General features: G+C 70.2%; 160 protein-coding genes, 2 tRNA genes, 3 pseudogenes and 1 riboswitch. Of the genes and pseudogenes, 47 read left to right on the top strand and 118 right to left on the bottom strand.

Features of this window, described 5'->3' with window-relative positions; all coding sequences use genetic code 11:
* Positions 1–1,024: 1,024 nt before the first annotated feature.
* Positions 1,025–1,474 (top strand): PTS glucose transporter subunit IIA, encoded by a 450-nt coding sequence (locus ACFWBQ_RS02655; RefSeq protein WP_385483162.1) that lies wholly within the window; start codon positions 1,025–1,027, stop codon positions 1,472–1,474.
* A gap of 74 nt (positions 1,475–1,548) precedes the next feature.
* Positions 1,549–3,219, top strand: a complete 1,671-nt coding sequence (ptsP, locus tag ACFWBQ_RS02660; RefSeq protein ID WP_385483163.1) for a phosphoenolpyruvate--protein phosphotransferase — start codon at positions 1,549–1,551, stop codon at positions 3,217–3,219.
* Positions 3,220–3,291: 72 nt separating this feature from the next.
* Here ptsP and ACFWBQ_RS02665 read toward each other — a convergent pair whose 3' ends face one another.
* Together ACFWBQ_RS02665 and ACFWBQ_RS02670 are read right to left on the bottom strand one after the other, a co-directional pair.
* Positions 3,292–4,206 carry a hypothetical protein gene (locus ACFWBQ_RS02665; protein ID WP_385483165.1) on the bottom strand — a complete coding sequence of 305 codons (915 nt, stop codon included), beginning with the start codon at positions 4,204–4,206 and terminating at the stop codon, positions 3,292–3,294.
* A 77-nt stretch (positions 4,207–4,283) separates the two neighbouring features.
* On the bottom strand, positions 4,284–6,260 hold the full coding sequence (locus ACFWBQ_RS02670) for an acetoacetate--CoA ligase (RefSeq protein ID WP_385483166.1): 1,977 nt from the start codon (positions 6,258–6,260) through the stop codon (positions 4,284–4,286).
* Between the two features lie 222 nt (positions 6,261–6,482).
* Here ACFWBQ_RS02670 and ACFWBQ_RS02675 point away from each other — a divergent pair, with 222 nt between their 5' ends.
* Positions 6,483–8,864, top strand: coding sequence for a glycoside hydrolase family 31 protein (locus ACFWBQ_RS02675; RefSeq protein ID WP_385483168.1), 2,382 nt, complete (start codon positions 6,483–6,485; stop codon positions 8,862–8,864).
* Here ACFWBQ_RS02675 and ACFWBQ_RS02680 read toward each other — a convergent pair.
* The gene (locus tag ACFWBQ_RS02680; RefSeq protein WP_385483170.1) at positions 8,852–9,367 is read right to left on the bottom strand and encodes an NUDIX domain-containing protein; all 516 of its coding nucleotides are present in this window, start codon (positions 9,365–9,367) and stop codon (positions 8,852–8,854) included. The genes ACFWBQ_RS02675 and ACFWBQ_RS02680 overlap by 13 nt on opposite strands.
* 60 nt (positions 9,368–9,427) lie before the next feature.
* Here ACFWBQ_RS02680 and ACFWBQ_RS02685 point away from each other — a divergent pair, with 60 nt between their 5' ends.
* A complete protein-coding gene (locus tag ACFWBQ_RS02685) occupies positions 9,428–10,234 on the top strand; it encodes a M15 family metallopeptidase (RefSeq protein WP_385483172.1) in 807 nt (268 codons plus the stop codon).
* Positions 10,235–10,355: 121 nt separating this feature from the next.
* Positions 10,356–10,703 carry an Mpo1-like protein gene (locus ACFWBQ_RS02690; RefSeq protein WP_385483174.1) on the top strand — a complete coding sequence of 116 codons (348 nt, stop codon included), beginning with the start codon at positions 10,356–10,358 and terminating at the stop codon, positions 10,701–10,703.
* Positions 10,704–10,844: 141 nt separating this feature from the next.
* On the opposite strand, the gene ACFWBQ_RS02695 is transcribed toward ACFWBQ_RS02690, so the two are convergent.
* The 4 genes from ACFWBQ_RS02695 to ACFWBQ_RS02710 are packed head-to-tail and all read right to left on the bottom strand — an operon-like array spanning position 10,845 to position 15,131.
* The gene (locus ACFWBQ_RS02695) at positions 10,845–11,450 is read right to left on the bottom strand and encodes an ATP/GTP-binding protein (RefSeq protein ID WP_385483176.1); all 606 of its coding nucleotides are present in this window, start codon (positions 11,448–11,450) and stop codon (positions 10,845–10,847) included.
* A complete protein-coding gene (locus ACFWBQ_RS02700; RefSeq protein ID WP_385483177.1) occupies positions 11,431–11,868 on the bottom strand; it encodes a DUF742 domain-containing protein in 438 nt (145 codons plus the stop codon). The genes ACFWBQ_RS02695 and ACFWBQ_RS02700 overlap by 20 nt, the downstream gene beginning before the upstream one ends.
* A gap of 9 nt (positions 11,869–11,877) precedes the next feature.
* On the bottom strand, positions 11,878–12,321 hold the full coding sequence (locus ACFWBQ_RS02705) for a roadblock/LC7 domain-containing protein (RefSeq protein WP_385483179.1): 444 nt from the start codon (positions 12,319–12,321) through the stop codon (positions 11,878–11,880).
* The gene (locus ACFWBQ_RS02710) at positions 12,318–15,131 is read right to left on the bottom strand and encodes a nitrate- and nitrite sensing domain-containing protein (RefSeq protein ID WP_385483181.1); all 2,814 of its coding nucleotides are present in this window, start codon (positions 15,129–15,131) and stop codon (positions 12,318–12,320) included. The genes ACFWBQ_RS02705 and ACFWBQ_RS02710 overlap by 4 nt, the downstream gene beginning before the upstream one ends.
* Positions 15,132–15,606: 475 nt before the next feature.
* Between ACFWBQ_RS02710 and ACFWBQ_RS02715 the strand changes: the two genes are divergently transcribed.
* On the top strand, positions 15,607–16,065 hold the full coding sequence (locus tag ACFWBQ_RS02715) for a hypothetical protein (RefSeq protein WP_385483183.1): 459 nt from the start codon (positions 15,607–15,609) through the stop codon (positions 16,063–16,065).
* Positions 16,066–16,127: 62 nt separating this feature from the next.
* On the opposite strand, the gene ACFWBQ_RS02720 is transcribed toward ACFWBQ_RS02715, so the two are convergent.
* The 9 genes from ACFWBQ_RS02720 to ACFWBQ_RS02760 all read right to left on the bottom strand — a co-directional run bounded on the left by ACFWBQ_RS02720 (position 16,128) and on the right by ACFWBQ_RS02760 (position 32,677).
* Entirely contained in the window at positions 16,128–20,843 is a 4,716-nt protein-coding gene (locus ACFWBQ_RS02720; RefSeq protein ID WP_385483185.1) for a hypothetical protein, read from the bottom strand.
* 99 nt (positions 20,844–20,942) lie between these two features.
* On the bottom strand, positions 20,943–21,854 hold the full coding sequence (locus ACFWBQ_RS02725) for a hypothetical protein (protein WP_385483187.1): 912 nt from the start codon (positions 21,852–21,854) through the stop codon (positions 20,943–20,945).
* Positions 21,855–22,044: 190 nt separating this feature from the next.
* The gene (locus ACFWBQ_RS02730; RefSeq protein ID WP_385483189.1) at positions 22,045–23,571 is read right to left on the bottom strand and encodes a hypothetical protein; all 1,527 of its coding nucleotides are present in this window, start codon (positions 23,569–23,571) and stop codon (positions 22,045–22,047) included.
* Between the two features lie 18 nt (positions 23,572–23,589).
* Positions 23,590–27,237, bottom strand: coding sequence for a hydantoinase B/oxoprolinase family protein (locus ACFWBQ_RS02735; protein WP_385483190.1), 3,648 nt, complete (start codon positions 27,235–27,237; stop codon positions 23,590–23,592).
* A complete protein-coding gene (locus tag ACFWBQ_RS02740) occupies positions 27,234–28,178 on the bottom strand; it encodes an SGNH/GDSL hydrolase family protein (protein ID WP_385483192.1) in 945 nt (314 codons plus the stop codon). Before ACFWBQ_RS02740 ends, ACFWBQ_RS02735 begins: the two co-directional genes overlap by 4 nt.
* Positions 28,175–29,350, bottom strand: a complete 1,176-nt coding sequence (locus ACFWBQ_RS02745) for a glycosyltransferase (RefSeq protein WP_385483193.1) — start codon at positions 29,348–29,350, stop codon at positions 28,175–28,177. Before ACFWBQ_RS02745 ends, ACFWBQ_RS02740 begins: the two co-directional genes overlap by 4 nt.
* Positions 29,347–30,492 carry a glycosyltransferase family 4 protein gene (locus ACFWBQ_RS02750; protein ID WP_385483195.1) on the bottom strand — a complete coding sequence of 382 codons (1,146 nt, stop codon included), beginning with the start codon at positions 30,490–30,492 and terminating at the stop codon, positions 29,347–29,349. The genes ACFWBQ_RS02745 and ACFWBQ_RS02750 overlap by 4 nt, the downstream gene beginning before the upstream one ends.
* Positions 30,493–30,627: 135 nt before the next feature.
* Complete coding sequence (locus tag ACFWBQ_RS02755) at positions 30,628–32,046, bottom strand: HEAT repeat domain-containing protein (RefSeq protein WP_385483197.1); 1,419 nt, start codon at positions 32,044–32,046, stop codon at positions 30,628–30,630.
* A gap of 238 nt (positions 32,047–32,284) precedes the next feature.
* A complete protein-coding gene (locus ACFWBQ_RS02760) occupies positions 32,285–32,677 on the bottom strand; it encodes an ankyrin repeat domain-containing protein (protein WP_385483198.1) in 393 nt (130 codons plus the stop codon).
* Positions 32,678–32,991: 314 nt separating this feature from the next.
* Between ACFWBQ_RS02760 and ACFWBQ_RS02765 the strand changes: the two genes are divergently transcribed.
* Positions 32,992–33,186 carry a hypothetical protein gene (locus ACFWBQ_RS02765; RefSeq protein ID WP_385483200.1) on the top strand — a complete coding sequence of 65 codons (195 nt, stop codon included), beginning with the start codon at positions 32,992–32,994 and terminating at the stop codon, positions 33,184–33,186.
* 36 nt (positions 33,187–33,222) lie between these two features.
* Positions 33,223–34,827: a hypothetical protein gene (locus ACFWBQ_RS02770; RefSeq protein WP_385483202.1), complete on the top strand. Its 1,605-nt coding sequence runs from the start codon at positions 33,223–33,225 to the stop codon at positions 34,825–34,827.
* A 60-nt stretch (positions 34,828–34,887) separates the two neighbouring features.
* Here the strand turns inward: ACFWBQ_RS02770 and ACFWBQ_RS02775 are convergent, their stop codons facing one another.
* Complete coding sequence (locus ACFWBQ_RS02775) at positions 34,888–36,387, bottom strand: PLP-dependent aminotransferase family protein (protein ID WP_385483204.1); 1,500 nt, start codon at positions 36,385–36,387, stop codon at positions 34,888–34,890.
* 101 nt (positions 36,388–36,488) lie between these two features.
* On the opposite strand from ACFWBQ_RS02775, the gene ACFWBQ_RS02780 reads away from it, so the two are divergent.
* From ACFWBQ_RS02780 to ACFWBQ_RS02795, 4 genes are all read left to right on the top strand, one after another.
* Positions 36,489–37,157 carry a YitT family protein gene (locus ACFWBQ_RS02780; protein WP_385483206.1) on the top strand — a complete coding sequence of 223 codons (669 nt, stop codon included), beginning with the start codon at positions 36,489–36,491 and terminating at the stop codon, positions 37,155–37,157.
* Positions 37,154–37,927, top strand: a complete 774-nt coding sequence (locus ACFWBQ_RS02785; protein WP_385483208.1) for a glycerophosphodiester phosphodiesterase — start codon at positions 37,154–37,156, stop codon at positions 37,925–37,927. Before ACFWBQ_RS02780 ends, ACFWBQ_RS02785 begins: the two co-directional genes overlap by 4 nt.
* 46 nt (positions 37,928–37,973) lie before the next feature.
* Entirely contained in the window at positions 37,974–39,338 is a 1,365-nt protein-coding gene (locus ACFWBQ_RS02790) for an MFS transporter (protein WP_385483210.1), read from the top strand.
* A 264-nt stretch (positions 39,339–39,602) separates the two neighbouring features.
* Positions 39,603–39,977 (top strand): RNA polymerase-binding protein RbpA, encoded by a 375-nt coding sequence (locus tag ACFWBQ_RS02795; protein ID WP_329213065.1) that lies wholly within the window; start codon positions 39,603–39,605, stop codon positions 39,975–39,977.
* 176 nt (positions 39,978–40,153) lie between these two features.
* Here ACFWBQ_RS02795 and fxsA read toward each other — a convergent pair whose 3' ends face one another.
* The 4 genes from fxsA to ACFWBQ_RS02815 form a co-directional block, all read right to left on the bottom strand.
* Complete coding sequence (fxsA, locus tag ACFWBQ_RS02800) at positions 40,154–40,753, bottom strand: FxsA family membrane protein (RefSeq protein ID WP_385483212.1); 600 nt, start codon at positions 40,751–40,753, stop codon at positions 40,154–40,156.
* A gap of 78 nt (positions 40,754–40,831) precedes the next feature.
* Entirely contained in the window at positions 40,832–41,599 is a 768-nt protein-coding gene (locus tag ACFWBQ_RS02805; protein WP_385483214.1) for a polyprenol monophosphomannose synthase, read from the bottom strand.
* A gap of 526 nt (positions 41,600–42,125) precedes the next feature.
* A complete protein-coding gene (locus ACFWBQ_RS02810) occupies positions 42,126–43,766 on the bottom strand; it encodes an amidohydrolase (protein WP_385483216.1) in 1,641 nt (546 codons plus the stop codon).
* 134 nt (positions 43,767–43,900) lie between these two features.
* Positions 43,901–44,341, bottom strand: a complete 441-nt coding sequence (locus tag ACFWBQ_RS02815) for an Lrp/AsnC family transcriptional regulator (RefSeq protein ID WP_096632408.1) — start codon at positions 44,339–44,341, stop codon at positions 43,901–43,903.
* A 203-nt stretch (positions 44,342–44,544) separates the two neighbouring features.
* Here ACFWBQ_RS02815 and ACFWBQ_RS02820 point away from each other — a divergent pair, with 203 nt between their 5' ends.
* The gene (locus ACFWBQ_RS02820; protein ID WP_385483218.1) at positions 44,545–44,943 is read left to right on the top strand and encodes a hypothetical protein; all 399 of its coding nucleotides are present in this window, start codon (positions 44,545–44,547) and stop codon (positions 44,941–44,943) included.
* A gap of 461 nt (positions 44,944–45,404) precedes the next feature.
* Here ACFWBQ_RS02820 and ACFWBQ_RS02825 read toward each other — a convergent pair whose 3' ends face one another.
* On the bottom strand, positions 45,405–46,577 hold the full coding sequence (locus ACFWBQ_RS02825) for an acyl-CoA dehydrogenase family protein (protein WP_385483220.1): 1,173 nt from the start codon (positions 46,575–46,577) through the stop codon (positions 45,405–45,407).
* Positions 46,578–46,924: 347 nt separating this feature from the next.
* Between ACFWBQ_RS02825 and ACFWBQ_RS02830 the strand changes: the two genes are divergently transcribed.
* Positions 46,925–48,190: a glycoside hydrolase family 18 protein gene (locus ACFWBQ_RS02830; protein WP_385483222.1), complete on the top strand. Its 1,266-nt coding sequence runs from the start codon at positions 46,925–46,927 to the stop codon at positions 48,188–48,190.
* 90 nt (positions 48,191–48,280) lie between these two features.
* Here the strand turns inward: ACFWBQ_RS02830 and ACFWBQ_RS02835 are convergent, their stop codons facing one another.
* From ACFWBQ_RS02835 to ACFWBQ_RS02870, 8 genes are all read right to left on the bottom strand, one after another.
* Positions 48,281–48,430 (bottom strand): SCO1431 family membrane protein, encoded by a 150-nt coding sequence (locus ACFWBQ_RS02835; protein WP_385483224.1) that lies wholly within the window; start codon positions 48,428–48,430, stop codon positions 48,281–48,283.
* Positions 48,431–48,752: 322 nt separating this feature from the next.
* Positions 48,753–50,003, bottom strand: a complete 1,251-nt coding sequence (locus ACFWBQ_RS02840) for an ATP-grasp domain-containing protein (RefSeq protein ID WP_385483226.1) — start codon at positions 50,001–50,003, stop codon at positions 48,753–48,755.
* The gene (locus ACFWBQ_RS02845; RefSeq protein WP_385483228.1) at positions 50,000–50,167 is read right to left on the bottom strand and encodes a hypothetical protein; all 168 of its coding nucleotides are present in this window, start codon (positions 50,165–50,167) and stop codon (positions 50,000–50,002) included. The genes ACFWBQ_RS02840 and ACFWBQ_RS02845 overlap by 4 nt, the downstream gene beginning before the upstream one ends.
* Positions 50,168–50,247: 80 nt before the next feature.
* Positions 50,248–52,104, bottom strand: a complete 1,857-nt coding sequence (locus ACFWBQ_RS02850; RefSeq protein ID WP_385483230.1) for a carbamoyltransferase — start codon at positions 52,102–52,104, stop codon at positions 50,248–50,250.
* Positions 52,105–52,178: 74 nt separating this feature from the next.
* Positions 52,179–54,380, bottom strand: coding sequence for an iron-containing redox enzyme family protein (locus ACFWBQ_RS02855; RefSeq protein ID WP_385483232.1), 2,202 nt, complete (start codon positions 54,378–54,380; stop codon positions 52,179–52,181).
* Between the two features lie 144 nt (positions 54,381–54,524).
* Positions 54,525–55,559 carry an SGNH/GDSL hydrolase family protein gene (locus ACFWBQ_RS02860; RefSeq protein ID WP_385483234.1) on the bottom strand — a complete coding sequence of 345 codons (1,035 nt, stop codon included), beginning with the start codon at positions 55,557–55,559 and terminating at the stop codon, positions 54,525–54,527.
* 101 nt (positions 55,560–55,660) lie between these two features.
* Positions 55,661–56,887, bottom strand: a complete 1,227-nt coding sequence (locus ACFWBQ_RS02865; RefSeq protein ID WP_385483236.1) for an MFS transporter — start codon at positions 56,885–56,887, stop codon at positions 55,661–55,663.
* Between the two features lie 684 nt (positions 56,888–57,571).
* Positions 57,572–58,291: a 4'-phosphopantetheinyl transferase family protein gene (locus ACFWBQ_RS02870; protein WP_385483238.1), complete on the bottom strand. Its 720-nt coding sequence runs from the start codon at positions 58,289–58,291 to the stop codon at positions 57,572–57,574.
* Positions 58,292–58,576: 285 nt separating this feature from the next.
* Between ACFWBQ_RS02870 and ACFWBQ_RS02875 the strand changes: the two genes are divergently transcribed.
* The 11 genes and pseudogenes from ACFWBQ_RS02875 to ACFWBQ_RS02925 all read left to right on the top strand — a co-directional run.
* Positions 58,577–59,956, top strand: coding sequence for a hypothetical protein (locus tag ACFWBQ_RS02875; protein ID WP_385483240.1), 1,380 nt, complete (start codon positions 58,577–58,579; stop codon positions 59,954–59,956).
* The gene (locus ACFWBQ_RS02880) at positions 59,953–61,305 is read left to right on the top strand and encodes an MFS transporter (protein WP_385483242.1); all 1,353 of its coding nucleotides are present in this window, start codon (positions 59,953–59,955) and stop codon (positions 61,303–61,305) included. The genes ACFWBQ_RS02875 and ACFWBQ_RS02880 overlap by 4 nt, the downstream gene beginning before the upstream one ends.
* An 87-nt stretch (positions 61,306–61,392) precedes the next feature.
* Positions 61,393–64,884 carry an amino acid adenylation domain-containing protein gene (locus ACFWBQ_RS02885; RefSeq protein ID WP_385483244.1) on the top strand — a complete coding sequence of 1,164 codons (3,492 nt, stop codon included), beginning with the start codon at positions 61,393–61,395 and terminating at the stop codon, positions 64,882–64,884.
* A gap of 83 nt (positions 64,885–64,967) precedes the next feature.
* A complete protein-coding gene (locus ACFWBQ_RS02890; RefSeq protein ID WP_385483246.1) occupies positions 64,968–69,191 on the top strand; it encodes an amino acid adenylation domain-containing protein in 4,224 nt (1,407 codons plus the stop codon).
* The gene (locus ACFWBQ_RS02895; protein ID WP_385483248.1) at positions 69,188–69,595 is read left to right on the top strand and encodes a cupin domain-containing protein; all 408 of its coding nucleotides are present in this window, start codon (positions 69,188–69,190) and stop codon (positions 69,593–69,595) included. The genes ACFWBQ_RS02890 and ACFWBQ_RS02895 overlap by 4 nt, the downstream gene beginning before the upstream one ends.
* A gap of 19 nt (positions 69,596–69,614) precedes the next feature.
* A complete protein-coding gene (locus tag ACFWBQ_RS02900) occupies positions 69,615–70,976 on the top strand; it encodes a lysine N(6)-hydroxylase/L-ornithine N(5)-oxygenase family protein (RefSeq protein ID WP_385483250.1) in 1,362 nt (453 codons plus the stop codon).
* Positions 70,973–71,359, top strand: a complete 387-nt coding sequence (locus ACFWBQ_RS02905; protein ID WP_385483252.1) for a cupin domain-containing protein — start codon at positions 70,973–70,975, stop codon at positions 71,357–71,359. Before ACFWBQ_RS02900 ends, ACFWBQ_RS02905 begins: the two co-directional genes overlap by 4 nt.
* Positions 71,356–72,876, top strand: a complete 1,521-nt coding sequence (locus ACFWBQ_RS02910; protein ID WP_385483254.1) for a class I tRNA ligase family protein — start codon at positions 71,356–71,358, stop codon at positions 72,874–72,876. The genes ACFWBQ_RS02905 and ACFWBQ_RS02910 overlap by 4 nt, the downstream gene beginning before the upstream one ends.
* 76 nt (positions 72,877–72,952) lie before the next feature.
* Entirely contained in the window at positions 72,953–74,227 is a 1,275-nt protein-coding gene (locus tag ACFWBQ_RS02915) for an acetyl-CoA carboxylase biotin carboxylase subunit family protein (protein ID WP_385483256.1), read from the top strand.
* 2 nt (positions 74,228–74,229) lie between these two features.
* Positions 74,230–75,537, top strand: coding sequence for a diaminopimelate decarboxylase (gene lysA / locus ACFWBQ_RS02920; protein ID WP_385483258.1), 1,308 nt, complete (start codon positions 74,230–74,232; stop codon positions 75,535–75,537).
* A gap of 150 nt (positions 75,538–75,687) precedes the next feature.
* Positions 75,688–75,858 (top strand): annotated as a pseudogene (locus tag ACFWBQ_RS02925) (transposase); the annotation flags it as partial.
* 26 nt (positions 75,859–75,884) lie between these two features.
* On the opposite strand, the gene ACFWBQ_RS02930 reads toward ACFWBQ_RS02925, so the two are convergent.
* The 3 genes and pseudogenes from ACFWBQ_RS02930 to ACFWBQ_RS02940 all read right to left on the bottom strand — a co-directional run bounded on the left by ACFWBQ_RS02930 (position 75,885) and on the right by ACFWBQ_RS02940 (position 79,678).
* A complete protein-coding gene (locus ACFWBQ_RS02930; RefSeq protein ID WP_385483259.1) occupies positions 75,885–76,772 on the bottom strand; it encodes an alpha/beta fold hydrolase in 888 nt (295 codons plus the stop codon).
* 127 nt (positions 76,773–76,899) lie between these two features.
* Positions 76,900–77,744 (bottom strand): annotated as a pseudogene (locus ACFWBQ_RS02935) (amidohydrolase family protein).
* Positions 77,745–78,322: 578 nt separating this feature from the next.
* A complete protein-coding gene (locus ACFWBQ_RS02940; protein ID WP_385483261.1) occupies positions 78,323–79,678 on the bottom strand; it encodes a peptidase C39 family protein in 1,356 nt (451 codons plus the stop codon).
* A gap of 180 nt (positions 79,679–79,858) precedes the next feature.
* Between ACFWBQ_RS02940 and ACFWBQ_RS02945 the strand changes: the two genes are divergently transcribed.
* Entirely contained in the window at positions 79,859–80,473 is a 615-nt protein-coding gene (locus tag ACFWBQ_RS02945; RefSeq protein ID WP_385483263.1) for a uridine kinase, read from the top strand.
* Between the two features lie 374 nt (positions 80,474–80,847).
* Positions 80,848–82,752, top strand: coding sequence for an AAA family ATPase (locus ACFWBQ_RS02950; RefSeq protein ID WP_385483265.1), 1,905 nt, complete (start codon positions 80,848–80,850; stop codon positions 82,750–82,752).
* Positions 82,753–82,886: 134 nt separating this feature from the next.
* Here the strand turns inward: ACFWBQ_RS02950 and ACFWBQ_RS02955 are convergent, their stop codons facing one another.
* From ACFWBQ_RS02955 to ACFWBQ_RS03005, 11 genes are all read right to left on the bottom strand, one after another.
* Positions 82,887–83,981, bottom strand: a complete 1,095-nt coding sequence (locus ACFWBQ_RS02955) for a hemolysin family protein (RefSeq protein ID WP_385483267.1) — start codon at positions 83,979–83,981, stop codon at positions 82,887–82,889.
* Positions 83,978–85,345 carry a hemolysin family protein gene (locus ACFWBQ_RS02960; protein ID WP_385483269.1) on the bottom strand — a complete coding sequence of 456 codons (1,368 nt, stop codon included), beginning with the start codon at positions 85,343–85,345 and terminating at the stop codon, positions 83,978–83,980. The genes ACFWBQ_RS02955 and ACFWBQ_RS02960 overlap by 4 nt, the downstream gene beginning before the upstream one ends.
* 183 nt (positions 85,346–85,528) lie before the next feature.
* Positions 85,529–86,005 (bottom strand): PH domain-containing protein, encoded by a 477-nt coding sequence (locus ACFWBQ_RS02965; protein WP_385483271.1) that lies wholly within the window; start codon positions 86,003–86,005, stop codon positions 85,529–85,531.
* A 37-nt stretch (positions 86,006–86,042) separates the two neighbouring features.
* Positions 86,043–86,891, bottom strand: coding sequence for an ATP phosphoribosyltransferase (hisG, locus tag ACFWBQ_RS02970; RefSeq protein ID WP_385483273.1), 849 nt, complete (start codon positions 86,889–86,891; stop codon positions 86,043–86,045).
* A 53-nt stretch (positions 86,892–86,944) separates the two neighbouring features.
* A complete protein-coding gene (locus ACFWBQ_RS02975) occupies positions 86,945–87,217 on the bottom strand; it encodes a phosphoribosyl-ATP diphosphatase (RefSeq protein WP_056787177.1) in 273 nt (90 codons plus the stop codon).
* A 35-nt stretch (positions 87,218–87,252) separates the two neighbouring features.
* Positions 87,253–87,738, bottom strand: a complete 486-nt coding sequence (ribH, locus tag ACFWBQ_RS02980) for a 6,7-dimethyl-8-ribityllumazine synthase (protein ID WP_307128077.1) — start codon at positions 87,736–87,738, stop codon at positions 87,253–87,255.
* A 24-nt stretch (positions 87,739–87,762) separates the two neighbouring features.
* On the bottom strand, positions 87,763–89,052 hold the full coding sequence (locus ACFWBQ_RS02985) for a bifunctional 3,4-dihydroxy-2-butanone-4-phosphate synthase/GTP cyclohydrolase II (RefSeq protein WP_385483276.1): 1,290 nt from the start codon (positions 89,050–89,052) through the stop codon (positions 87,763–87,765).
* On the bottom strand, positions 89,049–89,693 hold the full coding sequence (locus tag ACFWBQ_RS02990; RefSeq protein ID WP_385483277.1) for a nicotinamide riboside transporter PnuC: 645 nt from the start codon (positions 89,691–89,693) through the stop codon (positions 89,049–89,051). Before ACFWBQ_RS02990 ends, ACFWBQ_RS02985 begins: the two co-directional genes overlap by 4 nt.
* Complete coding sequence (locus tag ACFWBQ_RS02995; RefSeq protein WP_385483279.1) at positions 89,690–90,310, bottom strand: riboflavin synthase; 621 nt, start codon at positions 90,308–90,310, stop codon at positions 89,690–89,692. Before ACFWBQ_RS02995 ends, ACFWBQ_RS02990 begins: the two co-directional genes overlap by 4 nt.
* Positions 90,311–91,411: a bifunctional diaminohydroxyphosphoribosylaminopyrimidine deaminase/5-amino-6-(5-phosphoribosylamino)uracil reductase RibD gene (gene ribD / locus ACFWBQ_RS03000; protein ID WP_385483281.1), complete on the bottom strand. Its 1,101-nt coding sequence runs from the start codon at positions 91,409–91,411 to the stop codon at positions 90,311–90,313.
* Positions 91,412–91,570: 159 nt separating this feature from the next.
* Positions 91,571–91,701, bottom strand: a riboswitch (FMN riboswitch).
* Between the two features lie 77 nt (positions 91,702–91,778).
* The gene (locus ACFWBQ_RS03005) at positions 91,779–92,984 is read right to left on the bottom strand and encodes an ROK family transcriptional regulator (protein ID WP_385483283.1); all 1,206 of its coding nucleotides are present in this window, start codon (positions 92,982–92,984) and stop codon (positions 91,779–91,781) included.
* A 140-nt stretch (positions 92,985–93,124) separates the two neighbouring features.
* On the opposite strand from ACFWBQ_RS03005, the gene ACFWBQ_RS03010 reads away from it, so the two are divergent.
* On the top strand, positions 93,125–94,366 hold the full coding sequence (locus ACFWBQ_RS03010) for an MFS transporter (RefSeq protein ID WP_385483285.1): 1,242 nt from the start codon (positions 93,125–93,127) through the stop codon (positions 94,364–94,366).
* A gap of 52 nt (positions 94,367–94,418) precedes the next feature.
* Here the strand turns inward: ACFWBQ_RS03010 and ACFWBQ_RS03015 are convergent, their stop codons facing one another.
* A complete protein-coding gene (locus ACFWBQ_RS03015; protein WP_385483287.1) occupies positions 94,419–95,714 on the bottom strand; it encodes an alginate lyase family protein in 1,296 nt (431 codons plus the stop codon).
* A gap of 238 nt (positions 95,715–95,952) precedes the next feature.
* Here ACFWBQ_RS03015 and ACFWBQ_RS03020 point away from each other — a divergent pair, with 238 nt between their 5' ends.
* Together ACFWBQ_RS03020 and ACFWBQ_RS03025 are read left to right on the top strand one after the other, a co-directional pair.
* Positions 95,953–96,123, top strand: coding sequence for a hypothetical protein (locus ACFWBQ_RS03020; protein WP_385484026.1), 171 nt, complete (start codon positions 95,953–95,955; stop codon positions 96,121–96,123).
* A gap of 176 nt (positions 96,124–96,299) precedes the next feature.
* Positions 96,300–97,682 (top strand): uracil-xanthine permease family protein, encoded by a 1,383-nt coding sequence (locus ACFWBQ_RS03025; protein WP_385483289.1) that lies wholly within the window; start codon positions 96,300–96,302, stop codon positions 97,680–97,682.
* 261 nt (positions 97,683–97,943) lie between these two features.
* On the opposite strand, the gene ACFWBQ_RS03030 is transcribed toward ACFWBQ_RS03025, so the two are convergent.
* Positions 97,944–98,693: a maleylpyruvate isomerase family mycothiol-dependent enzyme gene (locus tag ACFWBQ_RS03030; protein ID WP_385483291.1), complete on the bottom strand. Its 750-nt coding sequence runs from the start codon at positions 98,691–98,693 to the stop codon at positions 97,944–97,946.
* A gap of 73 nt (positions 98,694–98,766) precedes the next feature.
* On the opposite strand from ACFWBQ_RS03030, the gene ACFWBQ_RS03035 reads away from it, so the two are divergent.
* Positions 98,767–100,131: a cytochrome P450 gene (locus ACFWBQ_RS03035; protein WP_385483293.1), complete on the top strand. Its 1,365-nt coding sequence runs from the start codon at positions 98,767–98,769 to the stop codon at positions 100,129–100,131.
* Positions 100,132–100,380: 249 nt separating this feature from the next.
* Here the strand turns inward: ACFWBQ_RS03035 and ACFWBQ_RS03040 are convergent, their stop codons facing one another.
* The 3 genes from ACFWBQ_RS03040 to ACFWBQ_RS03050 form a co-directional block, all read right to left on the bottom strand.
* On the bottom strand, positions 100,381–100,581 hold the full coding sequence (locus tag ACFWBQ_RS03040) for a DUF6924 domain-containing protein (protein ID WP_385483295.1): 201 nt from the start codon (positions 100,579–100,581) through the stop codon (positions 100,381–100,383).
* The gene (locus ACFWBQ_RS03045) at positions 100,560–100,862 is read right to left on the bottom strand and encodes a DUF6924 domain-containing protein (protein ID WP_385483296.1); all 303 of its coding nucleotides are present in this window, start codon (positions 100,860–100,862) and stop codon (positions 100,560–100,562) included. The genes ACFWBQ_RS03040 and ACFWBQ_RS03045 overlap by 22 nt, the downstream gene beginning before the upstream one ends.
* A gap of 70 nt (positions 100,863–100,932) precedes the next feature.
* Positions 100,933–102,120, bottom strand: coding sequence for a glycoside hydrolase family 6 protein (locus ACFWBQ_RS03050; protein ID WP_385483298.1), 1,188 nt, complete (start codon positions 102,118–102,120; stop codon positions 100,933–100,935).
* Between the two features lie 98 nt (positions 102,121–102,218).
* Here ACFWBQ_RS03050 and ACFWBQ_RS03055 point away from each other — a divergent pair, with 98 nt between their 5' ends.
* Entirely contained in the window at positions 102,219–102,944 is a 726-nt protein-coding gene (locus tag ACFWBQ_RS03055) for a DUF5995 family protein (protein ID WP_385483300.1), read from the top strand.
* An 86-nt stretch (positions 102,945–103,030) separates the two neighbouring features.
* A complete protein-coding gene (locus ACFWBQ_RS03060; RefSeq protein ID WP_385483302.1) occupies positions 103,031–104,044 on the top strand; it encodes a hydroxyacid dehydrogenase in 1,014 nt (337 codons plus the stop codon).
* Positions 104,045–104,065: 21 nt separating this feature from the next.
* Here the strand turns inward: ACFWBQ_RS03060 and ACFWBQ_RS03065 are convergent, their stop codons facing one another.
* From ACFWBQ_RS03065 to ACFWBQ_RS03085, 5 genes are all read right to left on the bottom strand, one after another.
* A complete protein-coding gene (locus ACFWBQ_RS03065; RefSeq protein WP_385483304.1) occupies positions 104,066–105,757 on the bottom strand; it encodes a flavin monoamine oxidase family protein in 1,692 nt (563 codons plus the stop codon).
* A gap of 53 nt (positions 105,758–105,810) precedes the next feature.
* The gene (locus ACFWBQ_RS03070; protein WP_385483306.1) at positions 105,811–106,608 is read right to left on the bottom strand and encodes a carbon-nitrogen hydrolase family protein; all 798 of its coding nucleotides are present in this window, start codon (positions 106,606–106,608) and stop codon (positions 105,811–105,813) included.
* A 212-nt stretch (positions 106,609–106,820) separates the two neighbouring features.
* A complete protein-coding gene (locus ACFWBQ_RS03075; RefSeq protein WP_385483308.1) occupies positions 106,821–107,276 on the bottom strand; it encodes an Lrp/AsnC family transcriptional regulator in 456 nt (151 codons plus the stop codon).
* 110 nt (positions 107,277–107,386) lie between these two features.
* On the bottom strand, positions 107,387–108,844 hold the full coding sequence (locus tag ACFWBQ_RS03080) for an aldehyde dehydrogenase family protein (protein ID WP_385483309.1): 1,458 nt from the start codon (positions 108,842–108,844) through the stop codon (positions 107,387–107,389).
* 197 nt (positions 108,845–109,041) lie between these two features.
* Positions 109,042–110,508: a GuaB1 family IMP dehydrogenase-related protein gene (locus ACFWBQ_RS03085; protein ID WP_385483311.1), complete on the bottom strand. Its 1,467-nt coding sequence runs from the start codon at positions 110,506–110,508 to the stop codon at positions 109,042–109,044.
* A 295-nt stretch (positions 110,509–110,803) separates the two neighbouring features.
* Between ACFWBQ_RS03085 and ACFWBQ_RS03090 the strand changes: the two genes are divergently transcribed.
* Positions 110,804–111,865 carry a terpene cyclase gene (locus tag ACFWBQ_RS03090; protein ID WP_385483312.1) on the top strand — a complete coding sequence of 354 codons (1,062 nt, stop codon included), beginning with the start codon at positions 110,804–110,806 and terminating at the stop codon, positions 111,863–111,865.
* A 56-nt stretch (positions 111,866–111,921) separates the two neighbouring features.
* On the opposite strand, the gene ACFWBQ_RS03095 is transcribed toward ACFWBQ_RS03090, so the two are convergent.
* The 4 genes from ACFWBQ_RS03095 to fmt form a co-directional block, all read right to left on the bottom strand.
* Positions 111,922–112,911 carry a sugar-binding transcriptional regulator gene (locus ACFWBQ_RS03095; protein WP_385483979.1) on the bottom strand — a complete coding sequence of 330 codons (990 nt, stop codon included), beginning with the start codon at positions 112,909–112,911 and terminating at the stop codon, positions 111,922–111,924.
* A gap of 138 nt (positions 112,912–113,049) precedes the next feature.
* Positions 113,050–113,733, bottom strand: coding sequence for a ribulose-phosphate 3-epimerase (rpe, locus tag ACFWBQ_RS03100; protein ID WP_385483314.1), 684 nt, complete (start codon positions 113,731–113,733; stop codon positions 113,050–113,052).
* Between the two features lie 115 nt (positions 113,734–113,848).
* Positions 113,849–115,282, bottom strand: a complete 1,434-nt coding sequence (locus ACFWBQ_RS03105; RefSeq protein ID WP_385483316.1) for an RsmB/NOP family class I SAM-dependent RNA methyltransferase — start codon at positions 115,280–115,282, stop codon at positions 113,849–113,851.
* An 87-nt stretch (positions 115,283–115,369) separates the two neighbouring features.
* Entirely contained in the window at positions 115,370–116,302 is a 933-nt protein-coding gene (fmt, locus tag ACFWBQ_RS03110) for a methionyl-tRNA formyltransferase (RefSeq protein ID WP_385483318.1), read from the bottom strand.
* Positions 116,303–116,588: 286 nt separating this feature from the next.
* On the opposite strand from fmt, the gene ACFWBQ_RS03115 reads away from it, so the two are divergent.
* Complete coding sequence (locus ACFWBQ_RS03115) at positions 116,589–117,128, top strand: hypothetical protein (protein ID WP_385483320.1); 540 nt, start codon at positions 116,589–116,591, stop codon at positions 117,126–117,128.
* A 76-nt stretch (positions 117,129–117,204) separates the two neighbouring features.
* Here ACFWBQ_RS03115 and ACFWBQ_RS03120 read toward each other — a convergent pair whose 3' ends face one another.
* The 14 genes from ACFWBQ_RS03120 to pyrR form a co-directional block, all read right to left on the bottom strand.
* The gene (locus ACFWBQ_RS03120; RefSeq protein WP_385483322.1) at positions 117,205–119,349 is read right to left on the bottom strand and encodes a primosomal protein N'; all 2,145 of its coding nucleotides are present in this window, start codon (positions 119,347–119,349) and stop codon (positions 117,205–117,207) included.
* Between the two features lie 116 nt (positions 119,350–119,465).
* Positions 119,466–120,674: a methionine adenosyltransferase gene (metK, locus tag ACFWBQ_RS03125; protein WP_385483324.1), complete on the bottom strand. Its 1,209-nt coding sequence runs from the start codon at positions 120,672–120,674 to the stop codon at positions 119,466–119,468.
* Between the two features lie 240 nt (positions 120,675–120,914).
* Positions 120,915–122,117, bottom strand: a complete 1,203-nt coding sequence (gene coaBC, locus ACFWBQ_RS03130) for a bifunctional phosphopantothenoylcysteine decarboxylase/phosphopantothenate--cysteine ligase CoaBC (protein WP_385483326.1) — start codon at positions 122,115–122,117, stop codon at positions 120,915–120,917.
* A 170-nt stretch (positions 122,118–122,287) separates the two neighbouring features.
* A complete protein-coding gene (rpoZ, locus tag ACFWBQ_RS03135; protein ID WP_003970369.1) occupies positions 122,288–122,560 on the bottom strand; it encodes a DNA-directed RNA polymerase subunit omega in 273 nt (90 codons plus the stop codon).
* A 91-nt stretch (positions 122,561–122,651) separates the two neighbouring features.
* Positions 122,652–123,269 carry a guanylate kinase gene (gene gmk / locus ACFWBQ_RS03140; RefSeq protein ID WP_385483328.1) on the bottom strand — a complete coding sequence of 206 codons (618 nt, stop codon included), beginning with the start codon at positions 123,267–123,269 and terminating at the stop codon, positions 122,652–122,654.
* A 38-nt stretch (positions 123,270–123,307) separates the two neighbouring features.
* A complete protein-coding gene (locus ACFWBQ_RS03145) occupies positions 123,308–123,631 on the bottom strand; it encodes an integration host factor (protein ID WP_328909038.1) in 324 nt (107 codons plus the stop codon).
* A gap of 244 nt (positions 123,632–123,875) precedes the next feature.
* Positions 123,876–124,715, bottom strand: coding sequence for an orotidine-5'-phosphate decarboxylase (gene pyrF / locus ACFWBQ_RS03150; RefSeq protein WP_385483331.1), 840 nt, complete (start codon positions 124,713–124,715; stop codon positions 123,876–123,878).
* Entirely contained in the window at positions 124,712–125,821 is a 1,110-nt protein-coding gene (locus ACFWBQ_RS03155) for a quinone-dependent dihydroorotate dehydrogenase (RefSeq protein ID WP_385483333.1), read from the bottom strand. The genes pyrF and ACFWBQ_RS03155 overlap by 4 nt, the downstream gene beginning before the upstream one ends.
* A gap of 55 nt (positions 125,822–125,876) precedes the next feature.
* On the bottom strand, positions 125,877–129,185 hold the full coding sequence (gene carB, locus ACFWBQ_RS03160) for a carbamoyl-phosphate synthase large subunit (RefSeq protein ID WP_385483335.1): 3,309 nt from the start codon (positions 129,183–129,185) through the stop codon (positions 125,877–125,879).
* Positions 129,178–130,320: a glutamine-hydrolyzing carbamoyl-phosphate synthase small subunit gene (gene carA, locus ACFWBQ_RS03165; protein WP_385483337.1), complete on the bottom strand. Its 1,143-nt coding sequence runs from the start codon at positions 130,318–130,320 to the stop codon at positions 129,178–129,180. Before carA ends, carB begins: the two co-directional genes overlap by 8 nt.
* On the bottom strand, positions 130,317–130,895 hold the full coding sequence (locus ACFWBQ_RS03170) for a hypothetical protein (RefSeq protein ID WP_385483339.1): 579 nt from the start codon (positions 130,893–130,895) through the stop codon (positions 130,317–130,319). Before ACFWBQ_RS03170 ends, carA begins: the two co-directional genes overlap by 4 nt.
* Positions 130,892–132,178, bottom strand: a complete 1,287-nt coding sequence (locus ACFWBQ_RS03175) for a dihydroorotase (protein ID WP_385483341.1) — start codon at positions 132,176–132,178, stop codon at positions 130,892–130,894. Before ACFWBQ_RS03175 ends, ACFWBQ_RS03170 begins: the two co-directional genes overlap by 4 nt.
* A gap of 2 nt (positions 132,179–132,180) precedes the next feature.
* A complete protein-coding gene (locus ACFWBQ_RS03180; RefSeq protein WP_385483343.1) occupies positions 132,181–133,158 on the bottom strand; it encodes an aspartate carbamoyltransferase catalytic subunit in 978 nt (325 codons plus the stop codon).
* 90 nt (positions 133,159–133,248) lie between these two features.
* Entirely contained in the window at positions 133,249–133,833 is a 585-nt protein-coding gene (gene pyrR / locus ACFWBQ_RS03185) for a bifunctional pyr operon transcriptional regulator/uracil phosphoribosyltransferase PyrR (RefSeq protein ID WP_385483345.1), read from the bottom strand.
* A 220-nt stretch (positions 133,834–134,053) separates the two neighbouring features.
* Here pyrR and bldD point away from each other — a divergent pair, with 220 nt between their 5' ends.
* Entirely contained in the window at positions 134,054–134,554 is a 501-nt protein-coding gene (gene bldD, locus ACFWBQ_RS03190) for a transcriptional regulator BldD (RefSeq protein WP_014157378.1), read from the top strand.
* Between the two features lie 245 nt (positions 134,555–134,799).
* Here the strand turns inward: bldD and nusB are convergent, their stop codons facing one another.
* The 13 genes from nusB to ACFWBQ_RS03255 all read right to left on the bottom strand — a co-directional run bounded on the left by nusB (position 134,800) and on the right by ACFWBQ_RS03255 (position 148,175).
* Positions 134,800–135,231 carry a transcription antitermination factor NusB gene (gene nusB / locus ACFWBQ_RS03195; protein WP_351172566.1) on the bottom strand — a complete coding sequence of 144 codons (432 nt, stop codon included), beginning with the start codon at positions 135,229–135,231 and terminating at the stop codon, positions 134,800–134,802.
* Positions 135,232–135,233: 2 nt separating this feature from the next.
* Complete coding sequence (gene efp / locus ACFWBQ_RS03200) at positions 135,234–135,800, bottom strand: elongation factor P (protein WP_385483348.1); 567 nt, start codon at positions 135,798–135,800, stop codon at positions 135,234–135,236.
* A gap of 102 nt (positions 135,801–135,902) precedes the next feature.
* Positions 135,903–137,009 (bottom strand): M24 family metallopeptidase, encoded by a 1,107-nt coding sequence (locus tag ACFWBQ_RS03205; RefSeq protein ID WP_385483350.1) that lies wholly within the window; start codon positions 137,007–137,009, stop codon positions 135,903–135,905.
* A gap of 71 nt (positions 137,010–137,080) precedes the next feature.
* Positions 137,081–137,899 carry a Pro-rich N-terminal domain-containing protein gene (locus ACFWBQ_RS03210; protein WP_385483352.1) on the bottom strand — a complete coding sequence of 273 codons (819 nt, stop codon included), beginning with the start codon at positions 137,897–137,899 and terminating at the stop codon, positions 137,081–137,083.
* Between the two features lie 115 nt (positions 137,900–138,014).
* Positions 138,015–138,458: a type II 3-dehydroquinate dehydratase gene (gene aroQ / locus ACFWBQ_RS03215; RefSeq protein WP_385483354.1), complete on the bottom strand. Its 444-nt coding sequence runs from the start codon at positions 138,456–138,458 to the stop codon at positions 138,015–138,017.
* Positions 138,455–140,101, bottom strand: a complete 1,647-nt coding sequence (gene aroB, locus ACFWBQ_RS03220) for a 3-dehydroquinate synthase (RefSeq protein WP_385483356.1) — start codon at positions 140,099–140,101, stop codon at positions 138,455–138,457. The genes aroQ and aroB overlap by 4 nt, the downstream gene beginning before the upstream one ends.
* Complete coding sequence (gene aroC / locus ACFWBQ_RS03225; protein WP_385483358.1) at positions 140,098–141,282, bottom strand: chorismate synthase; 1,185 nt, start codon at positions 141,280–141,282, stop codon at positions 140,098–140,100. The genes aroB and aroC overlap by 4 nt, the downstream gene beginning before the upstream one ends.
* Positions 141,283–141,562: 280 nt before the next feature.
* Positions 141,563–142,405, bottom strand: a complete 843-nt coding sequence (locus ACFWBQ_RS03230; protein WP_385483360.1) for a shikimate dehydrogenase — start codon at positions 142,403–142,405, stop codon at positions 141,563–141,565.
* The gene (mltG, locus tag ACFWBQ_RS03235; protein ID WP_385483981.1) at positions 142,392–144,122 is read right to left on the bottom strand and encodes an endolytic transglycosylase MltG; all 1,731 of its coding nucleotides are present in this window, start codon (positions 144,120–144,122) and stop codon (positions 142,392–142,394) included. Before mltG ends, ACFWBQ_RS03230 begins: the two co-directional genes overlap by 14 nt.
* Positions 144,123–144,222: 100 nt before the next feature.
* Positions 144,223–144,696, bottom strand: coding sequence for a Holliday junction resolvase RuvX (ruvX, locus tag ACFWBQ_RS03240; protein ID WP_385483983.1), 474 nt, complete (start codon positions 144,694–144,696; stop codon positions 144,223–144,225).
* 8 nt (positions 144,697–144,704) lie between these two features.
* Positions 144,705–147,374 carry an alanine--tRNA ligase gene (gene alaS / locus ACFWBQ_RS03245; protein WP_385483362.1) on the bottom strand — a complete coding sequence of 890 codons (2,670 nt, stop codon included), beginning with the start codon at positions 147,372–147,374 and terminating at the stop codon, positions 144,705–144,707.
* The gene (locus ACFWBQ_RS03250) at positions 147,374–147,718 is read right to left on the bottom strand and encodes a DUF6167 family protein (protein ID WP_385483364.1); all 345 of its coding nucleotides are present in this window, start codon (positions 147,716–147,718) and stop codon (positions 147,374–147,376) included. Before ACFWBQ_RS03250 ends, alaS begins: the two co-directional genes overlap by 1 nt.
* A 7-nt stretch (positions 147,719–147,725) precedes the next feature.
* Complete coding sequence (locus ACFWBQ_RS03255; RefSeq protein ID WP_385483985.1) at positions 147,726–148,175, bottom strand: DUF948 domain-containing protein; 450 nt, start codon at positions 148,173–148,175, stop codon at positions 147,726–147,728.
* A gap of 229 nt (positions 148,176–148,404) precedes the next feature.
* Between ACFWBQ_RS03255 and ACFWBQ_RS03260 the strand changes: the two genes are divergently transcribed.
* On the top strand, positions 148,405–150,603 hold the full coding sequence (locus ACFWBQ_RS03260; RefSeq protein WP_385483365.1) for an ATP-binding protein: 2,199 nt from the start codon (positions 148,405–148,407) through the stop codon (positions 150,601–150,603).
* Positions 150,604–150,620: 17 nt separating this feature from the next.
* On the opposite strand, the gene rpsD is transcribed toward ACFWBQ_RS03260, so the two are convergent.
* Entirely contained in the window at positions 150,621–151,235 is a 615-nt protein-coding gene (gene rpsD, locus ACFWBQ_RS03265; RefSeq protein ID WP_018960518.1) for a 30S ribosomal protein S4, read from the bottom strand.
* 188 nt (positions 151,236–151,423) lie between these two features.
* Between rpsD and ACFWBQ_RS03270 the strand changes: the two genes are divergently transcribed.
* Positions 151,424–152,125, top strand: coding sequence for a DUF2470 domain-containing protein (locus tag ACFWBQ_RS03270; RefSeq protein WP_385483367.1), 702 nt, complete (start codon positions 151,424–151,426; stop codon positions 152,123–152,125).
* Positions 152,126–152,182: 57 nt separating this feature from the next.
* On the opposite strand, the gene ACFWBQ_RS03275 is transcribed toward ACFWBQ_RS03270, so the two are convergent.
* Together ACFWBQ_RS03275 and ACFWBQ_RS03280 are read right to left on the bottom strand one after the other, a co-directional pair.
* The gene (locus ACFWBQ_RS03275; protein WP_385483369.1) at positions 152,183–153,556 is read right to left on the bottom strand and encodes a replication-associated recombination protein A; all 1,374 of its coding nucleotides are present in this window, start codon (positions 153,554–153,556) and stop codon (positions 152,183–152,185) included.
* A 51-nt stretch (positions 153,557–153,607) separates the two neighbouring features.
* A complete protein-coding gene (locus ACFWBQ_RS03280; protein ID WP_385483371.1) occupies positions 153,608–154,243 on the bottom strand; it encodes a vitamin K epoxide reductase family protein in 636 nt (211 codons plus the stop codon).
* Positions 154,244–154,378: 135 nt separating this feature from the next.
* On the opposite strand from ACFWBQ_RS03280, the pseudogene ACFWBQ_RS03285 reads away from it, so the two are divergent.
* Positions 154,379–154,798 (top strand): annotated as a pseudogene (locus ACFWBQ_RS03285) (ATP-binding cassette domain-containing protein); the annotation flags it as partial.
* A gap of 50 nt (positions 154,799–154,848) precedes the next feature.
* Here the strand turns inward: ACFWBQ_RS03285 and hisS are convergent.
* The gene (gene hisS / locus ACFWBQ_RS03290; protein WP_385483373.1) at positions 154,849–156,111 is read right to left on the bottom strand and encodes a histidine--tRNA ligase; all 1,263 of its coding nucleotides are present in this window, start codon (positions 156,109–156,111) and stop codon (positions 154,849–154,851) included.
* A gap of 14 nt (positions 156,112–156,125) precedes the next feature.
* Entirely contained in the window at positions 156,126–156,812 is a 687-nt protein-coding gene (locus tag ACFWBQ_RS03295; RefSeq protein ID WP_329212919.1) for an MBL fold metallo-hydrolase, read from the bottom strand.
* Positions 156,813–156,961: 149 nt separating this feature from the next.
* Between ACFWBQ_RS03295 and ACFWBQ_RS03300 the strand changes: the two genes are divergently transcribed.
* Together ACFWBQ_RS03300 and ACFWBQ_RS03305 are read left to right on the top strand one after the other, a co-directional pair.
* On the top strand, positions 156,962–157,750 hold the full coding sequence (locus ACFWBQ_RS03300) for a peptidylprolyl isomerase (RefSeq protein ID WP_385483375.1): 789 nt from the start codon (positions 156,962–156,964) through the stop codon (positions 157,748–157,750).
* 189 nt (positions 157,751–157,939) lie between these two features.
* The gene (locus ACFWBQ_RS03305; RefSeq protein ID WP_385483377.1) at positions 157,940–159,169 is read left to right on the top strand and encodes a DUF349 domain-containing protein; all 1,230 of its coding nucleotides are present in this window, start codon (positions 157,940–157,942) and stop codon (positions 159,167–159,169) included.
* Positions 159,170–159,242: 73 nt separating this feature from the next.
* Here ACFWBQ_RS03305 and ACFWBQ_RS03310 read toward each other — a convergent pair whose 3' ends face one another.
* From ACFWBQ_RS03310 to pgsA, 15 genes are all read right to left on the bottom strand, one after another.
* Positions 159,243–161,684 (bottom strand): RelA/SpoT family protein, encoded by a 2,442-nt coding sequence (locus ACFWBQ_RS03310; protein ID WP_385483986.1) that lies wholly within the window; start codon positions 161,682–161,684, stop codon positions 159,243–159,245.
* 453 nt (positions 161,685–162,137) lie between these two features.
* Positions 162,138–162,689 (bottom strand): adenine phosphoribosyltransferase, encoded by a 552-nt coding sequence (locus tag ACFWBQ_RS03315; RefSeq protein WP_385483379.1) that lies wholly within the window; start codon positions 162,687–162,689, stop codon positions 162,138–162,140.
* Positions 162,686–163,801, bottom strand: a complete 1,116-nt coding sequence (gene secF / locus ACFWBQ_RS03320) for a protein translocase subunit SecF (RefSeq protein WP_385483381.1) — start codon at positions 163,799–163,801, stop codon at positions 162,686–162,688. Before secF ends, ACFWBQ_RS03315 begins: the two co-directional genes overlap by 4 nt.
* Before the next feature lies 1 nt (position 163,802).
* Positions 163,803–165,560 carry a protein translocase subunit SecD gene (secD, locus tag ACFWBQ_RS03325; RefSeq protein WP_385483383.1) on the bottom strand — a complete coding sequence of 586 codons (1,758 nt, stop codon included), beginning with the start codon at positions 165,558–165,560 and terminating at the stop codon, positions 163,803–163,805.
* 147 nt (positions 165,561–165,707) lie between these two features.
* A complete protein-coding gene (gene yajC, locus ACFWBQ_RS03330; protein ID WP_385483385.1) occupies positions 165,708–166,196 on the bottom strand; it encodes a preprotein translocase subunit YajC in 489 nt (162 codons plus the stop codon).
* Positions 166,197–166,361: 165 nt separating this feature from the next.
* Entirely contained in the window at positions 166,362–167,435 is a 1,074-nt protein-coding gene (ruvB, locus tag ACFWBQ_RS03335) for a Holliday junction branch migration DNA helicase RuvB (RefSeq protein ID WP_385483387.1), read from the bottom strand.
* A 79-nt stretch (positions 167,436–167,514) separates the two neighbouring features.
* On the bottom strand, positions 167,515–168,141 hold the full coding sequence (gene ruvA, locus ACFWBQ_RS03340) for a Holliday junction branch migration protein RuvA (protein WP_385483389.1): 627 nt from the start codon (positions 168,139–168,141) through the stop codon (positions 167,515–167,517).
* Entirely contained in the window at positions 168,138–168,671 is a 534-nt protein-coding gene (ruvC, locus tag ACFWBQ_RS03345) for a crossover junction endodeoxyribonuclease RuvC (protein WP_329212909.1), read from the bottom strand. Before ruvC ends, ruvA begins: the two co-directional genes overlap by 4 nt.
* A 130-nt stretch (positions 168,672–168,801) precedes the next feature.
* A complete protein-coding gene (locus ACFWBQ_RS03350) occupies positions 168,802–169,554 on the bottom strand; it encodes a YebC/PmpR family DNA-binding transcriptional regulator (RefSeq protein WP_385483391.1) in 753 nt (250 codons plus the stop codon).
* Positions 169,555–169,615: 61 nt separating this feature from the next.
* Positions 169,616–170,209, bottom strand: coding sequence for a pyridoxal 5'-phosphate synthase glutaminase subunit PdxT (gene pdxT / locus ACFWBQ_RS03355; protein ID WP_385483393.1), 594 nt, complete (start codon positions 170,207–170,209; stop codon positions 169,616–169,618).
* A gap of 7 nt (positions 170,210–170,216) precedes the next feature.
* Positions 170,217–171,137, bottom strand: coding sequence for a pyridoxal 5'-phosphate synthase lyase subunit PdxS (pdxS, locus tag ACFWBQ_RS03360; RefSeq protein ID WP_385483395.1), 921 nt, complete (start codon positions 171,135–171,137; stop codon positions 170,217–170,219).
* 116 nt (positions 171,138–171,253) lie between these two features.
* The gene (locus ACFWBQ_RS03365) at positions 171,254–171,799 is read right to left on the bottom strand and encodes a hypothetical protein (protein ID WP_385483397.1); all 546 of its coding nucleotides are present in this window, start codon (positions 171,797–171,799) and stop codon (positions 171,254–171,256) included.
* Between the two features lie 73 nt (positions 171,800–171,872).
* Positions 171,873–173,033 carry a glycosyltransferase family 4 protein gene (locus ACFWBQ_RS03370; RefSeq protein WP_385483399.1) on the bottom strand — a complete coding sequence of 387 codons (1,161 nt, stop codon included), beginning with the start codon at positions 173,031–173,033 and terminating at the stop codon, positions 171,873–171,875.
* A complete protein-coding gene (locus tag ACFWBQ_RS03375) occupies positions 173,030–173,953 on the bottom strand; it encodes a phosphatidylinositol mannoside acyltransferase (RefSeq protein WP_385483401.1) in 924 nt (307 codons plus the stop codon). The genes ACFWBQ_RS03370 and ACFWBQ_RS03375 overlap by 4 nt, the downstream gene beginning before the upstream one ends.
* Positions 173,950–174,633 carry a phosphatidylinositol phosphate synthase gene (gene pgsA, locus ACFWBQ_RS03380; protein WP_385483403.1) on the bottom strand — a complete coding sequence of 228 codons (684 nt, stop codon included), beginning with the start codon at positions 174,631–174,633 and terminating at the stop codon, positions 173,950–173,952. Before pgsA ends, ACFWBQ_RS03375 begins: the two co-directional genes overlap by 4 nt.
* Positions 174,634–174,906: 273 nt before the next feature.
* Here pgsA and ACFWBQ_RS03385 point away from each other — a divergent pair, with 273 nt between their 5' ends.
* Positions 174,907–177,132, top strand: a complete 2,226-nt coding sequence (locus tag ACFWBQ_RS03385; RefSeq protein WP_385483405.1) for an elongation factor G-like protein EF-G2 — start codon at positions 174,907–174,909, stop codon at positions 177,130–177,132.
* Between the two features lie 158 nt (positions 177,133–177,290).
* Positions 177,291–178,961 carry a hypothetical protein gene (locus tag ACFWBQ_RS03390; protein ID WP_385483407.1) on the top strand — a complete coding sequence of 557 codons (1,671 nt, stop codon included), beginning with the start codon at positions 177,291–177,293 and terminating at the stop codon, positions 178,959–178,961.
* 59 nt (positions 178,962–179,020) lie between these two features.
* Here ACFWBQ_RS03390 and ACFWBQ_RS03395 read toward each other — a convergent pair whose 3' ends face one another.
* Positions 179,021–179,593, bottom strand: coding sequence for an HIT family protein (locus ACFWBQ_RS03395; RefSeq protein WP_385483409.1), 573 nt, complete (start codon positions 179,591–179,593; stop codon positions 179,021–179,023).
* A 66-nt stretch (positions 179,594–179,659) separates the two neighbouring features.
* On the opposite strand from ACFWBQ_RS03395, the gene ACFWBQ_RS03400 reads away from it, so the two are divergent.
* Entirely contained in the window at positions 179,660–180,337 is a 678-nt protein-coding gene (locus ACFWBQ_RS03400) for a potassium channel family protein (protein WP_385483411.1), read from the top strand.
* Positions 180,338–180,364: 27 nt separating this feature from the next.
* On the opposite strand, the gene thrS is transcribed toward ACFWBQ_RS03400, so the two are convergent.
* From thrS to ACFWBQ_RS03415, 3 genes are all read right to left on the bottom strand, one after another.
* On the bottom strand, positions 180,365–182,341 hold the full coding sequence (gene thrS / locus ACFWBQ_RS03405; RefSeq protein ID WP_385483413.1) for a threonine--tRNA ligase: 1,977 nt from the start codon (positions 182,339–182,341) through the stop codon (positions 180,365–180,367).
* 101 nt (positions 182,342–182,442) lie between these two features.
* On the bottom strand, positions 182,443–183,678 hold the full coding sequence (locus ACFWBQ_RS03410) for a hypothetical protein (RefSeq protein WP_385483415.1): 1,236 nt from the start codon (positions 183,676–183,678) through the stop codon (positions 182,443–182,445).
* Entirely contained in the window at positions 183,678–184,277 is a 600-nt protein-coding gene (locus ACFWBQ_RS03415; protein WP_385483417.1) for a DUF4365 domain-containing protein, read from the bottom strand. Before ACFWBQ_RS03415 ends, ACFWBQ_RS03410 begins: the two co-directional genes overlap by 1 nt.
* Positions 184,278–184,473: 196 nt before the next feature.
* Between ACFWBQ_RS03415 and ACFWBQ_RS03420 the strand changes: the two genes are divergently transcribed.
* A complete protein-coding gene (locus ACFWBQ_RS03420) occupies positions 184,474–185,199 on the top strand; it encodes a 3'-5' exonuclease (protein WP_385483418.1) in 726 nt (241 codons plus the stop codon).
* A 62-nt stretch (positions 185,200–185,261) separates the two neighbouring features.
* Here the strand turns inward: ACFWBQ_RS03420 and ACFWBQ_RS03425 are convergent.
* Both ACFWBQ_RS03425 and ACFWBQ_RS03430 read right to left on the bottom strand, forming a co-directional pair.
* A tRNA-Val gene (locus ACFWBQ_RS03425) sits at positions 185,262–185,333 on the bottom strand.
* Positions 185,334–185,372: 39 nt separating this feature from the next.
* Positions 185,373–185,819, bottom strand: coding sequence for an SRPBCC family protein (locus ACFWBQ_RS03430; protein ID WP_385483420.1), 447 nt, complete (start codon positions 185,817–185,819; stop codon positions 185,373–185,375).
* 92 nt (positions 185,820–185,911) lie between these two features.
* Here ACFWBQ_RS03430 and ACFWBQ_RS03435 point away from each other — a divergent pair, with 92 nt between their 5' ends.
* Entirely contained in the window at positions 185,912–188,365 is a 2,454-nt protein-coding gene (locus ACFWBQ_RS03435) for an SCO7613 C-terminal domain-containing membrane protein (protein ID WP_385483422.1), read from the top strand.
* Here the strand turns inward: ACFWBQ_RS03435 and ACFWBQ_RS03440 are convergent.
* The 7 genes from ACFWBQ_RS03440 to ACFWBQ_RS03470 form a co-directional block, all read right to left on the bottom strand.
* Positions 188,362–191,106, bottom strand: a complete 2,745-nt coding sequence (locus tag ACFWBQ_RS03440) for a Tat pathway signal sequence domain protein (RefSeq protein WP_385483424.1) — start codon at positions 191,104–191,106, stop codon at positions 188,362–188,364. The genes ACFWBQ_RS03435 and ACFWBQ_RS03440 overlap by 4 nt on opposite strands.
* 55 nt (positions 191,107–191,161) lie before the next feature.
* Complete coding sequence (locus ACFWBQ_RS03445; protein WP_385483426.1) at positions 191,162–191,752, bottom strand: hypothetical protein; 591 nt, start codon at positions 191,750–191,752, stop codon at positions 191,162–191,164.
* 8 nt (positions 191,753–191,760) lie between these two features.
* Complete coding sequence (locus ACFWBQ_RS03450) at positions 191,761–192,621, bottom strand: carbohydrate ABC transporter permease (RefSeq protein ID WP_385483428.1); 861 nt, start codon at positions 192,619–192,621, stop codon at positions 191,761–191,763.
* On the bottom strand, positions 192,618–193,610 hold the full coding sequence (locus ACFWBQ_RS03455) for a carbohydrate ABC transporter permease (protein ID WP_385483430.1): 993 nt from the start codon (positions 193,608–193,610) through the stop codon (positions 192,618–192,620). The genes ACFWBQ_RS03450 and ACFWBQ_RS03455 overlap by 4 nt, the downstream gene beginning before the upstream one ends.
* An 11-nt stretch (positions 193,611–193,621) precedes the next feature.
* Positions 193,622–194,911: an ABC transporter substrate-binding protein gene (locus ACFWBQ_RS03460; RefSeq protein WP_385483432.1), complete on the bottom strand. Its 1,290-nt coding sequence runs from the start codon at positions 194,909–194,911 to the stop codon at positions 193,622–193,624.
* A gap of 187 nt (positions 194,912–195,098) precedes the next feature.
* Positions 195,099–195,170, bottom strand: a tRNA-Val gene (locus ACFWBQ_RS03465).
* A 54-nt stretch (positions 195,171–195,224) separates the two neighbouring features.
* Positions 195,225–195,680 (bottom strand): TIGR02611 family protein, encoded by a 456-nt coding sequence (locus tag ACFWBQ_RS03470; protein ID WP_385483434.1) that lies wholly within the window; start codon positions 195,678–195,680, stop codon positions 195,225–195,227.
* Between the two features lie 190 nt (positions 195,681–195,870).
* On the opposite strand from ACFWBQ_RS03470, the gene ACFWBQ_RS03475 reads away from it, so the two are divergent.
* Positions 195,871–196,284, top strand: a complete 414-nt coding sequence (locus ACFWBQ_RS03475; RefSeq protein ID WP_003959770.1) for an SsgA family sporulation/cell division regulator — start codon at positions 195,871–195,873, stop codon at positions 196,282–196,284.
* Positions 196,285–196,457: the final 173 nt, after the last annotated feature.

Below are 196,457 nucleotides of genomic sequence, written 5' to 3' on the forward strand. Positions count from 1 at the left end.
CGCTTCCTTCGGTCCCGTTTCACCGGGGCCCTCCGGGCGCTTCCCTTCGTTCTTGCGTTTCCGACTCTATCAGACTCTTTCGTGTCCGATTCCCGGTCGAAGCGGGCCCCCTGCGAAGCAGGAGAATTGTTACTGCGCTTTCCAGTTCTTCGCTTTCGCGTTTCCCTTTCCGGCGAGTCCGACTCTATCAGGCCTTTTCCATTTCCTTGACCAGCTCCTGCAGGCATGCAGAATTCGAATCAAGGTAGGAGTTCGGTTGATTGAGAGTCGCTGCCGACCCCCGACTCAAGTCGTGGTGGGGCCAGGCAGGAGTACGACAGTACAGGCCGCCGTGAGGCGAGGCAAATCGATTCCCGTGTACCCCAGGGGCCTGCCCGGGCGATCATGACGAGCACGCGGTCGGCTCCCGCTACGACCAGCGCGGCTACATCTCCCTCGGCAGAGTCGCGCCGCAGCCGCCTTCATCTGGCTGCGGTCGTGAGCAGCCTCAGCGGTCCGGAAACCGGGACATCCCGATCAGGACGCTTCCGGTGAGGAAGAGCCCGGCGCCCACTGCCATGAGCGAAAAGAACGCGCCCCCTGTCGGGGAGAAAGCGAACACACCGAAGAAACAGCAGAGGCCGCTTCCCGTCAGCACCTGGCCGAGCCCGTGAGGCACAGGACGCAGGACCGAGGCTCGCTCCCATGGATGGATCCATCCGGTCAGAAGCTCAGCCACACCACTTGTCGCCACTGCCAGGGCAAGGACGACGAACGCCCCCGGTGCCACATAGAGCATGACGCCTCCCGGCGGCCATCGTGGCGCATCAGCACGCCGGGACAGGAGTCCTTAAAACTGCGGAAGTCCAGCCGTCATGTGCTGCAGAGCCCGGCCATTCCATGATCGGCAGCCCCGAGCCCAGGTCTCCCAACCGGTAGCTCTCGGGCGGAACCGTGACTTCATATGACTTACGCTGCTGATCAGCACGCCGCCTCCATCAGCCCTGGCGGCGACAGACGAAGCTCCACCCCTGGGAGGCTCCCCATGACCACAGTGACGTCCCCTATTGCCGGCCGCGCCATCGGGCTCACCGCGGTTCCCGACCCGGTCTTCTCCGGCGCCATGGTTGGTCCCGGTACCGCCATCGACCCCGTGCGCGAGCCCGCCGAGGCTGTCTCTCCGATCGACGGCATCGTTGTCTCCCTGCACCCGCACGCTTTCGTCGTCGTGGATGACGAAGGACACGGGGTGCTGACCCACCTCGGGATCGACACCGTACAGCTCAATGGCGAGGGCTTCGAGCTCCTCGTGAACAAGGGGGACACCGTGGCCCGTGGTCAGGGCATCGTGCGGTGGGACCCTGCCGCTGTCGAGGTAGCCGGCAAGTCGGCGATCTGTCCGATCGTCGCGCTCGAAGCCACCGCCGATTCCCTTTCCGAGGTGCTCGAGGACGGCGACGTGAAGGTCGGAGACACGCTGTTCGGCTGGCAGTGACACCTTTGGTGCAGTAACAGCCAGTGGGAATCCACCGCGGCGGCACAGCCGCCGCACAAGCGGAGACGGGTGAAATGGAGACAACGCTGCGAGGCGTCGGCGTGAGTCACGGTGTGGCGATCGGCGAAGTTCGGCACATGGGTACGGCGGTGCTCGAACCGCCCGCCAAACAGATTCCCGAGGAGGAGGCCGAGCGCGAGCAGGGGCGCGCCCGCCAGGCCGTGGAAGCTGTTGCGGCCGACCTGATTGCGCGCGGCAATCTGGCCGGCGGCGAGGCTCAGCACGTGCTCGAGGCCCAGGCCATGATGGCGCAGGACCCCGAGCTCATCGCCGATGTGGATCGCCGCATCGCAGTGGGCAGCACCGCGGAGCGTGGGATCTACGACGCATTCGCTGCGTACCGGGCTCTGCTGGCCAATGCCGGGGAGTATCTGGCCGGCCGCGTCGCGGACCTCGACGACGTGCGGAACCGGATCGTGGCGCGGTTGCTCGGTGTTCCCATGCCGGGTGTCCCGGACAGCGACGAGCCGTACGTACTGATCGCGCGCGACCTCGCTCCGGCCGACACGGCCCTGCTCGACCCGACCCTGGTGCTCGGGTTCGTCACCGAGGAGGGCGGTCCGACCAGCCACAGTGCCATTCTCGCGCGGGCACTCGGAGTGCCGGCCGTCGTTGCACTTCCGGGTGCCGGGGAGATCGCCGAGGGCACCGTCGTCGCGGTGGACGGCAGTACCGGTGAGATCTTCGTCGAGCCGAGCGACGAGAAGCGCGCGGAGATGGAGAGCGCCGCGGCGGCCCGCAAGGCTGCGTTGTCCGCTTCGACCGGTCCCGGTGCCACGTCCGACGGGCACAAGGTCCCGCTGCTCGCCAATGTCGGCGGTCCCGCTGATGTACCGGCGGCGGTGGCGGCCGGTGCCGAAGGGGTCGGGCTGTTCCGTACCGAGTTCCTGTTCCTGGACGACAGCAAGCAGGCGCCCACCGAGGCCAAGCAGATCGCCGCTTATCGCGCCGTGCTGGAGGCGTTCCCCGAGGGGCGCGTGGTCGTGCGGGTGCTCGACGCCGGTGCGGACAAGCCACTGGACTTCCTGACCCCGGCGGACGAGCCGAATCCGGCGCTCGGAGTCCGTGGGCTGCGCAGTCTGCTGGACCACCCGGATGTGCTGCGGACACAGCTGACCGCCCTGTCCAAAGCGGTCGAGGGGCTGCCCGTCTACCTCGAGGTCATGGCCCCGATGGTGGCCGACCGCGCCGACGCGAAGGCGTTCGCCGACGCGTGTCGTGAGGCAGGACTGCAGGCGAAGTTCGGCGCGATGGTGGAGATTCCCTCCGCCGCGCTGCGGGCTCGCTCGATCCTGCAGGAGGTGGAGTTCCTGTCGCTGGGCACCAACGACCTGGCGCAGTACACCTTCGCGGCCGACCGGCAGGTGGGCGCCGTCTCCCGGCTGCAGGACCCGTGGCAGCCGGCTCTGCTGGATCTCGTCGCCCTGTCGGCCGACGCTGCTCGGGCGGAGGGCAAGAGCTGTGGTGTCTGTGGAGAAGCTGCCGCCGACCCGCTGCTCGCCTGTGTGCTGACCGGTCTGGGTGTCACCTCGCTGTCGATGGGCGCCGCGTCCATTCCCTATGTGCGCGCCACTCTGGCGAAGTACACGCTCGCGCAGTGCGAGCGTGCCGCTTCCGCCGCTCGTGCGACGGATTCCGCCGATGAGGCACGGGTCGCGGCGCAGGCGGTGCTGTCGGGCGAGTGACACCGCCGGACGCGCGCGATCGGTGGTGAAGGGGTTCCCGCCTGTGGGGCGGGAACCCCTTCTGGTTTTCCGTCAGTGATGCCCCTCCGGTTCGTCGGCGCCGAGGTCGAAGCCTGCGCAGTACTCCACGTTCGACTCCGGTGAGACCGGTTCGCCCGTGTCCGCGTCGGTGCAGTAGGCGCTGAAGACCTCGCCCGCGGTGAGCGGGACGAGTCCGCCACCGATCAGGCGCCAGCCGTGCACCCGGTCCGGAGTGCCCGCGTTGCTGGTCCGCAGCACGACGCCTCCCTGTGTCTCGAGTGCGATGCCCACGGCGAGGACGGTGGCGAACTCCGCCCCTTGGGATGATTCGAGGTGCGCCGGACCGTCGGGGTGCCTCGTGGTGTGGAGCACGGCGAGGAGCTGTTCGTTTTCCGTGGGTGTGCTGCAGACCGCGTGGTGGGTGCCCGGTCCTGCTGTCTCCAGCAGGCGCATCAGGAGGTGGGAGGCCCGGTCGAAGGCAGCCCTGCCGATGTCCTGCCCGCAGTCCGCGCAGTCTCCGAGGTCTGCCAGGAGCATCGTGGCGTACTCCCAGGTCACCCGGCGTACGGCGCGCGAGACCAGGAGCGGGATCAGTGCGTCGACGGGCTGGCCCGTGTAGGCCACCGTGGCGCCGGCTGCTGCGATTTCGGCAGTGAAACGGCTGCGGCTCGTGCGGTCGTCCGGATCGAGGCCCTCATCGGTACAGAACTCCGCGTAGTCCTCCGGGTCGAAGAGGGCGACCGTGGTGTGCATTCCCTGCGCTGCAAGCGTTTTGAGCAGGCCTTCGACCTGCTCCAGGTAGACGGAGTGGTCGTCGAAGGTGAAGCTCCGGTAGTGACGCATGGCCGCGAAGTCCTCGGCGTCGACCAGGAGGCCGACGGTATTGGGTGATTCGCGGCGCAGCGCGCGTCGCATGGATGTGCCGGAGCGGTGGTGAGTGCGTTTCGTCTGCTTGATGTGCGCCATGAGTCCCCCTGTGCACTGTCGATGAATGCTCACTCAGCGTAACCAGGGGGACTGACAACGGGCCCGCAGTGACCGGGTCAGCGGCGTTCGCGGGCGAGGTTCTCGTAGAAGTGGAGGAGTTCGAGGTTGTCGATGGAACCCGGATTGACCGCTTTGGACAGGGCCGTGCCCTGCAGGAGGCGCTTGACCGGAACCTCGATGCGTTTGCCGGTGAGGGTGTGCGGGATGCCGGGGACTTCGATGACCTCGTCCGGTACGTGACGTGGGGAGAGGTTCTCGCGGATCGTCTGTTTGATGCTGTTGCGGAGGTCGTCGTCGAGCGCGGCACCTTCGGCGAGATGGACGAAGAGCGGCATCCAGTAGCCCCCGTCCGGCTCCTCGATGCCGATGACAAGGGACTCCCGGATCTCGGGGAGCCGCTCGACCGCCTCGTAGATGTCCGCCGACCCCATCCGTACCCCCTGCCTGTTGAGGGTGGAGTCGGAGCGTCCGTGGATGATGACCGAGCCGTGGTCGGTGAGGGTGATCCAGTCCCCGTGACGCCAGACGCCGGGGTACATGTCGAAGTAACTGTCGTGGTAACGACTGCCGTCGGGGTCGTTCCAGAAGTGGATCGGCATGGAGGGCATGGGGCTGGTGACGACGAGCTCGCCGACCTCGCCGGTCAGTGGTTTGCCCGCGGGGTCCCAGGCCTGGAGGTCCGTGCCGAGGCAGGGGGCCTGCAGTTCACCGATGTGGACCGGCAGGGTGGGGACCGCGCCCGCGAAGCAGCTGCAGACGTCCGTGCCACCGCTGACGGAGGCGATCCACAGGTCCTCGGCCACCTCGTCGTGGAGCCAGCGGAAACCATCGGGCGGAAGCGGGGAACCGGTGGTTGCGACGCATTGGACCCGGCTGAGGTCGTGGTCGCGGCCCGGATGGATACCGGCCTTCCGGCAGGCCATGACGTAGGCCGCGGAGGTACCGAAGAGGGTGGCGCCGGTCTGTTCGGCGACCCGCCACTGGGCGCTGACGTCCGGGTATCCGGGGCTTCCGTCGTACAGCACGACCGTGGTGCCGGTGAGCAGGCCGGAGACGAGGAAGTTCCACATCATCCAGCCGGTGGAGGTGTACCAGAAGAAGCGGTCGTCCGGGCCGAGGTCGCAGTGCAGCCCGATCTGCTTGAGGTGTTCGACGAGGATGCCGCCCTGGGACTGGACGATCGCCTTGGGAAGTCCGGTGGTGCCGGAGGAGTAGAGCACCCAGAGCGGGTGCTCGAAGGGGACCTGTTCGAAGACCGGTTCGGTGTCGGCGGCGGTGAGTGCGGACCATTCGAGGGCGCCGTCGGGCGCGTCCGTGCCGAGGAGAGGGATGTGGACGACAGCACGCAGGGTGGGGAGGTCGCGTCGGAGCTCCGCCACGGTCTCGCTCCGGTCGTGCTCCTTGCCGCCGTAGCGGTAGCCGTCGACGGTGAACAGGACGACGGGTTCGACCTGCTGAAAGCGGTCGAGGACACTGCGGGCACCGAAGTCGGGGGCGCAGGAGGTCCAGACTCCGCCGACCGCGGCGGTGGCGAGGAAGGCGACGACCGCCTGCGGGATGTTGGGGAGGTACCCGCTGACGCGGTCGCCCGGCGTGACGCCGAGGGCGCGGAGTTCGGCCGCGAGAGAGCCGACCTGGCGCCGGAGCGACGACCAGCTGATGGGGATCTGGGTATGGGTCTCGTCGACGTGGAGCAGTGCGGGGGCGTCGGCACGCAGGGGGTCCTCGGCGGTTCGCAGTGCGTGCTCGGCGTAGTTGAGGGCCGATCCGGGGAACCACTGGGCGCCGGGCATGGTGCGGTCGCCGATGACCGTCTCGTACGGGGTGGAGAAGCGAACGTCGAACCATTCGGCGACGGCCTGCCAGAAGGTGTCGAGCTCGTCGACCGACCAGCGGTGCAGCGCCGCGTAGCCACCGTCGGCCGGCGCTCCGTACCGCTCGGCCGCCCAGCGCTGGAAGCGGGTGACGGCCGCGGCCTCGACACGTTCGGGGGCGGGCTGCCAGAGGGGGGCTTCGCCGGCTGCTGAGGTCATGGGGTGGCTCCCTGGCCTTTCTCGGGTACGCGGGGTGTGCGTGCGTCGCGCGCACGGGCTGGGGTGTGCGCGTGAGCGGCATTCACGGACGATGCCATGTGATCGTCCTTCGCACCAGGGTCCCCCGGCCATGGTTGCGTGTCCGGCTGTGTGGTCCGGCTACAGGTGAACGGAAGTTGAACGCGGCCCGTTCCTCGCCGGGCGGATGGCAGGGTGGCCTGCATGGATGGTCGTGACCTGGTGCGCTCGGTGAGGCTGGTCGGTTCTGTGCAGGGAATGCGGGCGGTGCGCTCCGCCTGGCGGCGACGGCGGACGGATGCGCGCGCGTTGCCGCCGCGGGGGGCCGAGCGGGCTCGGGTACCCGGTCTTCTGGTGGGGGCGGAGCCCGGACCGGGCGGGGGCGTCGTGAGATTCGCCCGTTCGGAGTTGCGCATCCGTGTGGCCGTCGGTGGGGCGGTGTTCTGGTCCTGGGACGGTGCGGAGTCGCTGCCCTCCTACGCGCTGCCTGGAGCCGCGCCGGACGCGGATCCGCGGGCGGGGCTGGAGCCGGACAAGAACGGCGGCTGGCAGGTGGTGTCGGAGCGGCTGACAGTGGCGGTGTCGCGGCACGGGGCGGTGGAACTTCGTACGCCGGGCGGTGTGGTGCTGCGCCGGGAGTTGCCGCCGCGGTGGTGGGAACCGGTGGGCGGGGGCGCGGCGCGCTGGGTGCAGCGCTCCGAGGTGCCGGCCGATGCACGCTTCTTCGGCCTTGGCGGGCGGGCCGGCGGTCCACGGCTGCGCGGGGGGACGTACCGGCTGTGGAACACCGATCCGGGCGGTCGCTTCGGTCCCGGGGACGATCCGTTGTATCTGACGATGCCGGTGCAGTTGGTGGTGTCGGACGCGGGGACGCATCTGGCGTTCCATGACAACACCTGGTCGGGCCGGGTGACGCTCCGGGAGGGTGCGGAGGGTGCGGGGTCCGGGCACGACCGGCCGGGTACCTGTGAGGTGCGGATGGAGGGCGGTCCGCTGCGCTGCTGGGTGGTCGCGGGTACGCCGTCCAGGGTGCTGCAGGGCTGGACGGCTCTGACCGGTGCGCCGGCGCTGCCGCCCTCGTGGGCGTTGGGTCCGCAGCATGCCAGGTGGGGGTTCGGCAGCGAGCACGAAGTGCGGAGGATCGTGGCGGGGTACCGGGAGCGGGGGCTCCCGCTGTCGGCCGTGCATCTGGACATCGACCACTTCGACGCGCATCAGGTATTCACGGTCGACCGCGAGCGGTTCCCCGATCTGCCCGGACTGGCGAAGGAGCTGCGCGCGGACGGGGTGCGCCTGGTGACGATCGTCGACCCGGCGGTGAAGGCATCGCCCGGTAACGGGGTGTTCGACAGTGGCCGGGAGGTCGGCACGGCGGGTGCGTTCGTCCGGGATCCGCAGGGGAGCCCCGTGCTCGGTGAGGTGTGGCCGGGTGAGTGCGTCTATCCGGACTTCACCGATCCGCAGGTGAGGCAGTGGTGGGGGACGCTGTACGAGGAGCGGCTGGCCCAGGGGTTCTCCGGGGTGTGGCACGACATGAACGAGCCGGTGGCGTTCACGGCCTTCGGGGACCCGTCGCTGCCGCGTTCGGCCCGGCACGCGTTGGAGGGCCGCGGCGGGGACCATCGTGAGGCCCACAATGTGTACGGTCTCGCGATGGCGCAGGCCGGGTACGAGGGGCTGCGCCGGCTGCGGCCCGATGAGCGGCCGTTCCTGTTCTCCCGTTCCGGGTGGGCGGGCATGCAGCGGTACGGGGGCACCTGGTCCGGTGACGTGTCCACGGGGTGGCCGGGGCTGCGGGCCTCGCTGGCCCTGGTGCTGGGTCTCGGGCTCTGCGGGGTGCCCTATTCGGGTCCGGACGTGGGCGGATTCGACGGGTCGCCGTCGCCCGAGCTGTATCTGCGCTGGTTCCAGCTGGGCGCGTACCTGCCGCTGTTCCGTACCCATGCGGCCATCGATGCGGGACGGCGGGAGCCGTGGGAGTTCGGGCCCGAGGTGCTCAGCCACGCGCGGACCGTGCTGGAGGAGCGGGAGCGGCTGCTTCCGTACTTCGTGACCTTGGCGGAGCTGGCCCGGCTGACCGGTGCGCCGTATGTGCGGCCGTTGTGGTGGGGGGCCTCCGGGGACCGGGCGCTGCGGGAGTGCGAGGACGCGTTCCTGCTGGGCGATGCGCTGCTCGTTGCGCCGGTGCTGGAGTGCGGGTCGGACCGTCGTGCGGTTCGGCTGCCGCGGGGCCGTTGGTACGACACGGCGACCGAGGAGGCGTACGAGGGGCCGGGGCAGATTCTGCTGGATGCGCCGCTGTCACGGATTCCGGTGCTGGCGCGGGCCGGGGCGGTGCTGCCGGTACGGGGTGCGGACGGGAATCCGGAGCTGGAGGTGTGGGCTCCGGCGGCGGGGCGCACGGGTGGCGGGCTGGTGGCCCGCGATGTGGGCGACGGGTGGACGCGGGCCGAGGTGGAGCGGTTCACGTCACGGCTGGCGGGCGGGCGCGTCGTGGTCGAGCGGGACGGTGAGGAGGACCTGGTGACGTATCCGGTGCGGGTGCGGGGGCTGCGGGCCTCCGGGGGCCCGGCTCAGGCGCTGTAGTTGCCGGCGAACCAGGAGCGTACGGCCTGGGTGTGCAGCGGGAAGGCGAGCTCTTCAGGGGCGCGCAGCACCGTGAATCCCGAGGTCTCGTCCGTCGGTGCTGAGAGAGGCAGGTCCGCGGCGGGACGGGACGGGAGCAGGCCGAAAAGAAGGAGATGGCCGTCCGGGGAGCTCAGGGCGTCGGCGAGCCGGACGTCCATCCCGTCGGCCTTGATTCCGGTTTCCTCGCGCAGTTCCCGTACGACCGCGTGGCGCCAGTCCTCGGTGTGGTCGATGTACCCGCCGGGCAGTGCGACGCCGCCCAGTTGCGGCGGGATGGTGCGGGTGATGACGACGAGTCCGGTGCCGTGCGGGCCGGTGACCGGCAGGAGGGCGACGGCGACGGGCAGCGGGTTGCGGTAGGCGGTGGCGCCGCAGGTGGGGCAGGTACGTGGCCAGGCGGTGGGCGCCGACAGGTCTGCGGAGTACGGGCCTCCGCAGGTGCTGCAGTGGGAGTCCTTCACGGGCGGACTGTATCCGATCGCTCTTCTCCTTCGGCCCTCGAACTGATAGACGATGTGCCCATGACAGGAATTGCTCACGCCCTCCGCGCTTCGGCCGCCGTTGCCGCCGCCCTGCTCGCCGTGACCGCTGCCGCTCCGGTGGCCCGGTCCGAGCCCGAACCCAAGGCTCCCCCGGAGTTCGTCGATCTGCGCTCGGTCGATCCCACGATCATCACGGAGATGCGCTACAGCACCGCGCACACCTTCTTGGGTGAGCAGGTGGACGGGTACCGGCAGCCGGTCTGCATCCTGACCCGGCCCGCGGCACGCGCGCTGCGCACGGCTCAGCGGAGCCTCCTGCGCCAGGGCTACTCGCTCAAGGTGTACGACTGCTACCGGCCGCAGCGGGCGGTGAACCACTTCGTGCGCTGGGCAAAGGATCTCGACGACCAGACCATGAAGGGCGAGTTCTACCCGCTCGTCGACAAGACGCGCCTGTTCGAGGACGGTTACATCGCGGAGAAGTCCGGTCACAGCCGGGGCAGCACGGTCGACCTGACGCTGGTCAAGCTGCCCGCCCTGCCGACCAGGCCGTACGTGCCGGGCGAGCAGCTGGCACCGTGCTACGCACCGGAGGCAGAGCGCTTCCCCGATAATTCGGTGGATATGGGGACGGGTTATGACTGTTTCGACACGTTGTCGCACACGGACGACCCACGGGTGCAGGGGGTGCAGCGCACGAACCGGCAGTTCCTCAGGACGACGCTCACCGGACTCGGTTTCGTGAACCTGGCCGAGGAGTGGTGGCACTACACCTACAAGCCGGAACTCTTCCCGGCCACGTACTTCGACTTCCCGGTGAGCAGGCGGTCCGTCGCGGGGCACTGAGAGCAGTGCCGCGACGAGAACGGGCGACCGGGACCACCCCCGTGGGCTCCGGCCGCCCGTTCTCCCTATCGGACGCGGAACTGCCGTATCCGGTTGCCGCGTCAGCCATTACGGTGCCTTTATGTCACAGCAGACGTTCAACTCGTACGAAGATTTCTGGCCTTACTACGTCGCGATGCACTCCAGGGCGGCGACCAGGTGGGTCCATCTGACGGGGACCCTGACCGGTCTCGCGATCACCGCCTACGGGCTGGCGCGCGGCCGGAAGCGCTACGCCGCGGCGTTGCCCCTGATCGGGTACGGCACCGCCTGGCCGGCGCACTTCTTCATCGAGAAGAACAATCCCGCCACGTTCGGGCACCCCGCATGGTCACTGCGCGGCGATGTGCAGATGATCCGCATGATGCTCGCCGGACGGGACGGAGAGCTGGCCGAGACCGCCGCCAAGTGGCTCGCCGAGAACCCCTGAACGCAGGGTGCGCACAGGGGTTGACGGTCCGTCACGACGGCGGAAGACTCCTCCCACGGCCGCTGGCGGTCTGCACCGTACGCGCGGCCCGTACCCCGGTCGGCGGGGGTACGGGCCGCGTTCCTTGCTGTCACCTGGCCGTCAGGTCGTGGCAGGTTCCCGGAGCCGGTCGGCCCGCGCCATCGCGTGCTCGACGACGCCCACCAGCACATCCCGTACGGACGCCCGGTCGCGCGCGTCGCACAGAAGAACCGGCACCTCCGGGTCGAGGTCGAGTGCCGCCCGCACCGCTTCGGTGGGGAACTGCTCGGCTCCCTCGAAGAGGTTGACTGCGACGGTGAACGGGATCCCGCGGCGCTCGAAGTAGTCGACCGCCGCGAAACAGTCCTCCAGCCGTCGGGTGTCCGCGAGGACCACCGCCCCCAGCGCTCCCTGGGCCAGTTCGTCCCACAGGAACCAGAACCGGTCCTGTCCGGGCGTCCCGAACAGATAGAGGACCAGGTCCTCGCGCAGTGTGATCCGCCCGAAGTCCATGGCCACCGTGGTGGTGCTCTTGCCCTCGACACCGGCAAGGTCGTCGACGGGACGGCCCGCCTCGCTCAGCCTCTCCTCCGTACGCAGCGGTCTGATCTCGCTGACCGCCCCGACCAGGGTCGTCTTGCCCACGCCGAAGCCGCCCGCCACCAGGATTTTCAGGGTAACGGGCTCAACGGGCCGCTTTCTGCGGCTAGAGCGCCCGAAGGCCATTGATCACCTCGCGAAGAATGTTCACGTCCGGCAGCTCGGCCGGCGGAACGGGACGGGTGACATGCACCAGTTCGTCTTCGACGAGGTCACCGACCAGGACCCGGACCACCCCGACGGGGAGGTCCAGTCCCGAGGCGAGCTCGGCGATCGACTGGGGCATGTCGCTGCACAGATCAACGATCTCCACGTGTTCCGGGGAGAGCGTCTGGTCGCGGCCCGGATCGTCGGCCGCGGGTTCGGGGACAACGATCGCGATCAGGTCGAGACGGTGACGGGACGCGCTGCTGGTACGCCCCCGGGTCATCGCGTACGGACGGACGACGGGACCTGCTTCGGCGTCGTACCAGCGCGAGGAACCCGCATCGGTGGGAGCGGGTGATGATCCGGAGGCGGCGCCCCGGACGGAGTCAGCGCTCATGCCGTCCGCTCACCCTCCGGCGGAGAGACCGGTCGTCCGGGGGGCGTTGGCCAGGTGGACCCCCACGCGCTTGACCATGAGGGTCATCTCGTACGCCACCTGCCCGACGTCCGAGTCCGAGTCGGCAAGGACGGCGAGACAGCTTCCGTCGCCGGCCGCCGTGACGAAGAGGAAGGCCTCATCGAGTTCGACGACGGTCTGCCGGACCCGGCCCGCGTCGAAATGGCGTCCCACACCCTTGGCGAGGCTGTGGAATCCGGAGGCCACGGCTGCCAGGTGTTCGCTGTCCTCGCGGGTCAGATCCTTGGACGTGCCGGTGGCCAGGCCGTCGCTGGAGAGCACCAGCGCCTTACTGATGCTCGCGACGCGCTCGACCAATTCGTCGAGGAGCCAGTTGAGTTCGCCGGAGCCCTGGCGTGAGGCGTTGTGTGCTGCTGCGTTCGGTGCGGTCATCGACCGTCCCCTCCCGGAGTGGTTCCTGGTGCTGCCTCGCCGGGGCCGGTCACGTCCTCGGCGTTCTGCCGACGGCCGCGCTGCCAGCCGCGTTGAAGCGAAGCCATGCGATTGCGTACTTCATCCGCGTCACGTTCGAGGTCGTCGTCGGTGTCTGCGGGGACGTGGCCGGGAGTCCGGCCCGCGGAGTCCTCCCGGAGCTGAGGGGCGAGGCTGGCCTGCCGGACCCTGCGCGGCAGGCCGCCCACGGGGCCCGGTGCGGACGGCCGGGCGGTGGAGCTGCGCTGTGCCGGGAAGGGCACCCGCTTCCCGGCCTCGGGGGAAGCGGAGAGGGTGCCCGCGTCGGGAGCGGCCGGGAAGGCCGCGGAGTCCGGCGCGGCGGGGAAGGTATCCGGGGTCGTGGAGCGGGTCCGGTCCGTCTCGCCGACCCGGCGGCCGTGGTCGGTGACCAGGGTCGGCGGCTTGCGGCGCGGCAGCGGCACGGGACCTGCGGGGCGCATCGGGCGGACATCCCCCGCGCGCCCGTCGGACGGGTCGAACGCCTGCTGATGCTGTTCGCGGTCGGTGTCCCTGCGCAGATCGCGGGCGCGGAAGATGCCGCCACGCTCGCTCTCCGTGTCCTCGAGGTCGGAGACGCCGTCAAGGACGGGCCCGAGCGCCGGGTCGAGTGCCTGGTCGTCGGTGAATCCCATTGCCCCTACCGGGCTTTCGAGCTCGACGGGGCCGTCGAGCACGGACGGGTCGCTGAGACCGGTGGGTACCGGGGAGAGTCCGGAGGGCCTGGCCGTGGTGGTCACGTCCGCCAGTCCGTCCCGGCGGGCCTTGTCGCTGCCGGGCACGGTACTGCCCGGCCGGCCGCTGCCGATCGCCTTCTCGGCCCGGCGGTCGAGGCGGAAGCCCGTGCCATGGGTGTCGGGTGCGTCGGTGAGCAGTTGGGCCGGGATGAAGACGATCGCGGTCGTCCCCCCGTACGGCGATGTCTGCAGCGATACCCGGACGTTCTGCCGCTGGGCGAGCCGGCTGACCACGAAGAGGCCGAGCCGGTCGGTGTCGGAGAGCTCGAAGTCGGGGGTCTCGGCGAGCCGCAGGTTGGCGTCCAGGAGGACCTCGGGCGCCATGCCGAGGCCGCGGTCGTGGATCTCGAGAGTGAAGCCGTTGGCCACGCGTTCGCCGTGCACCTGGACCGCGGTGTGCGGGGGCGAGAACACGGTGGCGTTCTCCAGGAGTTCGGCGATCAGGTGGGTGAGGTCGGCCACGGCGGGGCCGCCCACGCCGATACGGGCAAGGCGCCGGACCTCGATCCGTTCGTAGTCCTCCACCTCCGCGACCGCTGCCCGCACCACGTCCATCAGCTGGATCGGCTTGCGCCACTGCCGGGACGGAGCCGCTCCGGAGAGGATCACGAGCCCTTCCGCGTGGCGCCGCATGCGGGTGGTCAGGTGGTCGAGGCGGAAGAGATCGGAGAGTTCGTCGCTGTTCTCGGTGCGGCGCTCCATGGTGTCCAGGAGGGTCAGCTGGCGGTGCAGGAGCACCTGGTTGCGCCGTGCGAGATTGACGAAGACCTCGGAGACGCCGCGTCGCATGTCCGCCTGTTTGACCGCGGCCTCGACGGCGGCCCGCTGGAGCGTGTTGAGTGCCTGGCCGACCTGGCCGATCTCGTCCCGCTCGTACTGGAGGTGCGGAGCCTCCGTCTCGACGTCGACCTGCTCGCCGGCGGCCAGTCGCCGCATCACGCTGGGCAGCCGTACGCCGGACACCTCGTGGGCGTCCTTGCGCAGCCTGGAGAGGTCGCGGACGAGCTCGCGTCCGACGCGTACCGAGACGAAGACGGACACGAGCAGGGCGACGAATCCGAGGACACCGGCGACGCCTGCCTGGATCAGGACCCGGTAGGCGGCCGGTTCGGCGCGGTCCTGGAAGCGGTTGGCCATCTCGGTGCTGTCGTTGGCCAGGTGCTCGAGGACCGGCGGGGCCACCTCCTGCCAGCGCGCCGTATCGATGGCGCCCGGCTTCTTGAACGGTCCGGCGGCGATGAGCCGTTGCTCGGCCGTGCGCAGCGGTTCGGTGTCAGGGCTTCCCCAGTACTGCTCCATGCGCCGGCTCTCGGACCCGGGCAGCAGCTCGAGGTTGACCTCGTACAGCAGCTTGCGGCTGGCGGCGAGGTCGGAGATGACGCGCAGCTCGGGGGCGCCCAGTCGGCCCGCGATGAGGCCCGAAGCGACCAGCGCGTCCTCGCGGGAAAGCATCTCGCGCGCCCGGGAGATACCGACCAGGGCCCGGACCTGCTTGTCCATGGACACGTTCTCCATGGTGTGGAGACCGTTGAGGAAGCGGTAGCAGGGGTCGACGAGACCGTTGTAGAAGTCGAGCGCCCGGGTCCGGTCGATCGTGCGCTTCTCGACGGACGTACGCAGCGCGTCCAGGCCGTCGACCTCGCTGAGGATCGAGTCGAGCTGCGACTCCGCGTCCGGACTCAGCGCGTCGCGGACGCCTTCCTGTTGAGCGCTCCTCCTCACGTCGGCCACGACCCGGTCGGTCACGGCACGTTGACGGCGCAGGATCGGCAGGGCGTCGGAGGCCCGGGGATCGGCGAGGAAGACCAGCGTCTGACGGCGTTCGCCCTGGACGGCGCGGACGGTGTCCTCCAGGGGGTGGCCGACCTTCTCCACGATGGCGCTCGCACCCATCAGTTCACCGGCTTCGCGGCCGGTGACGTAGGTGGCGAAGACCCAGAGACCCGTGAGAGAGACGAGCGGCACCATGAGCAACGCCACGATCTTCCTGCGGATGGACTTTCCGCGAAAGCGCATGGCCTCCCCCAGCTCGACCCCGCTCTGCGGGGGTGGTTGTGTCGGTGTTGTTCCGGTGTTCCGGCGGTGGCCCGCCGGGGGTACGTCGGTGTTCCGTCAACAAACGGCGCGAGCCTACTACTGACACGCAGACAACTCGAAGGCGTGTCCGGACGATTTTCGGCCGTCCTCCCCCTCGTTGATCACGAGTTGTCCGGGTATTCCCTGAGATGAAATTCGCGAAAGCGACAGAGAAAGTCTACCGGCGGGTCGCACAGTCACTTCGGGCAGTTGGCTGGAACTCTTCGTTCCGTCAGCTTACGGGGCTGATTGAGGACGTTCGGCGGGAATCTTCCCGGCCAGGCGTTCGTCCAGTTGTACGGGGCAGAGAACATTACGGGGCAGGCGCGGCAGAGCGACAGGGTCCGCCCGCGTAGCGCGGGTGCAAGCCGGGCAGCCACCCTGAAGTCGGACAGCGGTGGGGAGATGAAGGTCCTTGGACACGGAAGAGCGTCGGATCGCGGCGTCGGCTGAGGCTGCAGCGGAGATCGGCCCGGCGAGGGTTCCGCGGCAGCAGCTGTGGGTGGAGGAACCCGCGCTGCGGCGGCGGATGCCTGATCCGGTGCGGACGGCTGCTGTGCGTGCCGTCCTCATAATGTCGCTGACGATCATCCAGGCCATGGTGGCTTTCCTGTGCACCCTTACCGGATCGTGGCTCGCCTTCCCGATGGTGCTCAGTGGCGTGGGCAGCACGGTCGTCGCGACGTGGTCGGTGCTGGATGTCTGGGTGACCCGGCAGGTGTGGAATCAGCGCAACGGCGTGGTGTCGGTGCCGAGCAGCACGGCGCGTCGTATGCGGCGTGAGCGGCGCCGGGCCCGGCGGACGGCCAGGGCGCAGACCCGCAGGGCCACCCGGATACGACGCCGGGGCGCAGGCGGGCTCTCCCGGGCCTGACGGCCTGCGCTCCGGCGCGGTGGCCGAGCGACCCGGTGACGCCCGGCCGGGCGGACGCGGAGCTAGCGAACGGTCGACTCCGTCCGCATCTCCGGAACCGTTGCCCCGGCCGGGGCGTTCGGAGTCGGCTCGGTACGTTTGAACATGCGGGTCGCCGTGATCTCGCCGTGGACGGATTCCCCCTCCGGGTCCTGCTGCGGCAGACCTGGCCTCAGGTGCTCCTCCACGCTGATGTACTTCAGTCCCGCGCGCAGGTCCGCGTCGTTGCGGAGCCGGATGACCAGCGGGAATTCTGCGAGCGCCGTGGTGTCGAACAACCCGGTCGTGTAGAGGAGCTGAACCCCCAGTGCGTCGGAGACGGCACGCTGGAGTTCGAGCAGATAGGTGGCGTTGGCCCGGCCGATGGGATTGTCGAGGAAGAGTGTCCCCGCGTGGCGGTGGCGGTCGCGGCCCCGGTCGTTGCTGCGCAGGGCTGCCATCGTGCAGTACAGGGCGATCGCTGCGGTCAGCAGCTGACCACCTGAGAAGACATCGCCCATCTGCCCGACCGGGACCCGCTCGGCGCGCAGCACCGCGTCCGGCTTGAGGATCTCCACGGCGATGCCCTTGGGCTGGAGCGCCGCCTGGACACCCCGCAGCAGCAGGGACATGCCGTCCCGGCGTAGGTCGGAGTTCTTCTTGAGCGCTGCGTGCGTGGCTTCGTCGATGACCTCTCCGAGCCGCTCGCTGAGAGTGGCCTGGTCGGGTTCCTCGAAGCGGATCCGGAGGAACTCCTGGCCCGACCACTCTCCGAGACCCTCGGGAAGCTGGGAGAGCCGCTGGGCGGAGCGAAGGGTCGTGAGGGCGGAATCCACGAGACCACGCAGCCGGTCGACGATGGAGTCGCGATTGCGCTCCAGCTGGGCGAGCTCGTCGGTGAGCACCCGCAGCCGGGGGGCGAAGGCGGCAGCCCACTTCTCCGCGTGGTCGGGCAGGGCGGCGGCCGGGAGTTCACGGATCTGCTGCCGGGCGGGTGTGCGGACCTGTTCGTAGCGGGTGGAGTTGGCATGCCGAACGAGCACGTCGCTCGCTTCCCGTACGGAGCTCTCGGCCGCCGACAGGTCGGTGACGCAGCCGCGCAGTGAGCGCCGGGCCTCGGCCGCGGACTGCCTGGCCTCCTCGAGGGTGCCGGGGTACGGGTCGGGTGCGTCCGTCTCGTCGTCCGTGCCGTGGTCCCTGAGCAGGTCGCGCAGGAGCGCCGCCGTCTCGTCGAAGCCGCTCGCCGAGTCCTCCGCGCTGCGGTGGGTGCGCAGCAGTTCGGCGTGGGCGGCGCGGGCGGTGTCCAGGGCCGCAGTGGCGGAGGCCAGTTCGGCCGTTGCCGTGCGGAACAGGGTCTGGGCCTGTTCGGCGTCGGCCGGGGAGAGGGCGGCGGAGAGCTCGGTGTGGCGGGCTTCGTCGTCGGCCGGGGCAAGCCGTTCCGCCTCGCCCCGTAGCCTGCCGAGCTGCTCGCTGGCCGTGGACGCCCTGGTCTCCAGGAGCTGAACGAGGGACTCGGCGCGGGCTGCCGCGGCCTGCCGCGAGGGCCCGTCGGCTCCGTCGGTGCCTTCGAGGAGCTGGGCGGCACGGGTACGGACCTTGTTGGAGAGGCGGTCGAGCTCGGCCACGGCGGCACTCTCGTCGCTCTCGGCGCGGGCCTGCTCGGCGCGCAGGTCGGCGCCGACACCCACCTTCTCGTACAGCTGGGATGCGGCCCGGTACGCCTCTCGCAGGGCGGGGAGGGAGGTACGGACGGTGCCGGCGGCCTGGTCGGGGAGCGTTTCGGGGGCGCCCGCGATCTCGGCGCGTTCGGCACGCAGGGCCCGGGCGGTGCGTCGCGCGTCGTCCGCGGCGCGCTGAGCGGCTCTGCGGTCCTCGTCCGCGGCGCGCGCCCGCTCCAGACAGACCGTGGCCCGCGCTTCGGATTCGGCTGCCTCGTCGGTCAGTTCACGGAGCCGTGCCTGCCAGGCTGTCCGTTCGCGCAGGCGGTGGGCCAGTCCGGCGAGGGCGTCGGCAGCACGGCGGGCGCGCTGTGCTGCCTCCTGCCGCTCGTCGCGGACACGCGCGGTGTCGGCGGCCGCTTCGTCGGCCTCGGCGCGGACGGTGCGGGCCTCGGCGAGTGCGGCCTCGGCCGTTTCGGCCGCGGTGCGCGCGGTGCGGGCCGCTTCGCCGAGCTCGCCGAGCATGCCGGGCGGGCAGTCGGAGCGCCACGAGCCGATACGGGCGGCGAGGGTGCGGTCGGCGGTGAGCCGTGCCGCCAGGGTCCTGATGTCCTCGTCGCGGGCTGCGGCCCGGTTCCTGAGTGCCTGCCGCTCCTCGTCCGCCGCGTGCTCGTCGTGCATGGCCGGGTTCGGCGGGACGAGGAAGACCTCGTCCGCGCCACCGGTGCCCGCGTCGGGCACCGGGACGGGCGCGAGAAGTGCCGCGGTGGTGCCGACCGCTACGGCCGAGCGGGGCAGCAGGGCGGCGGTGCCGAGCACCTCCCGGGCGCGGGCGTGGGCGTCCGGATCGGTGATGACGACGCCGTCGACGAGCTCGGGGCGTGCAGCGAGCACGGCTGCGTGGTCGGCGGGGTCGACGGCCTGGGCGAGGTAGCGCCAGCCCGGCAGGGCCGGGATGCCGTGCTCACCGAGGTATTCGACCGTGGCGAGGACGTCGGGGCCGGGCGGCAGCAGTCCTCCGTCGCCGAGCGCGCCGAGGATGCGCGAATCGTCGGCGGCGGCGGTGCGCAGGTCGAAGAGCCTGCGCTCGGCGGAGGAGATGCCGTGGTCGAGAAGCTCGCGCAGCTCGTCGGCACTGCTGTCGAGCTCTTCGGCGGTGAGGGACTGCGCGTCCCGGGAGGCCACGCGGGCGCCCTCGCCCGCCCTGTCGGGTTCGGCGGCGGCCCTGCGGGGGCGGGGCACGCCGGTGCCGGGCGTCGTCGGCAGTCCAAGCAGGTCGGCGAGGCGGTGGTCGGCCGCGATCGACTCGGCGGCCCTGCGCTCGGCCTCGTACGACTGTTCGGCGGCCCGTGCGCCGTCTGCCGCCCGGGCCGCGGCGAGCTCGGCACGGCTCTCGGCCGCCGCCGCCTCCCTGGCGTGGTCGGCCGTGGCCCGGGCCGCCTCCCTGGCGGTGTCCCAGGCGGCGACGGCGGACTGTTCGGCATCGCTGGCGGCCAGCGCCGCGCGGGCCGGGTCGGCGTCGGGCGCGCTGTTGTCGAGCCAGCCCGCCTGTACGGCTTCGGCGGTCTCCTGTTCGACCTCGGCAAGGCGCTGGCGCAGATGTCCGGCCTCGCTGCGGGCACGCTGGGCCTCGGTTGCCGCCGTGGTGGCATCACGGTGAGCTGTCTCGCCGGTGGCCTGGAGGGTGGCTGAGCGCTCCTCCTCCTCGTTGGCCACACTCTCGCCCGCCTCGGCCGCCGTGTGCAGGGCGCGCACCAAGTCCGCGGCGGCCGTGGCGCGTGCGGCGAGAGCCGGGGCGGCGTCGCGCTCCGCCTCCCGGATGGCCACGGCGACACGGGCGGAGCGGTCGGCGGCGGCGCGGTGGCGCAGGACTGCCTCGGCGGCCTGCCAGGCGGCGTGCAGCGTACGTGCGTCGCCCAGCTCGCGGCGCTGGGCCGCCGCGCCCTTCTCCGCTGCGGCCAGAGCCAGTGAGGCGTGCCGGTAGGCCAGCTCCGCCGCGATCAGGTCCCGGTGGCTGCGGGCGGCCTCCGCCGCGGTGACGGTGTGGGCCGCGGCCGTGACCTGCTGGGCGAGCTCCGCGGAGCGGCCCCGTTCCTCGGCGGCGCGGGCGGACAGCCTGCGGGCGAGGGTGCGGGTGCGGCGCTCGGCGCCGGCGTGGATGTCGCGGCTGCGGGCCCTGATCTCGGTGGCCTCGACGATCCGGCCCAGCAGATCGACGGATCCGGCGGTGAAGTCACGCTCGGCGGTGAGCTCGGCGCGGCGGCCCAGCTTGTTGCCGAAGCCGCTGACGAGGTCGGCTAGGCCGTCGGTGTCGCGGGTGTCGGTCACGGCCCGCAGCAGCAGGTCGGTGAAGTCGGAGTCCTTCTTGACGGCGAACAGTCCGGCTGCCTCGCCCTCGTCCGCGTTCATCTCGCGCTGGTAGCGGAAGAGTTCGGGGTCGAGTCCGAGATCACCGAGGTGTTCGTTCCAGCGGTCGTGGATCTCTTCCCAGTGCACATCGAGGTGCTGGTAGAACTTGCCCGCGTCCGTGAGGGCGTCGCGGAAGCCCTTCATGGTGCGGCGCCTGCCCCGGGCGCCCGAGACGCCTTCGGCGGGGCGGCCCACGGAGGTGGCCTCGGCGACGGGCAGGCTGTCGAGACTGAGTCCGGGCCCGGGGCGGAAGGAGTACCAGGCCTCGGCGAACTTGCGCGGGTCGTTGGACACCTGACGTCCGCGCCACTCGCTGACCTTGCCGACGACCACGCATTCGCCGGTGAGCGTGTGCTGCCACTCCAGGGCGACATGCCCGCAGTCGTCGGCGAGCAGGAACTTGCGCAGCACACCCGAGCTGGCGCCGCCCAGGGTGTTGCGGTGCCCCGGCAGCATGACCGAGAAGATCAGCTTGAGCAGGACGGACTTTCCGCCGCCGTTCTCCAGGAAGAGCACGCCTGCGGGTGCCGGGCGGCGTGGCGGGCCCACCGGCTCGTCCTCGAAGAACTCCGCCTGGGCCGGCGCAGGGCTGGGCACGGGCTGACCGACGCCGCGCAGGTCAAGCACGGTGTCGGCGTAGCGCGCACCGGCAGGCCCGATGGAGTAGAGGCGGACCCGGGACAACTCGTACATGGCGGCGGACTCTCGTCGTTCAGGCAGCGGGAGGGGCAACGGAGGCGGATGGGCCCGACAGGCGTCGGGCGCGGCGGGTGACGCGTGGGTGGGGCGGGATCACGAGTGGAAGGGCAGACCCGCGTCGGCGGCCAGCTCCAGACTGTCGGCGTCGGGCGGGGGCAGGAGGGTCGCCGAACCGTCCGTGACCGGGACGACTCCGAGCTCCAGCAACTCGGTCATGGCTGCGTTGCCCGCCATGTCGCGTACCTGGAGCTGATACCGGGCGGTGGTGCGGTACGTGCCGCCCGCGTCGTCCCCGGTGCGCTGGAGGAAGCCCGACTCGGTGAGGAAGGCTACGGCCTTGCCGATGATGCCGGTGGTGGATCCTGCGAGCCGCCGTGCGTCCTTCGTCGCCCCTGTGGCACTGCGGCGGGCGTAGACCCGCCAGCCGGATTCCAGCCCCGGGGCGTCGGAGGCCGGATCGGTGTTGTCGCCCTGTTCCTCGGCCAGCTCCTCCAGACGGTGGCAGGCCTGGCGGACGAAGGCGTCGACCCCGTTGACCGTGATGCGGCCGATGTAGGCGTCGTCCGCGAGGTCCTCGGGCCGGGGAAATGCCATGGTGGCGACGGCGAGGTGGGCGAGGCCGTGCAGGAAGCGGTCGGCGGCATCGGACGACGCGCGCCGGGCGTAGTCCCCCATGCGCACGGCGAATACCGAGTCCTCGTCGGCGGTCACTGCCATGCCTGCGCGGGTGGAGACCTCCAGGACGACAAGTCCGAGCCCGGTGGCGACGGCATCGGCGAGCCGGGCGAAGGCCGGCTCTTCCCGGTATCGGCGCAGCAGCTCGGCGTACTCGGCGTCACGGGCGGGCATCAGCTTGGGCTGCAGTCCGAAGGAGACGAGCCGCGCAGCGTCGGCCGCGTCTGCCGGGGTGACGGCGGCGGGAGCGGCGGGCGGTGCGGTGTCGGCCGTGTGCGTGGTGGACGGGTCGCCCCACCCATCGGTGTACTCGGCGTGCTGCTCGCTCACTGCTGTGGCTCCTCGGTGCGGGTGCTGCGCTCACGTTGCCGCAGGGTGGTGCGGGTCCTGGTCTGCCGGCCCGGTTCGGGGGCCTTCGCTGCGGAAGCCCTCGTTCCGGGGGCTCTCGTTCCGGGGACTCTCATTCCCGGAGCCCTCGTTCCGGGGACTCTCATTCCCGAAGCGCTCGTTCCGGGGACCCTCACGAGGCCTCCTTCCGGTCGGCGGCCATGCCGGCAGCGTCGAGCAGGGCCATGCCCACTATCAGGTCGGCGCCGCCGAATTCCGGGTCGTCGAGCTGGGTGCCGTCGTCGACGGCGAACAGCAGTCGCCGTTCGCCCTGGCGGTAGGCGGTGCCGACCGGGGGGCTCGCCGCGTGGACCGACAGCAGGGCGACCAGGTAGGGCAGATCCGGATCACGGAGCCGGGCCTCGGCGAGGAGCCCCGAGAGCCGGCGGGGGGCGTCGTGCTCGAGATCGAGCAGCTCCATGGCGCTCGCGAGCTGCTCCTCGCTGAACCGGCTGTCGTCGGGGGTGGCGATGAGGTCGGGCTCGGGCATCTCCGCGCCCAGGTGCTCACGCTCCACCGGCGGCGTGAACAGCATGTCGACGAGGTCGCCGATGCGAACCGAGGTGGGGGTGCGCAGTCCGGTCCCATGCGTGAAGAACGCGTCGGTGGCCCTGGTGGCCTGTTCGACGGGGAGCGGCAGCAAGGGGACGACGAGCTGTCCGTACAGATCGAGGCCCACCCGGGCCGTGGGGGCGGCGAACGCCTGCCGGTCCTGCTCGGCGCGGAAGAGCGGCCCGGCCTCCAGGAGCCTGGACTGCAGCTGGGTGTGGCGGCGGATGCAGTCCTTCACGATGTCGACGAGCTCGGCGGCGCGCCGCTTGTGTTCGGGGTCCTCCGCCTCGTCCCTGGCTTTGCGGATGTTGGTGAGAATCGCGTTCTCGTGGCGGTAGCGGTCGGCGACGTGGTCCAGCGCTTCGGTGATCATGTCCGGAACGGCGTTGAGCCAGTCGACGGCGCGCACGTTGCGCCGGGTCGCCTCCAGCGTCCTGCGGAGGGTCTGCGCGTACTGCACGGTGCGGTAGCGGGCCTGCTCCGCGGCGAGCTGTGCGTCGGCCAGGCGGCCCCGGCTGATGAGGACCTCCAGCTTCACCTCGGCGGCGATCTGGGCGCTGGTGACGTCCGTGTCCAGGGCACCGACCAGGACGTTGACCGCTTCGTCGGTGGCACGGAGGTAGAGGCTGCCGCCGTGGCCGGGTACCTCTTCGATGAGCTTGAAGTCGTAGTCCCTGCGGACGTACACCCCGTCGGGGCCGAAGGTGCCGTACACCGCGCGGAAGCCACGGTCCACGCTGCCGACGTTGATCAGGTTCTCCAGCACCCAGCGCGCGACCCGCTCGTGCTCGGCGACGGGGCGGCGCGGCGCCTGGGCTCCGACCCGCGGGAGGAGTCTGGCCACTATCTGGTCGTGGTCGGCGCCCGTGTCGAAGTCCATGTTCAGGGTGACCAGGTCGATCGCGGCGAGGGCGACCTCGGCCATCGCGTAGACCGTGTACTCGCCGGCGAGATTCGTCTTGCGCACATCGAGGTCGTGCAGCGGGGCGGTGCAGGCGAGCGCGCGCAGCCGACGCGAGAGCCCCTCATCGGCAGCGGGGCCCGCGGCAGGCCGCGGTCCCGTGCTGAGCTGGGACGCAGCAGTGTCCGTGCAGGCAGGCGAAGTCACGCTGAACAGATTAGGTCCTCACACCGACAACGGTCGAAACGGCGCAGAAGCGACCGGTTGCCCGGGCCCGTAGCCGCCGCCGCCCGGGGTACGCAGGACCAGCACGTCCCCGGTGTCGAGCTCGGCGGTGTCACAGCCGTCCAGCGGTGTGACGGTCGTGCCGTCGGCCCTCTCGATGTGCTGGCTGCCCAGCGCGCCCGGACCACCGCCGGCCATGCCGTACGGCGCCACGCGGCGGTGTCCGGACAGCAGGGCCACGGTCACGGGCTCGAGGAAGCGGATTCTGCGTTCCACCCCCGCGCCCCCGTGCCACCGGCCCTTGCCGCCGTTGTCCTCCCGTACGCCGAAACTCTCCAGGAGCACCGGGTAGCGCCACTCGAGGATCTCGGGGTCGGTGAGCCGGGAGTTCGTCATGTGGGTCTGCACGGCGTCGGTGCCGTCGAAGCCGTCACCGGCGCCCGATCCACTGGCGACCGTCTCGTAGTACTGGACACGGTCGTTGCCGAAGGTCAGGTTGTTCATCGTGCCCGATCCCTCGGCCTGGACGCCCAGTGCCGCGTAGAGGGCGCCGGTCACGGCCTGGGAGGTCTCCACATTGCCCGCGACGGTCGCCGCCGGGTGGACCGGCGCCAGCATGGACCCCTCCGGGACGCGTACCTCCAGGGGTACGAGGCAGCCGCTGTTCAGGGGGATGTCGTCATCGATCAGTGTCCTGAAGACGTACAGGACGGCGGCCATGACCACCGACTTCGGGGCGTTGAAGTTGCCGGACTGCTGCGGGGAGGTACCGGTGAAGTCGAGGACGGCGGTGCGTGCCTCGCGGTCCACCGTCACCGCCACCTCGATGACGGCCCCGTTGTCGGTCTCGTAGCGGCAGGAGCCGTCGTGCAGCCCGGCGACGATCCGGCGCACGGACTCCTCCGCGTTGTCCTGGACGTGGCCCATGTACGCCCCGACGACGTCGTGCCCGAACTGGCGGATCATGCAGCGCAGTTCCGCGATGCCCTTCTCGTTGGCCGCGATCTGGGCGCGCAGATCGGCGAGATTGGTGTCCGGGTCCCGTGAGGGGTACGCGGCGGTCGTGAGCAGCTCCCGGGTCTCCGCCTCCCGGAACCTTCCGTCGCGCACGAGCAGCCAGTTGTCGAACAGAACGCCCTCTTCGTGGATCGTACGGCTGAAGGCCGGCATGGACCCGGGGGTGATGCCGCCGATCTCGGCATGGTGTCCGCGCGACGCCACCAGGAAGCGCAGCCGGGTCTCCGGGCCGCCCTCCTCGTCGAACACGGGTGTCACGACGGTGACATCGGGCAGATGCGTGCCTCCGTGGTACGGATCGTTGATGGCGTACACATCGCCGGGGCGCAAGGAGGTCCGGTTGCGCCGCAGCACCTCCTTGATGGACTCCCCCATGGAGCCCAGGTGCACCGGGATGTGCGGTGCATTGGCCACGAGGCTGCCGTCCGCGTCGAACAGCGCGCACGAGAAGTCCAGACGCTCCTTGATGTTGACGGAGTGCGCGGTGCTCTCCAGCCGTATGCCCATCTGTTCGGCGATCGACATGAAGAGGTTGTTGAAGACCTCCAGCATGACCGGGTCCACCCGGGTGCCGACGGCGGTCCGCTCGGGGCGGGGGCGCACGCGGCTCAGTACGAGGTGCCCGGCCGCGCCTGCCGTGGCCTGCCAGCCCGGGTCGACGACGGTGGTGGAATCGTCCTCGGTGAGGATCGCCGGACCGGTCACGGTGTCCGACAGGCACAGTTCGCCCCGGCGGTACAGCGCAGTGTCCTGCCATCGGCCGGCGGTGAACATCCTTACGCTCAGAAGCGGTTGCAGCGCGTGCTCCCGCGCGGCCGTGGAGACCCGGTGGGGGACGTGCGGTCCGGCTGCGGCAGTCGCCTCCACCGAGACCGCCTCGACCACCAGGGGCTTGTCCATGGTGAATCCGTAGCGGGCCCGGTGGGCGGCCGTGAACTCCTCGGTCATGGCGGGCACCGCGCCGAGGGCGACGGGCATGCTCGTGTCCGTACCGGAGTAGCGCAGGAGGACCCGTGCCCGGGTGCCGATGGCTGAGTCGGGGATGGATTCCGCGCGGAGCTCGGCACGGGTGCGCGATGCCAGCTCGTCGCAGAGGTCGTCCACCCCGGCCCTGGTCTTTTCGTGCAGTTCGGCCTCGACCGACCGTTCGCGCATCGCTGTGGCATCGGCCAGACCGATGCCGTAGGCGGAGAGCACACCGGCGAGCGGCGGCACGAGGACGGTGTCGATGCCCAGGGCGTCGGCGACGGCACAGGCGTGCTGGCCGCCCGCGCCGCCGAACGTCGTCAGTGCGTAGCGGGTGATGTCGTGGCCTCGCTGGACGGAGATCTTCTTGACGGCGTTCGCCATGTTCAGAACGGCGATCTCAAGGAAACCCGAGGCGGTCTCCGCCGCGGTCCGGGGCTGCCCCGTGACGGATGCGGCCCTTTCGGCGAGCGCGCCGAAGCGCTCACGCACGATCTCCTCGTCGAGCGGCTGGTCGCCGGCCGGTCCGAAGACGGCCGGGAAGTACGCGGCCTGGACCCGGCCGAGCATCACATTGGCGTCGGTGACGGTGAGCGGCCCGCCCCTGCGGTAGCAGGCGGGGCCGGGGTCGGCGCCCGCAGAATCGGGGCCGACCCGGTAGCGCCGGCCGTCGAAATGCAGCACCGATCCACCGCCTGCGGCAACGGTGTTGATGCTCATCATGGGTGCGCGCATCCGCACTCCTGCCACCTGGGTGCCGAACTCCCGCTCGAACTCGCCCGCGTAGTGGGAGACATCGGTGGATGTCCCTCCCATGTCGAATCCGATGACCCGGTCGTATCCCGCCTGTTCGGATGTACGCACCATGCCGACGACGCCCCCGGCGGGGCCGGAGAGCACCGCGTCCTTGCCCCGGAAGTGCGCCGCCTCACGCAGTCCGCCGTTGGACTGCATGAACATGAGCCGGATTCCGCTCAGTTCGCCGGCCACCTCGTCGACGTACCGGCGCAGGATCGGCGACAGGTAGGCATCGACGACCGTGGTGTCGCCGCGTGGCACCAGCTTGATCAGTGGGCTGACCTCGTGCGAACAGCTGACCTGGGTGAAGCCCGCTTCCCGGGCCGCCTCCGCGACGGCAATTTCATGGTCCGGGTGGCGATAGCCGTGCATGAGTACGACCGCGGCGCTGACGATCCCGTCGTCCCGGACCGCTGCCAGCTGCTCGGCCACCGCGGTGCGGTCGAGGGGTTTCACGGTCCGGCCGCCGGCGTCGATCCGCTCGGGGACCTCGATCACCCGGTCGTACACGGCCTCGGGAAGCAGGATGTGCCGGTCGAAGAGGCGCGGCCGGTTCTGGTACGCGATCCGCAGGGCGTCCCGGAAGCCTTCCGTGATGACCAGGACGGTCGGCTCGCCCCGCCGCTCCAGGAGCGCGTTCGTGGCGACGGTGGTGCCCATCTTGACGCCCGCGACCCGGTCGGCGGGGACCGGGTCGCGGGGGCCGAGGCCGAGCAGTTGCCGGATTCCGGCAACGGCGGCGTCGCGGTAGCGGTCCGGATCGTGCGAGAGGAGTTTGCGGGAGACGAGCCGCCCGTCGGGGTCGCGTCCCACCACGTCGGTGAAGGTGCCTCCACGGTCGATCCAGAACTCCCAGCGTCCGGTCATCCCTCCATTCTGGCGCGGGGGACGACCCCCCGCAGGGACGGCGCGTGCGTGACATCGGCGAGTGCCTCCAGCAGTGTCTGCTCGGCCCGGTTGTCCAGCTGTCCGCTCGTGCCGCGTACCCGGTGGCGGATCTCGGCCACCGCGAGCCCCAGCAGCTGGGGCAGCAGATCCGTGCTTCTGCGGGCCAGCCATCCGGTGCCCTCCGTGATCAGCCAGAGTGCCGCAGCGGCACGTGTGGGAGGCGGCTGCTGCGGTTCGGGGCCGGGCGGGGCGCCCAGGGCGAGGCCCCGGTCGGCGAGCAGCCGGTGGAATCCGGCTGCCAGTTTCCGGTGTCCCCGCTCGGCCGGATGGAGCCGGTCCACGCTCCACAGGGAGCGGTCCTCGACCCAGGTCCGGTCCGCGGCGTGGAGATGTACGGCGTCGTAGCGGGCGGACAGTGCGTGCACCACGGCATTCACCGCGCGCTGCCGCCGCGCCAGGGGGTCACGCAAGGGGGCAGGGAGCCCCAGGGCCGTGCCGGGATCGGGCAGACACGCTGTCAGGATCACGGCTCCGCCCGAGGCCAGAGTTGCGCAGATCTCGTCCAGCCGCCCGGCGAGCAGCCGGATGTCGAAGGAGCGGCGCAGAGTGTCGTTGACGCCGACGACGACCGAGGCGACATCGGGCCGGAACGCTGCCGCCGCCGCTGCCTGGTGATCGCGGACATCGCCGGACAGTGAGCCGGCGACGGCGAAGTTACGGAACTCCACGTCCCGCTCCCCGTCGCCGAGGCTCTCGGCGAGCAGGGCCGCCCAGCCCCGCCAGCCGCCCGGAACCGGGTCCCCGATTCCTTCGGTCAGCGAGTCCCCCAGTGCGGCGAACCGCAGGGTCGAGCGGGCCGCGCCGCCGGCTTCGGGCGCTGCACGCCCGGCCGTCGCGTGGAGGCCGGCCGGCCCGCTCATGGCCTCGCCCCCAGCACTCCGCGCCGTTCGGGGACGTCGTGGGCGGCCAGGAACGCGGCCACCGAGCGGTCCCAGCCGAAGAGTTCGGCCCGCGCCCGCGCCGCCGCCCTGCGCTCCCGCTCGGGGCGGGCCAGGAGTTCCCGTACCGCGGCGGCGAACGCCTCACCCGTGTCCGCGGCGGCAAGGCCGCCGTCGCCGACCACCTCCGGCAGGGCCGAGCTGCCGCTCGCGACGACCGGGGTACCGCAGGCGAGTGCCTCCAGAGCCGACAGGCCGAACGTCTCGGCGGGGCCCGGCGCCAGACAGAGGTCTGCCGTCGCCTGAAGATCCGCCAGGTGCGCGCGCTCGCGTACGTGGCCCAGGAACTCGACCGGCAGCCGCTCCGCCCGGGCCCTGCCCTCCAGCCCCGCCCGCAGCGGCCCGTCACCTGCCACGACCAGGGCGGCGGGCACCCCTTGGCACCGCAGCGCCGCCAGTGCGTCCAGTGCGCGGCCCGGCCGCTTCTCCACAGAGAGCCGTGAGCAGAGCAGCAGGAGCACGGCGTCGCCGACGACGTGACGGGCGCGCAGCGTCCCGCTGCGGCGGTCCGGACGGCACCGGCGCAGGTCCACTCCGAGCGGGGCCCGCACCACGTTGCGCACACCGATCCGTACGAACTCGCGCTCCGCCCATTCCGTGGTGCACACGATCCGGGCGTAGGCGTGGGCGCTGCGCGCGTTGAGACGGTCGGCAGTCCGTCCCGCCGCTGCCGGGGGAACGCCCCAGGTGCGCAGGACTCCGTCGGCCGTCTCGTGGGACACCATGACCGCGGGCACCCGGGCACGGCGGGCCCACTCCCCCGTCCATCGCAGCGTGGTCCGGTCGGACACTTCCAGCCGGTCGGGACGCAGACCCTCCAGGAGGCCTTGCAGTCTCCTGCGGTTCGTCAGCACCCGGTAGCCACCGGTGCCCGGCAGGACCGGCCCGGGCAGGGTGATCACGCGGCCCTGCGGGGTGCGCAGGTCGCTCGCAAAGGCTCCGGGGACGATCAGCACGGGCTCGTGCCCGGCCGCGCGGTAGCCGCGGCCGAGCTCGTCCAGTGCGGTGCGCAGACCGCCCGAGGCCGGGGTGACGAAGTTCGCCAGGCGCACGATTCTGAGCCCGCCCGGGGCTCCCTCGGCCCGGCCGTTCACGCGGCCACCGCCGTCCGGCCGCGAAGGACCTCGTCGTAGTGGCCGAGCAGCTGGTCGCCGACCACTTCCCAGGTGCGGCCCTCGACCGTGGCCCGTGCGGTCCTGCCGTAGGCCTCGGCGCGCGCAGGGTCCGCAGCGAGCGCGCCGACCGCTGCCCGTACGGCCCCTGGGTCGTGCGGTGGGACGAGCACCCCGGTGCGCCCGTGGTCGACGAGGTCGAGCGGACCGCCCGCCGCCGGGGCGATCACGGGGACGCCGGAGGCCATGGCCTCCTGCACGGTCTGGCAGAAGGTCTCGTACGGACCTGTGTGCACGAACACGTCCAGGGAGGCGAAGATCCGCGCGAGTTCCTCCCCCGTCCGCCGCCCCAGGAAGACGGCTCCTGGCAGCGCCGTGCGCAGTGATGCCTCGCTCGGTCCGTCGCCGACGACCACGACCCGGACGCCGGGCAGTGTGCAGGCCCCGGCAAGGAGTTCGACGTGTTTCTCCGGAGCCAGCCGCCCGACGTACCCGACGAGCTTCTCCCCGCCGGGGGCGAGAGTGCGGCGCAGCTCCTCGTCCCGCAGGCCGGGGCGGAACCGTACGGTGTCGACGCCCCGCGGCCAGAGCCTCACCCGGGGCACTCCGTGGTCGGTGAGATCGCGCAGAGCGGCGGTGGAGGGGGCGAGGGTGAGGTCGGCCGCACTGTGCACGGCGCGCATCCTGCGCCAGGCGGCGTTCTCACCGGTGCCCAGATAGGTGCGGGCGTAACCGGCCAGGTCGGTCTGGTAGACGGCCACGGCCGGCAGCCCCAGCCGGGTGGCGACCGCCATCCCCCGTACGCCGAGGACGAAGGGTCCCGCCAGGTGGACGAGCTCGGCACGGTGCCCCGTGAGCGCGGCGGCGAGCCGCCGGCTGGGAAGCGCTACCCGGACCTGCGGGTAGCCGGGCAGGGGCAGGGAGGGGACGCGCACCACGGGGCAGGGTGCACCGGCGTACGCGGGGTCGGTGGAGGCGGCGGAGGACGTTGTCCCGGCGGCTGCCGGGGCGATGACGAGCGGTTCGTGGCCGCGGGCGGCGAGATGCCGTGCGGTCTGCAGGGTGCAGTGGGCCACACCGTTGACGTCGGGCGGGAAGGATTCGGTGACGATGACGACACGCATACCCGTGTTGTCGCCGCGCCGGGCGTGGCTCTGCCGACTTGGATCTTTCCGCCCGGGGAACGTCCTATGAGTTCTTGCGCCGCGTGCCCCCGGCACGCGGCATCCCGGGCTCGGCGCGGTACACCGCGCCCCGGGTCAGACTGCGGGAGCGTCCGGTCCGATCCGGCTGCGTACAGCCGTCTGCACCTCGGCTTCCTCGGCCGGGTCGGCGGCCAGCCGCCGCAGGCGTTCGGCAACCCTGATGTCCGCGGTCTCCGCGTGGAGTGCGGCGAGTTCCCGGGTCGTCTCCTCGCAGTCCCAGAGGCATTCGACCGCGAAGCCGGTGGCGAAGGAGGGGTCGGTTGCGGCCAGCGCGCGGGCCGCCCGTCCTCGCAGGTGCGAGGAGGACGTCTCGCGGTAGACGTGGCGCAGTACGGGAGCGGCGCAGGCGATGCCGAGGCGGCCCGTGCCGTCGACGAGGGTCCACAGGTGCTGGGCGTCGGGGCCGTCCCCCCGTACGGCCTCGCGCAGAGCGGCGAGGACGAGCGGGGCGTCCTCGGCGCCGCCGCGGCAGGCGAGCACTCCAGCGGCCGACGCTCCGAGGGCGTCGGGACGGTGCGCCCAACGCCGGGCCCGGTTCACCGCCGCATCCCCGCACATGCGCTCGAACGCGGCCACGGCCGCCTCGGCGACGATGGGTGAAGGGCTGAGGGCTGCCTGCTCGATCAGTTCGAGCACGGCCGGGTCCTGGGCCTCGGCGAGGTAGTGCAGGGCCGCACAGCGTGCGCCGTCGAAGCCGCTGCGGGCCGCCTCGACGATCAGCGGCCTGTCGTCGGCGCCCGCGACGGCGGAGAGGCAGCGGGCCGCCGGTACATGGAGCACGCTGCCGCGCTCCAGCCCCTCCTGGGCCCAGTCGAAAACGGCCTGGACACTCCAGCCGGGGCGGGGACCGCCGGGCCGCATCTGCCGCTGCCACCGGTCGAACGAGCCCTGTTCGGTCGCCGCCCGGACACGGGCTCCGACCGCTTCGCGCGAGTCGTCGGCCCACAACCGCCAGGGCCGCGGTTCGAACGCGTCCCGTACGGCGGCAGCCAGCTCGGCATTGCCTTGCGGGGTGGCGGGGAACCGGCCGAGTACGGGCACGGCGAGTGAGCGCAGTCCGGCGTCGTCGTCGCGCAGGGCCAGCTCGTCGAGTGCCCAGGCCCAGTTGGTCCCGGTGGCGGCGTAGCGCCGGAGCAGCGCGAGGGCGTCGTCGCGTCCGTAGGAGGCGAGGTGGCCGAGCACGGAGAGTGCCAGGCCGGTGCGTGAGTCCTCGGTGTCGAGGTGGTCCTCGGGGTCCCACAGATGCCGCTCGATCTCCTCGATGCCGCCGTCGAGATCGAGATACAGGCGTGCGTAGTAGAGGGAGCGGTTCTCAACCTGCCAGTCGTGACGCGGATCGCTCAGAACGCAGTGGTTGAGAGCCGCGAGAGCCTCGGGGCGCGGTGCGGCGAGTGCGTGGAGCGTGCCGTCGCCGCGGCCCCTCTGCAACAGGCCGAGCAGGGTGCCGCTCGGCGCTATGAACGGATCAAACATGGGGAAAGCCTCACATCAAGCTGTCGACGCAACCGGGACTGTGCTGTTCCAAGTGCCTGGGAGGCACTAGGCCGCGCAGCAACATGATCGGCCGACCGCCGTCTTCTGCCTGGTGCTCATCTTCCTCTGCCTCTCGTCGGTGGTCCTGAGCGGACCCGCGACGTCATGATGACCCAGCCATTTCGCCGACGCGACCACATTTACGGCGCACCGGTCAGCCGGCGGTCCGGGCGGTGTCTCAGCGCGCACCGAAGAGTTCCAGCAGGTCGCCCTTGCCGAACATGCGTGCGGTGTCCACCGCGGACGGCGTTCCGGCGGCCGGATCGGCTCCTGCGGCGAGGAGGGCGTCGATCACACTGCGCTCCCCCTTGAAGACCGCTCCGGCGAGCGGGGTCTGCCCCCGGTCGTTGGCACGGTCCGGGTCGGCGCCACGGCCGGCGAGGGCAGTGACGGCCGTGGCGTGCCCGTGGTACGCGGCGAGCATCAGCAGCGAGTCGCCCCGGTCGTTGGTGAGGTTCGCGGGCACGCCGGCGTCGACATAGGCAGCGAGCGCGTCGGCCTCCCCCCGGCGGGCCAGGTCGAAGACCTTGGTCGCCAGCTCGACCACCTCGGGATCGGGGGTTTCGCTCATCGGACGGACCGCCTTCCATAGCCGCTGGTCGCCGTTGCCGACCTGGTGGGAGTACGGCGGGGGCCGTACGAGTGAATCGACAGGGTACTGGTCCGGTGCCGACATGAGCGTGCCCGGATGCGGCAAAAGATCACAGCGAGTGGCGTCCTTTTCGGCGCCGCCCCCAGGACCGTTCCGCTCGGGCAACCACTTTTCGCCCCCCAGTCGAGTGAAAACCTCAGACTTTCACCCAATTGCACCTTTTATCGTATAGATACATCTTGTGATCCTGGAAGTACTCATGGTGACTGTCCCCTCAACCAGGAGAACTGCTCATGATCCTCTCCATCTCGGGCGTGGTACTGCTCGGCATCATCGTCTTCCTGTTCTTCAAGAAGGACGGGCTCAAGGCATCCCACGCCCTCATCTGCGCCCTGTTCGGCTTCTATCTGGCCGGAACCGCCATCGCGCCCAGCATCACAGCAGGCGGCGCGAGCCTCGCCAGCATGCTGAGCGGGATCAAGTTCTGACGCTCCCATCCCGCTCCCACCTCTCAGGAGACCGACGTGGCCCGGCGACCACTCCCCCGCATTCTGAGCAGCGGCAGCGCTTCGATCACTCGCAGTCGCGAGCTCGCGCGCACGGCCGCCGACAACGCCACCGACGTCCTCCATCCGCTGATCATGGTCACCCGTGGTCTGCGGCTGCTGGCGGGAGCAGGACGGCAGAAGTGGGCCGCGACGCCCAAGGACCGGCGCGGGCAAGGCCTGTTCCTCTTCGCGGCCTGCGTTCTGGTGGTGGCGCTCATCCCCTACGGGCCCCTGCTGGCCCTGATCTCGGTGATGGGCGCTGCCGCGTGGAAGGGACGGGAAAGCACCCCGGTGAAGGCCGGCCCCGGCGAGACGGAGACCGCGCGGCTGCAGGCGCTGTACGAGGCGCTGGTGCCCCACTTCTGCGTGGCCGACGACCCCAGTCCGCTGTTCTCCCACGGCGGCGACTGGGAGAAGGCCTTCGCGCGTTCGTACGCGTTCGACGGCAACGGCCGTCTCACCCGGCTCCAGGTGAGCTACCCGGCGTACTTCACGGACGGCGAGGCCGCTTCCCGGACCCGCGTCGAGCAGGTCCTCCACGCCAAGTCGGGCCGGGGCCGCGAGTACCACTTCACCTGGGACGAGGAGAACAACCACGTCCTCATGACCGTGCTCGAAGCACTGCCCACCACCATCGCCGCCCAGCGCTTCGTCACCGCCCCAGGCGAGACCGTGCTGGGTTTCACCGACGCCGACGCGGTACAGCGCACCGTTCCGGTGGTGGACGGTGACGTGACCCGGGACGCCTCTCCAGTGGTCTGGCGGACCGGAGCCCGTTCCACGGAACCGCACCTGCTGGCCGTCGGGCATCCCGGCAGCGGCACGACGACGCTTCTGCGGTCCATTGCCCTGCAGGCTCTTCAGCACGGCGACGTCCTCATCGTCGAAGGCAGCGGAACCGGTGAGTACGGCTGCCTGACAGGACGCGACGGAGTCCTCGCCGTCGAGTGCGGCCTGGCCGGGGCCCTGGCCACGCTCGAATGGGCCGCGCACGAAACGGAACGGCGGCTCATCGCCGCGAACCGGGCGCGCCAGGCCGGCCACCCCGAACCCGAGGACATCAAGCGCCCTCTCTGGATCCTGCTGGACCGCCCCAGCGCGCTCGGGCACCTGGCGGCAGCCGACGGCAGGCCCGATCCGCAGGAACTCCTCCAGGTGCCGCTGCGACACGGCCGTGCGGCCGGGGTGACGGTCGTCGTCGCGGACCAGTTCGACAGCATGGACGCGCTCACCGAGACCGTGAGGACCCACACCCGGGCCCGCGCCGTCCTCGGCCCCGCCACGCACGAGCAGATCGAGACCGTGCTCGGCGCCCAGCCCCACACCACCCCGACCCAGGACGTACCGCCGGGCCGGGGTTATGCCCGAATGGGCACCGGCCCGGTCCTGCGGCTCCAGGTCCCGGCGGCACCGGACCCGTACGACGACGCGACGAGCGAGGCGCACCGGCAGGCAGTGCTCGACCTGCTGCCGGGCGGGCGGTCTCCGGTGGAGCAGGGCTCGTCGGCGGCCGACGTCGCCGAGCCCGTACCCGTACACCCGGATCCGCTGATCACGGCGCCGGCCGTCGCCGAGGGGTGACGTCCCGCGGCCCCGAGGCACGGGCGGCACCGGGCCCCGAGCCGCAGACGTCCGGGGGCCTCAGGCCACGAACGTCCGTGGTGCCTCGGCTCCCGCACTCGCGCCGGACCCGACCAGCTCCGCCGCCGCGGCCAGCCTCAGCGCCGCCTCGTCCGCCACCGGACCGCCCACCGTGAACGGCAGCCGCACATAGCCCTCGAACGCCCCGTCGACCCCGAACCGGGGCCCCGAAGGCACTCGTACGCCGACCCGCTCGCCGGCCACAGCCAGCCTCGATCCGGAGAGCCCGCCCGTGCGCACCCAGAGGGTGAGCCCTCCGCGCGGCACCTCGAACTCCCACTCCGGGAGTTCCCGGCGCAGGGCCCGCACCAGGTCGTCCCTGTTCCCCCGTGCCTGATCGCGCCGGACCGCCACCGCCTGCTCCCAGCCGCCGGTGCGCATCAGCCAGTTGATGGCGAGCTGTTCCAGCACCGGAGTGCCCATGTCCGCGTACGCGCGTGCCGCCACCAGGCTGCGGATGACGTCCGGGGCCGCCCGTACCCAGCCGATCCGCATTCCGGCCCAGAAGGCCTTGCTCGCCGATCCGACGGTGAGGACGGTGCTGCCGGCCGGATCGAAGGCGCACACCCGGCGCGGCATCTCCACATCGGCGTCCAGGTACAGCTCGTTCATGGTCTCGTCGACCACCAGCACCGTGCCCGCGGAGCGGGCCGCGTCGACCAGGGCGCGCCGTTGCTGCTCGTCGGCCAGCGCCCCGGTGGGGTTGTGGAAGTCCGCGACGACGTAGGCCAGCCGGGGCGCGGCGTCCCGCAGGACCTGGCGCCAGCGGTTCATGTCCCAGCCGCCGAGCCCCTCTTCCATGGCCACCGGTACCAGCCGGGCACCGGCCTCCCGCATGAGCTGCAGGATGTTGGCGTAACTCGGGGACTCCACCGCGATGCGCTCGCCACGCCCGGCAAAGAGGTGACAGATCGCGTCGATGGCGCCCATCGCCCCGGTGGTGACCATGATCTGTTCCGGCATGGTGGGGATGCCGCATCCGGTGTAGCGGTCGGCGATCATCTGCCGCAGTGCGGGCAGGCCAGCCGGGTAGTCGCCATGCGTGTGCGCGTAGGGCGGAAGCTCCTCCAGGGCGCCCTGGACGGCCCGGGTCAGCCAGGGCTCCGGGGCCGGCAGCGAGGCGCAGCCCAGATCGATCATCGAGCCGAGCGACTCCGGGGGAAGGGGTTCGAGACCGCGGGCGGGCAGAGGGTTGCCCGCCGGGACAGCGGTCCAGCTGCCCGCCCCTCGGCGGGACTCCAGGAACCCCTCGGCACGCAGCGCCTCGTACGCTGCGGCGACGGTGGTCCGGCTGAGCGAAAGAGCGATGGCCAGCTCCCGCTCGGCGGGCAGCCGGGCGGCGACCGGGACCCTGCCCTCGAGGACGAGCAGGCGCACACCGTCGGCGAGGGCGCGGTAGGCGGGCGGCTTGCGGGTGCCCGGCCCGGCGGGCCGGGGCTGCTGGGCCCGCAGCTGCCGGGCGAGCTGCGCCGCGCCCACCGTCGAAGTCCACTGAGCCATGGAAATCAGTCCACCTTCCTCGGATTGGCCATAGTTGGCAGCCAATCCCCCGCCACAGAGTGACATGCAGCAGTCCAACACCACCACACAGGGGGCACCACTTGTCCGAACCCACCGCCCGGAGCGGGACCCGTCCCACGCGGCGGCTGATCCACCTCTTTGTGGGCCTGGCCCTGTACGGGGCGAGTGCGGCGCTCCTGGTCCGCGCCGGGCTCGGGCTCGAACCGTGGGGCGTGCTGCACCAGGGCCTTGCCCGACGGACCGGCATCTCCATCGGTGTCGTCTCCATCATCGTCGGCGCTGTCGTGCTGCTTCTGTGGATCCCGATCAGACAGCGCCCGGGGCTCGGCACCGTCTCCAATGTCTTCGCCGTCGGCATCGCGATGGACACGACCCTCGCCCTCGTACCGGATGTGCACGGGCTCGGGGCACGGATCCCGGTGATGGCCGCGGGCATCGTCCTCAACGGCCTCGCCACCGGTCTCTACATCTCGGCGCGCTTCGGCCCGGGGCCGCGCGACGGGCTGATGACCGGTCTGAACCGGCTCACCGGGCGCTCCATCAGGCTGGTGCGCACGGCGATCGAGGTGGTTGTCGTGCTGACCGGCTTCCTGCTCGGCGGTTCGCTCGGCGCCGGCACCGTGCTGTACGCCCTGGCGATCGGCCCTCTGGCCCAGTTCTTCCTGCGCGTCTTCGACCTCCCCACGCCGGACGAGGGCACCCCGGATGTTGCCGACCGGACACCGCAGAGGGCGATACTTCCGCAGTGACAGCAGCGAATTCTGGACGCCACCCGTACCTGGACCATCCTTCGACGATTCCGTTCGCCCACCGCGGCGGGGCGGCGGACGGCATGGAGAACACGGCACACGCCTTCCGCCGGGCGGCCGATGCGGGCTATCGCTACTTCGAGACCGATGTTCACACGACCGTGGACGGCCGTCTGGTGGCCTTCCACGACCCCACCCTCGACCGGGTCACGGACACCCGGGGCCGCATAGCCGAGCTCCCCTGGAGCGTGGTGAGCCGTGCGCGAGTGGCGGGCCGTGAACCGCTGCCGCTCTTCGAGGAGCTGCTCGAGGAGTTCCCCGATGCCCGTTGGAACGTGGACATCAAGGCGGAGCCCGCCCTCGTCCCGCTCATCGAACTGATCCGCAGGACCGACGCCTGGGACCGGGTGTGCGTGGGGTCGTTCTCGGAGGCCAGGGTGGCCAGGGCGCACCGCCTCGCGGGTCCGCGCCTGGCCACCTCCTACGGGGTGCGCGGAGTGCTCGGCCTGCGGCTGCGTTCGTACGGCATTCCTGCGGCGCTCCGTACCGGCGCGGTGTGCGCACAGGTTCCGGAGAGCCAGAACGGCATCCGGGTGGTCGACCGGAACTTCGTCCGTACGGCTCACGCACGCGGTCTGCAGGTACATGTCTGGACGGTCAACGAACCGGAACGGATGGCGGCGCTCCTGGACCTCGGAGTGGATGGCATCATGACCGATCACATCGAGACGCTGCGCACGGTCCTGAGCGAGCGGGGGGCCTGGGCCTGACACCGGGTACGGCCGCGTCCGCACGGCATGAGCTAGGGGGCGCGGCGTGAGCACCGGAACCGCAGAATCGGCCGGTCCGGCGGAACGGCCCCCCGGGGCCGCGGACCGGCTTCGGGAGCAACGTGGCTGGTACTTCTACGACTTCGCCTGTTCCGTCTATTCCACCAGCGTCCTCACGGTCTTCCTCGGTCCGTATCTGACATCCATAGCCAGGGCCGCCGCCGACGCGGACGGCTTCGTGCACCCCCTGGGCATACCCGTGCGGGCCGGCTCGCTCTTCGCGTACGCCGTCTCGGTGTCGGTCGTGGTCGCGGTGCTGGTGATGCCGGTGGCGGGCGCCGCCGCGGACCGCACCGGGCGCAAGAAGCCGCTGCTCGCGGTGGCGGCGTACGTAGGCGCGACGGCGACCGCCTGCATGTTCTTCCTGGACGGCGAGCGCTATCTGCTGGGTGCGTTCCTGCTGATCGTGGCGAACGCCTCGATCTCCGTGTCGATGGTGCTGTACAACGCCTATCTGCCGCAGATCGCGGCTCCGGAGGAACGCGACGCGGTCTCCTCCCGCGGCTGGGCCTTCGGGTACACCTCGGGCGCACTCGTCCTCGTCCTGAATCTCGTCCTCTACACGGGCCATGACTCCTTCGGCCTGTCCGAGTCCGACGCGGTCCGGATCTGTCTCGCCTCGGCCGGTGTGTGGTGGGGCGCCTTCACCCTCGTACCACTGCGACGGCTGCGCGACCGACGGGTGACTCCCGGCGGCGAGGGCATGGTCGGCTCCGGCTGGCGACAGCTGATGGCGACCCTGCGCGACATGCGCCGCCATCCGCTGACGCTGTCCTTCCTCCTCGCCTATCTCGTCTACAACGACGGCATCCAGACGGTGATCTCCCAGGCCTCGGTGTACGGCTCCGAGGAGCTGGGCCTCGACCAGACGACCCTGATCACCGCGGTGCTTCTCGTCCAGGTGCTCGCGGTGGCGGGTGCGCTCGGGATGGGCCGGCTCGCCCGGCTGTACGGCGCGAAGCGCACGATTCTCGCCTCGCTGGTCGTCTGGACGCTGATCCTTGCCGCCGCCTATCTGCTGCCTGCCGACGCGCCGGTGTTCTTCTTCTCGCTGGCGGCCGCGATCGGTCTGGTGCTGGGCGGCAGCCAGGCGCTCTCGCGCTCTCTGTTCTCGCACCTGGTGCCGCGCGGGAAGGAGGCCGAGTACTTCTCGGCGTACGAGATGAGCGACCGGGGACTCAGCTGGCTGGGCCCCCTGGTGTTCGGTCTCGGCTATCAGCTGACCGGCAGCTACCGGGATGCGATCCTGTCCCTGGTGATCTTCTTCGCGCTCGGTTCCGTGCTGCTTGCGCGGGTGCCCGTGAGGGCAGCGGTGGCGGCCGCCGGCAATCCCGTGCCGGACCGGATTTAGACGTTGAAGTGAAAGGCCGGTAGTGTACGCCTTTGGCCTGCCCGGAGGACCGTTACTGCGAGCGGAAGAAGCCAAACCGTTGGGTGACAACTTCCACCAGAGGTGACAAACCGGGCACCGATGGGTACTCAACCCAGATACAGCAGTGGCACGACGGGCGACGCATGACCGGAAACGGGAATCTTTACCGCCGACCGGACGTTGACCTGATGACGACGACAGCGACATTTGTCCTGTGGGCGACAAGCCCGGGAGGCACGATTCATGAGTGAGCGAGCTCTCCGCGGCACGCGACTCGTGGTTACCAGCTACGAGACGGACCGCGGCATCGATCTGGCCCCGCGCCAGGCGGTGGAGTACGCATGCCCGAACGGCCATCGATTTGAGATGCCGTTCTCGGTAGAGGCGGACATTCCGCCGGAGTGGGAGTGCAAGGCGTGCGGCGCCACGGCACTCCTGGTGGACGGGGATGGCCCCGAAGAGAAGAAGGGCAAGCCTGCGCGTACGCACTGGGACATGCTCATGGAGCGGCGCACCCGCGAGGAGCTTGAGGAAGTGCTGGCCGAGAGGCTGGCGGTTCTGCGCTCCGGCGCCATGAACATTGCCGTGCACCCGCGGGACAGCAGGAAGTCTGCCTGACCGCGCATCACCGCACAGATCAAGAGCCACGGGCCGTGACACAGAACATGTGTCACGGCCCGCGGCTTTTTGTGCGCCTTGCTGCACTTGACGGGCTGTCCGGCCTCAGGCGTAGCTGCCCGGCCTCGGGCGTAACGGGCTGTCCGGCCCCGGGCGGCCGTACAGCCCACTGCGATTCAGGGAGTCAGCGGCGGCCGGTTCGCGCCGGGGCCCTCGTCGGGACGGGAGTGCGCCTGCGTGCCGTCCTCACGGATGACCTCGCCCTGGACCACCTTTCCGTCCGGCCGGTGCATCCGGGCCTGCTGGAAGGCGTCCGAAAGGCTGCCCGGACCCGCCGCCCGCATCCGGCGCTCCAGGGAGCGCTCCACGTAGCGTCCGGCCATCGAACGGACCGGCGGCAGCAGGAGCAGCAGTCCCGCCACGTCCGAGATCAAGCCGGGGATCATCAGGAGCAGGCCGCCCAGCATCAGGAAGCCGTTGCCCTTGCTCTCCGGCGGGGCAGCTGTCGGGGCCGCCGGTGCCCCTGCCTGCCCGGGCATCTGCTGGAAAGTCTCGGTGAGGGTGCGCATGGCCCGCCGCCCCGCCCGCTTGATCACCACGGCCCCGAGCACGGCGCCGGCGACCAGGAGCAGCAGCACGGTGAAGCCGCTCGACGCTTCGGCCACCACGGTCAGCAGCCAGATCTCCAGCACCAGCCAGGCCGCGAGACCCAGGGGCAGGAGGGTACGGGCGCGTGAGCGCCGTGGACGGTTCGGAGGCGGTGTGCCGGTCGTCATGCACCCAGTGTGCCTGTACGGGCGTGCAAGCGGCGTAAGAGGGTGATCATGGCCCCACGCCGACCACGGGCCAGGAGGTCAGGAGGTCTTGCGGCCCAGGACCTTGTTCGCCCGGGTGGCGATTCCCCAGCCGGTGACCCTCCACAGCGCCTCGACCAGAATGTCGCGGCTCATCTTGGAGTCGCCGATCTCCCGCTCCATGAACGTGATCGGCACCTCGACCACGTGATAGCCCGCCTCGACCGCCCGGCGTGCCAGGTCGACCTGGAAGCAGTAGCCCTGCGAGGCGACCTCTTCGAGGCCGAGGCCGTCCAGGGTCGGCGTACGGAAGGCGCGGTAGCCGCCGGTGACGTCCCGCACCGAGAGGCCGAGGAGCATCCGGGAGTAGAGGCTGCCGCCGCGGGAGATCATTTCGCGGTGCCTGGGCCAGTTGACCACCCGGCCGCCGGGCACCCAGCGCGAGCCGAGAACGAGGTCGGCGCCCTTCAGCGCGGTCAGGAGCCGGGGAAGCTCCTCGGGCTGGTGGGAGCCGTCCGCGTCCATCTCGACCAGAACGCCGTAGCCGTTGTCCGAGCCCCAGCGGAAGCCTGCCAGGTAAGCGGCCCCGAGCCCTTCCTTGCCCTTGCGGTGCAGAACGTGCACCTGGCTGTCGCCCGCCGCGAGCTCGTCGGCGACCTTGCCGGTGCCGTCGGGGCTGTTGTCGTCCGCGACCAGGATGTCCGCTTCCGGAACGGCGGCGCGCACCCTGGCGGTGATCAGCTTGATGTTCTCGGCCTCGTTGTAGGTCGGAATGATCACCAAGACTCTGCCGAGCGGGCCGAACTGCCTCTGACCGCCGTCGTTCACTACTGCCCCTTAAAGTCCGTACGCAGGTGCACACCATATCCAGCGCACCGCGGCCGGACTCCGACGCGGTCACCAGGCGCACCTGCCGTACCGGACAGAAGCATGGAACTACGGACAGAACTGCGGATCGGGGCCCGGCGTCCTTCGGGCCGACCTGGGACCCGCTGGCTGCGGGTCGACCGAATGCCGTTGTCTACTGAACCTCCGGGCCCCACCCGGGTCGCACCTGCCGTCCGGCCGAAACCTTCCCTCGCCCCCGAGGCGCGGGCGCTGAACCTGGCTGTCAGTGGTGGTGCGCCGGTGCGGCACACCGCCCCATGACCCAGCGGCGTTCGACGACTGCGTGGAGGTTTGACCGGGCGGACGTCCAGTGGTGGACCCGGCCGAACCTACCGGCCCGTGGGCACTCTCTGTCAACAGCCGGTCGACCTGCGGGTTTTGCCCAAAACACCTGGTCAGCGGCGAGGGTCCGCAGGTCGCGGCAGAGTGGGCGCAGCTTCGATCGGCGGTACGAAATGTCCCGACGTCACTCGTTCGGCCTTACGTAGACAGTTTGTCCGAAGACCACGGTGCGCAGGCAGACGGGAAGCTCACCCCCAGGGGTGAGATCCGGCAGGCCAGGAGTGCCGGAACGAGGGTCGGTCGACCAGCGGGAGACTCTGTCGTCGGGGGCCTGGACCACCAGCTCGCCCGTACGCCAGACGGCGTAGTCGGCGGGTGCGCCGGGGACGAGGACACCCGCGTCGTCGCGGCCGACCGCCCGCCAGCCGCCGCGCGTGTGTGCCGTGAAACCCGCCCGTACGGAGATGCGGTGCTCCGGCGTCCGGTGGAAGGCCGCGGCCCGCACGGTCCCCCACGGGTCCAGCGGGGTGACCGGGCTGTCCGAGCCGAAGGCGAGGGGCACACCGGCACGCAGGAGTGCTGCGTACGGGTTGAGCGTGCCGGCCCGCTCCGCACCCAGCCGCGCGGCGTACATGCCGTCACGGCCGCCCCAGGCCGCGTCGAAGGCGGGCTGGACGGAGGCGGTGAGCCCCAGCTCGGCGAAGGCGGCGACGGTCTCGGGGGTGAGCATCTCGGCGTGTTCCACGCGGTGCCTGGCGGCGCGGATCCGGGCGAGTCCGAGAGTTTCGGAGGCGGCCCGTACGCCCGCCACGACCGCACAGACCGCGGCGTCGCCGATGGCGTGGAATCCCGCCTGCAGTCCCGCCTCGGTGCAGGCCGTGACATGTGCCGCGATCTGCGCCGCGTCCAGATGGGCGGTGCCGGTGTGCGGGGCGTCGGCGTACGGCTCGTGGAGGAAGGCGGTGTGCGAGCCCAGGGACCCGTCGACGAAGAGGTCACCGGCCGCGCCGACTGCTCCGAGCTCGCGGATCCGGGCGGCGCCCTTCTCGTCCTCGATCCGCTCGGCCCAGTATCCGAAGACGCGGGGGCCCTGCTGTTCGGCGGCGATCTTCAGCAGCCCGGTGAAGTCGTCCTCGTCCGAGATGTCGGGGCCGGCGCACTCGTGCACCGTCCCGATGCCGAGCGAGGCCGCCTGTGCCAGCGCGGCTCGTTGGGCCTCGGCACGCTGCTGCGGTGTGACGGCGCCGTGGGCCGCGGAGCGCACCGCGTGGTGGGCGGCGCCGGTCAGAGGGGCGTCGGGGTGGTAACCGGCGAGCGCGGTGACCCCGGGGACAAGATCCAGGAGCGCCGTGGTGACCACTGCGGAGTGCACGTCGATACGAGGCAGATAGACCGGCCGGCCGGCGGCCGCCCCGTCGAGTTCCGCGCGCGAGGGGGGCCGCTGTTCGGGCCAGCGCGTCGCGTCCCATCCATGCCCGAGGACGACCCGTTCCCCCGGGTGGGTGTTCACGTACGTACGCAGGAGGCCGAGGGCTTCGGCGAGCGTGCGCGCGCCCGAGAGGTCCAGCCCCGTGAGAGCGAGTCCGGTCGACGTGGTGTGGACGTGGGAGTCGGTGAACGCCGGGGTGACCAGGGCGCCTTCCAGGTCGATCACCTCGTCGACGCCGCTTGCGAAGGCGTCGGCAGCCCCTTCCGAGCCCACCCAGGCGACATGCCCGCGTTCGACGACCATCGCCGTCGCGAACGGGTCGGCGGGGCTGTGGACGTCTCCACCGCGCAGCAGCACGGTGCGGTGGTCGCTCTGGGGGGCGGTGCTCTGGGTCATGGGACCAGTCTCGCGCCTGCCCGGACCGCTTCGGTCCGCGCCCCCCTCGACAAAGGGGCGCGCTGCCCCGGCACAGGTCCGCACCGGCCGGGAACGCGGGTCCGCACTCGCCTCGGAGCAGGTCCGCACTCGCCTCAGATACTGGGAGGGCGCGCCTCGTACGGGGTGGAGAGAACGACCGTCGTACGGGTGGAGACGCCGGCCAGCGAGCGGATCCGGGTGAGCAGGTGCTCCAGCTCCAGGGGGGTGGCGACCCGCACCTTGAGGATGTAGTTCTCGTCGCCCGCGACGCTGTGGCAGGCCTCGAGCTCCGGGACGCCGGCGAGCCGTTCGGCGATGTCGTCGGGTGCGCTCGGGTCGAACGGCTTCACGGAGATGAACGCGGTGAGGGGCAGGCCGACGGCTTCGGGATCGACGACCGCGGCATAGCCGCGGATCACCCCGCGCTGCTCCAGCCTTCGGACACGCTGATGAACGGCCGAGGTGGACAGGCCCGTGGCCTTGCCCAGGTCGGTGTAGCTCATCCGCCCGTCCTTGACGAGCAACTCCACAATCTGACGGTCCAGCTCCTCCATGCGGATCAACCTATGGCCCCAGGTCCCTCCAAGGACAGCGGTAGAGCCTCCGGAACAGCATGTTCGGGGGGCATGTGACGAATGCCACAGGTTTACGGGTAGGTAGCCGACGGCCTCGCGGTTACCGCCTGCTTCCGACGGGAAGTGCTTGCTGTGGTCGAGGCCGTGGCGCCTTGCCGGCCCACCCGAGGGGGGAATATCCCATGCAGAGCCTGAAGCTCACCGGACGTACCGAACCGGAGCCCGTTGATCCCGACGAGGACACCGCTCCCGACGCGTACGACACATTCGAGATGTACCGGGTGATCTGCCCGGACTGCTCCCAGCCGATCGCCCTGCTGGCGGACGAGGACGTCCTGCCCGAGCACGCGCTGTGCCCCTCCCCGTGGAATCCGTTCGTCCTCACCGTGTGCGCCGGCACGAGCCGCGCCGCCGCGGACGCGCGTCCGGCCGATGAGTCGCTCGATGTCCAGGAGCAGGAAACAGCACTGCTGCTGACGCTCCCTCAGGGGCTCGACTGGCGGATGCAGCCCTTCTCGCACGCCGGCGGTCCTGGCTCGCGTCCCCTGCAGGTGCCGCAGATACGGCGTCACGCCGCCTGACGTCCCCTGCGCCGTACATCTCTGCCGCACCACGACGGCGGGCCGTCGTGGTGCGGACAGTTCCAGCGGGCGATTCCGGGGCCGGCACAGGCACCTACACCCTCCGGGGCCCCTGCGTGCACCCTCCTGGGCCCGTGAACCCGAGGAACGGGCGCGCGAATCACCCGGACAGTGACCCGGCGCCCTGCCCGGGCGTTGGCTCTGTATGAGCATGCTGCACTCGACAGCCGGACCGGTTCGCCGCCGCCTTACCGCTCCGACGTCCGAAGAATCGGTTCCTCAGCCCGGCCCGGCGTCCGGGGAAGCGGTGCGGCAGCCCGTGCCGCACACGACCGACCCGCCCATCTACCGGGCCATGCTGCGCCATTGGGAGAGCGCGGGCCGGACGCTGCCGGGCCGCCAGGACCAGGAATGGATCCGGATCGCGACGACACCGGTGTGGTCGGACCGGCCCGTTCGGATCAGCGCGTCTCGGGACCCGCGAGATGCCGGGCGATGACCATGCGCTGGATCTGATTGGTCCCCTCGACGATCTGCAGCACCTTGGCCTCACGCATCAGCCGCTCGACAGGGAAGTCGAGGGTGTAGCCGTAGCCCCCGAGCACCTGGACGGCATCGGTGGTCACCTTCATGGCGGCATCGGTGCAGAACAGCTTCGCCATCGCCGCCTGCCTGGAGAACGGCAGGCCCGCGTCGCGGAGCCGCGCCGCCTCCAGGTAGAGCGCCCGTCCGGCCTCGATCTGGGTGGCCATGTCGGCGAGCATGAAGCGCAGCCCCTGGAAGTCCGCGATGGGACGGCCGAACTGGCGTCGCCCTGTCGCGTATCCGACGGCCTCGTCGAGGGCCGCCTGGGCGACCCCGATGGCGCAGGCGGCGATCCCGAGCCGCCCCGAGTCGAGCGCGGAGAGGGCGATGGCGAAGCCCTGCCCCTCCTCACCGATGCGACGGTCTCCGGAGATCCGTACACCGTCGAAGTGCAGCTGGGCGGTGGGCGAGCCCTTCATGCCCATCTTCTTCTCGGGTAGGGCCGCATTGAGCCCCTCGACGTCCCCCGGGACGAGGAACGCGGTGATCCCGCGGGCCCCCTCCGCCCCCGTCCTGGCCAGAACCGTGTAGAAGTCGGCGATACCGCCGTGCGTGATCCAGGCCTTGGTGCCGGTGAGTACCCAGTCGTCACCGTCCCGTACCGCCTTCGTGCGCAGCGAGGCGGCGTCGGAGCCCGAGGACGGCTCGGAGAGGCAGTAGGCGCCCAGCAGACCGCCCGAGAGCATCGCCGGGAGGTGAGCGGCCTGCTGCTCCTTGGTGCCGTATCCGGCGAGCGCGTGGCAGGCGAGCGAGTGGACGCTGACACCGAGCCCGACGGTGAGCCTGGCCGCGGCCAGTTCTTCCAGCACCTGGAGGTACACCTCGTACGGCTGGTCGCCACCGCCGTGTGCGGAGTCGTACGGCAGTCCGAGCAGTCCGGACTCGGAGAGCAGAGTGAAGACCGCGCGCGGGAAATGGCCCGCTTCCTCCTCCTCCGCCGCCCTGGGAGTGATCTCCTTGGACACGATGTCGCGGACGAGCTCGATGAGCTGCCGGGATTCCTCGGTGGGCAGGCGGCGTTCCACCGGCTGCGGGGCACTGTCGGACATGACGGCGCTCTCCTCCCTGTCGGGCGTTGCGGCGGTCGCGCGCGCGGGGTGTGCGCGGCGCCGCCGGGTGGTCCCGGGCCATGCCCGGAAATCTATGACTCCCCAGCCGATCCTGCCTTCTCGGATCACGAGAGGCGCTGGCCAGCGGCTGTGGCGCGTTGAGTATGCCCGATCGGAGCGCTTGCGTCACCGGGTACCGGGCGTCCTTGATCAGGGAAATTGGTCCGAACCATTGACCCAACTGGTCTAGTCCTTCTACGGTCTCCCCCACTGCCTCATCGCGTCCATGCCAAGTAGATGGATGCGGTCGGCACCCCCACCCAAGCCCTCCCCCACGAGGAGCCACCATGACCGGACTTCACCGTCCCCGCGCCCGTTTCCGGGCGCTCGCCGCGACCCTCTGTACCGCCGCGCTCGGAGCCGCTCTTCTCGGCGTCGCCGGGATCTCGTCGGCCGGTGCGGCCCCCACCGCCTCCGCACCGGCAACCGCCGAAGCCACCCCCACCGCCGCCGGTGACAAGGTCGTCGGATACTTCACCAACTGGGGCGTCTACGAGCGCAATTACCACGTCAGGAACATCGAGACGTCGGGCTCGGCCGACAAGCTCACGCACATCAACTACGCCTTCGGCAACGTCCAGGGCGGCAAGTGCACCATCGGCGACAGCTACGCCGACTACGAGAAGGCATACACGGCCGACCAGTCCGTCGACGGCGTCGCGGACACCTGGGACCAGGAACTGCGCGGCAACTTCAACCAGTTGCGCAAGCTGAAGAAGCTGCACCCGGACCTGAAGGTCATCTGGTCCTTCGGCGGCTGGACCTGGTCCGGCGGCTTCGGAGAGGCCGCGCAGAATCCGGCCGCCTTCGCCGAGTCCTGCTACAACCTGGTCGAGGACCCCCGCTGGGCCGATGTCTTCGACGGCATCGACATCGACTGGGAGTACCCGAACGCCTGCGGCCTGACCTGCGACACCAGCGGCCGGGACGCCTACGGCAACCTTCTGTCGGCACTGCGCACCACGTTCGGCACCGGCAACCTGATCACGTCGGCGATCACCGCCGACGGATCGGACGGCGGCAAGATCGACGCCGTGGACTACGCCGGAGCCGCGAAGCACCTCGACTGGTACAACCCGATGACGTACGACTTCTTCGGCGCGTTCGCGGCCCAGGGGCCGACCGCCCCGCACTCCCCGCTGACCTCCTACCCGGGCATCCCGACGGAGGGCTTCAACAGCGACGCGGCCATCTCCAAGCTCAAGAACCTGGGCATCCCCTCGGAGAAGCTGCTGCTGGGCATCGGCTTCTACGGCCGTGGCTGGACCGGCGTCACGCAGGCGGAGCCCGGCGGGACGGCCACCGGGGCGGCCCCGGGGACGTATGAGGCGGGCATGGAGGACTACAAGGTCCTGAAGAACAGCTGCCCGGCCACGGGCACGGTCGCCGGCACGGCGTACGCCCACTGCGGCACCAACTGGTGGAGCTACGACACCCCTGCCACCATCGCCACGAAGATGGACTACAAGAACCAGCAGGGTCTCGGCGGCACCTTCTTCTGGGAGCTCAGCGGCGACACGGCCGACGGTGAGCTCATCAGGGCCATCAACTAGCCCTGGCAGGGTACACGCACGACAGGGCGGGTCGGGGGTGGGGTGCCGGGCGGGCGCCCCACCCCACCCGTCGTGAGCGGCAGCCGCAGGTCACATGAGTCCGGCCCGGGTGACGGACATGGCGAGCACGACCACGAGGGTCGGGCCCAGGATGTGCTCCAGCGCCTTCGGCCCGTCCTCGGGGCCGCCCGTGCGGGCGCGGCGGGCGTGGGTCGTGTTCTCGGCTGCAGTCGCTGTCATGGCATCTCGCTCGGTCGTTCGGCAGTGGTTCGTCCCCGTGACCCGACCACAGTGCCGGCGCGGCCGGCCTCAGAGGCAGAGACCCGGATCACTCCCGCCACGGCCCGCAGGCCTGGCGGGCGGCTGCCCCTGTCCCGGATCCCCACTGCCGTACGGGATCGGGGACGGGACGGGCGCGGAGGGAGCGGACCGACCGTGCCGGACACCACACCGCGGGCCGCCGCGGGGCACGGACGCGGCAGAGGCCTCCCACACCCCCCTCCGACCTGCCCGTTCACGTCGTAACGCTTCGCCCGCAGTCAGCTGTTCTGCGACGGGGCGCTCAGTAGCGCGGTGCGAGGTGCCCGACTGCGGCCTCGGCGTCCGCCGCGGCCTCGGCTGGGGTCTTCGCGCAGGTCATGACGTGACCGAGGCGCTGATGACTATCGGTGGGCCAGGTGGTGGTTCGACCGGGAACGGCCTTGAGACGGTGTGCGACGACCGTCGGGAACCGTTCCAGGACCGAGGCGTCGGGGACGTCACGAACCGTGCCGTCACGGCCGGCGAGGAAGCGGATGGCGGCTCCCTTGCGGTGAACGGGTTCGAGGTCAGGGCGCTCACCGCTGTGTGCACGGAGGGATTGCTCCAGGAGCGGTATGCCCAGGGCGTGTTCTACGAGGTCGGGGATGAAGTCGCCGCCGGTGCGGGCGTTGATCTCGATGAGGACAGGTCCGCGTGGCGTCAGTTTGGCCTCCACATGTGCGGGGCCGAAGTCGAAACCGATCGCCGCCAGGGCCGAGACCGCGAGCCGGGCAGCTTCCTCGGCCCGGCTCCCCAGCAGGGAGGGGAAGGTGTGACCGAACTCCACGAAGTGCGGGGTGGGACCGAGGAGCTTGTCGGTGACGCCGAGCACCCGGGTCTCTCCGTCGTAGGTGAAGGTCTCCACGCTGACCTCGGGGCCGAACAGGCACTCCTCGACCAGGGCACCCGGAACGCGGGCCTGTCCCTTGGAGTTGACCGTACGGGACGCGATTCCAGCCACCGCGTCAAGTGTCTCCTGGCGTGTGCTGCAGAGGACGACACCGATGCTGGCGGACTCGTCCGTGGGCTTGACCACACAGGGCAGCCCGGTGTCGGCAAGTGCGGCGTCGACCTCCTGCTCGGTGCACACGAAGTGGAATCGAGGCACAGGAACCCCGGCCACCACGCATCGCTGCCGGGTACGCAGCTTGTCCCGGGCGTCGCGGGCCGCGGCAGGGTCCAGTCCGGGCAGCCCGAGCCTGCGGGCGGCCTCGGTGGCGACGGGGACGAAGTACTCCATGACGGTCATGACACCGGAGACCGGAAGACGGTGAGCGCGCAGCTGCTTCTCCACCGCCTCGGCGTCCTGGGTGTCGCAGAGGACGATGTCTGCGGCGAGTTCACGTATCGCTGCGGCGGTCGCCGGGTCGGTCTCGTAGCGGTCGAACCCGCTCGCGAGGAAGAGCGGGCTCAGGCCGAGGCGGCGGGCGAGCCGAAGGGCCTGCACTCCGGTGCCGGTCATATTGGATTCAACGAAAGCGAGCACCTTGGGAGGGTGTTCAGCAAGGGTCATCGTGTGGCGTCCTTCCGGCCCGTGACGGGGCTGTTGGAGGGGATCCAGTAGCTGGCGGCGCGGGGGTCGGGGCGCCGGGCCATGGGGTCCTTGACCAGGCGGGCGATCAGTCCGGCCGGGACGACCACCAGGAGGAAGAGGAGAGAGAGGAGGGGGTGACGCATCTGCGGTCGGTCCTTTCAGGAGCAGCGGTCGCGGAACGTACGGGCGCGTCCGGCTGTGGGACACGCCCGGGCGGGCCCGGTCAGTCCAGGGGGATGGCTTCGCGCCAGTCGTCGTCCTCCTGCCAGGCGGGCTGGTCCTTCTTCTCCAGTACGAAGCGGCCGAGGGCCAGGACATCGATGCCGGTGCGCATGAAGCAGGTCCAGGCGTCCTCGGGGGTGTGGACGATGGGCTCGCCCCGTACGTTGAAGGACGTGTTGACCAGGACCGGGCAGCCGGTCCGTTCCTTGAACGCGGTGAGCAGACGGTGGTACGCGGGGGAGGCGTCGGCGTCAACGGTCTGCACCCGGGCCGAGTGGTCCACGTGGGTGACGGCCGGGATGGTGGAACGCTGGACCTGTAGCAGGTCCAGGCCCTGCGGACCGAGGCCCGCATCGTCCCCGGCGGCCGGGGACGGCTCGATGCGGCGAGACTGCGCCACGGGGGCGACGACGAGCATGTACGGGCTGTCCTGGCCGAGCTCGAACCAGTCCTTGGCGTCCTCGCGCAGTACCGACGGGGCGAACGGCCGGAATGACTCACGGAACTTGATCTTGAGATTCATGGCCGACTGCATTGCGGGATCCCGGGGGTCGCCCAGGATGGAACGGGCACCCAGAGCACGGGGGCCGAACTCCATCCGTCCCTGGAACCAGCCCACCACAGCGCTCTCAGCGAGCCGTCCGGCAACGGTTTCGGCCAGCTCCTCGTCGGATCCGGCCTCGGTCCAGACAGCACCCACACCTTCGAGGTACGCCCGGATCTCGTCATCGGTGAACGACGGGCCGAGCAGCGAGCCCGCCATGGCGTCGCCGCCGGTACCCATGTGGGTGCGGGTCGCACCGCGCTCCAGGGCGACGGCGAGCGCACTGCCCAGCGCGCCACCCGCGTCGCCGGCCGCGGGCTGCACCCAGACCTCGTCGAAGATTCCCTCCTCGATGACCTTGCCGTTGGCGACGCAGTTCAGTGCCACCCCGCCGGCCAGGCACAGCTTGTTCTCGCCGGTGCGCTCGCGAGCGGTGCGGGCCAGCAGGAGCATCACCTCTTCGGTGACCGCCTGCACCGAGGCGGCGAGGTCGAACTCGCGCTCGGTGAGAGGGGACTCCGGAGTACGACGAGGGCCGCCGAAGAGCTTCTCGAAGGCCCGGCCGGTCATGACCTGGCCCGCGAGGTACTCGAAGTACCGCATGTCGAGCCGGAACGAGCCGTCAACCTTGATGTCGATCAGAGTGGAGCGGATCAGGTCGGCGTAGCGGGGAGTGCCGTACGGGGCGAGGCCCATCAGCTTGTACTCACCGGAGTCGACCTTGAAGCCGCAGAAATAGGTGAAGGCCGAGTAGAGCAGGCCGAGGGAGTGCGGGAATCGCAGTTCCTGGAGCGCCTCCAGGGAGTCTCCACGGCCGTGCCAGAGCGTGGTGGTGGCCCACTCCCCGACCCCGTCGACGCAGAGCACGGCCGCGGATTCGTACGGGCTGGGGAAGAAGGCCGAGGCTGCGTGGGACTCATGATGCCGGCGCGGGTGGATCTCCGGCACCCGGCCGAGCCCGAGGTCCGCCAACTCGCGGCGGAGGGTCGTCGTGACGTCCCGCTTCCAGGTCAGCCACTGCGGCAGCGACTCCCGGAAGGCCGCGTGCCCCCGCGGGGCGCCGCCGAGATAGGTGGCGAGAACGCGGCGGAACTTCAGCGCCGGGTCCTCGTAGTAGGCGACCGCCGAGACGTCGTCCAGGGTGACACCTGCCTGTTCGAGGCAGGACCGGACGGCAAGGGAAGGGAAGCCGGCATCGTGGCGCTTGCGGGTGAATCGTTCCTCCTGCGCCGCGGCGACGGGGACTCCGCCGGCGACCAGGGCAGCTGAGCTGTCGTGATAGTAGGCCGAGAGGCCCAGCACCAGGTCCGACATACGAACTCGGTTCCTTTCTGTCCTGCGGTTCCGCTCTTCTGCGTACGAGCGGATACGGCTTGAGGGAGGGCTGGTCAGCGTGGCCGGTGGGTGATCCGGGCACGGCGGTCGGCCAGCCAGGCGGGGAAGGTGCGAGGCGGATTGAGCGAGCGGTACCCCTCGCGGATGCGACGCCAGGCGTCGTGCCGGTGCGAGCTGTGGGAAGGCAGTGCGGACAGATGGCTGTCGATCGCGTCGGCCGCCCAGGCCGAGTGGCCTGTGGCCACGTTGTCGATGGTGTTGTGGATGTCCACGAACCGGGTGCTGAAGCCGTGCTTGCGCAGGCCGAGCCGGGCCCGGCGGTACGTCCCGCCGACGCCGGAAAGCTCCATGGCCAGATTGAGACCGAGGATCTCCGGTTCGAAGGTGACCGGAAAACGGCCGATGGAGAGCCAGTGCACAGGCAGGTCGAAGGAGCTGTCCTCGAAGCCGGACCAGCGGGCGAAATCCTCGGTACCGGTGGGCGGGAGCTCTACTCCCATACCGGCCACCAGCTCTCGGTAGATCAGAGGGTGGTTGAGAGAGGCCTGGCCGTTTCCGAGCTCGTCCCAGTAGGTCTCGAAGAGGGAGAATCCGACCTGGGAAGAGGCCAGCCGGTAATCGGTGAACCCTTGCAGCCAGCCCCCGTCGATCATGGTGAGGGGAGCCAGCTGGACCGTGGACTCGATCAGCTGCTCGCGGGTGGGCAGTCCGGACTCCTCGGACTCCTGGCTCCGGGCGAACTCTGCTGCGTGGCGGTCGTGCTGAGTGCCCAGCCAGGGCCGCAGCCCTTCGGCCGGCCACTCCCTCGGGAGTGGCAGCCCGCTCCGGTCGATCCGGTGCCGGGCCCGTCCGAGCCAGCCGTGAACATAGGCCAGCGCCCACTCCCGCACGGCCGGGGACTGCGCTCGCCGCTGCAGAAGGACATACGCCTCTCGCAGGTCGGCGGGCGGGCGGTCCCCCGTCGGCTCCCCGGCGCCCTCCCCCGGCACCGGGAACCCGAGGTTGCCGGCATCCGGCCTGTCGGGGCACGTACGGGCGGGAGCCGGTCCGGATCCGGCTCCCGCCTTCGTGTCCGTCCCTCGCTCCGGCAGCTCCGCGATCCACTGACGCAGCACTGCCAGGTCGTGCTCACCGAACACACGGAACATCGCCCCGCGTTCGCCGACCAGGCCGGTGACCAGAGGGCTACGGTCCGGCCGGCCCGGACGCACGAGGCGGCTCGCCGCCAGAGCACCGAGCAGCGGCATCGGGTCCGTGCGGGCATCCTCCAGCCAGTCGGCCAACGAGCGCCCGGCCAGCTGGAAGGACTGGTGGTAAACGGCCCCCTCCCGGGCCCGCAGCCGGATCACCTCGGCGGCCTGCCAGGCAGGGTCGAGCATGGCCTCGGCGGTCTCGCGGACCTCCTCGGCCCAGGCGCGCAGCTGGGAGAACGTCCAACGGAAGCCCGCCCGTATCCGTCCGGCAGCCTCCTCCCCGCCCGCCTCGGCGAGCGAGGCCACCGCCGACTCCGCGCCAGGCAGTCCGCCTGCCGGATCCAGTGCTCGCTCCATCCCGGCGTCCAACGCCGCCCAGTCGGCATACCGGTCCCCGGCGACGGCCCGCACCAGCGCGAGCGGCGGCAGCAGCCCCGTCTCGCGCAGGCACAGGTCCGCACCGAGCGTCTCCGGGCGGAAGTCCTCCGGCAGCCGCCCCATCAGCAGCAGCACCGAGGGAAGCACGAAGGCGGAATCTGCGATCCGCCGGTCCAGCGCGGTCCTGGCCGGCGGCTGCGCGTACTCAGCGGCGTCCTGAGCACGGAGCAGCGCCGCGAAGGCGTCGCCCCGCGAGCGGTGCGGGCGCCCGACGCCGACGTCCGAGGCGTACAGGGAGAGCGCGTCGAGTGCGGCCGGCTCGTCAGCGGTAGCCATGCTGGTCGCACCTGCAAGCCACGCCCCGGACATCAGGGCGAGCGGCGCGCACTGCAGCAGGGTCCGGTCGCTGAGACGACGCAAGGTGCCGAGGTCGGGGGCACTGGCGGCCAGCTGCGTGAAGCGGTCGCGTTCGCCGGCTGCCCAGTCGCGGACCTGCTTGCGTAGCGACTCGAGGGATTCCGCACCCTCTTCCGTCCCCGGAAGGCCTACGGTCCCCGCGCGGACACCTGCGACCCACACGACATCGGCCACGGAGCACTCGGGGTCGCATACCAGCGGGTAGAGCTCCCGGGCGCTGTACCCGGGCGCCGAAATCGCTTCTGTGTGTGTGGTGTTCTCTCTCATCGGTGACTTGTCACCCATCAGAACATGGGGTAGATGGAGGCACTGTTGTCCGGCTTCTTCCGCTTCAGCCGCAGTACTTCGAGGATCTTCCGGATGATTCGCATGTGTGTGTCCTTGGGTGAGGGGCATTGGGTGGCAGGCGGTTCAGTGCAGATCCAGCGCGTCGGCCAGCAGACCGGCGACGGTGTCGTGTCCTGAGTCGGTGAAGTGGATCCGGTCGACGAAGGCCCATTCATCGGCGGCGAGCGCCTCGCCGAGCAAGGGATTGAGGTCGAGGAAGTCCACACCTATGCGGGCGCAGCCTTCGCGGAGCATCGCCGCGTAGCGGCGTCCGGCCTCGATGGTGCAGATGTCTCCGTACGCCTGGCTGAAGTTGGCGAGGGCGTCGAGTTCACCGAAGAGCAGTTGCTCCTGCGGTGCGGGACGCTCCCGCACCCAGGGGGCGAGCGGCTGGAGCACGTAGGTGAGTTTCACGCCCGTTCCGCCGGCCAGGAGGCGCCAGTTGTCGAGGTGCCGGACGGTGAGGTCGACGGCGTGGGCGAGTTGTTCATCGAGGCCGGGAACGGTGCTGTCGCGAAGGTCGGGGGAGGGCGCCGAAGCACGGCGGGCGAGCAGTCGGCGCCCTGCGCCGGCCCTCCGCTGCCGCTCTCGCGCCGCGTCGACCTGTTCGTAGTAGTCGTGCTCGTTGAAGAAGGCACCGTTGTCGCCCTGCATCCAGCGTGGCAGCCGGGACAGACCAAGGTTGTTGAAGCCGCTGAGCAGGACGATCTCGTCGACCTGGGGCAGGAGGTGGCGATAGAGGGTGAAGAGCAGCAACTCCTGGGTCGAGTTGAAACTGCGGCCGCCGAAATTGAGCCATGGGGTTGCCTGGGCGTGCTTGCTCCACAGACGGGAAGCGAGGGTGTGCGCGTCGGCGGACGCGCCGATACCGAAGACGGTGGAACTCCCGGCCATCAAACGGACCGGTCCGTCGGCGGGCAGGTCCCCGGCCGAAGCGCGCTGCCCGTCCGGGCCTTCGGAGTACCTGAAGCCGAGGTGGTCGGTGCTGACCGTGTCCGAGACATGGCCGGCCGCATGGAAGTACATCAGGTACGGCAGCCAGCGGATCTCGCCACGGTCGTCGAACTTCTCGGCGTACTGGAGCATCTGTGGAGTGAGCTGTTCGCGGTGAGAGAGCATGGTGACTCCTTCGTCTCGGGGCACAGGAGTGCTGAGGTGGCGGGGCAGGCGCACAACTTGGGCATGGCCCCGAAGTGGTGTCCGGTGGAGGAACGCCGGTGTCAGGCCGGCTGCGGCTCGGCCTGGGCAGCGGGCCGGGTCCGACCGGCCCAGCGGACGACCGGCCCGGCGGACGCCCCCGCCGCCAGGAACATCGCTCCCATCAGGCACCAGCCGGGCCAGCCCCAACCGATGCAGAGCCATGTCAGCAGAGCCGGGCCGAAGGACTCGGCGAACCCCATGCCCATCCCGAAGACGCCCAGATACTGGCCGAGGGCATGCGGCGGGGCCAGGGTGTTGGAGAGTTCGAAACCACCGGCTGCCTGCTGGAGTTCGCCCAGGCTGTGCACGGTGACCGCGAACGCGAGAAGCGCGATCGCGGTGCTGCCCGACGTCCCCGCCGTGGCGGCGACCGCCAGACAGGACAGCATCAGGAACAGGCCGGCGGCCAGCATGGCACGCGCGGCCCGTGGCGGGCTGTCGATCCCCCGGCTGACCCGTACCTGGAAGAGGATGACCAGCACGGTGTTGAAGACCACGGCAGCGGAGACCGTCCACCGGGGGGTCTCCGTGGCGGTGACGATCCACAGCGGCAGGGCCACTGTCAGCACCCGGTACTGAATGGACAGCACTCCGTCGATGAGCGACAGGACCACGTAGGGGCGGTCACGCAGGGCGGCCCATCGCGACGCACGTTCCGCCGACAGCGGAGCGAGCTGCGGCAGCCGAAGGGCTACCAGCAGCGCCGCTGCGAAGCAGAACCCGCAGACGACGACCAGGACCCGGTAAGCCTGTGCTGTGTCCTGGGAGGCCGCCCACCCTGCGACGGCCGCGCCGAGCGCGATGCCCGCGTTGGTCACCGACCGTACGTAGGCCCGTAGTTCCTGCGGTTTTCCGGTGGCGATCCGGTTGATGACCGGGCCGCGTGCCACCAGGAGTGCCGCTTGCGCGGAGGTCGCCACGACCACGACGAACAGCGAATCGGCATAGCCCCTGCAGAGCAGAAAGGCGAACGCCGAAACAGAGCTGGTCGCAAGACTGCACCAGAAGACCAGCCGCGGTCCGAACCGGTCGGCCGTCCGCCCCAGCGGCACACCCGCGAGCACCGACACCAGACCGGCCACGCTGAAGAGCACTCCGGTCTCCACCGCAGGCAGGGATACCGCACGCGTCAGATAGAGCACGCCCGCAGTGAGGAATATCCCCTTCCCCATCGAACTCAACAGCGTGGTGCCCGCAAGCGTGCGCTCCGCCCCGGAAGCGGGAAGGAACTTTCCCGAAAAGAACATGGCTCCCCCTCGAATATTAGGCAGCGGATTGCGTCCGGTTCTTGAAAGAGGTGCAGAGGTGCGCAAAAGATATAGACGTGCCCGCGTGGCATCTGCAATCCCATAGAGCGTGGGACTCTGCCGATGCGAAGCTCAATACAACCTGACGCGGACGCACGAATTCGGCGAGCCACAAGCTAGCAAGATCAGAAACCCCGGTCCAGAGGGAACCAGCATGCGAGACGGTAACTCGGCGTACACGCGCAATACTTGACGGTTGATCACATCTGCCGACAGATCGGGCGAATCGTTACTTTTCATAAAGCGAAAAGATGCGGGGCGGGAAAAGCTGCCCCCTACATATTCCCTCTGCCCGAGTCCATTCAAAATGCAACGAGCGGTTCGGTTGCAACGGGCGCCAGGGTGCACTTTTGCCCACATATTGGGTACGTGAGCGAGCTCGTGAGGATGTCCCGGGCATCGGCCGAAGGCAGGCGCTCGATGAGGCGGAAATAGGCCGCCGCAGCTTCTTCCGGAACAGGCAACAACCCCTACGTCATCGCCGGTTACCCATGGCCCCGCACGTCCGCCGAACCCTCGAAGAGGAATCCCGATGAGGTTGTCGAACCCGTGGCCGACCGCCGCGAACAAAGGGATCCGGAAGGCATTCGAGCTCCAGCGGACCCGCTCCCGCTCTTTGGGGTGTCAGCGCGCCACGACGACAGCGACCGCGGCGGCGTACCCGTCGTCCACGGCGACATCGCCGATCGCCCAGCCCGGCGGTCCGGCCACGGCATCCGGCGCCGTCCCCAGATAGTCCAGGGAGGGGGAGCGCCCCAGACCGGTACCCAGCCCCTTCAGGTAGGCCTCCTTGCGCGCCCAGGTCCGGGCGAACGCGGCCGGCCGGTCCGCAGCGTCGAAGGCGCCCAACTCGGCTGCCTCCCGGGGGTGGAGGGCCGAACCGACCTCCTCGGCGACCGGGAGTGCGGGGACCGCCTCGATGTCCACGCCCACCGGTGTCGCGGCGAAGGCCAGCAAGCAGAGCCCACCGGTGTGGGAGAGGGAGAAGTGGAGGGGGTTGCCCCGCACGACGGGACGGCCGTGGAGCTGCCGGCACGAGACGCATGGCTTGCGCGCCAACGGGACTTCGCCGGGCGGGAGTTCCAGATAGGCGCCGAGCAGCATCCGCAGCCCCACATGCCCCGCCAGATAGGTGTCCCTGTCGACGTCCTTCCGGAAGGCCGCCGCCCGCTCCTGTTCGTCGGAATCGAGCACGGAGGAGGCCAACCCGGCTGCCACAGTGCGGAATCGATCGGACCGTACGAGCCACAGCGAGGGCCCGCTTTCCTCCCCCGGCACCCGCAGCGGCTCGCCCCCGATGCCGCCCCCGAACTCCACGGGCCGACGCGTCGCACTGGTCGTCATCCGCGCAGCATACAACCGCACCGGAAAAACGTTCTTTTCAGGAAAACCCATGACAAACGCACCGAGGTCCACGTAGTGATATTTCTCGGTTGAGTGCGGCTGACCTGCAAATATTCACGGGCTCTCCCGCACTTCACGAATTTCCTCTACTCCAACCTCCGTCAGCCCGGGACATGTTCCGATGGTGAAGATCACCGCCGCCATTGTGGCGATAGTGTTTCGTCCAGCGGCTGGGGGGACGCGAACCCTCCACGTGTGGTAGTGCGATCAGGAATACGTGGGGGCATGGAAAGAAGAAGTCTCGGTTCGCACCGTCATTCACTGGACGTCTGGAACGAACTCCCCCAATCCTTCAGGGACGGCGTCCTGGGTGGGTCCACCACCGAGGCACGGAGCGTCCATGACGGGATCAACGGCTCCAAGGGGGCGTGGCGCCCTCTGCGTCCCACCTTCGTCGACCGGGCCCACTACGACGAGCTGGGGCACGTTTCCGCACGTCTGATGCGCTTGATCCTTGATTCCTGCCGCCGTCGGGCCACCACCGCCGGCGAACTCCAGGACGTCCTGGGAGTGAACGGGACCGACACCCCGCTGCTGTCCCGCGCGGAGCTCCTCGACGAGCACCTGCTCGTCGCGGCGCGCCCCGACATCGTCTATCGATCCGGGGTCCCGTGGTTTGTTGAATTCAATATCGACGGGGCGCTCGGCGGAACACTCCAGGCGGACCTGCTCGCCTCACGATTCCGTGACCTCTATCGCCCGCTTCCCGGCGGGGACCGTATCGACGCACCGCCTTCCGCCGTGGATTCCCGTTTCGCCCACATCCGTAACTCATTGGAGCTTTCCGAAGGCTCCCGGGTCGCCATTCCCGTGTTCCGCAAGGGCGCAGCACCCGGTCTCGAGGATCCCGACGCCTTTCTCGCCTGGCTGGCCCCGATGTGCGAGAGCGGCCGGCGGCACGGAATGGACACCGTTGCCTGCCTGATGGACCATCTGGAGACCGACGAGCACGGCGTCCTGCTGCTCGACGGACAGCGGGTGGACGCGGTGTTCCGGCTCTTCCTCAGCTTCGACCAGCCTGCGAGCGAGGGCCTCGACGCCCTGATCCGCGCCGTGCGCGCCGGGCAGGTGCGTATGCACACCTCCGAGGCCACCTGGCTGCTCAGCGACAAGACCACGATGGCCTGGCTCTGGGCGGACAAGGAGTCGCTGCCGGAGGCCGACCGGTTGCTCATCGAACGTCATCTGCCCTGGACGGCCCTCTTCCCCGCTCCCGGCCCCGAGGGCGACGAACTGCTGCGGCACGCCCTGACGCACCGCGCGGAACTGGTCCTCAAGCCCAGCGGCGGATACGGCGGCACCGGCGTGGTCCTCGGCCCCGACGTCTGTGACGAGGAGTGGCGGGACGCGCTGGAGCGCGCGGAGCGGGAGGGACACCACATCCTTCAGCGCCACGTGACGCCCGACCGGCTCGCGCTGGACTTCTACGACCAGGAGACCGGCGCGGTCGAGCACGCGGAAGTGCCCTTCGTCCTGGGCCCGTTCATGTTCGGCGGCGCCCCCTCGGGGGTGCTGGTCCGGCACGGTGTCCCCGGCGGCGGTCCGGTCCTCAACGCGCATCACGGAGCACTGATGAGCTCTGTCCTGCTCGTGGACCGATGTTGAGCGCGCTCCGGAGGGGACGGGAAACCCCGGGGAACGAGCGACTCGGCTCGCCGTTCCGGCTCTTCCAGTCCGCCGTGGTCTCCTCGGACCTCGCGGACGGCATCTACAAGATCGCGGTCCCGCTGCTGGCCCTCGGGATCAGCCGCTCCGCGCTCGCGGTGACGGTGGTGGGCCTCGCTGTCCGGCTGCCCTGGCTGATCGCCACCCTCCCGGCCGGGGTGATCGCGGACCGGTACGCGCCGCGTACCGTGATGCGCTGGGCCTCGGCGGTCCGGCTGCCGATGGTGGCCGTGATGTGCGCCCTGGCCGCGACCGACCGGCTGTCCTTGTGGGCACTGGTGGTCACCGCCTTCCTCATCGGCTGCGCGGGCAACTTCGTCGACGTGGCCGCCCAGTCCCAGCTGCCCCGGCTGGTTCCGGTGGGTCAACTCCCCCGGGCCAACGCCTCCTTGCAGTCCACCCAGATGTTCCTGGCGCAGCTGATCGGCCCCGCCCTCGGCGGCTACGTGGCAGCACTGGGATCGGGCGGCGGACTCGCCGTCGTGGTGGCCCTGTACGTGATCACCGTCTGGGCGCTCGGGCTGCTGCCCGCGGCTGTCCTGGAGGCGAGCCACCAGCAGCCGGCGCAGACATCCGAGGCCCCCGAGGGCAAGCGGCGTTCGTCGCTCCGCTCGCTGGTCGGCGAACTCGGTGAAGGCCTTCGCTACTTCCGCGACCGCCGGGACCTCGCCCGGCTCGCGACAGCGGCCGCCGTCAACAACCTCTCGTACTCGATGTGCCTGACCATGCTGCCGCTCTGGGCCGTGGCGCCCGGACGGCTCGGACTCTCCGAGACCGGATACGGCCTGCTGCTCACCTGCCTCGCGGTCGGCAGCATTCTCGCCGGTACGGTGACCGGCCGCGTCCTGAAGATGCTCGGAGACGGGCCGGTCATGCGGGTCGGGGCGCCGCTGCTCGGCGTCTGCTTCCTCTCCTTGGCAGTGCCCAGCGTGCCGGTCGTCGCCTTCGGTCTCTTCGCGTACGGGCTGGTGTCCATGGTCTGGAACGTGGCGGTGGTCTCCTACCGCCAGGCGACCATCCCGCTGCCCCTCTTCGGCCGGGTCAACGCCGCCTACCGGTGGCTGACCTGGGGCGTCATCCCGTTCGGCTCGCTGATCGGCGGCGCGCTCGCCTCGACCGCCGGTATCGCCTGGGTCTTCCTGATCGCCGGCACGCTGCCCCTGATCGCGGCGGCCCTGCTACCCCCGCCCCGGCCTTCGGCCGCGGCCGGACGGACCGGCGAGCCTGCGGACGCACCCGCCGAGGCACCCGCCGACCGGGCCGACGCGTCCCGCACGGCACTGGACTGACCTGCCCGAGGCACGCCGGTCCGCCCGTCAACTCTCCTCATCCCGTTACCCATTCCGCACCGACCATACGGAAAATGGTGTCCACGCATGTCGTTCCTGCATGACCTGCTCACGGCGCAGGCCACGTCGGCTCCCACCCACATCGCTGCCCTCCACGGGGACTCGTCGACCTCCTATGCCCAGGTGGAGAGGGAGGCGGACCGGATCGCGGCGGCTCTCGTCGCCGAGGGCGTCCGTCCCGGCAGTCGTGTCGGTCTGCACATGTCACGCTCCCTCGCGCTGCTCCCCGCTCTCTTCGGTGTGCTGCGCGCCGGCGGCGTCTGCGTTCCGGTCGACCCGGAGGACCCGGCCGACCGCCGCTCCACCATCCTTGAGTACTCGGGCGCCGAACTCGTCCTCACCGAGCGGGCCCTGCTCGACGAACCCGCACCGGACGGAGCCCGTGCGCTCGCCGTCGAGGACCTGCTCGACGGCGACGCCGGGCTGCTCGCCGGAACGGTCGAACTCGCCCCGGACGCGTTGGCGTTCATCTTCTACACCTCCGGCTCCACCGGTACGCCCAAGGGCGTGATGCTCACCCACCGTGCCCTGCTCAGCGGCCAGAAATGGCTCCAGAGCACCTTCCCGCTCCAGCCGGGCGACCGCCAGCTGCTGCGTACCACCCTCAGCATCACCAACCTGGTCCGCGAGGTGTTCTGGCCCGTGCTCTCGGGCGGCGCTGTGGTCATCGTCCCGCCCGGCGACCACAAGGACCCCGACCGCTTGGTGGAGCTGATCAACAGCGGCGGCGTGACGACCCTGATGGTCGTCCCTGCACTGTTGTCCGGCATCCTGGAAAACCCCGCCTTCGCCGCCAACACCTCGCTGAAGTACGTCTTCTGCAGCAGCGACGTGATGCCCGGCGCTCTGCCGGAGAAGTACTTCGCCACCGGCCTCCCCGCCCGGCTGTTCAATGTCTACGGCCTGACCGAGGCCCTCTACAGCACCTACTGGGAGTGCCTGCCCGGCGCCGTGTACGACGGCTTCGTCCCGGTCGGCCACCCGGCCGAGCTGACCCCCCAGGTACTCGACGCCGGCCTCGCCCCGGTCGCGCCGGGCGAGACGGGCGAGCTGTGCCTGGCCGGCGTCGGCATCGCCGAGGGCTACGACCGGCTGCCCGAGCTCACCGCCGCGAAGTTCGCCGAGACCGCGCAGGGCCGGGTGTTCCGGACCGGCGACCTGGCCCGGCAGTCGGAGGACGGCTGCCTCGAACTCCTCGGCCGGATGGACGACCAGGTCAAGATCGCCGGTTACCGGGTGGAGCTCGGCGAGGTCGAGGCCCGGCTCCTGGAGGTCCCCGGTGTCACCGGAGCCGTCGCCTCCGGCCTGCGCGGCGCGGGCGGACACCAGCGCCTGGTCGCCCATCTGACCTGTACCGACGAACCGCCGACCGCCGCCGCGATCCGTGCCCATCTGACCGACCGGCTGCCGTACTACATGGTCCCGGCCGCCTTCACGGTCATCGACGCGATCCCGCTGACCCACAACGGCAAGGTGGACCGCCGCTCCCTGCACGAGCTGCAGGGAGCCCACCTGGACCTGGCCGAGGAGTACACGGCCGCGCGCAACGAGCTCGAGAGCTACCTGTGCACGCTGTGGTCCGAGACCCTGGAGCTGCCGGCCGTCGGCATCCACGACAACTTCTTCGCACTGGGCGGCGACTCCATCCAGGGCTTCCTGATCAGCGCCAAGGCGAACCGCGAGGGCATCAGCCTGAGCGCCACCCAGGTCTTCGTGACCCCCACCGTCGCGGAGACTGCCGCCTTCATCGAGGAGCAGCGCCGCACCCGGCCCGGGCTGACCGAGTCCTTCACCCCGGAGGGCTTCACCCTCGCGGACGAGGACCTCGCCGCGGTGCGCGCGTCCGCTGCAGACCTCGACGGCATCGAGGCGGTGTACCCGCTCACCGAGATGCAGAAGGGGATGCTCTTCCACTCGCTGCTCGACCCGGACTCCGGTGTGTACTTCGAGCAGTTCCTGTACGCGGTCGACGGCGAGGTCGACCTCGACGCCTACCACCAGGCCTGGCAGCAGGTCGTCGACCGGCACGAGATCCTGCGGGTCTGGATCGCCACCAAGGGGCTGTCCGAGCCGCTCCAGGCCGTGCAGAACACGGCCGAGCTGGGCTGGACGGTGCTGGACTGGTCCGGCCGTACCGAGGCGGAGCAGGCCGAGCTCCTGGAGGGGTACCTCGACGAGGACCGGCGCCGGGGCTTCGCGTACGACCGGGCGCCGCTGTTCCGGCTGACCCTGGTCCGGCTCGGCGCCACCTCGTACAAGCTGGTGATGAGCTACCACCACCTGATCCTCGACGCGTGGTCGCTCTTCGTCCTGCTGCGCGACTCGCTGGAGATCTACCACTCGAAGCTGGAGGGGCGGCTGCCCGAGCTCCGGCCGACGCGCTCCTTCGGCGACTACGTGGCCTTCCTGGAGCAGGAGGACATCGCGGGCGCCCGCGACTACTGGATGAACCGGCTGGCCGGCTTCCGCCGTCCGACCGTCATCGGCCGGTCCGCGCAGCTCGGCCTCTCCGCCAGCTCGCAGGAGATGCACGCCGAGGCACGCCTCGACCTCGGCGAGGAGCTGACCGAGCGGCTCCTCGCCTTCGGCCGCGCCAACCAGCTGACCCTCAACTCCCTGGTACAGGGCGCCTGGGCCGTGGTCGTCGGCGGCTGCAGCGGCCAGGACGACGTCTGCTTCGGCATCACCATCACCCACCGTCCGGTGGCGCTGGCCGGTGTCGAGGACATCGTCGGCATCTTCATCAACAGCCTCCCGATGCGGGTGGGTCTGGAGCCGGAGCAGCCGATCGGCCGCTGGCTGCAGCAGATCCAGCGCACCCAGGTCGCTGCGCGCTCGCACGACCACTACCCGCTGCCGTTGATCCAGCAGCGCACCGACCTGCCGAGCGGCCAGCCGCTCTTCGAGTCGCTGCTGATCTTCGAGAACTTCCCCCGGGGCACCGGCTGGTCCGGGCGGGGCGGTGTGAACGTGCGTCAGGAGCGCTACGTCGGCTGGACGAACTACCCGTTCGCCATCGAGGCGATGCCCGAGGAGCAGCTGTTCTTCCAGGTCAAGTACGACCTGGCGTTCTTCGACGCGGAGTCGGTGGACCGCATCCTGGGGGCCTTCCGCGGCGTCCTGGAGTCCATAGCCGACGGCGGTACGGAGTCGGTGGGCAAGCTCGCGGAGCACATCGCGGCCAACCGTCCCGGGCCGGCGGCCGAGCCGCTGCCCGAGGGCGCGGCCGCGCGGGCGCTGTTCCCGGCGCGCGGCACCGCCGCGACGTCCGAGATCGCGACGGCGCCGAGCACCGAGGACGAGATCGCGCTGGCCCGGATCTGGGCTCAGGTACTCCAGGTCGAGCAGGTCGACATCCACGCGGCGTTCCTGGCGCTCGGCGGCAGTTCGCTGGCGGCCATGCGGCTCGTGGCACTCGCCCAGGCGGAGGGCTTCGACTTCGAGCTGAGCGAGCTGTTCACGGAGAACGGCACCGTCCACCGGCTCGCGGCGGACGAGGCCGACGGCACGCGGCGGTAGCCGCACCCGCCGGGGAGCGGCGGTCCCGCCGGGTGCGGGACCACAGGGGCGACGACGGACACAGGTCGGAAAGGGACGGCACGGTGGAGTACACACGGTTGGGTACGGAGGAGCAGGGCACGCCCGCGCTCCTTCATGAGCTGGCCGAACACGGCGTCATGGTGCGGTACCGCCGTGGCCGGCTGTCCGTCGACGCCCCGCCGGACACCCCTGAGGAACTCCTCGGCCGCCTCACGGCCGACGAGGTGCCCGTACTGAAGGCGATCGCCGCCCACCCCGGCCTTCCCGGCCCCCGCGTTCCCGTAGGGGACGCGGGGGGCCGGCAGGGTGCGGCCTCGCGTCCCTTCCCGCTGACCGACCTCCAGAGCGCCTACCAGGTCGGTGAGTCGGATTTCCCGCAGCTGGCCACCCCTGCCTACATCGCGCATGGCTTCGAGGTCCCGGACTTCGAGGCCGGGCGCTGGCGTGCGGCGCTGCGCGCGGTTCTCGCCCGGCACGAGATGCTGCGTTGCGCGGTCGACGGGGACGGCCTCCAGCGGGTCGTCCCGCTCGACGACGCCTGGGGACCGGTCCATGCGGACTGGCGCCACCTGGATGCCGTGGAGGCCCGTGAGGCGTTCCACCGGGAGCGGGAGTCGGCGGCCGCGCTGCTGCCCGCCCTCGCCGACGGTCCCCAGCTGGGCTGCGCGGTGTACTCGGCCCCGGGTACTACGTTCGTCCTGCTGTGCCTGCGGCTGTTCGTCCTGGACGCCCGCTCGATCGGGCTGGTCTGCCGGGACCTGGCCGACGCCTACGAGGGCCGGGCGTTCGAGGATGCGCCCGTACCCTCCGGCTACTTCGCACAGTACGTAGGTGCCATCGGCGGACACCGGGACAGCCAGGCCTACCGCAACGCGGTCGCGCACTGGCAGCGGCGGGCGCCCGTCCTGCCCGGCCCGCCGGCGCTCCCGGCCCTCCCCCGCCCCGCCGAGGCCCGGTTCGCCCGGGTCCGGCACCGGCTGCCCGCGCCTGCCTGGGAGCGGCTGCGGGAGAGGGCCCGTACCGCGGGCCTCTCGGCGAACAGCGTGCTCTGCGCCTCCTACGCCGAGGTGTTGCGCCGCTGGTCGGGCCAGGGGTCCTTCTCCGTCACCGTTCTCGTCGCCACCCGCGGCATGCTGGCGGTGGACCCGCAGGGGACCCATCCCGCCCTGGGCGCCTGCGTGGGGAACTTCGGCAGCACGCTGCTGCTCGAGTGCGACGGCACGGGCGGCTCCTTCGCCGAACGGGCCACCACGCTCCAGCGGCGGCTGATGACGGACCTTCCGCATGCCTGGCTGTCCGGCGTCGAGCTGGCACGCCGCGCCCGTCGGCACCGTCCCGGCGCCGCGGTGGGCAGCCCATTCGTCTTCGCCTCGGGTCTCGACGACACGAAGGCCGACGCGCTGCCCCCGCATCTGCGGGCCAAGGGCTGGGACCTGGTCTTCAAGTCGATGCACACCCCGCAGGTTCTGCTCGACCACCAGGTCTCGGAGGAGGACGGGGAGCTCGTCTGCACCTTCGACCATGTGGCCGAGGCGTTTCCGACGGGCCTGGTCGAGGAGCTGGCAGCGGCCCACGCCGACCTGCTGCGCCGACTGGCCGAGGAGGAGACGCTCTGGTCCGACCCGCACGTACCCCCGCTGCCCGACGCCCTGCTGGCGGCCCGCGGGTCCGCCAACAGCACCGCGCACAGGTTCTCCGGCGGCGGGGTCCTGGACGGGCTGCGCGAGGGGGCGTCCCGTACCCCCGACAGGATCGCGTTCCACGGCACGGACGGGGAGATCACCTACCGCGAGGCGGCGGACCGCGTGACGCACACGGCGGCCGCGCTGACCGCGTCCGGCACGGTCCGGGGCGAGCTGGTCGGCGTACTGGCGCGCAAGAGCCCCGGCCAGTACCTCGCCGCACTGTCGGTGATCGCCGCCGGAGGGGCCTATGTGCCGCTCGGCGTGGACTGGCCGCCGGCCCGCGTCGACGCGCTGCTCGGCCGGCACGGCATCGGCCGGGTGCTGGCCGACGCGGAGGGCACGCGGCTCCTCGCGGAGCTGGAGCGGCCCGTCACCACGCTCGGCATCGAGGGACCCGAACCGTCGGGAGAGCCGGGGCCGCTGCCGGTGCCCGCGCCCGACGACCTCGCGTACGTCATCTTCACCTCGGGTTCGACCGGCGTCCCCAAGGGCGTCGCGATCCCGCACAGCGGTCTGCTCAACACCGTCCAGGACATGGTCGAGCGCTTCCACGTCGGGCCGGACGACCGGCTGCTGTCGCTCTCCGAGCTGCACTTCGACCTGTCGGCCTTCGACCTGTTCGGCGGTCTGTGCGCCGGTGGCACCGTCGTGGTCCCGCCCTGCGGCTCCCGGCCCGACCCCGATCTGTGGGCACACTGGGTCCGGCAGAGTGGCGCCACGGTCTGGAACACTGTTCCGGCGCTCCTGGAGATGCTGCTCGACCACCTCGGAGAGCGGGCCGCCGACGCGCTCGGCGGGCTACGGCTTGTCCTGCTCAGCGGCGACTGGATCCCGCTGGGCCTGCCCGAACGCGTCAAGCGGGCCGCCCCCGAGGCCGAAGTGATCGCCCTGGGCGGGGCGACCGAGGCCTCCATCTGGTCCAACTACCATGTCGTGGACCGGATCGACCCGTCCTGGAAGTCCGTCCCGTACGGGCTGCCGCTCGCCAACCAGCGCTACCACGTCCTCGACGCGGACTTCGCGGACGTGCCGCACTGGGTGCCCGGCGAGCTGTTCATCGCCGGCGACGGGCTCGCCACGGCGTACTACGGCCGACCGGAACTCACCGAGGCCCGCTTCCCCTGTCACCCCCGCACCGCTGAACGCCTGTACCGGACCGGCGACCACGCCCGCTACTGGCCCGACGGCACGCTGGAATTCCTCGGCCGGGTGGACAGCCAGGTCAAGGTGCGCGGCTACCGGGTGGACCTCCTGGAGGTCGAGCAGCAGCTGGCGGCGCAACCCGGCGTCCGGGCGGCTGCCTGCGTCGTCACCGGTACCGGGGCCGCCAGCCGCCTGATCGCCTTCCTCGTGTCCTGCTCGCTCGACGAAGGGGCCTCGGACGGCGGTACGGTCCTCGACCCGGCGGCGCTGCGTGCGCGGCTCGGCGCAGCCCTGCCCTCGTACGCGGTGCCCAGCGCTTTCCATGCCGTCCCCTCACTGCCGTTGACCGCCAACGGCAAGCGGGACGCGCGGGCGCTGCTCGCCCTCGCCGAGGAGCACGCGGCGCGGGACGAGGGCTCCGGCCGCGGCGGGACATCGGGCCGTCCGCCGCGCACCGAGAGGGAGGCGGCGCTCGCCCGGCTGTGGCAGGAGGTCTGTGGCACGGCCGTCCGCTCGGTCGACGACGACTTCTTCGCCAGCGGTGGCAGTTCGGTCTCCGCCGTGCGCCTCGTCCGCCGGATCGGGGAGGAGTTCGGGGTACGGCTGCCGCTGTCCAGCCTCTTCGAGGCGAGCACGATCGCCGGTCAGTGCGCGCTGCTCGACCAGCGCGTCGACGGGCTGCTCGTGCCGATCAGGCCGGCGGGCGGGACGGCCGTGGTGCTCGTCCACCCGGTGGGCGGACATCTCCTCGGCTACCGCGCCGTGATCGACGCACTGCCCGCCTCGTACGCGGTGTACGGCCTGCAGTCACCGCCTTCGGACGAACTCCCCGCCACTCTTGATGAGTTGGCGGCCGAGTACGCGACCGCGCTCATGGCCCTCAACCGTCCCGTCCATCTGCTGGGCTGGTCGATGGGCGGCGTCCTGGCGGCGGAGACCGCCCGCCGTACGGACCTCTTCCAGCCGCTCTCGCTGACCCTGGTGGACAGCTTCGTGGCCGCCGCCGATGGCGATGGCGTGGACCTCGACGAGTCCCGCGCCGCCGCCGCCTTCTTCACCGACCACCTCGGGCAGGGGGACGGTCCCGCCCCGGAGATCTCCGTACCCGCCGACTGCCCGGACCCGTTCGCCCACCTCGCCGCGACCCGTCTGCCGGACGAGCCGCCGGAGACCCTGCGCGACCTCTACGGCCAGTACCGCGCCCTGTACCGGCTGCTGCTCGGCCACCGGCCGCGGCCGCTGCCGCAGAACTGCCCGCTCCTGGTCGTACCGGCCGAGCGGGAACACCCCGACGCCTTTCGGGGGCTGACGCCGCTGCACCGGCACCCGGCCGGCCTCGTCCCGCCCGGCGCGACCGTCCGGCCGCTGCCCGAGACGCACTACTCGGTGGTCCGCGGGGCGGCCGCCCGGCTCCTCGCGGAACACCTCCACACCCAGATATCGAAGGGATCGGCATGACCAGCAGAACGATCAAGGACATCGTGGTCTTCGGCGAGTCCGAGCCGGAGAACGTACGGAACGTCAAGAAGGGCCCGGACCGCTGGATCTCCGGCGAGCTGGCCATCACCAACACCCTGCACTTCACCAGCCCCGACGGCGCCTTCACCTCGGGCATTTGGGAGAGCACTCCGGGCAAGTTCCGGGCGGTGTACGAGGAGGACGAGTTCTACCACATGCTCCATGGCCGGGTGGTCATCGCCGACGACGAGGGCAACGCCCGCACGTTCGTCCCCGGGGACACCATCGTCGTCCCCGCCGGATTCACCGGCACCTGGGAGGTCCTGGAGCCGACCAAGAAGTTCTATGCCCACTACCGGCCGGTCGACGACGGCCGGACCGGCCCCGCCGTCCAGGCCGGCTGAGCCGGCGGATAGGGACACCATGACCAGTGCCTCCCCCGAGGGACACCCGCACCACCGGCTCCTCGGTATCGGCTTCGGCCCCTCACACCTGTCCATGAGCGCGCTGCACGCGTCGGCCGGGGCGGCCGCGGCCGGGACCGGCCTGCACTTCCTGGAGTCCAGGGACGCCTTCTCCTGGCACCCCGACATGCTGCTGCCCGGTGCCCGGATGCAGGTCGCCTTCCTCAAGGACCTGGTCACGCCCCGGGACCCGACCAGTCCGTACAGCTTCGTCAACTACCTGGTGTCCCAGGGGAGGCTGGAGCCGTTCCTCAACCTCGGCACGCTCAACCCGACCCGGCGGGAGTACGTGGACTACTTCCGCTGGGCCGCCGGGCAGCTCGCCCGGTACGTCAGCTACGGGAGCACCGCCGAGCAGATCCGTCCCGTGACCGGGCCCGACGGGGAGGTCACCCGCCTGGAGGTGGACTACCGCGGGCCCGACGGCGCCCGGCACACCGTCTCCGCCGACCATGTGTCCCTGGCGCCGGGCGGCACACCGATCGTCCCGCCCGGCGTCGGCCCGCGCCCCTTGGAGGACGGCACCGTCTTCCACAGCAGCTCCTTCCTCGGCCGTGTCCGGTCCTTCCACGACCGCGGCCGTGAACTGCCCTACCGCTTCCTGGTGGTGGGCGCCGGGCAGAGTGCCGCGGAGATCTTCCAGTACCTGGCGGGCGAGTTCCCGGCCGCGCAGGTGACCCTGGCGCACCGCGGTTTCGCGCTGATGCCTGCCAACAGCAGCGCCCTGGCCAACGCCATCTTCGACCCGGCGTCGGTCGACCTGTTCCATGGCGCCGACACCGCGCGCCGCCGCGGCATCGTCGCCGACCTGAAGGCCACCAACTACGCGGCCGTCGACGACGAGGACATCAACGCCGTCGCCGAGTTGCTGTACGACCAGCAGGTGCACGGCGGGGAACGACTGCGACTGTGCCGGTTCACCGAACTGGCCGGTGCCCACGCCGAGGGCGACCAGGCCGCCGCCACCGTGCGCGACCTGCTCACAGGCGCGACCCGCACCGAGCGGTACGACGCGGTCGTGCTGGCCACCGGCTACGACTTCCGGGAGGCGCGTGGCCTGCTGGCAGGCATCGGCCCCCATCTGCTCAGGGACGGGGACGGCGAACTGCTCGTCGACCGCGACTACTCGGTACGTACCGCCGAGCGCTTCGCACCACGGATCTTCCTGCACGGCGCCGCCGAGCACACCCACGGCCTGACCAGCACGCTGCTCTCGCTGCTCGCCCGCCGCGCCGGGGACATCCTCGACGCGGTCATGGACGCTCCGGCCGTCGGCCACCCTCCCCTTTCCACCCCTCTCTTCGAAGGAGTCCACGCGTGAGCGGCATCCCGATCCAGCGGCGGGAGGACGCCGTCACCCAGGAGGAGTACGGCTGCGCCTTCCGGCGCATCCTGCCCTGGCAGTCCAGCGGGCCCTCGGACACCGGCATGGGCGTCTGTACCGTCGCGCCCGGCACGGCGACCACACCGCACTCCCACGAGGACCACGAGCACTTCTACGTGGTGCGCGGCAGCGGCCGCGTCGAGGTCGACGGGGTCCGTACGGACATCGCGGCCGGTGACGCCCTGGTGGTGGGCTCCTACCTGACGCACCACTTCGAGAACGCCTCGGACACCGAGGAGCTGGAGCTCGTCTCGGTCTGGTCCCTCGGCGCGTTCGGCGAGAAGCCGGACGCCGCCCGGGCCCCCGGAGGAATCCGATGACAGGGACTCCGCGCCGCTTCCTGGTCACCGCCACTCCCCCGACCACCAACGGCGATCTGCACGTCGGCCACCTCTCGGGCCCCTATCTGGGCGCCGACGTCTTCAGCCGCGCGCAGCGGATGCTGGGACACACGGCGCTGTACGCGTCCGGTGGCGACGACCACCAGACGTATGTGGTCACCACGGCGCAGCGCCTGGGCGTCGACCCGGTCGAGCTCGCCGCGCGGTGCAACCGCGAGATCACCGGGACGCTGGAGCTCGCCGACATCGACATCGACGCGTTCACCCGCCCGGACGACGTCTACCGCGACGAGGTACGGGAGTTCTTCGCCGGTCTGTACAGCGCGGGCAGACTGGTGCGCCGCACCTGGACGTTCCCGTACTGCGCGGAGACCGACCGGTACCTCCTGGAGGCGTTCGCCACCGGATACTGCCCCGAGTGCCTGGTGGGCACGTGCGGCGCGATCTGCGAGAACTGCGGGCACCCCAACGATGCCGGCTCACTGCTCTTCGCCGAGAGCGCCGGCGCCCAGGAGGGCTCCACCACGGAGCCGCGCGACGTGGAGATCCTGGTCCTTCCGCTGGAGGAGTACCGCGAGCAGTTCACGGAGTTCTACCGGAGGCGGCGCGCGACGATGCGTCCGCACGTGCTGCGCTTCGTCGACGAGATGCTGTCCCGGCCGCTGCCGGACTTCCCGGTCAGCTACCCGGCTCACTGGGGCATCCCGGTCGGGATCGAGGGCTTCGACGGCCAGGTGATCAATGTATGGGCGGAGATGCTGCCGGGCCTGAGGCACATGGCGGAGGCCGCGAGGGTCCGCCGCAGTCCAAGGACGCCGGCGGGCGTGTGGGCCGCGGACTCGGGCTTCGAGCTCGTGCAGTTCCTCGGCTACGACAACACGTTCTACTTCTCGTTCGCCCATCTCGGGCTGGCCCTCGCGCACGGCGGACTTGTCGAGCCGACGGCGATCGTGACCAACGAGTTCTACCACCTGAACGGGTCCAAGTTCTCCACCAGTCGGCGCCATCTGATCTGGGCCCGCGACCTGGTGGGGAAGTACGGCCCGGACAACGTGCGGTTCCACCTCGGACTCAGCAACCCGGAGCACCAGCCGGCCGACTTCACCGAGGCCGGGTTCCTGGAAACCGTACGCACCCGGCTGCACGAGCCGCTCCAGGCGCTTGCCACGGCGCTGGCCCCGCACACCGGACAGCCGGTGACGGTCCGGCCGGAGACCGAGGCGCTCCTGGACCGCTACCGGGACCGGATGCGGAGGGCGTACACCCTGGAGACCTTCTCGGTGCGCCAGGCCACGGAAACGACCGCGAACCTGCTCGCGCTGCTCGCCGCCAGGGCGGCCGGCGACCCGGGGCTCGCCGTCGCCGGTCTGCGCGTACTCGGCGCCCAGGCCGCGCCCCTGGTGCCCGGTCTCGCCGCCGTGATCGAGTCCCGGTACGCGGCTGCCACGCCGGGCACCGTCCCGGAGCTGGCGGATCTCCTCCCCGTCACCGTCTGAGCGGCCTGGCTCCCGGCCCGACACCTCTCCTCACCGATCTCCCGTCCCCCCGCAACCGACCGCAAGGCAGAAGCCCATGCACATCGCGTTCGTCGACTCGAACCCCGCCGCGCTCGAAGCGATCCGACTGGCCAAGAAGGCCGGTCATCGGGTCACCTACCTCCAGTCCACCGAACCCTTCTATCCGCCCACCGAGAAGAACCTGCGGATCGTCGGGTCCGTGGACCACCTGGTCGACGGTCTGGTGACCACCGACGCCGAGACCGTCACCCAGGTGCTCGCCGCCTGCCACGCCGCCGACCCCATCGACGTCGTCACCGGCCAGCTGGAACTCAGCGCCGAGGCCGTGGCCCTTGCCTGCCGGGAGCTCGGTCTGCGGGGCACGGCGACCGACGCCGTTCTCACCGCCCGTCGCAAGGACCGGTGCCGGGCCGCCCTGGAGGAGGCGGGGCTCGCCTCCGCGCGCTACGCCCTGGCCGAGACCGAGGAGGACGTACTGGCCGCGGCCGGTGAGATCGGCTACCCGGTGATCCTGAAGCCGCCGTCGGGCGCGGACAGCCTGCTCTCCTACGTGGCGACGAACGCCGTCGAGGCCGCCGCCGGCTGCCGGGGCGTGCTGACCGGTCTGGACGCGGTGCCGGCGCAGTGGCACGAGCAGTTCACCCGTGGTGTCCTCGTCGAGGAGTATCTGGTCGGCACGCTGGTCTCGGTGGAACTGGGCGCCAGGGACGGGGAGTTCTTCCCGTTCGCGGTGTCCGGACGGTTCCGCTGGGCCGAGGACGAGGTGGTGGAGCTCGGTTCGTACATTCCCGCGCACCTCCCGGACGGCCAGTCCGCCGCCTGTGTCGCGTACGCGATCGATGTGTGCCGGGCGATCGGCCTGGACCTGGGCGTGTTCCACATCGAGATCATGGTCACCGAGCGCGGGCCGGTCCTGGTCGAGGTCAACCCCCGCGTGATGGGCGGCGCGCTGCCCACCATCTACCGGCATGCCACCGGCACGGACATCTTCTCCGGTCTGCTGAGCATCCTGGAGCCGGGCGCCGAGGTGGCACTGCCGGGAACGCTCGACGGCTGCGTCGGGGGGCGGAAGGTGATGGCCCGCGACGGCGGCACCCTCTCCGCCGGGGCATCGCTGGAGTGGATCGCCGACGAGCCCGGGGTGCTGGAGGTCGTCGGCTTCGACAGCTACAGCACCGGACCGGGCCGGCCGGTCTCCGCGGGACAGATCGTGGCCCGTTTCATGCTGCGCGGCCCGGACCATCCGTCCGTGGTACGGACGGCCGAGCAGATCTTGCGCCGTTTGGAAGAGGATCTCGGAATTGCCCTGATGATTGGCGAGAAGGACTGACCATGACCTCCGTATCCGCATCTTCCTCCACAGCTTCGTCCCGTTCGGGGGAGCTGCCCGGTCTTCGCGGCTCCCTCGACGGGCCCCGGCTCGCGGGAGCGGCCGCGGAGTACGGCACTCCGCTGTGGGCGTACGACGCCGGGACGATCCGCGCGCAGATCGACCGGCTGCGCCGCTTCGACGTCATCCGCTTCGCCCAGAAGGCCTGCTCGAACCTGCACATCCTGCGTCTGATGCGCGAGGAGGGCGTGCTCGTCGACGCCGTGTCGGAGGGCGAGATCGAGCGTGCCCTCGCGGCCGGCTACCGGGTCGAGGGGGCCGACGAGCCGATCGTCTTCACCGCCGACCTGCTGAACCGCTCCACGCTGCGCCGGGTCGTCGAGCTGGGAATCCCCGTCAACGCCGGCTCCCCGCAGATGCTCGACCAGGTGGGCGCCGTCTCCCCCGGCCACCCGGTATGGATCCGGGTCAACCCGGGCTTCGGCCACGGGCACAGCCGCAAGACCAACACCGGTGGCGAGCACAGCAAGCACGGCATCTGGCACGAGCACCTGGAGGAGAGCCTCGCGCTGGTCGACCGGCACGGGCTCGACCTCGTCGGCCTGCACATGCACATCGGCTCCGGGGTGGACTACAGCCATCTGGAGTCGGTCTGCGAGACCATGGTCAAGCAGGTCAGGATGGCCGGGCGGGACATCCGGGCCATCTCGGCCGGCGGTGGCCTCTCCGTGCCGTACGCGCCGGGTGACCCGGAGATCGATACCGACCGCTACTTCGAGCTCTGGGACGCGGCCCGCCAGGAGCTCGTCTCCGAGCTCGGCCACCCGGTCCGTCTGGAGATCGAGCCCGGGCGCTTCCTGGTGGCGGGCTCGGGTGTCCTGGCCGCGGAGGTGCGCGCCCAGAAGCCCGTCGGCAGCAACTACTTCGTCCTGGTCGACGCCGGTTTCAACGACCTGATGCGGCCCGCGATGTACGGCAGCAACCACCGCGTCTCGGTCCTCGGTGCCGACGGCTTCCTCTCCGGAGAGGACACCCGCGACACGGTCCTGGCCGGTCCTCTCTGCGAGTCGGGGGACGTCTTCACCCAGGTCGAGGGCGGCGACGTGGAGGCCGTGCCGCTGCCCCGCACCGAGGTCGGCGACCTGGTGGTGTTCCACGACACCGGCGCGTACGGCGCGAGCATGTCGTCGAACTACAACTCCCGGCCGCTCATCCCCGAGGTCCTGGTCGACGGCGACGAGACCAGGCTGATCCGCCGCCGGCAGACGATTGCCGAACTGCTGGCACCGGAGCTCGACCTCAGGCTCTGACCCTGGGCTCTGCCCCCGGGCCGGTTTCCGCCGACACGCTCCCGCAGGACGGCGAGCGGGTCGGTGTTGCCGGCCTGGCGGTCCACCGTGACCTCGACGAGCCGCGTGTCCGTCCACGAGCGCAAACTCCTCGCCGCCCGGATCGAGGAGCTCCTGGAGGCCCCCTTGTCTCCCAGGTCCTGATCCCGATGCCCGGCATCGGGATCAGGACCACGGCCCGCATCCTCGTCGGCTTCGGTGACGGCAGCGGCTTCACTTCCGCGGGACACCTACGCCGGCCTGGAACCCGTGACCCGGAACTCCGGCTCATCCATCCGTGGCGGGAAGCGACCCGGTGCCTGACGGGCTCAGCTCGCAGGGCGGTCCGAGTTCCCGTAGGCGTGTTCAGCTCCCGGCGTGTGCTCGCCCGCCCATTCAGCGGGCACCCGGCCCTCACGGCTCAGCATCTGTGTCGCCAGCGCCCGCAGGGCCGCCGCGAAGATCGCCGGACGGCGCAGGAACTCCATGTGGATTCCGGGGAACTCCACCCACGGCACACCGATCCTTCGGGCGATCTCGAGGGAGGGGCGCGCGTAATACGCACCCCGGTCGGAGGATCCTGAGCCAAGCACCACCGGAAAGGGCGCGGCCTTCAGCGCGGCCTCGTCGGGACGGAAGCCGGCGAAGCCGGGCCACTCCGTGCCGAACAGATGGTCCTGGTTCCCCAGGAACCGCTTCCAGAGGTCGTCGGGCCAGCGGTACGTCCCCTCGCCGCGCGTCGTTTCCGCAAACCGGCGTCCCGCTGCCGGGGCTCCGTCCTCGGCGTACAGCGCAGCCATGTCGTCGAAGAAGCTGCGGTCGGGGTCACCGTCGGGCAGGACGTTCACGGCCGGCGGCTCGTGCGCGATCAGACCGGTGAGCACCTGGGGGTGCAGCGCGGCCAGAGTGAGGCCGATGATCGCGCCTCCACTGTTGCCGAACACGAGAGCATGTCCGCGCGCCACCGACTCGATCAGCCGGCGGGCGTCGGCCGCCTGCTGAGCCAGGTCCATCAGTTCGGCGGAGCGGCCGGTGCTGCGGGAATTGCCTCGTCGGTCGTAGGTGATCACGGTGAAGGCGTCGGCCAGCTCCTCGGCGACACCCGAGAAATATCCGGCGTCCCCTCCGGCCCCGCTGATCATCAGCAGCGCGGGCCCGCTGCCGCGCACTTCGTGGTGGAGGCGCGCTCCGTCGGCCTCGAACATGTCACTGCGCACAGCAGGGCTCCGTCCCGTCCCACGGTGAAGCGTCGTTCGCGTTTCTGGAGGCGGCCTGCTCATTGAACGGTGCGGGGCCTCGCGCAGCCTGACAGACACGCCGGAGTCGCTCGACCGCTCCGCAATGTCAGGACCGGGCAAGCCGAGGGATGAGGAGTTCGGCATTGCCACGGTTGACGGCGTGGAGCTGCTCGGGTTCCCAGTGCGGGTACTCGTCCAGCCCGTTGTCGAAGCCGGTGGCCCACTCCTCGGGAAGCATGGGGAAGTCGCTGCCGTACAGGACGTGTCCGGGTGCGGCGAAAGCGAGCAGTGAGGGCAGGGCGGCCGGGCCGCCGGAGATGGCGGTGTCGAAGTAGAAGCGGCGAAGGTCGCTCAGCAGTCCCTCGGGGGTGAAGTCGGGGTGGAGGCGGGCGGCGACTGCGAAGCGGTCGGCCGCATACGGCAGGAGGCCGCCGGCGTGGGGGAGAACCATCTTGATCCGGGGGTAGCGCCTTGGCACACCGTTCAGAGCCATGTGGAGGGCAGTGCGGGCAGTGTCGTAGGGAAAATGTTGGACAGGACGATCAGTCCGTCGGCGTTCAGCTCGTCCAGTGCATGGGCAGCCTCGGCGAGCGCGGCGTCCACGTCGGGCAGAGGGAGGACGGCGAAGTGACCGAAGCGATCGGGTCGGTCCTTGACGACTTCGGCGGTGTACTCGTTCACGCTCCGGGCACCGGTGCGTGCTCCGGCGTGGTCGTCGGGGGCCGCGACCGGCGCAGGAAACGACAGGATGCCAGTGGCGATCGACCTGCGGTCCATCACCGCGATTGCGCTCTGCACGTCCCACGCGGGAGCGGGCCACCCGAGGGCCGCGGCACGCTCGGCCATCGCACGGCTGAGAGTCGGTGGGATCAGGTGCTGGTGTACGTCGATGCGCACGGGGTCCGACATATCTGCCCGAGCCTCCTCGGGTGCGGGGCAGCCTGTAGCCATGAGATACCCCCCGGTGGGAAGGGCGTCGCGTGGACGGGTAGGCCTGGCCCCGAACAGCGGGTGTGTCCGACCGGGTAATCACCTGAGCGGGCGAGCCGGTTCGGCCGTGGGCGACCCGTCCGGTCGTGGCTCCCCCGGCTTCAGCTGGGGGAGGAGTCACCTACGCGACGTGGACGGTCAAGCGGCTGCGCGAACGGAGGCCGTGGCCTTCTGCGCGGTGGTGAAGCGATTCCGAGAAGCGCACTGGCCTGCTGGTCACCGCGGATGATGTACGTGGACGATCGGCAGCGGGGTGCCGGGCACCGATCTGACGAACTGCGTGCCGAAGCAAGCCGCATCTCGCATGCCGGCCATGAATCAGCTGCAGTACCCCCAGGGAGAGCACCTTCGGTGGAACCGGCGCCCTCACCCGACAGCGGATCAGCGCCTGTCACCGGCGCAGGAGTCCGGGTGCAGGTGTCCCGCCGGCTCGGGCATCGCTCGATCAAGGTCACGGTAAACAAGTACAGCCGCCTCGACTCCGGACGGCCGGGAGCGCTGCCGTCAGGGCGTCGAGGCGGCCGTAGGGCCTCACACGCTCAGGCCAGACCGAGCGACCTCAGAACCCGTCGCTGACTCGATGTCGGATCAGCCGGCCAGTAGACGTAGCAGACGCCTCCCGTACCGCCTCTGACCTTGCCCGTCGCGTCGTAGCGCTTGGTGCGCAGCCAGATGTTCTCCCACTCGCGCCGACGGTAGACGCGCCGAACGGCTCCGTTGTCCGGCGAGGCGGGGTCGTTGGCGATCACATCGCCGTCGGCCGTGAAGCCGATGACCGTCATCAGATGGCCAGAGGTCCCGTAGCCCGCCCCCGTCAGCTCCTCCTTGAGGAACGACTGGGACGTTATGACCGGGATACCCGCACCGACCAGCTTCTCCAGTTCCTCCAGCGAGCCGAGCCGGGTGACGACCGCGTTCATGTCCTTGTACGTGGCCGCGTAGGCGGCGTTGAAAGGCCAGTTGCCGCAGCCGTCGTACTGGTAGTCGAAGGTGTAGCGGGCCGCGTGGCAGACCTGGGGGTCGGCGATGTCCGGCTTGACCCAGGCCAGGTCCTCGGCAGTGGGCTTGCGCCCCCAGTACTCGATGATCATCTGCGAGGAGGTGGGGCTGCACCAGGCCTCGCCGCCGTTGTCGTACTCGGGGTACTGCCCGACGTGGACGTTCTGCGAGTAGCGGGGCACGGACAGCTCGCGGACGAGCCCCGGCGCGACAGCCGGGACGGTGAAGCGGTCCGGGACGTCCGAGGCCATCGCGCCGACGCGGTGGACCGTGGGCGTGAGACGGCTGCCCGGGGTCCGGTGCAGGGTGAGCCGCAGCCGGTAGGAGACCAGCCGCAGACCGCTCGCGGCATCGTCCACCGAGAAGGTGTCGGTCCAGACCGTGCTCTTGCCGTCGGTCTGGTCGTCGACGGAGGTCCGGCGGATGTCGGCGTCGCCCGAGGCCCAGCGGCCCATCACGTACCAGGGGGTGTCGGTCCCGTCGGAGTACCGGCCGCGCAGCTCGATCTGGATCCATGTACCGGCCGGGGTGCGGGCGTTCCAGGAGGCGATCACCTCGGTGGCCGGCACCGTGGAGCGGTGGACGGGTGAGGTCCAGGTCGCGTACTCCCAGGTGGTGGTCGTACCGGTGTGCGGGTCGGTGTAGTCGGTGGTCCCGGCGGGGGCCGAGATCACCAGGCCCGGCCTGCGGCCGGCGACGGCGCGCGTCCCGGCGGAGGAGCCGCAGCGCCAGTCGGTGTACGTGCTCCAGAAGCGGTTGCCGACGAGCGAGGCGGCCGCCGGGGCGGGAGAGGTGCGGGCAGTAACGGCTGTCGCGGGGTGGGCGGCGGCCACCGCACCTGCACCGGCCGCGAGCGCGGCGGTCAGCACGGTTCTGCGTGAAGTAGGTCTGATCATGGGCGAAACCCCCGGTCGTGGGCGGATATGGGGCTGCGATGGCAATCGTGCGCCAACTATCGCGGGTGGGGACCATATCCGGCCAGCGATTCTTCCCGCGTCGCGTGATCAATATTGGTCTGGTCCACTGGCGTGACCTGCGACCACTCCGGCCTGTTCGCGAGCCCTTAGGCTGGAGACATGAACGACCTGGTGGACCGTGCCCGCCGCCTGCGCTCCCTGGCCCCGTCCTGCGGGCCGGTGCGGCTGATCGCGGTCGACGGCCACGCGGGCTCGGGCAAGACCACCTTCGCGGGCCGGCTGGCCGCCGCACTCGACGACGCCCCCGTGCTGCATCTGGACGACCTCGCCTCCCACGACGAACTCTTCGCCTGGACCGACCGGCTGCGCACACAGGTCCTGGGCCCCCTCTCGCGCGGAGAACCGGCGCACTACGCCCCGTACGACTGGACAGGTCGGCGCTTCGGGCCGCCACGGACGCTGGCGCCTGCGCCCGTGATGCTGATCGAGGGGGTGGGCGCGGGCCGGCGTGCGCTGCGTCCGTTCCTTGCGGGGCTGCTGTGGCTCGAAGGGGACAGCAGCGGGTCCTGGGAGCGGGGCCGCCGCCGTGACGGCCCCGCACTTTCGGAGTTCTGGGACGGCTGGACCGTCGCGGAACTCGAGCATTTCGCCGACGATCCCTCGTACCCCTTCGCGGATGCCCTGATACGGCAGTTGCCCAAGGGATACGCGTGGCTGGAAGCGCCTCACGGGACAGCAGGAACGAGTCGCATCATCACACACGGTGAAGGTTGAGGGTCACCATACCGAGCGGTCGGAGATCGCCCGGGAGTGCCTCAACTCGGCTTGACCGGGGGGCCGTACAGGTCTTACGTTCTCAATGTGCGGCTTTTCGGAGCCCTCACAGACGCGGAGCCCCCGGTTGTTCCCCCGTGATCGGGGGCTTCGTTCTGCCCCCGGGCACCCATGTCCCGCTGCCCCGTGATGCATGTGCTCACGCTCGGTCACGATCCCGATGCGCCGGTAACGCCCTTAACCGCTCACTCCCTGTGCAGGTACGATGCATCTCGGTGCGGTCAATTCCCGTCCCCGACACAGTGATTCGGCGCGCTTGGATGGGCATGCTGTGCGGGCGGGACATTCTGGGGGCACGGTTTGTGGGGGACCTGATGGACATCGGCACGCAGGGCGCACAGGCCCCCGCCGACCTGGCCTGGCTGCGCGGCGTGGACGCCTACACCATGGGCGCGTACCCGCAGGCCGAAGAGGAGTTCAGAGCCGCGGTGCGCTTCGATCCCGGTATGGCGGACGGCTGGCTCGGCCTCCATGCGCTGCGGATCGACACGACCACGGCGCTCTTACGCATGTACCGCCATCGAGACCGGTTCGGTGAGCAACGGGCGCGTCATCGTCGCACGCTCAACTCCTGGTACTGGCTGGGCTGGTGGGTGCAACCGGTGCTGGAGAGCCCGCGCGACCTGCTTCTCGCGCACGCCTCGCACTGGCTGGACGGCCGTCACGTACCCGAGCTGGACCGGGCGCTGGCGGGCCTTCCCCCGATCGACACGGATGCGCATGTGCGGTTCCTCCATGCGTGCCGCGCCTACCTGGTCAAGGACTGGGAACAGCTCGTACGCACCACGGAGCAGCTGGTCGACGATCCGCTGCTCGGCATCGAGGCCGGGCTCTTCGGCGGCATGGCACGGGTGCGTCTGGAGATGTACGGGCACGCGGAGCCTCTGCTGTCAGCCGCCCTGATGCGCTGCCGCAGCGAGCAGCCGCAGCGTAAGGAGCTGCGCTACTGGCTGGCCCGGGCCCACGAGGGCACCGGGCGCAGCGCGGCGGCGTTGCCGCTGTACCGGGCGGTGCATCGCGTCGACCCGGCTTTCATGGACACCTCGGCCCGGCTCGCGGCGATCTCCGAGGGAGACGGATACGACGAGGCGGTCGACCTGGCCGCGGTGTCACTGGCCGGATTCGGCCCGGACGGAACGGGCACGGAGGCCCAGGCGGACGGGGACTCGTTGCTGGGCACCGATCTGGTGGACGGGCGCGAACCCTGGCTCGGCGGGGACCCGCAGGACCTGCCGGGAACCGGTGCCGCGCCACGGGACGCCGGGGTGAGGGAGAAGTCGGCGGCCGGCCGGCCGGTGCCCGCCGCCTTCCCTTCGGGGCCGAGCGATCCGGCGCTGCTCGCCGAGGCCCTGGCGGAGCTGGAGCGCATGGTGGGACTCGAACCCGTGAAGCGCCAGGTCAAAGCTCTGTCCGCGCAGCTGAACATGGCCCGGCTGCGCGCCGAGCAGGGTCTTCCGGTGCAGCCGCCGAAGCGTCACTTCGTCTTCTCCGGCCCGTCCGGGACGGGCAAGACCACCGTCGCCCGCATTCTCGGCCGGGTGTTCTACGCACTCGGGCTCCTCGGCGGTGACCATCTGGTGGAGGCCCAGCGGTCCGATCTCGTCGGCGAGTTCCTCGGCCAGACGGCCGTGAAGGCGAATGAGCTGATCGATTCGGCGCTCGGCGGGGTCCTCTTCGTCGATGAGGCGTACAGCCTCTCCAACTCCGGTTACAGCAAGGGCGATGCGTACGGGGACGAGGCCCTGCAGGTCCTCCTCAAGCGGGCCGAGGACAACAGGGACCATCTCGTCGTCATACTCGCGGGCTATCCGGAGGGCATGGACCGGTTGCTCTCCACCAATCCGGGTCTTTCCTCACGCTTCACGACCCGGGTCGACTTCCCCAGCTACCGCCCTCTCGAACTCACCGCGATCGGCGGGGTGCTGGCCGCCGAGAACGACGACGTGTGGGACGAGGAGTCGCTGGACGAGCTGCGCAGCATCAGCGGGCACGTGGTCGACCAGGGCTGGATCGACGAGCTGGGCAACGGCCGTTTCCTTCGCACGCTGTACGAGAAGAGCTGCGCCTACCGCGATCTGCGGCTCTCCGGCTATGCGGTCGCACCGACCCGGGACGATCTGGCCACGCTTCGGCTGCCGGATCTGATGCAGGCGTACGGCGAAGTGCTGTCCGGGCGAGGACCGGTGGACCGAGGGAAGCCGGAGCCCGGGGCGCTGTGAGGGGCGGGCGCCGGGGCCGGCCGGGGCGCTGCGAGCGGCTGACCGGAACGCGCAGGCGTCCCTCCGCCCTCAGCCGCCGGGCGGAGTGTGCCCGCCCGGCGCCGAGTCGATTCCGTCCGGTGGTGAGTCAGCCGTCAGCCCGTGGGTGCCATGGCCTTGTGCTCCGTCGGCACCTTCACCGTGCGGCGGGGTACCGAGACGCGGTGCGCCGGGTCGCGGACCTCACCCACGAGCGTTTCCAGGACGTCCTCCATGGCGACCAGGCCGAGTACCTTGCCCGAGGCGTCGGCGACCTGCGCCAGATGGGTCGCCGCCCGGCGCATCACGGTCAGGGCGTCGTCCAGCGGGAGTTCCGCCCGCACGGTCGCCATCGGGCGCCAGATCTGCTGCGGAACGGCCCGTTCGCCGTCCTCCAGCTCAAGGACGTCCTTGACGTGCAGATAACCCATGAAGGGGCCGCCGCCCTCCGCGCAGACCGGAAAGCGCGAGAAGCCGGTCCGTACGGTCAGCTCCTCGACCTGGCGCGGGGTGACGGACGGGTCCACCGTCACCAGGGACGCCCGGTCGAGCAACACATCGGTGACGGGCCTGCTGCCCAGCTCCAGTGCGTCCTCGAGCCGTTCCTGCGCCTCGGGTTCCAGCAGTCCGGCCTGTCCGGAGTCCTCCACCAGGCGGTTGAGCTGTTCGCTGGTGAAGACGGCCTCGACCTCGTCCTTCGGCTCGACCTTGAAGAGCCGCAGGACGAGCCGGGCACAGGCCCCGAGCGCCGAGGTGACCGGCCGGCAGAGCCGGGCGAAGCCGACCAGGCCGGGACTGAGCCACATCGCTGTCTTCTCGGGAGCGGCCATCGCCAGGTTCTTCGGGACCATTTCACCGATGACGAGATGGAGGAAGATCACGGAGACGAGGGCCAGTGCGTAGCCGAGCGGATGGATGAGCCCCTCGGGTACCTGCGCCGCGTGGAAGACCGGCTCCAGGAGGTGGGCGACGGTCGGCTCGGCCACGGCGCCGAGGGTGAGCGAGCAGACCGTGATGCCGAACTGCGCGGCGGCCATCATCTGCGGCAGGTTCTCCAGGCCGTACAGCACCTGTCCCGCCCTGTGCGACCCGTTGGCGGCCAGGGGTTCGATCTGGCTGCGGCGTACGGACACCAGAGCGAACTCGGCACCGACGAAGAAGCCGTTCGCCAGCACCAGGAGTCCGGCGAAGAGCAACTGGACGAGACTCATCGCACAGCCTCCAGCAGCCCGCGAACGGGCTCCTGCGCCGTCGGCTCCCCCGCGCCCGTCAGCCGCACGAAGCGGACCTGCTCGGCACGGTAGTGGCCCACCTGGCGGACGGAGATCCGCCAGTCGGGCAGCTCTGCCCGGTCACCGGGAGCAGGGATGCGTCCCAGCAGGTCGGCGACCAGCCCTGCCACGGTCTCGTACGGCCCTTCGGGCACGTCGAGGCCTATCCGCCGCAGAGTCAGCACACGGCAGCTGCCTTCCACGTCCCAGCCGGGACGTCCGTCCTCGGCGACGACGGACGTCAGCTCGGGGCGGTCGGCGCCTTCCGCGTCGTGCTCGTCCCTCACTTCACCGACGAGTTCCTCGATGATGTCCTCGAGGGTGACGACACCGGCGGTGCCGCCGTACTCGTCCACCACTACGGCGATCGGCTGCTCGTTGCGCAGCTGCCGGAGCAGCTGTTCGACGGGCAGCGTCTCCGGTACCAGAAGCGGCGGTACGGCGATCCGGCCCGCCGGGGTCCGGAGCCGGTCCTGGGCGGGGACGGCGAGGGCGTCCTTGAGGTGCACCATGCCTACGACTTCGTCGATGCGTTCCCGGTAGACGGGAAAGCGGGAGAGCCCGGTGGCCCGGGTGAGGTTGAGGACGTCCGCGGCGGTCGCCGACGACTGCAGGGCGCTGACCTTCACCCGCGGGGTCATGACGTGCTGCGCGGTGAGGCCGGCGAGCGACAGGGTCCGTACGAAGAGATCGGCGGTGTCCTGCTCCAGGGTGCCGGCCTCGGCCGAGTGACGGGCGAGCGAGACCAGTTCGCCCGGGGTGCGCGCGGAGGCCAGTTCGTCGGTGGGCTCGACTCCGAACAGCCGCACCAGCCGGTTGGCCACGGTGTTCAGCGCGGTGATCACCGGCCGCAGGAGGGTGGCGAACCGGTGCTGGGGACCGGCGACGAACCGGGCGACCTGGAGCGGCCGGGAGACCGCCCAGTTCTTCGGTACGAGCTCACCGATGACCATCTGGACGGCGGAGGCGAGCAGCATGCCGATCACGACGCTCACCCCGGGAACAGCCCCTGCGGGCAGTCCGGTGACGGTGAGCGGCCCGGCGAGCAGCTGGGCGAGTGCGGGTTCGGCAAGCATGCCGACGACCAGCGAGGTGATGGTGATGCCGAGCTGGGTGCCGGAGAGCTGGAAGGAGAGTTCACGCAGGGCCGAGACGACGGTGCGGGCCCGGCGGTCGCCTTCGGCGGCGGCGCGTTCGGCGTCCGGCCGGTCCACCGTGACGAGCCCGAATTCGGCTGCCACGAAGAATCCGTTGGCGAGGATGAGAAGGAATGCCGCGCTGAGAAGCAGCAGGGGGGTGGTCATGCCGCCGCCTCCGGGGAGAGGGCGGCGCAGGTACTACCGGACGATCCGTCCATTGCTGGAGGGAGTCACTCCTTGGGTCGCAGGAATGCCCCGCAGGCCTGTGGGCCTCTGGTGCGGGGCGGGGCGCACAGGGCGCCGCCGGTCTCCAGAGTAATCAAGATGCGGCGCTTCGGGGCAGGTGGCTCAGACGTTCTCCGTGGCGTCGTCCGTTCCGGTGCCGTGGAATTCCACGAGCGCGCGGAGTGTCCGTGCGTCACGAATGGCCCGTTCCCTGGCGATTCCGGGCTGGATACCGAGGGCGGGCATGCTGGTTCCGTCGCTGAGATCGAGAAAGACCCAGGGGTCGCCTGCCCGCAGATTGACGCGCAGGACCTCCGCCCAGGCCATCCGGCGGGTCCGGGTGATGTTGACCACCCTGATCCCGGCCTCGTCGGCGACGATCCTCGGCCTGCTGAGCAGGGCCAGGACACCGAGGAAGAGCAGGGCGACGAAGACGAAGCTGGTTCGCTCCGCGGGGCTCAGGTGTTCAAGGATCAGGGCGACGACGGTGATGACGACGAACATCGCCACCCCCACGGTCAGCAGGACCACCCGGGTGAGGGTGGGCCTGAAGGTGACCGGGAGAGCGGGGAGTTCGGGCCGGGACGCGGGGGCGGACATGAGGCTGTCGTCCTTCGGTGTGCGCTGGTCCGGGCCGTCAGAGGCGGCAGGCGTGGATGGCCGTCGTGAGGATGGCGCGGGCTCCGAGCTCGTACAGGTCGTCCATGATCCGCTGGGCCTCCTTGGCGGCGACCATGGAGCGGACGGCCACCCAGCCCTCGTGGTGCAGCGGGGAGATGGTCGGCGACTCGAGTCCCGGGGTGAGGGCCACGGCGCGCTCCAGGTGCTCGACGCGGCAGTCGTAGTCCATCATCACGTAGCTGCGGGCGACCAGGACGCCCTGCAGGCGGCGCAGGAACTGCTCCACCTTGGGCTCGTCGCCGGGGGCGCCCTTGCGGCGGATCACGACCGCTTCCGACGACATGATCGGCTCGCCGATGACTTCGAGTCCGGCGTTGCGCAGGCTGGTGCCGGTCTCCACCACATCGGCGATGATCTGGGCGACACCGAGCTCGATGGCGGTCTCGACCGCGCCGTCGAGGTGCACGACCGAGGCCTTGACGCCCTCTTCGGCGAGGTGCTTGGCGACGATGCCCTCGTAGGAGGTGGCGATCGTCATGCCCTCGAAGTCCTGCGGGCCGGTGGCCGTGCCGGGCTTGGTGGCGTAGCGGAAGGTGGAGCGGGCGAAGCCGAGCTGGAGGATCTCCTCGGCCTCGGCACCGGAGTCCAGCAGCAGGTCGCGGCCGGTGATCCCGATGTCCAGGCGGCCGGAGCTGACGTAGATCGCGATGTCGCGCGGCCTCAGGTAGAAGAACTCGACCTCGTTCGTGGGGTCGACGAGGACGAGCTCCTTCGACTCCTTGCGCTGCTGGTAACCCGCCTCATGGAGCATCGCCATCGCAGGCCCGGAGATTGCACCCTTGTTGGGGACGGCGATGCGCAGCATGAGGTCAGGTTTCCTTTGTGCGGAGGGAGTTCCGGGAACGTGCGGCGGTGTGCTCAGAGGTGGGCGTAGACGTCGTCGAGGGAGATTCCGCGGGCGACCATCATCACCTGGACGTGGTACAGCAGCTGCGAGATCTCCTCGGCGGCGGCTTCCTTGCCCTCGTATTCGGCGGCCATCCAGACCTCGGCGGCCTCCTCGACGACCTTCTTGCCGATGGCATGCACACCCTTGTCCACCAGTTCGGCGGTGCGGGAGGTGGAGGGGTCGCCGTTGGCGGCCTTGAGCTGCAGCTCGGCGAAGAGCTCTTCGAAGGTTTTGTTCGCCATGATGGTCCTTAGAATACGGGGTCCCGGACCCTCTCTCAGCGCCAGGGTTCGCTGACGGTCCGCAGCGTGGCCGCGGTGGCGACGGCGGCGGTGACCGCTTCGTGCCCCTTGTCCTCGTTGGAACCCTCGAGTCCGGCCCGGTCCAGCGCCTGTTCCTCGGTGTCGCAGGTGAGGACGCCGAAGCCGACGGGCACTCCGGTGTCGACGGTGACCTGGGTGAGGCCGTTGGTGACGCCCTGGGACACGTACTCGAAGTGGGGGGTGCCGCCGCGGATGATCACTCCGAGAGCGACGATCGCGTCGTAGCCGCGTCCCGCGAGGACCTTGGCGACCACCGGGAGCTCGAAGCTTCCGGGGACCCTGAGCAGGGTCGGTTCGTCGATGCCCAGGTCGTGCAGGGCGCGCAGGGCCCCGTCGACGAGTCCGTCCATGACCTTCTCGTGCCACTGGGCAGCGATCACTGCCACCCGCAGGTCACCGCAGTTGCGTACGGACAGTTCGGGTGCGCCCTTGCCGCTCATGTCTCTCCTACTGCTCGTCTGTGCTTACTGGTTTCCGCAGGTCGACGCGGTGGTGGCGTCGAGCCAGGGAAGGTCGTGCCCCATGCGGTCCCGCTTGGTGCGCAGGTACCGCAGATTGTGTTCGCCTGCCTGGACGGGCATGGGTTCGCGCCCGGTGATCCCGAGCCCGTGCCGTACGAGCGCAGCGGTCTTGTCGGGGTTGTTGGTCATCAGCCGGAGCGTGCGGACACCGAGGTCCTCGAGGATCTGGGCGCCCGCCGCGTAGTCCCTGGCGTCGGCCGGCAGGCCGAGCTCGAGGTTGGCATCGAGGGTGTCGACGCCCCGCTCCTGGAGTTCGTACGCGCGCAGCTTGGACAGCAGTCCGATGCCACGGCCCTCGTGACCGCGCAGATAGACGACGACGCCGCGGCCCTCGGCCGTGATGCGTTCCATCGAGGCGTGCAGCTGGGGGCCGCAGTCGCAGCGCTGGGACTGGAAGATGTCCCCCGTCAGGCACTCGGAGTGGACGCGGACGAGGACGTCCTGGCCGTCACCGATGTCCCCGTGGACCAGTGCGACGTGCTCGACGCCGTCGACGGTGGAGCGGTAGCCGTACGCGGTGAACGCACCGAACGTGGTCGGCAGCCGTACCTCGGCCTCGCGGCGGACGGTCGGCTCCGAGCTGCGCCGGTAGGCGATCAGGTCCTCGATGGAGATGATCGTCAGTCCGTGCTTGCGGGCGAACGGGACGAGCTCGGGCAGCCGGAGCATCACTCCGTCCTCGCCCGCGATCTCGACGATGGCGCCTGCGGGGCGCAGCCCGGCGAGCCGGGCGAGGTCCACGGCGGCCTCGGTGTGGCCGTTGCGGACGAGGACACCGCCGGAGCGGGCGCGCAGCGGGAAGATGTGGCCGGGCCGGACGAAGTCGCCGGGGCCCGCCCGGCCGCCCGCCAGCATCCGCAGCGTGGTGGCGCGGTCGGCGGCGGAGATCCCGGTGGTCACACCGTGAGCGGCGGAGGCGTCGACGGAGACGGTGAAGGCCGTCTTCATCGACTCGGTGTTGTTGTCGACCATCTGCGGGAGTTCGAGCCGTTCCAGCTCGTCGTTCTCCATGGGGGCGCAGATCAGCCCGCGGCACTCGCTCATCATGAACGCGACGATCTCGGGGGTCGCCTTCTCCGCGGCGATGACGAGGTCGCCCTCGTTCTCCCGGTCCTCGTCGTCGACGACCACGACGGGCCGGCCGGCGGCGATGTCGCGGATCGCCTGTTCCACGGGGTCGAGGGACAGGTCCTCGGCCGTACGGTCGTGCAGCCAGGTGGGCTGGGCAGTCATGCCGTGGCTCCTTCCAGAGCGGGTGTCCGCGTACGCAGCCACCAGTCGCGCATGCCCCACAGGACGAGGGCGCCGTAGACGACGTAGATGAGACCGGAGAAGGCGAGTCCGCTGTGGAAGTTGAGCGGTACGCCGACGAGGTCGACGAGCAGCCACGCGAACCAGAACTCGACCATGCCGCGGGCCTGGGCCAGCATCGCGACGAGCGTGCCGGCGAAGATGTACGCGTCCGCCCACGGGCTCCAGGAGAGCGAGGGGAAGGCGGTGAACAGGCTGCCGACCGCCAGGGTGCCGACTGCGGCGCCGCCCACCAGGTACGCCCGTTCGCGCCAGGTGGCGAAGCGCACGGCGATGGAGCCGTCCTGGGCCTGCTGCCTGCCACGGGTCCACTGCTGCCAGCCCCATACGGCGACGGCGATGACGATCAGCTGCTTGCCGACGCTCCCCGCCTGCTGCACGGAGACATTGGCGGCGACCAGGACGACCCCGGACAGCAGTTGGGCGGGCCAGGTCCAGACCGAACGGAGCCACCCGAGGGCGAGGGCTATCAGACCGATCGTGTTGCCGATCAGGTCCGACCAGATGATGTGCTGGCCGAAGGCGGCGAACGCCTCCGAGTTCAGCCAGTCCAGGGCGCTCATGCGACCGGCTCCCCGGATTCCGGCGCGGCGCTCCCGCCGAGCAGCCGCTCGACGTACTTCGCGATGACGTCCACTTCGAGATTGACCGGGTCGCCCGGCTCTTTGACGCCCAGCGTGGTCAGCGCGAGGGTGGTGGGGATGAGGCTGATGGTGAAGTAGTCGGGGCCCGCGTCGACGACGGTCAGGCTCACGCCGTCGACCGTGATCGAGCCCTTCTCCACCACGTAGCGGGTGAGATCGGCGGGCAGGGAGATCTTCACGATCTCCCAGTTCTCGGAGATCGTGCGCTCGATGATGCGGCCCGTGCCGTCGACGTGGCCCTGGACGATGTGTCCGCCGAGCCGGCCGCCGAGGGCCATGGGGCGCTCCAGATTGACCCGGGAGCCCGTCTCGAGCGCTCCGAGGCTGGAGCGGTTCAGCGTCTCGGCCATCACATCGGCGGTGAACTCGTGTTCGCCGAGGTCCACGACGGTGAGGCAGACGCCGTTGACGGCGATGGAGTCGCCGTGCTTGGCGCCTTCGGTGACAACGGGGCCGCGCAGTCGGAAGCGGGAGGCGTCGTCGAGCTTCTCGACGGCGGTGACCTCACCCAGTTCTTCGACAATTCCGGTGAACACTCAGTTTCCCTTCCGAGTAGGGACGGGGACGGCGGTGATGCGCAGATCGGGGCCGATACGGACGGTCTCGGTCACATCGAGGCGCAACGCCTGGGAGATGGTGGAGATTCCGGCGTCGGCGAGGGCTGCCGGGCCCGCGCCGAGGAGGACCGGAGCGAGATAGCCGACGACTTTGTCGACTGCTCCCGCGGCGACGAAGGAGCCGGCCAGGACCGGTCCGCCTTCGAGGAGTACGGAGCGGATACCGCGCCCGTGCAAGGCCGTGAGCAGGGACGGGATGTCCAGACCGGGGCCGGTGGCGGCGCGTGGCAGCCGGAGCACGGCATCTTCGGGGAGGTGCGCGGTGTCGGCGTCGCCGGCGACCGCGACCAGAGTGGGCGCGGTGCCGTCGAGCACCCGGGAGCCGGGCTGTACGGCGGTGGCGCCCGTGTCGACGACGACCCGGAGCGGCTGGTCGGCGCCTTCGATGCCGCGTACCGCGAGCTGGGGGTCGTCGGTGCGGGCGGTGCCGGAACCGACCACGACGGCGTCGGCCTCGGCACGCAGCCGGTGGACGTCGGCGCGGGACTCGGCCGAGGTGATCCAGCGGCTCGTGGCGTCCGCGGCGGCGATCCGGCCGTCGAGGGTCGCCGCGTATTTCCACAGGACGTACGGGCGACCGAACCGCACCGAGGTCAGCCAAGCGGCGTTGCCCGCCTCGGCCTCATCGGCGAGGAGACCCTGCTCCACCTGGATCCCGGCGGCGCGCAAGGTGTCGGCACCTCCGGTGGCCTGCGGATTCGGGTCACCGACCGCGTACACCACCCGCTCGACCCCGGCTGCCACGAGCGCCTGCGCGCAGGGGCCGGTGCGTCCCGTGTGGTTACAGGGTTCGAGGGTGACGTAGGCGGTGCCGCCCCGGGCCTTCTCACCGGCCTCGCGAAGCGCATGGATCTCGGCGTGCGGGCCACCGGCGCGCCGGTGGAAGCCCTCACCGGCCGGCTGTCCGGCGGCGTCGAGAATCACGCACCCGACAACCGGGTTGGGGCTGGTGGAGCCGAGTCCGCGGGCTGCGAGCGTGATCGCTCGCCGCATGGCGGTGATATCGGCTGCGGTGGCCACCGGGTCCTCCTGCCTCTTCGGGCACGGACTCCGGGGCCTGTCGATGACGACAGATGAAGCGGAACGCAACAGGGGAACGCCGAACCGAAGACACGGATGCTCTCGTCCCGGAAGATCCCGGAACGCATCCGCCGACGGCGGCGTACCTGTGACGGCCCGCCGCGCACTGCCTCCCATCCGGACTTTAACCGTCGGTCCAGGAATCCCACCTGGTCAACCGGCCGCTGGATGCGGACGGGTCGCGGACTATAACCGCCGGTTCGGAATTACACCGACCCCGGAGTGCGCTGCTACTGGTACAGAACACATTCTGCCACGGCTGGACTTCGGCCATGCGGGTGCGCCCTGTGTGGTGGCTCACAGACAGCTACCGGGGGCCACCCGGAGCGAACAGCACGTCCTGCGCGGCCTCTCGGGCGGCCAGCAGCGCGCCGCGCAGTACGGCACTGCCGCCCAGTGCCCCCGCCCTGACCTCCGTGGGCAGGGGTGACATGCGGGCGAGCCGCTCCTCGACCCGTGCGGCGAGCGCGTCGCCGCCCGCGCGGCCGACCTCGCCCGCCAGGACGAGACAGCCGGGGTCGAGCACCGAGACGACGGCGGCGGCACCCAGCGCGATCCGGTCGGCGAGTGCGTCCAGGAACGCGTCACCCTCCGGGCCGTCCGCGGCCAGCGCGGCGCGGACGGCGAACGCGGCGGCGGGGTGCTGCTCCTGCTCCCCGCCGCCCGCGGATCCCCTCGCCTTGATGCCGTGGTCGGCCGCCAGTTCGCAGACGGCGACCGAGCCGGTCAGTGAGTGGAATCCGCCGTCGCAGTTGAGCGCCGACGGCACCCTGCTGGTGCCCGGTACCGGCAGGAATCCGATTTCACCCGCCCCGCCGGAGGCGCCGCGGCGCAGCTTCCCGTCCAGCATGACGGCGGCGCCGATGCCCTGGCCGAGCCAGAGCAGAACGAAGGTGTCGCGGTCGCGTGCGGCACCGATGCGGTGTTCGGCGACGGCGGCCAGATTGGTCTCGTTCTCGACGAGGACCGTCGCGGACAGCCGCTGCTGGAGCACCTTGACCAGGCCACGGTGCCAGGCCGGGAGCCCTGTCGTGTCACGGAGTTCGCCGGAGACAGGATCGATGAGGCCGGGCGCGCCGATGCCGACGCTGTGCAGGGGAGCCGGTCCCGCGGCGCGGGCGGTGCGCTCCAGCAGTGCGACGGCCTGCTCCACGGCGGGCTCGGTGCCGGTGTCGCTGCCGATCGGGAGGGTGGCTTCGGCGAGCGTGACACCGAGGAGATCGGCTACGACCACGGCGACGCTGTCGGTGCGTACGTCGAGAGCGGCCAGATGCGCGCGGTCGGCGACGATCCCGTACAGCCGGGCGTTGGGACCGCGGCGGTCCGATCCGCTCTCGCCGACGACCCTGACCAGACCGGCGTCCTGCAGCCGCTCGACCAGGTCGGCGACCGTGGGGCGGGACAGTCCGGTCAGGGTCTTGAGCTGAGTGGCCGTCAGCGGGCCGTCCTGCTGGAGCAGCCGCAGGGCGAGCCGGTCATTGATGGCCCGGGCTGTGCTCGGGGATGCGGGCATACGGGGATCCTTCCAGATCACTGCAGGTCCGCCTTGATGGACTATTTATCAGGCAGGGTTCCTGATAGTTTACGCCCGCACCGCTCGGACGGACGCCGGAGTCGCCGGCGGGCGAGGATTCCCAGGGGAGGACACGGCGTATGACGACGGACCCGACGGTCCCGGTTTTCGGCACGGAGCAGGTGAGGCGGGCCCGCTACGCGGTCGCCGCGGTCTTCGCCGTGCACGGAGCGGTGACCGGAAGCTTCGCGACCCGGGTCCCCTGGATCCAGGACCATGCCGCGGTGAGCGCGGGACAGCTCGGCCTCGCCCTCGCCTTCCCGGCCATCGGCGCGTCACTGGCCATGCCGCTGGCCGGCCGGATCAGCCACCGGTTCGGCGCCCGGACGGCCCTGCGCGGGCTGCTGGTGCTCTGGACGCTGGCGCTGGTCCTCCCGGCCCTGGCACCGAATCTGTTCACGCTCTGCGCGGCGCTCTTCATGTACGGGGCGTCCGCCGGGATGTCGGACGTCGCCATGAACGCGCTCGGCGTCGAGGTGGAGAACCGGCTCAACAAGTCGATCATGTCCGGGCTGCATGGCATGTGGAGTGTGGGCGCGCTGGCCGGTTCCGCAGCCGGCACCGTCGCCGCGCACATCGGCGCCGATGCCCGGCTCCATCACACCCTGGCCGCGCTCGTGCTCACCGTGCTCGGCCTGATCGCGTGCCGGAACGTGCTGGACCTGCGCAGCGAACCGGACGAGGAGCCGCCGCCGCGCTTCACTCTGCCGCCGAAGTCCGCGCTGGTCATCGGCGCGGTGGGCTTCTGCGCCGTGTTCGCCGAGGGGGCGAGCATGGACTGGTCGGCGGTCTACCTCAAGGACATCATGGGCAGTTCCGCCGGGCTCGCCGCGGCGTCGACCACGGCGTTCGCCCTGACGATGGCGATTGCCCGGATCGCCGGCGACAGGGTCGTCGACCGGTTCGGCGCGGTGCGTACCGTACGGGTGGGCGGCGTCCTGGCCACGGTCGGCGGGCTGCTCGTGATCCTGGCGCCGAACGCGGCGCTGGCGCTGTGCGGCTTCGGCCTGCTGGGGCTGGGCGTCGCGGTCGTCGTACCGCTGGCGTTCGCCGCGGCCGGGCGCAGCGGGGACAACCCGAGCCGGGCCATCGCGGGCGTCGCCACCATCACGTACACCTCGGGCCTCATCGCCCCGTCCGCGATCGGCTCCCTGGCGGAGGCGGCCTCACTGCTGGTGTCCTTCGGCCTCGTGACGGTGCTGGCGTTCGGACTGGTGCTGGGCGCCGGGGTGCTGAGGGCGGGCGATCGCAAGGTGGCGGAGGGCGGCGCGCCCGACGCGGCCCCCGCCACCGCTCCGTCCAGGAGCCCCGCCGGGAAGTGACACCGGACGGCGCACGGGCCCCGCGGACATCGCGGGACCCGTGTGCCGCAGGTCAGCCGGCGATCGAGTCGAGCTGTTCCGCGGCGGGGCGCAGGGCCCACAGGTCACCGCCGGGGGGAGTTTCGAGGCGGGGAACCGCCGCCCGGGCCTGCCGGTCGCCGGCGTCGGCGGCCGCGTGCACGATGTCACTTGCCGCGAACCGGTAGAACTCCAGCTCGGGGTGCGGCCACGGGGTTGCCCCGGTCGCTGCGGGCAGCAGATAGCGCACGGCCTTGAACAGGCTCTGCCCCTGCGGCCCTTCGTAGTCCCACAGATCCACCCCCACCTGTCTGCCGATGGCGGCGAGCCGGGTGTAGGCGACCAGGTCGAAGGTCGAGTAGTGCCAGCTCCTGGTGCGTGCGAGTTCCTGGGGCTGACTGCCGTCGTCGCCGATCTGCGGGTCGATCCGCAGGGCCCGTGCGTCCAGGACGGTTCTGCGGGCGAGCTCACGGTCGCCGGTGGCAAGGGCCAGTCCGGCGATCTGCATGTCCTGGAAGGTGCCGTGATTGTTCTTCGCTGCGGATTCCTGCTTCCCGAATTCCGAGTTCACCAACCAGTCCAGGAAATCGATGTTCCAGGCCCGCATGCCGGCCCGGTCACCCCTGGACCAGCCGGGTGCGCCGGCGTCGAGCAGGGCGATGGCGTCGAGCACACTGGTGTACTGCTGCGAGAAGTCGATGATCCCGATAGCCCGGCCGTCGTACTTGCAGGGGATGAACTGACCATGATCGAGGTTCGGGTTCATCCGGGTCGACGGATCGAGGAACCAGGTGCGCAGGATGTCCCCGGCGTGCTCGGCGTACTGCTCGCGGCCCGTGTAGTACCAGGCGAGGCTGAGTGCGGTGACCGAGTTGAAGACCTTGCCGACATCGGGGCGGTCGGTGCCGGTGTCGACCTCGGGATTGCGCTCGCCGTCGCGCTGGACGTACGGGCAGCCCCAGGGATTCTCCTCGGTACGCGGCTGGGACGGCCACCAGTAGGGCGCCTGGCTGAGGTAGTCGTGCACGTCCCCGCCGGGCGCCGGTTCCGGCTTGTCGACCACCGTCCACGGGCCCTGGCCGAGCCAGCCGTCCGCCTGCGCGGTGAGCTTCTCGACAGCCTTGCGGAGCGCCGGGTCGCCCCGGTCGAGCCGGTCCTTGGTCCGCTGCATGCGCTGACCGTCGATCACCACGGTCCTGGGGGGCGCGGCATGCGGACGATCACCCTGCGCGGTGGCTGCGGCCGGTGAGGCGGTGGGTACGAGTGCGGCGCCCAGTGCGGTCACGGTGGCGAGCAGCACACCGAGGCGTCGACGGCATTTTCCGTTCATCGAGCACTCCTCAGTTTCAGGTACATGAACGTTGTTCATGAGCAGGATCGTGCGAGCGTAGGGGTGACTGTTCGGGCTGACAATGCCTTGCGCACGATTCACGGATGGGACCCGTCGGGCCGTCGGGGTGCCCGGGTGCCGGGACGGGCCGGCAGCGGTGACCGGGGCGCAGCGGCACTAACATGACGCTGATCTTCTCCGCGGGTGGACACACCGCACACACAGACAGGGAGCGACCATGGGCCTCGGCGTGCGCCGGACCTTGCACGGCGACGGGAAGACCCCCGCACCGGGGGCCGTGGTACGCCCCGGCGAACGGCTCTCCCTGCCCCGGGCCTTCGGACCCGGCGCCCGGCCTGTGGTGGCCGTGTCCGGTGCGTCGTTCGTCGCGCCGCCGTCGCACCCATGATGATCACGGACGGCCGGCACTGCCCCACAGGACAGGGGTGCGCCAGGCGGGAGTTCACCCCACGGCAGGCCCCGTCGTCACGGGTCTGAACCGTATGTTCCGCCGAAGATCGAAGCTGCCCGGCCTCACCGGCCATGCCTCAGGACCAACCGAGCAACACATCAAGGAGCAAGACCATGGCGGGCTTCGGCTGGAAGCTGCACGGCGACGGCAAGAGCCTCGCACCGGGCGAGGTCGTACGACCGGATGAGCGGCTCACCTGGGGGCGCACCGCCGGCCTCGGTGCGCAGCATGTGGTCTCCATGATCGGAGCCTGCTTCGTCGCCCCTGTCCTGATGGGTCTGGACGCCAACCTTGCCGTCATGGCATCCGGTGTGGCCACCATCCTTTTCCTGCTCATGACCCGTGGCCGTATCCCCAGCTATCTCGGCAGCAGCCTGTCGTTCATCGGCGTGGCCGCCGTCATCAAGACTCAAGGCGGCGACGCGGCAACCCTCACCGGCGCACTGCTCGTCGTCGGCGCGGTCCTCTTTCTGTGCGGGGCGGTCGTTCGCGCTCTGGGCGCCCGCATCATCCACGCCGTCCTGCCGCCGGTGGTCACCGGCGCGGTGGTCATGCTCATCGGGTTCAACCTGGCTCCCGTCACCGCCGGCACCTACTGGCCCCAGGACCAGTGGACCGCGCTGCTCACCATGCTCTTCACGGGCTTCGCCCTCGTCGTACTGCGCGGCTTCTGGTCCCGTATCGCGATCTTCCTCGGCCTGGCCTTCGGCTACCTGATCTCCTGGGTCTTCGACCGCGTCTTCGGCAGGATCCACTCCCCCGCGGGCGGTGCCGAATCGGTCGACCATTGGCGCCTCGACCTCTCGGGGGTGGCCAAAGCCGACTGGATCGGCTTTCCCACCTTCCATGCCCCGAGCTTCTCCCTCTCTGCGGTTCTCGTCGCCCTGCCCGTCGTCATCGCGCTCATCGCCGAGAACGCCGGACACGTCAAGGCCGTTGGCGAGATGACAGGCGACCCGCTGGACGACAAGCTCGGCACGGCGATCATGGCCGACGGCGCGGCCACCGTGCTGTCGACATCGGCCGGCGGCCCCGCCACAACTACGTACGCCGAGAACATCGGCGTCATGGCCGCCACCCGCGTCTACTCCACCGCTGCCTACTGGTGCGCCGCCGGCTTCGCGATCCTGTTCGGGCTCTGCCCCAAGTTCGGTGCCGTCGTGGCCGCCATCCCCGGTGGGGTCCTCGGCGGGATCACCGTCATCCTCTACGGCATGATCGGCCTGCTGGGCGCCCAGATCTGGGTCCGCTCCCGCGTCGACCTGTCCAACCCGCTCCACCTCGTGCCCGTGGCCGCGGGGCTCATCATCGGAATCGGCAACGTCGGCCTGACGCTCACCGACAACTTCCAGCTCAGCGGCATCGCGCTGGGGACGCTGATCGTGGTCGTCGGCTACCACGCCCTTCGCGCCCTGGCGCCTGCTCATATGAAGGACGAGCCACCGCTCACCGAATCGAGCAATCCGGGGTACGACCGCGGCCTTGGCGAATCTTGAGCCCAGGGGTTCCCGCTGAGCTACGGCGGTCGATGTCCGGCAACACCCTTCCGTCCAACTGAACGGGACGTACGAAAAGTCTCTGATCAGGGGTTTCTCGTCGTCCAACTCTGCCCCGCGCCTCCTCGGTTGCACGACGGACCGTCCCCTGAGAAGTCCTCTGGCAGACCTGAAAGGCCCCGATCATGTGGCGGTCCAGATCTTGCTGGTGGGGCCGCAGGTCACCGCGCAGGCGCCGCCGGGGTTTCTCGGGCTGAGGGGTCAGCTCAGGTCGGGCCAGCTCAGAAGGTTCTCCAGGGTGGCGCGGTCACCCTGGCTTCGCAGGCTGTCCAGGGGGAGGCGGCCATGCAGGGTGAGCAGCAGGTTGCTCGCCGATCCGTGCAGGTCTGCGGCCCTCTCGGGCTGACCGCCGAGAACGTGTGATCCCGGCGCCATCAGGTCGAGCAGCCACGACTCGCCCTCGGAGGTGTGCAGGCCGATCCGGGCCGGCTCGTGGGGCCAGGGGCCGGCGGTGCCGTGGCTGATGCCCATGAACTCGGCAATGCCGTCGAGTGCGACAACCGCAGGGACGGGCTGGGGAGTGCCGGTGGCCAGCTGGGCGTCGAAGGCGTGGACAGCGGTCTCCTGGACCTGATGGCGAGCCACGGCACCGCTCGTCATCGGCACGTCGGAGTCGCCCCACCAGGTCCAGCAACCCATCGCCGGACCTGCGGCTCGCAGGGCGGCGATCAGCTCCTGGGTGGCTGTGGCCGATCGGGCCAGTAGACCAACTGACGACATGTCATCGGCCGGTGACAGTGTCGGGGGCTTCTCGCTCGGGCCGGCCGCGACCGCCGCCGCCCAGAACCGGTGCACCTCGGCCAGGTGCTCGACGAGGTCGCGGAGCGACCAGTCGGGGCAGCCGGGGACGCGGACATCCAGATCAGGGGAGCCCGTGACGCTGTCGCGCAGGGCAGCGGAGCGGTCCTCGACCAGGGCCAGCAAGTCTTCGAAGGCAGGTGTCCGGGGCATCCCGGCTTCCTATCACCCGGCACTGACAGGAGCCCGGGGCACGGCGGTTGCATCAAACCCGGCGTGGACAGGAATGAACACCGTGACTACTCAGATTCAGCTTCCTCCGACAGCCCCCGGAGGGCTACCGCTCCTCGGAAACGCTCTGTCCCTCGTGGGCGGAAGCTCCCGGCTCGAGTTCCTGCAACGGCTGCGCCCTCTTGGGCCCCTCGTGCGTATCACCGTGGGCCCGAAGTCCTTGATGGTGGTCAATGACCCCGACCTCATACACGAGATACTCACCGGTCGCCTGACGAAGCACCTCAACAAGGGCCTCCTCTTCGCGAAGCTGAAACTGTTCGGCAAGGACGCTCTGCCCGTCGCGGAAGGCGCCAGGCATCTGCAGCGCCGGCGTCTCGTGCAACCCACCTTGCACCACAAGCAGGTCAGCGGCTATGTCGACGCGATGCGCAAGACGATCGAGCAGACCATCGCGCCCTGGCACGAGGGCGAGGCATTGGACCTCAAATCAGAGATGCAGCTGATCACCCAGTCAGTGATCACGGAGACGCTGTTCTCATCGCATCCGCCGCGCGACGCGGCAGGCACGATCCTCAGAAGCGTCGACACGGTCTTCATGGCCGCCCTCCGGCGTGCCCTGCTTCCCCTGCGCGTGCTGGAACGCCTGCCTACACCCGGTAACCGCCGGGTCAGGAAGGCCAGCGCCGTTCTGCGCCGGACGGTCGAGGACATCATCACGGCACACAGGAACCAACCCGACGCATACGACGACGTCGTGTCACTGCTCCTGAACCTCACGGACGAGAGCGGAGAGGCCCTGGAGGACGACGACATCCTGTCCGAGATCACCGGGCTACTGGCTGCGGGATCCGAGACGACCGCCGTTGTCATGGCCTGGCTGTTCTACGAACTGGCCCGCAACCCCGACCTCGAGGACCGACTGCACAGCGAGATCGACTCCGTGCTCGACGGCGCTCAACTCACCGCCGAGCACATACCCCAACTCGCCTTCACCGGCCGCCTCGTCACGGAGACGCTGCGTCTGTACTCCCCCGCCTGGCTCGTGACCCGGCAGACCACCTCGGATGTACAGCTGGGCGAGTTCAGCCTGCCCGCAGGCACAGACCTGATATTCAGCCCTTACACACTGCACCGGGATCCTGACCTGTACCCCGACCCGCAGCGCTTCGACCCGGACCGTTGGCTGCCGGAACGGGTCCAGCCGCCGCAGAACGCGTTCATCCCCTTCGGCGCCGGCAAGCGGATGTGCATGGGTGACAGGTTCGCGATGACCGAGGCAATTTCCATTGCCGTCCTCGTCGCATCCCGTTGGCGGCTCCGGCTGATACAGGGACCCACCGTACGACCCATCGGGGCGATCACCACTCATCCATCGTGGCTACGTATGGCCGCCGAGACCAGGCACCGGCCGTCGTAAACACTTCGTGATGGCACGCATGGGACCTTTCTGAGATCCGGAGGTACCTTCCAGAAGATCAAGTCGCCCTGATGGCAAGCTGGTTGGCTTAGGACGGCGATCTGACTCAGACGCTCTTCTTCAGGTCGCCATCGCTCGCGATCGAGCGTGGTGCCGGACGGCGGCGTGCTCCGGTCGCCCGCCAGGATGCCGCTCGGCCGGTGTCCTGGCGGCGTTTGAAGGTGCGCTTGCCGGCCGCGACTGAGCACTTCAGCCGGCAAAACCTCGGAAGACTCCGTCGGGATCGCTCATGGCCACGTCTGCGAAATCGCCGAAGTCCAGGTTGGCGATCATCAGGTTCGCGTTCATCTCGTGGATCCCGTACGGCGCTACTCGGAACGCGCCGCCGTACGCCTCGAATTCCTCGTCGCTTTCACACTGCTCCCTGGTCAGCAGGGACAGCGCGAGCAATGTGACAGGGGACTTCCGCATCGAGATGTGGTCGGCGAGGTAGACGACACCGCGGGCTCCGAGTGCGCGGCTGCCTGGGAGAGCACCTCAGCAGGCGTGATCCCCGTCCACTGCGGATCATCGACGATATGGACGTACGGCTCGAAGTCCTCGTCCTCTCCCCAGGTCATCATCAGCGCGGCCTTCACCGCCGCCCACGCCGGCTCATCGCCGTAGTCGGTCCTGATGATCAGCGCGGCTTCCTTGTCACGCTCCGTCGGCCACTCCACACGGTCACTCATGCCGCTCCCCATACGCGCAGGTCACTGCCCCTACCCAGCTGGTATGCACGCTACGCGACAGCACTGACACTCAGCCGGTGGCCAGGGCATAGGCATAGTCCGGGGTGAAGGAGCCGGCCGCGCCCTTGCAGCCGTCGGACTCCCCCGGCAACTTCACCCACAGGTAGGCGTCGATCCGGGACTCGCCGGTCTTCGTCGTCGGGGTCCGGCCGAGGGCCCTGCCCGCCGGGTCGCACCACTGACCGGCCTGCGGCGCCCCGTTGCCGTTGCGGCTGGTGTCGATCACCGCGCCGAGGCGGGCCGGGCCACCGAGGGCAGCCAGTACCCGGCGGGCGTAAGCCGCTTCGTCGGCTGTGCTGTGGAAGTTCGACACATTGGTGAAAATGCCGTCCCCGCTGGTCGCGGCGCCGGCCTCCCTGAGCGCCGCGGCCTGCTTGGCGGCGGAGTGCCAGCCGGAGTGCCCGCCGTCGAAGTAGACCCTGGCCCTCGGGTTCGCGGCGTGCAGGGTACGGCCCGCCCGGGCCAGCGACGCGAAGCGGGCTGCCCGCTGCGCCGCCGAGAGGCAGTCCGAGAGCGCGATCGCGTCCGGCTCCAGGATCACGATCACCGGTCCGCTGCCCAGCCCCTCGGCGAACCTGGCCATCCACGTGTCGTACGCCGCCAGGCCGGGCGCTCCTCCCTCGGAGGCTCCGCCGCAGTCCCGGTCGGGTATCGCATAGGGCACGAGCACGGGGGTGCGGCCGGCGGCGGCCGCGGCGGACGTCACACCGCGGACCTGGGCGGTCACCGCTGCCGGGTTGTAGGCGGCGAACCAGACCGCCGCGGGCTGCGCCGCGATCCGGGACTCGATGAGCGGACGGCGCGGATCGTCCCGGTGGTCGCGGACCCAGTCGAGGACCTGGGACTCCGAGTGGCGGTAGAGCCCGGCGGCCGTGGCGGTTCGCCGCAAGGGCTGCTCCGACGGCGTCGGAGTGGCTCGCGTCCCACCCGTCCGGGACGGACGCGGCGAAGGAGAGGGGGACACAGCGGACGGTGACGGAGACGCGGTCGGCACTGCGGGCAGCGGTTCCAGGACCGGCGAAACGGTCGTGTCGGGGCGGGCGGTCGTCCGCTCGCCCTCCCCGGCGGCTGCGGTGATCACGCCGGTCGCGGTGCCGACGGCCACCACGGCCGATGCGGCGACGGCCATGGCGTGCCGACGTGCGGTACGCCTCCGTTCCCTGGTCTCGGTCCTGCGTTGTGCGCGTGCGCCCGACACTGTTCGTTCCTCTCCCCCGGCGCCGTGCATTGGTCCGATCCGATGAACCTTCCGGCCGGTCGGCGCCCTGGCGAGCCTACGGCTGGGACGCTGCCCGCATGGCCCAGTTCGAGCAGTTCGCAGACCCGGCCGACGCATCCCGCCCACGCACAGAGGGTGCGGTGGCCGATGTGGGCACGGTGATCGAGCGGATGCGAATGCTCCGCTCCCACTGGCCGCCCGGGGACGGCGTCGCCGTGTTCAACCAGGTCTATCTGACGGTCACCGAGACCATCAGCGGGCGGATCGCGGAGGGTTCCTTCCCGGACCGTGAGGCGGTGTCCGCGCTGGATGTGCGGTTCGCCGAGCGCTATCTGACCGCGGTCGACACCGCCGCGTCGGGCGGCCGGCCGCCCGACTGCTGGCGCCCCCTGTTCCAGTTCCGGCGCCATCCCGGCGTACGTCCGCTGCAGTTCGCACTCGCCGGTATCAATGCGCACATCGGTCACGATCTCGCGGTGGCCGTGGTGGACACCTGTCGTACGCTCGGCTGCGCTCCGGCGGACCTGGAGGAGGAGTTCGACAGGGTGGGGGAACTCCTCGTGATGCTGGAGGAGCAGATCCGCGACGATCTGATGCCGGGTCCCGATCTGCTGGAAGTCGCCGACCCTCTTACGCATCTGGCGGGTTCCTGGAGCCTGGAGAGGGCCCGTGAGGCCTCGTGGTCGGTGGCGCGGATGCTGTGGCGACTGCGTGGAGTACCGCTGCTGGCCGAGGAGTTCAGGGCTCGTACGGATGCGGGGATCGGCCTGGTGGGGCGCATTCTGCTCACCCCGTGCCGCTGACGCCCGCCCCGCCGGGCGACGGGATCACCCGGATTTCGGGTCCTACCCTGGGGTGTCCTGTCGACCTCTTCCCTGCGGAGCTCATCATGTCCGATCCGGCCGGCCGCCCCCGCGTGGTCGTCTCCGTACCGCCGCACCTGCGCGCCGAGTTCTTCACTGCCGAGGTCTGGCAGCAGCTGGACACGGCGGCCGAACTGACCGTCCTGGACGAGCACAGGGACCGGACGGCGCTGGCTGCGGCCCTCCCCGGAGCCCGCGCACTCATCACCTCATGGCGGAGTCCACGAGTGGACGCGCAACTCCTCGACTCCGCGGACCGGTTGGAGCTCGTGGCGCACACGGGCTCGGCCGTGGCCCCGTACGTCGGCGAAGAGGTGTTCCGGCGCGGCATCCAGGTCACGCAGGCGGGGGACGAGATGGCGCGGCCTGTGGCCGAGGTGGCCCTCGCGTTCACCTTGTCCCTGCTGCATCGCATCCACCGCTTCGATCACGCCCTGCACCGGGGCGCCCCGTGGGCGGAGGCCGTCCAGGCGCCGCCGCTCCATGAGATCCACGGCAGTGACATCGGTGTGATCGGCGCGTCCCGCACCGGGCGCGCGTACATCGCCATGGTGCGGGCAATGGGGGCGCGGGTTCGTGTCACCGATCCGTTCCTGTCCGACACGGACGCGGTGGCGCTCGGGGTGGAGTCCGTGCCGCTGGAGACGCTGCTCGCACGGAGCAGAATCGTCGCCGTGCACGCCCCGGTGACCGAGCAGACGCACCGGATGATCGGTGCCGCCCAGCTGGCGCTGATGCAGGACGGCGCGGGCCTGGTGAACACCGCCCGTGCCTGGCTGGTCGACGAGAAGGCTCTGCTCGCGGAGCTGGCGTCGGGGCGACTGGACGCGGCGATCGACGTGTTCGACGCGGAGCCGCTCCCGGTGGACCACCCCTTCCGCTCCCTGCCGAACGTGCTGCTGACTCCGCATCGGGCCGCGGGCAGCGTCGAGGTCAGGCAGCGGCTCGGGGCGAGCGCCGTCGGCGAGGTGCTGCGGCTGCTTGCCGGGCAGCCGCTGCTCCATGCGGTGACCGCCGGCGCCCTGGACCGCCTGCGCTGACGCCTGGCCCGGGAGCGGAGCTCAGTCCTCCGGAAGCTCGACCGGTGCGATCTCGTCGAAGACATCGCCGGGTCCCGGGTTCGTCGGGTCCGTGGCACCGCCGAACTGGCTCATCACACCCCATACGGCGTTGAGCGCGGTCTGCACGGCACCCTCGGCCCAGCCGGCCGTCCACGAGATGTCGTCGCCGGCCAGGAACAGGCCCCGCTTGTCCGAAGGCAGCCGGTCCTGCATGAAGTGGGTGAACAGGCGTCGCTGGTAGCGGTAGTGACCGGGCAGATTTGCCTTGAACGCACCCATGAAGTAGGGCTCGTTCTCCCAGGAGACGGTGACCGGGTTGCCGATGATGTGCTTACGGATGTCGACCTTGGGATAGATCTCGCCGAGCGACTTGAGCATGACGTCCATGCGCTCCTTCGGGGAGAGCGGCAGCCACTTCAGGCTGTCGTCGCACCACGTGTAGGAGAGGCAGATGACGGCCGGCTTGTCGGGCCCGTCGTCCAGGAGGTACGTGCCCCGGGTCATCCGGTCCGTGAGCGTCATCGACATGGTGTCGCGGCCGGTCGCTTCGTCCTTGTCCAGCCAGAACGGCCGGTCGACGGGCACGAACAGTTTGGACGACTCCATGTAGTGGGTGCGCTCCATCGCCGTCCAGTGGTCGATCGGGAAGAGCGCGTCGTCGCAGGCGATCTTGGAGAGCAGCAGCCAGGACTGTCCGGTGAAGACCGCCGCCCGGTAGGAGCGGATGTCGCCGGTGGCGTCCGTGACCGTGATCCGGTTTCCCGCGGTGCGGTCGAGGCGGGTCACGGCGGGGCGCGGCTGCCCGTCGTGCAGGGAGGCCAGCGACGTACCGAGCGGCCAGTGGACGACCTTGCGCGGTTCGCGGTCCCACAGGCGCAGCGGCAGTTGCTGGCTGCCGCCGACGATCCCGCGGTGGTGGTCGTCGGCCTCGGTGTAGACGACGCGGAGGATCTCCAGGATGGAGTTGGGGAAGTCGGTGTCCCAGCCGCCGGTTCCGAAGCCGACCTGGCCGAAGATCTCGCGGTGCCGGAAGGACTTGAAGGCGTCGGAGGTGCAGAGGAATCCGTAGAAGGTCTGGTTGTCGAGCTTCTCGACCAGCTTCGCCCAGATCTCCCGGATGCGCGGGACATCACGCTCGCGCATGGCGCTGTTCATGTCGGAGAAGTCGGCGCCCTCTTCCAGGCATGTGTTCCAGGCGTCCATCACATCGCGGTAGACCTGCGGCAGATCGGCGATGGTCTCTGCGTAGTGGGACTCGCCCTTGAGATCGACGACGGTCGACGGAGTGGCCGGGGAGAGGGGGTTGGGGAACGGCTCGGTCTCCAGGTCCACCAGGTCGATGTAGTGCTGCAGCGCCGTGGACGAGGGCGGGAAACGCATGGCGCCCATCTCGGCGGTCAGCGAGGGGTCGCAGCCCTCGAAACCGACCGTCCGCAGCCGGCCGCCGATCTGGTCCGCTTCGTAGACGACGGGCCGCAGCCCCATCTTCATCAGTTCGTACGCGGCGATGATGCCGGAGAGACCACCGCCGATGACGGCGACCTCGGATCCGTGCTCGGTGGCCGGTATCTGGCCGATGCCCGCCGGGTGCGCAAGGAAGTCGTCGTAGGCGTAGGGGAAGTCCGGCCCGAACATGGTGATCGGCGGCTGCGCGTCGGTGTGCTGGACGGCGTTGGGCACCGTGGACGTCATGGGGTACGGACTCCTTGCACGGATGAGAAGAGACGGAGAGGGGAGGGCTCGGGTCAGACGAGGGAGCCGTACAGCCCGGGACGGCGGTCCTTCAGATACGGGTTGGCTGCCCGCGAGGCGCTGAGGAACCCGGGGTCCACCTCACCGATGACGAGCTCCTCGCCGCGGCCGGCACGGGTGCGTACGGTGCCGTCGGGGCCTGCCAGACAGCTCAGCCCGACGAACTCGAACGCGCCCTCCGGACCGGTCCTGTTGACGTAGGCGACGTACATCTGGCTCTCGAAGGCACGGACGGGAACCACCGACTCGGCGACGAACTGGAAGGGGTGCATCTGTGCGGTCGGCACCAGCAGCAGACCGGTCCCTGCCAGTGCGTGCGCCCGGACGTTCTCCGGGAACTCGACGTCGTAGCAGATCAGCAGGCCGATCCGTACGCCGTCGAGGTCGGCCTGCACCACGGCCTGCTCGCCGGGGGTGAACCACTCCTGCTCGAAGCAGCCGAAGAGATGGGTCTTGCGGTAGTTCGCGAGGGCGCTCCCGTCAGGGCCGATGAGCTGCGCCGCGTTGAAGATCAGCTCGCCCGCGCGCTCCGGGTAGCCGTAGAGGACGGCGATGCCGTGCCGTGCGCAGAGCTCGGCGACGGCCTGTGCTCCTGGTCCGTCCGCGGGTTCGGCGAGCGTGGGGACGGCGTCGCCGATGGCGTATCCGGTCAGAAAGAGTTCCGGGCAGACGAGCAGCCGGGCACCGGCCTCGGCGGCCCGTCCTGCGGCCTCGTCGAGCACCTTGATGTTCTCGTCCACGGAGCCGGGTCGTCCGGAGCTCTGGAGCAGGGCGGTACGCAGCGGCGGCATGGCTGACCTCGGGCGGTGCGGGCGGAGTACGGGGAGACGTATTGAAGGTACGGGCCGCGAATCGGGCCGGACAAGGCGCGAGTGTTGCGCACACACCATCGATTCATTGCGCGGGACAGGGCTGTCGCAGCGATTTGTTGCGTACGGCGTCCACGCAGGTCAGGAGGGTGATTTCGGTCTCCCGGACAACCGGGCGTCGGCGCCTCGTAACCTCAGGCCGGCGGGCCCGCGGCGTACCGTCGCAGCAACGGGGAGAGGACGAGCACCGACTTGGTCCGCTCCACATACGGCTCGCCCGCGATGCGCTCGAGCACCTGCTCGAAGTGCCGCATATCGGCGGCGAAGACCTGCACGATCGCGTCGGCATCTCCGGTCACGGTGGACGCGGAGGCGATCTCCGGATAGCGGGCGAGGCCCCGCTTGATCGCTTCGGGTGCGGTGTTGCGGCTGCAGTAGATCTCGATGAAGCCCTCGGTCTGCCAGCCGAGCGCCGCCGGGTCCACCCGTACGGTGAAGCCCGTGATGGCCCCCTCGGCGCGCAGCCGGTCCACGCGGCGTTTCACGGCGGGCGCGGACAGTCCGATGATCGCGCCGATATCGGCGTACGAGCGCCGGGCGTCTTCGGCAAGGGCATGGACGATGCGTTCGTCGAGGTCGTTCAGGCGCACTTCAGGTGGATCACTTCTCTGCGACGGGCGGATTCGGGGGCGGCACAGGCCGCCCCCGAAGTAGACCATGCGCGCCCGCGCGGGGCGCGCTCACCGCAGAGGACAGCAGGTCAGAAGGGGAACTGCGAGCGGCCGTGCTGCACCGAGATCCACTTCTGAGTGGTGAAGGCCTCGATCGTCGAGTCGCCGTTCAGCCGTCCCAGGCCCGAGCTCTTCTCGCCGCCGAAGGGGACGATGGGCTCGTCGTGGACCGTGCCGTCGTTGATGTGGATCATGCCGGTGCGGATGCGCTGCCCCACCCGTACCCCGCGCTCGATGTTGCCCGTGTGCACCGCGCCACTGAGCCCGTACGGGGTGTCGTTGGCGATCCGGACCGCCTCGTCCTCACCGTCGAAGGGCACGAGCAGGGCCACGGGCCCGAAGATCTCCTGCTGCAGGACGGGGGAATCGGCGGCTATCGCGGTCAGCACGGACGGGCTCACCAGGTTGCCCTCGGCCCGGCCGTGCAGCAGCGCCGTCGCGCCGGCCTCCACGGTCTGGTCGACGATCTTGGACACCGCTTCGGCCTGCGAGGAGTTGATCAGCGGGCCGATCTGGGTCGAGGGGTCGGCCGGGTCCCCGACGCGCAGGGAGGCGACCTTGGCGACGAACTTCTCGGTGAACTCCTTCTCGATCGCGCGGTCGATCAGGATCCGGTTCGCGGCCATGCAGACCTGGCCCTGGTGCACGTACCGGCTGAAGACTGCCGCGTCGACGGCGTAGTCCACATCGGCGTCGTCGAGGACGATCAGCGCGCTGTTGCCGCCGAGTTCGAGCACGGTCTGCTTGAAGTTGGCCGCGCACACGGTCGCGACGTGGCGGCCCACCTTGTCCGAACCGGTGAAGGAGATGAGCCTCGGAACGGGGTGTTCGAGCAGCGCGTCGCCGATCTCGGCAATGTCGGTGACCACGACGTTCAGCAGCCCGGCGGGCAGACCTGCGTCCTCGAACACCTTGGCCAGCAGTGTGCCGCCGCAGATCGGCGTGTTCTGGTGCGGCTTGAGGACCACGGCATTGCCGAGGGCCAGTGCGGGCGCGACCGACTTGAGCGACAGCAGGAAGGGGAAGTTGAAGGGGCTGATGACACCCACGACGCCGACGGGCACGCGGTAGACACGGTTCTCCTTGCCCTCGGTGGGCGAGGGCAGGATCTGTCCGGTGGGCCGCAGCGCGAGCTGGACCGCCTCACGCAGGAACTCCTTGGCAAGGTGCAGTTCGAATGCGGCCTTCAGCGCGGTGCCGCCGAGCTCGGCGACGATCGCCTCACTGATCTCGGGCTCGCGCTCCTCGACGATCCGCAGCGCCTTCTCCAGGACCGCCCGGCGGGTGTACGGGTTGGTGTCCGCCCATTCCTGCTGCGCACGCTCGGCCGCGCGGTAGGCCTGGTCGACCTCGTCCACCGTGGCGACGGTGATGGATGCGAGCTTCTCACCGTTGTACGGGTTGAAGTCGATGATGTCCCAGGATCCCTTCCCCGGCCTCCACTCGCCGTCGATGTACTGGTGGGCCAGGTCAGTGAAGAAGGACATGAGATCCCTTACAGCAGAAGGCGGGCAGCTGATTGTGGCTCATATTACTTACAATTCAACAGAGTTGAAGATAGTCAAGAGTTCTCGACAGTCGACACAAACGGTCGCGTTCGGCCATTCGGCCCTGCCTGAACACACAGGTGCCCCTCCCGGCACGAACACCCGGCAGGGGCACCTGTGATGCGTGGACCGCTCGGTCAACTCCAGCTGGCGTGCAGCGGCTTGCCCTCCGCATACCCCGCGGCGCTCTGGACACCCACGACGGCCTTCTCGGCGAACTCCTCGAGCGAGGCCGCACCCGCATAGGTGCAGGACGAGCGGACACCGGCGATGATCGAGTCGATCAGGTCCTCCACACCGGGGCGTGCCGGATCCAGGAACATCCGCGAGGTGGAGATGCCCTCCTCGAACAGCCCCTTGCGAGCCCGGTCGTACGCGGACTCCTCCGACGTGCGGTTCCTCACCGCGCGTGCGGAGGCCATCCCGAAGGACTCCTTGTAGTAACGGCCGTCGGCGGACTGCTGGAGGTCGCCGGGCGACTCGTACGTGCCGGCGAACCAGGAGCCGATCATCACGTTGGACGCGCCGGCGGCGAGCGCCATGGCGACATCGCGCGGGTGCCGGACGCCTCCGTCCGCCCATACGTGCTTGCCGTGCTTCCGCGCCTCTGCCGCGCACTCGAGCACGGCGGAGAACTGCGGCCTGCCCACACCGGTCATCATCCGGGTGGTGCACATGGCGCCGGGGCCGACCCCGACCTTGATGATGTCCGCGCCGGCCTCGATCAGGTCACGTACACCTTCGGCCGCGACGACGTTGCCCGCCACGATCGGCACGCCCGGATCGAGCGCACGCACCGCGGCGACCGCGCTGATCATGGACTCCTGGTGGCCGTGCGCGGTGTCGACGACGAGGGTGTCGACGCCCGCGTGGATGAGCTGCTTGGCCTTGCCCGCGACATCGCCGTTGATACCGACGGCCGCGGCGATGCGCAGCTTGCCCTGGGCATCCGTCGCCGGGGTGTACAGCGTCGCCCGCAGGGCGGCCTTGCGGGTGAGGATGCCGACGAGCCTGCCGTCCGCGTCGACCGCGGGGGCGAGCTTGCGGTTGGCGCCGTCGAGCTTGCCGAAGGCGTCGCGCGGGTCGATGTCGGCGTCGAGCAGCACCAGGTCCCTGGACATGACCTCGGACAGCTGCGTGAAGCGGTCGACACCGGTCAGGTCGTGTTCGGTGACGACACCGACCGGCCGGTGCTCCGCGTCGACGACGACGCCCGCCCCGTGGGCCCGCTTGTGCAGCAGGGACAGGGCGTCGGCAACGGTCTGGCCCGGGGACAGCACGATGGGCGTGTCGAGCACGAGGTGGCGCGTCTTGACCCAGCTGATGACCTCGGTGACCACCTCGATCGGGATGTCCTGGGGGATGACGACCAGCCCACCGCGGCGGGCGATCGTCTCGGCCATCCGACGCCCGGCGATCGCGGTCATGTTCGCGACGACGAGCGGGATGGTGGTGCCGGTGCCGTCGGGCGAGGAGAGATCCACGGCCTGCCGGGAACCGACCGCGGAGCGGCCGGGGACCATGAAGACATCGTCGTACGTGAGGTCGTAGGGGACCGAGGGGGACGCCGTGTAGCGACCGGTGCCGGGCTCAAGAAAACGCATAACACTCATTTTTTCATACGAAACGGTGCAGGTCGTTTCCACGAAGACACAGCAATGGGCCCCCGCGTTCGTAATTTCCTCCAAAGAGGCGCTCAGGGGGGCCGGGCAAGTGGAACCTGCCTTACTCAAGGACCCTACCCGAACGCCTTTCAATCATTCGTGATCACGATCCCTGGACCAGTGACAGGGGGTCAGGTAGCTTCAAATCCGCAGGTCTCGGGGGTGACCGAAACTCCGCACACGCGTGTCCGGAGCAACCCGCACCCATGTGACCGGAGAGGATTCAGATCCGCCTGTGGAGAGCGAACTGCCGGACATCTACTGCCCGTTCCTACAGCGGACGAACCCGCATGTAGGGCGCACGCGCGAACACATCGACGCCTGGACGCGCCGCACCGGTCTGGTGCACCGGGAGTCCGCCAGGCGCCGTTTCGAGCAGGCCGACTTCGGCGCGTTCGTCGGCATGGTCTATCCGACGGCGAGCGGTGAGCACCTCGACCTGGTCGCCGACTGGTTCGTATGGCTCTTCCTCGTCGACGACCAGCTGGACGACGGCCATCTCGGCCGCAGCCCCGAACGGGTACGCGACGTGGTGGCACACATGCGTTCCGTGGTGGAGGGAACGGCTTCCGGCCCGCTGCCGGGTGAGGAGCTGCCCGCCGCCGTCGTCGCGCTGGCCGATCTGTGGGAACGCACGATTCCGCAGGCGGCCCCGCACTGGCGCACACGTTTCGCCTGGCACCTCATGACGTACCTGATGACCGCCACCACCTGGGAGGCCGGGAACCGGGCCGACGGCGTGGTGCCGGCGGAGGAGACCTACATAGCCCAGCGCCGGCACACCGGGGCGATCCATGTGTGCATGGACCTGATAGAGATCGTGGCGGGGATCGAGGCGCCCGAGTCGGTCCACAACGACCCTCGGTTCATCACGGCGCTGGAAGCCTCGTGCAACGTCGTGTGCTGGGCCAACGACGTGTACTCCTTCGAGAAGGAACAGGTCCTCGGCGAGATCCACAATCTCGTTCATCTGGTGCGCCATCACCGGGGCTACGGGGAGCAGCAGGCGCTCGACCACGTCTGCGCCGAGATAGCCACGGAGACCGAGCGCTTCCTCACGGCCGAGGACGAGCTGCTCGACATGTATCCGCAGCTCACCGCCACGCTCGTCCCCTATCTCGACGGGATGCGGAGCTGGATGCGCGGCAATCTGGACTGGTCCCGGCAGACCCCCCGCTACAACCCGGCGGACGTCAGCCAGTACGCGGAGCCCGGGGAGTATCTGGAGGAGACCGTCCTCGGCGTGGCCGCGGACCCTGCGGGGTCGGGCGCGCCCGAGGGGCACCGGAGCCGGTAGACGACGGGGGGCCGGGCACCTGTGCGGTGTCCGGCCCCCGTCGTGTTCCGTGACTGTCAGTTGCCGTCGGGGTCGGCGCGCTCCAGGGCCGGGCGCTGTCCGGCAGCGGACTCCGTCAGCAGGTAGTCGGCCGCGGCCGTGTCCGTCACCAGGCTGGTGACCAGGCCCGAGCGGAGCACCGCCCCGATCGCCGCCGCCTTGCGCTGTCCGCCCGCGATGGCCACCACCTCGGGGATCCGGCGCAGCCGGTCCGCCTCCACGGTGATGCACCGCTCGCCCAGATCCCGGCCCACGCGTCGGCCATCGGAGTCGAAGAGGTGTGCGGACATCTCGGCCGCGACCCCGAGCGAGGCGTAGTGTGCCCGCTCCTCGTCCGAGAGCATGTCGTGGACGGTGGAGATGCCCGGCTCCCAGGAACCGATGGAGACCGCGGCGACCGTCACCTTGTCGAAGTACTCGAAGGCGCGGGCGATACCCGTCTGGTGGCGCAGGGCTGCCGCCGTCGCCGGATCGGGCAGGAGCATCGGCGCGTAGATCGGATGTGCCTCGCCGCCGGACACCTGGGCCGCGCGGCGGACCGCCTCGACCGACCCGCGCTCGGCCGTCCCCGCGTCGTAGACCCCGGTGAGCTGCACGACCGTGCAGGGCGGCAGCCGGTCGAGCGCCGCCGCCATATGGATGGTGGAGCGACCCCAGGCCAGGCCCAGCACATCGCCCTCGTTCACCAGCTCACCGAGCAGTTCGGCCGCGACCTCGCCCAGATTCTCCGGGTCGGCAGCGTCGTCCTGCTCGTCGGCCGGGGACTCGACGACGACCGCGTGGCGCAGCCCGTAACGGGCCCGGAGCGCGTCGGAGCGCTCCGCGTCCAGCTCGGCCGGAACCCGGATCTCGATCCGTACGAGATCACGCTCGAGGGCCGTCTCCAGAACCCGGGCCACCTTGAAGCGGCTGACGCCGAACTCCTCGGCAATCTGGATCTTCGATTTTCCCTCGAGGTAGAACCGACGGGCCATGGCCGCCGCCTGGACCAGCTCCGCGGGTCCCATCCGCATGGCTGACCGACCCGCCGAGATGCCAGACACCGCGATCTCCTCACTGCTGTTCACACGCCCGATACACCGTCATCCTGTCAGATCCGGTGATCCTTGATCAGGCCCGTCGGGCCGCGTTCATCTGCCCTTTGTTCAGTGGCCGCACGCCCAGGGGGCCGCGGCGGTGGCTGCGTCCGCCTGCTCGCGCAGGGCACGCACCGCTTGGGCCGGGTCCTGCGCCCCGTACACCGCGGATCCGGCGACGAAGACATCGGCTCCGGCCTCCGCGCACCGCTCGATGGTGGTGGCGGAGACGCCGCCGTCGACCTGGAGCCAGAGCTCGAGACCGTGCTTGGAGATCAGCTCACGGGTACGCCGGATCTTCGGCAGCATGATGTCCAGGAACGACTGGCCCCCGAAGCCCGGCTCCACCGTCATGATCAGGAGCATGTCGAGCTCGGGGAGCAGGTCCTCGTACGGCTCGATCGGGGTCGCGGGCTTCAGCGCCATCGAGGCGCGCGCCCCCTTTGCCCTGATCTCCCGCGCCAGCCGTACGGGCGCCGCCGCCGCCTCCGCGTGGAAGGTGACGGAACCTGCACCGGCCTCGACGTACTGCGGTGCCCAGCGGTCCGCGTCCTCGATCATCAGATGGCAGTCCAGCGGAGTGTCCGTGGCCTTGCTCAGCGCCTCCACGATCGGCACGCCGAGCGTCAGATTGGGCACAAAGTGGTTGTCCATCACATCGACATGGAGCCAGTCGGCGCCGTCGACGGCCTTCGCCTCCTCGGCGAGTCGCGCGAAGTCGGCGGACAGGATGCTGGGGTTGATCTGGGCCATGCACCAAGCCTGCCATGTTCCGCGCCACTTCCCCGCCTCGGTGCCCCCCAAAGCCTCACGGGATCATTACGGTTCGCACAATCCCGGCTTTTCGCCCGGTCTGCGGGCCCGGAGGTCAGCCCGTGCGTCGCAGCAGCGCCAGATACATCGCGTCCGTGCCGTGCAGATGCGGCCACAGCTGGACGTCGGGACCGTCGCCCAGCGCCGGTACTCCCGGCATCAGGGCGCGGGCATCCACCCACTCCGCCTCGGCCGGCGCTCCGCCGCGCCCCTTGAGCACGTCCTCGACGACGACCCGGGTCTCGGCAAGGTGCGGCGAGCAGGTCGCGTATCCGACGACCCCGCCGATACGGACGGCCTTCAACGCCTCGCGCAGCAGCCCGCGTTGGAGCGGGGCGAAGCTCTCCAGGTCCTCCGCGCGGCGACGCCACCGGGATTCCGGCCGACGGCGCAGCGCCCCGAGACCCGAGCACGGTACGTCCATCAGCACCCGGTCGAAGGTGCCCGGCTGCCAGGGCGGCCGGGTGCCGTCCGCGGTGACCACCTGATAGGGGCCCGGGTTGCCGGCCAGTGCCCGCTCGACGAGCCGGGCGCGGTGCGGCTGCTTCTCGGCGGCGAGCAGAGCCGCGCCGCGTCCGGCGGCGAGCGCGGCCAGCAGGGCCGCCTTGCCTCCCGGTCCCGCACAGCCGTCGAGCCACCGTGTGTCACGGCCCTCGACGGGTGCGTTGGCGAGAGCGGCGGCAACGAGCTGACTGCCCTCGTCCTGCACACCCGCGCTGCCGTCCTGCACCGCGGCCAGCGCGCCGGGCTCGCCGCCCTCGGCCATCCGTACGGCATAGGGCGACCAGCGGCCCGGCAGCCCGCTCTCCTCACCCAGAGCAGCCAGCAGCTCGTCCGTGGTGGAGCGGCCGGGGCGGGCGACGAGGGTCACCTCGGGGCGTTCGTTGTCGGCCTCGAGGAGGTCCTCGATGCCGGCGCGGCCACCGCCCAGGGCGTCCCACAGGGCGGAGACGATCCACCGCGGATGGGAGTGGACGACCGAGAGGTTCTCCTCGGCGTCCTCGTCGTACGCCGGGGCGACGCGCTCCACCCACGTGTCGAGATCGTGCGCCGAGACCTTGCGCAGCACGGCGTTGACGAACTTGGCGCGTCCTTCACCCAGCACGACACGGGCCAGCTCCACGCTGGCGGAGACCGCCGCGTGGGTCGGGATGCGGGTGCCGAGCAGCTGGTGCACGCCCATGTTGAGCACGTCCAGCACGGGCGGGTCGACCTCGCGCAGCGGCCGGTCGATGCAGGCCGCGACGATCGCGTCGTACGTGCCCTGGCGGCGCAGGGTCCCGTAGACCAGTTCGGTCGCCAGCGCCGCGTCCCTGCCGTCGAAGTCGCCCTTGGCGCGGGCCTTCTTCAGCAGCGGGGGCAGGACGAGGTTGGCGTATGCGTCGCGCTCGTCGACGGCCCTGAGTGCCTCGAAGGCGAGGAACCGGACGGGGTCCTTCTGAGGGCGGCGATGCGGCTTGGCGGGACGGCGACGCTGCTGGTCGTTCACGTGAAAGGTGCTCCGCTGATGGTGAGAGTGGCGAACCCACCCAGCGTACGTCGCCGCCCGGGCCTCCGAGGTGCGGGCGCAGGCCCGTCAGAGTCCCAGGAGCTCGCCCGGGACGATGCGCACGCCGCGGGCCCAGTCGGCTGCCTTCATCGGCTTCTTGCCCTGCGGCTGGACCCAGAGGAGCTCCACCGCGTGCGACCCCGTGCCCACGTACACGTTGTTCTTGCCCGCGGACAGCTCGCCCGGCGCCAGGTCGGTGCGGTCGAGGACGGGTACGGCCTGGACCAGCTTGAGGCGCTCCCCGCGAAAGAGGGTCCAGGCTCCGGGGGCGGGGGTGCAGCCGCGCACCACGCGGTCGACCCGCAGCGCGGGCGCGGACCACTGCACCTGGGCGTCCTCGACGTTGATCTTGGGTGCGAGCGTGATGCCTTCGGCGGGCTGCGGCACGGCGTGCAGGGTGCCGTCCTCGATGCCGTCCATGGTCGCGGCGAGCAGCCCGGCACCGGCGAAGGCCAGCCGGGTGAGCAGATCACCGCTGGTGTCCGTGGGCCGTACCTCTTCGGTCAGAACGCCGTACACCGGTCCGGAGTCCAGGCCCTCCTCGATCAGGAAGGTCGACGCGCCGGTCACCTCGTCCCCGGCCATCACCGCGTGCTGCACCGGTGCGGCGCCACGCCAGGCGGGCAGCAGCGAGAAGTGCAGATTGACCCAGCCGCGGGCGGGCACGTCCAAGGCGGTCTTGGGCAGCAGCGCGCCGTAGGCCACCACGGGGCAGCAGTCCGGAGCGATCTCGCGCAGCCGCGCCAGGAACTCCTCGTCGCGCGGGCGTACCGGCTTGAGTACCTCGATCCCCGCCTCCTCGGCGCGCTCGGCCACGGGGCTGGCGACGAGCCGGCGGCCTCGCCCGGCGGGCGCGTCGGGACGGGTGACGACGGCGGCCACCTCATGGCGGCCGGAGGCGATCAGTGCGTCCAGGGCGGGGACGGCTACCTCGGGGGTGCCTGCGAAGACGAGCTTCATGGGTGGCGGACTGCCTCTCGGGCCGAGAACGTACGGTGTGGCGAGCAGCACACCAGTCTAAGGGCTGTCCCGTTGTCCCCGGCGGGCGCACTTCCTGGACAGCGGGACAGCCCTCGGGCCGGGCCGCCGGGGGGCGTACGCAGGCCCGTGCGCCCCACGCATATGCACATACGCCCCTATTGCGTGACCACATGGCCGGGTGAGGCGTTGGTCAAGTGAGATTGACCGAAGTGGGCCGCCGCAGTGCGGTCCGATCCCTTTCAACGCCGGTTCGAGAGGCTTGTTCATGGCCGACCACGCAACCCACGACGCCCAGGCGCGTGCCAGTCTGCACCTGCTGGTGCGGGACATCGAGCGGGTCCGGCGGCAGGTGGACGCGCTGCGCACCCTCACTGCGCAGCTGGGCAACGTCTACCGTCCGCGCCGCTCAGGCCCGTCCGCGGGCTTCGTCGTCTACGGAAGGGCTCCGGCGCCCACCGTCCGGCTGGCTCAGGAACTGCGGGACAGCGTCGAGACACTGGTCACGGCGGCGGTGGATTTCGACCGTTCGCTCGGCTTCTCCTGGGACGCGGTGGGCTCGGCGCTCGGGGTCACCAAGCAGGCGGTGCACCGCCGTTACGGTGCCCGGAGGAACACCCCGCAGCCGGGTGCCGGCGAGATCGCCGACGAGTCCGTACCCCGTCCGCTCTCCGCGCCGCCGGGCTCCTCGCCCGCGCTGCCCGCAGTGCCCGCGGCCCGCTCCATGCCGCCGCAGCCGTCGGCGGACTGCCCCGCGCCGCGTGAGGAGCTGCGCCCCGGCGCCTTCCCCGGCCCGCGCAACGGCTGACCGGGGCGCCTCTCCTGCCCTCACCGTGTCTGTACGGAGGGGGCGGGCAACACGGCGGCAAGGCTGCACAGCCTCGTCAGCCGATATCCGGCGGATCGATCCTGATCCGTACCGGATCTCCGCTCCCCCGGGCCGTCCGCGCCGCCTGCGCCGCCTTCAGGGCTGCCGCGAGCGCCGCCCCGCGTCCCGGCGGCACCCTGACCAGCGCCCGCTCCCAGGTCTCGCCCGGCGGCGCGTCCCCCTGCCTCCGCGGCCTGCCGGAGGTGGCTCCCGGCACCGGTACGGGTCCGAGGATCTGCGCCTCCGGCGGCAGCTCCACGGCAGCGAGGTACGCGGCGATCGCCTCCGGCGGCCCGGTCACCGACGCCATCCGGGACACCGGCGGAAAGCCCAGCTCGGCCCGCTCCGCGAGCTCACGGCGGGCGTGACCGACCGGGTCCCAGCGCACCAGCGCCTGGACGGGCCGCAGGGTCGGCTCGGCCACGATCACCACCGTGCCCCCCTCCGGCTGTCCCCGCACCAGTGAGGCGGCGGCCGTCCAGCGCCGCAGCGCCTCCTCACCCGCCCGCAGGTCGGGGCGGCCGACCATCGCCCAGCCGTCCAGCAGCAGCGCGGCCGCGTAGCCTCCCTCGGCCACGGGTTCGGCCCCGGGTGTGCTGACCACCAGAGCGGGCTGGTCCGGTACGGAATCGAGCACATGGTCCCGGCCGGACGTACGCACCGGGACGGCGGGAAACGCCCGGCCCAGCTCCTCGGCGGTCCGCCGGGCGCCGACGACCTGGGCCCTCAGCCGCCCTCCGCCACAGGCGGCACAGCTCCAGGCCGTCTCGGCGCGTCCGCACCAGGCGCAGTTCAGATCCTGCTGGTCCGGAGCCTCCAGAGGCCCCGCGCAGTGCCTGCAGCGCGCGGGTTCGCGGCAGCGTACGCAGGCCAGCCGGGGTGCATATCCCCGGCGCGGCACCTGGATCAGCACGGGGCCGCTGCGCAACCCGTCCCGCACGGTCTGCCAGGCGAGGCTGGGCAACCGGGCGGAGCGCGCAGCTCCGTCCCTCGCGAGCTCACCGTCGCCGACGGTACGCACCAGGGGCGCCGCGATCCGCAACTGCTCCCGGTCCGCGCGCAGCGGCAGCGCCCAGCCGCTCTCGACCAGCTGGGCGGCCTCCACCGTGCAGTTCGTCCCGCCCAGCAGGAACGCACACCGGCCGTGTGCCGCCCGCAGCTCCAGGACTTCCCTGACGTGCGGGAACGGGGCGTTGTCGTCGCTGTGGCTGGAGTCCCCGTCGTCCCAGACGGCCACCAGGCCCAGATCCGCGACGGGGGCGAACATCGCGGCTCTGGTCCCGACCACCGCGCGCACGGAACCACGACGGACGGCGAGCCACTCCCGGTAGCGCTTCTCGGGCCCCGAGTCGGCGGTCAGCAGCGCGTGGCGCCCCTCCCCCATCACCCCCGTGAGCGCGGCGTCCACCCGCCCCGCACTCCGCCCGTCCGGTACGACGACGAGTGCGCCCCGTCCCGAGGCCAGCGTCGCGGCGACGGCCCTGGCGATCTCCTCGGGCCAGTGCGGCCCGGGCAGCGCGGTCCAGACGGCTCTGGGCGCACCGCCCTTCGCCAGTGCGCTCAGGTACGCGGGCCCCTGTGGGTACCTCTCCCAGGTCCCGGGCGCCGGGGCCGGGGGCAGTGGCAGCGGCGCGGGCGAGGGCCTGGATTCCGCCCGGCCGTTCCTGGGCGGCACGGCGAGCTGCAGCACATCGGCGAGGCTGCCCGCATACCGGTCGGCGACGGCCCGCGAGAGTGCGAGCAGCTCGGGCCCGAGCACCGGCTCGGGCGAGACGACGTAGGCGAGCGCCGCCAGGGCGCCCTGATAGTCCGATTCGGCACGCCGCTCGATCAGGAATCCGTCGATCAGCCCACCGCCCTCGCGCCGCCCGCCGCGGACCTGGCGACCCCCGGCCCCGAACCGCACCCGCACCCGGACACCCGGCTGCGCCTCGGCATCGAGCTCCTCCGGGACGGCGTAATCGAAATACTGATCGAGGTGGAGCGCGCCCTTGTTCACCAGCACCCGGGCCACCGGCAACTCCTCGGCGAGCGTGGCGCCCCGCCAGGTGCGGGGCTTGGCCCGCGGCACCTTGGCCTCGCGCACGGTCTCCCGGATGAGCGCAAGCTGCTCCGGTGCCCCGGCCTCGGGCTCGTCGGATCGCTCGTTGTCGCTGCTCACAGCCAAATTCCTACCAGACGCCACTGACAGCGGTACGGCTCCGGCAGCACATGCGCCGGGGCCCGGACGCCGTGTACGGCATCCGGGCCCCGGCGTACGGGCTGACTCAGCGGACCCTAGATCCCCGCCGCCGAACGCAGTGCGTCCACGCGGTCGGTGCGCTCCCAGGTGAAGTCGGGCAGCTCGCGGCCGAAGTGGCCGTACGCGGCCGTCTGGGCGTAGATCGGGCGGAGCAGGTCGAGGTCGCGGATGATCGCGGCCGGACGGAGGTCGAAGACCTCGCCGATCGCGTGCTCGATCTTCTCGGGGTCGACCGTGGCGGTGCCGAACGTCTCGACGAACAGACCCACCGGCTCGGCCTTGCCGATCGCGTACGCGACCTGGACCTCGCAGCGGGCGGCGAGGCCGGCCGCGACGACGTTCTTGGCGACCCAGCGCATCGCGTAGGCGGCCGAGCGGTCGACCTTGGACGGGTCCTTGCCGGAGAAGGCACCGCCGCCGTGACGGGCCATGCCGCCGTACGTGTCGATGATGATCTTGCGGCCGGTCAGACCGGCGTCACCCATCGGGCCGCCGATCTCGAAGCGGCCGGTCGGGTTCACCAGGAGCCGGTAACCCTCGGTGTCCAGCTTGATGCCGTCCTCGATGAGCTGCGCCAGGACGTGCTCGACGACGAACTCACGGATGTCGGGCGCGAGCAGCGAGTCCAGGTCGATGTCGGACGCGTGCTGCGAGGAGACGACGACCGTGTCGAGACGGACGGCCTTGTCGCCGTCGTACTCGATGGTGACCTGGGTCTTGCCGTCGGGGCGCAGGTACGGGATGGTCCCGTTCTTGCGGACCTCGGACAGGCGGCGCGAGAGCCGGTGCGCCACATGGATCGGAAGCGGCATCAGCTCGGGCGTCTCGTCGCAGGCGTAGCCGAACATCAGGCCCTGGTCGCCGGCGCCCTGCTTGTCGAGCTCGTCCTCGTCACCCTCGACCCGCTGCTCGTACGCGGTGTCGACGCCCTGGGCGATGTCCGGGGACTGCGACCCGATGGACACCGAGACGCCGCAGGAGGCTCCGTCGAAGCCCTTCTTGGAGGAGTCGTAGCCGATCTCCAGCACCTTGTTGCGCACGAGGTTGGGGATGTCGGCGTAGGCCTTGGTCGTGACCTCACCCGCGACATGCACCAGTCCAGTGGTGATCAATGTCTCGACAGCGACGCGCGAGGAAGGGTCCTCACGCAGGAGCGCGTCGAGAATGGTGTCGCTGATCTGGTCAGCGATCTTGTCGGGGTGGCCCTCGGTAACGGACTCCGAGGTGAAGAGACGGCGGGACACATCGCTCCCTGGGGTTGCAGCGGCTGCTGGCTGATCATTGATGGACCTCCGGGAGCTGCGCCCGGCATGTTCCGTCGACCAGTTTATCGGTCGCTTCCGGCGAATGGGCCACGCGTCTCGCCCCTTGGGAGCTCTGTGACCGGCGGCACTGTTGACGGCGGTATGACAATCCCTCCTTTCGGGTGCAAGTAATGACCGATCTTCTTGAGCTTTCCTCCCGCCGGAGCGGGAGTACGCAATCTAACCGAACCGTGCCGCCACCAGGTCCCAGACCGTGTCGGCAAGCGCTTCCTTCGGCCCGTACGGCACAGCGGTCTCACCCCCGTCGGCCCCGAGCACCACGGCCTCGTTCTTCTCGGAGCCGAAGGTCTTGCGCTCGCCGACCTCGTTGACGACGAGGAGGTCGCAGCCCTTGCGGCGGAGCTTCTCCCGGCCGTTGGCCAGCACGTTGTCGGTCTCCGCGGCGAATCCGACGACGACCTGGTCCGGGCGGGCGCGGTCCGCGGAGACCTCGGCGAGGATGTCGGGATTGCGGACCAGGGCGAGGGGGGCCGGCTCCTGGCCGTCCTTCTTCTTGATCTTGCCCGTGGCGTAGTCCGCGGGACGGAAGTCGGCGACCGCCGCGGCCATCACCACCACATCGGCGTCGGCCGCCGCCTTCAGCACGGCCTCGCGCAGCTGTACGGCGGTTCCGGCGCGCAGGACGTCGGCGCCTGCGGGGTCGGGCAGTCCGGTGTTCGCCTCGATCAGCGTCACCCGGGCGCCGCGGGCGACAGCGGTGCGCGCCAGTGCGTAGCCCTGCTTGCCGGAGGAGCGGTTGCCGAGGTAGCGGACCGGGTCGAGGGGCTCCCGGGTGCCGCCGGCGCTGATGACCACATGCCGGCCCGCAAGATCGGGTTCGGCCGGACCCCGGGTCAGCACGCGGCGGCAGACTTCGAAGATCTCCCCCGGGTCCGGCAGCCGGCCCTTGCCGGTGTCGACGCCGGTGAGGCGGCCGACGGCGGGCTCGATGACCACGGCGCCGCGGCGGCGCAGCGTGGCGACATTCTCCTGGGTGGCGGGGTGCTCCCACATCTCCGTGTGCATCGCGGGCGCGAAGACGACGGGACATCGGGCGGTGAGGAGGGTGTTGGTGAGAAGGTCGTCGGCAAGGCCGTGGGCAGCCTTGGCGAGCATGTCGGCGGTGGCGGGTGCGACCACGACGAGGTCGGCCGCCTGCCCGATCCGGACGTGCGGCACCTCGTGCACGCTGTCCCAGACCTCGGCCGACACGGGGTTGCCGGAGAGCGCCGACCAGGTGGCCGCCCCGACGAAGTTCAGCGACGCCTCGGTCGGCACGACCCTTACGTCATGACCGGACTCGGTCAGCCGGCGCAGCAGCTCGCACGCCTTGTAGGCGGCGATGCCGCCGCTGACCCCCAGGACGACCTTCGGCTTGTCCACTGCGTCTCCCCGCACTCGTTTCTCTGCGCACCCGGCTGCGTACAGCCCCAGGACGTACGCACTCCATGCTGCCTCACCGCCCGGGACGGCCCCCGGCGGGTCCGGCCCCGGACACACCACAGGCCCGGCGGTCCTGACCGCCGGGCCTGTGGTGAAGGTGCATTTCCTGCTTACTGCGCGGGGCCCTCGATGGCCTCGGAGGTCAGCAGGCCCGCGTTGATCTCGCGGAGCGCGATCGAGAGCGGCTTCTCGTGCACGTGGGTGTCGACGAGCGGACCGACGTACTCGAGGAGGCCTTCACCGAGCTGCGAGTAGTACGCGTTGATCTGGCGCGCGCGCTTGGCTGCGTAGATCACAAGGCTGTACTTCGAGTCGGTGGCCTCGAGGAGCTCATCAATCGGCGGGTTGATGATGCCCTCGGGCGTGGTGATGGAAGAGGACACTCTCTGCCTTCCGAAGGGGATAGTGATCAAAGAGATCTTTGATCATGCTGGTTCCGCAGTGGTGATGCTTTGCGTCCGCGGGCCGGTGAGGTCAGTCGCCGGTGCCACGGAGGCCGGAAGCCTGCAGCATCAACGTTAGCAGCTCACGTGCCACGTCCTCGACGGAGGTGTTGACAAGCGTCGTATCGAACTCCGCCTCGGCGGCCAGCTCGACCTTGGCGGCCGTGAGCCGGCGCTCGATCACGTCGGGCGCCTCCGTGCCGCGGCCGGTGAGCCGGCGCACCAGCTCGTCCCAGCTCGGCGGCGCCAGGAAGACCAGCTGAGCCTCGGGCATCGACTGGCGGACCAGCCGGGCGCCCTGCAGATCGATCTCCAGCAGCACCGGCTCGCCTGCCTCGATACGCTCGAGCACGGCCCGGCGCGGGGTGCCGTAGCGGTTTCCTGCGAACTCCGCCCACTCCAGCAGCTCGCCGTTGGCGATCAGCTTGTCGAACTCCTCGGCGTCCACGAAGAAGTAGTGGACACCGTTGCGTTCGCCGGGGCGCGGCTTGCGGGTCGTGGCCGACACCGAGAGCCAGACCTCGGGGTGAACCTTGCGCATATGAGCGACGACCGTGCTCTTGCCGACCCCGGAGGGGCCGGAGAGCACGGTCAGCCGCGGACGTACGTCCGGGGGTACGGGGGGTGTCCCCCGGGATGTTGCAGCCATGGAGCGATTATCCAGGTTCTCAGGAGTGCCTGAGAACCTCAGGCGGCGCTGCCGCCGAACTCACGCTCCAAAGATGCGATCTGGTTGGAGCCAAGACCCCGGACCCGGCGGCTCTCGGAGATGCCGAGCCGCTCCATGATCTGCTTGGCGCGGACCTTGCCCACGCCCGGCAGGGACTCCAGCAGGGCGGAGACCTTCATCTTGCCGATGACGTCGTTCTCCTGGCCCGTCTTGATGACCTCGTGGAGGGAGGCGCCGGAGTGCTTGAGTCGATTCTTGACCTCGGCCCGCTCCCGGCGAGCCGCGGCGGCCTTTTCGAGCGCGGCTGCGCGCTGTTCAGGGGTAAGGGGCGGAAGAGCCACGCCTACGTCACCTCGGATGTCGATCTGTCGGATACGGACCGGTGAGGAACGTGAAAGCCCCACAGCCGGTGAGCTACGAACAACCTGTGCTCGTTGGCTCTCGACGGAGACTAGCGGCCATGGCCGCCTGAGTCAGCGAGAACAGACGAAAAGTCCTGGTCAGCCTCAGCCGACCAGGACATTTCAGTCATAACAACCCGGAATTCTGGTCAGGTTTCCGCCAACGCGCTGTTACGTGGCATGGTCAGCCATCCGAGACGGCCGCGCGGACCTCGTCCGCGAGCCGACCGGCGGCTTCGCGCAGCCCTGACGCGTCCGGACCGTGGCGGAGCACGCCCCGGCTCACGCTCGGCACCACATTGCCCACCGAGGCGCCGAACACACCGGGAAGATCCGCGGGAGTGGCGCCCTGGGCGCCGATGCCGGGAGCGAGCAGCGGACCGTTGATCGCCAGATTCACACCCGCGTCCCCGAGCGTGGCACCGACCACCGCACCGACGGAGCCGAGCGGCGCCGCCCCCTCGTTCTCGGCGGCCATGTGGTCGAGCATCAGCTGGGCCAGCGACCGGCCGTCCGCGACGGTGGCGCGCTGGACCTCGGCGCCCTCCGGGTTGGAGGTGAGGGCGAGCACGAAGACACCCGAGCCGGAGATCGCCGCGGCGTCGAGGGCAGGGCGCAGCGAGCCGAAGCCGAGGTACGGCGAGACGGTGACCGCGTCGGAGAACAGCGGCGAGTCCTTGTCGAGGTATGTGGCGGCGTAGGCGCCCATCGTGGAGCCGATGTCCCCGCGCTTGGCGTCCATGAGAACCAGGGCCCCGGCGGCGCGCGCCTCTTCCACGGCCTTCTCCAGGACGGCGATGCCGCGCGAGCCGAACCGCTCGAAGAACGCGGACTGGGGCTTGAGTACGGCGACCCGGTCCGCCAGCGCCTCGACGACCGTACGCGTGAAGCGCTCCAGGCCCGCGATGTCGTCGTTCAGGCCCCAGGACGTGAGGAGCGAGGCGTGCGGGTCGATGCCCACGCAGAGCGGTCCGCGGGTGTCCATGGCACGGCGCAGGCGCGCGCCGAAGGGTTCGGGGTTCACTGCGTGACCTTCCGTGTCGAGGCGCCGACGGCTTCGGCGAGGGTGGCGTACGGGGAGGCTGCCAGGCGTGCGGCCAGGCCCTTGTGGATCGAACGGGCGTAGAACGGGCCCTCGTAGATGAAGGCGCTGTAGCCCTGGACGAGCGTGGCACCGGCCAGGATGCGCTGCCAGGCGTCCTCGGCGTTCTCGACGCCCCCGACGCCCACGAGGGTGATCCGGGTCCCCACACGGGCGTACAGGCGGCTCAGGACCTCCAGGGAGCGCTCCTTGAGGGGTGCGCCGGAGAGTCCGCCGGTCTCCTTGACCAGCGACGCCGGGGACTTCAGTCCGAGGCTGTCGCGGGCGATGGTGGTGTTGGTGGCGATGATGCCGTCCAGCCCGAGCTCGACGGCGAGGTCCGCGACCGCGTCCACGTCGTCGTCGGCCAGGTCGGGAGCGATCTTGACGAGCAGCGGGACCCGGCGGTCGGCCACGGTCCGGTCGGCGGCCTCACGCACCGCCGCGAGCAGCGGCCGGAGCGCCTCGGTGGCCTGGAGGTTGCGCAGGCCCGGGGTGTTGGGCGAGGAGACGTTGACGACGAGGTAGTCGGCGTGTGCGGCGAGCCGCTCGGTGGACTTGACGTAGTCCCCCACCGCTTCGGCCTCGGGGACGGCCTTGGTCTTGCCGATGTTGACGCCGACCGTCGTACGGAAGACCGGCCTGCGGGTGGCCAGCCGCTCCGCCACGGCGGCGGAGCCCTCGTTGTTGAAGCCCATGCGGTTGATCAGCGCGCGGTCCGCGACGAGCCGGAAGAGGCGCTTCTTCGGGTTGCCGGGCTGCGGCTCGCCGGTGACCGTGCCGATCTCGATGTGGTCGAAGCCGAGCATCGACATGCCGTCGATCGCGATCGCGTTCTTGTCGAAGCCTGCGGCGAGCCCGAACGGGCCGTGCATCCGCAGGCCGAGCGCCTCGGTGCGCAGCTCCTCGTAGCGGGGGGCGAGCGCGGCGGCGACGAAGGTCCGCAAGCCGGGGACGCGGGCCGCGAGGCGGATCCAGCGGAAGGCCAGGTAGTGGGCCTGCTCCGGGTCCATCCGCTTGAAGACCAGCTGGAAGAAGAGTTTGTACATCACACTGTCCTCATGAAGAGGGGGACACCGTTTCCGGTGTCCCCCTGCTGGCTTCCTAGTCGCGGGCCGCGGTCAGATGTTCCGCGTGTTCCTGGAGGGAACGTACGCCGACGTCACCGTGGTTGAGCGCGTCGATGCCCTGGACGGCGGCGGCGAGCGCCTGGACCGTGGTGAGGCACGGCACCGACCGGGCGACGGCCGCGGTGCGGATCTCGTAGCCGTCGAGCCGGCCGCCCGTTCCGTACGGGGTGTTGACGATGAGGTCGACCTGGCCGTCGTGGATCAGCTGGACGATGGTCTTCTCGCCGTTCGGGCCTTCGCCCTCGGACTGCTTGCGCACGACCACGGCGTTGATGCCGTTGCGCTTGAGCACCTCGGCGGTACCGGAGGTGGCCATCAGCTCGAAGCCGTGGGCAACGAGCTCGCGGGCCGGGAAGATCATCGAGCGCTTGTCGCGGTTGGCGACGGAGATGAAGGCGCGGCCCTTGGTGGGCAGCGGGCCGTACGCACCGGCCTGCGACTTGGCGTACGCCGTGCCGAAGGCCGAGTCGATGCCCATGACCTCACCGGTGGAGCGCATCTCCGGGCCGAGGACCGTGTCGACGCCGCGGCCGTGGATGTCGCGGAAGCGCGACCACGGCATGACGGCCTCCTTGACGGAGATCGGCGCGTCGAGCGGCAGGGTGCCGCCGTCACCGTGCTTCGGCAGGAGACCCTCCTCGCGCAGCTCGGCGACGGTCGCGCCCAGCGAGATGCGGGCGGCGGCCTTCGCGAGCGGGACCGCGGTCGCCTTCGAGGTGAAGGGCACGGTCCGCGAGGCGCGCGGGTTGGCCTCGAGGACGTAGAGGATGTCGCCGGAGAGCGCGAACTGGATGTTGATCAGGCCGCGTACGCCGACACCCTTGGCAATGCCCTCGGTCGAGGCCCGCAGCCGCTTGATGTCGTAGCCGCCGAGCGTGATCGGGGGCAGTGCGCAGGCGGAGTCGCCGGAGTGGATGCCGGCCTCCTCGATGTGCTCCATGACGCCGCCGAGGTAGAGCTCGGTGCCGTCGTAGAGCGCGTCGACGTCGATCTCGATCGCGTCGTCGAGGAAGCGGTCGACCAGGACCGGCCGGGTGGGGCTGATCTCGGTGGACTCGGCGATGTACGAGGAGAGACGGGTCTCGTCGTACACGATCTCCATGCCGCGGCCGCCGAGCACGTACGACGGGCGTACGAGGACGGGGTAGCCGATCTCGTCGGCGATGGCCTTGGCCTCGGCGAAGGTGGTGGCGGTGCCGTGCTTCGGGGCCGGCAGCCCGGCCTCGGCGAGGACCCGGCCGAAGGCGCCACGGTCCTCGGCGGCGTGGATGGCCTCCGGGGAGGTCCCCACGATGGGCACGCCGTTGTCCTTGAGCGCCTGCGACAGACCGAGCGGGGTCTGGCCGCCGAGCTGGACGATGACTCCGGCGATCGGGCCGGCGAGCGACTCGGCGTGCACGATCTCCAGGACGTCCTCGAGCGTGAGCGGCTCGAAGTACAGCCGGTCGGAGGTGTCGTAGTCCGTGGAGACGGTCTCCGGGTTGCAGTTGACCATCACGGTCTCGTAGCCCGCGTCGCTCAGCGCGAAGGAGGCGTGGACGCAGGAGTAGTCGAACTCGATGCCCTGGCCGATGCGGTTCGGACCGGATCCGAGGATGATCACCGCGGGCTTGGTGCGGGGCGCGACCTCGCTCTCCTCGTCGTAGGAGGAGTAGAAGTACGGCGTGTTCGCGGCGAACTCCGCGGCGCAGGTGTCGACCGTCTTGTAGACCGGGCGGATGCCGAGGGCGTGCCGGACCTCGCGCACGACGTCCTCGCGCAGACCGCGGATCTCACCGATCTGGGCGTCGGAGAAGCCGTGCCGCTTGGCCTCGGCGAGCAGTTCGGTGTCGAGGCGCTCGGCGTCGGCCAGCTCGTCGGCGATCTCCTTGATCAGGAAGAGCTGGTCGACGAACCAGGGGTCGATCTTCGTGGCGTCGAAGACCTCTTCCTGGGTGGCGCCGGCGCGGATCGCCTGCATGACGGTGTTGATACGGCCGTCGGTGGGGCGGACCGCCTCGTCGAGCAGCTCCGCCTTGTCGCCGGGCTCGCCGGTGAAGGCGAACTGCGAGCCCTTCTTCTCCAGCGAGCGCAGGGCCTTCTGCAGCGCCTCGGTGAAGTTGCGGCCGATCGCCATCGCCTCGCCCACCGACTTCATGGTGGTGGTGAGGGTGGAGTCGGCGGAGGGGAACTTCTCGAAGGCGAAGCGCGGGGCCTTGACCACGACGTAGTCGAGGGTCGGCTCGAAGGAGGCCGGGGTCTTCTCGGTGATGTCGTTGGGGATCTCGTCGAGCGTGTAGCCGACGGCCAGCTTGGCGGCGATCTTGGCGATCGGGAAGCCGGTGGCCTTCGACGCGAGCGCCGAGGAGCGGGAGACGCGCGGGTTCATCTCGATGACGATGATCCGGCCGTCGGTGGGGTCGATGGCGAACTGGATGTTGCAGCCGCCGGTGTCGACGCCGACCTCGCGGATGATCGCGATGCCGATGTCACGCAGCCGCTGGTACTCGCGGTCGGTGAGCGTCATCGCCGGGGCGACGGTGATCGAGTCGCCGGTGTGGACGCCCATCGGGTCGAAGTTTTCGATGGAGCAGACGACCACGACGTTGTCGTTCCTGTCGCGCATCAACTCCAGCTCGTACTCCTTCCAGCCCAGGATGGACTCCTCCAGGAGCACCTCGGTGGTCGGCGAGAGGGTGAGGCCCTGTCCGGCGATCCGGCGCAGCTCCTCCTCGTTGTGGGCGAAGCCGGAGCCGGCGCCGCCCATGGTGAAGGAGGGGCGGACGACGACGGGGTAGCCGCCGAGCGTGTCGACGCCCTCGATGATGTCGTCCATGGAGTGGCAGATGACGGAGCGGGCGGATTCGCCGTAGCCGATCTTCGCCTTGACGGCCTCGACGACACCCTTGAAGAGCTCGCGGTCCTCGCCCTTGTTGATGGCCTCGACGTTGGCGCCGATGAGCTCGACGCCGTACTTCTCCAGGACACCGTTCTCGTGCATGGAGATCGCCGTGTTGAGCGCGGTCTGGCCGCCCAGCGTCGGGAGCAGCGCGTCGGGGCGCTCCTTGGCGATGATCTTCTCGACGAACTCGGGGGTGATCGGCTCGACGTACGTGGCGTCGGCGATCTCCGGGTCGGTCATGATCGTCGCCGGGTTGGAGTTCACCAGGATGACGCGCAGGCCCTCGGCCTTGAGTACGCGGCAGGCCTGGGTGCCGGAGTAGTCGAACTCGGCGGCCTGACCGATGACGATCGGACCGGAGCCGATGACCAGGACGGACTGGATATCGGAGCGCTTAGGCACGCTGGCCCTCCATCAGGGATACGAAGCGGTCGAAGAGGTACGCGGCGTCGTGCGGGCCGGCAGCTGCTTCGGGGTGGTACTGGACGCTGAAGGCCGGCCGGTCCAGGAGCTGGAGGCCTTCGACGACCTGGTCGTTCAGGCAGACGTGGGAGACCTCGGCGCGGCCGAACTCCGTGTCGGAGACCTTGTCGAGGGGGGCGTCGACGGCGAAGCCGTGGTTGTGCGCGGTGACCTCGACCTTGCCGGTCGTGCGGTCCTGCACTGGCTGGTTGATGCCGCGGTGGCCGTACTTCAGCTTGTAGGTGCCGAAGCCGAGGGCGCGGCCCAGGATCTGGTTGCCGAAGCAGATGCCGAAGAGCGGGGTCTTCCGCTCCAGGACGCCCTGCATGACGGAGACCGGGTGGTCGGCGGTGGACGGGTCGCCGGGGCCGTTGGAGAAGAAGACTCCGTCGGGCTTCACCGCGTACACCTCGTCGAGGGTGGCGGTGGCGGGCAGGACGTGCACCTCGATGCCGCGCTCGGCCATGCGGTGCGGGGTCATGCCCTTGATGCCGAGGTCGATCGCGGCGACGGTGAACTTCTTGGTGCCGATCGCGGGGACGACGTAGCTCTCCTTGGTGGCGACCTCGGCGGAGAGGTCGGCGCCGCTCATCTCGGGGGCCTGGCGCACCTTGGCGAGCAGCATGCCCTCGTCCTGAAGGGCGTTCCCGGAGAAGATGCCGACGCGCATCGCGCCGCGCTCGCGGAGGTGACGGGTCAGCGCACGGGTGTCGATGCCGCTGATGCCGACGATGCCCTGGCTGACGAGCTCCTCGTCCAGCGAGCGCCGGGAGCGCCAGTTGGAGGGCTTGCGGGCCGGGTCGCGCACGACGTAGCCGGCGACCCAGATCCGCTTCGACTCGGGGTCCTCGTCGTTCACACCGGTGTTGCCGACGTGCGGGGCGGTCATCACGACGACCTGGCGGTGGTATGAGGGATCGGTCAGCGTCTCCTGGTAACCGGTCATACCGGTGGAGAACACCGCCTCTCCGAAGGTCTCCCCCACGGCCCCGTAGGCGCGGCCGCGGAAGGAGCGGCCGTCCTCCAGGACGAGTACGGCGGGAGCTTTGGCGGCTCCCCGGGTGGAGATCGTCATCGTGCGGTGCCTTCCGTAGTGCTGGTGAGGTGGTTGACGGCGTCGACCCAGGCCTGGTGCTCGGCCGCGTGGTCGGAGCGGAATCCGGAGTCGATCAGCCTGTCGCCGTGCGCCCAGGTGATGACCAGGAGGCCGCCCTCGGGGAGGACCTTGCCCGCGAGCGCCCTGTCGAGCCGGGCCTCGCGGAGTGCGGCGGCGGGGACGAAGAATCCGGCCGCCCCGGGGCGTACGACATCGAGGCCCTGCTCCGTGAGGGTGAGATCCACACGGCTGCGGGTGCCGAGGCCATGGGCGACGATCCGGTCGAGCCACTGTCCTGCGGTCGTCGACGCGTGGTAGCGGCCGGTCAGGGTGAGCAGCTTCTCGCTGTCCGCGAACCCCTCAGGGGCCGTGGCGAGCTCGGGCAGGTCGGACTGCAGGCTCCCGCGCCACTTCCATCCCTGGCGCATCAGCCAGTAGACGAAGGCGATGAAGACGATCAGTCCGAGGACCCAGCTGATGCGGGCGGACCAGTCGGTCACGTCCGCCGACTTCTGCTCGGCGGCCAGCTGGTACAGGGGGTTCAGTGTTGTCACGCGAGCTTCCCGTCGACGACCGTGGCACGGCCCCGCAGGAAGGTGTGGGTCACTCGGCCCGGCAGCTCGCGACCCTCGTACGGGGTGTTGCGGCTGCGGGACGCGAAGCCCGCGGGGTCCACGACTCCACGGTATGCCGGATCGACCAGAGTGAGGTTGGCAGGCTCACCCGCCGAGACGGGCCGGCCGTGTCCTTCGAGCCGGCCGATGGCCGCGGGGCGGAACGACATGCGGTCGGCGACACCCGCCCAGTCGATGAGACCGGTGTCCACCATCGTCTGCTGGACCACGGACAGCGCGGTCTCCAGACCCACCATGCCCATGGCGGCGGCGGCCCACTCGCAGTCCTTGTCCTCGTGCGGGTGCGGGGCGTGGTCGGTGGCGACGCAGTCGATCGTGCCGTCGGCGAGCGCCTCGCGCAGGGCCATGACGTCGGCCTCGGTACGCAGCGGCGGGTTCACCTTGTAGACGGGGTCGTAGGACCGTACGAGTTCATCGGTGAGGAGCAGGTGGTGCGGGGTGACCTCGGCGGTGACGTTCCAGCCCTTGGACTTGGCCCAGCGGACGATCTCCACGGAGCCGGCGGTCGACAGGTGGCAGATGTGCACCCGGGAGTCGACGTGGGCGGCGAGGAGAACGTCGCGGGCGATGATCGACTCCTCGGCGACGGCGGGCCAGCCGCCGAGACCGAGCTCGGCCGAGACGATGCCCTCGTTCATCTGGGCGCCCTCGGTGAGGCGGGGCTCCTGGGCGTGCTGGGCGACGACACCGTCGAACGCCTTCACGTACTCCAGGGCGCGCCGCATGATCACCGCGTCGTCGACGCACTTGCCGTCGTCGGAGAAGACCTTCACTCCGGCGGCGGAGTCGTGCATGGCGCCGAGCTCGGCGAGCTGCTTGCCCGCCAGGCCGACGGTGACGGCGCCGATGGGCTGCACGTCGCAGTAGCCGGATTCCCTGCCGAGCCGCCAGACCTGCTCGACGACGCCTGCGGTGTCGGCGACCGGGAAGGTGTTGGCCATGGCGTGAACGGCGGTGAAGCCGCCGACCGCGGCGGCCCGGGTGCCGGTGAGCACGGTCTCGGAGTCCTCGCGGCCGGGCTCGCGCAGGTGCGTGTGCAGGTCGACGAGGCCGGGCAGCAGGACCTGGCCCGCGGCCTCGATCACGGTCGCGTCGCCGGCGTCGAGCCCGGTGCCGACCGCCGCGATGGTCTCGCCGTCGATGAGGACGTCCTGGGGCTCGCCGCCGAGGACCTTCGCACCGCGGATAAGGATCTTGCTCATGGTTACTTGTTCTCCTCGGTACGGGTGTGAACGGCGGGCTCGGAGCCGCCGAGCAGCAGGTAGAGCACCGCCATGCGGATCGAGACGCCGTTGGCGACCTGCTCGACGACCGTGCAACGGTCGGAGTCGGCGACATCGGCGGTGATCTCCATGCCGCGGACCATCGGTCCGGGGTGCATGACGATGGCGTGCTCGGGCATGCGCGCCATGCGCAGGCCGTCCAGGCCGTAGCGGCGTGAGTACTCCCGCTCGGTCGGGAAGTACGCGGCGTTCATCCGTTCGCGCTGCACACGAAGCATCATCACCGCGTCGGACTTCGGCAGCACCTCGTCGAGGCTGTAGCTGACGTCGCAGGGCCACTGTTCGACCCCGACCGGCACCAGGGTGGGCGGGGCCACCAGAGTGACGTGCGCGCCGAGCGTGGTCAGCAGGTGGACGTTGGACCGGGCCACCCGGCTGTGCAGGATGTCGCCGACGATCGTGATCCGCCGGCCTTCGAGGTCCCGGCCGAGCCCGGCGTCGGCACCCACCAGCCTGCGGCGCATCGTGAAGGCGTCCAGCAGTGCCTGGGTGGGGTGCTCGTGCGTGCCGTCACCCGCGTTCACGACGGCCCCGTCGATCCAGCCCGATGTCGCGAGGCGGTACGGAGCGCCGGAGGCGCCGTGCCGGATGACGACGGCGTCCGCGCCCATCGCCTCCAGCGTCAGGGCGGTGTCCTTGAGGGACTCGCCCTTGGAGACGGACGAGCCCTTCGCGGAGAAGTTGATGACGTCGGCGGACAGCCGCTTGGCGGCGGCCTCGAACGAGATGCGGGTGCGCGTCGAGTCCTCGAAGAAGAGGTTGACGACGGTGCGGCCGCGCAGGGTGGGGAGCTTCTTGATCGGCCGGTCCGCGACCCGGGCCATTTCCTCGGCGGTGTCGAGGATCAGGACGGCGTCGTCGCGGGTGAGGTCTGCGGCCGAGATGAGGTGACGCTTCATCTGGGGTTCTCCGTGGATGGTGGAGGGATCAGGCATGCGGGCGTGCGGAAGCTGCCGTACAGCCACTGCAGCGGCGTACGGGGCGCGGAGCTACTGCTCGCCCGCCGGGACGGTCTGCTTGACGCCGAGCAGCACGGCGTCTCGGCCGTCCTCCTCGGCGAGCTGGACCTTGACCGTCTCCCGCAGCGACGTGGGGAGGTTCTTGCCGACGTAGTCGGCACGGATCGGGAGTTCGCGGTGACCGCGGTCGACGAGGACCGCGAGCTGCACGGCGCGGGGGCGGCCGATGTCGCCGAGCGCGTCGAGTGCGGCGCGGATCGTGCGGCCGGAGAAGAGCACGTCGTCGACCAGGACGACGAGCCTGCCCTCGATGCCCTCACCGGGGATCTCGGTACGGGCCAGGGCGCGCGCAGGGCGCATCCGCAGGTCGTCGCGGTACATCGTGATGTCGAGCGATCCGACCGGCGTCTTCCGGCCGGTGATCTCTTCGAGTTTCCCGGCGAGCCGGGAGGCGAGGAAGACCCCTCGTGTCGGGATACCGAGCAGCACCACGTCGTCGGCGCCCTTGGCGCGTTCGACGATCTCGTGGGCGATTCGGGTCAGAACCCGGGCGATGTCGGGAGCCTCGAGAACAGGGCGTGCCGCATTGCCGTGGTCGTCATGCTGTGCGTCCATAAGAAACGGACCTCCTTCTCCGCCTCACTGGACGGACGTTAAAGGACGTCGAAATTGCGTCATCCACGTTACCAGGGCTTGTGCGAGCCCTGGCCGCACCCCCGGGAGGTGGCAGCCCGACCCTTTCAGCTTGACGCATCCAAGTAACGCTGCGTAACCTCACAGTGAGTTACCAGCCACGCGGCGGAGCCGCAGAATGTTCCAGCGTCCGGGGAGCCTTATGTCCAGCGAATACGCAAAACAGCTCGGGGCCAAGCTCCGTGCCATCCGCACCCAGCAGGGCCTCTCCCTCCATGGCGTGGAGGAGAAGTCCCAGGGCCGCTGGAAGGCCGTAGTGGTCGGCTCGTACGAGCGCGGCGACCGTGCCGTGACCGTGCAGCGCCTGGCCGAGCTGGCGGATTTCTACGGCGTCCCGGTCCAGGAGCTCCTGCCCGGCACGACGCCCGGCGGGGCTGCCGAGCCGCCGCCGAAGCTCGTCCTGGACCTGGAGCGCCTTGCCCACGTCCCGCCGGAGAAGGCCGGACCGCTGCAGCGTTACGCGGCGACGATCCAGAGCCAGCGCGGCGACTACAACGGCAAGGTGCTGTCGATCCGCCAGGACGATCTGCGCACCCTGGCCGTGATCTACGACCAGTCGCCGTCCGTGCTCACGGAGCAGCTGATCAGCTGGGGCGTGCTGGACGCCGACGCGCGCCGCGCAGTGGCCCACGACGAGGGCTGACAGCCGCCGCAGAAACGTACCGCCGGGTAGGCGGGGGCCTCAGGGCACCCCGCCGGCCCGGCGTTTCCGTTTCCCGCACCGGGTCGTCCCCTGCCCGGTGCGTGGTGGGGCGGGCCCTCAGGATCACCGCCCACCCCGCAGCTCAGGCCCGTCCGTCGGCTGGGGACGAAGGCCGCGCCCGGCGAACGCCGAAGGGCCCACAGCTTGCGCCATGGGCCCTTCGTTCGGCTGAACGCCGCCGGAGGCTACTGCTCCCGGCGAAGGTTCGGCTTGAGGTCCTTGAAACGGGCCAGCAGGCCGTTCACGAAGGACGGGGAGTCGTCCGTGGAGAACTCCTTGGCGAGCTGGACCGCCTCATCGATCACCACGGCATCCGGGGTCGAATCCATCCAGATCAGCTCGTACGCGCCGAGCCTCAGGATGCTCCGGTCGACGACCGGCATGCGGTCGATCTCCCAGTCCACGGCATAGGTGATGATGAGGTCGTCGATCCGGTCCGCGTACTGCGCGTACCCCTCGACGAGCTCCATGGTGAATTCGCCGACCGGCGGCTGACGGTCGTCGGTCCGCGAGAGCCGAACCCAGTCCGCGAGGACCGTCTGCACGGACTCACCGCGCTGGTCGGCCTCGAAGAGGATCTGGAAGGCGCGCTTGCGGGCCTTGTTCCGGGCAGCCACGGTTAGCTGTTCACCCGGCCGAGGTAGTCGCCCGTACGGGTGTCGACCTTGATCTTCTCGCCGGTGGTGATGAAGAGCGGGACGCCGATCTCGTAGCCCGTCTCCAGCGTGGCGGGCTTGCTGCCGCCGGTGGAGCGGTCGCCCTGCACGCCCGGGTCGGTGTGCTGGATCGTCAGCTCGACCGCGGCCGGCAGCTCGACGTAGAGCACCTCGCCCTCGTGCTGCGCGACAGAGGCGGTGAAGCCCTCGATCAGGAAGTTGGCGGAGTTGCCGACAGCCTTGCGGTCGACCATCAGCTGGTCGTACGTGTTCATGTCCATGAAGACGAAGTACTCGCCGTCCATGTACGAGAACTGCATGTCTCGGCGGTCAATGGTGGCCGTTTCGACCTTCACGCCGGCGTTGAACGTCTTGTCGACGACCTTGCCGGAGAGCACGTTCTTGAGCTTGGTGCGCACGAAAGCCGGGCCCTTGCCGGGCTTGACGTGCTGGAACTCGACGACGGACCAGAGCTGGCCTCCGTCGAGCTTGAGCACCAGGCCGTTCTTGAGGTCGTTCGTGGAAGCCACGGTTGCGGAATCTCCTGGACTGAAGCAGGTGGACGACAAAGGATGCGCGAGGAGGGTGCTGAAGACCTTGGCGCGAGCCAAGTCTAGATCTTCGGTGCTCTCCTAGAGCGCGAGCAGCTCCTTGGTCGTAATGGTGAGTAGCTCGGGTCCGCCGTCCGCCTCGGGGCGCACGACGAGCGTGTCATCGATCCGGACACCGCCCCGACCCGGGAGGTGGACCCCCGGCTCGACGGTGACCGGCACACAAGCGTCCAGTTTACCCATGGCTGTCGGTGCCAGCTGCGGGTCCTCGTCGATTTCGAGTCCGACCCCGTGCCCGGTGCAGGCCTGGAGGCCCTCCGTGTGACCCGCCGAGTCCAGCAGATGACGGGCGGCGTGGTCCACATCACGGTAGGCGGCACCGGGGACGAGAGCCTCCCGTCCGGCCCGCTGAGCGGCGAAAACGAGGTCGTACAGCTCGATCTGCCATGCGGCGGGAGCGGTCCCGATGACGAACGTCCGCCCGATCTCGCACCGGTAGCCGCGATAGTTCGCGCCCAGACAGACGGAGAGAAAATCGCCTTCCTCCACCCTTCTGTCCGAGGGCCGGTGACGCCCCTGGCCCGAATTGGGGCCGGTACCGACGGAGGTGGAGAAGGCAGGGCCGTCCGCACCGTGGTCCACCAGGCGCCGCTCCAGCTCCAGGGCGAGGTGCCGCTCGGTACGGCCCACCAGGATGGATTCGAGAAGCTCTCCCAGGGCCTGATCGGTGATCTCGGCGGCGATCCGCAGACAGGCGATCTCCTCCTCGTCCTTGACGAGGCGCAGCTGTTCCACCGTGAAGCCGAGGTCGGCCAGGCGGAGGCGGGGTGCGACCGAGCCCATGGCACGGTGCCGGGAGACGGTGAGGTCGTGTTCCTCCACGGCGAGGGAGTCCACGTCGAGGGAGAGGGCCAGATCGGCGGCAGCGACGACGGGGTCCTTGCCGGGCGCGGGCAGCACCGTCAGCCGCAGTTGCTCGTCGGGGCGCCCGTGGGCAGGATCGCCCGTCGGGGCGCGGGGGCAGAGCAGGACGTCCTCTGTGGGGCCGAGCAGCAGCACGGCGCCGGGCGGGGCCCCACCCGCGAGATAGCGGACGTTGGCGGGGCGGGAGACCAGGGCCGCAGCGGATCCGGCGGCGGCGTACCGGTCGCGGAGCAGCCCGCGTCGGACGGCGTACACCTCTGACATGCTCCGAGCCTACGAGCGTGGGCTGCGGACCGCCCGGTCAGCGCACCCGACCGGGGACACCGCACCCGCGGCTACCAGGTCGGAGGGCTCGCGATGGAGCGGGCCAGCACGTCGTCGAGGACCCTGGCGGTGGTCTCGACGTCGTACGTGGAGTTGTCGATGATCGGCAGGCCGGAGCCGTACCAGCCGGCCATCCGGCCATGGATCCGGGCGACTTCCTCGTCGGAGAGGCGGCGGTTGCCGCTGCGGGCCGCGTTGCGCTCCAGGACGATCTCCAGGCCGGGCAGGAGGACGACGGGCAGCAGGCCGGGGCCGACATGGCGCTTCCAGCCTCCCAGGCCGACCACGGGCCGGTCGGGGAAGACCGCGTCGTCGAGAATGCACGAGATGCCGTTGGCCAGGAAGTTACGGGCGGCGAAGCCGCAGGTGCGGCGCGCCAGACGGTACTGGGCCTCGGAGTGGTCGTTCCACCCGGCCTGCGGGTCGGCGAAACCCGAACAGACCCACTCGCGGACGTCATCCAGGGAGACATGCGCGGTGGGGACGCGGCGGCGGCCCGCCCACAGTTTGGCGACCGTGGTCTTGCCTGCCCCGGCCGGCCCGATCAGCAGCACGGCCAGGGTCGCGGTGCCGGTGCCCGGCTCGGCATGCGGCGCGGGCAGCGGAACGGGCCCGCCCGGCGGGAGCTGGATATGCCCGGTCGTCTCCCGCGAGGGAGGGGAGGGGGCGTGCTGGGGCGCGGGGCCGGTCCAGCCCTGCCCCTGGGGGGCGGGAGGTATCGGCGGCGGCCCCGGCGGACCGGGGTGGCCGGGGTGCTGGGCCTCCTGCGTCCACGGTCCGTTTCCGGGACCCTGGGGCGGCGGCAGCGGGGCCCCCACTGCGTGCTGCATCCGGTGCCACTCCGTCTCGTGCAGGCAACTGGCGCTGGTCGACGGCAACCGTACCTCCCCCGGCCGCCACCGAGTGAACGGCCCAGGGAGGCACGAAGTGCCCGTTGACAGTCCGTCAGACCGTCAGCTCGTCGGCCAGGGCCCGCAGGGCGAGGCGGTAGGAGCCGATACCGAATCCGGCCACGGTGCCGGTGGCCACCGGGGCGACCACCGAGGTGTGGCGGAATTCCTCCCGTGCGTACGGATTCGAGATGTGCACCTCGATCAGCGGGGCGGTGCGCTGGGCCGCCGCATCGCGCATGCCGTACGAATAGTGGGTGAAGGCACCCGGGTTGAGAACGACCGGAATCGATCCGTCGGCTGCCTCGTGGAGCCAGCGGATCAGTTCGCCCTCGTCGTTCGTCTCGCGGACGTCGACGTCGAAGCCGAGCTCCTTGCCGAGGGTGCGGCAGGCGTCGACGAGACCGGCGTACGACGTCGCCCCGTACACATCGGGCTCGCGGGAGCCGAGCCGTCCGAGGTTCGGGCCGTTGAGCACGAGGACCCTGCGGGTCGTCATGCGGAGACCTCCCCGTAGGCGGCGAGGAGGACGGCCGGGTCGGGGCCCTCGAGCACGGTGGGCTTTCCGATGCCGTCCAGGACGATGAAGCGCAGCAGGTCGCCGCGGGACTTCTTGTCGACCTTCATGTTCTCCAGGAGCTTGGGCCACTGGTCGCCGCGGTAGGTGAGCGGCAGTCCGACGGACTCCAGGACGGCGCGGTGCCGGTCGGCGGTGGCGTCGTCGAGGCGTCCGGCGAGCCGGCCGAGTTCGGCGGCGAAGACCATGCCGATCGAGACGGCGGCGCCGTGGCGCCACTTGTAGCGCTCGTTCTTCTCGATCGCGTGGGCCAGGGTGTGCCCGTAGTTGAGGATCTCCCGGAGCCCGGACTCCTTGAGGTCGCTGGAGACGACCTCGGCCTTGACCCGGATGGAGCGCTCGATCAGCTCGGCGGTGTGCGGTCCCGTGGGCGTACGGGCGCCCTGCGGGTCGGCCTCGACGAGGTCGAGGATGACCGGGTCGGCGATGAAGCCGGCCTTGATGATCTCGGCCATCCCGGAGACGTAGTCGTTGACCGGCAGCGAGTCCAGCGCGGCGAGGTCGCAGAGCACTCCGGCGGGCGGGTGGAAGGCACCGACAAGGTTCTTGCCCTCGGCGGTGTTGATACCGGTCTTGCCGCCGACCGCCGCGTCGACCATGGCGAGCACCGTCGTCGGCACGGCGATCCAGCGGACCCCGCGCAGCCAGGAGGCGGCGACGAAGCCCGCCACGTCGGTGGTGGCGCCGCCGCCGATACCGACGATGACGTCGGTGCGGGTGAAGCCGGTCTGGCCGAGCGCCTTCCAGCAGTAGGCGGCGACCTCGACGGTCTTGGCCTCCTCGGCGTTCGGCAGCTGGATCGCGATGGCCTCGTAACCTTGGGCGGCCAGGTCCTCACGGACCGCCTCACCGGTCTCGGCGAGCGCCTCGGGGTGCAGGACGGCGACCCGCTTGGCACGGTTGCCGATGAGGTTCGGCAGCTCGCCGAGGAGTTGGCGCCCGACGAGCACCTCGTAGGGGTCGGTACCCGCCGTGCCGGCGATCTGGATGCGCGTGGTGCCCTGCTCGGTCATACGTGTGTTCTCCCGGCCGGACGGCATGGGCTCACCCGTGCGCTCCGGCAGTTCCGTTACGTCGAGGACCGCCTGGGCGACCTCTTCGGGGGTGCGTTCGTCGGTGGCGACGACGGAACCGGCCACCTCTTCGTAGAGGTGGCGCCTGGCGTCCATCAGCTCGCGCCACTGCCGTCGCGGGTTGACGGCGAGCAGGGGCCTGGCGGTGTTCAGCCCGACCCGCCTGACCGCCTCGTCGACGTCCATCGAGAGGTAGACGACGGTATGGCCGGCGAGCAGCTCACGCGTTTTCTCGTCGAGCACGGATCCGCCGCCGAGGGAGAGGACGCCCTTGTGCTGGGCCATGGCGTCCCGCACGGCCTGCCGCTCCAGCGCGCGGAAATGCTCCTCGCCCTCGTCGAAGAAGATCTCGGAGATCGCCTTGCCCGCCGTGGCCACGACATCCGCGTCGGTGTCCCGGTAGGTGGTGCCGAGCCGCTCGGCGAGCAGCTCGCCCACCGTGGACTTGCCGACTCCCATCGGGCCGACGAGGACGATCAGCGGGCCGCTCACCGGATCTGCAGGTGGGAGAGGTACGACTGCACGTTGCGGTGGGTCTCGGCGACGCTGTCGCCGCCGAACTTCTCCGCGACGGCGTCGGCCAGAACCAGCGCGACCATGGCCTCGGCGACGATCCCGGCAGCCGGGACGGCGCAGACGTCGGAACGCTGGTGGTGCGCCTTGGCCGCCTCACCGGTGACGACGTCGATGGTGGCGAGCGCCCGGGGCACGGTGGCGATCGGCTTCATCGCGGCCCGGACCCGCAGCAGCTCACCGGTGGTCAGCCCGCCCTCGGTGCCGCCGGAGCGGCCGGAGGTGCGCCTGATCCCGTCCGCGGTGGCCACGATCTCGTCGTGCGCCTTGGAACCCGGCACCCGGGCCAGGTCGAAGCCGTCGCCGACCTCGACACCCTTGATGGCCTGGATGCCCATCAGCGCGGCGGCCAGGCGGGCGTCGAGCCGACGGTCCCAGTGCACGTGCGAGCCGAGCCCGACGGGCACGCCGTACGCGAGCACCTCGACGACTCCGCCGAGGGTGTCGCCGTCCTTGTGTGCCTGGTCGATCTCCGCGACCATCGCCTTCGACGCGTCGGCGTCCAGGCAGCGCACGGGGTCGGCGTCGAGCCGCTCGACGTCGGAGGGCTTGGGGTAGACGCCGTAGGGCGCCTTGGCCGCGGCCAGCTCGACGACGTGGGAGACGATCTCGATGCCCGCGGTCTCCTTGAGGTAGGAGCGGGCGACGGCGCCGAGGGCCACACGGGCCGCGGTCTCCCGGGCGCTGGCGCGCTCCAGGATCGGCCGGGCCTCGTCGAAGCCGTACTTCTGCATCCCGGCGAGGTCGGCGTGACCGGGCCGTGGGCGGGTCAGCGGGGCGTTACGGGCCTGGGCGGCCAGCACGTCGGGGTCGACGGGGTCGGCCGACATGACCTGCTCCCACTTGGGCCACTCGGTGTTGCCCACCATGACGGCGACGGGCGAGCCCATGGTCAGGCCGTGCCGGACGCCGCCGAGGAAGGTGACCTCGTCCTTCTCGAACTTCATCCGAGCGCCGCGCCCGTAACCGAGCCGTCGCCGGGCGAGCGCGTCCGCAACCATCTCCGTGGTGACCGGGATGCCGGCGGGAAGACCCTCCAGCGTCGCCACCAGTGCGGGGCCGTGCGACTCCCCCGCGGTCAGCCAGCGCAACCTGCTCAACGGTGCTCCTCATGCTCGCGCCTGAAAACTGCAACGGCGCGACCGGGTGCGCGGCCCTGGCCCGCCACCCCAGATCCTCCCACGACCGGGGTGCGAACCGGCCGCCGGTCCAGCAGACGGACCGTTCCGGCGTTCGACGCGCGCCCACAGGGAGGACGGGACGGGCCGCAACGTGTACTGCGTCAGCCGCAGTTCGCGAGGTGCCGGCATGGCACCGCTCGCGCAAGCCGGACGCGCCGATCTCCTGGGAGTACGCCCGTCAGAGGGTGGAAGAGAGCCGTCAGGCCTCGCGCGCCGCCAGGGCTTCTTCGCCCGCCGCGCGCATCGCGGCAAGTGGGCCACGACGTCGTCCGGTCATCTGCTCCACCTGGAGAACGGCCTGATGGACGAGAAGGTCGAGGCCGGCGACCACGGTTCCTTCCGCTGCTGACCAGCGAGCGGCAAGAGCGGTCGGCCACGGCTCGTACAGCACGTCGAACAGAGTCCCCGGGGCATCCGGTACCGCATCCGCCAGAGCGTCCGTGGTCCCGGCCGGCGTGGTGGCGATCACCAGCGGGGCCTGCAGAGCCTGCTCCGCCGACGCCCAGTCGGCGATCCGGACATCGACGCCGAGGCGGTCGCCCCAGCCGCGCATCTCGTCGCCGCGTTCCTTGCTGCGTACGTAGACGGTGACCGGTCCGGTGCAGATCGCCGCGAGTGCGGAAACAGCCGAGGACGCGGTCGCTCCGGCGCCGAGGACGGCGGCGGACTCCACCTTCTCGACTCCGCGTTCGTGCAGGGCCGCGACCATTCCGGGGATGTCGGTGTTGTCGCCGATCCGGCGGCCGTCCCCGGCGAGGACGACGGTGTTCACCGCCTCGACCGAAGCCGCCGTTTCGCTGATCTCGTCCAGCAGCGGGATGATCGCCCGCTTGAGCGGCATCGTGAGGGAAAGGCCCGCCCAGGAGGCGTCCAGCCCCTCGATGAACCCGGGGAGCGCGGCCTCGTCCACGTCGAACCGGTCGTACGACCAGTTGTCGAGGCCGAGTTCCGCGTACGCGGCCCGGTGCAGGGCCGGGGAGAGCGAATGGGCGATCGGCGAGCCGAGGACGGCGGCGCGGCGGCGTCCGTCAGTCGAGGCCATGCTGTTCCTTGAACTTTTCGTTGAGCTTTTCGTGCTCGGCAGCCGTCTTGGTGAAGTCGGTCTTCTTCCCGTCGAGCGAAATGAAGAACATCCATCCGTCACCGGTCGGATTGAGCGTGGCCCTGATCGCCTCTTCACCCGGGTTACTGATCGGCCCAGGAGTCAAGCCGGCATGGTAATAGGTGTTATACGGGTCGTCGTTGCTCAGGATTTCATTCGACCCGATCTTGATCTTGCTCTGCTTCTTCAGGTAATTGAATGCCGAGTCGAACTGCAGCTTCCGGTTGGTGACCGTGTTCTCCGGCTTCAGGCGGTTGTAGACAACCTCGGCCATCTTGCGGAAGTCGTCGTGCGTGAGGCCCTCCGCCTGGACAAGGCTGGCCACGGTAAGCACCTGCCAGGGGCCATCCAGGTTGTACTTCTGGGCCGCCGCCTCGAGGTCGAGCTTCTTGTACTCCGCGTTCGCCCGATCGACCATCTTCTTCAGGACGGCCTCTGGCTTCGCCCCCTGGGAGACCGGATAAGCGGCCGGATAGAGGAATCCTTCCAGGGGATCCTTGAGGACCGGATCGTCGTCCGCCCAGTCGGGCAGTCCAAGGCTTCCCGCCTTGGTCTTGGCAACGCTCGCCGTCGTGCCCGCCTTGATTTTCAGCTTTGTGTCGATCAACTCGTAGATGGCGGCATTACGCCATCCCTCCGGAATCACCAACGCATTCTTACTCTTCGGGGACAGCATCAGCTCCACTGCACTGTCCCCGGACATCTCCTTCTTCAGGAGATAGACACCGGCCTGGATGGATTTCCCTTTCGGGTTCCCGTTCTGAGACGAAATGAAAGCGTCGGCGGACTTCACGACGCCGGCCTTCTTCAGAATGTTCGCGATCTCATTCCCGAGAGCGCCTTCCGGGATCTCCACCTCGACCGTGCCCGAACCGCTGCCCGCGTAGTCGGGCGCCTCGCCGAACTGGCTCTTGTAGTAGGAGTAGCCGAAGTAGCCGACCCCTCCGAGGCCGCCCACGAGGACCAGTGAGACGACCAGGCAGGCGCAGCCGCTGCGGCTCTTCTTCTTGCCCTTGCCCCGGCGGGGCTCGCGCGGGTCGTCGTCGTAGTCGTCACCGTCGCGGGAGTCGCGGCCCGCAGCCGGCTCGTCCGCGCCCGTGAAGAAAGGATGCGTCTCCTCCTGCGGCACATCCGGATCCCAGTCAGGGTTCTGCCGCTGAGGCTCCGGCGCCTGCTCGCGGCGGCCCGGGGGCTGGGGCGGAGGGTAGGCCTCAGCGGTGCCGTAGTAGTCGACCTGCTCGCCGTAGCCACCCTGACCGTTGCCGTACGGCGGCTGCGGCTCGTACGGCGACTGCGGCTGCTGCGGCTGCTGCTCGTACGGCATCGCGGGCTGCTGGCCCGTGTCCCAGCCGCCGTTGTACTGCGGCTGCTGGGGGGGCTGCTGCGCGTACGGGTCCTGCGGGTAGCCCTGCTGCGGCTGCTGGGCATACGGGTCCTGCTGGTGCGCGTACGGGTCCTGCTGCTGGGTATACGGGTCCTGCGGGTAGCCCTGCTGCGGCTGCTGGGCATACGGGTCCTGCGCATAGGGCTGCTGCTGGCTGTCGTACTGGCCCTGGCCGTGGGCAGCCTGCTGGCCGCTTCCCCATCCCTGGTCCCCGTACAAGGGGTCCTCGGGATGCCACGGTTCGGAGCCGGGGCCCCGGCCATACTCAGTCATCGATCCCCTAGAGCCGCGAGACGACGTTCCGTCTCTTCGCTTCGCTGTGCGGTGTTTGTTCGAACACCGACGCATCGCGCGGAACGTTACCGTATCGCGATCAGACAACCACTTCGACGCCCTCGCCCGGTGCCTGCCCGGACGCCCGCTCGGACTCCAGAGCGTTCTGGAGGATCACCACAGCGGCAGCCTGGTCGATGACAGACCGACCCTTCTTGGACTTCACGCCCGAAGCGCGGAGCCCCTGAGTGGCCGTCACTGTGGTCATCCTCTCGTCCACCAATCGCACCGGAATGGGTGCGACCGAGCGGGCGAACACCTGGGCGAAGGCCCGGACCTTCGCCGCCGCAGGACCCTCGCCACCGCCCAGCGAGCGGGGCAGCCCGATGATGACCTCGATCGGCTCGTACTCCTCGACGATCTGGCCGAGCCGCCGGTGGGCGGCCGGGACGTCGCGTCCCGGCACGGTCTCCACCGGCGTGGCAAGGATCCCGTCGGGGTCGCACGAGGCGACCCCGATACGGGCGTCCCCGACGTCGATGGCGAGTCGGCGTCCACGGCGCATCTGCGTCATGTCCGGCGTCACGCCGTCTCGGTGACGAGGCGTTCGACAGCGGCGACGGCGTCACCGATGGCGTCCGGGTTCTGGCCGCCGCCCTGGGCGACGTCCGGCTTGCCGCCGCCACCGCCACCGAGGGTCTTGGCGGCGGTACGGACCAGGTCACCGGCCTTGAGGCCGCGTTCGCGGGCAGCCTCGTTGGTGGCGATGACGGTCAGCGGGCGCCCGTTTGCCGTGGTGAACAGGGCCACGACGGCCGGCCGTCCGCCCTGGATGCGTCCACGCACGTCGAGGACCAGCCTGCGCAGGTCGTCGGCCGAGGTGCCGTCCGGCACCTGTCCGGTGACCAGGGCGACGCCCCGTACGTCCTTGGCGGAGTCGACGAGCCCGGCGGCGGCCGCCAGGACCTTCTCCGCGCGGAACTTCTCGATCTCCTTCTCGGCGTCCTTCAGCTTGCCGAGCATGCCGGCGATCTTCTCCGGAAGCTCCTCGGAACGGCCCTTGACCAGTTCCTGGAGCTGGGCGACGACCGTGTGCTCCTTGGCGAGGAAGTTGTACGCGTCCACGCCGACCAGAGCCTCGATACGGCGCACACCGGAGCCGATCGACGACTCGCCGAGGAGCTTCACCAGGCCCAGCTGGGCGGTGTTGTGGACGTGCGTGCCGCCGCACAGCTCCTTGGAGAAGTCGCCGATGGTGACGACCCGGACCCGCTCGCCGTACTTCTCGCCGAACTCGGCGATGGCGCCCTGCTTCTTGGCCTCGTCGATCGACATGACCTCGGCCTGGACGTCGAGTTCCCGCGAGAGGACCTCGTTGATCCTCTGCTCGACATCGGTGAGGACCGTGCCGGGTACGGCGGCGGGCGAGCCGAAGTCGAAGCGGAAGCGGCCGGGGGAGTTCTCCGAACCGGCCTGGGCGGCCGTCGGGCCGAGCGCATCGCGCAGCGCCTGGTGCGTGAGGTGCGTGGCGCTGTGGGCTCGGGCGATGGCGCGGCGACGCGTGTTGTCGATGGCGGCGTAAACGGAGGCACCGACCGTCACCTCGCCGACCTGGACGACGCCCTTGTGCACATGGACGCCGGGGACCGGCTTCTGTACGTCGCGGACCTCGATGACGGCGCCGGTGTCGAGCCGGATCCGCCCCTGGTCGGCGATCTGGCCGCCGCCCTCGGCGTAGAACGGGGTGCGGTCCAGGACGACCTCGACCTCGTCGCCCTCGGTGGCGGCCGGCGAGGGGACACCGTCGACGAGGAGACCGACGATCGTCGACTCGCCCTCGGTGGACGTGTAGCCGGTGAACTCGGTGGCTCCGGAGCTGTCGGCGACCTCGCGGTAGGCGGACAGGTCGGCGTGGCCGGTCTTCTTGGCGCGGGCATCGGCCTTGGCCTTGTCCCGCTGCTCCTGCATCAGGCGGCGGAAGCCCTCCTCGTCGACGGAGAGGCCCTGTTCGGCGGCCATCTCCAGCGTGAGGTCGATCGGGAAGCCCCAGGTGTCGTGGAGCAGGAACGCCTTGTCGCCGGCGAGGACCTGGCCGCCGGCGGCCTTGGTCTCGGTGACGGCGGTCTCGAGGATGTTCGTGCCGCCCTTGAGGGCCTTGAGGAAGGCGGCTTCCTCGGCGAGGGCGACGGTCTCGATGCGCTTGCGGTCGGTGATGAGCTCCGGGTACTGCTCGCCCATCGTGTTGATCACGACGTCGACCAGGTCGCGGGCCACCGGTCCGGTGGCGCCCATGAGCCGCATGTTGCGGATGGCGCGGCGCATGATGCGGCGCAGCACGTAGCCACGGCCCTCGTTGCCGGGGGTGACGCCGTCGCCGATGAGCATCACCGACGTACGGATGTGGTCGGCGACGACGCGCATGGACACGTCCGAGCCCCGCTCGGCGCCGTAGCGCACTCCGGTGAGCTCGGTGGCCTTGTCCATGACGACGCGCAGGGTGTCGGTCTCGTACATGTTCTGTACGCCCTGAAGGATCATGGCGAGGCGCTCGAGACCGAGGCCCGTGTCGATGTTCTTCGACGGCAGGTCCCCGAGGATCGGGAAGTCCTCCTTGCCGTCGCCGGCGCCCCGCTCGTACTGCATGAAGACCAGGTTCCAGATCTCCACGTAGCGCTCGTCGTTGACGGCGGGGCCGCCCTCGACGCCGAACTCCGGGCCGCGGTCGTAGTTGATCTCGGAGCACGGGCCGCAGGGACCGGGGACGCCCATGGACCAGAAGTTGTCCTTCTTGCCCAGGCGCTGGATGCGCTCGGCCGGAACGCCGATCTTCTCGCGCCAGATCTGCTCGGCCTCGTCGTCGTCCAGGTAGACCGTGATCCACAGACGCTCGGGGTCGAGGCCGAAGCCACCGTCCTCGACGGAGTTGGTCAGGGCCTCCCAGGCGTACTGGATGGCCCCTTCCTTGAAGTAGTCGCCGAAGGAGAAGTTGCCGCACATCTGGAAGAACGTGCCGTGCCGGGTGGTCTTGCCGACCTCTTCGATGTCCGGCGTACGGACGCACTTCTGCACGCTGGTGACGCGCGGGGCGGGCGGCTTGACCTCGCCGAGGAAGTACGGCTTGAAGGGAACCATGCCCGCGTTGACCAGCAGCAGAGTCGGGTCGTCCGCGATGAGCGACGCCGAAGGCACGACGGTGTGACCGCGCTCCTCGAAGAAGCTCAGCCAGCGGCGGCGAATTTCAGCCGACTCCATTAGTGGTCCTCATTCCGGTTGTTCGAGTTGTAGGGGAGCTTGCGGTGCGCGGCGGCGTGGCCTGTGTCGGCCGCTTCGACCACGAGGTGGGCCCGTACCGGGAGTTCGGGATCGACAGGTGCATCGAGACCCAGTGCCCCGCCCAGTTCGGCCTCACGCCGGGCCATGCCCTCGCGCACGTCGAGAGCGAAGTCCTTCAGCCTGTGACCCGCCTCGATCGCCTTGTCGGCGGCCTGGGCCGCGAGGCTCTCGGGAGTCAGCTGCTTGATCTTGCGGTTGACCTTGGTGGTGGCCCAGACACCGGCGGCTGCGCCGGCGGTGAACCAGAACGTACGGCGGAACATCGCTGCGTCAGTCCTTCTGTCCGCGGGAGCTTCGGCCGTTCCGCTTCTTGCTGCGGGCGGACGGCACGGTACGGCCGACGATCACGGCACGACGGGAGGCAGGGGAGGCCGGCGCCGGTTCCGGAGCGGTCCGGCGGCCGAGCGCCTGGCGTACCCCGTAGCCGAACGCGGCGACCTTCACGAGCGGCCCGCCGAACGTCGATGCGACGGTGGTGGAGAGCGCGGAGGCGTTGGAGGTGACCTCCTGGACGTCGCTCGCGATGGCGTCGACCTTGTCGAGCTGGGTCTGCGCGGAGCGCAGGGTCGCGGAGGCGTCGGCGAGCAGCGGAACCGCCTGCTCGGTCACGTCCGCCACCAGCTTGGTGGTCGCCCTGAGCGTCTGGGCCAGCCTCACCAGCACCACGGCGAGGAACGAAACCAGGATCGCCCAGAAGACGGCCACCAGGATCCCGGCCACCTCTCCACCGGACACAGTGCACCGCTCTCTGCTTGTCGCTTGCCCCGGCCGGGGCTTGTCTCTGCCTGTCTTCGGGTTGGCCCGTGTGTGCTGCCACCACGGCCGATCGTCGTCCCTCGACCCTATCGCGCCGGGCGTCAGGCCCTGTACCGCATTACGGGCGGGCGGGGCGAGCGCGGATGCGGGGAGATTGTACGGAGAGCTTATGTCCCAGTACTCTGCGTGTTTCATGCGACGCCCTCAGCGCCCCTCCCCCACGCCCGACGACGCGGAGCCCCCGCCCGCCGCCGTCCGCGGAAATCTGCCGGCCGAACTGAACACATTCGTGGGACGCGAGGACGAGCTCGACCGACTGGGGCTGCTGCTGGACGAGTCCAGACTGGTCACGGTGGCCGGGGTGGCCGGGGTCGGCAAGACCCGTTGTGCCGTCCGGATCGCGGCACTCGTGGAGAAACGGTACTGCGACGGGGTCTGGATCGCCGAGCTGTCGGCCATCCATGATCCTGCCCTGCTCGAACACGCATTGGTCGATGCCCTGGGGCTCACCGATCACACCAAGAGGCCGCCACGCACCACGTTGGTGGAGCACTGCGCGGAGCGCCGGCTCCTGCTCGTGATCGACGGCTTCGAACATCTCGTCGATGCGTGCGCCGAGCTCGTGGGGGAACTGCTGCGCCGGGCTCCGCGCCTGCAGATTCTCGCCGCCGGACGCCGCCCGCTGCGCGTGGACGGCGAGGCCACCCTCGCGCTGACGCCGATGGCGGACGACGACGCCATGGCACTCTTCGCCCAGCGGGCCTGCGCCGTTCAGCCGGGGTTCAGGCTGACGGCAGGCAACCAGGAATCCGCACGGGAGCTGTGCCGGCGCCTCGACGGAATTCCGCTCGCCCTCGAACTGGCCGCCGGGCGGCTGCGGGCACTGTCGATGGAACAGGTGCTCCAACGGCTGGACGACCGCTTCCGGCTGCTGACCGGGGGCAGCCGGAGCGCGTTGCCCCGCCATCAGACCTTGCGTACGGCCATCGGCTGGAGCCACGAGCTGTGCGCTCCCGAGCAGCGCCTGCTGTGGGCGCGGCTGTCGGTGTTCGCCGGGCAGTTCGACCTGGAGGCCGTCGAATACATCTGCAGCGGTCCCGATCTGCCGGCCGACTCGGTGCTCGACGTTCTCGACGAGCTGCTCGCGCAGTCCGTCGTCCTGCGCGAGGACTCGGCGGCCGGCAGCAGGTTCCGGCTGCTGGACACCGTGCGGGAGTACGGCGCCGAGTGGCTGAGCGCGACCGGTGACACGGAACGGCTGCGCCGCAGGCACCGCGACTGGTTTCTCGGGCTTGCGACCTGGTGCGAGCTCGACTGGTTCAGTCCCCGGCAGGCGGCGGCCGCCGCCCGTATCGACAGTGAGCTGCCCAATCTGCGCCGGGCGATGGAGTGCTCGATGGAGAGCCCCGACGAGGTCCATCTCGCTCAGTATCTGGCGGGCACCCTCTGGTTCTACTGGGCGGGCTGCGGCCGGCTCTCGGAGGGGCGCCACTGGCTGGACCACGTACTGGAGGAGGAGTCGCCCTACGATCCGTCGCGGCTGAAGGCGCTGTGGGTGCTCGGCTATGTGGCCGTCCTGCAGGGCGACGCGATCGGCGCGGTCTCGGCCCTGCAGGAGTGCCGGGAGGAGGGCGAGCGCTCGGGGGACGCGTCCGCGGTGGCCTACGCGGTGCATCGCTCCGGTTGCCTCGCGATCGTCACGGACGATCTGGTCCGCGCGGAGGAGCTGCTGCGCGAGGCCCTGACGCGCTACCGGGAGATCGGCGAGCTGAACAGCAATGTACTGATGGCCCAGGTCGAGCTGGCGATGGCCGTGGCGTTCGCCGGAGACCTGGACGGGGCGGCGGAGATCTGTGAGGAGGTCCGCGAGATCTGCGAGGACCACGGGGAGCGGTGGGCTCTCGCCTATGCGCTGTACGTGCTGGCCTATGCGGCTCTGCAGCGGGGGCAGACCGCGCGGGCACGGGAGATGCTCGGGGAGTCGCTGTCCATCGCGCACACGTTCCATGACCTGCTCGGCACGGTGCTCTCGCTGGAGCTGCTGGCCCTGGTCACGGCCGTCGAGGGTGACGCCGCGGAGGCCGCCGTGCTGCAGGGGGCCGCGGAGCGGATCTGGCCCTCGGTGGGCCTGCCCCTGTTCGGCTCGGCGCATTTCGGCAGGCCCCGCGCCGACTGCGAGGCACGGGCCAGGGACGTACTCGGCGATGTGCGGTACGAGGCGCAGCGGCGCTCCGGGAGCCGGCTGGAGACGAAGGCCGCGGTGGCGAGGGCGCTCGGCGAAGAGGCCCGCCGCCTACCGGGCGCAAAGGGGACGCACGGCGTTGCCGCGCCCGGGGAAACGCGAAGGCCCGCCGCCTCCCGTACAACAGGGAGGGGCGGGCCCGAGCTCTGACGGTAGCTACGCCTGGATCAGCGGGCGTAGTACTCGACGACGAGCTGCTCGTCGCAGATGACCGGAATTTCCTTGCGGTTCGGGTCACGGTCCAGGCGGAAGGCCAGGGCCTTCAGGTTCACCTGGAGGTAGCGCGGGGTCTCACCGTCGGTGTCGTAACCACCCTCGCGGGCCACCTGGAAGGGGACCTTGGAGCGGCTGCGCTCGCGGACCATCACGACGTCGTCGGGACGGACGCGGAAGGACGGCTTGTCGACCTTGCCACCGTTGACCTCGATGTGGCCGTGGACGACCATCTGGCGGGCCTGGTAGATGGTGCGGGCGATGCCCGAACGCAGGACCAGGGCGTCGAGACGGCGCTCGAGCTCGACGACCAGCGCCTCGCCCGTCTTGCCTTCGGCCTTCTTGGCGCGGTCGTAGGCACGCGCCATCTGGCGCTCGCTGATGTCGTACTGCGCACGCAGACGCTGCTTCTCGAGCAGACGGACCTTGTAGTCCGAGTTCTGCTTGCGGCCACGGCCGTGCTCGCCCGGCGGGTAGGGGCGGGCTTCGAAGTACTTGACAGCCTTCGGCGTCAGAGCGATGCCGAGGGCACGCGACTTCTTGACCTTGGGACGCGACTGGTTAGGCACGTTCTCCAGACCTCCGTTGTAGGTTAGGTTAGGCTTACCTTACTCAAGGAGATCGCATGTCTCGCCCTGGGAACACCACTCACGTCACGGACAGCACAGACAGCGGCAGCACACCAGAAGGTGCTGCTACGACGGAAGGCCGATCTGATCGTGGTCAGCCGCGTCCCAGCGGGCTTGAAAACACTCGGATGCCGTCAGCAGCCGAGCGCACACGAACTCTCGTACAGAGTACCTGCTCCGCCGCACTGCTCGTACCCGGGCTGGATGTGATCCGTCCCGACCACCTGGTGCCCGACTCCAGGGGCATCGGACCCGAAGGGGATGTGTTCCTCCTGTTCCCCGCCGACTCAGCGGTCGCGCGGGCCGCAGCACACGCCCAGGGCGACGAACTTACCGCCGTGCTGGAGATCATCGATGTCGCACCGGTCTCCGTCCCGCACCGGATCCGCGGCCGCGCCCGGATCTCCGGCTGGCTGACCTCCGTACCGGGGCCGACGGAACCCGGCCGGACCATGCTCAGGCTGGAGGTCGGGGAGGCGTCGATCGACGACCTGTGGGGCGCCGAGGACATCGAGCCCGACGCTTTCCGCGACGTGGAAGCCGACCCGCTCGTCAGCCACGAGGCGGAGCTGCTCCAGCACCTGCACACGGCCCACAGCGAGCAGATGGAGACGCTGTCCACGCTGCTCGGCGACCGGACGACGGACACCTGCTCGACGCAGCGGCCCGCCGCCGTCCCGGTCGCACTCGACCGCTTCGGCCTGCGGGTCCGGTTCGTGGAGACCGACGGGGCATGCTTCGACGCCCGCTTCGAATTCCCGGATCCCGTACGCGATATCAGCGAGCTGCGCCGCGCCATGTACACGCTCTTCGAAGCGGCGTCCTGCTGAGCCGGTCCTGGAGCGCCGCCCCGGCTGCGCACGGGTCAGGACGGTGCCGTGCCGCCGTCAGGACGGTGCCGTGCCGCCCGATTCCCCACGGCCGAGGCGCTCACGGACCCGGTCCGCCACATCCGCGTACCGCGCCTCGGCGCCGTACCGCGTGGGTTCGTAGTAGCGCCTGCCCCGGACTGCCTCCGGGGCATACTCCTGGGCGGCGATTCCGCCGGGAACGTCGTGCGGGTAGATGTAGCCCTGGGCGTGACCCAGCTTGGCGGCGCCCTTGTAGTGGCCGTCGCGCAGATGGGCCGGGACCGGGCCCGCGAGGCCCCTGCGCACGTCTTCCTGCGCGGCGGAGATCGCCAGCGTCGCCGCGTTGGACTTGGGGGCGAGCGCCAGCGCGATCGTGGCGTGGCTGAGGGTGAGAGCCGCCTCCGGGAAACCGATCATCGCCACGGCCTGGGCGGCCGCCACCGCGGTGGGCAGCGCCGTGGGATCGGCGAGCCCGATGTCCTCGCTGGCGGAGATCATCAGCCGCCGGGCGATGAAGCGGGGGTCCTCCCCCGCCTCGATCATCCGGGCCAGGTAGTGCAGGGCCGCATCCACGTCGGACCCGCGGATCGACTTGATCAGGGCGCTCGCGACGTCGTAGTGCTGGTCGCCGTCACGGTCGTACTTCACGGCCGCGCGGTCGACGGTCTCCTCGAGCGTCGTGAGAGTGATCTGCGCGTCGTGCTTGGCGAGGGCCGCTCCGGCCGCCGCCTCCAGCGCGGTCAGCGCGCGCCGGGCGTCACCGCCCGCGATCCGCAGCAGATGTGCCTGGGCGTCATCGGCCAGGGTGACGGCTCCGCCCAGGCCCCTCTCATCGGTCAGGGCCCGGCTCAGCAGGGCGCGCAGATCCTCGTCGGTGAGCGGCTCCAGGGTCAGGAGCAGGGAGCGCGACAGCAGCGGGGAGATGATCGAGAAGTACGGATTCTCCGTGGTGGCCGCGATCAGGGTCACCCAGCGGTTCTCCACCGCGGGGAGCAGGGAGTCCTGCTGGGCCTTGGAGAAGCGGTGGATCTCGTCCAGGAAAAGGACGGTCTCCTTGCCGAAGCCGCCGGTCGCCCGGCGTGCGCCCTCGATGACGGCCCGGACCTCCTTGACGCCGGCGGTGATCGCGGAGAGCTCGACGAAACGCTTGTTGGTGGCCTTGCTGACCACGTACGCCAGAGTCGTCTTCCCGGTGCCGGGCGGCCCCCAGAGGATCACCGAGGACGGGCCCGCGGGGCCGCCGCTCCCCTCGCCGACGAGTCGCCGCAGCGGCGAGCCCGGCTTCAGCAGATGCTGCTGGCCGACGACCTCGTCCAGCGTACGAGGGCGCATCCGGACAGCGAGGGGGCTGCTGGACGGATCCTTCTCCTGGCGGTCTTCGGCTGCTGCGGTAAAGAGGTCGGGCTCCACGCGGGGAAGCCTATGCCACCCCGCTGACAACGCCGCCGGGGCCAGGACCGGTCAGCTGGTCCAGAAGTCCCACCAGCGGGTCAGGATCAGCATGCCGATGATGCCGATCCAGAGCACCGACGGCACCCAGTGGAACTCGGTGAGCCCGTTCCGCAGCCAGGCGGGCGCCGGAAGGATGCGGTGCTTGATGTTGTGCGTGGTGACGTAGCAGAACATGAAGATCGTCGCGACCCAGGCCAGGCAGCACCACAGGCAGAGCGAGTTGATGCTGTAGAGCGACTGGTACTGGAGCCAGGTGCAGAATCCGACGCCGAACAGCGTCCCCGCGTTCAGACCGAGCCAGTACCAGCTGCGGAAGCGCGCGCCGGCCAGGAGCGCCATGCCGATGCCGATGACCACCGAGTAGGTGGCGATTCCGAGCATCGGGTTGGGAAAGCCGAACGCCGCCGCCTGCTCGCTCTTCATGATGTTGCCGCATGCGACGACCGGGTTCAGGCTGCAGCCCGGGGTGAAGCTGGGGTCCTCGAGCAGCTTGAACTTGTCGATCGTGATCACCCAGGCGGCGAGCAGGCCGGCCGCGCCGGTGATCACCAGCAGCAGTGCGAACGCGCGGCTGCCGCCGATGGTCCTCGTCCCGCCGTCCTCGTCCTGGTCGAAGGAGGGATGATCTACCGCTGCAGTCGTCATATCGCCGTTCCATCACTGAGTAGCCAGCCGGGCACGGTCATTGTGCCGTACCGCCGCATTGGCCGGCCGTTCGATGGACATAAAGGTGTGCGCCCGCGGGGCACGACTCCGGGGGTACGCGAGGCGCTCGTTGCCATGACAGAACTCGCAGCCGACGTGCACGGGCTGCGCAAGCTCTACGGCGAACTCACCGCGGTGGACCGCCTCGACCTGGGGATCCGGCACGGCGAGGCGTTCGGCATCCTCGGTCCGAACGGGAGGGAAGAGCACCACCGTGGAGATCTGCGGGGCCGTCGCCGCCGTGACGAAGGGATCGTGTCCGTACTCGGCGGGGACCCTGCCGGCGCCGGCCGCCGGTGGCGTTCCCGCATCCGGGCCGTCCGGCAGGATGAATCGACTCCTGCCGAGTTGACGAAACGGGAAACGGTGAGGCACTTCGCCCGCTACGGCCCGCGTCCGCTCGAGCCCGAGGACGTCATCGCGCTGGTCGGTCCGGAGCAGAAGGCCGGCTCCCGCATCAAGGTGCTCTCCGGCGGGCGGCAGCGCCGTCCGGACGCACTGTGCCCGCCCGGGCCGACCGGGCGGGCACCTGTGGACCTGGGCGGTCAGGCCAGCTTGGCCTGTACCGCGGCCACGAGCGCGTCGAGCGCGACCGGCTGCTGCTCGCCCGACTCCATGTCCTTGAGCTGGACCGTGCCCTCGGCGAGATCACGTTCACCGGCCACGATCGTGAAGCGGGCACCGGAGCGGTTCGCGCTCTTCATCGCCCCCTTGAGGCCACGGCCACCGAATGCGAAGTCGGTGGCGACACCGGCCCTGCGCAACTCGGTGACCAGGCCGAAGAGCACGCGCCGTGCCTCCTCGCCGAGCGGTACCGCGTACACACTGGTGGTGGCGGGGACGGCCGGCTCGATGCCTTCGGCCTCCAGCGCGAGCACCGTACGGTCCACGCCGAGCGCCCAGCCGACGGACGGCAGCGCGGGGCCGCCGATCATCTCGGACAGCCCGTCGTAACGGCCGCCGCCGCCCACCGCGGACTGGGAGCCCAGGCCGTCGTGGACGAACTCGAAGGTCGTGCGCGTGTAGTAGTCGAGGCCGCGGACCAGCTTCTCGTCGTCCTCGTACACGACTCCGGCCGCCGTCAGCAGATCGCGGACCTCCTCGTGGTACGCCTTGCAGGCGTCGCACAGGTAGTCGCGCAGCTTCGGCGCAGCGGTCAGCTGCTTCTGCACCTCGGGCCGCTTGTCGTCGAGGACCCGGAGCGGGTTGATCTCGATGCGCCGACGGGTCTCCTCGTCCAGATCGAGGTCGCGCAGGAAGGTCTGGAGCGCCTCCCGGAAGACGGGGCGGCACTCCTTGTCGCCCAGCGAGTTCAGCAGGATCCGGAACTGTGCGAGACCCAGCGAGCGGTACGCCTGGTCGGCCAGGATGATCAGCTCGGCATCCAGCGCCGGGTCCTCCGCGCCGATGGCCTCCGCGCCGACCTGCGAGAAGTGCCTGTAACGGCCCTTCTGCGGACGCTCGTAGCGGTAGTACGAGCCTGAGTACCAGAGCTTGACGGGGAGGTTGCCCGCCTTGTGGAGGTTGGCCTCCAGGGCGGCGCGCAGCACGGAGGCGGTGCCCTCGGGGCGCAGAGCGAGTTTGTCGCCGCCCTTGGTCTCGAAGGCGTACATCTCCTTGGACACGATGTCGGTGGACTCACCGACTCCGCGCGCGAACAGGGCGACGTCCTCGAAACCGGGCGTCTCGATGTAGCCGTAGCCGGAGTTCTTCAGGGGTGCGGAGATCGCCGCGCGCACCGCGAGGTACTTCGCGGAGTCCGGCGGGATCAGGTCGTACGTGCCCTTGGGGGCCTGGAAGGTACTCACAGGAATATCTCTCGTCACATTCCTCGGCGGGGCGCGTCCATGCCGTGCAGATACGGGTTGGAGGCGCGCTCGCGGCCGATGGTCGTCTGGGGGCCGTGGCCGGACAGCACCACGGTCGAGTCGTCGAGCGGCAGGCACACACGGGCCAGCGACTCGAGCAGCTCGGCGTGGTCGCCACCGGGCAGGTCGGTGCGTCCGACGGAGCCGGCGAAGAGCAGGTCGCCCGAGAAGAGAACCTGCGGAACATCCGCGGCCTCGGGCATCCTGAACGTCACCGACCCCTTGGTATGGCCGGGCGCATGCGCGACGCCGAACTCCAGGCCCGCCAGCTTCAGCAGGGCGCCGTCGGTCAGCTCCTTGACGTCGTCGGGCTCGCCCACGGTCAGCTCCCCCATGAGCGGCATCCCGATGGAGCGGCCCAGTGCCTTCTCCGGATCGCTCATCATGTACCGGTCCTCGGGGTGGATCCAGGCAGGGACGTCATGGGCGCCGCACACGGGGACGACCGAGGCCACATGGTCGATGTGGCCGTGGGTGAGCACGACGGCGACGGGCTTGAGCCGATGCTTCTTCAGCGCTTCCTCGACGCCCTGGGCGGCCTGGTGGCCCGGGTCGATGATCACGCACTCCTCGCCTGCGGCGGGGGCGACCAGATAGCAATTGGTCCCCCAGGCCCCGGCGGGGAACCCGGCAATAAGCACAATCGTCCTTAGTGTTCGTCCGACGTGAGAGGGCTGCGGAGACGGATACGGCAGATCAGAGCCTACCGGCGCTCCTCATTCCACAGCTAACCCATATACGGTACGGGGCAACTCAGGCCGGATTACACGACGTACAAGGAGACCAACCGGTGGTCAGCAGCGATCAGCGGCGGCGGCAGCTCGCCCGGGAGAAGTTCGAGCGGCAGCAGCAGCGCCGGGAGGAAGCGCGCCGGAGGACCAGGCGCCTGTCCGTGATCATCGTGTCGGCAGTGGCCGTGGTGGCGGTCATCGGCGCGGGCGCGTACGTCTCGCGGGACGGCGACGGCAAGAAGGACTCGGCGGATGCGGCGGCGAGCGCGAGCCCGTCGGCCTCTCCGTCGGCGAGCGAGAGCAGTGCGCCCGAGCCCGCGATGGAGATCGACAAAAAAGCGAAGTACTCGATGTCCCTGAAGACCAGCCAGGGCGACATAGCGATCGAGATGGACGCGGCGAAGACCCCGCACACCACGAATTCGTTCAAGGCCCTCGCGGACAAGGGGTACTTCGACAGCACGAAGTGTCACCGTCTGACCACGGAGGGCATTTTCGTCCTGCAGTGCGGTGACCCCAAGGGCGACGGCACGGGCGGTCCCGGGTACACGATCCCGGACGAGAATCTGACCGCGCTGGGCAAGGCGGGCGACGACGGCGCGGTGACCTATGCGGCGGGCACGGTCGCGATGGCGAACACCGGCCAGCCGGGCACCGGCGGCAGCCAGTTCTTCCTGGTCTACAAGGACACCAAACTGCCGCCCAGCTACACGCCGTTCGGCACCATGGACGATGCCGGCCTGAAGGCCGTCAAGAAGATCGCCGAGGCGGGTGTCACCGGTGGGGCGGCCGACGGCGCTCCGAAGAAGGCGGTCACGGTCGAGAAGGCGGCCGTCGACAAGGCCTGACCGGCCGGGCGGCCGGCCGGCCGCGGTCACTCGGCGCGGGCGAAGAATTTCGGCCGCGCTGAGTGCGGACAGCCGGGTGGCCGGTCGCCTAGATTGGCGTTGTGCAGGGCGGGCGCTGCCCGCCCCAGGAAACTGTGGACGATGCCCGGGGGGCGAACCCCTTCGCAGGCATCAGGTGGAGGAGGCGCTGTGAGCAGCGACCCGTGGGGCCGTGTCGATGAGACGGGCACCGTGTACGTGCGTACGGCCGAGGGCGAGCAGGTCGTCGGATCGTGGCAGGCCGGTTCCCCCGAGGAGGCCCTGGCCTATTTCGAGCGCAAGTACGAGGGCCTGGTGGTCGAGATCGGCCTCCTCGAACGGCGGGTGAAGACCACCGATCTGTCGGCCAAGGACGCGACGGCGGCGATCGAGCATCTGCGTCAGCAGATCGACGAGCACCACGCCGTCGGCGACCTCGCCGCGCTGGGCAAGCGGCTGGACTCCCTGGTCGCGACCGTCGACTCGCGGCGGGAGGAGCGCAAGGTCCAGAAGGCGAAGCAGACCGACGAGGCCCGTCTCGCCAAGGAGGCGCTCGTCGTCGAGGCGGAGGAGCTGGCGCAGAGCGAGCAGTGGCGGTCCGCGGGTGAGCGGCTACGGGCGCTCGTCGACATCTGGAAGGGCCTGCCGCGTCTCGACCGCAAGTCGGACGACGAGCTGTGGCACCGCTTCTCGCATGCCCGTTCGGCGTTCTCGAAGCGCCGCAAGGCGCACTTCGCCTCGCTGGATGCTCAGCGCGAGGAGGCCCGCAAGGTCAAGGAGAAGCTGGTCGCCGAGGCCGAGTCGCTCTCCGGTTCCACCGACTGGGGCACGACGGCCGCCCGTTACCGCGACCTGATGACCGAGTGGAAGTCCGCGGGCCGCGCCCAGCGCGAGTCCGAGGACGACCTGTGGAACCGCTTCCGCGGCGCCCAGGACGTGTTCTTCGAGGCGCGCAGCGGGGTCTTCGCGGAGCGCGACGCGGAGCAGGGCGAGAACCTCAAGCTGAAGGAGGAGCTCGCGATCGAGGCCGAGAAGCTGGTGCCGGTGACGGATCTGAAGGCGGCCAGGGCCGCGTTCCGCTCCGTCAACGAGCGCTGGGAGGCCGTCGGTCATGTACCGCGTGACGCCCGCCCGAAGGTCGAGGGCCGGATGCACACGGTGGAGCGGGCGCTCCAGGAGGCCGAGGAGTCCGAGTGGCGCCGGACGAACCCGGAGGCGCGGGCCCGCGCCGAGGGTCTGACCGGTCAGCTCCAGGCTGCTGTCGACAAGCTGCGTAAGCAGATCGACACGGCACGCACCTCGGGCAACAACGCCAGGGCGGACAAGCTGTCCCGTGAGCTGGAGGGCCGGCAGGCGCTGCTGGACCAGGCCCTGAAGGGCCTGGAGGAGTTCGGCGGCTGAGTGTGCCGGGTTCTGTCGTACGCGAGGGGCTCCTGTACGTGTCACGTACAGGAGCCCCTCTCGTACGTCCGCTCTACGGCCTGCGGGCCGAGGTGACCCGGTAGACGTCGTACACGCCCTCCACGCCCCGTACGGCCTTCAGGACGTGGCCGAGGTGCTTGGGGTCGCCCATCTCGAAGGTGAAGCGCGAGGTGGCCACCCGGTCGCGGGACGTCTGTACGGCCGCCGACAGGATGTTGACGTGCTGGTCGGACAGGACGCGGGTGACGTCGGAGAGCAGCCTCGACCGGTCCAGTGCCTCGACCTGGATGGCGACGAGGAACACCGACGACTGGGTCGGCGCCCACTCGACCTCGAGGATCCGCTCCGGCTGCTGCGAGAGCGAGTCGACGTTGACGCAGTCGGCACGGTGCACGGAGACGCCGCTGCCACGGGTCACGAACCCGATGATCGGGTCACCGGGCACGGGTGTACAGCAGCGGGCCAGTTTGACCCAGACGTCCTCGACGCCCTTGACGACCACACCCGGATCCGCCTTGGCGCGGCGCTTGTTGCGGCCGTGCGAGGGCGGCGAGCTCTCCGCGAGGTCCTCGTTGGCGGCGTCCTCGCCACCGAGCGCCTGGACGAGCTTCTGCACGACGCCGGCCGCGGCGACATGCCCCTCGCCGATCGCCGCGTACAGCGACGAGATGTCGGGGTAGCGCATCTCGTGGGCGAGGGTGACGAGGGAGTCGCCGGTGAGGATCCGCTGGATCGGCAGGTTCTGCTTGCGCATGGCCCGCGCGATGGAGTCCTTGCCCTGCTCGATCGCCTCGTCACGGCGCTCCTTGGAGAACCAGGCGCGGATCTTGTTGCGCGCTCGCGGCGACTTGACGAACCCGAGCCAGTCCCGGGAGGGTCCGGCGCCGGCCGCCTTGGAGGTGAAGACCTCCACGAGGTCACCGTTGTCGAGCGTCGACTCGAGCGGTACGAGCCGCCCGTTGACCCGTGCTCCTATGGTCCGGTGGCCGACCTCCGTATGGACGGCGTACGCGAAGTCGACCGGAGTCGCACCCGCGGGCAGCGCTATGACATCGCCCTTGGGTGTGAAGACGAAGACCTCGTTGCGCGAGAGGTCGAAGCGCAGGGACTCCAGGAACTCGCTGGGGTCCTCTGTCTCCTTCTGCCAGTCCAGGAGCTGGCGCAGCCACGCCATGTCGTTGACGGAGTCCTGGCCGCGTCCGGTGCTCTTGGGTACGTCGGTACGCACCTTGGAGGCACCGGCAGAGGGCTCCTGCTTGTACTTCCAGTGCGCGGCGATGCCGTACTCGGCGCGGCGGTGCATGTCGAACGTACGGATCTGGAGCTCGACGGGCTTGCCGCTGGGACCGATCACCGTGGTGTGCAGTGACTGGTACATGTTGAACTTCGGCATCGCGATGTAGTCCTTGAACCGGCCGGGGACCGGATTCCATCGCGCGTGGACGGTGCCGAGCGCCGCGTAACAGTCACGGACCGTGTCGACGAGCACCCGGATACCCACCAGGTCGTAGATCTCGGCGAAGTCCCGGCCCCGCACGATCATCTTCTGGTAGACGCTGTAGTAGTGCTTCGGCCGTCCGGTGACGGTGGCCTTGATCCGGGCGGCGCGCAGATCGGACTGGACCTCGTCGGTCACTATGGCGAGGTATTCGTCGCGCTTGGGCGCGCGTTCGGCGACGAGGCGGACGATCTCGTCGTACATCTTCGGGTAGAGGATCGCGAAGGCGAGGTCCTCCAGCTCCCACTTGATGGTGTTCATGCCCAGGCGGTGAGCCAGCGGTGCATAGATCTCGAGCGTCTCGCGGGCCTTCTTCTCCTGCTTCTCCCGCTTGAGGTAGCGCATGGTGCGCATGTTGTGCAGGCGGTCGGCGAGCTTGATGACCAGGACCCGGGGGTCCTTTGCCATGGCGACGACCATCTTGCGCACGGTCTCGGCCTGCGCGGCCTCGCCGAACTTGACCTTGTCGAGCTTGGTGACGCCGTCCACGAGGAGCGCGACCTGGTCGCCGAAGTCCTTGCGCAGCGTGTCCAGGCCGTACTCGGTGTCCTCGACCGTGTCGTGCAGCAGTCCGGCCATCAGCGTCGCCGGGTCCATGCCGAGCTCGGCGAGGATCGTCGTGACGGCGAGCGGATGAGTGATGTAGGGGTCGCCGCTCTTGCGCTTCTGGCCGCGGTGCCAGCGTTCGGCGACCTGGTAGGCGCGCTCGATCTGGCGCAGCGTGGCGGACTCGATCTTGGGGTCGTTGCTGCGGACGGTACGCAGCAACGGTTCGAGGACCGGGTTGTACGGGCTTGTGCGCTGCACGCCCAGACGGGCGAGCCTGGCCCGGACACGGTTGGAGGAACCACCGGAGCGGGTCGGCGGGGCGGGCGGGGTGGCCGCGGGCTTCGCGACGGGGGGCTTCGCGGCCGGGGACTTCGCGACGGGAGCGGGGGGCTCGGCGGCGGGAGGCTTCGCGGCCGGAGCGGGTGCCGCCGATGGTGCGGGGCTCACCGGGGCCGCCTGTGCGGAGGCGGCGGGCTCGGCAGAGGGCGCCGGCTCGGTATCCGGCTTCGCCGGGGACGCCGTCTTCGCCCCGGGAGGGGGCGTCGGCTTCGCCGTCACGGGAGCGGCAGGTACCTCGGAGGCTGTGGCCCGGTCCTGCGCCGAGCCGTCAGCGGGCTCCCGCTCACCGGGCTCCGGCTCCTCGGCGCGCTTCGCCTCCTCGGGCGTGGCGGGGTCCGCCGCGGGCTCGTCTGGCTGCGGGGCGGCGACTGGCTGGGCCTCGTCTGGCAAGTGCGCTCCTCGTGCGGATCCGGGCTACCCGGAAAGCCCATGGTATCGATCCCCCGGCAGGTCCTCGCCCGGGGCCGGTGAAACCCGTCACAAGACAGGACGGGCACCCGGATGTCCCGGGTGCCCGTCCTTGTGTGACCGACTGCTGCCACTACGGCTGCGCAGCGCCGCTCAGAGAGTGATCAATGCCTCCAGCGGGGCGCCGCGCAGGGCCCCGTCGAGACGTGCCCGGCCCGCGAGGAAGCCGAGCTCCATGAGGACCGACACACCCGCGACCTGGGCACCGGCCCGCCGGATCAGCTCCAGCGAGGCCTCAGCGGTGCCACCGGTGGCCAGGACGTCGTCGATGACCATGATCCGGTCGTCGGCGGACAGGTCCTCGGCGTGGATCTCGATCTCCGCCGTGCCGTACTCCAGCTCGTACGCCTGCCCGAGCGTGGCACCGGGCAGCTTCCCGGCCTTGCGGACGGGTACGAACCCGAGCCCGGCCTTCACCGCGACAGGCGCCGCCAGGATGAAACCGCGCGCCTCGAGGCCGACGATCTTGGTGGCCCCGTGCTGTACACACAGCTCCGCGAGGGAGTCGGTGAGCGCGGTGAAGGCGACCGGGTCAGCGAGCAGCGGGGTGATGTCCTTGAACACCACTCCGGGCTTCGGATAGTCCGGTACGTCGCGGATCCGGCTGAGCAGGAGCTCCCGGAGTGATTCGGTGGTGCTGGTCATCGACGCTTCCCCGGAGTCCGGCCGTGGCCCCTGGGCTGCTGGCGCTGACCGACGACGGCGCCCGCCGCGGCGGCGTCCTCGGGGATGCCGTCGTCCTGCGCGCGGTCGTCCCGCTCGTCCTCGACGGACTCGCCCTTGGCGGCTGCAGCAGCCCGCTTGGCGAGGATCCTCTTCTTGAGCGCCTTCATCTGCGGTTCGCGTTCCTTGAGGTCCGCGACCAGCGGTGTGGCGATGAAGATCGAGGAGTACGCACCGGCTGCGAGGCCGACGAAGAGCGACAGCGAGATGTCGTTCAGCATGCCTGCACCGAGGACACCGCCACCGATGAAGAGCAGACCGGCGACCGGCAGCAGCGCGACGACGGTGGTGTTGATGGAGCGCACCAGCGTGCCGTTGATGGAACGGTTGGCGACCTCGCTGTACGTCCAGCGGGTCTGCTTGGTGATCCCCTTCTGGCCCTCCTTGAGGCTGTCGAAGACGACGACAGTGTCGTAGAGGGAGTAGCCGAGGATCGTCAGCAGACCGATCACGGTGCCCGGGGTGACCTCGAAGCCGACCAGGGCGTAGATACCGACCGTGATGGTGATGTCATGGATCAGCGCGACAAGGGCCGCGACGGCCATGCGCCATTCGAAGGCGATCGCGAGGTAGATCACCACGAGGACCATGAAGACGCCGAGGCCGGTCCAGGCCTTGTTGGCGATCTGCTCACCCCAGCTGGGGCCGACCAGGTCCGCGTTGATCTTCGCCTCGGGAATGCCGAGGTCCTCGGCCAGCTGCGTCTTGACCTCGTTGGCCTTGGCGGTGTCGACCTCGGTGATCTGGATCCGCATGTTGCCGTCGCCCAGCTCCTGGACGATCGCCTCGTGGCCGGAGGCCTCGACCGCGCTCTCGTGGGCCTGGGAGATCGAGACCTTGGGCTTCTCGTCGGTCGTGAAGACCGCGCCGCCCTTGAATTCGATGCCCATGTTCAGACCGCTGACCGCGAGGCCCAGGATGGCCGTGATGGTGATCAGGATCGAGACGCCGTACCAGATCTTGCGCTTGCCGATGAAGTCGTAACCGACCTCGCCACGGTAGAGCCGGGCGCCGAGATTGCCGAGTCGCGACATCTCACGCCTCCTTCGGGTGGTCGGTGGGGGCGTTGACACGGCGCGAGCGGCGCAGCGGCGGCTTGGCGCCGAGCCGCTTCGGGTCCAGCCCGGACCACGGATGACCGCTGGAGAAGAACTTCGTTCGGCCCATCAGCGTCATGACGGGCTTGGTGAAGAGGAACACCACGACGACATCGAGCAGGGTCGTCAGGCCGAGCGTGAACGCGAAGCCCTGGACCTTCCCGACGGTGACCAGGAAGAGCACCGCGGCGGCGAGGAACGACACGAAGTCGGAGACCAGGATCGTGCGCCGGGCACGCGGCCAGGCCCGCTCGATCGCCGGACGCAGCGTGCGGCCCTCACGGATCTCGTCACGGACGCGTTCGAAGTACACGATGAACGAGTCCGCTGTGATACCGATCGCCACGATGGCTCCACAGACCGCGGGCAGGTTCAGCGCGAAGCCGATGGCCGGACCGAGCAGAGCCATGATCGTGTAGGTCAGGACACCGGACACTGCGAGGCTGAGGAGCGCGATGAGCGCCAGACCGCGGTAGTAGGCCACCAGGTAGATGACGACCAGGGCCAGACCGATGGCACCGGCGATCAGGCCGGCCTTCAGCTGCTCGCCACCGAGTGCGGCGGTGACGGTGGTGACGCTCTGCTCCTGGAAGGCCAGGGGGAGCGCACCGTAGGAGAGCACGTTGGCCAGGTCCCCGGCGGACTGCTGGGTGAAGCTGCCGGAGATCTCGGCGCTGCCGCTGAGGGCCTCGTTCACCTGCGGCGCGGAGACGACCTCGCCGTCGAGGGAGATCGCGAACTGGTTCTGCGGGGACTGCTGCGTCGACAGCTTCTTCGTGATCGTCTGGAACTTCTTGGAGCCCTTGTCGGTGAACTCCATCGAGACGAGCCAGATGCCGCGCTGCTGGTCGAACTGTGCCTTGGCGTCGTCGACGTCGGTACCGGACACCTCGGCCGGGCCGAGGAGGTACTTCGCGTCACCTTCGGAGCTGCACGCGACCGTGGGGTCCTCGGGCTTGACTCCGTCGCCGGCCGTGGCACGGGCGGACTTGTCCGAGCAGTCCAGCGCGGTGAACTTCTTCTCCAGCGCGGCTGTCGCCGCGTCGGGCGTCGGTGTCGCCGCCGGGGTCTCGGACTTCTTCGCACTGTCCGAGGCACTGGGGGTCGGCGTCGCGTCCTTCTTCAGGGCGCCGGTGACAGCACGGCCCTGGGTGGTGGCGCTCGCCGAAGGCGTGCTCTTCGGATCGGAGGCGGTGTCCGGGTCGCTCGCCTTCGCGCTGGGCGTGGCGCTCGCCTTCTCGGAACCGCTCGCGGAAGGGCTGGCGGAACCGGTGGGCGTCGGTTCGCCGCCGGTGACGGTGAGCACGGGCCGGAAGTAGAGCTGGGCGGTCGTACCGACCTGCTCCTGGGCCTGCTTCGAGTTCGTCCCCTTGGGGATGTTGACGATGATGTTGCGATCGCCCTGGGTCTGAACCTCGGCCTCGGAAACGCCAAGACCATTGACACGGCGCTCAATGATGCTGACCGCCGTGGCCATGTTGGTCTTGTTGATCGCGTTCGGCTTGCCGGGCTGGTTCTTGGCCTCGAGCGTGATCGACGTGCCACCCGCCAGGTCGATACCAAGCCTGGGCGTGGTGTGACCGGACAGGAACATCCCGCCGGTGAGCGCGACCATGGCGATCAGGATGAGAACCAGGGCACGCCCCGGCCTGCTCTGACCGCCGGCCGGTGCTCGGCCCTTCTTCGGTGCTGCCACCTTCTCGTTTCTCCCTGTCCAACCGCCCCGCGCCGGGTACGCGCCCGAGCGGCCACGAAGTGTTGTGGGGACCCGCCCCCGCAGAAGACCGCACGGTCCATGGGACGCCGGGCACCTGTAGGTGTCCGGCGTCCCTGGATCGTGGAACTACTTCGCGTCGCCCTCGCCGTCGGCCTTGGCGTCCTTGACCTCGGAGTCCTTGGACTCGGCAGCGTCGCCCTCGGCCTTCTTGCCCAGGTCGATCTTCGCGACGTCCGCGTCATCGGCCGCTTCCGTGTCCGCGTCGGCGGTCTCGGTGGCGGTGAGCGAGGAGGCGTCGTCGGGAACGACCGCGTCATCGGCCTTCAGGTCGTCGTCACCGTGGACGATGCGGTTGTACTCCGCGTCGTCGAGGACGGCGCCGATGGAGTTCTTGGCGTAGATGGCGTGGACGCCGGGCGCGACCTCGAGGAGAACCGTGTCGTCCTGAATCTCCTTGACGGTGGCGTACATGCCCCCGATCGTCCGGACGCCGGTGCCGGGCTGCATGTCGTTGCGCATCTGCGCAGCCGCCTGCTGCTTCTTCTTGGCGGACCGGGTCATCAGGAACATGGCCCCGATGAGCACAATGAAGGGGAGGAGGGTCACGAGACTCACGGGACGGAACTTCCTTCGCACGACCGCGCTGAAATGCGGCCTGATCTACGGGGGTGGGTACACCGACCTGTACGGGCGGCATCGGCGGAGTCTAAGCGAGTCCGCATCATTGGAACAACGTCCAGCATGGCACCGTCGTTCCCCTGGTGGCCAACCTGTGACGCATCACGCCCCGAACAGGCCCTGTTGTCCCTTTACGCCTTGCTGCGGCGGCACGAGGCCGAGGTGCGCCCACGCCGCGGGCGTGGCGACCCGGCCGCGCGGGGTCCTCGCGAGCAGTCCTTCCCGTACGAGGAAGGGCTCGGCGACCTCCTCGACGGTCTCCCGCTCCTCCCCCACCGCCACCGCGAGGGTGGACAGGCCGACGGGGCCCCCGCCGAAGAGCTTGAGCAGGGCGCCCAGCACCGCGCGGTCCAGCCGGTCCAGACCGCGGTCGTCGACCTCGTACACCCGAAGGGCCGCTGCGGCGATGTCACGGTCGATCCAGCCCTCGGCCTTGACCTGGGCGTAGTCCCGGACGCGGCGCAGCAGCCGGTTGGCGATACGGGGTGTGCCCCGGGAACGTCCGGCGATCTCGGCGGCGCCCTCGGTGTCTATGGCCACGTCCAGCAGGCCGGCGGAGCGGTGGATGACCCGCTCCAGCTCCGTGGGGGCGTAGAACTCCATGTGGCCGGTGAAGCCGAAACGGTCACGCAGCGGGGGCGGCAGCAGTCCGGCCCTGGTGGTGGCGCCCACCAGGGTGAACGGCGGCAGTTCCAGCGGGATGGCCGTGGCACCGGGGCCCTTGCCGACGATGACGTCGACGCGGAAGTCCTCCATCGCCATGTAGAGCATCTCCTCGGCGGGCCGCGACATGCGGTGGATCTCGTCGAGGAAGAGCACCTCGCCCTCCTGGAGGGAGGAGAGGATCGCTGCGAGATCGCCCGCGTGCTGGATGGCGGGGCCGGAAGTGATCCGGATCGGGGCGTTCATCTCAGCGGCGATGATCATGGAGAGGGTGGTCTTGCCGAGGCCGGGTGCGCCGGAGAGCAGGACGTGATCGGCCGTGGCACCGCGGGCACGGGCGGCCTTGAGTACCAGGTCGAGCTGTTCGCGGACCTTCTCCTGGCCGACGAACTCGTCGAGATCCTTCGGGCGCAGTGCGGCTTCGACCGCGGTGTCCTCCCCGTCCGCACCGGCGTCGACCAGCCGCTCGTCCGTCGGGTCGCCGGTGTGGGCTCCGGTCTCGTCCCAGTTCATCTCGTCAGTCCCGCCTCGGGTGTTTCGGTGCCGGCCGTGCGGTGCTCCGGCCGGCGTACGGGGCGTCGGGCCCCCGGGGTCAGCGTGCGCGGTTGAGTGTCTGCAGGGCCGCGCGCAGCAGCTGCGGTACGGGCGGCTGTGCGCCGCCGGCGATCGCGGCCTCGGCCTGCGGTGCCACGGCGGACACCGCCTCGTCCGCCTCGCGCGTCGCGTAGCCGAGGCCGATCAGGGCGGCCTGCAGCTGGTCGCGCCAGGAGGAGGTGACCGCGGTGCCGACGCCCTGCTGCCCGATGTGCGCCCCGACCGGCTCGCCGAGCCGGTCCTTGAGGTCCAGAAGGAGCTTCTGGGCGCCCTTCTTGCCGATCCCGGACACGGCGGTGAGCGCCTTCTCGTCACCGGTGGCGACGGCGATGCGCAGGGCGTCCGGGCTGTGGGTGGCGAGCATGGCCTGGGCAAGGCGCGGGCCGACGCCGTTGGCGGTCTGAAGAAGCTCGAAGACCTGCCGCTCGTCGTCGTCGGCGAAGCCGTACAGCGTGAGCGAGTCCTCCCGGACGACGAGAGAGGTGGCGAGCCTCGCCTGCCGGCCGATCCGCAGGCCTGCGAGCGTGCCGGGGGCGCACTGGACGGCCATGCCGATGCCGCCGACCTCGATCACGGCCGTGGTCGGGGCGAGGGCGGCCACCGGGCCGGAGACGAAGGCGATCATGCGGTACGGCCTTTCAGCGTGCGGTGGGCGGCGACGGCCTGCTGCAGTCGGTTCTGCGCGGGTGCGCGCCAGATGTGGCAGATGGCAAGGGCGAGAGCGTCGGCGGCGTCGGCCGGTTTGGGCGGTGCGTCGAGCCGCAGCAGCCGGGTCACCATGGCTCCGACCTGCGCTTTGTCGGCGCGGCCCGAGCCGGTGACGGCCGCCTTGACCTCGCTGGGGGTATGCAGGGCGACCGGGATGCCCCGACGGGAGGCGCAGAGCATGGCGACCGCGCTGGCCTGGGCTGTGCCCATCACCGTACGGACGTTGTGCTGGCTGAACACCCGCTCCACAGCGACGAATTCGGGCCGGTGCTCGTCGAGCCACTGCTCGATGCCCTGCTCGATGGCGACCAGGCGGTGTCCGAGCTCGGCATCGGCCGGGGTGCGCACGACGCCCACGCCGACCATCGTCAGCGGACGGCCCGCCACGCCCTCGACGACTCCGACACCGCACCGGGTCAGCCCCGGGTCCACGCCGAGTACCCGCATGGAGCCCCCTTGTCCTCACTGCCCGCACTGCTCGGTCAACTGTTCCCGCAGGCTATCGGCTCCCACTGACAATGCGACGGGCCGACGGGGTGTGTCCCGTCGGCCCGTCCCTGAGGCTGTGGATGACGCCTCAGGCGTCGACCTTCTCCATGACCTCGTCGGAGACATCGAAGTTGGCGAAGACGTTCTGCACGTCGTCGCTGTCCTCCAGCGCGTCGATCAGCTTGAAGATCTTGCGCGCACCGTCCTCGTCGAGGTCGACCTGCATGGTGGGCAGGAAGTTGGCCTCGGCGGAGTCGTAGTCGATGCCGGCCTCCTGGAGCGCGGTACGGACCGCGACCATGTCGGTGGCCTCGCTGACGACCTCGTACGTGTCGCCGAGGTCGTTGACCTCTTCGGCGCCCGCTTCGAGCACCGCATCCAGTACCTCGTCCTCGGACAGCTCGCCCTTGGGGACGATGACGACGCCCTTGCGGTTGAAGAGGTACGAGACCGAACCCGGGTCGGCCATCGAACCACCGTTGCGGGTCATCGCGACGCGTACGTCGGACGCCGCACGGTTGCGGTTGTCGGTGAGGCACTCGATGAGCACCGCGACACCGTTGGGTCCGTAACCCTCGTACATGATCGTCTGATAGTCGACGCCGCCCGCTTCGAGACCGCCACCGCGCTTGACCGCGGAGTCGATGTTCTTGTTCGGGACGGAACTCTTCTTCGCCTTCTGAATGGCATCGACGAGGGTCGGGTTGCCCTCGGGGTCCACACCGCCGGTGCGGGCCGCAACCTCGATGTTCTTGATCAGCTTCGCGAAGAGCTTGCCGCGCTTGGCGTCAATCACGGCCTTCTTGTGCTTCGTCGTAGCCCATTTAGAGTGGCCGGACATCTGCCTTCTCCTTCGCGTCACCAAAATCGATCCGAACCCGAGAGATCCTACCGGGATCGAGTCAGAGGACGGCGCGCACCATCTCGACGAAGAGTGCGTGCATCCGGTGATCCCCGGTCAGTTCGGGGTGGAATGACGTGGCTATGGCGTTTCCCTGGCGTACGGCCACGATATGACCGCCGTGCACCGCGATGACTTCTGCCCGGGCGCCGACCGACTCCACCCAGGGGGCCCGGATGAACACGCCCTCGACGGGTCCGCCGGGCACTCCGTCGACCTCGACCGCGGCTTCGAAGGACTCGTTCTGCCGCCCGAAAGCATTACGGCGCACGATCATGTCGATGCCGCCGACCGTCTCCTGGCCCGAGCGCGGGTCGAGGATCTTGTCGGCGAGCAGGATCATCCCGGCGCAGGTGCCGTAGACCGGCATACCGGCGGCCACCCGCTCGCGCAGCGGTTCCAGCATGCCGAACAGAACGGCCAGCTTGGACATCGTGGTGGACTCGCCACCGGGTATGACGAGCCCGTCGACCTCGGCGAGCTCCTCGGGACGCCGGACCGGCCTGGCCACGGCATCCGCCGAGGCCAGGGCGATCAGATGTTCCCGTACGTCGCCCTGGAGAGCCAGGACTCCGATGACAGGGGTGTCGGTCATCAGTGGGTTACCAGCCGCGGTTGGCGTAGCGCTCGGCCTCGGGCAGCGTGTCGCAGTTGATGCCGACCATGGCCTCGCCCAGGTTGCGGGAGGCGTCCGCGATGACCTTCGGGTCGTCGTAGAAGGTGGTGGCCTTCACGATGGCGGCGGCGCGCTTGGCGGGGTCGCCGGACTTGAAGATGCCGGAGCCCACGAAGACACCCTCGGCACCGAGCTGACGCATCAGGGCCGCGTCCGCGGGGGTGGCGACACCACCGGCGGAGAACAGGACCACGGGCAGCTTGCCGAGCTCGGCGACCTCCTTGACCAGCTCGTACGGGGCGCGGAGGTCCTTGGCGGCGGCGTACAGCTCGTTGTTGTCGTAGCCGCGCAGGCGGGCGATCTCGTTCTTGATCTGGCGCAGGTGCCGGACCGCCTCGACGACGTTGCCGGTGCCGGCCTCGCCCTTCGAGCGGATCATCGCGGCGCCCTCGGCGATACGGCGCAGGGCCTCGCCCAGGTTGGTGGCACCGCAGACGAAGGGGGTGGTGAAGGCGAACTTGTCGCTGTGGTTGACCTCGTCGGCCGGGGTCAGGACCTCGGACTCGTCGATGTAGTCGACACCGAGGGACTGCAGGACCTGCGCCTCGACGAAGTGTCCGATGCGGGACTTGGCCATGACGGGGATGGAGACGGCCGCGATGATCTCTTCGATCATGTTGGGGTCGGACATCCGGGCCACGCCGCCGTCCTTGCGGATGTCGGCCGGAACCCGCTCCAGGGCCATGACGGCCACGGCGCCCGCGTCCTCGGCGATCTTCGCCTGCTCGGCGTCGACGACGTCCATGATCACGCCGCCCTTGAGCTGCTCGGCCATGCCGCGCTTGACGCGGGCGGTGCCGGTGGCCGGGGACTCGGTGGACTGCGGGGTGCTGGGAAGCGTGGACACGGATCGACCTCACTGGGGTGAAAAAGACACTGGATACTGCAGCCCTGAGCAAACGCTCCGCAACCAGTCCACAGCAAGGGCCAATGAGCACCCCGTGGATCGTTTTGCCCTCCCCGTCAGGTGCCGGGCCGGTCCGCGAGGGCCACCGGCGGCTCGTCGTCCATCTCGAACGCGAGCGGGAACGGCGCGTGCCCGGCGAGCCGGAACAGCCGTACGGTCCGGTGCCTGCGCAGGGCACGGGCGGCGCGCACCGAGTCGTTGTGGAAGCGCCGGGCCATCGGTACCCGGCGCACCGCGGCGGCCAGTTCCTTCGCCGCGTCCTGTCCGCCGGGGAACTCCTTGACGGTGTCGACCTGCACCGTCTCACCGAACACGGCCCGCAGTGCGGTGCTCAGTTCGCTCTCGGCGACCTCACGCTGCTCCTCCTCGGCCTGTCGGGCCGCGTGCGCCGCCTCGTACAGCACGATCGACGCAGCGGGATCCAGGACACCGGCCGTGGCCAGTTCCTGGGTGACCGAGGCGCGGCGCAGCAGCTGGGCGTCGAGGGCCGCCCGGGCCGCGTCGATACGGGCGTGGAGCCGGTCGAGCCGGCCGGCGGTCCAGCTGAGATACAGGCCGATGGCGAAGAGCGCGACGGCAATCCAGATGAGGGTTTCGATCACGGGCGGCAAGGCTACCGTCGCCGGGCGTACCCCCGGGCCGCCGGTACGCCGTAACCGCCCGAGAGCCCCCGGCTCAGTCCCTGGCCAGCCCGAAGCGTGCGCGCAGGCCTGTGCGTTCGTCGGTGTCCACCGATGCGGCGCCGTCCGTGACCGTCTCGTACACCGCGAGGATGTCCGCGCCGACCGTCCCCCAGTCGAAGCGGCGCACATGGGCGCTGCCCCGCTCGCGCAGCCCGGCACGCCGCTCCGGGTCGCCCAGCAGCCGGATCGCGGCCGAGGCCAGTGCGTCCGCGTCCTCATTGGTGAAGAGGTCGCCCGCGGAGCCCTGGTCCAGTACCTGCGCGAACGCGTCAAGGTCGCTGGCGAGCACGGGCGCCCCTGCCGACAGGGCCTCGACCAGGATGATGCCGAAACTCTCGCCGCCGGTGTTCGGCGCCACGTACACATCGACACTGCGCAGCAGCCGCGCCTTGTCCGTATCGCTCACCATGCCGAGGAATTCGACGCGCTCGCGCATCTCCTTCGGCAGTGAGGCGACCGCCTCCTCCTCGTCACCGCGGCCCGCGACCAGCAGCCTGGTCTCCGGGCGGGCGGCGAGGATCGCCGGGAGCGCCTTCATCAGGACGGGCAGTCCCTTGCGTGGTTCGTCGATGCGCCCTATGAAGCCGAGCGTGCCGCCCTGCCACTCGGCCTTCGGCTCGGCCCCGGCGAAGAAGTCCACGTCCACGCCGTTGGGGATGACCACCGCGTCCCCGCCGAGGTGCTCCACCAGCGTGCGCCGCGCGTACTCGCTCACCGCGATCCGCGCGCTGATCTTCTCCAGCGCCGGCTGAAGGATCGGGTACGCGGCGATCATGGCCCGGGAGCGGGGGTTGGACGTGTGGAACGTGGCCACGATCGGCCCCTGTGCCGCCCAGCAGGTGAGCAGCCCGAGCGAGGGCGCGGTGGGCTCGTGGATGTGGATGACGTCGAAGGTGCCGTCGTGCAGCCAGCGGCGCACCCGTGCGGCGGACAGGAACCCGAAGTTCAGCCGGGCCACCGAGCCGTTGTACGGGACGGGCACGGCACGGCCCGCGGACACCACATACGGCGGCAGCGGCGTCTCGTCGTCGGCGGGCGCCAGCACCGAGACGTGATGGCCCAGGCGGATCAGGTGCTCGGCCAGGTCCCGGATGTGGAACTGCACCCCGCCCGGGACATCCCAGGAGTACGGGCAGACGATGCCGATCTTCACGAAGCTTCCCCCTGGGGGTCCAGATCTGAGATCCAGAGCCGCTGCAGCATGTGCCAGTCCTCCGGATGCTCGGCGATCCCGGTGGCGAAGGCATCGGCCAGCGCCTGTGTCATGGAGGACGTGTTCTCGGCGCGGGTACCTGCCCCGGGTACTCCGACGGGCGGATGGATCCGTGCCTGCATGACGGGCGTGCCGTCGTACCAGAGCGTGACGGGCAGCAGCAACGCGCCGGTCTGCTGGGCCAGCAGCGCGGGTCCTGCGGGCATCCGCGCGGTGTCGCCGAAGAACGTCACCTCGACGCCGGATGCCGACAGATCACGGTCGGCGACCAGGCAGACCAGGCCACCGGACCGCAGCCGCCTGGCCAGGGTCCCGAAGGCGGACCCATCGTTGTGCGGAAGGACTTCCATACCCAGGCCCTGGCGGTAGGCCACGAACCGGTCGTACAGGGTCTCCGGTTTCAGCCGCTCGGCGACCGTGGTGAACGGCACGTTCAGGTCGGTGGTGACCCAGGCGCCCGCCAGGTCCCAGTTCCCCAGGTGCGGCAGCGCGAGGATGACCCCGTTCCCGGCTTCCAGACCCTCGGTGAGCCGGTGGGTGTCCCGGACGTTGATGCTGCTTTTGATCCGCTGCGGACTCCAGGTCGGCAGCCGGAAGGATTCCATCCAGTAGCGCATGTAGGAGCGCATGCCGGCCTTCGACAGCTCGGCGAGGCGGGCCGGACTCGCGTCGGGCACCACCCTGGCCAGGTTCGACTCCAGCCGCAGCACCGCTTTGCCCCGCCGCTTCCAGACCTGGTCGGCGAGGGTACGGAAGAGGGCACGGGCCGCAGGCTCGGGCAGCTTCTTGACGGCGCCCCAGCCGAGTCCGTACAGCCCGTCGGTCAGCCGTCCCTTCGGATCGGATCCGGTAGCGCTCACTGCGCGGCCTCGCTCCCCTGTTCCGCGGTCCCGCCGTCGGCGGCAGCCGACGCGTCGGCCTCGGCCGATTCCCGGCGCACGGTCACCACCCGCTGGATCAACGTCACCAGGCTGCCCGCGGCAACGATCCACAGCGCGATCGGCAGCAGGATCTGGATCCCGGGCACACCGAACGTGTGCAGACCGGCCAGACCGGCGGCGACCAGCGAGATCACCAGCCGCTCGGCGCGCTCCACCAGCCCGTTGACCGCGACCGGCAGGCCGATCGACTCACCACGGGCCTTGGTGTACGAAACCACCTGGCCACTGGCCAGACAGAAGATCGCGACCGCACACAGCATGTTGTCGTCGCCGCTGCCCGCGTACCAGAGCGCGAACCCGGCGAAGATCGCCCCGTCCGCGACCCGGTCGAGCGTCGAGTCCAGGAACGCGCCCCACCGGCTGGAGATCCCGGCCTGCCGGGCCATGTTGCCGTCGACGAGATCGGAGAAGACGAAGACCGTGATCACGATCGTGCCCCAGAAGAACTCCCCCATCGGGAAGAAGACCAGCGCACCTGCCATCACTCCGGCCGTACCGACAAGAGTGACCGCGTCGGGGCTGACCCCGAGACGGAGCAGCAGAGCGGCGAACGGTGTGAGGACACGCGTAAAAAATGCACGCGCGTACTTGTTCAGCATGGCCTTCCCGAGGTTCGGTGGGCCGCGCGGCCACTTCGGCCACCGGCTGGCCCATCGTAGTCACGAGCCGTGCCGCCCCATGGCGGGGCACCCCGTCCCGGTGGGTCACCCGGAAGTCACCGGCGTCGGGGTACGACGTATGGACGCGGCCCGGCGCGAGTGGAAAGCTCGAACTACCGCGGGCGCCGCCGGAGCCGCGTCGGCTCCTCCTGCCCCCGTGCACCCTTTCTCCCCCAGGGCCTTGACAGCCCCACCGATCGGGAGGCACGCATCATGGGCGACAGGACGCATACACACACCGGGGCCGCCGGCAGAGCAGCGACGGCCGACCGGCCCGCTTCCGTGAGGAACGTGGTACTGGTCGGCCACAGCGGCTCCGGCAAGACCACACTGGTCGAGGCCCTTGCACTGACGGCGGGAGCGGTCAACCGGGCCGGCCGGGTCGAGGACGGCGGCACCGTCTCCGACTACGACGAGATCGAACAACGCCGACAACGCTCCGTACAGCTCTCGCTGGTCCCCGTCGAATGGGGCGGCTACAAGATCAATCTGCTGGACACCCCCGGCTACGCGGATTTCGTCGGGGAGCTCAGGGCCGGTCTGCGCGCAGCGGACGCGGCCCTCTTCGTTGTCTCGGCGGCCCAGGAGGCGGACGCCGTCGCGGGCACCACCCGCGCGGTCTGGGAGGAGTGCGCCGCCGTCGGGATGCCGCGCGCCATCGTCGTCACGCACCTGGACACCGCCCGCACGCCCTTCGACGAGATGACCCGGGTCTGCGGCCGGCTCTTCGGTGGCGACGACCCCGACGCCGTACTGCCTCTCTATCTGCCGGTGCAGGGCCCCGAGGCACCCGACGGCCACTCCCCGCTGACCGGCCTCACCGGACTGCTCACGCAGAGGATCTTCGACTACTCCTCGGGAGAGCGGAAGGAGAACCCGCCCGCCGGCGACGAGCGGGCACCGCTCCTGGCGGCACGCAACCGGCTCATCGAAGGGATCATCGCCGAGAGCGAGGACGAGACCTTGATGGACCACTACCTCGGCGGCGGCGACATCGACACCACGACGCTCGTCGAGGACCTGGAGCGCGCCGTCGCACGCGGCTGTTTCCACCCCGTGCTCACCGCGGCACCGGCCGTCGACGGCGCCCGTCAGGGGATCGGCACGGTCGAGCTCCTGGAACTGATCACCGGCGGCTTCCCCTCCCCGCTCGAGCGGACCCTCCCCGCCGTCACCACCCCCGGGGGCGCCCCGCGCCCCTCCCCGGTCTGCGACCCCCAGGGGCCGCTGGTCGCCGAGGTGGTGAAAACAGCGTCCGACCCCTACGTCGGCCGGGTCTCCCTCGTACGCGTCTTCTCCGGCACCCTGCGCCCCGACGACACGGTGCACGTGTGCGGCCACGGCCTCACCGACCCGGGGCACCGGGCGCGCCCCTGCCACGACGCGGACGTACGGGTCGGCGCACTCTCCTCCCCCTTCGGCAAGCAGCAGCGCCCCCTGGACCGTTGCATCGCCGGAGACCTCGCATCCGTCTCCAAACTGGGCGGGGCCGAGACCGGGGACACGCTCTCCGGCACCGGGGATCCGCTGCTGATGGAGCCGTGGACGATGCCGGACCCGCTGCTGCCCCTGGCGGTACGCGCGCACAGCAAGGCCGACGAGGACAAGCTCTCCCATGGCCTGGCCCGGCTTGTCGCCGAAGATCCCACCATGCGCCTGGAGCAGAACGACGACACCCATCAGGTTGTCCTGTGGTGCATGGGAGAGGCCCAGGCGGACGTCGCGCTGGAGCGGTTGCGCAGCAGGTACGGCGTGCAGGTCGACGCCGTACCCCACCGGGTGCCCCTGCGGGAGACGTTCGCCTCGCGAACCGTCGGGCGAGGCCGCCACGTCAAGCAGTCCGGCGGCCACGGCCAGTACGCCATCTGCGAGATCGAGGTGGAGCCGCTGCCACCCGGTACGGGCATCGAGTTCGTCGACAAGGTGGTGGGCGGCGCGGTGCCGCGCCAGTTCATCCCCTCCGTCGAGAAGGGCGTACGCGCCCAGGCGGCCCGCGGGGTCGCGGCGGGGCACCCGCTCGTCGACGTCCGCATCACCCTGCTCGACGGGAAGTCGCACTCGGTCGACTCGTCCGACGCCGCGTTCCAGACGGCGGGCGCCCTGGCGCTGCGTGAGGCCGCGGCCGACACCCGAATCCAGCTCCTCGAACCGGTCGCCGAGGTCCGGGTGCTGGTCCCCGACGACTACGTGGGAGCCGTGATGAGCGATCTCGCGATCCGGCGCGGCAGAGTGGTCGGCACCGAACAGGCAGCCGGGGACCACACACTCGTACGCGCCGAAGTGCCCGAGATCGAGATCGGCAGGTACGCGGTCGATCTACGCTCCCTGTCGCACGGCACCGGACGCTTCGACCGGGCGTACGCCCGGCACGAGGCCATGCCTCCCCAGCTCGCCGACCGCATCCGCGAAGAGCAGGAAAACGGCACAAACGGAACGTAGCTGACCGGAATTGACACCTGCCACCCCGCCCCGGCCCCCACAGCCGGGCGGCGTTCCGATCCGGACGATACGCTGTGGTCCCAGCTCAGAAGGTGTGCGACGTACGGTAGTTGGGAACAGCCGCAGGAGCAGACCAGGCGTCAAGTGGGGGCGGCAGAGTGGCCAGCAACGGATTCGATTTCTCTCCCGGAGCGCAGATCCCTCTCCAGGGTTCGGCCGGACAGGCGGTGGCGACCAATGCCCTCGCCTCCGCCGCATACCGCGACAGCGATGTGACGGAGATCCTCAAGGCCAACAGCGAGTGGCACAAGTCCGAGGTGAAGCCGGGCGACTCCAAGCTCTTCAAGTCCGACTATTTCAAGCCGAATCTCGGCGAGGCATTCTCCCGCGCCGTGCAGGAACGCACGCTCGGAGGCGACCGCAAGGCACTCATCCAGTCCTTCGGCACCGACCCGCAGACCGTCGTCGAGCACTGCCTGTCCGCCACCCGACTGCGCAAAGCACGCGACACCAGACTGACCCTGGTGACAGCCCTCTTCGGCTTCGCCTTCCTGCCCGGACTGATCCTGTGGGTCCTGGCCTTCCGGCTTCGCGACTCCCTCAACAAATCCAAGGACAGGGTCTTCCAGTCACTGGGCGGCGTCCTGCTCGTCGTCGTCGGTGCCGTCGCCGCATTCTTCCTGATCACCATGCCGGTCACCGGCCTCCTGGCCCTCTACCTCCGCGCCATGGTCGCCGCTCCGGTCATCGGCTGGCTGCTCGCCAAACGGATCGCGGAGACGTCCGCCAAGGACATGCGCGACCGCTGGGAGGGACTCCTCTCCGGCACCGGCGTCAGTGCCAGGATCCCCGAGGCCGTGCCGAAGAATCCCAACGAGACCGCCCGCGAGGCCCTGCGCCAGGGCCTGGAGAAGCTCTCCGCCGAACAGCAGTCCAATGCGGTCTTCTATGCCGGCCCCAAGGGCATCCTCGGCATGGGCACCCGCTGGGGCAGTTGGCAGCTCGCCGAGGAGCTCGTACCCAAGGACCCCACCAAGGAGATCCACCAGTTCCGCAGCTGGGACCTGGTACGGGTCATCCACGACCAGCTCAAGATGCTGGAGCGCGGCCCGCTGAACACCGGAGGCTTCCCCACTCCCTCCGTCAAGCACTGGATCGTGTCACCGGTCGGCGAGAACGCCGACGCCGTCTCCCGCCCCGAGGGCGAGGACGTCGCGACCTTCCAGGTCAAGCCCCACGAGATACAGCGGATCTGCAACCACCAGCAGTTCGGCAGCGGAGACCGGCACTATCTGGGCGTCCAGTTCACTCTCTGGGACGGCCAGTTGGTGATCACCATGCTGATCACCGTCACCGTGCTCCACGAGACCCTGCGGATCGAAGTCACCGGACACGCACTGGGCCCGGTCCACTCGCTCTTCCTCTCCAAGCCCGAAGCCGAGACCAAGACGGTGAAGAAAGCCGTCAAGTTCTGGGAGACCCGCAAGGTCACGCTTCCCCTCGTCAAGGCGAAGGAAGTCGTCAGGCTCGCCCTGCGTGCCCCGTTCACCTGGTATCCGCCGCTGCTCGACTACCTCGGCGGCAAGATCGTCCTCCCCGAGCCCTTCGGCCTGCGTCACGCCTGGGCCGCCAAGCCGTGGGGCCACCGCTTCATGGCGGACGACGCCATGCGGGCGGCCACCCCCGTCCTGCGATCCGTGCACTCCGCCGCCATGCGGGTCCTGCAGGAGAACGGCGTCGACACCGAACGCTTCGACAACCGCTCCATGATCCTCAGTGGCCTCGTCCAGGACCCGGCACCGAGGAAGGCCGACGTCTACGACGCATGACGCAGGGGCGGGCGCCCCGGCCACCCGGCCATGGGCGCCCACCCCTGCGACGCGGAGACTCAGTCGGTGGGCAGCTCGGCCGGCCACACGCCGGCCAGCATCGCCCGGGTGTCCCCCAGCAGCTGAGGCAGCACCTTCGTGTGGGCGACCACCGGCATGAAGTTGGTGTCCCCGCCCCAGCGCGGCACCACATGCTGATGCAGATGCGCGGCGATTCCCGCCCCGGCCTCCGCACCCTGGTTCATCCCGATATTGAATCCGTGAGCTCCGGACGCCGCCCGCAGCGCGATCATGGCCCGCTTGGTGAAATCGGCCAGTTCGGCCGTCTCCGGACCGTCCAGTTCCGTGTAGTCCGCGACGTGCCGGTACGGCACGACCATCAGGTGCCCACCGTTGTACGGGTACAGATTCAGCACGGCGTAGACCTTCTCGCCACGCGCGACGACGAGCCCGTCCTCGTCCGACTTGGAGGGAATCACACAGAACGGACAGCCGTCCTCGGCCCCCGGACCGTTCGGCTTGTTCTCACCCTGGATGTAGGCCATCCGGTGGGGCGTCCACAAGCGCTGGAACGCGTCGGGCGTCCCCACTCCCATCTGCTGCTCCGGCTCACTCGTCATGCCGGTCAGCATATTGCTTCACCCCGGCGGAGCGTGTCGCCGGGGCCCGGCCGGGCAGCGCACCGCAATGCTGAGGCCATGAGCGACCGCCCCGACCCTCCCGACCCCATCCGGCTGAAGGAATGGGAGCAGCGCACAGAGGTCCCGCTCTTCGTCGCGGCGCTGATCTTCCTCGTCGGCTACGCGGTCCGCGTCCTCGCCCCCCACGACAGCGAACCCTGGCGCGACATCGCCCTCGCCCTGGTCTGCGCCACCTGGCTGCTCTTCGCGGTGGACTACGTCGTACGGCTCCACCTCAGCGGCCTCGGCCGGCGCTTCGTACGCACCCACTGGCTGGACACCGTGGTGCTCGCACTGCCCCTGCTGCGCCCGTTGCGCGTGGTGCAGATCTACACGGCGGTCCAGAAGCGCCGGGACAGGCCCCGGCTGAGCCTGTACGCCCGCGTCATGGCCTACGCGGGACTCACGACCGTGCTGCTCGGCTTCTCGGCGGCGCTCGCCGTGTACCACCAGGAGCGCGGGGCCCCGGGCGCCAACATCCGTACGTTCGGCGACGCGGTCTGGTGGGCGTGCGCGACGCTCACGACGGTGGGGTACGGAGATGCGGTCCCGGTGACGCTGGGCGGCCGGATCGTCGCGACGGGGCTGATGGCCTGCGGGCTCGCACTGCTGGGTGCGGTGACGGGTTCGTTCTCCTCGTGGCTCCTGCAGGTGTTCACCCGCGAGGACGAGAAGAGGCCCCCGGGGAGCGCGTAGCTCCCCAGGGGCCTCTTCAGGCAGGGATCACACCTGGACGCGACGCTCCACCACGTCGACGAGCTTGGCGATCGCCACGTCACGGGCGATGCCGTTCTCCTGCGAACCGTCGCGGTAGCGGAAGGACACCGTGCCCGCGTTCATGTCCTCGTCACCGACGATGATCATGAACGGCACCTTGGCGCGCTGGTGGTTGCGGATCTTCTTCTGCATCCGGTCCGAAGAAGCGTCCACCTCCACCCGCAGGCCCTTCTTCCGCGCCTCGGCGGCGAACTCCTGGAGGTACGGGATGTGCGTGTCGCCGATCGGGATACCGACCGCCTGGACCGGGGCCAGCCACACCGGGAACGCACCCGCGTAGTGCTCCAGCAGCACCGCGAAGAAGCGCTCGATGGAGCCGAACAGTGCGCGGTGGATCATGACCGGGCGCTGCTTGGTGCCGTCCGGGCCCGTGTACTCCAGGTCGAAGCGCTCCGGGAGGTTGAAGTCGAGCTGCACGGTCGACATCTGCCAGGTGCGGCCGATGGCGTCCTTGCACTGCACCGAGATCTTCGGGCCGTAGAACGCGGCGCCGCCCGGGTCAGGGACCAGCGGCAGGCCCTGCTTCTCGGCGACCTGGCGCAGCGTCTCGGTGGCCTCTTCCCAGACCTCGTCGGAGCCGACGAACTTCTCCGGGTCCTTGGTGGAGAGCTCCAGGTAGAAGTCGGTCAGCCCGTAGTCGCGCAGGAGGTTGAGGACGAACGTGAGCGTCCGGTCGAGCTCCTCCGCCATCTGCTCCTTGGTGCAGTAGATGTGCGCGTCGTCCTGGGTGAAGCCGCGCGAGCGGGTCAGCCCGTGGACGACACCCGACTTCTCGTACCGGTACACCGTGCCGAACTCGAAGAGGCGCAGCGGGAGTTCCCGGTACGAACGGCCGCGCGCGTCGAAGATCAGGTTGTGCATCGGGCAGTTCATCGGCTTGAGGTAGTAGTCCACCCCGTCGTCGAGCTGCATGGGCGGGTACATGCCGTCGGCGTACCAGTCCAGGTGGCCGGACTTCTCGAAGAGCTTGCCCTTGGTCGCGTGGGGGCTGTAGACGAACTCGTAGCCCTCCTCCTCGTGGCGGCGCCGCGAGTAGTCCTCCATGGCCCGGCGGATGACGCCGCCCTTGGGGTGGAAGACGGCGAGGCCGGGGCCGATCTCGTCGGGGAAGGAGAAGAGGTCCAGCTCGCTGCCGAGCTTGCGGTGGTCGCGCTTGGCGGCCTCCTCCAGGAACTCCAGGTGCGCCTTGAGCTCGTCCTTGGTGGGCCACGCGGTGCCGTAGATGCGCTGCAGCATGGGGTTCTTCTCGCTGCCCCGCCAGTACGCCGCCGCGTTGCGCATCAGCTTGAACGCCGGGATGAACCGGGTGGTGGGCAGGTGCGGACCCCTGCAGAGGTCCTTCCAGCACAGCTCGCCGGTCTTGGCGTCGAAGTTGTCGTAGATGGTCAGCTCGCCGCCGCCCACCTCGACATCCGCGCCGTCGTCCGAGGAGGCCGAGCCCTTGATCCCGATGAGCTCCAGCTTGTACGGCTCGTCGGCGAGCTCCTCGCGGGCCGCCTCGTCGGTGACCACCCGGCGGGAGAACTTCTGCCCCCGCTTCTGGATCTCCTGCATCTTCTTCTCGATGGCCTTGAGGTCCTCGGGCGTGAACGGCTTCTCGACATCGAAGTCGTAGTAGAAGCCGTCCTTGACCGGCGGGCCGATGCCGAGTTTGGCGTCGGGGTGCAGCTCCTGCACGGCCTGCGCCATCACATGCGCGGTGGAGTGCCGCAGGATGTTGAGGCCGTCCTCGGAGGAGATCTCGACGGGCTCGACGACTTCGCCGTCCTGGAGCTCGTACGCGAGGTCCCGCAGCTCGCCCTCGATCCGTGCGGCGACGACGGTGCGCTGTCCGGGGAAGAGCTCGCCGGCCGTCGTTCCCGTCGTCACCACGTGCTCTTCCCGCTCGGAATCGCTTTGGATGATCACACGGACGTCTGACACCGGTCTCTCCTGACTGAGGGGGTGCGTCGCTTTCCTCTGCGCGCGCAAGAGGAATCGTACCGAGCCGGAGGCCCCGGACGCGAAAGGGATACCGCAGGGGCCTACACCTCGTCCCCCGTGCAGGCCTCCTCGAAGAAGTCGACGTTCTCCTGGAGCGACTTCATCAGCCGGTCCCGTTCCGCCTCGTCCACCTGGACGGGCGCGACCTGCGAGGCTCCGGTGAGCCGCCGGAAGCCGCCCCGGTTCTCCAGCCGGCCCTCCACCCGCAGCGGCAGTCCGACGAGGTGGGCGTGGCCCGCGATCCGGTACGCCTCCTCGTCGAGCTCGATCCGGACGTGGGCGACCTCCGCCCCCGCCAGTACCCGCAGCCGTACGACGCCCGGGCCGCGCGGCCCGGAGCGGCGCAGCCGCACGACGGCTCCGGTGATCCGTACCGGGACGGCGGGCTCGTCCTGGAGGTAGCGCACCCCCGCCAGACGCAGGGCGGGCAGATCGCCGGGGGAGAACTCGACGGGCTCGGGCCGTGCGGGGCAGCCTTCGGGGGTTCCGGCGGCGGGAGCCCAGTCCAGCGTGATCCTGGCGCCCTCCGACCCCCGGACCAGGGCGACGACCGCCTCGGTCAGCTCCCGGCTGACCCCGGCCGCGACGGCGCTGTCGAACGCTTCCAGGCCTCCGGTGGCGCGCTGGTAGTCGACGGCCTCCCGGGTGGCGTGCAGCGCCTGGTAGAGCTGTACGGCGACGGCGCGCCCGGAGGCGACGGGGAGATATCCGGTGAGGCGGCGGCCGCCCGGCGCGGGTCCGACGAGGGTGCCGTCCAGCGCCGCCCGCGCCTTCCCACGGTGGCGTGCGCCGTGGTATCCGGCCAGGCCCCGTACGGCGAGGGCTCCGGCGAGCAGGATCTGCCGGGCCGCCGTGCGCAGCTGTTCGGCCTCCGTCCAGCCTGCGGCTCCGGCCGTCTCCTCGGGGACATCACGCCACCAGCGGACCTCGTCGCTGGGCACGGCGAGAGAGACGAGGACGTCACGGGCGGACGGTGCGGCACTGCGGGCGAGCGCGGTGAGAGCCTCGGCGAGCAGGTCCTCGCTGTCGGGGAAGTCAGCGGTGTCGGGCACGAGCAGACTGGTGCCCGCGGCGGCGGAACCGGGCGGGGTCCACCGGCCGTAGCGCCCGGCGGTTCCCCCACGACGGCGCCAGCCGTGCCGGCGCAGGAGCGCGCCGAGGACCGCGGGGTCGACGAGGGCGGGGTCGGGCCCCTGGTCCACGTCCTCCGTGTACGGGTGCGCGCGTGTGCCCGCCGGCGTCGTCCCGCCGGCGGGCTCGTCCATCGACCGGTGCATCAGGGTCTCCCTCCCGCCCCGACCCGGGCCATGATCTCGCAGAGTGCTCGGTCGTCGAAGATCCGCGAGGTCGGGATCCGCACAGTGGTCCTGTGCCGGCCCGTCACCGCGTGGCCGGCCAGGTTGGTCCAGTAGCAGCAGTGCCGCAGGTCGAGACGTTCGTGTCCGGCTCGCAGCCAGTCCTCCTGACTGCGGGGCACGAGCATCACGACCAGGATCTTGTGCACCGACACGGGTGTCCGTGCGAGCTTCACGAGGTGGGCGTTGTCGAGCGTGAAGGAGAACGCCGCGCCCGGTGGGTGCGGGGGAATCTGGTAGGTGCATTTGAGCTGCACCTTGATGGTCACTTCGTCGTCGACGGTGTGGTCGGGGGCGCCGTGGCTGACATGCCAGTCGATGCCGTTGTCGGGAAAGGGCTGCGACAGGGAGCACCCCGCCGCGGCTGCTACCGCGTGCAAGTAGCCCACCTGGAGGGTCTCCATGCAGGCGGTGGTGGCGAGTGTGCCGCGCAGCGGTGGTGCGATCCGCTGCGGCGGCGGTCCTCCCCCGTAGTCCTCGGCGCGGGCGGGACCTCCTGGGTTCGGCTGCGCGAGCGCCATGGCTCCGTGTGCCTTCCGGGCTGTGCCGACCGGTTGCCCGGTCTCCGCTGACGGGACGGCCAACTTCCTTTCCCGTCCCCTGTGTTGTCACCGCAGGAGAGGGCCCTCAAACGGCGTATCAGGCAAAGGGCCCGGGTATCACCGAATCGGGCAGAGGAATCCCGCCATCTGCCAAGCAGGTGCGAGGAGTTCGGGGATGATGCACTGGTTCGAAGGGCCACTGGCCGCTTTTGACACCGAGACAACAGGCGTGGACGTGGAGGAGGACCGGATCGTTTCGGCTGCTCTCGTCGTCCAGGACACCGCGGGCGGAAGGCTCCGCGTCACCCGCTGGCTGGTCAATCCGGGGATTCCGGTGCCCGTCGGGGCCACCGAGATCCATGGTCTGACCGACGACCACCTGCAGCGCAACGGCCGGTGGCCCGCACCGGTCGTCGAGGAGATAGCACGGGCGCTGGCCGAGCAGTGCGCGACGGGGCGGCCGCTCGTCGTGATGAACGCGCCGTTCGATCTGACGCTGCTGGACCGTGAGCTGAAGCGGCACCGGGCGTCGTCGCTGGCCGGGTATCTGCAGAACGTACCCCTGTGCGTGCTGGACCCGCGTGTCCTGGACAAGCATCTGGACCGCTACCGCAAGGGCCGCCGCACACTGACGGATCTGTGTGAGCTGTACGGGGTGGTGCTCGACGGGGCACATGACGCCGCGGCAGACGCGGCGGCATCGCTGGAGCTGGTGCGCGCGGTGGGGCGACGGTTCTCCGCCCGGCTCGAACGGCTGTCGCCTGCGGAGCTGCACTCGTTGCAGGCGGTGTGGCACGCGGCGCAGGCGCGCGGTCTGCAGGCGTGGTTCGAGAAGAACGGCGAGGCGGAGGCGGTGGATCCGGCGTGGCCGCTGCGTCCTGCGCTGCCCGCGGCGGCCTGATCCGGGGCCGGGTACGCGAAAGCCGGTCCGTCGGTGATGCTGACGGACCGGCCTTTCCCGGGTGGGCGATACTGGGTTCGAACCAGTGACCTCTTCGGTGTGAACGAAGCGCTCTCCCACTGAGCTAATCGCCCGGGAACGGGTTGAACCATACAGGGCCCGGCGGGTTACGTTCAAACTCCTTGGAGCCTGGCCGCCAGCCCGCGGCGTCCGGCGCGCATCATCAGCGTGTGATTGGCGCGGAAGACCAGGCGTCCGGGCACGGCGAGGCGGCGCAGCAGCGTTCTGCGGACGACGGCCTCCTGCTCGTACACGGCCCGGCTGCCGCCGTCGTGCGGGGTGACGGTCCAGCGGACCCAGCCGTCGAGATCGCCGGTCATGGCGGCTTGAAGGATCCGGGAGGCGGGGTCGCGGCGGCTCTGCCGGAGGGTCACGACGAGGTCGTACGGGAGCAGGGAGCGGAAGCGCGTCGTGGCCGTGGTGTCGTCGACGGGGGTGATCTCGCGGACCTGCGGCCACCACCGGGGGTAGTCCTCGGCGCGTTCGAGGGCCGCGTACACGGTGTCGGGAGCGGCGGGCAGGTCCCAGACGTGTCTGAAGCGGTAGTGGTTCCAGTCCATGGTTCCAGTCTGCGCGTGCCGGGCCTACTCAGTGCCAGAACTGAGTATCCGAGCGCATGTACGGGACTGTGGTGGCCGCCACACTCCCGTACATGGAACATGTGCCGCCACCCGCCGAGGAATTGGCGCTCCTCGATCAAGAACTGGTCCGGCTGGACGCCCGTCGGCTGCAGCTGCTGAATCGCCGTGCCTGGCTGCTGAGCGTGCTGCGGCCGCCGGTGGCGCCGTCGCCGTTCGTGGCGCCTGCCGCACGGCCCGCTGCCGCGCCGTTCACCTGGGGGCCGCCGGGCGGAGCCGTCCCGGCCGCACCGTCGGCCTCTTCGTCCGGTGTGCAGAACGTGCTGCTGGTCCTCGGTGGTCTGCTGCTGACGATCGCGGCGATCGCCTTCACCCTGTTCAGCTGGGGCGAGATGGGCATCGCCGGCCGCTCGGCGGTGCTGGCGGCGGTGACGGTCGGTGCGCTCGCGGCGCCCGCGCTGCTTCTGAGGCACAAGCTGTCCGCGACGGCGGAGGCGCTGGCGGCACTGGCGCTGGTACTGACGGTGCTGGACGCGTACGCGCTGCACGCGGTGGCCGCCCCGGACACGGGCGGGCTCGGCTTCGCGGCGGCCTCGTCGGCAGTGCTCATGGCGTTGTGGACGGCATACGGTCTGGCGCTGGGGCAGCTGCGGCTGCCGCTGCCCGTTGCCGTGGTGGCGGGTCAGCTGCCGCTGGTGCTGTGGGCGTGGGCCGCAGGGGCGCCGGAGGTGGTCTTCGGGTGGGCGCTGCTGGTGACCGCGGCGGTGGATGTCGCGGTGGCGCTGTGGGGCCGGGGGCTCGCGGTGCGGGTCACGGCGGGCATCGGGGCATCGTCGGCCGGGCTGATCGCGCTGCTGATCGGCCTGGGTCAATCCGTGTCGGCCGGCGGTCCGCTCGCGGCCGTGGGCCCGGGGGCGCTGTTGCTGGCCGGTGCGGGGGTGGCCCTGTTCGGGGCGTGGCACGCGCCGAAGGAGTGGGCCGTGGCCGCGGGTGCGGTGGCGGGTCTCGCCGCGGTGGCCGCGGTGGGCGGTGTGCTGCGTACGGGCGTGCCGTGGAACTGGTCGGTCGTGATGTATCTGCTGTGCGGTGCGGTGCTGCTGGTGGTGGTACGGCTCCGGGTCCCGCAGCCGGTGGGCCGGGGTCTGCTGGGGGCGTCCGCCTCGGTGACGGCGGGCGCGGTGCTGTGGGCGTTGCCTGCGGTGGCGGCCGTGCTGCTGGGGCCGGTGTCCTTGCTGGCCGATGTGTGGTCCGGGGCTCCGGAGGGCATCCGGGGTGCGCTGGGAACGTCGATGCCGTGGCCGGAGTCGGCCGCGTCGCCGGTGGTGCTCGTGCTGGTGGCGGGCCTGTTGGCGGCGCTGTACGCGTGGTGGGACCGGGCGCGCGGCACGCTGCTGCCGCCTCGTCCCAGGTGGCGTGTCGCTGCGGGGGCCGGTGCGATGGTCCTGGGCTGGGGTGCGGTACTGGCGCTGCCGGCGGTGGTGGATGTGCCGTATGCGGTGGCGGTGGGCGTGGAACTGCTGCTGGTGGCGGGGCTGCTGGCGGTCGCCGTACGGCAGGGGGCCGGTGTTCTTTCGCTCACCGCGCTGGTGTGCGCGCTCGTGGGCGCGGTGAGTGCGGGGCTGCTCGCGCTGGCCGCCGAGGTGGCCACGTACGCGGTGTTCGTGGGCCTGGTGGCACTGTTCGCGGGTGCGGCGGCCCGGTCGCGGGCGGCTGGGGTGCAGTCGGTCCTGGCCGGCGTCTCCGTACTGTGTGCGATCGTGCCGGTTTCGGCGGCGGGGGCGTCTTGGGGGTGGAGCGCGCCGCACACGGCTCCGTTGGTCCTGGTCGTTCCGGCGGTCACGGTGCTGCTCGGGGCACGGCTGCGGGTCGCCGCGGTGGCGTTGACGCTGGAGCTCACCGGGGCCTTCGGCGCGCTGGTGGCCGTGGGGCTCGCGGTGACGGACGCGCCCTTCCTGGCGCTGGTGCTGGCGCTGTGCGGGGTGCTGGCCGCGGGGAGCGCGGTGCGGCCGGAACGCCGGCCGGTGGCGGCGTATCTGGCGGTGGTGCTGTTCCTGATGGCGGCGTGGGTGCGGCTGGCGGCTTCGGAGGTGACGGACCCGGAGGCGTACACCGTGCCGGTGTCGGTGGCCGCGTTCGCGGTGGGGTACCTGCGCCGTCGCACGGACCCGGATGCCTCCTCCTGGGTGGCGTACGGCCCCGCGCTCTCGATGACGATGGTGCCGAGCCTTGTGGTGGCGTGGGTCGATCCGCACTGGCTGCGGCCCCTGCTGCTGGGCGTGGCGGCGCTCGTGGTCACGCTGGTGGGCGCCCGCTTGCGGCTTCAGGCGCCCTTGGTGCTCGGCGGTTCGGTCCTGGCGATGGTCGGGCTCCACGAGCTGGCTCCGCATGTCGTCCAGGTCTTCGACGCACTCCCCCGCTGGGCGCCCCCGGCGCTCGCCGGGCTGCTGCTGCTCGCGCTCGGGGCGACGTACGAACAGCGGCTGCGCGACGCGCGCCGGGTGCGGGAGAGCCTGGGCCGGATGCGTTAGGGCATCCTGTCGCCGACGAGTGCGAGGTTCTGGATCGCCGCGAGTCCGTACAGGGCGGTGGAGTTGGTGCTGACCCAGGCCGCTTCACTGCCCGGGACGGTCCCGGTCGGCCCCTCGACCTTGTGGGTGCTCCAGTCGGTGCTCTCCTTGTAGTCCCAGGCGTCGGTGCTGCTGTAGAACTGCTTCCACGCCCGGGTGGCGAGGGTGACGTCGCCGGTCTGGGCGGCGGCGTAGGCGTCCTGTCGCGAGTGGCCCTGGAACAGCAGCAGGGAGCCGAAGTTGCTGCCGTAGCGCGCGGCTTGTTCGGCCTTGCTCGCGTTGAAGTAGCGGCAGTAGTCGAGCCATGCGGCCTTGAAGGCGGGCATGTCGATCATGTCGATGAGTTCGGCGTTGAGTTCGACGAGGCCGAACATGGCCGACAGGTGCGAGACACCGACCTCGGGCTTCTCGGCGATGGCGAACCTCCCCGTGTCGAGGTCGTACAGACCGACGCCCTGGACGAAGCCGTTGGGCTGGGCGGCGATGGTCTCCATGGTGGACAGGACCCGGTCCCTGGCCTTCTCCCACTTGGGTCCGCGGCGCTCCCACTCGGTGAGCCAGGCGGAGACGAGCCCGCTCCAGTCGGTGCCGAAGCCGATGGACAGGGCGTGCCGGTCGGGGGTGTACGGCTCGGTGCGGATCTTGCGGATGGGGTCGAGGGCGAGGAAGGTCTCGTCGGAGTCGACGTTGGCGTGCATGAGGTCACCGACGCGCTCGTCCGCGGTGAGGAAGTAGAACATGCGGCGGTAGGTGGTGTTGGCGATGCGCTGCTGTTTGGCGCTGTCGGCGTAGTGCTGGACGCCGTGGCGCGTGCCGAGTCCGGCCCATTTGCCGAGGTGGTAGACGTCGACCTCGCCGGTGTGCCGGGTCATGGCCTCGGCGAAGCGGTAGATGTCGGCGCGGCCCGAGCGCATGTAGGCGTACCAGAGCCACAGGTCGGGCGAGAGCTCGGAGTTGTCCCAGGCGTAGCCGCCGACGTCGTAGCACCACTGGTGGCGGGTGGGGTCGTAGGTGTGCATGATGTCGCCGTAGTCCCAGAAGCCGTACCAACGGCGCATCTCCACCTGGTCCTTGTAGTACGTGAAAAGGAAGTCCAGGTGGTCCTCGATCTTCGACTTGGCGGCACTGGACCGGTCGGGTTCGGCGAAGAGCCCGCCGAAGACCTTGGCCTTGATGAGCTGCTTGGGCGGCGCGGCGAGCTGGGGCGGGGTGCGTACGGCGTCGACCTGCTGGGCGAGAGTCTCGGCGGCGGGGGTGGACTCGTTGGCCCAGAAGAGGAGTTCGCTGGTCCTCGCGATGCCGTACGGGGTGCCGAAGCCGGGTTCGTAGTCCTCGTAGGTGATGTTGAGGCCTTCGAGCTGTTCGGCGTAGGTGTCCTGTTCCATGCCGTCGTGGTAGAAGCGCAGGTCCATGGGCCGGGCTTCGGGTGACCAGAGCCAGAGGGTGACCTCGGCCTCGTCGGTCTGGGCGTCGCGGATGTCGAGCTGGGCGGGGTGCTTCTCCCAGAAGTCGCGCAGCCCGAAGGACAATCCGCCGCTCGGCCCGCCGACGTATCCGAAGCCGGAGGCCCGCGTGCCGCCCCCGGCGGCGATCCAGCCGTGGCCCTTCTTCGTGCGCTTGCGCAGTCCGAAGCCGTCGGCGGAGAGCTGGGAGAGCGTGTAGTCGCCCCACTCGGGGATGTACTGGAGGCGGGTGGTGACCCGCTGGTCCCAGGTGGCGGGGTCGGGGAGCTTCTGGCCGGCGAACTGGGCCTCGCGCACGGCGGCGCCCGGGTCGCGACGCAGTCCGGTGATGCCCTTCACGGCCTCGCGCAGGAGGCCGGTGCCGTCGCCACCGATGCGGATGTGGCGGTCGTGGGCGGCGTCGCGCATCGGGACGGTGAAGCGGACACCGAGGCCGCGGATGAAGTCGCCGCTCGCCTTGCCGGGTTCCTGGGTGCCGTCGTAGGTGATGGTGTGCATCATCCGGAAGGAGTCCGCGCCCGCGTAGAAGTAGAACCGTACGGAGAACGGCATCCAGGAGCGCGAGCCCTTGCGGTGCTTGCCGTCGATGCGGACGACGGCGCGGACGGGGCCGTCCTGTTCTATCGCCGCCTCGTCGATGACGCTCTCGAAGCGTTCGTACTTCTCGATGCCCTGGTCGCCGTCCTCGATCTCGTTCTGACGCAGCAGGACGAGCCGGCCGTTGCGGGCGATCTCGGTGGAGCCGCGGGTGACGGTCTTGACGAGGGCGGCTCCGTTCGTGCCGAGCTTGGCGGTGATCACCCCGGTGGAGACAGTGATGGTGCCGCCCGCGCGGGTGGCGGTGACCTTCTTCTCCGGGGCGGCGGGGGTCCCGGCGGTGAGTGCGAACTTCTTGGCGGTGACCTGGGGGCCGACCGCGTGCGCGGTCCATTTGAGCGAGCCGTCCGGCCAGTAGCCGATGGGCCAGGTCTGTACGGGGACGTCCTTGCCGTCCTCGGTGGCCAGCGCGAACGTCTGGTCCTTGGCGTACTGCCCTCTGGGCCAGGGCACACCCAGCGTGGACCCGGGGGCGGCGCCGAGCTCGCCGGACTCCAGCCAGGTGAGGGGGACGGGCTCGGTCGTCTTCTCCGTGCTCCGGGCGGCGGTTGCGGTGGTGGCGCCGAGGGACCAGCTGAACTGGGCAGCCGCGCCGGCCGCCGCTGCGGCCTTCAGGAGTGTTCTGCGGGGCATCCTGGACATGGTTGTGCCTCTCTCCGTACGGATCGGGGACATCGAGAAGGTGGCGCGAGGGGGGTCAGCGGGCGAGCCGGCGCGCCTCTACAGCGGTGGCGGCGGCTGCAACGGCCCCGACGACGGGTACGGCCAGCGGCAGCACCAGCGCGCCGGAGAGCACGACGACGGCCATCCCGCAGACCAGCAGGAGGGAGCCGGCCGGGTCACGGACCGTGCGGCGGCCCGCGGCGGCCAGGAGGATCCGCCAGCTGACACCGGGCTCCCAGCACGCGGCGGCGCGCACGACCGCGACCAGGTAGCCGATCAGTGCGAGGATGCCGACGGCGCCCACGAAGGGACCGCCGGGCAGCCCGGCCTGTACGGCCGACAGGTCCAGCAACAGCAGTGCTCCGGCGGCCCACACGGACACACCGACGAGCCAGCCGCCGCGGGCAGCGGCGCGTGCGTCGGTGACGAATTCCCGCAGACCGCCGTGTTCGCCCGCCAGGTGGCGGCGCAGGTGCCGGGTCCCCGCGGCGAAGGCCGCGGGGAACGTGAGGAGCGGCAGGGCGGCGACGGCGATCCATACGCCGGTGAGCAGGCATTCGGAGAACAGGCCGAAGCGGTCCATGAATCGCGAACGCCGTTCCACGGTGCGGGTCTTCGTCGTCATGGTGCGCCTCAGCCCTTCAGGCCGGAGGTGGCCATGCCGTCGATCAGGTAGCGCTGGAAGGCGATGAAGAAGGCCAGCACCGGCAGCAGGGCCACCAGCGACATGGCGATCATGCCGCCGTAGTCCGCCACCGCGTCCTGGTCGATGAACATCTTCAGGCCCATCGAGACGGTGTACTTGTCCGGCTCGTTGAGATACAGCAGCGGACCCATGAAGTCGTTCCAGGCGTTGATGAAGGTGAAGATGGCGCTGGTGATGAGCGCGGGCCTGCAGAGCGGCATGACGATCGACCAGTAGATCCTCAGGTGCCCGCAGCCGTCGAGCCGCGCCGCCTCGTCGAGCTCCTTGGGCAGGCCGCGCATGAACTGCACCATCAGAAAGACGAAGAAGGCGTCGGTGGCGAGGTACTTGCCGATGAGCAGCGGCGTGAAGGTGTTGATCAGCTCCAGCTTCTGGAACAGCACGTACTGCGGAATGATCAGTACGTGGTACGGCAGGAGCAGGGTGCCGATCATGATGGCGAACATGACGTTGCGGCCGGCGAAGCGGACCTTCGCGAAGGCGTACGCCGTCAGCGAGCAGGACAGCACCACTCCGATGACCGAACCGACGGCGATGTACGCCGAGTTCAGAAAGAACGTCGAGATGGGGATGTCGGCGATGCCCCTGGTGAGCCGGGTGTAGTTGTCCGTGATGGGGTCGGCCGGGAACAGGTCCAGGGCGCCGATGATGTCCGCGCTCGGCTTGAACGAGGCGCCGATCGTCCACACCACCGGGTAGAGGACCACGGCGAGGATGACGAGCGCACCGAGGTGCCAGGCAAGCGCGCCGGGTCCCCGGCGTCGTACGGCTGCGTTCAGGAGACTCATCGGCCGCCCTCCTCGTAGTGCACCCAGCGCTTCTGGGACCAGAACAGCACGGCGGTGACCAGGCCGACCGCGACGAGCAGCAGCCACCCCATGGCGGAGGCGAAGCCCATCCGGCTGTTCGCGAAGCCCTGTTCGTACAGGTAACAGGTGTAGACGAGCGTCGCGTCGGCCGGTCCGCAGGTGCTGTTGCTGACGATGTAGGCGGAGCCGAAGATCTGGAAGGAGTGGATGGTCTCCAGCAGGACGTTGAAGAACAGCACCGGCGAGATCATCGGCAGGGTGATGTGGAAGAACCTGCGCCAGGGGCCGGCTCCGTCCACCTCGGCCGCCTCGTACAGTTCGCGCGGGACCTGTTTGAGGCCCGCCAGGAAGATGACCATCGGGGCACCGAATTGCCAGACGGTGAGGGCGATCAGCGCGTAGATGATCATCCCGGGGTCGCCGATCCAGCCACCCACCTCGACGCCGAACACCTTCTGCGTACGGTCGACGAGGGCGTCGTCCGAGAACAGCGCGCGCCAGACGATGGCCGCCGACACGCTCGCGCCGATCAGGGACGGGGCGTAGAAGGCCGCCCGGTAGAAGGACTGACCCCACCGCTTCTGAGCGAGCAGCATCGCGACGGCGAGTGCGGCGGCCAGTTTGACCGGGGTGCCGATCAGTACGTACCAGGAGGTGACCTTGACCGACTGACGCCAACGGGGGTCGGCGAACATGTCGGTGAAGTTCTGCAGGCCGATCCAGCGCGGGGCTTCGAACAGGTTGTACTCGGTGAACGAGAGGTACAGCGAGAACACCATGGGCCCGGCGATCATGAACAGGAAGCCCGCGATCCAGGGCGACATGAACAGATAGCCGGCCAGATTCTCGCGGCTGCCGGACCGCTGGGGACCGGCAGGTGGCGCGTCTCCTGCGGGACCGATCCGCTTGTCCGCGGGCCGGTCGTCCCCGGGCGCGAGAGCGCCCGAGGAGGTCTGGATGTGAGTCACCGCGGTCCCTCTCAGTTCGAGGCGAGTGCGGTCTTGGCCTCGGAGAAGAACTGCTTCACGGAGTCCTTCGGCGAGGCCTTGCCCAGGGAGAGGTCGGCGGAGATACGCAGGAAGGCCGCCTCGATCACGTCGGCGCCCGCCGGGTGCGGGGTGATCGGCTCGAGGATGTTCGCGTCGGCGATCGCGGTCTCGTACGCGGCGATCGCCTTGCTGGGGGCGTCGGTGGGCTGGAAGGCCTCGAACTGGGCAGTGGTGGCGGGTACGCCGCGGTCGTACCCCATGATCCGGGCGACCGCGGGGTCGTGGGTCATGAAGCTGATGAAGGTCGCCACCTCGGCCGGATGCTTGGTGCGCGCCGAGGCGCTGAGCATCAGCGATCCCAGGTACTGGCCGGTCCTCTTTCCGTCGGTGCTGGGGATGGGCGCGAGGCCGTAGCTGCTCTTGCCCTCCGCGCTGTAGCGGACGGAGAAGTTGTCCCAGGTGAACTCTCCGGCGGAGAGTCCCTTGGCGGTCGCGGAGGCGGGCTTGATCTGCTCGACCTTCTTGGGGTCGGCGTAGACACCCGACTTGACCCGCGCAAGGGCCTCGGTCCAGTACGGCAGCAGCTCGGTCTCACCGAAGCCCATGCCGTCCTCGGTGAAGAAGGCCTTGCCGTTCTGGCGGAGTATCAGGTCGTACAGGTACATCACGCCGTGCGGTCCGGCGTCACCGGCGATCTTCTGGCCGTTCTTGATCTTCTGCAGGCCCGCGTACCAGTCGTCCCAGGTCCAGCCGATCTCGGGGACGATGCCGGCCTTCTCATAGACCTTCTCGTCGATGACCAGGGCCATCGAGTTGCTGCCGACCGGCACGCCGAGCAGCTTGCCGTCGACCTCCGCGAACTTCTCCAGCCCGGAACGGAAACCGTCGAGGCTGAGATTGCCCTTCTCCACCTGGGGGTTGAGGTCGAGGAGGACGTTCTTCGCCTCGTACTTGCGCAGGAAGGTCACGGCGTTCTGGATGACGTCCGGGGCGTTGCCGCCTGCCGCCTGCGTGTTGAACTTCTTCCAGAAGTCCCCGTACTGCTGGAAGTCCGTCTTTACCTTGATCTTCGGGTGCTTCTTCTCGAAGAGGGCGACGCACTGCTGGACCTTCTTCGCCCGGTCGTCAGCGCCCCACCAGGAGTGCCGGATGGTGACCGTACCCCCGGAACCGCTGCCTCCACCTGAGCCGCAACCGGCCGCGGTCAGGCCGAGACCGGCCGCCGAGAGGCCGGCCAGCTTCAGCATCTGCCGCCGGTCCATGCCGTTGTTCCGAGACATAACTAGCCCCCACCGTCGCATTGAATCGTTTTAGAAAGCGCTTGCTGGGTCAAAGTAAGGAGCGGCACCCGGCGCGTCAACGGTTCGGACGAAAATCAGCGAAACGCCCGGCCCGCCGAACAACTGCATGCGAAAACACCGATGGCCCGGAAGCTTCGACTGAAGCTTCCGGGCCATCGGTACGGGGTGGGCGATACTGGGTTCGAACCAGTGACCTCTTCGGTGTGAACGAAGCGCTCTCCCACTGAGCTAATCGCCCCGGCGCACGGCAAACATTACCCCACGCCGGCGGTGCCCCCGGACCACCGTCAGGTCACTGCTCGATCTTCCACGGCATGGTGATCCCGAACTTCCAGACGTAGATCCCGACCAGCACGGTGATGATCACGAGCCCCACCGTGGTGAGGATGATGTTGCGCCGCCGCACCTCGGGATCAAGGGCGCGCTGAGCAGCTTCGGTGACCTTGCGCCGGGTCCAGCGCAGGACGAGCTGCGCCCAGACGAATTCGGTCGCCCAGATCGCCATGCCCCCGAAAATCACCAGCCAGCCGGGCCCCGGCAGCGGCAGCATCACGATGCCCGCCCCGACCACCGCGAGGCCGACGACGAAGATGCCGACCTGCCAGCTCACATGCAGCACCCGGGACGCCTTGATGAACTCCGGCGCCCGCGAGCCCAGCTCTCTTTCGGCTTTCGCCTCGTCCCCCGCCGCGGGCTCGGCGGCCGGCCCTGAGGCGACCTCGCTCCGCTCGTCACTCTCCGCATTCATGAAGCCCAACCTACCCGAACGGTTCTGGTCACTGGAATGGACGCATCACCCAAAGTTACACACCGCCCCACAAGGCACCCGAAGCATCACAAATAGGTCAGAGGGGTTTACAACACCACCGTAGGTGGCATGTCGATTTCGCCGACGTGCGAATCCCCGAGCGCACACTGAGCGAAAGGCCCTGGCGCTTATGAACACCACGGTCAGCTGCGAGCTGCACCTGCGCCTCGTTGTGTCGAGCGAGTCCTCACTGCCTGTACCCGCGGGCCTGCGGTATGACACGGCCGACCCCTATGCCGTGCACGCCACCTTCCACACCGGAGCGGAGGAGACGGTCGAGTGGGTTTTCGCCCGTGACCTCCTTGCCGAGGGGCTGCACCGGCCCACCGGCACCGGAGACGTTCGCGTCTGGCCATCACGTAGTCACGGCCAGGGTGTCGTCTGCATCGCACTGAGCTCCCCGGAGGGCGAAGCCCTGCTGGAGGCTCCGGCAAGGGCCCTGGAGTCGTTCCTGAAAAGGACCGACGCCGCGGTTCCGCCGGGCACCGAGCATCGTCACTTCGACCTCGATACGGAGCTCTCACACATCCTGGCCGAGAGCTGAGCCAGGCCGAGAGCTGCGGGACGCCGTCCGACTCGGGGATGACGGCGTCGCGCGGACAACCTCATACGGCAGACACCGGCGCCGGGGGCCCCGGCAAAAACCCCGCGGCGGCGGGGGGGGGGGCCCCCGCCGGCGCGCCCCCGGGGGCCCCCCCGCGCGGGGCCCCCGGCGGA

It is taken from the genome of Streptomyces sp. NPDC060035, from assembly GCF_042736635.1.
Lineage (GTDB): Bacteria > Actinomycetota > Actinomycetes > Streptomycetales > Streptomycetaceae > Streptomyces.

What these genes read in the sequence shown, in the direction of transcription:
- ACFWBQ_RS02950 (WP_385483265.1), top strand. Translation starts at nt 80,848, where the DNA reads ATGGACATCGGCACGCAGGGCGCACAGGCCCCCGCCGACCTGGCCTGG.
- ACFWBQ_RS03060 (WP_385483302.1), top strand. Translation starts at nt 103,031, where the DNA reads ATGTCCGATCCGGCCGGCCGCCCCCGCGTGGTCGTCTCCGTACCGCCG.
- ACFWBQ_RS03400 (WP_385483411.1), top strand. Translation starts at nt 179,660, where the DNA reads ATGAGCGACCGCCCCGACCCTCCCGACCCCATCCGGCTGAAGGAATGG.
- ACFWBQ_RS03440 (WP_385483424.1), bottom strand. Translation starts at nt 191,106, where the DNA reads ATGTCCAGGATGCCCCGCAGAACACTCCTGAAGGCCGCAGCGGCGGCC.
- ACFWBQ_RS02740 (WP_385483192.1), bottom strand. Translation starts at nt 28,178, where the DNA reads ATGAGCGGGCCGGCCGGCCTCCACGCGACGGCCGGGCGTGCAGCGCCC.
- ACFWBQ_RS03115 (WP_385483320.1), top strand. Translation starts at nt 116,589, where the DNA reads ATGGCCGACCACGCAACCCACGACGCCCAGGCGCGTGCCAGTCTGCAC.
- mltG (WP_385483981.1), bottom strand. Translation starts at nt 144,122, where the DNA reads ATGACTGAGTATGGCCGGGGCCCCGGCTCCGAACCGTGGCATCCCGAG.
- ACFWBQ_RS03175 (WP_385483341.1), bottom strand. Translation starts at nt 132,178, where the DNA reads ATGAGCAAGATCCTTATCCGCGGTGCGAAGGTCCTCGGCGGCGAGCCC.
- ACFWBQ_RS02865 (WP_385483236.1), bottom strand. Translation starts at nt 56,887, where the DNA reads ATGTTCTTTTCGGGAAAGTTCCTTCCCGCTTCCGGGGCGGAGCGCACG.
- ACFWBQ_RS03430 (WP_385483420.1), bottom strand. Translation starts at nt 185,819, where the DNA reads ATGGACTGGAACCACTACCGCTTCAGACACGTCTGGGACCTGCCCGCC.
- ACFWBQ_RS02755 (WP_385483197.1), bottom strand. Translation starts at nt 32,046, where the DNA reads ATGTTTGATCCGTTCATAGCGCCGAGCGGCACCCTGCTCGGCCTGTTG.
- ACFWBQ_RS03055 (WP_385483300.1), top strand. Translation starts at nt 102,219, where the DNA reads ATGGCCCAGTTCGAGCAGTTCGCAGACCCGGCCGACGCATCCCGCCCA.
- ACFWBQ_RS02675 (WP_385483168.1), top strand. Translation starts at nt 6,483, where the DNA reads ATGGATGGTCGTGACCTGGTGCGCTCGGTGAGGCTGGTCGGTTCTGTG.
- bldD (WP_014157378.1), top strand. Translation starts at nt 134,054, where the DNA reads ATGTCCAGCGAATACGCAAAACAGCTCGGGGCCAAGCTCCGTGCCATC.
- ACFWBQ_RS03030 (WP_385483291.1), bottom strand. Translation starts at nt 98,693, where the DNA reads ATGCCCCGGACACCTGCCTTCGAAGACTTGCTGGCCCTGGTCGAGGAC.
- ACFWBQ_RS02840 (WP_385483226.1), bottom strand. Translation starts at nt 50,003, where the DNA reads ATGACCCTTGCTGAACACCCTCCCAAGGTGCTCGCTTTCGTTGAATCC.
- ACFWBQ_RS02945 (WP_385483263.1), top strand. Translation starts at nt 79,859, where the DNA reads ATGAACGACCTGGTGGACCGTGCCCGCCGCCTGCGCTCCCTGGCCCCG.
- ACFWBQ_RS03385 (WP_385483405.1), top strand. Translation starts at nt 174,907, where the DNA reads ATGGGCGACAGGACGCATACACACACCGGGGCCGCCGGCAGAGCAGCG.
- ACFWBQ_RS03260 (WP_385483365.1), top strand. Translation starts at nt 148,405, where the DNA reads ATGCGACGCCCTCAGCGCCCCTCCCCCACGCCCGACGACGCGGAGCCC.
- ACFWBQ_RS03085 (WP_385483311.1), bottom strand. Translation starts at nt 110,508, where the DNA reads ATGCGTTTTCTTGAGCCCGGCACCGGTCGCTACACGGCGTCCCCCTCG.
- ACFWBQ_RS02910 (WP_385483254.1), top strand. Translation starts at nt 71,356, where the DNA reads ATGACAGGGACTCCGCGCCGCTTCCTGGTCACCGCCACTCCCCCGACC.
- ACFWBQ_RS02720 (WP_385483185.1), bottom strand. Translation starts at nt 20,843, where the DNA reads ATGTACGAGTTGTCCCGGGTCCGCCTCTACTCCATCGGGCCTGCCGGT.
- ACFWBQ_RS02735 (WP_385483190.1), bottom strand. Translation starts at nt 27,237, where the DNA reads ATGACCGGACGCTGGGAGTTCTGGATCGACCGTGGAGGCACCTTCACC.
- ptsP (WP_385483163.1), top strand. Translation starts at nt 1,549, where the DNA reads ATGGAGACAACGCTGCGAGGCGTCGGCGTGAGTCACGGTGTGGCGATC.
- ruvX (WP_385483983.1), bottom strand. Translation starts at nt 144,696, where the DNA reads ATGACGCAGATGCGCCGTGGACGCCGACTCGCCATCGACGTCGGGGAC.
- ACFWBQ_RS02850 (WP_385483230.1), bottom strand. Translation starts at nt 52,104, where the DNA reads ATGTCGGACCTGGTGCTGGGCCTCTCGGCCTACTATCACGACAGCTCA.
- ACFWBQ_RS02695 (WP_385483176.1), bottom strand. Translation starts at nt 11,450, where the DNA reads ATGGCCTTCGGGCGCTCTAGCCGCAGAAAGCGGCCCGTTGAGCCCGTT.
- fmt (WP_385483318.1), bottom strand. Translation starts at nt 116,302, where the DNA reads ATGAAGCTCGTCTTCGCAGGCACCCCCGAGGTAGCCGTCCCCGCCCTG.
- ACFWBQ_RS02990 (WP_385483277.1), bottom strand. Translation starts at nt 89,693, where the DNA reads ATGAGCGCCCTGGACTGGCTGAACTCGGAGGCGTTCGCCGCCTTCGGC.
- ruvA (WP_385483389.1), bottom strand. Translation starts at nt 168,141, where the DNA reads ATGATCGCCTTCGTCTCCGGCCCGGTGGCCGCCCTCGCCCCGACCACG.
- ACFWBQ_RS02855 (WP_385483232.1), bottom strand. Translation starts at nt 54,380, where the DNA reads ATGAGAGAGAACACCACACACACAGAAGCGATTTCGGCGCCCGGGTAC.
- ACFWBQ_RS03095 (WP_385483979.1), bottom strand. Translation starts at nt 112,911, where the DNA reads ATGGGACCCGCGGAGCTGGTCCAGGCGGCGGCCATGGCCCGTCGGTTC.
- ACFWBQ_RS03315 (WP_385483379.1), bottom strand. Translation starts at nt 162,689, where the DNA reads ATGACCAGCACCACCGAATCACTCCGGGAGCTCCTGCTCAGCCGGATC.
- ACFWBQ_RS03250 (WP_385483364.1), bottom strand. Translation starts at nt 147,718, where the DNA reads ATGTTCCGCCGTACGTTCTGGTTCACCGCCGGCGCAGCCGCCGGTGTC.
- ACFWBQ_RS02810 (WP_385483216.1), bottom strand. Translation starts at nt 43,766, where the DNA reads ATGACCCAGAGCACCGCCCCCCAGAGCGACCACCGCACCGTGCTGCTG.
- carA (WP_385483337.1), bottom strand. Translation starts at nt 130,320, where the DNA reads ATGACGATCTCCACCCGGGGAGCCGCCAAAGCTCCCGCCGTACTCGTC.
- ACFWBQ_RS03035 (WP_385483293.1), top strand. Translation starts at nt 98,767, where the DNA reads ATGAACACCGTGACTACTCAGATTCAGCTTCCTCCGACAGCCCCCGGA.
- ACFWBQ_RS02705 (WP_385483179.1), bottom strand. Translation starts at nt 12,321, where the DNA reads ATGACCGCACCGAACGCAGCAGCACACAACGCCTCACGCCAGGGCTCC.
- ACFWBQ_RS03435 (WP_385483422.1), top strand. Translation starts at nt 185,912, where the DNA reads ATGGAACATGTGCCGCCACCCGCCGAGGAATTGGCGCTCCTCGATCAA.
- ACFWBQ_RS03470 (WP_385483434.1), bottom strand. Translation starts at nt 195,680, where the DNA reads ATGAATGCGGAGAGTGACGAGCGGAGCGAGGTCGCCTCAGGGCCGGCC.
- ACFWBQ_RS03080 (WP_385483309.1), bottom strand. Translation starts at nt 108,844, where the DNA reads ATGTCCTTCTTCACTGACCTGGCCCACCAGTACATCGACGGCGAGTGG.
- ACFWBQ_RS02900 (WP_385483250.1), top strand. Translation starts at nt 69,615, where the DNA reads ATGACCAGTGCCTCCCCCGAGGGACACCCGCACCACCGGCTCCTCGGT.
- ACFWBQ_RS03210 (WP_385483352.1), bottom strand. Translation starts at nt 137,899, where the DNA reads ATGCAGCACGCAGTGGGGGCCCCGCTGCCGCCGCCCCAGGGTCCCGGA.
- alaS (WP_385483362.1), bottom strand. Translation starts at nt 147,374, where the DNA reads ATGGAGTCGGCTGAAATTCGCCGCCGCTGGCTGAGCTTCTTCGAGGAG.
- ACFWBQ_RS02965 (WP_385483271.1), bottom strand. Translation starts at nt 86,005, where the DNA reads ATGTCCGCCCCCGCGTCCCGGCCCGAACTCCCCGCTCTCCCGGTCACC.
- ACFWBQ_RS02700 (WP_385483177.1), bottom strand. Translation starts at nt 11,868, where the DNA reads ATGAGCGCTGACTCCGTCCGGGGCGCCGCCTCCGGATCATCACCCGCT.
- secF (WP_385483381.1), bottom strand. Translation starts at nt 163,801, where the DNA reads ATGTCGCGACTCGGCAATCTCGGCGCCCGGCTCTACCGTGGCGAGGTC.
- ACFWBQ_RS03025 (WP_385483289.1), top strand. Translation starts at nt 96,300, where the DNA reads ATGGCGGGCTTCGGCTGGAAGCTGCACGGCGACGGCAAGAGCCTCGCA.
- ACFWBQ_RS03155 (WP_385483333.1), bottom strand. Translation starts at nt 125,821, where the DNA reads ATGTACAAACTCTTCTTCCAGCTGGTCTTCAAGCGGATGGACCCGGAG.
- ACFWBQ_RS02775 (WP_385483204.1), bottom strand. Translation starts at nt 36,387, where the DNA reads ATGGCTCAGTGGACTTCGACGGTGGGCGCGGCGCAGCTCGCCCGGCAG.
- ACFWBQ_RS03280 (WP_385483371.1), bottom strand. Translation starts at nt 154,243, where the DNA reads ATGACGACTGCAGCGGTAGATCATCCCTCCTTCGACCAGGACGAGGAC.
- ACFWBQ_RS02795 (WP_329213065.1), top strand. Translation starts at nt 39,603, where the DNA reads ATGAGTGAGCGAGCTCTCCGCGGCACGCGACTCGTGGTTACCAGCTAC.
- ACFWBQ_RS03450 (WP_385483428.1), bottom strand. Translation starts at nt 192,621, where the DNA reads ATGAGTCTCCTGAACGCAGCCGTACGACGCCGGGGACCCGGCGCGCTT.
- ACFWBQ_RS03010 (WP_385483285.1), top strand. Translation starts at nt 93,125, where the DNA reads ATGACGACGGACCCGACGGTCCCGGTTTTCGGCACGGAGCAGGTGAGG.
- ACFWBQ_RS02875 (WP_385483240.1), top strand. Translation starts at nt 58,577, where the DNA reads ATGGAAAGAAGAAGTCTCGGTTCGCACCGTCATTCACTGGACGTCTGG.
- ACFWBQ_RS02820 (WP_385483218.1), top strand. Translation starts at nt 44,545, where the DNA reads ATGCAGAGCCTGAAGCTCACCGGACGTACCGAACCGGAGCCCGTTGAT.
- ACFWBQ_RS03180 (WP_385483343.1), bottom strand. Translation starts at nt 133,158, where the DNA reads ATGAAGCGTCACCTCATCTCGGCCGCAGACCTCACCCGCGACGACGCC.
- ACFWBQ_RS03020 (WP_385484026.1), top strand. Translation starts at nt 95,953, where the DNA reads ATGGGCCTCGGCGTGCGCCGGACCTTGCACGGCGACGGGAAGACCCCC.
- ACFWBQ_RS02685 (WP_385483172.1), top strand. Translation starts at nt 9,428, where the DNA reads ATGACAGGAATTGCTCACGCCCTCCGCGCTTCGGCCGCCGTTGCCGCC.
- ribH (WP_307128077.1), bottom strand. Translation starts at nt 87,738, where the DNA reads ATGAGCGGCAAGGGCGCACCCGAACTGTCCGTACGCAACTGCGGTGAC.
- ACFWBQ_RS03350 (WP_385483391.1), bottom strand. Translation starts at nt 169,554, where the DNA reads ATGTCCGGCCACTCTAAATGGGCTACGACGAAGCACAAGAAGGCCGTG.
- ACFWBQ_RS02940 (WP_385483261.1), bottom strand. Translation starts at nt 79,678, where the DNA reads ATGATCAGACCTACTTCACGCAGAACCGTGCTGACCGCCGCGCTCGCG.
- ACFWBQ_RS03445 (WP_385483426.1), bottom strand. Translation starts at nt 191,752, where the DNA reads ATGACGACGAAGACCCGCACCGTGGAACGGCGTTCGCGATTCATGGAC.
- ACFWBQ_RS02885 (WP_385483244.1), top strand. Translation starts at nt 61,393, where the DNA reads ATGTCGTTCCTGCATGACCTGCTCACGGCGCAGGCCACGTCGGCTCCC.
- ACFWBQ_RS03230 (WP_385483360.1), bottom strand. Translation starts at nt 142,405, where the DNA reads ATGGCCTCGACTGACGGACGCCGCCGCGCCGCCGTCCTCGGCTCGCCG.
- ACFWBQ_RS02960 (WP_385483269.1), bottom strand. Translation starts at nt 85,345, where the DNA reads ATGACCACCCCCCTGCTGCTTCTCAGCGCGGCATTCCTTCTCATCCTC.
- ACFWBQ_RS02915 (WP_385483256.1), top strand. Translation starts at nt 72,953, where the DNA reads ATGCACATCGCGTTCGTCGACTCGAACCCCGCCGCGCTCGAAGCGATC.
- pgsA (WP_385483403.1), bottom strand. Translation starts at nt 174,633, where the DNA reads ATGCTGAACAAGTACGCGCGTGCATTTTTTACGCGTGTCCTCACACCG.
- ACFWBQ_RS03070 (WP_385483306.1), bottom strand. Translation starts at nt 106,608, where the DNA reads ATGCCGCCGCTGCGTACCGCCCTGCTCCAGAGCTCCGGACGACCCGGC.
- ACFWBQ_RS02750 (WP_385483195.1), bottom strand. Translation starts at nt 30,492, where the DNA reads ATGCGTGTCGTCATCGTCACCGAATCCTTCCCGCCCGACGTCAACGGT.
- ACFWBQ_RS02830 (WP_385483222.1), top strand. Translation starts at nt 46,925, where the DNA reads ATGACCGGACTTCACCGTCCCCGCGCCCGTTTCCGGGCGCTCGCCGCG.
- pyrR (WP_385483345.1), bottom strand. Translation starts at nt 133,833, where the DNA reads ATGGACGCACAGCATGACGACCACGGCAATGCGGCACGCCCTGTTCTC.
- ACFWBQ_RS02760 (WP_385483198.1), bottom strand. Translation starts at nt 32,677, where the DNA reads ATGAGCGAAACCCCCGATCCCGAGGTGGTCGAGCTGGCGACCAAGGTC.
- ACFWBQ_RS03395 (WP_385483409.1), bottom strand. Translation starts at nt 179,593, where the DNA reads ATGCTGACCGGCATGACGAGTGAGCCGGAGCAGCAGATGGGAGTGGGG.
- ACFWBQ_RS02860 (WP_385483234.1), bottom strand. Translation starts at nt 55,559, where the DNA reads ATGCTCTCTCACCGCGAACAGCTCACTCCACAGATGCTCCAGTACGCC.
- fxsA (WP_385483212.1), bottom strand. Translation starts at nt 40,753, where the DNA reads ATGACGACCGGCACACCGCCTCCGAACCGTCCACGGCGCTCACGCGCC.
- ACFWBQ_RS03460 (WP_385483432.1), bottom strand. Translation starts at nt 194,911, where the DNA reads ATGTCTCGGAACAACGGCATGGACCGGCGGCAGATGCTGAAGCTGGCC.
- ruvC (WP_329212909.1), bottom strand. Translation starts at nt 168,671, where the DNA reads ATGCGGGTACTCGGCGTGGACCCGGGGCTGACCCGGTGCGGTGTCGGA.
- ACFWBQ_RS03415 (WP_385483417.1), bottom strand. Translation starts at nt 184,277, where the DNA reads ATGGCGCTCGCGCAGCCGAACCCAGGAGGTCCCGCCCGCGCCGAGGAC.
- gmk (WP_385483328.1), bottom strand. Translation starts at nt 123,269, where the DNA reads ATGGCTGCAACATCCCGGGGGACACCCCCCGTACCCCCGGACGTACGT.
- lysA (WP_385483258.1), top strand. Translation starts at nt 74,230, where the DNA reads ATGACCTCCGTATCCGCATCTTCCTCCACAGCTTCGTCCCGTTCGGGG.
- ACFWBQ_RS02655 (WP_385483162.1), top strand. Translation starts at nt 1,025, where the DNA reads ATGACCACAGTGACGTCCCCTATTGCCGGCCGCGCCATCGGGCTCACC.
- hisG (WP_385483273.1), bottom strand. Translation starts at nt 86,891, where the DNA reads ATGCTGCGCATCGCCGTCCCCAACAAGGGTGCAATCTCCGGGCCTGCG.
- ACFWBQ_RS02895 (WP_385483248.1), top strand. Translation starts at nt 69,188, where the DNA reads ATGACCAGCAGAACGATCAAGGACATCGTGGTCTTCGGCGAGTCCGAG.
- ruvB (WP_385483387.1), bottom strand. Translation starts at nt 167,435, where the DNA reads ATGAACTGGGACGAGACCGGAGCCCACACCGGCGACCCGACGGACGAG.
- ACFWBQ_RS02955 (WP_385483267.1), bottom strand. Translation starts at nt 83,981, where the DNA reads ATGAGTCTCGTCCAGTTGCTCTTCGCCGGACTCCTGGTGCTGGCGAAC.
- pdxT (WP_385483393.1), bottom strand. Translation starts at nt 170,209, where the DNA reads ATGACCGACACCCCTGTCATCGGAGTCCTGGCTCTCCAGGGCGACGTA.
- ACFWBQ_RS03420 (WP_385483418.1), top strand. Translation starts at nt 184,474, where the DNA reads ATGATGCACTGGTTCGAAGGGCCACTGGCCGCTTTTGACACCGAGACA.
- ACFWBQ_RS02690 (WP_385483174.1), top strand. Translation starts at nt 10,356, where the DNA reads ATGTCACAGCAGACGTTCAACTCGTACGAAGATTTCTGGCCTTACTAC.
- ACFWBQ_RS02665 (WP_385483165.1), bottom strand. Translation starts at nt 4,206, where the DNA reads ATGGCGCACATCAAGCAGACGAAACGCACTCACCACCGCTCCGGCACA.
- ACFWBQ_RS03065 (WP_385483304.1), bottom strand. Translation starts at nt 105,757, where the DNA reads ATGACGTCCACGGTGCCCAACGCCGTCCAGCACACCGACGCGCAGCCG.
- ACFWBQ_RS02845 (WP_385483228.1), bottom strand. Translation starts at nt 50,167, where the DNA reads ATGCGTCACCCCCTCCTCTCTCTCCTCTTCCTCCTGGTGGTCGTCCCG.
- ACFWBQ_RS03410 (WP_385483415.1), bottom strand. Translation starts at nt 183,678, where the DNA reads ATGCACCGGTCGATGGACGAGCCCGCCGGCGGGACGACGCCGGCGGGC.
- ACFWBQ_RS03045 (WP_385483296.1), bottom strand. Translation starts at nt 100,862, where the DNA reads ATGAGTGACCGTGTGGAGTGGCCGACGGAGCGTGACAAGGAAGCCGCG.
- ACFWBQ_RS02825 (WP_385483220.1), bottom strand. Translation starts at nt 46,577, where the DNA reads ATGTCCGACAGTGCCCCGCAGCCGGTGGAACGCCGCCTGCCCACCGAG.
- ACFWBQ_RS03205 (WP_385483350.1), bottom strand. Translation starts at nt 137,009, where the DNA reads ATGTCAGAGGTGTACGCCGTCCGACGCGGGCTGCTCCGCGACCGGTAC.
- aroQ (WP_385483354.1), bottom strand. Translation starts at nt 138,458, where the DNA reads ATGACGACCCGCAGGGTCCTCGTGCTCAACGGCCCGAACCTCGGACGG.
- ACFWBQ_RS02985 (WP_385483276.1), bottom strand. Translation starts at nt 89,052, where the DNA reads ATGACTGCCCAGCCCACCTGGCTGCACGACCGTACGGCCGAGGACCTG.
- ACFWBQ_RS02670 (WP_385483166.1), bottom strand. Translation starts at nt 6,260, where the DNA reads ATGACCTCAGCAGCCGGCGAAGCCCCCCTCTGGCAGCCCGCCCCCGAA.
- ACFWBQ_RS02815 (WP_096632408.1), bottom strand. Translation starts at nt 44,341, where the DNA reads ATGGAGGAGCTGGACCGTCAGATTGTGGAGTTGCTCGTCAAGGACGGG.
- ACFWBQ_RS02835 (WP_385483224.1), bottom strand. Translation starts at nt 48,430, where the DNA reads ATGACAGCGACTGCAGCCGAGAACACGACCCACGCCCGCCGCGCCCGC.
- ACFWBQ_RS02710 (WP_385483181.1), bottom strand. Translation starts at nt 15,131, where the DNA reads ATGCGCTTTCGCGGAAAGTCCATCCGCAGGAAGATCGTGGCGTTGCTC.
- ACFWBQ_RS02975 (WP_056787177.1), bottom strand. Translation starts at nt 87,217, where the DNA reads ATGGCGAACAAAACCTTCGAAGAGCTCTTCGCCGAGCTGCAGCTCAAG.
- ACFWBQ_RS03270 (WP_385483367.1), top strand. Translation starts at nt 151,424, where the DNA reads ATGCCGTCAGCAGCCGAGCGCACACGAACTCTCGTACAGAGTACCTGC.
- ACFWBQ_RS02870 (WP_385483238.1), bottom strand. Translation starts at nt 58,291, where the DNA reads ATGACGACCAGTGCGACGCGTCGGCCCGTGGAGTTCGGGGGCGGCATC.
- ACFWBQ_RS03005 (WP_385483283.1), bottom strand. Translation starts at nt 92,984, where the DNA reads ATGCCCGCATCCCCGAGCACAGCCCGGGCCATCAATGACCGGCTCGCC.
- ACFWBQ_RS03475 (WP_003959770.1), top strand. Translation starts at nt 195,871, where the DNA reads ATGAACACCACGGTCAGCTGCGAGCTGCACCTGCGCCTCGTTGTGTCG.
- rpe (WP_385483314.1), bottom strand. Translation starts at nt 113,733, where the DNA reads ATGGCCCAGATCAACCCCAGCATCCTGTCCGCCGACTTCGCGCGACTC.
- ACFWBQ_RS03015 (WP_385483287.1), bottom strand. Translation starts at nt 95,714, where the DNA reads ATGAACGGAAAATGCCGTCGACGCCTCGGTGTGCTGCTCGCCACCGTG.
- ACFWBQ_RS02765 (WP_385483200.1), top strand. Translation starts at nt 32,992, where the DNA reads ATGATCCTCTCCATCTCGGGCGTGGTACTGCTCGGCATCATCGTCTTC.